The sequence below is a fragment of the Streptomyces sp. NPDC101776 genome (assembly GCF_044766845.1).
Taxonomy (GTDB): domain Bacteria; phylum Actinomycetota; class Actinomycetes; order Streptomycetales; family Streptomycetaceae; genus Streptomyces.
This window is the reverse complement of sequence record NZ_JBIWMV010000016.1, coordinates 65,592-278,494: the sequence shown is the minus strand read 5'-3', so window position 1 is coordinate 278,494 and position 212,903 is coordinate 65,592. Positions and strand designations below refer to the sequence as shown.

Below are 212,903 nucleotides of genomic sequence, written 5' to 3'. Positions count from 1 at the left end.
ACCCTCGACAAGTCCCATCGTTGCAGGTCAGGAGCACTCTTCGCTTATTTGATCAAGGCATGGACGAGCACGCTCATGAAAGCGCGAGGTTAGCGCGAGGGCCTGGGCTGTCGACCCTCGCGGGGGGGGGCTTTAGAAGAACGACCGCGCAGGTTAACGGGCAGCCAGTCACGCTGCCTGTACTGCGGCCTGCCGGCCGACCGCTTGGCGACGCTGGACTACGACTGGGTGCTGCTTGAACCAGACATGGAGCCGCTCGCCCACATCGTGCCGGCGGAGCATCGGTGGATCGTGCTGTCTGATGGGCTGGTGACGGTCTACGGCGTGTGCCCGCCGGACCCGTTTCAACGGTGCCGTATAGAGCACCGGCTTGCCTGCTCGGCGCAACCGCTGCCCGACCTCTGGCCATGGTTGACAAGCCTGCGGGTCGAGAACGGGCGTCAGGTGGAGCGCCAGAAAGATCCGGAGTCACCACAGCCCCCGGAGACGTGGCGGGATACCGGATGAGGATGATTCGATCCGGCAACGCCTACGCCCCTCCGTGATTCCCGCGGGTGACCTTGGCGTACGTCCCAAGATCCTGGCACCAACAGACCGCAGAGCCCGTCGCGGGGCCGCTCGGCGTTGCATACACCTGCACTTACGCGAAGACCCATGCTCTCAGTTTGCGCGCTGACGACGGGGTCTTTGGGCACCTAATGCAAGGGGTCCTGGCCTGCGGGAAGCTCGGATTTGTCAGGTCATTTTGGGCTACGGATCCGTTGCGGAGCGTCAACCGAGCCAGGGAATCTGCTTGTTGCTCTCGCCGTTGAGCCCTGTTCTTTCATCCGATTGGCTCGTTGCCTGTGGGGCGTACGTGGTGATGCATTTAGAGGGCTTGTCAGTTTCGGCGGAGGGAAGACCATGGGCGGTGTCGGCCCGGCACAATTGGCTGCGGTACTTGTTCTGATTAGCGTCGGAGTTGTTCTCGCGGCCTATGGGTGGCGCATGGCCAGGGGGCCGGAAGGCACGACCGCACGGGTGGAGGTTCTTTCCGGTATCGGAGGCGGCTTGATCACCGGATTCGCTGTGGGGCTGAGTGTGCTTTTTCTGGAACACGGGTTCGTTGCTGCACAGGAGCGGGCGGTCTGGCGCGCCAATAGAGCTTCCGTGACGCTGAACTACTGGGTGCGGACTTTGATGACGCCGACTTGCGTGGAGTAGATTTCACGGGCGCAAACCTTGAGACCGCCACTTTCCGAAGGGCCGACCTCTCCGATGCCTTGCTGCTCAGCGCCAATCTCGGCCGTGCGGACATGAGGGGTATCAAGGCCATGAATCGCACTTAAGCGAACGTGAAAACATGCTGGCCGCATGACCTGTTCAAGGAGCGGACTGATCTCGAAGATCAAGTAAGAGCGATGGGCTGGTACAACGAAAATGGCAAAATCATGAGAGACAAGGGTTCCAAGGGCCCATGTCGAAATTGGGCAGCCGACTGACCTGCATGCCAATATGCATTTCAGCGCCTGCGGCTAAACTCGCCAACACGTGGAAGTATCACCGGCCGGTCTGGGGGCACCCCGAGAACCCATCTGCGACTTTCTGGGCTTGAAATGGGTTGTCTTTGGCGAGGCGGAGACGCAGCACCGAGTGCTGAACGCGGCCCGCTTCAGGAGGTGCGGCGGGGTCCGCAGGGGATTCGGCGGGGTGTCGCCGCGTGTATCGCCGCGTGTATCGCAGATAGTGCGCGACCAGTGAGAGGCAACGAGAAAGAGCGGGAGTCAGTGAGACTGACTCCCGCTCTCTCAAGTCGGCATCCGCACAGGTCAGAGCATGATTCTTGCTGCTTGACTGGCGAGTGCCCCCGGCAGGATTCGAACCTGCGCACACGGCTCCGGAGGCCGTTGCTCTATCCCCTGAGCTACGGGGGCGTGTCGGTCGCGGTGTTTGCGGCGACGGGTAGAACCCTACCAGCTACCTACGGGTGTTCATGAACAGGTTTCCCGGTGGTCAGGGAGGGGTGTTGGGCCGCTCGCAGGGGGTGGAAGTGGGGAAAACCCGGACGCGGTGGCCGGTCCGGACCTACTCTCGAGTTGTGCCAGGCGCGTCGGGTCGGGTGCTTGTTGTGGACGACAACAAGGTCATCCGGCAGTTGATCAGGGTCAATCTCGAGCTGGAGGGTCTCGAGGTCGTGACCGCGGCTGATGGTGCCGAGTGTCTGGACGTCATTCATCAGGTGCGGCCCGATGTCGTGACCCTCGATGTCGTCATGCCTCGGCTGGACGGACTGCGGACTGCCGCTCGGCTGCGCAGCGACCCCCGTACCCGTGACCTCCCCCTCGCCATCGTCAGCGCCTGCACCCAGTACGAGGTCGACAGCGGGCTGGACGTCGGCGTCGACGCGTTTCTCGCCAAGCCCTTCGAACCTGCCGAACTCATCACTCTCGTACGGCAGTTGATCGAGCGCGGGCGGCGTGACCCACGTGGCCCGGCGGACGGCCTCTCCATCGGCGATGCCCTCGGTGCCAGCGCCAGCGCCAGTACTCGTGCCGGCACCGGTGAGGGTGAGCGTGCCGGGCAGGCTGGGCGTAGCGGCGGCTGAGGCATCCCTCCTCCCTCCGTATCGCGATGCCCTCGTATCACCTACGCGGGTCCCTCCGCTTCTATTTCTATGCAGGCAATACCGGCATCCCTGATTCAGGCTCCCCTCCATGAACGGGTCTCCTCCCGTACGCAGTCCCCGCGTCCCACATCCCGGACCCCCGCCCAAACCGGCTGGCCTACCCACCCCCCTCCTCCCCTACGCTTGTCCCGTGACCCCCGTCGAGCTCTCCCGTACCGTGCTGCGCGCGGTGCGCCGTGCTGTCGAGGACGGGGAGCTGAGCGTGGTCGTACCGGAGAAGGTCTCGGTGACCGTGCCGGGGGCCGGCGGGTGGGGGGACTACGCCACCAACATCGCCCTCCAGCTCGCCCGGCCCGCCGGGGAGACCCCCCGCCGTGTCGCCGAACTGCTGCGGCCGCATCTCGTCGGCGCCCACGGTGTCAGTGGCGTCGAGATCACCGGGCCCGGTTTCCTCAACATCAGTCTCGGGAGTACGGCGTCCATCGCTCTCGTCGAGGAGATCCTGCGGCGCGGCCCGCGGTACGGGTTCGCCGGTGAGACCGGTGAGACCGGTGAGACCGGTGAGACCAGTGAGACCAGTGAGGACGGCCCCAGTCACCACGGCCCCCCCGGCGGTCAACTCGCCCCCACCGGCCCCGCCACCCACCCCATCCAACTGCGCGCCGCCCCCCACGACCCCCGCGCCCTCGTCGTCATGGACGTCGTCGCCCGCCTCCTGCGCTCACAAGGCACCCCCGTCCGCACCAGCACCAGCACCAGCACCACCACCAGCACCACCACGAGTCACCCCGAGCCCGACTGGCCGACCCTCCTCGGTATCGAGGTCGATGCAGAGGCCGATGCAGAGGCCGGTGTTGAGGCCAAGGTAGAGACCGACGCGTTCCGCCCCCCGGCGACCCCCACCCCACCCGGCGCCATCGACATACGCCCCGCCCCCGCGTCCCACCCCGCCGACCTCCTCCCCCTCGGCCGCGACGCCGCCCGCTGGGCGCTCCTGTACCCCGCCGCCCACGACCGGCCGCGCCTCACCGCCGACCACCTCGTGCAGCGGGAGAGCAACCCTCTCTTCCGGGTCCGTTACGCCTACGCCCGCACCCGGGCCGTCAGTCGCAACGCCGCCGACCTCGGCTTCGCCGCCCGACCCGGCGACGTAGCCGACGTAGCGGACGTAGGAGACGCAGAAGAGGCCACCACCCCCTTTGCCTCCCTCGACCTCCTCCTCGCCGATCACCCCCGCGTCCTTGCCCGCGCAGCGGACCACCGGGCCCCCGACCTGCTCGCCCGTCACCTGGTCGCCGTAGCCGATGCGGCCTTTCCCCTGCTCGCCACGACGCTTCCGCTCGGTGACGAGAAACCCTCGGCCGCCCACCGTGCCCGGCTGGCGCTTGCCGAAGCCGTCGGGGCGGTGCTTGCCGGTGGCCTCTCCCTGCTCGGCATCGACGCACCCGAACATCTCTGAGCGCCAGGATCGGGCCAAGATCCAGAACGACACCACTCGATCCCCGCGCCAGGAAGAGACAGAAGAGAACACGACATGAGCCGTTCCGCACACCCCGCCGGTCCCCGTCACGCCGATGTGCTGCCCGAAGGGCACTACTCGGGGCCCGCCGCCGACCTCAACGCACTCGACCCCAAGGTGTGGGCCCAGACCGTCACCCGTGACGCCGACGCGGACGGGGTCGTCACCGTCGGCGGTATCGACGTGAAGACCCTCGCCGAGCTGCACGGGACGCCCGCCTACGTCCTCGACGAGGCGGACTTCCGGGAGCGGGCCCGGGCCTGGCGTACCGCGTTCGGGCCGGATGCCGACGTCTTCTACGCAGGCAAGGCGTTCCTCTCCCGTGCCGTCGTGCGGTGGTTGCACGAGGGGGGACTGAACCTTGATGTGTGCTCCGGGGGAGAGCTCGCCACCGCGCTCTCCGCCGGCATGCCCGCCGACCGCATCGCCTTTCACGGCAACAACAAGTCCGTCAGTGAAATCACCCGGGCCATCGAGGCGGGCGTCGGGCGGATCGTTCTCGACTCCTTCCAGGAGATCGTGCGCGTCGCCCACATCGCGCAGTCCCTCGGTAAGCGGCAGCCCGTGCAGATTCGGATCACGGTCGGAGTCGAGGCGCACACTCACGAATTCATCGCCACCGCCCACGAAGACCAGAAGTTCGGGATTCCGCTCGCGGGTGGGCAGGCCGCCGAAGCCGTACGGCGTGCTCTTCAGCTCGATGGGCTGGAACTGATCGGGATTCACTCCCACATCGGGTCGCAGATCTTCGACATGTCCGGGTTCGAGGTCGCGGCCCACAGGGTTGTCGGGCTGCTGAAGGACATTCGTGACGAGCACGGGGTCCAGCTGCCCGAGATCGACCTCGGGGGCGGGCTCGGGATCGCGTACACCAGCGACGACGATCCCCGTGAGCCGCACGAGATCGCCAAGGCGCTCACCGAGATCGTCACCCGCGAGTGCGACTCCGCCCGGCTGCGGACCCCTCGTATCTCCGTCGAGCCGGGGCGCGCCATCGTCGGGCCGACCGCCTTCACGCTCTACGAGGTCGGCACCATCAAGCCCCTCGACGGGCTGCGGACCTATGTGTCGGTCGACGGTGGCATGTCCGACAACATCCGGACGGCTCTCTACGACGCCGAGTACAGCGTCGCTCTCGTGTCCCGCCGCTCCGATGCCGAGCCCATGCTCGCGCGCGTTGTCGGCAAGCACTGCGAGAGCGGGGACATCGTGGTCAAGGACGCGTTCCTGCCGGCGGATCTGGCACCGGGTGACCTCATCGCCGTACCGGCTACGGGTGCTTACTGCCGTTCCATGGCCAGCAATTACAACCATGTGCTCCGGCCGCCGGTCGTCGCCGTGAAGGATGGGGAGTCGCGGGTCATCGTCCGCCGGGAGACGGAGGAGGACCTGCTGCGGCTCGACGTCGGTTGAGCCGGAAGCAAGAGAAAGAAGGGCGGAAGATCTCCCGTCTTCCACCCCGTGAAAATGAAATCGATGTCTCACGATCCGGACTATGGATAGAAAGTCCCGTCCGGTGAGTGAGACTGATGCAATCGATGACGGTATGAGGAAACGAGGTCGGATGATGCGTACGCGTCCGCTGAAGGTGGCGCTGCTGGGCTGTGGAGTGGTCGGCTCAGAGGTGGCGCGCATCATGACGACGCACGCCGACGACCTCGCCGCCCGCATCGGTGCCCCGGTCGAGCTCGCGGGGGTCGCCGTGCGGCGGCCCTCCAAGGTGCGTGAAGGCATCGATCCCGCCCTCGTCACCACCGATGCCACCGCCCTCGTCAAGCGTGGGGACATCGACGTCGTCGTCGAGGTCATCGGGGGGATCGAGCCCGCCCGTTCCCTCATCACCGCCGCCTTCGAGCACGGCGCTTCCGTCGTCTCCGCCAACAAGGCGCTGCTGGCCCAGGACGGCGCCGCTCTGCACGCCGCCGCCGAGCAGCACGGCAAGGACCTGTACTACGAGGCCGCCGTCGCCGGTGCGATTCCGCTGATCCGGCCGCTGCGCGAGTCCCTCGCCGGGGACAAGGTCAACCGTGTGCTCGGGATCGTCAACGGGACGACCAACTTCATCCTCGACAAGATGGACAGCACGGGGGCCGGGTATCAGGAGGCTCTCGACGAGGCCACCGCGCTCGGGTACGCCGAGGCCGACCCCACCGCCGACGTCGAGGGTTTCGACGCCGCCGCCAAGGCCGCGATCCTCGCCGGAATCGCCTTCCACACGCGCGTGCGTCTCGACGACGTCTACCGCGAGGGCATGACCGAGGTCACCGCCTCCGACTTCGCCTCCGCGAAGAACATGGGCTGCACCATCAAGCTGCTCGCCATCTGCGAGCGGGCCGAGGACGGCGGGTCCGTCACCGCGCGTGTGCATCCCGCGATGATCCCGCTGAGCCACCCGCTGGCCTCCGTGCGCGGCGCCTACAACGCCGTGTTCGTCGAGTCCGACGCCTCCGGGCAGCTCATGTTCTACGGCCCCGGAGCGGGCGGCGCCCCCACCGCCTCCGCCGTGCTCGGCGACCTCGTCGCCGTGTGCCGCAACCGGCTCAACTCGACCACCGGGCCAGGGGAGTCGGCGTACGCCGGACTGCCGGTGTCGGGCATGGGCGAGGTCGTCACGCGATACCACATCAGCCTCGACGTCGCCGACAAACCAGGTGTTCTCGCACAGGTCGCCACCGTGTTCGCCGAGCACGGTGTCTCGATCGATACGGTTCGGCAGCAGGGGAAGGACGGCGAGGCCTCTCTCGTCGTCGTCACGCACCGCGCGTCCGACGCCGCCCTGGGCGGGACTGTCGAGGCGTTGCGCAAGCTCGACACCGTGCGGGGTGTCGCCAGCATCATGCGGGTTGAAGGAGAGTAACCAGCAATGACCCACCAGTGGCGCGGAATCATCGAGGAGTACCGGGACCGGCTCCCGGTGTCCGACAGCACGCCGGTCGTCTCCCTCCGTGAGGGCGGCACGCCCCTCGTGGCCGCGCAGGTGCTCTCCGAGCGCACCGGCTGCGAGGTCCACCTCAAGGTGGAGGGCGCCAACCCCACCGGGTCCTTCAAGGACCGCGGTATGACCATGGCCATCACACGGGCCAAGGAGGAGGGCGCGCAGGCCGTCATCTGCGCCTCCACCGGCAACACGTCGGCCTCCGCCGCCGCCTACGCCGTACGCGCCGGGATGGTCTGTGCCGTCCTCGTGCCGCGCGGCAAGATCGCGCTCGGCAAGATGGGCCAGGCCCTCGTGCACGGCGCGAAGATCCTCCAGGTCGACGGGAACTTCGACGACTGCCTCACCCTCGCCCGCGAGCTGAGCGACAACTACCCTGTGGCGCTGGTGAATTCGGTCAACCCGGTGCGTATCGAGGGCCAGAAGACGGCCGCCTTCGAGATCGTCGACATGCTCGGCGACGCGCCCGACATCCACGTCCTGCCGGTGGGCAACGCGGGCAACATCACCGCGTACTGGAAGGGCTACAAGGAGTACGCCGGCGACGGCATCGCCGCGCAGACTCCGCGCATGTGGGGGTTCCAGGCGTCCGGGTCCGCGCCCATCGTGCGCGGCGAGATCGTCAAGGACCCCTCGACGATCGCCACCGCGATCCGCATCGGCAACCCGGCGTCCTGGCAGTTCGCGCTGGACGCGCGGGACGAGTCCGGCGGGTTCATCGACGAGGTGACGGACCGTGAAATCCTGCGCGCCTACCGGCTGTTGGCCGCTCAGGAGGGCGTTTTCGTCGAGCCCGCGTCCGCCGCTTCCGTCGCCGGTCTGCTGAAGGCGGCCGAGCAGGGCAAGGTCGACCCGGGCCAGACCATCGTCTGCACGGTGACCGGAAACGGTCTGAAGGACCCCGACTGGGCCGTCGCCGGTGCTCCGCAGCCGGTCACCATCCCCGTCGACGCGCCGACGGCCGCCGAGCGACTCGGACTCGCGTAGAGCGGTACTGAGAACGGCCGCCGGGGGAGATCCCCATCGGGGGTGCACAGGGGGCTTACGACACGCATCGTGCGCCTCCTGTGCGCCCTATGTCGCCACAGAACCTTCCTTCGATAGGCTGTACCGAACCCGCCCGCCGCATATGCCTGCGCGCATGGCTCGGCACCGCGCCGTCTCCACGGCCCGAGGGTCTCCACGTACCTATCGGATGTCATCGAACTTCATCGAATGTCTTCGACAATCACGCAGCTCAAGGAGAGTCATCGAGCGATGGCCGGTCCAGCCTTCCGCGCCGCCGCCGTCCGGGTGCGCGTCCCCGCCACCAGCGCCAACCTCGGCCCGGGCTTCGACGCCTTCGGCCTCTCGCTGGGGCTCTACGACGACGTCGTCGTCCGTGTCGCCGACTCCGGGCTGCTCATCGACATCGCCGGCGAGGGCAGCGAGACCCTCCCGCGCGACGAGAACCACCTCCTCGTACGAGCCCTGCGCACCGCCTTCGACCTGCTCGGCGGACAGCCGCGCGGTCTAGAGATCGTGTGCGCCAACCGCATTCCGCACGGCCGCGGCCTGGGTTCGTCCTCCGCCGCCATCTGCGCCGGCATCGTCGCCGCGCGCGCCGTGACCATAGGCGGGGACTCCCGGCTCGACGACACGGCCCTGCTGGAGCTCGCCACCGAGATCGAGGGCCACCCCGACAACGTGGCGGCCTGTCTGCTGGGCGGCTTCACGCTCTCCTGGATGGACGGCGGAGCCGCGCGGGCGATCAGGATGGACGCCGCCGATTCCATCGTTCCGGTGGTTTTCGTGCCCGGGAAGCCCGTGCTCACCGAGACAGCGCGCGGACTGCTCCCGCGCAACGTCCCGCACGTCGACGCAGCCGCCAACGCGGGCCGCGCCGCACTGCTCGTCGAGGCCCTCACCCGGCGCCCCGAGCTGCTGCTGCCGGCCACCGAGGACCGCCTGCACCAGGAGTACCGCGCGCCGGCCATGCCGGAGAGTGCCGCACTCGTGGACCGCTTGAGGGCGGACGGAGTTCCGGCCGTCATCTCCGGTGCCGGGCCCACCGTGTTGGCACTTGTCGACGCCGACAACGCCGACAAGGTGTCCCACCTCGCCGGCGAGGGCTGGGCCGCCAACCGGCTCGATCTCGACGCACAGGGCGCGTGCGTACTTCCGCTCGCGACCTCCACCGTCAATTGACTACGTACCGTCGCCGGATTTCGAGAGGGGGAATGTTTGTTGGATCCGGTAGTGTTAATCTCAAGTCTGCACCCGACCCCACCATGGCGAGGTGCTTGTTGTCCCCGTCAGGGACAGACATTCTTCCGGGAGCCTCCCAAACCACACTGCGTTCCGTCCAGGCGCTGAGTGGTTCGCCGGGCACGCTTCGGAAGCCGGGAAAGCTCCGGAATTGGTGCGACCAAGCAACGTGACACAGCCACTCGGTGTCACTGCTTTGGGAAGCGCCGTCACCAGAAATCTCTTCCGCCGCCTAGGCGGACCACCGCCCCGGCACGGTTCACACAGCAAGAACCGAAGCCGGAGAGCACAACCGGTCGCCGTGCCAGACAGGCCGACGTCCGCTCCAGGGAAGGACCCTTCGTGAGCGACACCACCGATCTGATGGGCGCGCGTGTCGAGGAGACCGCTGCCGCGCCCGCCACGGACGCCTCCGCGCCTGCCACCGGTGCCGGCTCCCGGCGGCGCCGCGGTACCGGCCTCGACGGCATGGTGCTGGCCGAGCTGCAGCAGGTCGCGTCCGGCCTCGGCATCAGGGGCACCGCGCGGATGCGCAAGAGCCAGCTGATCGAGGTCATCAAGGACGCGCAGACGGGCGGGGGTGCTCCGGCCAAGGCCGAGACCGCCACCGAGACCAAGCCGAAGCGCCGCGCCACCTCCAAGACCCGTACGGGCGACGAGGCGGCCAGCCCGGCCGAGCAGAAGGCCGAGAAGGTCGCCGCCGAGAAGGCCGTGGCCCAGCAGCAGATCGAGATTCCCGGCCAGCCCGCTGGGGGCCCCTCCCGCGCGAGCGAAGCCGAGCGTGGGGGAGAGGACGCGCCCGTCGAGCGCCGTCGTCGCCGTGCCACCGCCGAGGCCGGCAGCCCCGAGACGGTCGTCGCCGAGGTGAAGAGCGAGCCGAAGGCCGAGACGCCCGCCGCCGCGCAGGGCGAGGTCAGGTCCGACGCCGGTGACGACGGTCGTCAGGGCCGCCGCGACCGCCGTGACCGCGGTGACCGCAGTGGCCGTCAGGACCGCGACCGCGGCGACCGCCGCAAGACCGAAGAGCAGCAGGGCGGCGGCCGCCAGGACCGCCAGCAGCAGGACCGCCAGCAGCAGGACCGCCAGCAGCAGGACCGCCAGCAGGGCGGCGGCCAGCAGCAGAGCGGTGGCCGCCAGGACCGGCAGCAGCGCGACAACGGCCCGCAGGACGACGACGAGTTCGGCGACGGACGCCGTGGCCGCCGCGGCCGGTACCGCGACCGTCGGGGCCGTCGCGGCCGTGACGAGTTCGGCACCACCGCGGGCGAGCCGCAGGTCGCCGACGACGATGTCCTGATCCCCGTCGCGGGCATCCTCGACATCCTCGACAACTACGCCTTCATCCGTACGTCGGGCTACCTGCCGGGCCCGAACGACGTGTACGTCTCGCTCGCCCAGGTCCGCAAGAACGGCCTGCGCAAGGGCGACCACGTCACGGGCGCGGTCCGCCAGCCCAAGGACGGCGAGCGCCGCGAGAAGTTCAACGCGCTGGTGCGCCTCGACTCGGCGAACGGCATGGCGGCCGAATCCGGCCGCGGCCGCCCCGAGTTCAACAAGCTGACGCCGCTGTACCCGCAGGACCGGCTCCGTCTGGAGACCGACCCGGGTGTGCTGACGACCCGCATCATCGACCTCGTCGCGCCCATCGGCAAGGGCCAGCGCGGTCTGATCGTGGCCCCGCCGAAGACCGGCAAGACCATGATCATGCAGGCGATCGCCAACGCGATCACGCACAACAACCCCGAGTGCCACCTGATGGTCGTCCTGGTCGACGAGCGTCCGGAAGAGGTCACCGACATGCAGCGGTCGGTGAAGGGCGAGGTCATCTCCTCGACCTTCGACCGCCCCGCCGAGGACCACACCACGGTCGCCGAGCTCGCCATCGAGCGCGCCAAGCGGCTGGTGGAGCTGGGCCACGACGTCGTCGTCCTGCTCGACTCCATCACGCGTCTGGGCCGTGCCTACAACCTCGCGGCGCCCGCCTCCGGCCGCATCCTCTCCGGTGGTGTCGACTCCACGGCGCTGTACCCGCCCAAGCGCTTCTTCGGTGCCGCGCGCAACATCGAGGACGGCGGTTCGCTGACCATCCTCGCCACCGCGCTCGTCGACACCGGCTCGCGCATGGACGAGGTCATCTTCGAGGAGTTCAAGGGCACCGGCAACGCCGAGCTCAAGCTCGACCGGAAGCTCGCCGACAAGCGCATCTTCCCCGCGGTGGACGTCGACGCGTCCGGTACCCGTAAGGAAGAGATCCTGCTCGGCAGCGACGAGCTGGCCGTCACCTGGAAGCTGCGCCGGGTGCTGCACGCGCTCGACCAGCAGCAGGCGATCGAGCTGCTCCTCGACAAAATGAAGCAGACGAAGTCGAACGCCGAGTTCCTGCTCCAGATCCAGAAGACCACGCCGGGCAACGGCGACTAAGGTCAGGCAAGTCAGCGTTATCAAAGGGCCGCCCCCTGTTAAGGGGGCGGCCCTCTGCGTTGTCAGTGGCTCGCTGTACGATCGCGCCCTTCGGACTTCTTTTCGAGAATCGTCCGAACTTCTGATCCCGAGGGGGGACTTGAATGGGTACGCCCATGCCTGGGGCCGGTCGGCACAGACGCCGGATACGTTTTGGCCTGCCCGTCGCCGCGGCCGGTATCGCCGCCGCCGTGGCCGCGGCACTGATGACGACGTCCGCCGGCGCGGCCACCGCGCTGCCGACGCCGACCGCGAAGCCCGTCATCGCCCAGCCGTCGCTCGCCACGCTGAAGAAGCGCATCGTGGGCGCCGAGGCCGGTGACGACATCGCCGGTGAGACGACGACCAAGAAGTCGTCCAAGAGCGCGAGCACCACCGGCACGGCCGTCAGCCCGAAGATCATCGGGGGGACGACGACCACCATCAACACCGCGCCGTACATGGCGCAGCTCTGGTACTACGACGACAAGGGCACCACCAGCGAGGCCGACGACATCGGCTTCTTCTGCGGTGGCTCGGTCATCTCGCCCTCGAAGATCCTGACGGCCTCGCACTGCGTCAAGGGCTACAACTGGGCCAAGAACGGCGTCGTCGTCACCAGCGCCACCGTGCTGCCGACCAGCGACGCCGACGGCAACGCCGACCTGCACGGCGGTCAGGCCACCGCGGTGCTGCGCCAGTGGAACCACCCGTCGTACAACGCGTCGACGATCGACAACGACATCGCGGTCCTCACCCTGGCGGCTCCCGTCAAGGCGACCCCGATCCGTCTGACGACGAACACCGACACGACGTCGTACACGGGCACGGCCGCCAAGACCGCCACGGTCTACGGCTGGGGCCGCACCAGTTCCTCCTCGGAGGACATCTCCGAGACGCTGAAGAAGGCCTCGCTGCCGATCCAGTCGGACGCCACCTGCGCCGGCGCCTACGGCACCCTGTACATCAAGGGTCACAACGTCTGCGCGGGCGAAGCCGCCACCGGCAGCGACACCACCACGACGGCCATCTGCAACGGTGACTCCGGCGGCCCGCTGGTCGTCGCCGGCCGGATCGTCGGTGTCGTCTCCTGGAGCGCCGACGACGGTGACGCCACCACGGTCAACGACTGCGTCGTCGAGGGCACCTACGGTGTCTTCACCAAGGTCAGCACCTATGTCGGCGCCGTCTACGCACAGGTCGACGACGGCAACCTGAGCTACACCGACAACAAGGCCGACGTCTACGCCCGCAAGTCCTCCAACAAGGTGGGCTACGAGCTGGACTCCAAGGGCACCTCGCTGGCCACCCGCGTCTCCCTGGGCGACTGGGGCGGCGTCAACCTGGTCCGCTCCGCCGACCTGAACCGGGACGGCTACCAGGACTGGATCTACCGGACCACCTCCGGCGCGGTCTACTGGGACCACTTCGTGCTCAACAGCGCGCGGGACGACGGCAGTTGGGCCAGCACGAAGATCTTCGCCAACTGGAAGACCCGCACCCGGATCCTCGCCCCCGGCGATGTCACCGGCGACTACCTGCCGGACCTGGTCTCGGTCGACAGCGCCGGCGTGCTGTGGATCTACCCGGGCAAGGGCAACGGCACCTTCGCCTCGCCCTCGCGGGTCGGCGGCGGCTGGAGCCAGTACAACGTGCTCGTCGGCAAGGGCGACTTCAACGGTGACGGCAAGGCCGACCTGCTCGCGCGCAACAAGAGCACCGGCGTCGTCTACCTGTACAAGGGCGCCGGCAAGTCCGGCACGGGTGCCTTCGCGGCCCGCGTGAAGGTGCGCACCTGGCCCAGCTACACCGCCTTCGACTCCGTCGGCGACTTCACCGGCGACGGCAAGGCGGACCTCCTGATCCGCAACGCCGCCGGCGCGTTCTACGTGTACCCGGGCACCGGGAAGGCGACGAGCGAGATCTTCGGCACACCGAAGTCGCTTGGTACCGGTTTCCAGCAGTACGACATCTTCGGGTGATATCGCAGGTGAGCGGGGTTTGACCCGCTGATCCGACTACACAGGGTGCCCATCGCCGTACGCGATGGGCACTCTGCGTTGTGCAACCCTTTCCCGAGTTTCCCTGTCTGACCTGGTGGAGTGACCATGGAGCGAGGATCGAACGCCATCGGTCGCTTCGACCAGGCCCGAGCCCTGAAAGCAGGGGGTACCCGACCGGAACGAGATGCGAGGAGCCCATGTCCGCCGAGAGCACGCCGGAGCCCGAGATACCGGGCAAGGACGGCAGCGACGGCCCGCGCCACCGCGCCGGAGGCCGTAAGAAGGACCGCAGTCCGCGTCGTAAGGCCCTGCTGATCACGGCCTGGGTGGCGGCGGGTGTCGTCGTGCTGGGCGGCACCGGCGCCGGGTACGTGTACTTCAAGCTCAACGGCAACATCAAGACCGTCGACATCAACCAGGCCCTCGGTACCGACCGGCCGGTCAAGGTCGACAACGGCTCCGAGAACATCCTGGTCCTGGGCTCCGACAGCCGCTCAGGCAGCAACAAGAAGCTTGGTGGGGGCACCGACGACGGCAGCGCCCGCTCCGACACCGCGATGATCGTGCACGTCTACAAGGGCCACAAGAAGGCCAGCGTGGTGTCCATCCCGCGCGACACCCTCGTGGACCGCCCCCAGTGCATCGACGCCAAGGGCGTCACCCACGACGCGGCGTCCGGCGTGATGTTCAACGAGGCGTACTCCACCGGCGGGGCCGCCTGCACGGTGAAGACCGTCGAGTCCGTCACCGGCCTGCGCATGGACCACTACCTGGAAGTCGACTTCGCCGGCTTCGAGAAGCTCATCGACGAACTCGGCGGCGTCCCGGTCACCACGACCAAGGCCATCAAGGACCCGCAGAGCCACCTCGACCTCAAGGCCGGCACCCACACGCTCAACGGTCAGCAGGCCCTGGGCCTGGTCCGCACCCGGCACGGCGTCGGCGACGGCTCCGACCTCGGCCGCATCCAGCTCCAGCAGGCCTTCATCAAGGCCCTGGTCAACCAGGTCAAGCACATCGGCGTCCTCACCAGCCCGACCCGGCTCTTCGACCTCGCCAACACCGCGACCAAGGCCGTCACCACCGACTCCGACCTCGGCTCCGTGAACTCCCTCACATCCTTCGCCAACGGCCTCAAGACCATCAGCTCCAAGAACATGACCATGGTCACGATGCCGGTCGAGTACGACCCGGCCAACCCGAACCGCGTGATCATCGAGAAGTCCAAGGCCAAGCTGGTCTGGAACGCCTTGAAAAACGACCAGCCCATCCCGGCGGCAGCCACCAAGGGCACGGCAACAGGCGAAGCCAAGGGCGTCGTAACAACGTCCTAAGGCGCACTCCCCAGGGGTGCGGGGAACCGCGCGCCCAGCCCCCACCGGGCCGCAGGGAATACACAACGCGCACCCCCCGTTTTGGGAGATGGCTCCAGTGCTGGCAGACTGGACAGTCGGCCCCGGTTCACGCGACCGCACCCGCGGCAGCGACCCGGAGCCCTCCCGAAACTAGGAGACACCCTTGAAGCGCGAGATCCACCCCGAGTACGTCGAGACCCAGGTCAGCTGCACCTGTGGCGCGTCGTTCACCACCCGCTCGACGATCACCAGCGGAGCGATCCGCGCTGACGTCTGCTCCGAGTGCCACCCGTTCTACACGGGCAAGCAGAAGATCCTCGACACCGGTGGCCGCGTGGCCCGCTTCGAGGCCCGCTTCGGCAAGGCTGCGGCCGGCGCCACGAAGTAGCGAGCTCCCATTTCGCCGGTCCACGGCCGCGCCCCGCTACGGGCGCGTGCCGGGACCGGCGTTTTTGGTCGCCCGCCTTCCCTTTCTCCACCGCATTTCAGGAGCCCAAGATGTTCGAGGCTGTCGAGGACCTCATCGGCGAGCACGCCGACCTTGAGAAGAAGCTCGCCGACCCGTCGGTCCACGCCGACCAGGCCAACGCGCGCAAGCTGAACAAGCGCTACGCCGAGCTCACCCCGATCGTCGCCACGTACCGCTCCTGGAAGCAGACCGGCGACGACATCGACACCGCGCGTGAACTCGGCGCCGACGACCCGGAGTTCGCGGCCGAGGTCAAGGAGCTGGAGAAGCACCGGGACGAGATCACGGAGAAGCTGCGGCTGCTGCTGGTGCCGCGTGACCCCAACGACGACAAGGACGTGATCCTGGAGGTCAAGGCGGGCGCGGGCGGCGACGAGTCCGCCCTGTTCGCCGGTGACCTGCTGCGCATGTACCTGCGGTACGCGGAGCGCGTCGGCTGGAAGACCGAGATCATCGACGCCACCGAGTCCGAGCTGGGCGGCTACAAGGACGTCCAGGTCGCCGTGAAGACCAAGGGCGGCAACGGCGCGACCGAGCCCGGCCAGGGCGTGTGGGCCCGGCTGAAGTACGAGGGCGGGGTGCACCGCGTGCAGCGCGTGCCCGCGACCGAGTCCGCAGGCCGTATCCACACCTCGGCGGCCGGTGTCCTCGTCACCCCCGAGGCGGAGGAGGTCGACGTCGAGATCAACCCGAACGACCTCCGCATCGACGTCTACCGCTCGTCCGGTCCCGGCGGCCAGTCCGTCAACACGACCGACTCCGCGGTGCGCATCACGCACATTCCCACCGGAGTCGTCGCCTCCTGCCAGAACGAGAAGAGCCAGCTGCAGAACAAGGAGCAGGCGATGCGTATCCTGCGCTCCAGGCTGCTCGCCGCGGCACAGGAGGAGGCGGAGAAGAATGCCGCCGACGCCCGCCGCAGCCAGGTCCGCACGGTCGACCGCTCCGAGAAGATCCGTACGTACAACTTCCCGGAGAACCGCATCTCCGACCACCGCGTCGGATTCAAGGCGTACAACCTCGACCAGGTCCTCGACGGCGACCTCGACGCGATGATCCAGGCTTGCGTCGACGCGGACTCGGCCGCCAAGCTCGCGGCGGCGTAACACCACGGCACGCACGGCACGTTCGGCACGGACGAGTACGACACGGAGGACTTGCGTGAACCTGCTGCTAGCAGAGGTGGCCCAGGCCACCCAGCGGCTGGCCGACGCCGGCGTGCCCTCGCCGCGCAACGACGCGGAGGAGCTCGCCGCGTACGTGCACGGTGTGAAGCGGGGCGAGCTGCACTCCGTGAAGGACGTGGACTTCGACGCCCGCTACTGGGAGACCATCGCCCGGCGCGAGCAGCGTGAACCGCTCCAGCACATCACCGGCCGCGCCTTCTTCCGGTACCTCGAACTCCAGGTGGGGCCAGGGGTGTTCGTGCCCCGCCCCGAGACCGAGTCGGTGGTCGGCTGGGCCATAGACGCGGTCCGCGCGATGGACGTCGTGGAGCCGCTGATCGTGGACCTCTGCACCGGATCCGGCGCCATCGCGCTCGCCCTCGCGCAGGAGGTCCCGCGCTCCCGGGTACACGCCGTGGAGCTGTCCGAGGACGCCCTCCAGTGGACCCGCAAGAACATGGAGGGGTCGCGGGTCGATCTGCGACAGGGGAACGCCCTGGACGCCTTCCCCGACCTCGACGGCCATGTCGACCTGGTCATCTCCAACCCGCCGTACATCCCGCTCACGGAGTGGGAGTACGTCGCTCCCGAGGCCCGGGACTACGACCCCGAACTCGCCCTGTTCTCGGGGGAGGACGGCCTCGACCTGATCCGCGGCATCGAGCGCACCGCACACCGTCTCCTGCGCCCCGGCGGTGTCGTCGTCATCGAGCACGCCGACACCCAGGGCGGCCAGGTGCCGTGGATCTTCACCGAGGAGCGTGGCTGGGCCGACGCGGCCGACCACCCCGATCTCAACAACCGCCCGCGCTTCGCGACCGCCCGCCGGGCGACGCCGTGACCTGCGCCCCGACTTTCGACCCGCAGCAGTACGTGTACGAGGAGGCTCGCTAGAGATGGCACGGCGATACGACACCAATGACGCGACCGACCGCACGACGGGTCTGCGCGAGGCCGCGTCCGCCGTCCGCCGGGGCGAACTCGTGGTCCTGCCGACCGACACGGTCTACGGCATCGGGGCCGACGCGTTCTCCTCGGAGGCCGTCGCCGATCTGCTGGACGCCAAGGGCCGGGGCCGCAACATGCCCACCCCCGTCCTCATCGGCTCCCCGAACACGCTGCACGGCCTCGTCACGGACTTCTCCGAGCTGGCCTGGGAACTCGTCGACGCGTTCTGGCCGGGCGCCCTCACGCTGGTCGCCAAGCACCAGCCGTCCCTCCAGTGGGACCTGGGGGACACCCGGGGCACGGTCGCCGTCCGGATGCCGCTGCACCCGGTCGCCATCGAGCTGCTGACGGAGGTCGGCCCGATGGCGGTCTCCTCCGCGAACCTCACCGGCCACCCCGCGCCGGAGGACTGTGACGCGGCCCAGGAGATGCTCGGCGACTCCGTCTCCGTGTACCTCGACGGCGGTCCGACGCCCGGCAACGTGCCGTCGTCGATCGTCGACGTCACCCGCGAGGTGCCCCTGCTGCTGCGTGCGGGCGCGATCTCGGCGGAGGAGCTGCGCAAGGTCGTACCCGACCTCGAGGTGGCGAATTGACAGCCCCTGACGCGGGGCGTGGCATAGGCAACGGGGAAGTGACGGGGAACCTGTTCGAACGAGGCCTCCCCATGGACAGCTTCCGCATCCTCCACGTCAGCACCGGCAACGTGTGCCGCTCGCCGATCACCGAGCGGCTGACCCGTCATGCCCTGGCGGACCGGCTCGGCGACCCGCTGTGGGGCGGGCTGATCGTGGAGAGCGCCGGCACATGGGGCCATGAGGGCGCGCCCATGGAGACCAACGCGGCGACGGTCCTCACCGACTTCGGCGCGGACCCCTCCGGGTTCACCGGCCGCGAGCTGCTGGACGACCACGTGATCCGCGCCGACCTGGTCCTGACGGCCACCCGGGACCACCGTCAGCAGGTCATCTCCATGGGCCACTCGGCGGGCCTGCGCACCTTCACCCTGAAGGAGTTCACCCGCCTGGTGAAGGCGATAGACCCGGCCACCCTGCCGCCCCTGGAGGAGGGCATGGTGGCCCGCGCCCGCGCCCTGGTCCGCGCGGCGGCGGCCCTCCGAGGCTGGCTCCTGGCCCCCACAGCGGAAGCGGACGAGGTCTTCGACCCGTACGGCGCCCCGCTCCCGTTCTTCCGCTCCATCGGGGACGAGATAAACCAGGCGATCGATCCGGTCGTCACGGCGTTGACGGGTGTGCCCGCGCGGACTTGATCCGGCGGGCATGGCGCCGCGTGGTGTTTCCGGGCGGACCCGACTCGACGGTCACCGCCCTCACCGGCGTACCCCCGAGGACGTGACAACGGCCGCGCGCCCCACCCGTCCCGGGCCTACATTGGACGTACGTCACCGTCGACGCCCCGGAGTCCACCATGTCGGTCATCCCTGTCCTTGAGGCCGATGTCCTGCGTCGGCAGGATCCCGAGCTGGCCGAGATCCTGCTCGGGGAGCTGGTCCGGCAGTCGACGACGTTGCAGCTCGTCGCCGCCGAGAACTTCACCTCGGCCGCCGTGCTGGCCGCGCTCGGCTCCCCGCTCGCCAACAAGTACGCCGAGGGATATCCCGGCGCCCGCCACCACGGCGGCTGCGAGATCGTCGACGTGGCCGAGCGTGTCGCCGTAGAACGGGCGAAGGCGTTGTTCGGGGCCGAGCACGCCAACGTGCAGGCGCATTCCGGGTCTTCGGCCGTGCTGGCCGCGTACGCCGCGCTGCTGCGGCCCGGGGACACCGTGCTGGCGCTGGGGCTGCGGTACGGCGGGCATCTCACGCACGGGTCGCCCGCGAACTTCTCGGGCCGGTGGTTCGACTTCGTCGGGTACGGGGTGGATGCCGAGACCGGGCTGATCGACTACGACCAGGTGCGCGCCCTCGCCCGTACGCGTCGGCCCAAGGCGATCGTGTGCGGCTCCATCGCCTATCCCCGGCACATCGACTACGCCCTCTTCCGCGAGGTCGCCGACGAGGTGGGCGCCTATCTCATCGCCGACGCCGCTCATCCCATCGGGCTCGTCGCCGGGGGAGCGGCGCCGAACCCGGTGCCGTACGCCGATGTCGTCTGCGCCACCACGCACAAGGTGCTGCGCGGGCCGCGCGGCGGGATGCTGCTGTGCGGCGCGGAACTGGCCGAGCGGGTGGACCGGGCCGTTTTCCCGTTCACGCAGGGCGGCGCGCAGATGCACACCATCGCCGCGAAGGCCGTCGCGTTCGGCGAGGCGGCGACGCCCGCCTTCACGGCGTACGCCCATCAGGTGGTCGCCAACGCCCGGGTGCTCGCGGCGGGCCTGGCGGCCGAGGGATTCGTGGTGACGACCGGTGGGACCGATACCCATCTCATCACCGCGGACCCGCTTCCCCTCGGCATCGACGGGCGCGTCGCCCGGGGTCAACTCGCCGCCGCCGGAATGGTGTTGGACTGCTGCGCGCTGCCGCACGGCGACAGTCGCGGGCTGCGGCTGGGGACGGCCGCCGTGACCACGCAGGGGATGGGGGAGAGCGAGATGGCGGGGATCGCCGCGCTCCTCGCGGGTGTACTGCGCGGGCGGGTCGAGACCAAGGCGGCGCGTGACGAAGTGCGGGATCTTGTGGGTGGATTCCCGCCGTATCCGGGCTGAACGGGGGTACCCGGACCGGAGTGCACAGCCACACGTGCAACCATCGTCGCTACCCGGAAGTCCCCAACCATATGCGTCCCTCGCTAGGGTGTGGGGCTGTGATGGCCAGCGAGACCTGTGGGGAAGCCTGTGCGTGAATACCTGCTGACGCTCTGCGTGACGGCCGCGGTGACGTATCTGCTGACCGGGCCGGTGCGGAAGTTCGCGATCGTGGCCGGAGCGATGCCCGAGATCAGGGCCCGTGACGTGCACCGGGAACCCACTCCGCGGCTCGGCGGTATCGCCATGTTCTTCGGTCTGTGCGCCGGCCTGCTGGTCGCCGACCATCTGACCAACCTCAGCGAGGTCTTCGAGAACTCGAACGAGCCGCGCGCCCTGCTCTCCGGCGCCGCCCTGATCTGGCTGATCGGTGTCCTGGACGACAAGTTCGAGATCGACGCCCTGATCAAGCTGGGCGGCCAGATGATCGCCGCCGGCGTGATGGTCATGCAGGGTCTGACGATCCTGTGGCTGCCCATCCCGTTCGTCGGCAACGTGGCGCTGACCCAGTGGCAGGGCACCCTGCTCACGGTCGCCCTGGTCGTCATCACCATCAACGCGGTCAACTTCGTCGACGGCCTCGACGGCCTCGCCTCCGGCATGGTGTGCATCGCGGCCACCGCGTTCTTCCTGTACGCCTACCGGATCTGGTACTCGTACGGCATCGAGGCCGCCGCCCCGGCCACGCTCTTCTCGGCGATCCTGATGGGCATGTGCCTGGGCTTCCTGCCGCACAACATGCACCCCGCGCGGATCTTCATGGGCGACTCCGGCTCGATGCTGATCGGCCTGGTGCTGGCCGCGGGCGCGATCTCCATCACGGGGCAGGTCGACCCGGACGCGCTGCAGCTGTTCGTCGGCTCGGAGAAGGCGGCGGTGCACCAGACGGTGCCGGTCTACATCCCGCTGCTGCTGCCGCTGACGATCATCGCGGTGCCGGCCGCGGACCTGGTGCTGGCGATCGTCCGCCGCACCTGGCGGGGCCAGTCGCCCTTCGCCGCGGACCGCGGCCATCTGCACCACCGGCTGCTGGAGATCGGCCACTCGCACAGCCGGGCGGTGCTGATCATGTACTTCTGGTCGGCGCTGATCGCGTTCGGCGCGCTCGCCTACTCCGTGAACTCGGCGTCCATGTGGATCGTCATGGGCATCGTGATCCTCAGCGCGATCGGTCTGCTCCTGCTCCTGCTGCCGCGCTTCACGCCGCGCGCCCCGCGGTGGGCCGAGCACCTGGTGCCGCCGCGATATCGCCGTCGCGGGGCGGCAGTTGACCCTGTGGTGGTGCTGGCGGAGGAGGCCCGCGATCCGCGCCCCCCGGTTGTCGCCGGAGTGTCAGGAGTCAACGGGGCGACCGCTGTCGGACCCCGTTCGCGGCTCCTGGACGGACGTAAAGCGGAGTCCTCGCGCTGACGCCAAGGTAAGAATCTGACTAAAGCGTTGCCATCTCGTGGGCAGACAAAGCGCCCCTATACCAGACAAGTTGGCCGCTATTTTGCACAGACGCGCACCATCACTCTCATGTGTGACAGCGAGCACACCTTCTAGGTAAAGACCGCATCAAATAGTTTGTGATACGGTTCACGAGAACCCGGGACAGAGCCGAAGGACCGCAGTGCGACGGTCCATTGGCGTGAGGTTCTCTCTCATCCCGGGACTACGCTCGTCCATGACGACACGCCCCCCTTAGCAAGCGGAGTTGCCGCCATGCCGTCCAATGACGCCCGGATTCTCCTTCAAGCCGCTGTGCCCACAGCTGCCGTCGGCGCGATTGCCGCCGTCGTCAGTGCCGTGGTCGCCGGCGGTAAAGGAGCTATTGGGGCAGCCGTTGCGACGCTGATCGTGATCCTCTTCATGGGAATCGGGCTCTACGTTCTGCAGCGCACTGCCAAATCGCTTCCGCACCTGTTCCAGGCGATGGGCCTCATGCTCTTCGCGGCGCAGATTCTTCTGTTGTTCATTTTCCTCGCCGCGTTCAAGCACACCACGCTGTTCAGTCCCAAGGCCTTCGCGTTCACGCTGCTCGCCGGAACCATCGTCTGGACCGCCGCGCAGACCCGTGCCCACATGAAGGCCAAGATCCTCTACGTCGAGCCCGAGAAGTCGGGGCACTCGTCGTGAGAGGTAGGGCCGGGATAAGAGCACGTAAGCGACCCTGCTATCGTCCGGTGCCAACTGCGGCATCGCGGGCGCGGGCATCTGAGCTGACGCCTGCTCAATCGCGAGGCTCGATGCCCCACTGCCGCCCCCACATCCGTAACACCAGTCCAGTGCCGAACCGCGGCCGTGCGCCGCGCCGACACAACGAGGTTGCCGTACCTATGCGCCACGCTGAAGGAGCCCGCGGTGAGTGCTGACCCGACGCAGGTGCTCGCCTTCGAGACCGACTGCCACATCTTCGACGGCTGTGGCTTCCCGGCTCCCGGCCTGCACTCGTTCCTGTTCAAGCCCCTTCTGGGGGACGGCGACAGCAACGTGTACTTCAACAAGCCGATGTTGCTGGCGCTGATCGGCTCGGTCATCGTCGTCGGTTTCTTCTGGGCCGCCTTCCGCAAGCCGAAGGTCGTCCCCGGCAAGCTGCAGATGGTCGCCGAGTCCGGCTACGACTTCATCCGCCGCGGTGTCGTCTACGAGACCATCGGAAAGAAGGAAGGCGAGAAGTACGTACCGCTGGTCGTCTCGCTCTTCTTCTTCATCTGGATGATGAACCTCTGGTCGATCGTCCCGGTCGCCCAGTTCCCGGTGACCTCGATCATCGCGTACCCCATCGTCCTCGCGGCGATCGTGTACATCGTCTGGGTCTCGCTGACGTTCAAGCGGCACGGATTCGTCGGCGCCTTCAAGAACTTCAGCGGTTACGACAAGTCGCTCGGCGCGGTTCTCCCGCTGGCGATGGGCATCGAGCTGCTCTCGAACCTGATCGTCCGGCCGTTCACGCACGCCGTGCGACTGTTCGCGAACATGTTCGCGGGCCACACCCTGCTGCTGCTCTTCACGATCGCCAGCTGGTACCTGCTCAACGGCATCGGCATCGCCTACGCGGGTGTCTCGTTCGTCATGGTCATCGTGATGACGGCCTTCGAACTCTTCATCCAGGCCCTGCAGGCATATGTCTTCGTGCTGCTGACCTGCACCTTCATCCAGGGCGCGCTCGCCGAGCACCACTGAGCACCGCCTTCCACAACCCCCCTTGGTGTCCGGTGGCCAACCTCCGCCGGTCCGTACAGATAAGGAAGAATCAGCATGGCTGCCACTGAGACCCTCGCTGCCGTCTCCGGTTCGCTCGGCTCCATCGGCTACGGCCTCGCCGCCATCGGTCCGGGCGTCGGCGTCGGCATCATCTTCGGCAACGGCACCCAGGCGCTGGCCCGTCAGCCCGAAGCTGCCGGTCTGATCCGTGCCAACCAGATCCTCGGCTTCGCCTTCTGTGAGGCGCTCGCCCTCATCGGCCTGGTCATGCCGTTCGTCTACGGCACCTGATCGACCGCGATCAGCGACAGCCCACTAGACGAAAGGCACTGACATGAGCCAGTTGCTCATTCTGGCGGCCGAGAAGGAAAACCCTCTCGTCCCGCCGATCCCCGAGCTCGTCATCGGCCTGATCGCCTTCGTCATCGTCTTCGGCTTCCTCGCCAAGAAGCTCCTCCCGAACATCAACAAGGTTCTGGACGAGCGCCGCGAGGCCATCGAGGGCGGTATCGAGAAGGCCGAGGCCGCCCAGACCGAGGCCCAGAGCGTGCTTGAGCAGTACAAGGCTCAGCTCGCCGAGGCCCGGCACGAGGCCGCGCGTCTGCGCCAGGAGGCGCAGGAGCAGGGCGCCACGCTCATCGCCGAGATGCGCGCGGAAGGCCAGCGGCAGCGCGAGGAGATCGTCGCCGCCGGTCACACGCAGATCGACGCCGACCGCAAGGCCGCTTCGCAGGCGCTGCGCCAGGACGTGGGCAAGCTCGCCACCGACCTGGCCGGCAAGCTCGTCGGCGAGTCCCTCGAGGACCACGCCCGGCAGAGCCGTGTGATCGACCGTTTCCTCGATGAACTTGAGGAGAAGGCCGAGGCGGCGCGATGAACGGAGCGAGCCGCGAGGCCCTGGCAGCCGCACGTGAGCGTCTCGACGCGCTGACGGACTCCACGTCCGTGAACGCGGCGCAGCTCGCCGACGAGCTGGCCGCCGTCACCGCGCTGCTCGGCCGTGAGGTGTCCCTGCGCCGGGTCCTCACCGACCCGGCGCAGGACGGCGAGGCCAAGGCCCAGCTTGCCCAGCGCCTGCTCGGCGGCCAGGTCGGCGGCTCCGCCCTCGACCTGCTGTCCGGCATGGTGCGCTCCCGCTGGTCGCAGTCCCGCGACCTGGTGGACGCGCTGGAGGAGCTGGCGGCCACCGCCGACCTCACCGCCGCCCAGCAGTCGGGCGAGCTCGACGACGTCGAGGACGAGCTGTTCCGGTTCGGCCGGATCGTCGCCTCGAACACCGGGCTGCGTGCCGCGCTGACCGACCGCGCCGCCGGCACCACGGCCAAGGGCGAGCTGCTCGGCAGCCTGCTCGGCGGCCGCGCCAAGCCGGCCACCGAGCGACTGGTGACCCGCCTGGTGACCGCGCCCCGGGGACGTAGCCTGGAAGCGGGACTCGAGTCCCTCTCCAAGCTCGCCGCCGAGCGCCGCAGCCGCCTGGTCGCGGTCGTCACCACGGCGGTCCCGCTGAGCGACCCGCAGAAGCAGCGCCTGGGCGCCGCCCTCGCGAAGCTCTACGGCCGCCACATGCACCTGAACATCGACGTGGACCCCGAGGTCCTCGGCGGGATCCGGGTGCAGGTCGGCGACGAGATCATCAACGGCTCCATCGCGGACCGCCTCGATGACGCCGCCCGCCGCATGGCGGGCTAGCAGTACCCATACAAAGACGTAGTAAGGCGGCCCGAGTTGGGCCGTGCAGAGGATTCACCTCGTTCATGGGGGGAGTCCCCCCATCCCCCCAAGTGAAACTTCGGGCCCAACAAGGAGAGCAGGGAACCCAGATGGCGGAGCTCACGATCCGGCCGGAGGAGATCCGGGACGCGCTGGAGAACTTCGTCCAGTCGTACAAGCCGGACGCGGCCTCGCGCGAGGAGGTCGGTACGGTCACCCTTGCCGGCGACGGCATCGCGAAGGTCGAGGGCCTGCCCTCGGCCATGGCCAACGAACTGCTGAAGTTCGAGGACGGCACCCTCGGTCTCGCGCTCAACCTCGAAGAGCGTGAGATCGGTACCGTCATCCTCGGCGAGTTCAGCGGCGTCGAGGAGGGCCAGCCGGTCACCCGCACCGGCGAGGTCCTGTCCGTCGCCGTCGGCGAGGGCTACCTCGGCCGTGTCGTCGACCCGCTCGGCAACCCGATCGACGGCCTCGGCGAGATCGAGACCACCGGCCGCCGCGCCCTGGAGCTGCAGGCTCCGGGCGTCATGGTCCGCAAGTCGGTGCACGAGCCGATGGAGACCGGCTACAAGGCCGTCGACGCGATGACCCCGATCGGCCGTGGCCAGCGTCAGCTGATCATCGGCGACCGCCAGACCGGCAAGACCGCGCTGGCCGTCGACACGATCATCAACCAGCGCGACAACTGGCGCTCGGGCGACGTGAACAAGCAGGTCCGCTGCATCTACGTCGCCATCGGTCAGAAGGGCTCCACCATCGCCTCCGTGCGTGGTGCGCTCGAAGAGGCCGGCGCGCTGGAGTACACGACCATCGTCGCCGCCCCGGCGTCCGACCCGGCCGGCTTCAAGTACCTTGCGCCGTACACCGGTTCGGCCATCGGCCAGCACTGGATGTACGAGGGCAAGCACGTCCTCATCATCTTCGACGACCTCTCCAAGCAGGCCGACGCCTACCGCGCCGTGTCCCTGCTGCTGCGCCGCCCGCCGGGGCGCGAGGCCTACCCGGGTGACGTCTTCTACCTGCACTCCCGTCTGCTGGAGCGCTGCGCGAAGCTCTCCGACGAGATGGGCAAGGGCTCGATGACCGGTCTGCCGATCGTCGAGACCAAGGCCAACGACGTCTCGGCGTTCATCCCGACCAACGTCATCTCCATCACCGACGGCCAGTGCTTCCTGGAGTCGGACCTCTTCAACGCCGGTCAGCGCCCCGCGCTGAACGTCGGTATCTCCGTCTCCCGAGTCGGTGGTTCCGCGCAGCACAAGGCGATGAAGCAGGTCTCCGGCCGACTGCGCCTCGACCTCGCCCAGTACCGCGAGCTGGAGGCGTTCGCCGCCTTCGGTTCCGACCTGGACGCCGCGTCGAAGGCCCAGCTGGAGCGCGGTCAGCGTCTGGTCGAGCTGCTCAAGCAGGCTCAGTACCAGCCGATGGCCACCGAGGACCAGGTCGTCTCCGTGTGGTCCGCGACCACCGGCAAGATGGACGACGTACCGGTCGAGGACATCCGCCGCTTCGAGAAGGAGCTCCTGGAGTACCTGCACCGCAAGGAGCAGGGCCTCATGACCTCCATCAAGGAGGGCGGCAAGATGTCGGACGACACCCTCACCGCTGCCGCGGACGCGATCGCCGAGTTCAAGAAGCAGTTCGAGACCTCGGACGGCAAGCTCCTCGGCGAGGACGCCCCGGCCGCGGCCAAGTGACGTAAGGAAGGGACCTGACTCATGGGAGCCCAGCTCCGGGTCTACAAGCGTCGCATCCGATCCGTCACCGCGACCAAGAAGATCACCAAGGCGATGGAGATGATCGCCGCCTCGCGCGTCGTCAAGGCGCACCGCAAGGTGCAGGCCTCGACGCCGTACGCGAAGGAACTGACGCGTGCGGTCACGGCGGTCGGTACGGGTTCGAACACCAGGCACCCGCTGACCACCGAGGCCGAGACGCCGACCCGTTCCGCGGTGCTGCTCCTCACGAGCGACCGCGGTCTGGCCGGTGCCTTCAACTCCAACGCCATCAAGGCGGCGGAGCAGTTGACCGCGCGTCTTGTGGCCGAGGGCAAGGAGGTCGACACGTACATCGTCGGCCGCCGCGGTGTCGCCCACTACAACTTCCGTGAGCGCAAGATCTCGGAGCAGTGGACCGGCTTCACCGACGAGCCCACGTACGCGGACGCGAAGAAGGTCGCGGGTCCGCTGATCGAGGCCATCGAGAAGGACACGGCGGAGGGCGGCGTGGACGAACTCCACATCGTCTACACCGAGTTCGTCTCGATGATGACGCAGACGCCGGTCGACAGCCGGCTGCTGCCCCTCAGCCTCGAAGAGGTCGCGGAGGACGTGCCCCAGGGCGAGATCCTTCCGCTGTACGACTTCGAGCCGTCGGCGGAGGACGTCCTGGACGCCCTTCTGCCGCGGTACGTCGAGAGCCGTATCTACAACGCGCTGCTCCAGTCGGCTGCCTCCAAGCACGCCGCCACCCGCCGCGCGATGAAGTCGGCGACCGACAACGCGGGAGACCTGATCACCACGCTCTCCCGTCTTGCCAACGCGGCCCGCCAGGCCGAAATCACCCAGGAAATCAGCGAGATCGTCGGTGGCTCCGCAGCCCTGGCCGACGCGACCGCGGGGAGTGACAAGTAAGTGACGACGAACACTGATATCGCAGTGGCGGCCGTTGCCACGGGCCGCGTCGCCCGGGTCATCGGCCCGGTCGTCGACGTGGAGTTCCCCGTCGACGCGATGCCGGAGATCTACAACGCTCTGCACGTCGAGGTGGCCGACCCGGCCCTGGACGGCGCGAAGAAGACGCTGACCCTGGAAGTCGCCCAGCACCTGGGCGACGGCGTGGTCCGCACCATCTCGATGCAGCCCACCGACGGTCTGGTCCGCCAGGCCACGGTCACCAACACGGGCACGGGCATCACCGTCCCGGTCGGCGACTTCACCAAGGGCAAGGTGTTCAACACCCTCGGTGAGGTGCTGAACTCCGACGAGAAGTACGAGGGCGAGCGCTGGTCCATCCACCGCAAGGCCCCCCGCTTCGACGAACTCGAGTCGAAGACTGAGATGTTCGAGACCGGCGTCAAGGTCATCGACCTGCTCACCCCGTACGTCAAGGGTGGCAAGATCGGCCTGTTCGGCGGTGCCGGCGTCGGCAAGACGGTGCTCATCCAGGAGATGATCTACCGCGTCGCCAACAACCACGACGGTGTCTCCGTGTTCGCCGGTGTCGGCGAGCGCACCCGTGAGGGCAACGACCTCATCGAGGAGATGGCCGACTCGGGCGTCATCGACAAGACCGCCCTTGTCTTCGGTCAGATGGACGAGCCCCCGGGCACCCGTCTGCGCGTGGCGCTGGCCGGTCTGACCATGGCGGAGTACTTCCGCGATGTGCAGAACCAGGACGTGCTGTTCTTCATCGACAACATCTTCCGCTTCACGCAGGCCGGTTCCGAGGTCTCGACCCTGCTCGGCCGGATGCCCTCCGCGGTGGGCTACCAGCCGAACCTGGCCGACGAGATGGGTCTCCTCCAGGAGCGCATCACCTCGACCCGCGGTCACTCGATCACCTCGATGCAGGCGATCTACGTCCCCGCGGACGACCTGACCGACCCGGCCCCGGCCACCACCTTCGCCCACCTCGACGCGACGACGGTTCTCTCCCGTCCGATCTCCGAGAAGGGCATCTACCCGGCCGTGGACCCGCTGGACTCCACGTCCCGCATCCTCGACCCGCGGTACATCGCGGCGGAGCACTACAACACCGCGATGCGCGTCAAGACGGTCCTGCAGAAGTACAAGGACCTTCAGGACATCATCGCGATCCTCGGTATCGACGAGCTGGGCGAGGAGGACAAGCTCACCGTCCACCGTGCCCGTCGCGTGGAGCGCTTCCTGTCCCAGAACACCCACGTCGCCAAGCAGTTCACCGGCGTCGACGGGTCGGACGTCCCGCTGGACGAGTCGATCGTGGCCTTCAACGCGATCATCGACGGCGAGTACGACCACTTCCCGGAGCAGGCGTTCTTCCTCTGCGGTGGTATCGAGGACCTGAAGGCCAACGCCAAGGAGCTGGGCGTCTCCTGACCCCTTGCTTCACCTGAGGGGGTGGGGCCGTGTCCCACCCCCTCTCCCACGCCCACTAGAATTGACCCCACACCCGGCACGACCGCCGGGTGATGACCCGAGGAGCCCACCTTGGCTGCTGAGCTGCATGTCGAGCTCGTCGCCGCGGACCGCCAGGTCTGGTCCGGCGAGGCCACCCTGGTCGTCGCGCGCACCACGTCCGGCGACATCGGCGTCATGCCCGGTCACCAGCCGCTGCTCGGTGTGCTGGAGTCGGGCCCGGTGACCATCCGTACGAGCGACGGAGGGACGGTCGTCGCCGCGGTGCACGGCGGTTTCATCTCGTTCGCGGACAACAAGCTGTCGCTGCTCGCCGAGATCGCCGAACTGTCGGACGAGATCGACGTCCAGCGCGTGGAGCGCGAGCTGGAGCGTGCGAAGGCGGAGGGCGACGAGTCCGCCGAGCGTCGCGCGGATGTCCGACTGCGTGCGGTGGAGACGCGCTGAACCCAGTTTCGACGCGATGACGTGACTCAGCCGCGGCTGGGACCGGAGGAATCCGGCCCCAGCCGCGGCTGAGGCGAATGTGGGTGTTTTTTCCGTTCCGTTACCTGTTTTACCTAGGAGACGAGGAGGTCGGTGTCGATGGTCCTCGCTCTGACTGTGTGCGGAATTGTGGTGGCCCTGGTAGTGCTGGGGCTGTTCGTCTTCGGCCTGCGCCGCAGACTCATCCAGCGCTCCGGTGGCACCTTCGACTGTTCGCTCCGCTGGGACGTCCCGGAGAAACCCGACACCAACGGCAAGGGCTGGAGCTACGGCGTCGCCCGCTACAACGGCGACCGCATCGAGTGGTACCGCGTCTTCTCCTACGCCTACCGCCCGCGCCGCACACTGGAACGCTCGGCGATCGAGGTGGCCGGCCGCCGCCTCCCCGAGGGTGAGGAGGAGTTGGCGCTGCTCTCCGACGCGGTCATCCTGACCTGCCTGCACCGGGGCACGCGGCTCGAACTCGCCATGAGCGAAGACGCGTTGACCGGGTTTCTCGCGTGGCTCGAAGCAGCCCCGCCCGGTCAACGCGTCAACGTCGCTTAGTTCCTACTTCTTCTTGTCTTGGTTCTGTTCGGCCAACTCGCCTACGCGAGGCCGTTGTTGATGGCGGTCACCAGCTCACCGTTGCTGGTGTCGCCGCTGAAGTCCCAGAAGAACGCGCCGCCCAGACCCTGGGTCTTGGCCCACGCCATCTTCGTGCCGATGGTCGCCGGGGTGTCGTACGACCACCAGTTGTTGCCGCAGTAGGCGTACGCCGTGCCGGCGATGGTGCCGGTGGCCGGGCAGGACGTCTTGAGGACCTTGTAGTCCTCGATGCCCTGCTCGTAGGTGCCCGCCGCCGGGCCGGTCGCCGAGCCGCCGGGTGCGGCCTGGGTCACGCCGGTCCAGCCTCTGCCGTAGAAGCCGATGCCGATGAGCAGCTTGCTCGCGGCGACGCCCTTCGACTTGAACTTGGCGATCGCGTCGGCCGTGGTGAAGCCCGGGGTCGGGATGCCGGTGTAGGTGGTGAGCGGGGAGTGCGGGGCGGTCGGGCCGGTCGCGTTGAAGGCGCCGAAGAAGTCGTACGTCATCACGTTGTACCAGTTGACGTACTGGGCCGCGCCCGCGTAGTCGGCGGCGTCGATCTTGCCGCCGGAGGTGCCGTCCGCCGTGGTGGCGGCGGTGACCAGGTAGCTGGAGCCGAACTTGGTGCGCAGGGCGGACATCAGGTTCTTGTACGCCGCCGCGCCGCTGGTGTCGCAGCTCAGGCCGCAGGCGTTCGGGTACTCCCAGTCGATGTCGATGCCGTCGAAGACGTCGGCCCAGCGCGGGTCCTCGACCAGGCTGTAGCAGGAGTTGGCGAACGCGGTCGGGTTGGCCGCGGCCTGCGCGAAGCCGCCGGACCAGGTCCAGCCGCCGAAGGACCACAGGATCTTGATGTTCGGGTACTTGGCCTTCAGCTCGCGCAGCTGGTTGAAGTTGCCGGCCAGCGGCTGGTCCCAGGTGTCGGCGACACCGCTGACCGACTGGTCGGCGGTGAACGTCTTCTGGTAGTCGGCGTAGGCGTCACCGATCGCGCACTGCCCGTTCGTCACGTTGCCGAACGCGTAGTTGATGTGCGTGATCTTCGCCGCCGAGCCCGAGGTCACCAGGTTCTTGACCTGGTAGTTGCGGGTGTAGGTGCCCCACTCGGTGAGGTACCCGAGCTTGACCTTGCTGCCGGTAGTCGGGGGAGTGGTGCTGCCGCCCGTGGTGTGCACGGCGACCGAGCCGCTGACCGGTCCGGTCTGGTCGGCGGTGTCGCGGGCCTGCACGGTGTACGAGTAGTCGGTGCCGGCGGTCAGGCCGGTGTTCGTGTACGACGTGGTCGTGACCGTGGCGACCTTGGTGCCGTCGCGCAGGACGTCGTAGTTCTTGACGCCCTTGTCGTCGGTGGCGGCCGACCAGGACAGGTTCACCGAGGTGTCGGTGATCGACGACGCGGTGGGGGTGCCGGGCGCGGAGGGGGCCGCGTCACCGGGGACGGTGGTGCCGCCGTCACAACTGCCGCCGTTCAGAGAGCAGTTGGAGGGCGAGCCGCTGCCGGCGCCGTTGAAGCCGAAGGAGACGGAGGCGCCCGCGGCGATGGTGCCGTTGTAGGACTTGTTCTTCGCGGTCCAGTGGCTGCCGGAGCTGGTGACGTCCGCGTCCCAGGCCGAGGTGACGGACGTGCCGGAGGGGAAGTCCCACTCGACCGTCCATGAACTGATCGCGCTGGTACCGGTGTTCTTGACGGTCCACTGACCGCCGAAGCCGGTGCCCCAGTCGCTGGTCTTGGCGAAGGTGGCGGTGGCGGTCGAGGCGGCCTCGGCGGGGGCCGCCAGACCGACGAGAGCGGCGAGCGGGAGCAGCAGGGTGGTGAACCCGGCAACTGCTCGTTGTCTGAAGCGCATTGAGCGCCTCCTCGGGGGTGTCGGGGATGACGTGGGGCGCGACTGAGCCTTCGCACCCACAGTGCCGCGAGAATAGAAAGGTCTGGACCACGGGTCAATAGGTCTGGACCACTTTGGTAAAGGTGTGCTAAACCCCCAACTCCGCTGCCCGCACGGCCGCTTGGGCCGGCCGGGGGAGGAGAAATACGCCCGAAGCGCCCTTGGCAGGATCAGCGGGGCGCCCCGACCATGCGGCCATGGACAGCACACTGCTGGCGGCGCTGATCGGTACGGCGGGTGGTGCGCTGGCCACCGCGGGCGGCGCCTGGCTGCGGAGCCGGGACCGGCTGCGGACGGCGGCGCGGCTCATCTACGCCGAGCTGACCCGGGACAGCACGGCGGTCGCGTACTTCCGGCAGACCGGGCACTGGCCGGCGCCCACCCTGTCCCGCGCGGCCTGGGACAGCCAGGGCGCGGTGCTGGCCCGGCGGCGCGACGTGCGCGCGTTCGAGACCGTGCACGGCGGGTACGAGGCGCTGGAACTGCTGCCCTTCCTGGCGGACGACACCCTCTCGCCCGCCGTCCGGGACCAGTGGCTGGCCGGGGAGGCCGAGCAGATCGCGGCCGCCGTCGAGGAGATCGGCGCGATGGCGAAGGTGTCCCAGGAGCAGATCACGGCGTGGACGCGGCGACTGCGCCGCCGGCAGCCGGACGACGCGCACCCGGCTCCTCCTCCGGTGACGTCCGGGGTGGTGCCGCTGGCGCTGCTGGAACGGCTCACGCGGGAGGAGGCCCTCGCGCTGGACTTCCGGGGCGGACCGGGGGTGACCCTGCGGGACGGCGGGCTGCGGGTGCGGCGCCGGGCGGACGGGGTGGTGGCCCATGTCGTCTTCGACGCGGCGGGCGGCGACGTCCTCGACCGGCTGCGCGCGGTGCGGTACACCGGCCTGCCGCCGACCGGCGATCCAGCGGTGGACGAGGCCTACGACGGGATGGTGCTGGCGTCCACGTTCCTGGCGGAGGTGTTCGGGCGGCACGGCATCGGCCGGGGCGGCGGACCGCTGGCCGCCGTCGTGCACTACGACGTGGCGTACAACAACGCGTTCTGGAACGGCGAGCTGCTGGTGTTCGGCGACGGCGACCAGGAGATCTTCGGCCGCTTCACCCAGTGCGTCGACGTGGTGGTGTACGAGTCACTGGCCGCGCTGCCCGAACTGACGTGGACCTTCTTCGGGCAGAGCGGCGCCCTGCACATCTCGGTGCGCGACGTCTTCGCCCAGCTCGCCCGGCAGTACCACCTGGACCAGACCGCCGACGAGGCCGACTGGCTGGCGGGCGCCGGACTGGTCGTCCCCGCGCTGGGCGGACAGGCCCTGCGCTCGCTCAGGGCCCCGGGCACGGCGTACGACAACGAGCCGCTCGGCAAGGACCCGCAGCCGGACCACATGCGCGACTACGTGGAGACCGGGACGGACAACGGGGGCGTCCATCTGAACAGCGGCATCCCCAGCCTCGCCTTCCACCGGGTCGCCGTGGCGCTCGGCGGCAGGGCCTGGGAGCGCGCGGGCCGAGTCTGGTGGGACGCGCTCACCGTGGGCGAGGGCATGGCGGCCCCGACCTTCGAGGACTGGGCCCGGCGCACCGCGCGGGCCGCCGCCGCCCGCTACGGCGAGAACGGCGAGGAGCACCGCGCCGTCCTCGCCGCCTGGGACTCCGTGGGCCTGCCCGTCGGCGGCTAGCGCTCGCCCCCCGGCACCCACAGCACGTCCCCGGCAGCCTTGTTGGCCGTGCGGGCCAGGATGAACAGCAGGTCCGACAGCCGGTTGAGGTAGGTCGCCGTCAGCGGGTTCATCACCTCGGCATGGACCTCCAGGGCCGACCAGGTCGAGCGCTCGGCCCGGCGTACGACCGTGCAGGCCTGGTGGAGCAAGGCCGCGCCCGGGGTACCGCCCGGGAGGATGAAGGAACGGAGCTTCTCCAGCCGGTCGTTGAAGTGGTCGCAGTCCGCTTCCAGCTTGTCGATGTAGAACTGCTCGACGCGCAGCGGCGGGAACTCCGGTTCGGCGACGACCGGGGTGCACAGGTCCGCGCCCACGTCGAACAGGTCGTTCTGGACGCGGGTGAGGACCTTGACGACGTCCTCGTCCAGGCCGCCGAGGGCGACGGCCGTGCCGATCGCCGCGTTCGCCTCGTTGGTGTCGGCGTACGCCGAGATGCGGACATCGGTCTTGGCGACCCGGCTCATGTCGCCGAGGGCGGTGGTGCCCTGGTCGCCGGTCCTGGTGTAGATGCGCGTCAGATTGACCATGTGGCCAGCGTAGTCAGGCCCGGCCGGTGCTCAACTAGGCCGTACGGGCGGTCGAATGACCCGTGCCGGTGTGATGTCCGTCAGATGAGACGTGACGCGCGTTACTAACCGGTCACACAGCGCCGCACCTTCGCTAGTGTCCGCCGAGAGGCATACGGATACACGCTGTAAGCGTTTCAAAGGGGAGTCGCACAGTGGCACGGAAGCTTGCCGTCATCGGCGCCGGACTCATGGGTTCCGGTATCGCCCAGGTCTCCGCGCAGGCGGGCTGGGACGTCGTCCTGCGCGATGTCACCGACGAAGCCCTGAAGCGTGGCACCGACGGCATCAAGGCCTCGTACGACAAGTTCGTGAGCAAGGGGAAGCTGGAGGCGCACGACGCCGACGCGGCCCTCGGGCGCATCACGGCGACCACCGACCTCGACGCCGTCGGCGACGCGGACATCGTCGTCGAGGCCGTCTTCGAGAAGCTGGAAGTCAAGCACGAGATCTTCCGGGCGCTCGACAAGATCGTCCGCGATGACGCCGTCCTCGCCTCCAACACCTCCGCCATCCCGATCACGAAGATCGCGGCCGTGACGGAGCGTCCGGAGCGCGTCGTCGGCACGCACTTCTTCTCGCCGGTCCCGATGATGCAGCTCTGCGAACTCGTCCGCGGCTACAAGACGAGCGACGAAACCCTCGCCACCGCGCGGGAGTTCGCCGAATCCGTCGGCAAGACCTGTGTCGTCGTCAACCGCGACGTGGCCGGCTTCGTGACGACCCGTCTCATCTCGGCGCTCGTCGTCGAGGCGGCGAAGCTGTACGAGTCGGGTGTCGCCAGCGCCGAGGACATCGACCTCGCCTGCAAGCTGGGCTTCGGCCACGCGATGGGCCCGCTGGCGACGGCGGACCTCACCGGCGTCGACATCCTGCTGCATGCCACGAGCAACATCTACACCGAGTCGCAGGACGAGAAGTTCGCCCCTCCGGAGCTGATGCGCCGAATGGTGGACGCCGGTGACATCGGACGCAAGAGCGGGCAGGGCTTCTACAAGCACTGAAACCGCACACGCCCCTGAGGCATCACACCCAGGGGTGAATTCGGTATCGGTTCGCTCACGGACGGCAACTTCCCGGCACTTCACGCAGTCAGACGTTGCATCACCGACTTCGGCGACATCACCGACATGACCGAGTACGTCACCGCACTCACGGGGAGCGCATATGTACATCAGGGGCGACCACGTCGAGCTGGTCGTCGGGGGCCGCCTCGACGTCCGCAGCGCGGCGGACGCCCGTACGGTCCTGCACTCGGCCGTCGACGACGGAGTCGGCGATCTGGTGCTGGACCTGTCCGAGCTCGACTCCTGGGACGCCACCGGCCTCGGTGTGATCATGGGAGCCCACCGACGGGCCGGCCGCTGCGGCCGCCGCCTGGTGCTGCGCCGCGTACCACCGCAGATGCAGCGCCTGCTCGTGGCCACCCGGCTGCACCGCATCCTCGCCATCGAGGGCGGCATCGGGGTGGAGTCGCTTCCCAGAGTGTGACACTTTCCCCGAAAGCGTCACACTTTTCCGAAGAGGCCCTGTCAGACGCCCGCGAAACGTGCCCCGCGCACAATCCTCACGAGACTGTGATGTCTCGGACGGCGCGGTACCCCGGCCTGTCGTAGATACTGTGCCAAGGTTTAGGGTTCGGTCGCCCGCTACCAGACAACCCTTCGAGCGGGCCCGGACCAGAAGCGACAGCGCGGTGTGCACAAGGCCGGGAGGGGCCTGGGTCCCATCGACCCGCACACGACGCTTTTGGGGGGCTTGGACCTATGGACCCGATCGACCGGGGACCCGAGGAGTACGGCCAGGACGGCGACGACACGTCGTCCCGTCAGCGCCCGCCACGGGAACCCCTCACACCCGACTTCGGCCAGCACACACCCGCACTCGCCCGCACCGTGCAGGTGGTCGCCGGTGAGTACCTGCTCACCGTCAATCCCGTCGACGGCAGCGAGATCGAGACCTGCCAGCCCGGTCAGCGGCCCGGCCGGCCCGCGAAGTTCAGTGCCGCCGAGCGCGCCGAGGCGGCCCGCGCGGCCAAACCGCCCGTCCCGCCCGGCCTGAACCGCCCCGAACTCCCGCTCCTGGAACGCCAGGAGGAGCGCGAGCGTCTCGTACGGCTGCTCGCCCGCGGCCGTTCCGTACGCCTCACCGGTCCCTCGGGCTCGGGCCGCACCAGCCTGCTCGACCTCGTCGCCGAGGACTGCCTGGACCTCGCCCCCGACGGCGTGATCCGCCTCACCGGCTTCCACCGCACCGCCACCGACCTCCTCCACGACCTCTTCCACGCCGTCTACGACGCCCCCCTGCACCGGCCCGACCGGGCCGAACTGCTCGCGCTCACGGGGGAGATCGGCGCGGTCGTCGTCCTCGACGACATCGAGTTCGGCGCCGCCGCCCTCGACGAACTCCTCGACGCGACACCCGAGTGCGCCTTCGTGATCGCCGCGACCCCGGAGATCCCGGCACCGTCCGCGGACTCCGCCATCGAGGAGGTCTTCCTCGGCGGCCTGGGCCGGCCCGGCGCCGTGGAGGTCCTGGAGCGCGCGGTGGGCCGCGTCCTCACCGAGGAGGAGGCGAACTGGGCGGGCGACCTCTACTTCGAGTCCGAGGGGCTGCCCCTGCGCTTCGTCCAGGCCGGCGCCCTGCTGCGCCAGCGCGACGAACTGCGCGTCGGCACCAGCGCCGTCGAGGAGTTCGGCGTCTTCCAGGACGCGCCCCCGGCCGACGAGCCCTTCGACACCCCGCCGCTGGACCTCGACGAGGGCGACGCCGTACCCCTGCCGTCCCTCGGTGAGGCCGCCGCGCCCGCGCCGCTGCTCGCCTCCCGGCTCAGCGCCTCGGCCCGGGCCACCCTGCGCTTCGCCGTCGCGCTCGGCGGCGAGGTGCCGCACCAGGCGCATCTGCCCGCGCTCGTCGGCGACACCCACGCGGACGCCGCCCTCGGCGAACTCGCGGGCTGCGGACTGGTCTCCCCGGTCGGCTCCCGCTACCGGCTCGCCACCGGCGTCCAGACCCAGATCGAGGCCGCCGGATACGGCGACGACATCGCGTCCGGTGCCCTCATCGCCGCCCTGCACTACTCCTGGTGGGCCGGGCACCCCTCGGTCACCCCCGAGCGCGTCTGCGCCGAGGCGGACGCCCTGCTCGCCGCGCTCGACGCCCTCCTGCCGGCGACGACCCCGCCCGGCGACGGCGAGGAGAGCACCACCGTCCACCTGGCCCGTACGGCTGCCCCCGCGTTCGCCGCCGGACTGCACTGGAGCGCCTGGGAGCGCGTGCTGCGCTCCGGCGCCGAGGCCGCCCGACTCGCCGACGACGTCGGTGAACAGGCCTATTTCCAGCACGAGTTGGGGGTCCTCGCGCTCTGCGAGGGCGAACTCGACCGGGCCCGGGCCGAGTTGGAGTCCTCCATCGGCCTGCGCGGTGCCGCCGCCGACAAGCGCGGTGCCGTCGCGGGGCGTCGGGCCCTCGCCCTGGTCGCCGACCGCTCCGGCTTCGCGCTCGCCCCCGACGTCACGGCCGGCGAGGAAGTGCCCGAAGCGCGCCACGAGGAGTCGGCCCCGCCGCCCGGCGGCACACCGGCGCCCTTCCCGCCGCTCCAGCCGCCCGGCGAGACCTACACCCTCGTCGCCCACCAGCCCTCGACCCCGAAGTCCCACAACAAGGCCCGGGGCGGCCTGCGCGGTTACGCCCGGCGCAACCTAGTCGCGGCCGGCGCGGGCGTCCTGCTCGCCGCCGTCCTCGGCACCGTCGTCACCCTCGGCGCCACGTCCAACAACAACGCCGACAACCCGTCCGACAAGGTCGGCGTCAACCCGTCCGCGAGCCAGGGCACGGGCGACGACAGCCTCGGCGCCGACCCGGCGAAGCGGGGCGACGACACCGGCACGGCCACCAGCCGCCCGACCGACCCGGGCCCGGACGGCACGATGGGCACGTCGGACGACCCGACACCGACGGGCAGCGGGACGCCTTCGGACAAGCCGAGCGGGACGAGTGGCGGGTCGAGCACACCGACACCGACCAGGTCCACATCGACGAGGCCTTCTTCGCCGAGCCCGTCCACGTCGAGGCCGACGACACCGACCACCCCGGCCTCGCCGACGACCTCCGCACCGACGGACACCACGTCACCGTCACCGTCGGACTCGTCCAGCGCCCCCGCCACCGACACCTCCGCGAGCGGCACGACCTCCAGCGCCCCCATGGACACGACCAGTTCGGCCGCGCCCGGGAGCAGCGGCGCTTCGGGTGCCGTCATCTGACCCTCCGTACGACATGAAAAGGGCCGGCTCCGATGATCGGAACCGGCCCTTTTCGTGCCGTAGCTGATCCTGGTCGGTCAGAACAGGCGCAGCTTGTCGTCCTCGATGCCGCGCAGGGCGTTGTAGTCCAGGACCGCGCAGCCGATCCCGCGGTCGGTGGCGAGGACGCGGGCCTGGGGCTTGATCTCCTGGGCGGCGAAGATGCCGCGGACCGGGGCGAGATGGGGATCGCGGTTCAACAGGTCGAGGTAGCGGGTGAGTTGCTCCACGCCGTCGATCTCGCCGCGCCGCTTGATCTCGATCGCGACGGTCTGGCCCTCGGCGTCCCGGCACAGGATGTCGACCGGGCCGATGGCCGTCATGTACTCGCGGCGGATCAGCGTGTAGCCCTCGCCGAGGGTGTCGATGCGGTCGGCGAGCAGCTCCTGGAGGTGCGCTTCCACGCCGTCCTTGATCAGGCCCGGGTCCACGCCGAGTTCGTGCGAGGAGTCGTGGAGGACCTCCTCCATCGTGATGATGAGCTTCTCGCCCGCCTTGTTGGTGACGGTCCAGACGTCCGCGGGATCGTCGGCGGTCCCCGAACCCTCCTTCAACGTGCAGGGCGGCGACATCCAGTTGAGGGGCTTGTAGGCCCGGTCGTCCGCATGGATCGAGACGCTGCCGTCCGCCTTCACCAGGATCAGACGGGGAGCGGAGGGAAGGTGGGCGGTGAGCCGACCCGCGTAGTCCACGGAACACCGGGCAATGACGAGACGCATGGTCGGCAACGCTACTCGACGGGCGGCAGTGAACGCGATTCGCCCTGGAAGACCCGTGACGCCCCTTGTTCATTAGTGGCCGATTGTGGGCCCATTGAGAGTTCCGTATGTACGCATTCTCCTGGTGCCGCCTCCTTCTGTTGCCTACCGTATGAACGGGAGGTCGCGAGACGTGTACGCAGCGTGTTCGTAATCGCGGACTCCCTTATCTGTCCGGCAACCCCTGCGCGTTGGGGGTGCGAGAGGAGAACCCATGTCGCTCGACGTCTCACCGGCCCTACTCGAAAAGGCCGAGCGAGGCGAGGTCGACGAAGCTGAATTCGTCGACTGCGTCCGGACCTCCCTGCCTTACGCATGGGAGATGATCAGCTCCCTGGTGGCTCAGCTGAAGGTCGACGGCGGTGCGTTCGCCGACAACCAGACGCCGCCGCCGGACGAGCAGGCACGCGGTCAGTTGCTGCGTGCGCTCGCGAGTGACGCGATACGCGGCGCGCTGCAGCGGCACTTCGGTGTACGCCTGGCCTTCCAGAACTGCCATCGGGTGGCAGTGTTCCCGCTGGACGGCTCGGTCGACGAGACGCTGACCCGCTTCACCTCGGTGCGCAGTCAACTGCTGAACCAGTCCCCGGAGTTCAGGGACTGCTGACGCGGCGATCGCGTACCACCGCTTGCCGCTCCGTACGCGGGAGGTGCATTTAGTACTGGGGCGGCAAGCTCCCCGCGGTTCGCTCAGCCGAGGTGGGGGAGCACCTCGGCGCCGAGCCGCCGTACGTTCTCCTCGGTCGCCGCGAGGTCTCCGGACCCCTCGACGAGCAGCGCGAAACGGGAGATGCCGGTCCGCTCGGAGGTCGCCGCGAGCCGGTCGGCGCACAGCCGCGGGGTGCCCACCGGGTGCAGCCCGCAAAGGAGTTCGGTGTACGCGAGCGGGTCGCGCATCCGGCGCTCGCGGTCGTCCACGGTGACATGCGCGTCGAGCCCCTGCTTGAGCCAGCCCGGCATCGCCTTCACGAGCGACTCCACGGCGTCCGCGCGCTTGTCCGCGATCTGGCAGACCCCGGCCGACACATGGGCCGCGCCCCGGATCTCCTCCGCCGACCGTCCGGCCGCCCGCGCCAACTGCCGCCACAGGGCGACCATCTCGGCCTTCTCCTCGTCCCCGACGTGCATGCCCAGCAGCATCGGCAGGCCCCGCTCGGCCGCCAGCCGCACGCTCGCGGGCGAGGTGCAGGCGACGACGACCTCGGGGCCCGGCGCGTCCGACAGCGCCTCCGACGGCCTTGGTACGACCGGGACTTCACGGAACGCGAAGCGGTCACCGGTACCCGCGACCGAGGGCTCGCGCAGCCAGCGCATCAACAGATCGAGGGATTCCGGGAACCCCTGTTCGTACGCGGCGAGACCCGCGCCGAAGACCTCCAGGTCGACCCACGGCCCGCCGCGGCCCACGCCCAGCGAGAAGCGTCCGCCGCTCGTCACGTGCAGCAGCGCGGCCTGCTCGCCGAGGGCGACCGGGTGGACCGTGGGCAGCACGCTGACCGCGGTGCCGACGCGGATGCGCCGGGTGCGGCCCAGTAGTAACGCGGCCAGGGTGATCGCGGACGGGCAGGTGCCGTAGGGCACGAAGTGGTGCTCGGCCAGCCAGGCCGTGTCGAGACCGGCTTCTTCCGCGACCTGCACCGAGCGGACCGCGCGGTGCAGGGCCTCCCCCTGGCCCTGCCCCGGGAACTGGGCCGCCAACACAAAACTTCCGACGCGCATGGTTCTTCCTGCTTCCTTGGCTCCGACACGGAGCTCCCCCACCGGGCATAACCGTCCGACACGTGCCGAGGACACGGCCTGGCGGAGAGATTTGCGGATTGTCTGCAGAATGCGCGGTCCCGAGGGGGACTTGTGTGGGTTGATGCCCTTCGCGTACCCCTGTCCGGGCCACGTAGGCTGGACACAGCCCTTGCCTCCTGTATAGCCCCGTGAGGTGTTCTGTGTCCCCGCGTCGCAACCGACCCAAGGAGTCCGGTTCCCCCGGCCAGAGCGCCGACGACGACCGCTCCGGCCGCTACGGCGGCTGGCAGTCCACGGAGCACTGGCAGGGCGAGGAGTGGAGCGTGCGCCATGTCGCCGGGGCGAGCGCCGAGGGCAAGACGTACCGCTGCCCGGGGTGTGACCAGCAGATTCCCTCCGGTGTCCCGCATGTGGTGGCCTGGCCGGAGCACGCGGGCGTGGACGACCGCCGGCACTGGCACAAGGCCTGCTGGAACGCGAAGGACCGCCGCACCACACGGGTGCAGCGGTCCAGGAACGCGCCGAAGTTCTAGGCCGAGGCCCTAGTAAGTGGTACGGGTCACACGTCCCGCTTCTCCAGCAGTGCGACGGCGCCCGCGAACGCGACGGCCGTCACCCCCACGATGATCCACAGCGGATCCCAGCCCGAAGGGCCGGACTCGCTGAGGGAGTTGGAGTAGAAGACGCTCAGCTGGTTCGGGATCGAGTACTCGAACAGGGCCTGGCGCACGCCCTCCAGGGACTGCGAGAACATGAACAGCGCGATGACCAGCGGGGCGAGCACGGCACCGATCATGACGGTGATCGCGCCCGCGGAGTGCCGGATGATCGAGCCGATGATCAGCGAGAGCAGTCCGAGCAGCGCGACGTAGAGCGAGACGCCGACGGTCCCCTTGAACCACTCGCCCGCGGACGGGTCCTTCGCGCCGTTGTTCTCCAGCAGCGAGGCGTCCACGAAGGCGATGAACGACACGGCCACCAGCGTGACCACGAAGGCGACGCCGAAGAACACGATCGACTTCGCCGCGAGGACGCGGGCCCGGCTGGGGCACGCGGTCATCGTCGTGCGGATCATGCCGGTGCCGTACTCGGAGGCCGTGGTCAGCACGCCGAGCGTGATGATGCACATGAGGCCGAGCAGCAGTCCGAAGAAGCCGAGGGAGAGCGGGTTCTCGCCGTTCATCTCGGACGAGGAGTTGCTGACCACGACGGCGGCGAGCAGTCCGATGCCGATGACGAGGACCACGAACACGCCGAGCGTCCAGATCGTCGAACGCACCGACTTGATCTTCGTCCACTCGGAGGCGAGCGCGTGTCCGAGATGCGTGCGCACCACCGGGATCGGGGAGGTGTACCCACCGTACGAAGGACCGTTCGCCGCCTGCCAGTTGGGCACGGCTGCCTGCGGCATCGGGGGCTGGGGCGTACTCATCGGGCGTCCTCGGGCTTGGTGAGGTCGGGGGTGGGGGTAGGGGCTTGGGTGGGGGAGGGCTGCGCGTCCACCGGGGCGGCCGGGGCCTGAACCGCCGGCGCGCCCTGGGGCGGCTGTGCCGGTGTCTGCGGGGGCATGGGCGCCGGAGGCCCGTACGAGCCCGGTACGCCCCCGCCGGGGGCCGCAGGGGCGCCGTACGGGTTCGGGGTGCCGTAAGGATTCGCCGGGGGCTGCCCCATCGCGAACGGCCGGCCGCCCTGCTGCGGTGACGGCGGCGCGTACCAGCCCGGCTGGCCCTGGCCCGGTACCGGCATCGGCGGCTGTGCGCCCGGCGGCAGTTGCTGCATCAGGCCGGCCTTCGGGTCGATCGTCGAGCGGTAGTCGACGGCGCCCTGCGTCATCCGCATGTACGCCTCCTCCAGCGAGGCCTGGTGCGGGGACAGCTCCCACAGTCGTACGTCCGTGTCGTGCGCGATGTCGCTGATGCGCGGGAGCGGCAGTCCCGTCACGCGCAGCCCGCCGTCCTGCTCGGGCAGCACGTGGCCGCCGGCCTCGGTCAGCGCGGAGGTCAGCTTCTCGCGGAGCTGGGGCTCGGTGTCGGGGGTGCGTACGCGGGCGAAGTCGGCGGAGTTCGCGGAGATGAAGTCCCGCACGCTCATGTCCGAGAGGAGCTGTCCGCGCCCGATCACGATGAGGTGGTCCGCCGTCAGTGCCATCTCGCTCATCAGGTGCGAGGAGACGAAGACGGTACGGCCCTCCGCCGCGAGCGCCTTCATCAGGTTCCGCACCCAGAGGATGCCTTCGGGGTCGAGGCCGTTGACCGGCTCGTCGAAGAGCAGCACCTGGGGGTCGCCGAGGAGCGCGGCGGCGATGCCGAGTCTCTGTCCCATGCCCAGCGAGAACCCCTTGGAGCGCTTTCTCGCCACGTCCTGGAGGCCGACGACCCCGAGCACCTCGTCCACGCGCCGGGCCGGGATGCCCGAGAGCTGCGCCAGGCTGAGCAGATGGCTGCGGGCGCTGCGGCCGCCGTGCACCGCCTTGGCGTCGAGCAGGGCGCCGACCTGACGGGGGGCGTTGGGCAGCTTGCGGTAGGGGAAGCCGCCGATCGTCACCTGTCCTGACGTGGGGTTGTCCAGGCCGAGGATCATGCGCATCGTCGTCGACTTGCCCGAGCCGTTGGGCCCGAGAAAGCCGGTGACGGCACCGGGCCGCACCTGGAAGGAAAGGTTGTACACGGCGGTCTTGTCGCCGTAGCGCTTGGTCAGGCCGACAGCCTCGATCATGCTCCGCACCCATCGAAAGGATCAGGACAGCAGGGCACACGCCCCCGTAAGGGTTAGGAGGATATCGGGGCGCTGACGGTTCCGCTCAAGAGCGAGTAAAGCCGTGGCCTTGGGTTGGGGTGGTCGGGGTGGTTGGGGTGGTGGGGTCGGAGGCGCGGGCGCGCTTGTTGCCGTGGGCGTGGTGGTGGGCGTGGTGGTGGGCCAATCCTCGCGCCGGGGGCGGCACCCGGCGTTTTCGTCCCGGCATCGGACCGGTGGGGGCGTCGGGGTCGTGTCGGTACGGCGAGCCCGCCGCTGGTCGCGCTCCTCCGCCCGCTGCCACAGTCGAACGGGCGGGGACCAGCTATGCGACGGGCTCGCCGTACCGCCACGACCCGCTCGCGTACGTCGGCGGGTGCGGGTGCGTGGGGTGCTCGGGTGAGGGCGGTGCGGTGCGAGGCGCCTCGACGGCGGTGTCCTCACACGCCGTCTCCCGCGCAATCGAACGACTCCGCGCACGACGCCTCCCGCAGCGCCGTCGGCGCGACGGTCGCCGATGTCGGCGTCCCCGCTGCCGCACGGCTGAAGGCATCGGGCCTCGCTCGCGTGTCCCGCCCGCAGTTCGTGCGGGCGGCTCCTTCGCGTAGGCCGCGCCGCCCGCCGATGCCTGCGTCCTCACCGTCGTGCGGCTGAAGGCATCGGGCCTCGCTCGCGTGTCCCGCCCGCAGTTCGTGCGGGCGGCTCCTTCGCGTCTCGGCGCCGCCCGCTGACGCCGGCGTCTCCGCTGTCGTGCGGTCGAAGGCATTGGTCCTCGTTCGCGGGCCTCGCTCGGGCGCCGTTGATGTCCTGCGGTTCGTGCGGGCGGCCCCTTCGCGTCGCCGACGGCGGTCGCTGATGTCGGCGTCCGCCGTCGTGCGGCCGAAGGGCGGCCTCGCTCGCGGCGCGTTGCCCGGCGCCGCTGGTATCCCGTGATTGGGTGCGGGCGGCCCCGTCGCGTAGCCAGTCTGCGCCGCTCGCCGATGCCGGTGTCTCCGCTGTCGTGTGGCTGAAGGCACCGGACTCCGCTCGCGGGCCTCGCTCGGGCGTCGCTGATGTCCTGCGGTTCGTGCGGCGGGCGGCCTCTTTGCGTCGTTGGTGTCCCAGCTGCCGTGCGGCCGAAGGTATCGGGCTTCGCGCGCCCTGCCCGGCGCCGCTGGTATCCCGCGATTCGTGCCGGTGACCCCGTCGTGTAGCCAGCCCGCGTCGCCCGCAGATGCCGCCGTGCCCGTCGCCGCGCCGTCGAAGGCATCGCGCCCCGCTGAACGCATTGCGCCCCGCCCGGTCCCCGTTATCCAGCCCCGCCCACGCCCCCCCGAACCGATCAACCGGCGGAGCCCTACGCGTCGCGCCGCTTCAGCAGTACGTATGCGCCGAGCAGGGCAGCTGCCACCCACAGGGCCATGATTCCGAAGCCGCCCCATGGGCCGTACGGTGCTGAGTCGTCTACCGGGGTGACCACCTGCATGATCTTGCTGCCGGCCTGGTCGGGGAGGTACTGGCCGATTTTCTTCGTGGCGGAGACGTTGCCGAGGATGTTGGAGATCAGGAAGAAGAAGGGCATCAGGATGCCGAGGGACAGCATCGGTGAGCGGAGCATCGAGGCGATGCCCATGGAGAACATCGCGATCAGGGTCATGTAGAGGCCGCCGCCGATCACCGCGCGCAGGACGCCCGGGTCGCCGATCTCCGCCCTGTGGGAGCCGAGCATCGCCTGGCCGAGGAAGAACGTGACGAAGCTGGTCACCAGGCCGACGGCGAGACAGAGCCCGGTGGCCACCGCGATCTTGCCGAAAAGGAAGGTGCCGCGCTGCGGGACCGCCGCCAGCGAGGTGCGGATCATGCCGGTGCTGTACTCGTTCGACACGACGAGCACCCCGAACACGATCATCGCGAGCTGCCCGAGACTCATCCCGGCGAAGCTGATGAACGTCGGGTCGAAGGAGAGTTTGTCCTTCTCGCTCATGTCGTTGAACTGGTTCTTCGACAGCGCCGAGATCAGCATGCCCAGCCCGATCGTCACCACCAGGGCGAGGGACAGGGTCCATACCGTCGATGCCACGGAGCGGATCTTCGTCCACTCGGAACGGATGACCTGGGTCGCCGCCATGTCAGTCCTTCTTCCAGCCGTCGCCCCAGCCCTGCTGCCCCGCGCCAGGTGCCGCGGGGAGCGCGGGGGGTGTGTCGGAATGCGCGTGGTACTCCACCGACTCCGCGGTCAACTGCATGAACGCCTCCTCCAGGGAGGCCTGTTGGGGACTCAGCTCGTGCAGCACGAGCTGGTGCGACGCGGCGAGCTCACCGATCTGCTCGGACTTGCCCCCGTCGACCTCAAGCACCCCGCTGCCGGACTCGACCACCGTGATCCCGGCCTGGTGCAGCACGTCGAGCAGCCGCTCCCGCTGCGGGGTGCGGATCCGGACGTACGACCGCGAGTTCTGCTGGATGAAGTCCGCCATGGACGTGTCCGCGAGGAGCCGGCCCTGGCCGATGACGACGAGGTGATCGGCCGTCAGCGCCATCTCGCTCATCAGGTGCGAGGAGACGAATACCGTACGGCCTTGCGCGGCAAGGGACTTCATCAGGTTGCGGATCCAGTGGATGCCCTCGGGGTCGAGCCCGTTGACCGGTTCGTCGAACATGAGGATGCGTGGGTCGCCCAGCAGCGCGCCCGCGATGCCGAGCCGCTGGCCCATGCCCAGCGAGAATCCCTTGGCCTTCTTCTTCGCCACGGCCGTCAGCCCGACGGTGTCCAGGACCTCGTGCACGCGGGCCTTCGAGATGCCGTTGCTCTGTGCCAGGCACAGCAGGTGGTTGAAGGCGCTGCGGCCACCGTGCATGGCCTTGGCGTCGAGGAGGGCGCCGATGTACGTCAGCGGGTCCGTGAGCTGGTCGTAGTGCTGGCCGTCGATGCGTACGTCACCGGAGGTCGGCCGGTCGAGCCCGAGCATCATGCGCATGGTCGTCGACTTGCCGGCGCCGTTCGGGCCGAGGAAGCCCGTGACGATGCCGGGTCTCACGGCGAAGGTGAGGTTGTTCACCGCCACCTTGTCGCCGTACCGCTTGGTCAGCCCCTCGAGCTCGATCATGCGGCCACGTTAGGACCGCTGTTGGGCTGATGCCACCCGGACGGGCAAACAGAGTCCGACGGCGCAGGCAACAACGGTGAACGCCGTCGCCCAGCCGAACGCGTGCGGGAAAGCGGTGCTGCCGTGGCCGTGCGCGAGGACCGTCGCCAGGACGGCGGTGCCGACGCCGCCGCCGAGCTGCTGCACGATCCGGATGCTGGTGCTCGCGTGCGGGATGCGGGCCCGGTCGAGCCCCTGGTAGGCGCCCACCATGACCGCCATGTTGGCCGCGCTCACCCCGAGTCCGCGCACGACCAGGGCGACGGCGAGCAGCGCGCCGCCGGGATCCGGGAAGAGGAAGGGGAGGGTGCCGAGAGCGCAGAGGAGCATGCCCGACACCACGACCGGGCGCGGTCCGAGCCGGTCGGTGAGCGGTCCGGTGACCCGGGCCAGCAGGCTGCCCAGGCCCTGCGGCGCCAGCAGCAGCCCGGCCGCGATCACGCCCTCGCCGCGCGCCTGTTGGTAGTAGAGGGGGAGCAGGAACATCCCGCCGAACAGGGCGAGGCCGTTCAGGAACGTCAGGATCGAGGAGACGGCGAACGCGCGGTCCTGGAACAGGCGGAGGTCTACGAGGGGTTCGCGGGCGCGCAGTGCGTGGCGGGCGAACAGGGCGATCAGTACGGCGCCCACGGGGATCGCGCTCGCGCGGGCTACGCCGGTCTCGGACAGGCCGTAGACCAGGGTGGCGAGGCCGGGGGAGAGGAGCAGGAGGCCGGTCAGGTCCAGGTGGTGGCCGGGGCGGGGGGTGTCCTTCGGGACGCCGCGCCAGGCCAGGGCGAGGGCGAGGAGGCAGACGGGCAGGTTGACGTAGAAGATCCAGCGCCAGCTGAGGTGACCGACGATCAGGCCGCCGACGACCGGGCCGAGGATCGGTACGACCATGGCGGGCAGGGTGATCGCCGCCATCAGGCGGCCGAGGTTGCGGCCGCCGGCGGCCCGCATCACCAGGGTCTGGAGCACGGGCAGGAGCAGGCCGCCGCCGATGCCCTGGAGGACCCGGAAGGCGATCAGCGAGCCGATGTTCCAGGCGAGCCCGCAGAGGAGGGATCCGGCGAGGAAGAGGGTCAGTGCGCTCAGCCAGACGTGGCGGGAGTCGTAGCGCTCGACCGCCCAGCCGGAGACCGGGACGACCGTCGCGAGGGCGAGGAGGTAGGCCGTACTGACCCATTGCAGGCTCGCCGTCGACGCGCCGAGGTCGTGGCCCAGTGTGTGCAGGGATATGGAGACGATCGTGCTGTCGAGGAGTGGGGCGAGGGCGCCGAGGACGAGGATGCCGGAGAGTTTGCGGACGGCGGGGTCGAGGCGTTCCTTGGGCATGCGGATCTCTCCCGGAGATTAAGAGACGGTGCGTCTCCAAAGAGGACGATAGGCTGCCCGGGATTGGAGACGCAAGGTCTCTTAACGGAGGTGTGCGGATGACCGAGGAGGGCACACGGCGGCGGGGTGCCGCCCTGGAGGCCGACATCCTGGACGCCGCCTGGGCCGAGCTGACGGCGGTCGGGTACACCAGGCTCACGATGGAGGGCGTCGCCGCCCGGGCCCGTACCGGAAAGCAGGTCCTCTACCGTCGCTGGCGCAACCGCGCGGACCTCGTCATCGCCGCCATGCGCCACCACGGCGGGTCCATCGCGGACCGGGCCCCGGACACCGGCTCACTGCGTGCGGACGTCCTCGCCGTGCTCCGGCTGATGTCCGAGCGGCAGCGCGAACTCGGCCCGGAGGTCGTCCACGGCCTGATGGCCGAGGCGGGCGACCGGAAGCCGGAAGCAGTCGAGATCATGCACGGCGTCATGACGACGGTGCTGGAGCGGGCCGCCGAGCGTGGCGAGGTGCCCACCGCCGACCTCCCCGAACGGATCGTCACTTTGCCCACCGACCTCCTGCGCCACGAGATCGTGCTGAGCGACCGGCCGGTCACGGACGCGACGCTGGAGGAGATCGTCGACGACGTGTTCCTGCCGTTGGTGACCGGCAACGGCTGAGGCCCGCACCCCCGAAGGGAATGCGGGCCTCGGCCCTACGACAATCGCTTGCTTACCGGGACTGCTGAGCCGGAACCCCACGGGAGATGGGCTCGTCCTCGACCGGCGAGCTTGCGGCGGCCACCGCGGCACCGGTGAGCGTGGCGAGCATCTCGCGCACGTTCGTCAGCTGGGCGTTGATGCTGTCCCGACGGTTCGTCAGGGCGGCCAGCTCGCGCTCGGACTCCGAACGGATGCGGTCGGCCTTGGCGTTCGCGTCGGCCACGATGTCCTCGGCCTGGCGCTGAGCCGTCTCCACCGTCTGACGGGCGCGGCGCTCGGCGTCCGTGCGCAGCTTCTCGGCCTCCAGGCGGAGCTGCTCCGCGCGGTGCTCGATCTCCGCGAGGCGCTTCTCGGCCTTCTGCTGACGCGACGCCAGATCGCGCTCGGACTGCTCGCGGCGCTTGGCGAGGTTCGTCTCGAAGTCGGCGGCGGCCTGCGCGGCCTTGGCACGGGTCTCCTCGAAGAGGGCATCGGCCTCCTCGCGCTTCTGCTGGGCGTCCTTCTGAGCTTCACCACGCAGCTGGGCGGAGTCGCTCTTGGCCTTCTCGACGATCCGGACGCCCTCGTCCTCCGCCTTGGACTTGCGCTCCGCAGCGAACGATTCTGCGTCGTTGCGGACCTGCTGAGCAGCGGACTCCGCGAGTTCGCGGTGCTGCTCGGCCGCGCGCCGGGCCTCCTCGCGCAGGTCCTTGGCCTCTTCCTCGGCGAGGCGGAGGATCTTCTCGACCCGCGCGCCGAGACCGGCGTACGACGGCTCGGCGTCGCTTACCTGGGCCGCGGCGTTCTGCGTTTCGAGGTGGAGCTCCTCGATGCGCTTTTCAAGAGCAGTGATACGAGCCAGAGCGCTGTCACGGTCGGAGACGAGCTTCGAGATGCGTTCGTCCACCTGAGCGCGGTCGTACCCACGCCGCACAAGCTCGAAGCCGTAGGGGGAAGTGTCGCTCATGGGGTTCCTGTCGAATGAGACCGGTGAGGTGATAGGTGGAATCCTAGGGGCCGAAGCGGTGTGTCATCGAGCGGATGCGTGTTTGATCTGGAGAATGACACCCCTTTTGAGTGGCTAACCGTCCGACCGCTTGCCAAAGACCGGGTCAAAGGCCCCAGAACGCCCGAACCTCACAGGAGGTTCCTAGCTTTGACTAACCTTCAACCGACTTGCCACCCGAACGAGTTGCGCCCGCGGTGGCTGTTGCCTTGACCCCGCCGTCCTTGGCCGCTGTCGGGGCCTCGAAAGACTCCAACGCTTCCAGGACGTCCTGGACACGGGAGATCTCGGCGTTGATGTCCTCGCGGCGGCGGACCAGCACGTCGAGTTCGCGCTTGCCCTCCTCGACCGTGCGGCGGGCCTCGCGGATCGCCTCGACCTTCAGCTCCTCGGCCTCGCGGATCAGCGTGGCCTTCTTCTGCTCGGCCTCCTTGAGGAGACCCTCGGCCTTCTTCACCGCGGCGATACGGACCTTGCCCGCCTCGGAGTTGGCCTCCGAGACCAGCTCCTTGGCCTTCATCTGCGCCTTGCCGAGCTGCTCCTCCGCCGCCTTGATGAGCGCGTCGCAGCGGTCGCCGGCCGACTTCATCGTCTCGGCGGACTCACGGCGGGCCCGCTCGTGCAGGTTCTCGATCTCCGTCGTGATGCGGTCGCGCAGCTCCTCGGACCGCTCCCTTATCGCGGTGGCGTCCCGGCGCGCGCCGACCAGCAGCTCGTCCGCGTCCGTACGGGCCCGCTCCACCCGGGAGTTGCCCTCGACCGTGCCCTCGGACACCAGCCGGTCGGCCTCGGTGCGGGCCGCGCCGACCATCGAGTCGGCCTGTGCCTCGGCGTCCGCCGTCGTCTTCTGGGCCTGCTGCTGCGCCTCGTTGAGGAGTTTGTCGGCTTCCGCCGCGGTCTCCGTGATGAGGGTGTCGACCTGCTCGGCGACGTCCGTCCGGCGTTTGTTGGCCTCCTTGCGGGCCTCGTCCAGCGTCCGCTCGGACTCCTCGCGTGCCGCCGTGGTGACCCGCTCCGCCTCCGCCTCGGCGTCCGCCTTGAGCCGCGTGGACTCGACGCGGGTCCGCTCGGCGTGCAGCTGCGCGGCACCGACCGTCTCGGCGGCCTCGGCCCGCAGCCGCTCCGCGTCCCCGGTCGCGTCCGAGATCAGCTTCCCGGCCTTGGCCACGGCCTCCGAGCGCACCCGCTCGGCCTCGTTGATCGTCTCCGTCTGGAGCCGCTCCGCCTCCGCCGTCACCTCGGTGATCAGGGTGTCGGACTGCGTCGCCGCGTCCGAACGGATCCGGTTGGCGTCCTCACGGGCGTCCGCCCGGGCCCGCGCCGCGTCCTGGTCGGCCTGCGCGATCGCGTCCGACGCCTGGGTGCGCGCCTGCTGAACGTGCTCGGCGGCCTCCGACCGCAGCCGCTCGGCCTCGGCGATGGCGTCCGAAACGGTGTGCTCCGCAAGGGCCTTGGCGGCGTCCGTCTCCTCGTTCGCCCGGCGCCGGACCCGGTTGGCGTCCTCGGTGGCCCGCTCCCGCTCGCTGTACGCGTCGGCGCGGACCCGGTCCGCCTCCTCCTGCGCCTCGCGCCGGGTGCGGTCCGCCACGTGCTCGGCGGCCGACCTGATCCCCTGGATGTCCTCCTGGGCCTGCTCGTGCAGCCCGGCGACGGACTCCCGCACCTGCTGCGCGTGCTGCTCGGCGCCCGACACCATCTCGGTGGCGCGCCGGTCGGCCTCCTCGACCAGCCGCAGCGCCTCGGACTGCGCCTCCTCCACGCGGTTGCGCGCCGAGGCCAGCAGCTCCTCGCTCTGCTCGCGGGCCCGCTCGCGCTCCTGCCCGGCCTCCTCACGGGCCGACCCGAGCAGCTCCTCGGCCTCACGACGACGTCGTACGGCCTCCTCCTGGGCGGCGGCCAGCGTCTCCGACGCCTCGATCGCGAGGCGCTCGGCGGCGGCCTGCGCCTCCGCGCGGACCCGGTCGGCGGTGTCCTGCGCCTCGGTCTTGAGCCGCTCGGCCTCGGCCGCGGCCTCCGATCGAAGTCGTACGGCGATGGCCTCGCCCTCGGCGCGGGAGGCGGACGCGTCGCCGGCCGCCTCGTTGCGCAGCCGGTCGGCCTCCGTCTCGGCCTGCGCCTGGAGCGAGCGGATGCGGTCGGCGGCCTCGCCGCGCAGGCGTTCCGTCTCCTCGGCGGCCTCGCGGCGGATCCGCTCGGCCTCCTCACGGGCGTCGGTGAGTGCCTGCTCGGCAGCGGCGAGCCGCTCCTCGGTCTCCGTGTGCAGCCGCGTCAGGCCCTCGGCGGCCTCCTCGCGGCGTGCCTCTATGGCCCGCTCGGTCTCGTCCCGCAGGTCGAGCGCCGCCTGTTCGGCGTTGGCCTTGATGCCCTCGGACTGCTCGATGACCTCGGAGCGGTGCCGCTCGGCCTCCTTGCGGGTCCGGTCGAGGGTCTCCTCGGCCTGCCGGCGCAGCGTGGTGGCGCGCTCGATGGCCTCCGTGCGGACCTTCTCGCTGTCCGTGGTGGCGGTCTGGCGCAGCTCGTCGGCGTCCGCCCGGGCCTTGGACAGCAGTTCCTCGGCGGTCCTGGCCGCCTCCTCGATCTGCTGGACGGCCTCGCGGCGGGCCTCGGCGCGGATGCGCTCGCCCTCGCCGACCGCGTCGGCGCGCAACTGCTCGGCCTCGCCGCGCAGCCGGCGCGCCTCCTCCTGGAGCTCGACCGTCTTGGCGCGGTAGTCCTTGGTGTCGTCCTTCGCCGCGCCCTTGAGGCCCTCGGCGATGTCGTGCGCCTGGGCGCGCAGCCGGTCGGCCTCGGCCTCCGCCTCGGAGCGGATCCGCTCGGCCTCCTCGGCGGCGGCCTTCGTGGTGTTCTTGGCCTCCTCGGACGCCTTGTCGAGAACGTCCTCGGCGGTACGGGCGGCCTTGGCGAGCTGGGAGGCGGTCTCCTCGGCGGTGAGGCTGCGCGCGTTCTCCTCGGCCTCCGCGACGATCTTGTCGGCCTTGGCCTGGGCGTCGGCGACGATCTGATCGGCGTCCGACTTGGTGGTCTCGGCCTCCTTGGTGGCCTCCGTGACCAGCCGGGCGACCTGCTCCTTCGCCGTCCGCGTGCGCTGCTCGTTGGCCGACTCGGCGCTCGCGAGCGCCTTGGCCGCGGCGTCCTTGGCCTCGGAGAGGACCTTCTCCGCCTCCAGGCGTGCCTCACGCAGTGAGGTTTCGGCCTCGGCCATGCGCGTCTCGGCGGTCCGGCTCATCTCGGTGGCCTGGCGGCGGGCGGAGTCCGACTCGTTGACCGTGGAGCTGCGGAGCTGCTCGGCGTGGTCGGTGGCCTCCTGGGCCTGCGAGGAGGCCGCGTTCAGCAGCCGCTCGGCGTCCGTACGGGCGCGGCGCAGGAGTTGCTCGGCCTCCGCGCGGGCGGCCTCGGCGTCCATCTCCAGCCGCTGCCTGGCCTCGGCGGCGACCCGCTCGGCCTCGGCACGGGCGGCGGCGAGCGCCTGGTCGGCCTCGGTCCGGGACTCCTCCACCAGACGGCGGGCCTGCGACTCTGAGCGGGCGCGCAGCTGCTCGGCCCACGCCACGTTCTCGTTGACGTGCGACTCGACGGTCTGCCGGCGCTCGCCCAGCTCCTGGTCGAGCTGCTGGCGCCGGGTCACCGCCTCCTGGTGCAGCTCCGCCTGGAGGCGCGCGGCCTGCTCGGCGTGCTCCTGGAGGATGCGCTGGGTCTGCGCGCGGGCCTGGCTCAGCTCCCGCTCGGCGTCCTGCCGCAACTGGTCGGCCTGGACCTGGGCATTACGAAGCATCTGCTCGGCCTGATAGCCGATGTCACCGCCGTCGTAAGCCGGTCGGGACATGAGGGTGCGGCGCGCCTCGTGCAGCTTGGCGCGCAGCACCTCGACCTGGTAGCCGAGGTCCTCGGCATGCTGGATCGCCTTTTCCCGCTCGGTCTTCAGCCGCTCCATCTCGGCCTCGAACCGAGAGAGGTGGTCGACGTCAGCCGCCGGCTCTCGCTCCTGGCGTTCGTAGCCCCGCACTGCGCGGTCCCATCCGTCCCCTGGTCGCGGTTTACTCCAACGAGCTCCGTCCATCCGCCGGACGGGGCTCCCGGGGAATGGTGTCAGATCAACGGCCGAGCACGGGCTGCTGCCCCGACGCTCGCCCCCCGAAACCGGACCCCGGCATGCGGTCGTCCTGGTTGCGAGCGACGACCGACCCCAACCCTACCGGCCCATATGTACGAGGGTCAGTGCTCAGGTGACTCAACAGCCGCCGAAGTGACCAGTTCTGTCAGTACGCCATGGCAATCCTTTGGGTGCAGGAACGTGATCCGTGACCCCATGGAGCCGCGTCGGGGCTCCTCGTACAGAACGCGTACGCCCTTCCCCCTGATGTCCTCGGAGTCCGTGTCGACATCCGCCGTACCGAAGGCGATGTGGTGGACCCCCTCCCCGTTCTTGGCCAGCCACTTGCCCACCGCGGAGTCCTCGCGGGTCGGCTCCAGGAGCTGGAGGTAGGAGGCGCCGCCGTCGTCCGTGTTGTTGATCTTCAACATGGCCTCGCGTACGCCCTGCTCCTCGTTGACCTCGGAGTGGAACACCTCGAAGCCGTACGTGGCCCGGTAGAACTCGACGGTCGTGTCGAGGTCGAAGCAGGCGATCCCGATGTGGTCGATTCGCGTCAGCATGTATGTAGTGCAGCGCCAGCGGGATGGTTACGCAACGTGCGCGCGATCACACCGACGGCCCGATGACGCGGTGGTCTACCGCTCAGTACATTTCGAGTAAACCCTCGTTCACTCCTCAGCTGAAACACGCTGGAAGGGGATCGCACCTCATGTCTGGAACGAACAGCACGACCTCGGTGATCGTCGCGGGCGCCCGGACGCCCATGGGACGCCTGCTGGGCTCCCTGAAGACCTTCTCCGGAGCCGACCTCGGCGGCTTCGCGATCAAGGCCGCCCTCGACCGTGCGGGTATCGGTGGCGACCAGGTGCAGTACGTGATCATGGGCCAGGTGCTCCAGGCCGGGGCAGGGCAGATCCCGGCACGCCAGGCCGCCGTCAAGGCGGGCATCCCCATGAGCGTCCCCGCGCTCACCATCAACAAGGTCTGTCTCTCGGGCCTCGACGCCATCGCGCTCGCCGACCAGCTCATCCGTGCAGGTGAGTTCGACGTGATCGTCGCGGGCGGCCAGGAGTCCATGACCAACGCCCCCCACCTGCTCCCCAAGTCCCGTGAGGGCTACAAGTACGGCGCGATCGAGATGCTCGACGCGATGGCCCACGACGGCCTGACCGACGCCTTCGAGAACATCGCCATGGGCGAGTCCACGGAGAAGCACAACACTCGGCTCGGCATCCTGCGTCCCGAGCAGGACGAGGTCGCCGCGCTGTCCCACCAGCGGGCCGCGGCAGCGCAGCAGAAGGGTGTCTTCGAAGCGGAGATCACGCCCGTCGAGATCCCGCAGCGCAAGGGCGACCCGGTCCTCTTCAGCAAGGACGAGGGCATCCGCGCGGAGACCACGGCCGAGTCGCTCGGCAAGCTGCGTCCCGCGTTCACCAAGGACGGCACGATCACCGCCGGCACCTCCTCGCAGATCTCGGACGGTGCCGCGGCCGTGGTCGTGATGAGCAAGACCAAGGCGCAGGAGCTGGGCCTCCAGTGGATCGCCGAGATCGGCGCCCACGGCAATGTGGCGGGACCCGACAACTCCCTCCAGTCGCAGCCGTCGAACGCGATCCTGCACGCCCTGAAGAAGGAGGGCCTGGAGGTCGAGAGCCTCGACCTCATCGAGATCAACGAGGCCTTCGCCGCCGTCGCGGTCCAGTCAATGAAGGACCTCGGGGTGTCCACGGAAAAGGTGAACGTCAACGGCGGGGCCATCGCCCTGGGCCACCCCATCGGCATGTCGGGCGCCCGTCTCGTCCTGCACCTCGCCCTGGAGCTCAAGCGGCGTGGCGGCGGGGTCGGCGCGGCGGCGCTGTGCGGCGGCGGCGGTCAGGGTGACGCGCTGATCGTGCGGGTACCCAAGGCCTGAGCAGCAGTACTTTCGCGTACGTCGGCAAGGGAACGGAGCTGTGATGGAGGACGTCGCCTCGCTGGTGGCCCTGGCCAGGGAAGGCCGGCCGCGGGCCGTGGCCCGGCTGATCTCCCTGGTGGAGGGGGCGTCCCCCCAGCTCAGGGAGGTCATGGCGGCCCTCGCACCGCTGACCGGCGGGGCCTACGTCGTGGGCCTCACGGGATCACCGGGCGTGGGCAAGTCGACCTCGACCTCCGCCCTCGTCACCGCGTACCGCAAGCAGGGCAGACGGGTCGGCGTCCTGGCCGTCGACCCGTCCTCGCCGTTCTCGGGCGGCGCCCTGCTCGGCGACCGCGTCCGCATGTCCGACCACTCCTCCGACCCCGGCGTCTACATCCGCTCGATGGCCACCCGCGGCCACCTCGGCGGCCTCGCCTGGTCCGCGCCGCAGGCCATCCGCGTCCTCGACGCGGCGGGCTGCGACGTGATCCTGGTGGAGACGGTCGGCGTCGGCCAGTCGGAGGTGGAGATCGCCTCGCAGGCGGACACCTCCGTCGTCCTGCTGGCCCCCGGCATGGGCGACGGCATCCAGGCGGCGAAGGCCGGAATCCTGGAGATCGGCGATGTCTACGTCGTCAACAAGGCCGACCGCGACGGCGCCGACGCGACCGCCCGCGAGCTGAACCACATGCTCGGCCTCGGCGAGTCCCGCGCCCCCGGCGACTGGCGCCCCCCGATCGTCAAGACGGTCGCCTCCCGCGCGGAGGGGATCGACGAGGTGGTGGAAGCCTTGGAGAAGCACCGGGCGTGGATGGAGGAGCACGGGGTCCTGGCGGAACGCCGCACGGCCCGCGCCGCCCGCGAGGTCGAGACGATCGCGGTGACGGCCCTGCGCGCCCGCATCGGGGACCTGCACGGGGACCGCCGGGTCGGCGCGCTCGCGGAGCGAGTGGTGGCAGGGGAGTTGGACGTGTACCGCGCGGCGGACGAACTGATCGCGGGCATCACGGAGGGCTAAGTCGATGGTCAACGTCCTTGCGCCGCTGCTACGTTGACCGACATGTTGTTCCTCCTCATGGCATAGGGCACGCCGCACACACCGGCGTCCCCTTCCCATGCCTCCAGTTGAGGAACCTCTCCCATGCCCGCGCCCGCTCCCACGCCGACTCCGGCGTGCCCTTCGTACGCCGCCGTGCTCCAAGTCCCGTACGCGCGCCGCACGTTCACCGCCGCCCTCGCCGGCCGGCTCTCCTACGGCACGGTCTCCCCGGCCGTCCTCCTCGCGGTCGTCCGCTGCACCGGCTCGTACGCCGCGGCCGGCACGGTCATGGCCGTCTTCGGCGCCGCGGCCGTCCTTCTGATGCCCCTGCGCGCGGCCCTGGTCGACCGCCACGGCCCACGCCGCGCCCTGCTCCCCATGGCGCTGCTCTACGGCGGCCTCCTGTGCGTCCTCGCGGCGGTGACCTGGCGCCCCGGGACACCGGAGGTGGTGCTCGGCGCAGTGGCTGCGCTGACCGGCATGTGCGCGCCCCCACTTGGACCCACCATGCGCTCCGTGTGGGCCGAACTCGTCGGCGACCGGGGCCTGTTGCAGCGCGCGTACAGCCTCGACGGCGTCGCGGAGGAACTCCTGTACGTAGTCGGCCCGTTGGCGGTCGGCGCGCTGCTGACCGTCGCCCCGCCGGCCGCCGGTGTCCTGCTCAGCGCGGCGCTGATCGTCGCCGGAACCTTCGCCTTCGTCACGTCACCCGCACTGGCCGGGGTACGCGTTCCGGCAGGCGCCGGCCCCGGGTTGAGGCTTTCCAGGGTCCGCGGGCTGCTCGCCCCGGTCGTCGTGGCCGCCGGGATGGGGCTCGCGCTGAGTGCCGTCTACCTGCTGGTGATGGCTTCCGCCGAGCAGTGGGGGTACGGCGACGGTGTCGTGCCCTGGGTGCTGGCCGCGTTGTCGGCGGGCAGTGCGGTCGGTGGTCTGCTGAACGGTGCGGTGAACTGGCGTGTGGCCGCGCGGGTTCGGCTGGCGTTGTCGGCGCTGGGGCTCGGGCCGGCGTTGGTCGCGGCCGGGTTTGCGCCCGGGCTGTGGTCACTCACCGTGGCGGTGGGGTGTGCGGGGTTCTTCGTCGCACCGGCGTTGACGACCGCGTATCTGCTGGCCGACGAGGTGGCTGCGCCGGAGGTGCGGACGCAGGCGGGGGCGTGGGTCAACATGGCGGTGAATGCGGGGAGTTCGGGTGGGTCTGTGGTGACCGGGCTGGTTCTTGGGCGGGTGCCGGTGGGGGTTTGTTTTGTGATCGCGGGGGTGGTGGCGGGGGGTGCGGGGGTTGTGTCCTGTCTGCCGGTGCGTCGTGGCTGGTCGCGCAGTTCCCCGCGCCCCTGAAAGACGGGCGATGTCGTGCTTCGGGGTGCAGCGGCACCGCTCTCACTCAGGCCGGCATTACTCAGCCCGTCCGGCGTTTGAGGACGAGGCCCCTTCAGGGCCGAACGGGGGTCTGGGGGCGGAGCCCCCAGACGTCCCGCTCCCGCTCAGCCTAGGGACGACCCCTTTGGCCTCGCAGATGTTCCGCGATCGGCTTCAGTGTTTTGTCGAGTTCTGACAGGCCCTCGGGTGTCACGAGGTCGATGAAGTGCCGCCGGACGGACGCCACATGATGGGGCGCGACCTTCTTCATCGTCTCCAGGCCGTGCTCGGTCAGCACCGCGTACAGCCCCCGGCGGTCCGACTCGCAGTTCTCACGCCGGACCAGATCCGCGTTCTCCATACGCGTGATCTGATGCGAGAGGCGGCTCTTGGACTGGAGCGTGGCGGCCGCGAGGTCGCTCATCCGCAGCCGTACGTCCTCCGCCTCGGAGAGATTCACCAGGATCTCGTAATCGTTCATCGTCAGGCCGAACGGCTGCAGATCCTTCTCGAGTTGGTACGTCAGCAGCCTGTTGACCTCCAGGTGGGTGCGCCAGGCGCACTGCTCCTCATCGGTCAGCCAGCGCGTGGCCGTCTCGGTCTCCATGAATGAAGTCTACCTAAAATGTTGAAAGGCGAACTAGTGAGGGTGGCGTGACGGCGCGCACACGTTCGACGTCACACTCCGCAGACTACCGCTCACAGCCCGAAGCGACGCTGGAGGTCCCCCAGCTGTCCGGGAAGGCGCGGTGCGCCCGCTTGCTGTGCGGGGCCTGTGGGGGCTCCGCCCCCACCCGGTACCCCTGGCTCGTGCGGCACAACCCCGGTGGCCTGCTCGGCCATGAGGGTCTCCGACGACTGGAGCAGCACCGTGCCCGCCCCGACGAACTCGAACTGGTGCTCCTCCCCGGAGGCCCCGCCGATGCCCGTCATCGCACGTAGACCGCCGATCAGGCCGGTCATGTAGGAGTGGTCGTAGTGATGGCAGGGGGAGGGACAGTCGGCCCAGCCGACGAGGGCCTGTGGGTCCACTCTGATCGGGGGTTCCATGAACACCACCGGGCCGTTCGACGCGGCCACGAACTTGCCCGTGCCGATCAGTGTCAGAAAACCGGGAACGATCGACTGCTTGAGCGCGAGAGTTGGCTGAAAAGCGAGCAGGTTGCCTGAGCGAATGGTCAGGTTGCCGTCTTCGAGGTCGTACGAATTGACGTCGAAGGCCCGGTCGGCGAGCAGCATCTTGCCCGAACCCTCCGCCACGACCCAGTCGCTCGCGTGCAGAGGCGAATGGAAGGACGTACGGACAAGTCGGTCGAGTCGCCCGTGCCCGACGCCGTTGAACTCCATCGAGCCGTAGTAGGCGATCATCTTGCCCTTCTGCAGGAACCACTGGCTCCCCTTGAGCTCCACGCAGAAGGTGTACTTGTTGACGTTGTCGTCGACCGGCAGGGTCATCGGGTCGTAGACCGTGGGGCCGGACCCCGCGTACTGGCTCACAGCTTCTCCTCCGACGCCTGGACGTACACCGCGCCGCTGCCGCTCAGCTCCAGTTGGAACGCCTCGCCGGAGCCCCGGCCCACCATGTCGCGCCAACCGAGCGCCGTGGACAGCTTGTTGCGTACGTCGCCGTGGTGGGCGACGTAGGCCTGCGGGTCGACATGGACGGGTCTGCCGGGGGTGATCGGCACCTCGAAGACCCCGCCGTGGGCCATCACGGCGACCGCGCCCCGCCCCTGGAGGGTCGTCGTGAACAGGCCCTGGCCGGTGACCTGGCCGCGGACCATGCCCATGACGCCGCCCTGCGAGCCCATGAACATCGTGCCCTGCTGGAGGGTGCCCTCGAAGGCGAGGAGGCGGTCGGCCTCCACGTAGAGGGTGTCGCCGGTGAGCTCAATGATCTGGATGTGGTGGCCGCCGTGACCGAACATCACGGTGCCGCTGCCCTCGACGGTCATCAGCGGGGTCGCCTCGTTCGCCACCCGCCGCCCGATCATCGACATCACACCCCCCTGGCCGCCCTGGATGTTCGGGGTGAAGGAGACGTCGCCCTTGTAGGCGAGCATCGCGCCGCGCTGGCTGTAGAGCCGCTGGCCCGGCATCACCGTGGCCTGGATCATCTTCGAGTTGATCTCGGTGAAGGCCATGTCACACGTCCCCCGCGATCGTGTTCCGCTCGCTGGGCTGGACGTAGACGAGCCCGTCCCCCTCGAAGCGGATCTGGAAGGCCTCGCCGCCGCCCTCCCCGAAGAGCGTGCGGAAGGTCACACCGGACTGGAAGGACTGGTTCAGATTCCCCTGGTGCGCGATGTACGCGCCGGGGTCGACGGTCAGCGGGTACTGCCGGCTGACCCGCAGCACCACCGCCGGGCCGTCCGACGTGATCGCCGCCTGGCCGTGGCCCTCGACGGTCGTCGTGAACAGTCCGTTGCCCTGAGAGGCGCCCCGCAGTCCGGTGAAGGTCGTGCCCGTGCGCAGCCCCGCGTCGGTCGCGAGCAGGTTGCTCGACTCGACGTAGAGCTTGTCGCCCTGGAGGCTCACGAGGTTGATCTCGGACGCCCGGTCCGCGAACCAGCAGGTCCCCTGCCCCCTCACCTCCATCACCGTCATCTGCTCGCCGGTGAGCCGCCGGGTCACCATCCCCCGGATGCCCTCACCGCCGCCGCTCATCTTCTTGAAGGCCATCTGCCCGTCGTACGCGACCATCGAGCCGTTCTTCGCCTTCACGGCGTCCCCGGTCATGCCGACGGCGAGCACCTTGCTGCCCTGGAGTCGAAACATCGCCACGGTGCGAAGGTAACCGCACGGGCGCGGTCGAGGACAGGGCCTGTGGGTGGAGAACGACCCTGACCTGCCCCCTAAGGGCAGACCTACAGCGTGTCGCGGGGTGCCTTCGTGGTCAGCCGGATGACCGCAGTCCCCGCGCTCAGGTCGACCGTGGACCACGGCGGGTCCCCGTCCTCCTCGTCGTCCCGCATCACCAGCGCGCTCTGCCGTTCCTTCAGCTCGGTCTGCTTCCCCGGCGACAGGCTCGCGTGCAACTGCTCGAAGCCGGTCGCGGATATCTGGCCCTGCCGCCCGGAGTTCCGCCAAGGGAGCATTCCGGCGCGGCCGGCTTTGAGGAGCAGTTGGTCGAGGAAGGCGAGCGCGGTCAGCAGGACCACGAGACCGGGCAGCGTCATGAAGAAAACGAACTGCACGGGGACTCCAGGGATGTCGGCGACGGGCCTTCGGACTCGGCCGCGCTCTCGACCGCGGTCTCGGCCTCAGTCTCGACCCCCAGTCTCGGCGTGCTCAGCCGTTTGCCACAATGGGTGAACGTTTGTGCTCGCGTTCACAAACTGTGGACGTCTCCCTCACCGAAGGTGACCTGTGGACATCAAGACCGCCACCGCCATCCGCCGCCTCCGCCTGGTGTCGGCCCCCGAGGCCGTGTCCTTCCTCCTCCTGCTCGTCTGCTCGGTGCTGAAGCGGACCACGGACTTCAACGCGGTACCCGTGATGGGCATGGTCCACGGCGTCCTCTTCGTCCTCTATGTCCTCTTCTGGGCCGACGCCTGGAACCGCACGAAGTGGGGCGCGAAGACGGCGGCCTTCTACTTCGTCCTCTCCGTGCTGCCCACCGGCGGCTTCTTCGCCGAGCGCAAGCTCAAGCGCGAGTCCGAGAACGCGGTCATCGCCTCCCGCGCCCGTAACGAAGGGATCGTGAACGCATGATCGTCGCCTTCTCCGTGACACCGCTCGGTGTCGGCGAGGACGTGGGGGAGTACGTCGCCGACGCCGTCCGCATCGTCCGCGAATCGGGCCTGCCCAACCGCACCGACGCGATGTTCACCAGCATCGAGGGCGAGTGGGACGAGGTCATGGACGTCGTCAAGCGCGCCGTCGCCGCCGTCGAGGCCCGCGCCCCGCGCGTCTCCGTCGTCCTCAAGGCGGACATCCGCCCCGGCGTGACGGACGGCCTCACGTCCAAGGTGGAGACGGTCGAGCGGCATCTGGCGGAGTAGCGCGGGGGTCGCCGACGGTAGCCGTAGCCGTAGCCGTAGCCGTAGCCGTAGCCGTAGCCGTAGCCGTAGCCGTAGCCGGAGCCGGAGCCGTAGCCGGAGTCGGAGCTGGAGCCGGAGTGGTCGGGGGAGTCGGGGTTGAAGACCCTGCCCTGCGGCGCCGACCGTGCCGGCGCACCATGTCGAGCGTCATTGCCGACGACGGGTCGGCCGGGGGCGGCCGGGGTCGGCCGCGGGCGGGCTCGCCTTGTGCGCGGCGAGTTTTACGAAGTGCCACTCCGGCGACCGCGGCCCCTCTCGCTCGCCGGCACGAGACAGTGCCCCCGGTATCCCTGTCGGACGGACCCGGGGCGGCGCCTGGTGAGGTCGGCCATGAACGCGTCGATCACCTTTTCGCTGTGCCCCATCGGCGAGCAAGGTCGGCACGAACGGTGCCGGCGCGGCCGCGATCACCGCGTCGTCGCCGCGCGCCACGACCGACTCCACGAAGCGTGCCGTCGCCGATAGCGGAGTCTCCGGCCCGACCGCTTCCGTCGCCTCGAACTCCTCGGTCACCTAGGCGAATTGAGGCCGGGTCGGGATCTCCTTCTCACAGAAGTGATCCACCCGCACCCCCGCACCGGCGAGCGATCGGGCTGGCCCGGCGCACAGCGTCGACTTCCCCACGCCGGGAGCCGCTCCCCACACCGGCACCAGCACCGTCACCGCCAACTCCCCTCCACCACACCGCGGTTGCTCACCGCACCCCTTCCACCGCCGCACTCAACCGCGCCACCACCGCCAGGTCCGGCACCCGCCCCAGCGCGGCGACGACCTGGCCGCTCGCGAACTCCCGTTGTTCCGGCGTCACCGTCGGGTCGATCGCGCATTCCGCCTGGACGTACACGTAGTTGAGGTCGGTCGCGAAGAGCATCGAGAAGGACCGCGGACCCTGTACGACGGCACGCCCCCCGGCGTTCCGGTAGGCCCGGGCCACCCGCACCCCGGCCTCGACGCGCCCCTCGTTCCCGCACGACCACACGAACAGGGCGCGGGCCAACTCCCGTTCCGCCGAAGCGGATCCGGCGTTGTCCCAGTCGAGGAGGACGGGACCGGCCGGCCCGACGAGGACGTTCTGGGGTTGCAGGTCGAGGTGGGACGTCACCAGGCCGCCGGGGTCGGACGGGGTCACCCAGTGCGCCAACTCCCGTGCGGGGGTGGCGATGAACCGGCCCAGCGCGTCCGCCCACGGCAGCCCGGCCCGCCGTACCTTCCCGTGCAGCTCCTCCCACTCGGCGTCCTGCGGGCACCGCTCGTACCAGTCGCCCGGCGGCTCGCTCTCGCCCTCTCCCGCCCGGTGCAGCAGCGCCATGGTCCGCCCGAACCAGTCCAGGACGTCCGGGTCGGACGCGTCCGCGCGGGTGCCGTCGATCCAGTCGTACAGCTTGATGGGGGAGCCGCTGTCCAGGTGGGACACGTGCGAGCCCTCGCGCGGGGACATGAGCCGCGGTGACGCGATGCCCAGGTCCTCGGCGGCCTGCCGTAACGCGGCCTCCCGGCGGACCTGTTCCTCGTCACAGCCGAAGAGGAGTTCCTTGACCGCCCAGGAGGAACCGGTGCCGGACAGCTTCCAGATCTGCCCCAGCGCGCCCCGGGTGACCGGTGTCATCGTCCAGGGGCCTGCGCCGAGTCGGTAGGTATCGGCGATGGTGTCGGCCGCGTCGTGCATGGAGATGCCCTTCCGAAGTGATGGCGAGGTCTGAACTCGATCTTCGGCCGCCGCGCACCGCCCCATCGCCCTTTCCCGCAAACGGGCCGCAACCGAGCCGCAAACACACCGCAAGCGGGTCGCTGTCGGGGAAGGTTCCTCCACGGCTCCGCCCGGTCCCGGCACACGGCAACGCCGCTGCCGTGCGTGCCTGCCGTGCTGCGGTGCCGTGCGTGCCCGCCGCGCTGCTGCCCACCTCGCGAGCGGCCCCGAGAGCGGCCTCGGTTCGCGGCGACCGGAGACCGCCATCGACACCGCTCGCTCCGATGCCCGTCCCCCCGCTCCCCCGACGCCCCGCTCCCTCGACGCCCCGCTCCCTCGACGCTCCGCCCGCCCGACTCCGCCGCCCCGCCCCCCCCCCGACCCCAACGCCTCGCCCCCGCCAACATCAGCCACTCGCTCGCCGACCCCCGGAAGCTCCCCCCGCTCCGCCGCCGGAGGCAACCCCCACCCACCTGGACGCACCCAGTTCGACACGCCATCAATTCTCCACTTGTGTGTGGTTATCGGCCCGGTCGATCTTCGGAACCCAAGGGTTGCGGCGGTCCCCGGGCGTCGATCACTCCTCAATCATTGGAGGGCGCTGTGCGGCCGGAGGGCTACGACTACGACACCTACAGCCGACTGGCCGGGCCGCTCACCGAGCCGTCCGGTGGGTCGTACCAGGTGCAGTACACCTCGCTCCTCTCGCGCGAGCCCCACCGAATACGCGCTGTCCTCCTGATGTGCCTCGCCCCGGTGCTCACCGCCGCCCTCCTCGTCTATCTCGTCTGGCCCACCCACTGGGTCGAGCGCGAGGGCGGTCAGGAGTGGATGGTCGGGCTGGACGTCGCGATGCTGATAGCCATCGGCCTCATCGAGCTGTTCATGGTCGTCAACGTCGCCTCCGTCGCCCACGCCACGCTGGTCGCCCGCGACCCGATCCCCGTCGTCCCCGAGGCCGGCACCCGCGTCGCCTTCCTCACGACGTACGTCCCGGGCAAGGAACCGCTGTCCATGGTCCGCGCGACGCTCGAAGGCGCGGTCAGGGTGACCCATACCGGACCCGTCGACGTGTGGCTCCTCGACGAAGGCGACGACGAGCAGGCCAAGGCGCTGTGCGCCGAGTTGGGCGTACGGCACTTCACGCGGCACGGCGTCCCGGAGTGGAACCGTCCCAAGGGCGTCCACAAGGCCCGTACGAAGCACGGGAATTACAACGCCTGGATCGCGATGCACGGCGGCGACTACGAGTTCTTCGCCTCCGTCGACACCGACCACGTCCCACTCCCCAACTTCCTTGAGCGGATGATGGGTTACTTCCGCGACCCGGACATCGCCTTCGTCGTGGGACCGCAGGTGTACGGCAACTACCACAACCCCGTCACCAAGGCCGCCGAGTCGCAGCAGTTCCTCTTCCACGCGCTGATCCAGCGCGCGGGCAACCGCTACCGCGCCCCCATGTTCGTCGGCACCAACAACGTCGTACGGATCGCCGCCGTCAAACAGATCGGCGGGCTGTACGACTCCATCACGGAGGACATGGCCACCGGCTTCGAACTCCACCGGCACCGCAACCCGGTGACCCGGACGCACTGGCGGTCCGTCTACACCCCGGACGTGCTCGCCGTGGGGGAGGGGCCGGCCTCCTGGACCGACTTCTTCACGCAGCAGATGCGGTGGTCGCGCGGCACGTACGAGACGCTCATCAAGCAGTACTGGAAGGCACCGTTCACGATGCCTCCCGGGCGGCTGTTCTCGTACACGATGATGCTCGTCTACTACCCGATGACGGCCGTCAACTGGCTGCTGGGCATCATGAGTTGCTTCCTGTTCCTGTGGTTCGGGGCCTCCGGCACGCAGGTCGCCGCGTCGGTCTGGCTGATGCTCTACAGCGATGCCGCCGCGCTTCAGATCGGGCTGTACCTCTGGAACCGGCGGCACAACGTCTCCCCGCACGAACCCGAGGGCTCGGGCGGTCTCGCGGGCATGGCGATGTCCGCGCTCTCCGCGCCGATCTACCTCAAGTCCTTCGGTGAGGCGCTGATCCGTCGGCCGAGCCGGTTCGTCGTCACCCCCAAGGGCGGCGACGCCAGCCCGGACCGGGTGATGACCTTCCGCATCCATCTCTTCTGGGCGATCCTCCTGGCGACCTCGCTGGCCGCCTCGGTGATCCTCGACCACACCCACGCGGCCATGCGCACCTGGGCGGTCCTCGCGATGGTCATCTCCCTTGCGCCGATTGGTGTTTGGGTCGGCTCGCTGGTCAAGGAGCGCCGGGAGCGGCACGCGCTGCTCGGCGGCGCGCGCACCGTCGACACCGCCGAGCCCGCGCTCGCCACCACCGGGGCCGGTCCGTCCGTCTCCAGCACCACGACAGGGGGCAACTAGACCATGGCGTACCAGCCGTCCCAGAAAACCAGGAAGACCGTCCTCGGCATCGGCGGCATCGCCGTCCTGGCCGGTCTCAACGCCCCGGCCGCCCTCGACTTCGCCGGTGAGCAGTACCACGAGTACAAGATCACCCGGCCCGGCTACATGGCCAAGTACGGCTCCTGGGACCAGATCGACATCCCGAAGGAGTACCGCACCAACGCCATCCACGCCTCGCTGCTGCACACCGGCAAGGTGCTGCTCGTCGCGGGCTCCGGCAACGAGCAGAAGAAGTTCAACGCCGGTTCCTTCGACACCGTCCTGTGGGACCCGAAGGCCAACACCTTCAAGAAGATCCCCACCCCGGTCGACTTCTTCTGCGGCGGACACAGCCAACTCCCCAGCGGCAACCTGCTGGTGGCCGGCGGCACCGCCCGCTACGAACTCCTCGACGGCGAGGTCAAGCGCGCGGGCGGCGGTATGCGCGTGAAGAACGAGAACCCCAACAAGCCGATGTTCCTCAAGAAGGGCACCGTCTTCCGCTCACCGGCCGGCGTCGACTACGTCACCAGGTTCGACGTCACCGTCCCCAAGGCCAAGCGCGACTTCAAGGTGACGTACAACGCCCGCGGTGTGATGCAGCCCTGGCAGACCAAGGTCACCGCGAGCGAGGTCCGGGTCTTCGTCGAGGCCACCGAGGCGGGCCCGATGTCGGTCACCGAGAAGCAGGCGCAGTACGACGTCGTCGGCCTCAAGGGCATCGACGCGAACAACACGTACGGCCTCTCCGAGAAGATCACCCTGGAGAAGCAGGACTACCAAGGCATCCGCGCCGCCTACGAGTTCGACCCGAAGGCCGAGCGGTACATCGCCGTCGACCCGATGGAGAAGGCCCGTTGGTACCCGACCCTCGTCGGCCTCGACGACGGCCGCGTCCTCGCCGTCTCCGGGCTCGACGACGTCGGCGTCATCGACCAGGGCGACAACGAGATCTACGACCCGAAGACCAAGAAGTGGACCCCGGGCCCCAAGCGCTACTTCCCCACCTACCCGGCCCTGTTCCTCACCAAGGGCGGCAAGCTCTTCTACCCGGCCTCCAACGCGGGCTACGGTCCCGCCAACAAGGGCCGCGAGGCCGGACTTTGGGACCTCAAGACCAACAAGTTCACCAAGGTCGCCGGGCTGCGCGACCCCGAGGAGACCGAGACCTCCTCCTCCCTCCTGCTGCCGCCCGCCCAGGACCAGAAGGTGATGATCCTCGGCGGCGGAGGCGTCGGCGAGTCCAAGAAGTCGACCCCGCGCACGGCGGTCGTCGACCTCAAGCAGGACAGCCCCGTCTTCAAGGACGGCCCCGATCTCCCGCAGGGCACGCGGTACTTGAACAGCGTGATCATGCCGGACGACTCGGTCTTCACCACCAACGGCTCCTCCGACTACCGCGGCCGCAGCGCCAGCAACATCTTCAAGGCGCAGTTCTACGACCCGAAGGGCAACGCCTTCCGTGAGGCCGCCGCCCCGATGGTCGGCCGCAACTACCACTCCGAGGCACTGCTGTTGCCCGACGGCCGGGTCGTCACCTTCGGCTCCGACCCGCTCTTCGACGACCAGGCCAACACCAAACTGGGCCACTTCGAGCAGCGCATGGAGATCTTCACCCCGCCCGCGCTGCACAAGAACGGCGGCGACAGGCCCGTACTCCAGGACGGTCCGGAGACCCTGGACCGCCACCACCGGGCGACCTTCCGCACCGACCACCCCGACCGGGTCGTCAAGGCCCGTCTGATGCGCCCGAGTTCGGTCACGCACACGACGGACGTCGAGCAGCGTTCCATCGAGCTCGGCCTCGTCAAGGACGGCAAGTCGGTGACGGTGGACGTACCGAACGACCGGGCGCTGGTACCGCCCGGCTGGTACATGCTGTTCGTGACGGACGCGCAGGGCACGCCGTCGGAGGCCAAGTGGATCCAGGTGCAGTGAAGTTGACCCGGCTGAACTGAACTGCCTTGCTACGCCTTGGAGTTGCGCGCCAGCTCCAAGGCGTACTCCGGCCACCACTGCCCGGCGTCCGGCCCGCCCTCACACGTACCGTCCGAGGCGCCGGGCCGCTTGACCCACAGATAGGCGTCCAGGGCGGTCTCGCCGGTGTCGGTGGTCGGGCGGGTGCCCAGGCCGCGGCCCGGCGGGTTGCACCAGGCGCCGGCCAGCGGCCCGTTGCCGCTGCGGCTGCTGTCGACGACGAAGTGCTTGCCGCCGAGGTCCTTCGACAACTGGACGCCGTACTTCTTCGTCACCGCGTCCGTCTGGAAGTTGGACACGTTGAGGGAGAAGCCGTCGGCCTCCTCGACACCGGCCCGCTTGAGCGGCTCCACGAGCTTCCAAGGGTCCTGGATCCAGGCCGGGTTGCCCGCGTCGAGATACACCTTCGTACCGGACTGCTGCTTCAGCCGGACGACCGCCTCGCTCAGCAACTGCTCCCGCTCGCCCTGGTATTCGCCCGGTGTGCACCCGTCCACCATGTGCGCGACGGCGTCCGGTTCGAGCACGACCAGCGCCTTCGAACTCCCCAGCGCCTCGGCGAACTTGCCGATCCAGGCACGGTAGGCGTCCGCGTCCGCCGCCCCGCCGGCCGAGTGCTGACCGCAGTCCCGGTGCGGAATGTCGTACGCCACGAAGAGCGCCGTACGACCCTCCTGCCGTGCCGCCGCGGTCGCCGCCCTGATCACCGGGCCGGGGTCGAGCTCCCCGGCCGGCCACAGCGCGGTCGGCTCCTCGGCGATCCGCTTGAGCAGTGCGGCGTCCTGCGTGCGCCCCTCCCGCTCCCACATCTGGATCTGCTCGGCCGCCGGACTCGCCGGGTCGACCCAGAAGGACGTGGCGTGTGCGGGGTCCTTGGACCGGGCACCGGCGACGGAGGCCTCGTCGATATCGGACGCGGCCGAACAGCCCACCGCCAGTCCGAACACCGAGAGCACCGCGAACGTTCGGATCAGCCGGGACATGCCGCTCCTTTGCGCGAGGGGACATTAAGTGATGATTCGTCAGCAATTGTGGACGATCCGTCACGGTGGCGGGCCCTGGCGCGCCGGTCGGCCGGTGCGGGAGGTGGGTGCGGATTGCCGGTGGTGTTCGTTGGCGCGTGGTGTGGGGTGTTGCTGCGCGGTGTCGGGCTCCGGTGCGTCGGTCGGCTGCCGAGCGAGGTCGGGGCGGGTTCCCGGTGGTGTTCGTTTGTGCACCAGGTCGGGTGCGGGTGCGGGTGCGGGTGCGGGTGCGTCGGTCGGCCGGCGGCTGAGGGCGGCGCGGATCTCCGGTGGTGCGCGGTGGCGCGCGGTGTTGTGCGCTGGTGCACCGTGTGTGTCGGGCCCTGGCCTGCCGGGTGGCCGCCGTGTGAGGCCGGGGCGGGGTTCTGACGGTGCTTGTCCACGCACCGGGGCGGGTGTGGGTGTGTCGGTCGGCCGGCGCCTGAGATGGGCGTGGATGCCCGGTGGTGTGCGGTGCCGGGTGGTGCAGCGTGTCGGGCTCTGGCGTGCCGGTCGGTGGCCGGGTGGGGCTGGGCGGATGCCGGGTGGTGCAGCGTGTCGGGCTCTGGTGTGCCGGTCGGTGGCCGGGTGGGGCTGGGCGGATGCCCGGTGGTGCAGCGTGTCGGGCTCTGGCGTGCCGGTCGGTGGCCGGGTGGGGCTGGACGGATTCCCGATGGTGCACGGTCGTGGGTGCCGGCGCACCGTGTCGGGCTCCGGCGGGCGGTCAGTCGCCGCCCGATGCCAGTGCGCTGCCCAGCGGGGTTCGTTCGTAGAGCACCTGATGGCCGTAGCGTCGCGCCGTGAGGAGGCCCGCGTCGCGCAGGACCGTCAGGTGTGCGGACACCGACGAGGGTGCGAGGCGGAGGCGGTGGGCGAGGGCGGTGGTGGAGGCGGGTTCGTCGAGTGCGGCCAGTACGGTGGCCCGGCCGCGCCCCAGCAGTCGTAGCAGCGCGTCCGGTGTGTGGTCGGCGGGCTCGGTCCACAGGGCGCCGATGCCGCGGGCCGGGTAGGCGAGGGTCGGCTGCCAGGGGTGCTCGAAGGTGCTCACCACGTTCGGCCAGATGAAGACGCTGGGCAGCAGCACCAGGCCCTGGCCGTCGAGCCGGCGCTCGTGCTCGCCGCGGAAGTCCACAATCAGCGTCCCGGCGTCCCAGGCGCAGTGCCGGCTGATCTCCGGGAGCAGCACACCGAGCCCGACCTCGGCGAGCCGGCGCGAGTGGTAGGCGATGTCCGCCTCCAGCAGGGCGCGCAGCCGTGGCCAGTCCGGCGCGACCAGGGTGTGCCAGACGGTCTCCATCGCGTCCGCCAACTCCTCGATCATGCGGGCGGGTTCACGCAGCCAGGCCCGGCCGCGCGCCGACTCCAACGCGCCCGGGGTGGAGGCCAGCGAGCGGGCCGTGTCCTCCCGGGCCCGCGCCGGATCGGCGGCGCGAACCGCTGCGATCTCCTCCTCGAAGGTGGCCGCCGGACCGATCGGCGGCGGGCACAGCCAGCCGGGGCAGTGGCCGGTGTGCGGCATCAGCAGCCACAGCGGCGCGAGATCGAGCCCGGCCGCCGCCGCACCGGTCCGCCGCAGCCAGGGCGCGTGATACCCCTGCCGCTCCGGCCGCTTGAGCGTGCGCACCACATCCTGCGTCTCCCACAACGGTGACACCGCGAACCGGCACCTGAGGAAGTCGTCCTCCCCGAAATACAGCCGCGACGGCATGCCGACACCCCTAAAGGAACCAGGCCGGAAGATTCGGCCGTACCCGAAACTCTAGGACGCCCCGGTGCCGGTGAGCACGCTGCTCTCCATGCTTCAAGCCCCGCCCGCGCCGCCCACCGGCTACCGCCGCGTCCTCGCCGTCCCCGAGTTCCGCTTCGTCTTCGCCGCCCACGCGCTCTCCCTCCTCGGCGTGGTCGTCACCGAGATCGCGCTCTCCGTCCTCGTCTACGACCTCACCGGCTCGCCCCTGCTGAGCGCGCTCGCGTTCGCGGTGGGCTTCCTGCCGTATCTGATCGGAGGGACGCTGCTCGCCGGAGTCGCCGACCGCTACCCGGCCCGACGCGTGCTGGTGGTCTGCGACCTGGTGTGCGCGGCCTGCGTCGCCGCGATGGTGACGCCCGGCACCGGCATCGCCGTCCTGCTGCTGCTCCGCTGCGCGCTCGCCGTCGTCTCACCGGTGTTCGCGGGCACCCGGATGGCGACGCTCGCCGACATCCTCGGCGACGGCGACCTGTTCGTCCTCGGCCGCTCGCTGCTGCGGATCGTGTCGCAGAGCGCGCTGCTCGTCGGATTCGGACTCGGCGGCCTGCTGCTCACCGCGGTCTCCCCGCGCCACGCCCTGCTGATCACCGTCGGCACCTTCCTCGCCTCCGCCGCTCTGCTGCGCCTCGGCACCCGGCGCCGCCCCGCGCGGGCGAGCGGCGGCGGTGCCCTGCTGGCCGACTCCCTCAAGGGCGCCCGGCAGGTCCTCGCCGACCGCCGGGTCCGGGCGCTGCTCCTGCTCTTCTGGCTCCCGGCGATGTTCTCCGTCGCCCCGGAGGCACTCGCCGCGCCCTACGCGGCCGGACTCGGCGCCAGTTCGACCGGGCTCGGGCTGCTGATGTGCGCCCTGCCCGTCGGCACGATCGCCGGTGAGCTGTACGCCGGCTCCCGGCTGCGCCCCGCCACCCGGGAGCGGATCACCCTCCCGCTGGTCTGCTGCACCCTGCTGCCCTACCTCGGCTACGCCTGCCGCCCGGGCCTCGCCGTCTCCCTGGTGCTGCTGATGGTCGCGGGCGCCGGGTCCGCGTACACGCTGGGCCTCGACCAGTGGTTCGTACGGGACGTGCCCGAGGAACTGCGCGGCCGGGCCATGACCCTGCTCACCGCCGGGCTGATGACGATCCAGGGCGTGGGCATGGCCCTGGCCGGTGTCGCCGCCGAGTTCGCCGGGGTGCGCGGGGCGGTGGTGGGCGCCGGGGCGCTCGGCACGGTGTGCTGCGCGCTGCTCGCCGTAGAAGCGGGCAGGACCGCCGAGGGGGAGCCCCACGGACCGAAAGACGAGACGGGGCTGACCACGATGTGACCGGCCGGTAAGGTCTGGTGCCGTGCCGAAGCCCCTCAGTCTCCCTTTCGACCCCATCGCCCGCGCCGACGAACACTGGAAGCAACGCTGGGGAAGCGTGCCCTCGATGGCCGCCATCACCTCGATCATGCGGGCACAGCAGATCCTGCTCGCCGAGGTCGACGCGGTCGTCAAGCCGTACGGACTGACCTTCGCGCGCTACGAGGCACTGGTGCTGCTCACCTTCTCCAAGGCGGGTGAGCTGCCGATGTCCAAGATCGGCGAGCGGCTCATGGTGCACCCCACGTCCGTGACGAACACCGTGGACCGCCTGGCCAGGTCCGGCCTCGTCGCCAAATGCCCCAACCCCAACGACGGCCGCGGCACCCTCGCCTCCATCACCGACAAGGGCCGCGAGGTCTGCGACGCGGCGACCCGCGACCTGATGGAGATGGACTTCGGGCTCGGCGCCTACGACGCGGAGGAGTGTGGCGAGATCTTCGCGATGCTGCGTCCGCTGAGGGTCGCGGCGGCGGACTTCGACGAGGAGTGACTCGGGCGAGGTACGAGGACTCACCCGAGTAGGAGACGACGACTGACCCGGGGAAAGATCGCCCGGAACCGGTCGTTACGCTCGTCCTCATGAAAAAGAGCGTGCTGACCCGCTACCGCGTCATGGCGTACGTCACGGGTGTCCTGCTGGTCCTGCTGTGCTTCAGCATGATCGCCAAGTACCTCCTCAAGATCGACGGCGCCGGGAGCTTCACCGAGGTCGTCGCCATCGCGCACGGCTGGCTGTACGTCGTGTACCTGCTCTTCGCGTTCGACCTGGGCTCCAAGGCGAAGTGGCCGGTCGGCAAGCAGCTCTGGGTGCTGCTCGCGGGGACCATTCCGACGGCCGCCTTCTTCGTGGAGCGCAAGATCAGCCACGAGCTGGAGTCGAAGATCATCGAGCCGACGCCGGTCGCCGCCAAGGTGTAGACACCACCGCCGTACGAGTTCCGTGCGGCGGTTGCCCATCGACATTTACTAGGACGTCCTAGTAAATTCGAAGCATGGACGCTGACGCCATCGCAGAGGGCCGCCGACGCTGGCAGGCCCGGTTCGACGCCGCACGTACGCGTGAGGCCGACTTCACCACGCTCTCCGGGGACCCGGTCGAGCCGGTGTACGGGCCACGCCCCGGGGACAGGTACGACGGCTTCGAGCGGATCGGGTGGCCCGGCGAGTATCCGTACACACGCGGGCTGTACGCGACGGGTTACCGGGGGCGGACGTGGACGATCCGGCAGTTCGCCGGGTTCGGGAACGCCGAGCAGACCAATGAGCGGTACAAGAAGATCCTGGCCAACGGCGGCGGCGGCCTCTCCGTCGCCTTCGACATGCCGACCCTGATGGGCCGCGACTCCGACGACCCGCGCGCGCTCGGCGAGGTCGGGCACTGCGGGGTCGCCATCGACTCCGCCGCCGACATGGAGGTCCTGTTCAAGGACATCCCGCTGGGCGACGTCACGACCTCGATGACGATCAGCGGGCCCGCCGTCCCCGTCTTCTGCATGTACCTGGTCGCCGCAGAGCGGCAGGGCATCGACCCCGCCGTCCTCAACGGCACGCTCCAGACCGACATCTTCAAGGAGTACATCGCCCAGAAGGAGTGGCTCTTCGAGCCCGAGCCGCATCTGCGCCTCATCGGCGACCTCATGGAGTACTGCGCGACCGGCATCCCCGCCTACAAGCCGCTGTCCGTCTCCGGTTACCACATCCGTGAAGCCGGCTCCACGGCCGCGCAGGAGCTGGCGTACACCCTCGCGGACGGTTTCGGATACGTCGAACTCGGCCTCTCCCGCGGCCTCGACGTGGACGTGTTCGCGCCCGGCCTGTCCTTCTTCTTCGACGCGCACGTCGACTTCTTCGAGGAGATCGCCAAGTTCCGTGCCGCGCGCCGCATTTGGGCCCGCTGGATGCGGGACGTCTACGGCGCGCGGTCCGAGAAGGCGCAGTGGCTGCGCTTCCACACTCAGACCGCCGGTGTCTCGCTGACCGCGCAGCAGCCGTACAACAACGTCGTCCGTACGGCGGTCGAGGCCCTCGCGGCGGTGCTCGGCGGGACCAACTCGCTGCACACCAACGCCCTGGACGAGACCCTCGCACTGCCCAGCGAGCAGGCCGCGGAGATCGCGCTGCGCACGCAGCAGGTGCTGATGGAGGAGACCGGGGTCGCCAACGTGGCGGATCCACTGGGTGGTTCGTGGTACGTCGAGCAGCTCACCGACCGGATCGAGGCGGACGCCGAGAAGATCTTCGAGCAGATCAGGGAGCGCGGGATGCGGGCCCACCCGGACGGGCGGCACCCGATCGGGCCGATCACCTCCGGCATCCTGCGCGGCATCGAGGACGGCTGGTTCACCGGCGAGATCGCCGAGGCCGCGTTCCAGTACCAGCGGTCCGTGGAGAAGGGCGACAAGCGGGTCGTGGGTGTGAACGTGCTCCACGGGTCGGTCACCGGGGATCTGGAGATCCTGCGGGTCAGCCACGAGGTGGAGCGGGAGCAGATCCGGGAGTTGGGGGCGCGGAAGGGCGTACGGGACGAGGCGGCCGTAGGAGCGGCCTTGAACGCGATGCTCGCGGCCGCGCGGGACGGGTCGAACATGATCGGGCCGATGCTGGACGCGGCGCGGGCGGAGGCGACGCTCGGGGAGATCTGCGGGGTGCTGCGGGACGAGTGGGGGGTGTACACGGAGCCCGCGGGGTTTTGAGGGCGGGCGGGTTTCCTTCCCGAGGTAAAGGAGCGGTCAAATTCCACCACGCTTTGCCCGCTTCCGTCGGATCTTTGGCTCTTGGTGGAGAATCTTTGACCTTCTCATGAAGATCACATCATGAGAACGTTCACAGGTAAGCGGCAGCGCCAGTTCATGGGGGGCGGGTGCTGGCCAATGCCGCGTGAGGGCGTTGCCGTAGGGGTGCCGGCCTCCGCTCCTGTCATGCCCATGGTGGATGCTGTCGAACGTCGAAGAGATGGTTGGGCAGATCCGCATGCCACCGTTCAGAGACGTCGGCAGACGCCGACGACGTATCCGCGACGCCGTGACAAGAGGGGTCAGCGGGACAGCTCTCGTCACAGCAGCGGCCGTACTGATGGGCCTGGTGCAGGCCTCACCGGTCGCGGCCGCAACCGCCGAGGACGACACCGGGTACTACCGCAACAGCGTCGGTGAGACCCAGCGGCTCAACCGCTGTCTCACGGGCGTGGCCCTGCACTACGGCGGAGCGGCCATGAAGGCCAAGGCCATCGAGGGTCTGACCGGCACCGACGACGAACTCCGGGCCATCGTCGGGGACGCCGGCTCGATCGGCTTCTACGCGCTGGGACAGGCCAGGGACGCCGACAGGGACGCGGGGCTCGACTACCGCGATGCCTCCGTCACCCTCACCGCGGCACTCGACGCGGCCAACAAGCCCTACGTCACCTCCGCCTACGCCAGCGACGACATGGAGTGGCACGCGCCGGAATTCGACGCGGACGTACGCCAGTTCACCCTGTTCACGCAGGCGGAGATGGCGAACCGGCTCGGCTGGGACGGCCACTCCAACGCCGGTGCCGACGCCGTGGCGCGGGCCAAGGAGATCGCCGCCGCGGCCAAGGGCCAGGACTCCTGGAGCGATGCCGCCGCCGACGACATGCTCACCGCCGCGGAGCTGAACAACACCGGCTACGCGCGCGGCACCACCGCCAGCGACGTCGCGTCCTACCTGCGGCACGGCGGCTACCTCACCGCGGCGCCCGCCGAGGGTTCCGCCGAGTACCGCATCGAGGTCGAGGCCCTGAAGCAGGCATGGGCCGCCTGCGACAGCCAGAACCCGATCGACGCCCGGCGCGTGCTCAACGGCCCGGTGATGACCGCGATGGTCGAGTGGGAGACGGAGTACGCCGCTCAGGCCACCCCGCGCGCCACGATCATCCAGGCGGAGTCGGACGCGGCCGTCGCCACCCGCGAAGCCACCGACGACATGATCCAGGCCATCGGGCAGACCTGGCTGGTCGAGCAGATCCTGACCTGGCGCAAGTACTGGCAGGACAAGCTCGCCAACGACCCCGACGCGCTCAGCCAGCCCGACCAGGCGCTCTACGACCAGGCCACCGCCGACCTGGCCCGCGCCCGGAACAACGTCGCCACCCTGGTCACCTCGGCTGAGCAGCACGCGGCCACCGCCGCCGACGCCGCCACGAAGGCCGCCACCGCCCAGCAGACCGCCTGGGCCATCGCCGACACGAACAACGTGCCGCGCGGCCGGGGCCTGATGTACGCCCAGCAGTCGGTGCAGGTCGCCCGCGCCTCCGGCGCCGCGGCCGAGGCCGCCGCCAAGGCGACCCGGACCACGCTGGAGGCCGCCAACGCCACCGTCGCCGACAGCGACACCCTGCTGGCCAAGGCGCAGGCCCAGTCGCACGCCGTGAACACCGAGTTCCGCCGGATCGCCGCGCAGGAGGCCGCCACCCAGGCGAAGGCCGCCGCCGACACCGCGGACGCCCAGGCGAAGGCCGCCGCCGACAGCGCCACCGACGCGAAGGCCGCCCAGGCGACCGCCGAGGCCAGGAGCGACCAGGCCCACGACGCCGCCGCCACCGCGCAGACCCAGCGGGCCGCCGCCGAACTGGAGCACGCCACCGCGGTCGCCTCCAGGGTCGGCGCCGCCGCCGAGCGGGCCAAGGCACAGGCCGCCGAGGCCGAGGCCGGCACCCAGAAGACCGCCGCGGACACGGCCAAGACGGCCGCAGCGACGGCCGCCGCCACCGCCAAGGAGAAGCGCACCACCGCCGACAAGAAGGCCGCGGCCGCCGCCACCGCGCGCGAGGCCGCCGTAGCCGCCAAGGAGAAGAAGCAGGCCACAGCGGCCCGCGCCGCCGCTCTGCAGGCGGCCGCCGAGGCCGCCGCGGGCAGTGCCGCGGCTGGTGAGACCCGGGACGCCGCCGACAAGGCCCGCACCGCCGCGGACCAGGCGGCCACCGCCGCCACCGCCGCGCAGACCGCCGCCGAGGAGGCGACGGCCGCCGCGGTCACCGCCCGGTCCGCCGCCACCAAGGCGGAGGGCGCGGCCGAACGCGCCCAGGCCGACGCCGACCACGCGTGGTCGGCCTACCTGAAGGCGACCGGCGCCGCCGCGTCCGCGCATGTCGCGGCAGCCGAGGCACTGGACGCCTCCCAGGACGCCGCCCTCCGCGCGGACAACGCGGCCACCGCCTCGGAGAACGCCACCGACCTGGCCAAGAAGGCCGGTGAGGAGGCCGCGGCCGCCGCGCCCGAGGCCGACGCCGCCGTCCAGGCCGCCGCCACCGCGGCCGGCCGCGCCTACGCCGCCGGACAGGCGGCACTCGCCGCCCGGGACAGCGCCAACGCCGCCGTCACCGCCGGCGACAACGCCGTGACCGTGGGAACGCCGTACCGGGAGACGGACAGCTCGGCCGCGTTCGCCGTGCTCGTCGGCCAGTCCGCCAAGACCCTGGCGGAGCAGCAGGCCGCCGCGGCCGAGGCCAAGGCCGCCGAAGCGGCGGAAGCCGCCGAAGCCGCCCAGCAGGCGGCCGACCAGGCACTGGGCGACGCCAAGCTCGCCGCGGAGGCAGCGGCCCAGGCCGCCGCCGACACCGTTCGGGCCGCCGGGGCCGTCACCCGAGCCCAGGCGTCCGCCACCGAGGCGGCCGCGGCGCGGAAGGCGGCGCAGAAAGCCGCCGACACCGCCTCCGGGTACGCCCAGCAGGCCGGCGACGACGCGGCCAGTGCCCGCCTCACCGCCGACGCCACCTCGACCGAGGCCACCCAGGCGGACCGTGAGGCCACCGAGGCCGAGCGCGACGCCGCCAAGGCCGGGGAGTCCGCCGACCGGGCGGCCAACGCGGCCGGCGACGCCGAGAACACCGCCACCCAGGCCGAGCAGGACGCCAAGGACGCCGAGGCGAAGGCCGCCGACGCCGACGCCGGCAGCAGCGCTGCAGAGGACGCCGCCGCCCAGGCCGAACAGGAACAGCGCGAACAGGACGAGGCCGACAGCGCGGAAGCCCTGAAGACCGGCAACACGCCGATCGCGGGCGGCGCGGGCAACTGGCCGGCCCTCGGCGCCGACGAGAAGCAGATCCTCCTCGACCAGTGCGGTCAGACCTGCGTCGACGAGTACACGGCCGGTCGCGCCGCGGTCGACGTCGACCTCGTCGCGTGGACCGCCGCGCACGGCGGCCAGATCCTGCTGGACCAGCTCGGCGCCACCAAGGTCAAGCAGTGCCTGGCCCTGGACGGCACCGAGAGCTGCCTGTGGTCGCTCGTGGACATCCCGTCCGCCGCCGTGATCGTCGGCCGGATCCCCGCCCTGGCGGAGGCCATCGAGACGGTGAGCACCGGCGTCCGCCAGGTGTTCATCGACGCCTACGCCGCCCAGCGCCGGCTGACCGAGCTGGCCCAGCTCATCAGTGAGACCCGAAGTACGCCCCGCCTGGAGCAGTGCGTCGCGGGCGTGGCCACACACGTCGGCGGCGCCGCGATGAAGGCCAAGGCCATCGAGGGCCTGACCGGCACCGCCGACCAACTGCACACCGTGGTCGGAGACATCGGCTGGATCGGCCTCGAACCCCTGGGCCAGGCCCGGGACGCGGACCGTACCGCGGGCTTCGACTACCGAGACGCGGTCGCCGCGCGCAAGAGTGCGCTGGAGGACGCCAACCGCCCGTACGCGCTCAGCTCGTTCAGCGACGAGATCTCCCTGCACGCGCCCGAGTTCGACGCGGACGTCCTCCAGTTCACCCTGTTCACGCAGGCGGAGATGGCGAACCGGCTCGGCTGGGACGGCCACAGCAACGCCAGTGCCGAGTCCATCGCCCAGGCCAGGAAGATCGCCCAGGAGAACATGGGCAAGGACTCCTGGAACGACTACGCGGCGAGCACCATGCTCAGCGCCGCCCAGGTCAACAACACGCGCTACTCCGGCGGCACCACCGCCACCGACATCGCCTCCTACCTGAGCCACGGCGGCTACCTCACCGAGGCCCCCGCCGCCGACTCGCCCGAGTTCCGCGTCGAGGTGGAGAACCTCAAGCAGGCCTGGTCGTCCTGCGACAACCAGGACCCGGTCGACCCGCACAACGCCCTCGCGGCCGTCGTCTCCACCGCGACCGCCGAGTGGAACGCGGAGTACGCCGCCCAGTCCGCGCCGCGCGCCGCGATCCTCCAGGCGGAGGCCGACGCGTCGGCCGCCACCCGCGCCGCGACCGACGCCATGGTCGAGGCCGTCGGCCAGGCCTGGCTCGCCGAGCAGATCCTGCTCTGGCAGAAGTACTGGCACGACACCCTGGAGAACGACCCGAACAGCATCCTCAAGCCCAAGAAGGCGCTGTTCGACCAGGCCAACACCGACCTCGCGCGTGCCCGCGGCAAGGTTCAGGCGCTCGTCACGTCCGCGAAGCAGCAGGCTACGGCCGCCGCGGCCGCCGCCACCCGCGCGGTGACCGCGCAGCAGCAGGCGTACGACATCGCCGACGCGGCCGAGGTGCCGCGCGGCCGGGGTCTGATGTACGCCCAGCAGTCGGTGCAGGTGGCCCGAGCCTCCGGGGCCGCCGCGACCGCGGCCGCCAAGGCGACGGAGACGGCCCTGAACGCGGCCAACGCCACGGTCTCCACCTCGCAGGCGCTGCTGGCGCTGGCGCAGACCGAGGCGCACGCGATCAACACCGAGTTCCGCCGCATCGCCGCCCAGGAGGCCGCCGCCCAGGCGAAGGCCGCCGCGGACAGCGCCGAGGCGTACGCCGCCTCCGCCGCCAAGAACGCGGCCATCGCCAAGAAGGCCAAGGAGGACGCGGCCCGCGAGGAGGAGGAGGCCCGCCAGGCCGCCGCCGACGCGCAGCGGACCCGCGCGGTCGCCGACCTGGAGCGCGCCAACGCGGCGGCCTACCGGGCCACCGCCGAGCGCGAACGGGACATCGCCGCCGGCCACGAGGCCGACGCCGTCGCCCAAGGCCGGATCGCGAGCGATGCCCGCGCCTCGGCCGAGGCGTCCGGCACGATCGCCTCCGACAAGCGGGCGGTGGCCGAACAGGCCGAGAGGGGCGCCGTCGCCGCCCGCGACGACGCCCTGGAGGCGGAGCAGCGGCGCGACTCGCTGCTCGCGAAGGCCGCAGCCCTGGAGGCGAAGGCCGACGCCGACGAGGGGACGGACGCGGCCGAGGCATCCCGCGCCGCCGCCACCGACGCCCGCTCGGCCGCGGACACCGCCACCACGGCGGCCACCAACGCCCGCGCGTCGGCGGACGCGGCCACGGCCGCCGCCGTCAACGCGCGCGAGGCCGCGACCCAGGCACAGGGCGCCGCGTCCCGGGCCCGGGCAGCGGCCGACGCCACCTGGGCGTCGTACCTGGTTGCCGCCGGTTCCGCCGCCAACGCGCACGTGAAGGCGGCCGAAGCCATCGACGCCTCGGAGGAGGCCGCGGCCGACGCGAAGGGCGCCAAGGAGGAGTCCGACAAGGCGAATACGGCGGCCAAGACCGCCAAGACCGAGGCCGCGGGCGCCCGTTCCGAGGCGCAGCAGACCGCGAACTGGGCGGCGGTGACCGCCGGCAAGGCCCAGGCGGCCGTGGCGTCCGCGCTCGCGGCCCGCGACTCCGCCGCCGCCGTGACCCGGCCGGCGCAGGAGGCGATTGCCCTCGGTACGCCTTACCAACAGGAGGACAGCTCCGCCGCGTTCGCGGTCCTGACGGGGCAGTCGTCCCTGACGGTGGCCGAGCAGCAGGCGGCCGCCGCGGCTGCCACGGCTGGTCTCGCCGAGGAGTTCTCGGCCGAGGCGAAGGCCCTGGCGGCACAGGCCGCGGCCGACATGAAGCTGGCCCTGGAGGCGTCGGCCGCTGCCGCCGCCGACGCGCTGCGCGCCGCCAAGGCGTACCAGCGGGCGCAGGACTCGGCCAACCAGGCCGCGGCCGACGCCAAGGCCGCGCAGGGCTCGGCCGAACGCGCCGACGGCTACGCGATGTCGGCCGGTGAGGACGCGCTGGCGGCGAACTGGGCGGCGAACGAAGCCGAGACGGACGCCGCCGCCGCCGACAACGCGGCGACGGAGGCGGAGCACGACGCCGCCCACGCCCGCGAGGTCGCCACCCAGGCGGAGGCCGACGCGGCCGCCGCCCGTACCACCGCCGACGAGGCGGAGATCGACGCGTCCGCCGCAGAGAAGGCCGCCGAGGGGGCGCGCGACGCCGCCCAGGAGGCCCAGGACGCGGCGGACCGCACCGAGAAGGCGGAGAAGGCCCAGCAGATCAGCGATGGCACCGTCCCCGACGGCGCCGACGGTTCGATCGGCGGCGTGTTCTACATCGTCGACCACATCGAAAAGGTCGGCGACCCGCAGGTCATCAGCAAGACGGACGGCTGCGACGGCTGGATCGACCAACTCTTCTACAACGGCGACTGCACCATGACCACCAAGATCCGGTACGTGGCGGTCCTCGATCTGTACCTGTGCACCGCGGCGGACCTGGACCCGCAGAAGTACACCTGCCCGTCCGCGGAAACCACCTACATCGGCCAGACACGGACCGACGAACTGTCCCAGACGGTCACGCACACCATCACGATCGCGGAGTACCAGGAGGGCGTCGACCCGATCGACATCCTCTTCGGCAGCTGGATCAAGTGCGCCAAACTCATCCCGGGTGGGGAGAGCGGAAGCTGGGGCGGTTGCGCCTGGGCCGCGCTGGATGTGGCGTCACTCTTCGCCGGCAAGATCATCCGTCCCATCGCGGACGCGCTGCGCGCCGTGGACGCCGCCTTCGTCACCGGTATCGGAGTCCGGGAGGCCTTCGCGGCGCTCAAGGCGCTCGACGGCATCGACACGGCGGCCGTGGCGGCGATCGAGCGGGAGGTGGCCATCTGGGAGGACCTGAAGACCGGCTGCCTGACCAACAGTTTCCCCGCCACCACCGAAGTGGTCCTGGCCGACGGCCGCCGCAAGGCCATCGGCGACGTACGGACCGGTGATCTGCTGCTGGCCTCCGACCCCGCGACCGGGGAGACCCGGGGCGAGGCCGTCACCCGTACCTTCCAGCACGGCGCCGCCGAGCTGGTCGACGTGACACTGGCCGAGGGCGGCCGTCTCACCAGCACCCCCGGGCACAAGGTCTTCGTATCCGGTCAGGGCTGGATCCTGGCCTCCGACCTGCGCCCCGGGGACACCCTGTCCACCCCGGGCGGCACGCGCACCGTGCTGGCCGTGAACGACCGGCAGGAGGCGGCTCCCCGGACCGTGTACGACGTGACCGTGTCCGGTCTGCACACCTTTTACGCGGTGGCAGGGGACAGCCCGGTCCTGGTCCACAACTGCAACGACCTCGTGTACGACGGGCAGAAGTTCCCCGGTCTGGCCCACACTCTTGACGAGCACACGGCCGGGGCAGCCGCGGACGGGCTGGTCGATGCCGCCAAGGCCGGGCGGTTGGCCGAGTCGAAGGGAGTGAACAGCGTGTTCGTCGACCAGGAGACCGCTCAGGCGGTCGTCGACTACGCGCTGGCCAAGAACGCCACCCGGATCAAGAACTGGCTCTCGAAGACCCGTGATCCGTGGTTCGAGTTCGACGGCACCTTCAGCGGGAAGAGCTCGCTCGGAACGGAGTACCGTGCCGGTGGAGGCACGGCGGCCACGGGCAACAGCTTCTACATGAAGCTCGTGCGCGTCGACAAGAACGTCAGCGGAAAGCACCCCATGGGTTTCTACGTCATGACGTGCTACCCGAAGGGAGTGCTCTGATGCCGCGCTTCACGCCGTTCGACTTCGGGGTCACGCGGGTGATGTCCCTCTTCCATCAGGACTGGAAGCATGAGGGGGACACCCCCGCCGACGCCGTCGCCAACGACCTCGCACGGTCGGAGGACGAACACGTCCTGGCCGTACGCCGTGACGCACGGGCTCTCGACAGCCTCTCGTCCCCGGCGCTGGAGGTGCTCTGGGAAGTCGGCTGCCAGTACATGCCGGCCTTCGAGCCTCTGGGGGGCGGAACGGCGTGGACCCGCACGGTCGCCGGCCTGTGTGACGCCCGGCTGTCGGCGAACGCCACCGTGCAGGTGCTCACGGGGGCGGACGCCGAGGACGGCACCGCCTGCCTCGACGCGGTCGTCGCCGAGATCGGGGAAGCACGGTTCCTCACGGCCGGGGTGCGGTCGGCGCTCACCGACTGCGCGCGCCACTGCACCCCGGACCTGGCGTTCCGGATCCTGCTGAGAGCCATGAGGTGCGCCCCCGAAGTCTCGCTGTCCGCAGCGCAGTACACGAGGCTGGAGGCGATCGGTACGGCGATGCGGTACGGCGAGTTCCTCGTCGACAGCGTCAGGTACCAGGTCCAGGAACCCTGACGGCACGCAACACCTGACGGCCCACGGGGGCGGGCGGAGAACGGATCTCCGGTCGCCCCCGTGGCATGTCCGAAGCGGCTGGAGACCGCCGACGCCGGTGGGCCGCGCGGACGGTCACCTCCATGGCCTCGGCCCCGGTGATGCGGACCACGTCGACAGGCCCCAACTCCTGACCCGCCAGGCGCACTTCACCCCATACCGGGCGTTAACCCGATCGGCATCCTCTTCGGTGGCCGGCGGTCGGCTGGTTCGTCGCGGACGTGATCTTCTGGACGGCGAAGGCCGCTGTGACGGCGATGGACGCCGCCAACAAAACGGGCGTCGGGTTCATGGACGCCTTCCATGCGCTCCGCAGCATCGGTCTGACCGAGGCCGCCGTCGAGGTCGTCGAGAAGTGCCGGACGATCCTCAAGGGCCTGGTGAAGGACGGTGATCACATCGCCCTCGGTATCAACGGCGGCAACGACAGGCCCAGCTCGAACAACACGGAACGCTGGTGTCCGACGAGTGAGAAGGAAAGAGTGGTCATGACGGATTTCGTCCGAGAGGGCCGGCTCTTCAGGGTGACGGCGTTCAACCCGTCGCATCGCCAGCTCTTCCTGGGCAGTGAGGCCCTGCGCGAGGACCGGACCACGACGAGGGTCGAGGTCTATATCGGGCATGTGGAACTGATGTTCCTTAAGCCCATCTACGGGAACGGGCTCCACATCAGGCAGGCGACCGCCGCCGAGTTCGCCGTGCTCAGCGAACGGCACGGCATTCCGGCGGGGGACGCCGAATACACCTGGATGCTGGAGCCGGACGGCGGCAGTTTCGTCGTCGGCGCCAACCCGTCCTGGCGGGAGGCGGAGAGGGCGTTGATGGGCGACCGGGAGTCGTTGTACTCGGGTGAGCCCTGGCCGGAGGGCTTCCCGATGGAATCGGGTCACGTCATCTGAGTGAAAAGAAGAAGGGGCTTCCCCGGTGCTCTGTGCACCGGGGAAGCCCCTTCTTTATCGGCGAATTTGATCGGTGATGCCGGTTATTCCAGTTGCTCTAGCTGAGCCTTGATCGTCGTCTCCGGTATTGCGCTGTTCTTGGGCGTCAGCATGTTCACCCCGTAGAAGGCCGCGATCACTCCGTCCTTGCGGACCACCGTGTATGTCATCGTCACGGACTGCTTGGCGACCACGTTCGCAATGCGGTAGCCGACCGCGTCGTCACCGAGGGCCGGGTCCTTGAGCTGTTGCACCGATTTGTAGGTGAGACCGAGGGTCTTGAAGCCGTCGGGGCACTTCTTGAGGGACGTGCGCAGGTTGGACATGACCAGCTCGGCGTTCTTCTCCGAGTGGGAGGCGAGCCACATGGAGCCGATGGTGGCGTCCGTCGCCTCGGAGGGTTCCAGCGAGCGGTGTTCCACGCTCACCGCCTCGATGTCGGTGTATCCGCCGGCCAGGCTCGCCAGTGGCTGGCATTCCGCTTTGTCGGCCTTCATGTCCCGGCCCGCTTCGGAGTCCGCCTTGGCGACCTGCTTGAACTCGAATCCCTTGCTCGTCCCGGAGAGCGTGGCCTTTTTCAGGTCCGTCGGGTTCATCGCACCGACTCGCTTCGCCTCGGCGTCCGCCTTCGCCTCCGCGCTCGACGTCACTTTCGCGCTGGGGGCGGCCTTTTTGTCGTCTTCGCCGGAATCGCCGCTGCACGCCGATATCACCAGCAGAGCCGGAAGCACGGTGACAACCGGAAGGACCCTTCGCAATCTCATACTCAATCCTGACGTTTCTCACGACTTAGCACAGGCGAAAGGAGCTTACCTTTGTAAAAGAGCCGCAAAGGGGTTTCCATGATTACGGTTTGGCGTCGTCCGCCGCGCCCGCCAGGCCCAGCAGTAGAACGCGCGTCAGGCCGTGCACCCATTCCTCGTCGGCCGGTTTGCCGCTCACCAGGGCGCGGTGCACCACCGACCCCGCGACGACGTCGAAGATGAGGTCCGCCGTGCGCGCGGCCTTCTCCGGATCCGTCTCCGGGGGCAGTTCGCCGCGTGCCTGAGCCCTTGTCCTGCCCTCCACGACCAGACACTTCTGGCGGTCGACGATCGACTCGCGGATGCGCTCGCGCAGGGCGTCGTCGTGGATGGACTCGGCGACCACCGCCATCAGACCGCTCTTCGCCTCGGGGCGGGCCAGGATCGCCGCGAACTGGAGGACGACGCCCTCGATGTCGGCGGCCAGGGTGCCGCGGTCGGGGAGGTGGAGTTCGTCGAAGAGTTCGGCGACCGCGTCGACCACGAGTTCGTTCTTGCCGGCCCAGCGACGGTAGAGGGTCGTTTTTGCAACCCCCGCGCGCGTGGCGACGTCTCCCAACGTGAGCCTGGACCAACCCAGTTCGACCAGCGCCTCCCGGGTGGCCGCGAGGATCGCGGTGTCCGCGGTGGTGCTGCGCGGGCGCCCCGCGGCGCGTGGGACGGGAGTGCTGCTCTGCATCCCTCGACCATAACCGGCGGTTCCCGTGGTGCAGTGAGGGAGATCACGGGGTACCTGTAGCAGGGAGGCACCCACTGCTATTACGCTACGACCCGTAGCGAAACCACGGGCGCGGGGTGGGGACCCGGCGCCGAACAGCCCGACCAGGCTCATATCGGGCTCGCAACAGACCGGCTTTCACAACGCTTTTCATTCACACGCGCGGACGGGGGAGGATAGACGCATGCAGCCACGGAACATGTCCATGAGCGGAGTCGTCGACCTCGCCGCGGTGAAGGCGGCCCAGGAGGCCAAGGTCAAGGCGGAGCAGGCGCGCGCCGAGACCGCCAGGCAGGGCGGCGGCGGAGCCGTCTCGCCGGCCGACCTGGTGATCGACGTAGATGAGGCGGGGTTCGAGAGCGAGGTCCTGCAGCGGTCCACCGAGGTCCCGGTCGTCATCGACTTCTGGGCCGAGTGGTGCGAGCCGTGCAAGCAGCTGAGCCCGCTCCTGGAGCGGCTCGCGCTCGATTACAACGGACGCTTCGTCCTTGCCAAGATCGACGTCGACGCCAATCAGATGCTGATGCAGCAGTTCGGGGTGCAGGGCATCCCGGCCGTCTTCGCGGTGGTCGCCGGCCAGGCGTTGCCGCTCTTCCAGGGGGCCGCCGCCGAGCCGCAGATCCGGCAGACCCTCGACCAGTTGATCCAGGTCGCCGAGCAGCGCTTCGGTCTCACCGGGCTGGACGTCGATCCCGACGCCGCGCCGGGGGAGCGGCCCGAGGCCGTCGCCGAGATGTCGGCGGGACCGTACGACGGACTGCTCGAAGCCGCCGTACAGGCCCTGGACGCGGGGGACTTCGGCGGGGCCGTGCAGGCGTACAAGAACGTGCTGAGCGACGACCCGGGCAACAGCGAGGCCAAACTGGGGCTCGCCCAGGCCGAGTTGCTGCAGCGCGTGTCCGCCCTCGACCCGCAGCAGGTGCGCACCGAGGCGGCCGAGAAGCCCGGTGACGTGCCCGCGCAGATCGCCGCCGCCGACCTCGACCTGGTGGGCGGCCATGTGGAGGACGCGTTCAGCCGGTTGATCGACACCGTGCGGCGCACGGTGGGTGACGACCGGGATGCCGTACGGCTGCGGCTGCTGGAGCTGTTCGAGGTCGTCGGGGGCGATGACCCCAGGGTGACGGCGGCCCGGCGGGCACTGGCTCGGGCGCTGTTCTGAGCGGGGCGCGGGGCCGGTTCTGACCAGTCGGTAAACCTTGTGACGTGTGATGCCGGAGTGAAAATTTTGCCGACGGAGTGTCACTGCGGCCGCGCTTTACCAAATCTTGGTAATCGCGGCCGCTGTTACTTGGAGTAAGTCGGGGGCGTTTTTCTGTCGGTTTCCGTCCGTGAATCGCCTGTTTTGTCATGGCCCAGGGTGGCACCCAGCGTCGTCGACCGATACCGGCGGGTCGTTGTTCGGTTATCCGGCCGTTACTACCCAGTAACGAAGCCCCTTGTGCGGGCGGCGAGAATGCACCACGATCGGCGACGCTCGGTCCATTTCCGCACCCCGACAGCCGGTCGGGTCAACGGAGTTTCCTGGGTCCCCACCGAGTAGAGCCGGAAACAATGGAGTCGGCTCTTGGGCAGGGGGGTCTTCGCCGTGCGGCGGAGCCTGTCCAGCAAGGTTGTGCGTGATGTGCGTCAGGCGCGACCAGTGGTTGTCGCTCGGGGGTGATCGCCGGTGATCGGTGCGCGGTTCGCGCCTCCGAGGACGGGCGCTCCCCTTCCCGAGGACGTAGCACTTCTCCCATCCCTGCCCGGCTGAGCCGCCATCTGGGGGCAGTCAGGGCCAGGAGATGTACGTCCGAGAAGGAGGAAATATGGAGTCCCAGGTGCGTGGCGGGACGAGATGGAAGCGCTTCGCTGTGGTCATGGTGCCCAGCGTCGCCGCTACGGCGTGTATAGGTGTCGCCCTCGCGCAGGGTGCTCTCGCCGCGTCATTCAGCGTTTCGGGTCAGTCGTTCAAGGTGACGGCGGACTCGCTCGAGGGCAAGGGCTTCGCCCAGTACGGCGCGCTCGACTCGGGCTACACCCTGACCGGCGGGAACGCGCTGCACCCCGTCGCGGTCTCGTCGTTCAAGAGCGCCGAGATCACCAACATGTGCCAGTCGGTGGTCACCCCGAACATCCCGCTGCTCGGGTCCGTCAGCCTCGTGCTGCGGGCGGGCGGCGGCGGTACGCCGGTCGAGGCCGACAACCTGTACATCGACGTCGAGGACCTCAGCGCCGACGCTGTGTTCCACAACATCGACATCGGTGTGGCAGCAGGGAACACGGGCACGGACAAGGGCGGCCAGGGCCCGGGCATGAAGGGCGGCAAGGAGGCGGCGAACCCGTACGGGTTCGCGCAGCAGGCCGAGTCGGTCGAGCTGACCAAGGTGCAGCAGACGGCGTGGGCCACCACCGCCGGAACCTTCAAGCTCAGCGGGCTGAAGATGTCGGTCTCGGCCGGCACCCACGAGTGCTACTAGGCACTTGACGGCGGGCGGGGGAGCCGGTGGCACCCCCGCCCGCCGTGAACTTCCAGCCGCACCTTCACACAAGGTGCAACTCTCCACCACAGCAACGCCGTACCAGGGAGCTGTTTTCCATGAGCGCCGAGACTCCTGCCGCACCCGGCCAGTTCGCCCGCCGGAGGCTGCAGTTTCGTGCCTGGCGTGGCACGAGGCCGTTCTGGGCCGGTCTGTTCGTCATGCTCGGCGGACTCCCGATCGCCTACTTCCCGTACGCACATCTCCAGATCGGGCATCTGACGCTGGCGATGGCGACCACCGCGGGCGCCGGGTCCCTGATCATCGGCGTACTGCTCGTGGTCCTGGGCTTCAGCCTCTGGTACCAGAAGCACGTGCGCACCTTCGCGGGTGTCGCGGCGATCCTGCTGGCGCTGGTGTCCATCCCCGTGTCCAACCTCGGCGGCTTCCTGATCGGCTTCCTGCTCGCCCTGGTCGGCGGAGCACTGGCCGTGTCGTGGGCGCCGGGCCCACCGCCGGAGCCGCAGTCGCTCCAGGACCTGGCACAGGGAGAGGGCGGCGCCCCGCAGGCCGCACCGTACGAGTCCACCCCGGAGGCCACGCCGTACGGGACCGCTCCGTACGAGGACGCCCCCGAAGCCGCGCCGTACGTACCCGCCGACGAGGCGGGCGAGCCGAACGATCTGTCAGGAACGAGCCCGGTCAACAACGGGGCGAACGGGAGGCACAGTGCCGGCTGACGAGGTGACCCACGGGACTGATGTGGAGGAGTCCCGTGTGAGAACCGGGCCGCGCCACGCGGCGCCCAAGAAGCCGCTGCTCACCAGGCTCCACATGCCCGCAGGCAAGGCGATAGCCACGGTGGCGATGCCGACCGCCGTGATCATGGGGTTCGGTTTCACGTCCTCCCTCGCGCTCGCCGACAACGGTGCGACGACCTCGCCGTCGTCCAAGAGCCTGACCGCCGACGAGTACAAGGACTGCGTCGCGGCGCTGGCCTCCTCCACGGCGAGCCCCTCGGCCTCGCCGTCCACGAGTGCGAGCGAGTCAGCCGACACCTCCACGGACGAAGCGACACCGTCGGCGTCCGCCTCCAAGGACACCGACTCGGACACGACCTCTTCGTCGGATTCAGGTTCCGACGACAAGGCCACGCCCACCGCCACACCGTCCGCCTCCGCGAGCAAGTCGACGGACACGAGCGGTTCGTCGAGCAGTACGGCCACGGCGACGCCCTCCGCGACGGAGAGCAGCAGCGGCAACCTGCTGGACACCATCGGCGACGCCATCACCGACATCCTCACCGGAGGATCGTCGGACTCCGACTCGACGGCGAGCGCCACCCCGACGCCGACCGCGTCCGCCTCGGCGAGCGCCACGAAGGGCACGTCGGGGGACGACTCCTCCAGCGGGTCCGACAGCGTCAAGGACACGACGAAGAAGGCCACCGACACGGTCGACGACACCGTGAAGGACGCGACCGACGCGGCGACGAAGGCGGCCGAGGACACGGCCTCCCCCACCGCCACCGCTTCGGACACGGCCACCGCGAGCCCGTCCGCGAGCGCGAGCACCGACACCTCGGACTGCCCGGTCGCCACGGACGACCTGAGCGGCGTCGACAACAAGATCCTGCTGCCCGACGACCCCTGGTACCTGAACGCGAGTTCGCTGCTGCTCAAGGGCGCGGACTATCAGGGCATCGTCGAGGTGAAGACCGCCAGCGGCAAGGTCAAGAAGGTCCTGAAGTACGTCATCTCCGGCGGCACCGACATCGGCGACCTGCACCAGACGGTCAACGACAAGCAGTCCGGCAAGACGTACCACGTGCAGGCGGCCTCCGGGTCCACGTCGACGATCCGCGACGGCGACACGGTGATGTACACGGAGTCCATCTCGGGCAACCTGTTCGGACTGATCCCGATCACGTTCACCCCGGACAACCCGCCGCCGCTGAACATCCCGCTGATCTACTTCACCAACGTGAAGGTGGTCCAGGCCGGCCAGTTCGGCGGCACGCTGACGGTCCCCGGACTGCGCAGCTACCAGAACTGAGCCCGTCCACAAGCCCGTTCGTTCGGGAGCCGCGCAAGAACTGAGGGCGCCCCCTGGCCACAGGGGGCGCCCTCAGCGCCGTACAAAGGGGCAAAACCCTTCAGCGGTACGTCAGTTGCCCTCGCCGCCGCCGAGGTGGTGGACGCGGAGCATGTTCGTCGTGCCGGCCACACCGGGGGGCGAGCCGGCGGTGATGATGACGGTCTCGCCCGGGTTGAAGCGGTTGATCTTGGCGATCTCGCCGTCGACCATGTCGACCATCTCGTCCGTGCTGTTGACGAACGGCACCACGTGCGACTCCACGCCCCAGCTCAGCGTGAGCTGGTTGCGGGTGCTCTCGTCGGTGGTGAAGGCGACGATCGGCTGCGAGGCGCGGTAGCGGGACAGCCGGCGCGCGGTGTCACCGGACTGCGTGAACGCCACCAGGGCCCGGCCGCCGAGGAAGTCGGCGATCTCGCACGCGGCACGCGCGATCGAACCACCCTGCGTCCGCGGCTTCTTGCCCGGCACGAGCGGCTGGAGGCCCTTGGAGAACAGCTCCTCCTCGGCCGCCTGGACGATCTTCGACATCGTCTGCACGGTCTCGATCGGATAGGCGCCCACCGAGGACTCGGCGGACAGCATGACCGCGTCCGCGCCGTCCAGGATCGCGTTGGCCACGTCGGAGGCCTCGGCGCGCGTGGGGCGGGAGTTGGTGATCATCGACTCCATCATCTGGGTCGCCACGATCACCGGCTTGGCGTTGCGCCGGCACAGGTCGATCAGGCGCTTCTGCACCATCGGGACCTTCTCCAGCGGATACTCCACGGCGAGGTCGCCGCGGGCCACCATCACCGCGTCGAAGGCCGCGACCACGGCCTCCATGTTGGCGACCGCCTGCGGCTTCTCCACCTTGGCGATGACGGGGACCCGGCGGCCCTCCTCGTCCATCACCTTGTGGACGTCGTACACGTCGCTCGCGTCGCGCACGAAGGACAGGGCGACCATGTCGCAGCCCATCCGCAGCGCGAAGCGCAGGTCCTCGACGTCCTTCTCGGACAGGGCGGGGACGTTCACCGCCGTGCCGGGCAGGTTGATGCCCTTGTGGTCGGAGATGACACCGCCCTCGATGACGATCGTCTTCACCCGCGGGCCCTCGACGCTCAGGACCTTCAGCTCGACGTTGCCGTCGTTGATGAGGACCTGGTCGCCGCGGGAGACGTCACCGGGCAGGCCCTTGTACGTCGTACCGCAGATGGACTTGTCGCCCGGGACGTCCTCGGTGGTGATGGTGAACTCGTCACCACGCACCAGCTCGACGGGACCCTCCGCGAAGGTCTCCAGGCGGATCTTCGGGCCCTGCAGGTCGGCGAGGACGCCGATGGCACGGCCGGTCTCCTTGGCCGCGGCACGGACGCGGTCGTACCGCCCCTGGTGCTCGGCGTGGGTGCCATGGCTGAAATTGAAGCGGGCCACATTCATGCCGGCCTCGATCAGCGACACCAACTGCTCGTGGGAGTCGACCGCGGGGCCGAGAGTACAAACGATTTTCGAACGGCGCATGGGACGATCCTATCGGTTTGTTTCGCTACGGAATATTCCGTCTGGCGGAAGATACAAATGGGCGGGCGGACGCTCAGGCGTGTTACCGCCGTGTAATTGCCCAGCCGGCCACGCGGCCGAGCCGCATATTGTTACTGCCCGACCAGCGCATAGGTCTGCGTGGCGATCTCCAATTCCTCGTCCGTCGGCACCACCGCGACCGCGACCCGCCCGGACGCGGGCGAGATCAGCCGCGGTTCATCACTCCGTACGGCGTTCAGCGCGCCGTCGACCTCAAGCCCCAGCAACTCCAGGCCCGCCACGGCAGCTTCCCGCACCGCACTCGCGTTCTCCCCGACTCCCGCGGTGAAGGCGACCGCGTCCACCCGGCCGAGTACCGCGCAGTAGGCCCCGATGTACTTCTTCAATCGGTGAATGTAGATGTCGAAGGCCAGTTCCGCCTGTTCGTCACCCTCGTCGATCCGGCGCCGGATCTCGCGCATGTCGTTGTCCCCGCACAACCCGATCAGACCGCTCTTCTTGTTGAGAAGAGTGTCGATCTCATCGGTGGACATTTCGCCAACACGCATCAAATGGAAGATGACGGCCGGATCCAGGTCTCCCGACCGGGTCCCCATCACCAGCCCCTCCAACGGCGTCAGCCCCATGGAGGTCTCCACACACCGGCCCTTTTCCACTGCCGACGCGGACGCCCCGTTCCCGAGATGCAGCACGATGACGTTCACGTCCTCGGGCGCCTTCCCCAGCAGCCTCGCCGTCGCCCGCGACACATACGCGTGCGAGGTCCCGTGGAACCCGTACCGCCGGATCCGGTACGCGTCGGCGGTCGCCACGTCGATCGCGTACCGCGCGGCCGACTCCGGCATCGTCGTGTGGAACGCGGTGTCGAACACGGCCACCTGCGGCAGATCCGGCCGCAACGCCATCGCGGTCCGGATCCCGACGAGGTTCGCCGGATTGTGCAGCGGAGCGACGGGGATCAGCCGCTCGATCTCCGCGAGCACCGCGTCGTCGATGACGGTCGGCGCGGTGAAGGCCTGCCCACCGTGCACGACCCGATGCCCGATGGCCGCCAGTTCGGGAGAGTCCAACCCGAGCCCGTCCGCGGCGAGTTGCTCCGCTACGGCCTTCAGGGCGGCCTCGTGATCGGCGATGGGGGCGATCAACTCCCGTGCGGCGCCGGTCGTGACGCAGGTGTGCTTGAGCCGGGAGGTCTCCTCGCCGATGCGCTCGACGAGCCCCAGGGCCAGCCGCTCGCCGTCGCGCATGTCGAGGAGCTGGTACTTCACCGACGAGGAGCCGGAGTTGAGGACGAGGACACGGGTCGGACTCACTGGGCGCTTGCCTTCTCGGTCGGGTTCTGGGCCGGGGTCTTGGGGTTCTGGGCCTGGATCGCCGTGATGGCGACGGTGTTGACGATGTCCGAGACGAGGGCTCCCCGGGACAGGTCGTTGACCGGCTTGCGCAGCCCCTGGAGCACCGGCCCGACGGCGATCGCGCCGGCCGAACGCTGCACGGCCTTGTAGGTGTTGTTGCCGGTGTTCAGGTCGGGGAAGATCAACACGCTTGCCCGGCCCGCGACTTCGGACTCCGGCATCTTGGTGGCGGCGACACTCGGCTCGACGGCGGCGTCGTACTGGATCGGCCCCTCGATCCGCAGATCGGCCCGCCGCAGCCGTACCAACTCCGTTGCCTCGCGCACCTTGTCGACGTCGGCGCCCGAGCCGGACGTACCGGTCGAGTACGACAGCATCGCGATCCGCGCGGCGACCCCGAACTGCTCGGCGGTGGCGGCCGATTGGACGGCGATGTCGGCCAACTGCTCGGCGTTCGGGTCGGGGTTGACCGCGCAGTCGCCGTACACCAGCACCTTGTCGGCGAGGCACATGAAGAAGACGGACGAGACGATGTCGGCGTCCGGCTTGGTCTTGATGATCTCGAAGGCGGGCCGGATGGTCGCGGCCGTGGAATGCACGGCGCCCGAGACCATGCCGTCGGCGAGCCCCTCCTGCACCATCAGGGTCCCGAAGTAGTTCACGTCGGCGACGACGTCGTAGGCCAGCTCGACGGTCACGCCCTTGTGGGCGCGGAGCCGGGCGTACTTCTCGGCGAAGCGGTCGCGCAGTTCGGAGGTCCCCGGGTCGATCAGCTGGGCGGCGCTGAGGTCGATGCCGAGGTCGGCGGCCCGTTTGCGGATCTGGTCCTCGGGACCGAGCAGGGTCAACTCGCAGACGCCGCGCCGCAGCAGCACCTCGGCGGCGTGCAGGACGCGGGGCTCGGTGCCCTCGGGGAGGACGATCCGGCGCTTGTCGGAGCGGGCCCGCTCCAGGAGCGTGTGCTCGAACATCATCGGGGTGAGGCGGTCGCTGCTCGGCGCGGAGACCCGCCTGAGCAGGTCGCTGGTGTCGACGTACCGCTCGAAGAGGCCGAGCGCGGTCTCCGCCTTGCGCGGGGTGGCCGCGTTCAACTTCCCCTCCAGGGAGAAGAGTTCGGCGGCGGTGGGGAAGGAGGTGCCGGGCACCGAGACCACCGGGGTGCCCGGCGCGAGGCGGGCGGCGAGGGTGAGGATCGTGTCGCTCGGCACCTCGTTCAGGGTGAGGAGCACGCCGGCTATCGGCGGGGTGCCGGCGCTGTGCGCGGCGAGCGCGCCGATGACGAGGTCGGCGCGGTCGCCCGGGGTGACGACGAGCGCGCCCGGGGTCAGCGCGTCGAGGAAGTTGGGCAGCATGGCCCCGCCGAAGACGAAGTCCAGCGCGTCCCGCGCGAGCCCCGATTCGTCCCCGAGGAGCACCCGGCCGCCGAGCGCGTGGGTGATCTGGGCGACGGTGGGGGCGGCGAGCGCGGGCTCGTCCGGTACGACGTAGCAGGGCACCGGCAGCCGGCCGGCCAGCCGGTCGGCGATCGCGGCCCGGTCCTCGCGGGCGACCCGGTTGGTGACCATGGCGAGGACGTCGCAGCCGAGCCCGTCGTACGCCCGATACGCGTTGCGCGTCTCGGCGAGCACGGACTCGGCGGTCTGCTTGCGTCCGCCGACGACGGGGATGACGGACGCGCCGAACTCGTTCGCGAGGCGGGCGTTGAGGGCCAGCTCGTCCGGGAACTGCGTGTCGGCGAAGTCGGTCCCGAGGACGAGGACGACGTCGTAGTCATGGGCGACGAGATGGAACCGGTCGACGAGCGTCGACACCAGTTCATCGGTCCCCTGCTCGGCCTGGAGGGCGGAGGCGTCGTGGTAGTCCATGCCGTAGACGGTCGCGGGGTCCTGGGACAGCCGGTAGCGCGCACGCAGCAGTTCGAACAGTCGATCGGGGCCGTCGTGGACGAGGGGACGGAACACCCCCACCCGGTCGACCTGTCGGGTCAGGAGTTCCATGACTCCCAGCTCGACGACCTGACGGCCGTCGCCGCGGTCGATCCCGGTCACGTACACGCTGCGGGTCACGCGTGTCCTCCCCTTCCGGCGGATTCCGACAGCTGCTGGCTGCCCGTTTCGGCGGTCATAGAAATCGCCCACAGGGGTGAGCGGAGCGCTCTTGACAATACCTCCGGGGGTGGTTAAGGCGCCCGTCAGTCCGGCGGGAGCGGTGTCGCCCTGGGGGACGTGAAACAATCGGATCCGGCTCACCGGTCTCAACAGCGAGCAGGAGACACAGCACGATGCGCATCGGAGTTCTCACCGCAGGCGGCGACTGCCCCGGCCTGAACGCCGTGATCCGATCGGTCGTGCACCGAGCGGTCGACAATTACGGCGACGAGGTCATCGGCTTCGAGGACGGCTACGCCGGACTGCTCGAAGGTCACTACCGCACCCTCGACCTCGACGCGGTCAGCGGCATCCTCGCCCGCGGCGGCACGATCCTCGGCTCCTCACGCCTGGAGCGCGACCGCCTCCGCGAGGCCTGCGAGAACGCGCTGGACATCGCGCGCGACTTCGGGATCGACGCGCTGATCCCGATCGGCGGCGAGGGCACGCTGACGGCGGCGCGCATGCTGTCGGACGCGGGGCTCCCGGTGGTCGGGGTCCCCAAGACGATCGACAACGACATCTCGTCGACGGACCGCACCTTCGGCTTCGACACGGCGGTGGGCGTCGCAACGGAGGCGATGGACCGCCTGAAGACGACCGCGGAGTCCCACCAACGAGTGATGGTCGTCGAGGTCATGGGCCGGCACGCGGGCTGGATCGCGCTGGAGTCCGGGATGGCGGCGGGCGCGCACGGCATCTGTCTGCCGGAGCGCCCCTTCGACCCGGCCGACCTGGTCAAGATGGTCGAGGAACGCTTCGCCCGCGGCAAGCGGTTCGCCGTCGTGTGCGTGGCCGAGGGCGCGCACCCCGCCGAGGGCTCCATGGACTACAACAAGGGCGAGATCGACCAGTTCGGCCACGAGCGCTTCCAGGGCATCGGCACGGCACTGGCCTACGAACTCGAACGCCGCCTCGGCAAGGAGGCCAAGCCGGTCATCCTCGGCCACATCCAGCGCGGTGGCGTACCGACCGCGTACGACCGGGTGTTGGCGACCCGGTTCGGCTGGCACGCGGTGGAGGCCGCGCACCAGGGGCAGTTCGGGCGGATGACGGCGCTGCGCGGCACGGATGTGGTGATGGTGCCGTTGGCGGAGGCGGTCACCGAGCTGAAGACGGTCCCGAAGGACCGGATGGACGAGGCGGAGTCGGTTTTCTAGCGGAGCCGGTTTTCTGGAGGGGTGTTCGGGGAGTTCAGTAGGTGCTCTTCTCGACCATGGCCCAGAAACGGCTGATGATCTGGTCGAGGAAGTCACGGCCGGCCTCGTTCGCCTCGACGGCGGAGTTGCCGCCGCCCCAGTTCAGCGTGGCGGCCATCTGCGCCTGGTAGTCCTCGTGCAACTCCTGGAGGGAGTCCTCCAGGAGCCGCCGGTCCAGGGGAACCATCTTGCCGATCGGGCGGACGTGCCCCTGCCAGCGGGTGGTCATCGCGCCGCGCAGCAACTCCGCGAGGCGGGTGTCGCGTCCGGTGACGCTGATGAAGTCGGGCAGCGAGAGGTCGAGCAGATCGGCGAGCGCGGAGGACTGGCGCTCGGTGCCGCGCCACTCGTCGTGCTCCTCCATCCGTAGATACGCCAGCAGTTCGAGCCCGACGGCACGCGCGACGTCCTCCGGCGCGAGGCCACGGGCGAGGCGGTGCTCACGCAGCGTGCGTGGCTTGCCGATGAGTTCCGCCGGCGAGCACCACAACACCCCGGCGAGCGCGGTGAGTTCGGGACCGGAGGGCGCGGTGAGCCCCCGTTCCCAGGCGATGACCAGGTCGGGCGTGACATAGGGCAGCCCGTACGAGGCACGCATCCCGTACGCGACGTGTTCGGGCCCCATGTTGAGCGCGGTACGGAGCCTGTGGGCGGCGGGCGCGTCGAACGGCGGGGTGGGTGGCGTGGGCGGCGTGGACGGGCTGGATTGAGCTGGTGGTCGGCGCACGGGCCACAAGCTAAGGGGGCCTGAGTGCGGTGACTACGGTCTGTTCGGCCAGGATTACGGATTGTAGGAACGTACGGATTCGGTCGGGCGCGGGAGATCGATGGGGGTTGGGGTGGGGGTGGATGGTGACGCTGAGTGACGGTCGGGGGTGGCGGATGGCGGGGCAGGGGCGCTGAATATGCCGATCTACCTTGCCATTCGCCGGTGCGGTGATCTCCGGGGGCTGTTCGATCGGCGTCGGGTGTGTGGGCGGGGGTCGAAGGGGAGTGCGTTTGTGGTGGGGGCGGTGATCGGGTGTGGGGGGATGTGGGGGGTGGCGGAAAGTCGATGGTGGGGGTTGGGCGGGGTAGCCGTATCCCTTTCGTGTGCACCGAGCGGTGTGCCGGTTTTCGGCAGAACACCGAGGGCATGTCGGACGCGTGAGTACGGCGGAGCACACCATCCCGGCGCTGCGGAGTGAGATTCCGTGGCGGATCAATCCCCACCACACACCCGAGCTGGACGCCGACGCGAACCGTTGGGCGTTCGGGTTGTTCAGCGACGACCCGCGTGTTCCGGTGCCGCTGCGTGCCGACAACTACACGACGTGGGCGGCACTTTGCTACCCGGACGCGCGGCCGGAGGCACTGACCGCCTGGTGCCGTTTCAACGCGCTGTACACGGTCATCGAGAACAAGCAGGAAGCCCTGTTCGGGACGGGCGACGCGGGCAGCGCCGAGGAGGTCTGGAGGGGTGTGGCACGGCACCTGTTGCGCCTGTCGCACGCGCGGGACCTGGCTGAGACTCCCGTCGACGGATGGAGCGACGGCCCGCCCCGCCCCTACCTCCTGACGGCCCGCTCGATCGCGCTCACCATGCCGGTCGGCATGGGCCGGTACTTTCTGCGGCGGGTGGCGCAGATGGCGATGGCGCAGTGCCAGGAAGCGGACGCGATCGCGTCCCCCCACATGCAGTGGGGGGAGTACCTGGAGTACCGGCACGTGAACTTCGGTGTCCCGTTGTTCATCGCGGCCATTCCGTCGATGCTGGCCCGGGACCTGTCGGCGGCCGAGTGGGAGTCACCCGAGCGTGCGGCGCTGGACCGGCTGATCTCCCATCACTGCTGCCTCACCAACGACCTGTACTCGTTCCGGAAGGAGCACGACGACCGGGACGGCAAACGGGCCCCGGTGCAGGCGGTGACCGTGCTCAGCACGCTGCACGGCCTGTCGGTCCAGGGCGCCATGGACCGACTCGCCGAGGTGATCGAGGGCACGGAACGCGACTACGTCGGCCTGCGTGACACCGTCGCGGTGTCCTCGGAAATGCGCGAGTACTGCACCCGACTCGAACACATCCTCGCGGGCAACCTGCGCTATCACCAGGTGTCGCCGCGCTTCCACGGGGCGGGTTTCGAGGGCGTGTTCACGGGCGGGGAGATCTCGGTCGCGGGAGTGCCGAGGAGCTGACCCGGCCGCCGCAGTCCCGCCAAGTCGCCTGACCAGAGCCCGTGTTGGACCGGGGGGCGGAAGTACCGTGTGGGTACGCGAGGTTCGGGGGCGGCACGGGGGACGGCGCGATGGCCGACAGGTACGGCGGGGATCATCTCGACTTCCGCGGAGGGGAGTTCAAGGGTCCCTTCATCGCGAAGGGCAGCATCCACCAGCACGCCCCGGCGCCCACCGCACTGGACGCCCTGCCCGCCAGGGCGGCCGGATTCACCGGCCGGCGCGGCGAACTGAGGCAGTTGCTCGACGCGTTCGACCCGTCCGTGGCCGAAGCGGCGGCGGCCGTACTGGTCGCGGCCGTGTCCGGGCTCGGTGGCATCGGCAAGACCGCGCTCGCGGTGGAGGCGGCGCACGCGGCCTGCGCGAAAGGCTGGTTTCCGGGCGGTGTGCTCTTCGTCAACCTTCATGGCTACGACGACGATCCCGGCACGGCCGATCAGGCACTGGAAGCTCTCCTGAGGGCGCTGTGCCTCAACTGGGGGCGCGGCTCCTGTCGTTGGGGGAGTTGAGTCCGGAGGAGGCGTACGACCTTCTGGACCGGGCGTTGCGGATCGCCGCCCCGGGTGATGAGCGGGTGGCGAACGAGAGTGAGGCGGCTGCCGAACTCGCCTTGCTCTGTGGGCATTTGCCTTTGGCCCTTCAGATCGCCGCGGCCTTGCTCGTCCTCGACAGGGACAAGCCTGTGGCCGAACTCGCCGAGTCCGGTGATCGGCTCCTGCACCTCGACGACGGCGAGCGCAGTGTGCGGGCCGCCTTTGACTTGTCGTATGGGCGTCTGCCGGCGGAACAGGCCCGGCTGCTACGGCTGTTGGCTCTGGCTCCGGGGCCCGAGGTGACGGATGAGGTCCTCGCCGTGCTGGACGGGGCGGATGCCCCGCCGGTGCGTGTGCTTGATGCCTTGTCCCGTGCCCACCTTGTTGAGCGAGGGAGCGGGCGTGGGCGGTGGCGGTTGCATGACTTGGTGCGGGCGTTCGGGGTGGGCGTGGTTGAGGGGGACGCGGGGTTGTTGGCGGAGGGGGATACGGCGCGGGGGCGGGTGCTGGAGCTCTATCTGCGGTGGGCGAGGGCGGCGGATGGCTGGTTGCGGTGGCTGCCGGGGAAGCCGGCACCGGAGCGGTTCGGGGACCGGGCGGGGGCGTTGGCGTGGCTGGACTCGGAGCGGGCGGGGCTGGTCGCGGCGGTGCAGTGGGCGCGGGAGGAGCGGTACGCGGACACGGCGGTGCGGTTGTCCCAGTATCTGGCGGAGTATCTGGACTGGCGACGCCTTTTCGATGACTGGGTCACGGTGTGCGGTGTCGCGCGGGAGGCGGCCCACCGTGCCGGTAACCGGGCACGGGAGGCCATCGCGTGGAACAGCCTCGGCATCGCCCTACGTCAGACGGGCCGGACGGAGGACGCCATCGACGCTCACATCCGCGCCCGTGACCTATACCAGTTTGTCGGGGACGGTTACCGCGAGGCTTTCGCATGGGGCAGCCTCGGCCGCGCCTTGCGGCAGACGGGCCGGACGGAGGAGGCCATCGAGGCCTACACCCGGGCCCGCGACCTGTTCCAGGCCGCAGGGGATCGCCCCCGCGAGGCCATGGCGTGGGACAACCTTGGCACCGTCCTGCGGGAGACGGACCGGGCGGAGGAGTCCATCGACGCCCACACTCGCGCACGCGATCTGCACGAGACCGCCGGGGACCGCCATGGCGAGGCAATGGCGTGGAACAACCTCGGCAGTGCCCTGTGGGAGGCGGGCCGGGTGGAGGAGTCGTTTGAGGCGTGCGCAAAGGCATTGGAGCGCTTCCGGAAGTTCGAGGACTGGTACCGGGCGGGCCAGACCCTCTCCAACCTGGCTCTCGCCTACCAGCGCGCCACCCGCCCCACAGAGGCCCGCACCCACTACCTCCAGTCCGCCGACGCCTTCACCCGCGCCAACGCCCCCGCCGAAGCCGCCCAAGCCCGCACCCGAGCCGAAGAGGTCACCCCTTAACCGCCCCACCCAAAGCAAACCCCCCACCCAGCCGCCAAGCCACCAGCACATACAACAAGATCACCGGCGTCGAGTACACGACGGAGAACGCGGCCAACTGCCCGTACGCCACCATCCCCCGATTCCCGAAGAACTCATTGATGCTCACGCTCGCCGGCATCTGGTCCGGCGACAGCAGCAGCATGAACGGGACGAAGAAGTTACCCCACATCATCACGAACGAGAAGACGGTCACCACCGCGACCCCCGGCCCCATCAGCGGAAGAACAATCCTCAGCAGCGACTGAAACGAGGACGCCCCGTCGGTCCACGCCGCCTCCTCCAGTTCCTTCGGTACGCCGTCCATGAAGTTCTTCATCAGCCAGATGGCGAAGGGCAGTTGGGACGCGGCGAAGAAGAAGATCGTGCCCTGCATGGTGTCGATGAGATTCACCTGCACGAACAACGCGTACACCGGCACCATGATCGCCGTGATCGGAAGGCTCGTCGCGAAGAGGATCGTCAGGAGGAAGGGGCGGTTCAGGCGGGACCGGAAGCGGGACAGCGGGTACGCCGCCAGCGCCGAGCACACCACCGTCAGCAGCGTTCCGAAGCCGCACAGGATCAGGCTGTTGAGGAGGGGGGCGAAGGTGATGTCCGAGTTCAGGATCGCGTGGAAGTTGTCCAGGGTCAGGCCGTCTGGGGCCTTCACCTTGAGGTCCGCGTGGGCGTCGAGGGACGACAGGACCACCCAGAGCAGCGGCAGCGCGAACGTCGCCGCGACCACCAGCAGCCCCGCGTCCGCCGCCAGGCGCCGTCTCGTCCGGCGGGAGGAGGAGGTGCGGGAGGAGGAGGTGAGTGCCATGGGGTCAGACCTCCGTTCGCAGCAGGCGCATGTAGATCACCGAGAAGAGCGAGCCGACCAGGAGCAGGAGCAGGGCGACCGCCGTGGCGTAGCCGATCATGCTGTTCTGGAAGGCCTGTTCGTACATGTAGAGGGGGAGGGTCTGGCTCTTGTCGCCCGGGCCACCTCTCGTCATCACCCAGATCAGACCGAAGACGGACAGGGTCTGGAGGGTGTTGAGCATCAGGTTCGTGCCGATCGAACGGCGGATCATCGGCAGCGTGATGTGCCACATCCGGCGCCAGCCGCCCGCGCCGTCGACCTCCGCCGCCTCGGTGATCTCCTTGGGGATCTCGTCCAGGGCGGCCGAGTAGACCAGCATCGAGAAGGCCGTGCCCCGCCACACGTTCGCGAACGACACCGCGAGGATCGGGAGCGTGAACAGCCAGTTCTGGGACGGGAGATGGAGCCGGTCCAGGATGGCGTTCAGGGTGCCTTCGCGGCGGAAGAAGGCGTAGAGGAGGAAGCCCGCCACGACCTCCGGGAGCACCCAGGCCGTGATCACGATCGCGCCCGTGAGCGTGCGGACCGGTTTCGACGCGCGCTGCATGAGGGTGGCGAGCGCCAGGCCAAGGGTGTTCTGGCCGACCAGCGACGACAACACCGTGAACACCAGCGTCAGCCATACCGCGTTGAGGAACTCCGTGTCCTTGAAGGCCGTACGGAAATTCTCGAAGCCTACGAAGGACGAGTGGGCCTGGCCGGTGAGTTGGAGGTCCGTGAAGGCGATGTAGGCGCAGTAGCCGATCGGGACGGCCAGGAAGAGGAGCAGGAGGACCAGGGCGGGGGAGAGGGGGAGGAGCTGGGTGAGGACGCGGCGGAGGGTGCGGTGGTCGTCGCGGGGGTGTTGTCGCTGGTGCGCGGGCTGTTGGGGGGCCGGGCCCGGGGCGGACTTCGTCGCGTCCGGGCCCGCCGCCTGCCGGGGTGCGGTGGTCACTTCTGGATGACCTGGTTGTCCGTGGCCGACTTGAGTTCGTCGTCGTACGAACTCGCAGCCTTGTCCACCGACATGTCGCCCGTCGTCACGCCCTCCATCGCCTCCTGGATCGCGGTGGAGACCTTCGGGTACGCCGGGTAGGCGGGCCGGTAGTGCGTGCTCGCGACCAGGTCCGTGAAGAACTTGATGCCGGGCTGGGCGGTGGCGTAGGCGGGGTCGGCGGCGACGTCCTTCCGCACGGAGATACCGGAGTTGGCGATGTACCACTTCTCCGCGTTCGCCTTCGTCTGCATCGTCTTGATGAAGTCGAAGGCGAGGTCCGGGTTGCCTGCCTTGGACGGGATCGCCCAGGTCCAGCCGCCGGACATGCTCACCTTGCCGGGCGCCTGGCCCTGCTGGGTCGGCATGTAGGCGAGCCCCAACTCCTGTGACCACTGCGGCCATTCGTGCCCGCTGCCCTTCAACCAGGCCTGGGGCAGCCACGATCCGTCGAGCGCGATGCCGAGTTTGCCCTTGGGGAGGAGTTCACCGGCCACGTAGGTCTGGATGTTGGGGTCGAGGGCGTCGGACACGTCCGGGCCGAGCTTCTCCTTGTACACCGTGTGGACGAAGGAGAGCGCGTCCTTGAAACCCTGGCCGCCGGCGATCCACTTCTTCGACGACGTGTCGTAGAGCGGGTCCGTGGTGCCGTCGTTCGTCCCGTAGAGCAGCATCTCGAAGCCCTGCATGGTGGCGGCTTCGCCGGCGGGCTTGCCGGTGTAGACGTTGAGGGGGGTGACGTTCGGGACCCTCTGCTTGATGGTGCGGGCCGCGGCGAGGACGTCGTCCCACGTCTTCGGCTGCCAATTCGCGGGCAGGCCCGCCTTCTTGAAGATCCCCTTGTCGAACCACAGGCCTCGGGTGTCCGTCCCGTCCGGCACGCCGTACGTCTTCCCGTCCTCGGCCTTCGCGGCGGACTGCGCGGTGTCGACGAACTGGTTCCAGTCCGGCCACTTGGCGAGGTAGGAGTCGAGGGGCTTCAAGTACCCGGACGTGATGTCGCTGTTGATGAGGAACGTGTCCTCGTAGACCAGGTCCGGGGCGGTCTTGGGGGAGCGGAGCATCTGCTGGAGCTTGGTGTAGTACTCCGAGTCCGGGGCCTTGATGGGGACGAGCTCGACCTTCTTGCCGGGGTACTGCTTCTCGAACTGCTTCTTGATGTCGGCGAGGTAGGTGTCCATCACCTTGATGGAGTTGTCCGTCGACTGCTTGAAGGAGATCTTGACGGTGTCGGGGCTGCTGCCGGAGCCGGTGCCGCAGGCGGTGAGGGTGGCTGCGGCGAGGGTGAGGGCAACTAGGGGTGTGAGTAGGGCAGTTCGGTGGGGGAGGGCGGCGGTGGGGCGCACGGGCATGACCTCCTACGGGCTCACTACGTTGTGGCCTGGGCGGATGGCTGCCCGGTGAAGGTAAGTGGAGTGGTCTAGTCAGGTCAATGAGTTTGCGGCGGATTGGGCATCTGCGGCTTCTTCGGGGGCGTTGGCTCGGGTGAAGGCGGCAACGGACTGGAGGTGGGCAGTTCGGGCTTCGGCGGTGCGGTGGGCGGCCATGTGGGCGCGGGCCAGGTTGTTGAGGGTCAGCCCCTCGCCGTACCAGTCCTCGAACTCCCGGCGGATCTCCAGGGACTTGCCGAACGCCTCGATCGCCTCGCCCGTCCGGCCGATTTCCTGCAGGCGGATGCCGAGGTTGTTCCATACCTTGGCCTCGCTGTTGCGGTCTCCCAAGGCTTGGTTCAGGTTGAGGGCGCGGGTGTGGGCGTCGATGGCCTCTTCCGCCCGGCCCGCTTCTTGTAGGGCGTTACCGAGGTTGTTCCACACTGTGGCCTCGCCACCGCGCTCCCCGGCAGCCTGCGCCAGGTTGAGGGCGCGAGTGAGGGCGTCGATGCCCTTACCCGTCCGGCCTGCGTCCAACAGGGCGACACCGAGGTTGTTCCATGCCGCGGCCTCGCTGTTGCGGTCTCCCAAGGCTTGGTTCAGGTCGACGGCGCGGGTGTGGGCGTCGATGGCCTCTTCTGTCCGGCCTGCTTCCCGCAGCGCGATGCCGAGGTTGTCCCACGCGAGGGCCTCGCCATCGCGGGTTCCGGCGCTCTGGGCGGCCTCTCGGGCGACCCCCATGACCGCAATCAAGTCATCGAAATACCTTCGCCAGTGCAGGTACACCGTCAGGCGCTCGGACAGCAGCACGGCCATATCCGCGAACCGCTGCTCCCGCGCCCACGCTACCGCCGCCACTAGCCCCGCCCGCTCCCCATCCAGCCACGAAAGCGCCTGGGCCCGGTCTGTGAACCGCTCCGGTTCCCGTCGTCCCCGCACCCACCGCAACCGGTCATCGGCCGCCTCCGCCCACCGGTGGTAAAACTCCAGCACCCGCTCCCGCGCGGCCTCCCCCTCCTCCCGGAACTCTGCCTGCCCCGCCACCACACCCGCCCCGAACGCCCGCACCAGGTCATGCACCCGCCACCGCATGGCGGGAGCCGTCCCGTCGACGCAGCGAACCGGCGTGACGAGATGGGTGGCCGCCAGTTCCTCCAACTGGCGGAGCGCGGGCTCCAGTTCGAGGTCGACCAAGGCCGCGATCGCCTCTGCGCCGGTCTCCGCGCCTGGAGCAAGGCAGAGCAGCCGAAGCAACCGGGCCTGGTCAGGCGGCAGTCGGCGATACGACGTCTCCAGCACAGGGCGCAGCACGAGTGACCGGCCGTACATGTCCGTCCCGGGGCTGCCCTTGTCGAGTGCAACCGTCGGATCCCCGGCCTCCTTGATCTCGGTCACCAGCGAAGCGATGTCGCGGTGTCTACGCATGCGCAGCATCCCCGCCGCGATCTGGAGAGCCAGCGGCAAGTGGCCGCAAACATCGACCAGTTCGCGTAGCGCATCCGGCTCTTGCCCCGGCCGCTCGTCACGTTCGTCGGTGTCGTGCAGGGCGCGGGTCACCAGGGCGACGGACTCCTCCGGGACAAGGGCCTCAAGGTCGATGAGCCGCACGGGAAGGGCGTTGGGACGGTCCCGGGAGGTGATGACCACCTGGTGGTGGTCCGTACCCGGCAGCAGCGGCATGTACTGCGACGGGTCCGACGCGTTGTCGAGGATCAGCAGCATCCGTTCCAGCCGCTCGGCGAGAAGCGCTCGGTACGCGTCGTACTGTCGTTCCGCCGTAGGAGGCAGATCCTGTCCCCGCACGCCCAGCGCATCGAGCAGCGCCAGTACCGCCTGATCGGCCGTGACCGGGTCGTCGTCGTAACCGCGCAGATCCACGAAGAGCGTTCCGCCGGGGAACCAGCCCCGCGCGCGGGCTTGGTGCGCCGCTTCCACGGCCAGCGCGGTCTTGCCGATGCCGCCCATGCCGGTGACGGCGAAGATGAGCAACGGGAGGGTGTTCGTGTCGTCCGTGCCGGGGGTCAAGTGCGGGAGCAGACGGTCCAGTTCAGCTAAGCGCCCGATGAAACCGAGCGGTCGTGGCGGCAGGGTCGCGCTCGCCTTGGGGACAGGCCCGTGAGTGGTGCCTCTACCCTCGCCCGTCCACCCTCTTGCCGACGACGGGCCCGTGAAAGGTCCCTCCTCGGAAGTCGATGTGGTCCCCGCCGTACGTCGCTCCGACCTCCCCCCGACCGCCCCGATGGGGCTCCTCCTCGGCGCCGCCGGAACCCTCGCGCGGCCGGTGCTTGCGCAGCAGCGCCACCGTCACCAACGCGGCCTGCTCGGCAGCCCGTTGCTGTGAACCCGAGGCGTCGGCCTGGTGCTTGGCGGCGTCCGCGCGGTCGCTGATGCCCCGGACGACCAGGGCGTTCAACTGCCCGTTCAGATGGGCCGCTTGGAGTGCCCCGAAGCCCTCCATCTCAATCGCCCCGGCGTCGTTGTAGTTGCTGTGGATGAACCGGGCGATCTCGGACTTGGCGTCGGCCAGGACCACATCGCCCGTAGCGATCGGCATGAAGTGCGCCCGTACGTCGGCCATGTCCCGTACCGCGGAACGCGCCGCCTGTTCGAGCGCGTGCGAACCCGGCAGGGCCTTCGGCCGGACCCGGAATCCCCCGGGTTCCCGCTTCCCGCCGTAGATCTCGTACACCTGCGTCCCCACGACGACATCACCGATCCCGATGTCGTCCTTCAGGCTCCCGGCGACACCCACGAACAACACGGCTTCCGGATGCAGCCAGTTGATGAGTTGGGAGGTGAGCGCGGCGGCCCGGTCGGCGCCTACGCCCAGTTCGCTGAGGGCAACATGCCAAGGGGTGCCGGGGAGTTGACCCCGTTCGACTCGGGTTCCGTCGCGGTGGACGAGTTCCTCTCGCTTCTCGACGTACGCGCGGACGGCGGCGTATTCGAGAGGGAGTGCGGTCAGGACGAGGACTGTGGGCTGCGGCTCCGGCACACTCATAAGGTACTGCGGGGGAAGGGAATCGAGTGCCGGAACAGGACGTAACGGTCGGGCAGTTGCTGCTCGCCGAGTACCAGAGCATCAAGGACGAGCAGAAGGCGCGGATCGGGTTCCGGGACAACCTGCTCTACGTCACGTTGGGCGTCGTGGCCGCTGTCATCGCCGCCGCCGCGCAGGCCAAGCAGGCGTCGATGCTGCTGGCGTTGCCGCCGGTGTGTGTCGTGCTCGGGTGGACGTACCTCGTGAACGATCAGAAGATCTCGGCGATCGGGGCGTACGTCCGCGATCAACTCGGGCCGCGACTCGCGGTGTTGGCCCAACCGGGCGGTGGGTTCGAGGCGTTCGGGTGGGAGACGGCACACCGGGGGGACCGGCGGCGCAGGTCGCGGAAGGCGGTTCAGGTCGTGGTGGACCTGACGGCGTTCTGCGCGGTGCCGTTGGCCGCGTTGGTGGTGTTCTGGGTGGACGCGGGGAGTGGGCTGCTCGTCGGGATCTCGGGGGTGGAGGCGGTCGCCGTGGCGGGGCTGGCCTGGCAGGTCGTCTGGTACGCGAAGGCCGCGTGAACTCCCTTCCCAGCCTCTACCGTTGACCCTCCGGGGGCGGGCGGCGCGAGCCTGGTACGGAACGGTGGGACGAGTGCATGAAAGCTGCGCTGTTGGAGGCTCTGTCGGCGGGGGCCGGTGGGGACGCGGGGCGTCGTGCGGTGGCGGAGCTTGCGCGGCAACTGGGGCTCGACGGCGGGGCGTCCGGGCGGGAGATCGCCGAGGCGGCAAATGATCCTGCCTGGCGTGATGCCGTACGGGAGTGGGGGGAGGCGCTGGCCGAGCTGCTCTCCGCCGATCCGGATGGTGTCGCCGGTGCGGTTGCGCGGGCCATGGGGAGTGGGGGTGCGGCTTCCTGGTACGACGGGGACCATGCGGACTTCCGGGGTGGGGTGTTTCTGCGGGAGGTCGTCGGCGTACAGGTGGTGATTCAGCGGGGTGGGGGCGCTGTGCCGGAGGCGTTGGCCGGGTTGCCGCCGAGGCCCGCGGGGTTCACCGGGCGGGGGAGCGAGACGGCGGCGTTGCTGCGGGCGCTGGATCCGGCGGGGGAGTTGAAGGAAACGCCGGCCGTTCTCGTCGCCGCCGTGTCCGGTCTCGGCGGCATCGGCAAGACCGCGCTGGCTGTCGAGACCGCGTATCTGGCGTGTGCGCGAGGGTGGTTTCCGGGTGGGGTGCTGTTCATCGACCTGCACGGGTACGACCAGGAGCCGGTCACCGCCGACCGGGCGCTCCAGGCGCCGCTGCGGGCCCTCGGTGTTCAGCCCGAGCACATTCCCGCCGCGGCGGACGAACGGGTGGCCCTCTACCGCTCGACGCTCGCAGGGCGTGCGCAGGAGCGAGGTGCGGTGCTCGTCCTTGCCGACAACGCTTCCTCGCCGGATCAGGTGCGGCCGTTGTTGCCGGGGGATGGACCGCATCGCGTGCTGGTCACGTCCCGGGACCGGCTGCCTCAACTGGGCGCGCGGCTCGTCCCGTTGGATCAGCTCACGCCGGAGGAGGCGTACGAACTCCTCGGCCGTGCCCTGCGGATCGCCGACCCGGACGACTCCCGCATCGTCGACGAGCCCGACACGGCCGAGCAACTGGCCCTCTTCTGCGGGCACTTGCCGCTGGCCCTCCAGATCGCGGCCGCATTGCTCGCGGAGGACCCAGGCAAGCCGTTGACCGAACTCGTCGCGGAAATGGGGGAGTTACGCGACCGGCTCGACCATCTCGACGACGGTGAGCGGAGTGTCCGCGCCGCCTTCGACCTCTCCTACCGCCGACTGCTGCCGGACCAGGCGCGGTTGTTGCGGCTGCTCGCCCTTGCGCCGGGGGCGGAAGTGAGTGACGAGGTCATTGCCGCACTGGTCAGGGCCGAGGCGCCTCCGGTGCGGGAGTTGAGGGCGTTGGCGCGTGCGCATCTCGTCGAGCGGGGGAGCGGTCACGGGTGGTGGCGGTTGCATGACCTGGTGCGGGCATTCGGGGTGGGTGTGGTGGCGGGGGACGCCGAGTTGCGGGAGGAGGGTGACGCGGGGCGGGAGCGCGTATTGGGGTGCTACGAACGATGGGTGAACGCGGCCAATGCCCGGCTGAGTTGGCGGTCGGGGACGGCGGATCCGGAGCCGTTCACCGACCAGGCACAGGCGCTGGCGTGGTTCGACGGGGAACGGGCCGGTCTGGTGGCGGCCGTGGGATGGGCACGCGAGGAGCGGTTCGCCGACACGGCCGTTCGGCTGGGCGGGCGGCTGTCGGTGTATCTGGACCGGCGGCGGTACTTCGATGACCTGGTCGCCGTGGCGAAGGTGCAGCAGGAGGCCGCCCACCGGGCCGGGGACCTGCGGCAGGAGGCCGGCGCGTGGAACGATCTCGGTGTCGCCCAGCGGGAGTTGGGCCGCGCGCGGAAGGCGGTCGAGGCCCACGTCCTTGCCCGTGACCTGTTCCGGGCCATCGGGCACACCGCGGGCGAGGCCATGGCATGGAGTGGTCTCGGCTCCGCTCTGCAGGCGGAAGGCTCGGCGGAGGAGGCGATCGACGCGCACACCCGCGGCCGTGACCTGTTCCGAGCCGCCGGGAATCGGCATCTCGAAGCCATCGCGTGGAGCAACCTCGGCGGTGCTCTGGTGATCGTGGGCCGGCGGCAGGAAGCGATCCACGCACTCACCCATGCCCGAGACATGCACCAGGCCGTCGGAAACCGCTACAGCGAGGGCAGGGCCTGGCTCAACCTCGGCGGCGCCTTGCACCACGACTGCCCGGCGGACGCGATCGAGGCGTCCCGTACGGCCAGTGAGATCCTCCGGGAGTTCGAGGACTGGTACGCGGAGGCGAAGGCTCTGGAGAACCTGGCTCTCGCCCATACGGCAGCCCAGCACCCCGCCGAGGCCCGCATCGCCTATCTCCAGGCCGCCGACGCCTACACCCGCGTCAACGCGCTGACCGAAGCCTCCCGTTCCCGCGCCCGAGCCGCAGCCCTGGCCGACCCCCCACTCACCCCTTAACCCACCGATACTGCAACTCAGGCCGCCCCACAGTCCCATACTGCGGACTCCGCGCAGCCCGCCCCGCCTCCACCAAATGCTCCAGATACCGCCGAGCGGTAATCCGAGAAATCCCCACCGCCACCGCCACCCCCGCAGCCGTAAGCCCCTCGCCGCAATCCCGTAGAGCGACAGTCACCCGCTCCAACGTCGGCGCACTCAACCCCTTGGGCAGCGCCGCAGGCGAAGGCGCCCGGAGCGCGGCCAACGCCCGGTCGACCTCGTCCTGACCGCTCGCCTCCCCCGCCGCCGCATGGAACTCGGCATACCGCACCAGCCGATCCCGCAGCGTGGCGAAAGTGAACGGCTTCAGCACGTACTGCACGACCCCCAGCGACACCCCCTCCCGCACGACGGCCAGATCCCGCGCCGAGGTCACCGCGATGACGTCGGCGTGATACCCGGCCGCCCGCAACGACCGCGCGAGCTGCAGCCCATGCGCGTCCGGCAGATGCAGATCCAGCAGCAACAGGTCGACCTGGGTACGTTCCAGCGCCCGCCGTGCCTCCGCACCGGTGTGCGCCTTGCCCACCGCCACGAACCCCGGTACCCGGCCCACGTACATCACGTGCGCGTCGGCGGCGACGGGATCGTCCTCGACGATGAGGACACGGATCGGCTCGGCCGTAGTCATGAGTTGCCACCTTCGGAAACAGAACCCTGAGACGAGGCCGGAGCACGACCCGCACCCGAATCCGCCCCGTCCCCCCACAAAGGCAACCGCACCTCGAACACCGCCCCGCCCCCCTCCGCCTCGGCCACCGTCAACGTCCCCTCATGCCGGTTCACCGCCTGCCGTACCAGCGCCAGGCCCAGCCCCCGCCCCCCCGGCCCCGCCGGCTTCGTCGAGAAGCCGCGCTGGAAGACCGCCTCCGCGTGGGCCGGATCCACTCCCGAGCCCGTGTCCGCGACCCGGAGGACCAGCGCGGAGCGGGAGCCGGCCGCGTTCGCCTCCGTGCGGGCCGTCACCGTGACCCGGGCCCGCAGGCTTCCCTGGGCCGCGTCCACCGCGTTGTCGATCAGGTTGCCGAGGATGGTCACCAGGTCCCGCGCGGGGAGCGAGTCCGGCAGCAGGCCGTCGTCCAGACCGCTGTCCTCCGATACGACCAACTCGACGCCCCGCTCGTTCGATTGGGCCGTCTTGCCCAGCAACAGGGCAGCCAGCACAGGCTCGTTCACCGCCGAGACGACCTGGTCGGTCAGGGTCTGGGCCAGCTCCAGTTCGGCCGTCGCGAAGTCCACCGCCTCCTCGGCCCGGCCCAGTTCGATCAGCGAGACGACCGTGTGCAGCCGGTTCGCCGCCTCGTGCGCCTGTGAGCGCAGCGCCTGTGTGAAGCCGCGCTCCGAGTCCAACTCGCCCATCAGGGACTGGAGTTCGGTGACATCGCGGAGGGTGACCACCGTTCCGCGGCGGTCGCCGCCCGACACCGGGGACGTGTTCACCACCAGCACCCGTGCCGCCGTCAGATACACCTCGTCCACCCGTTCCTCCGACGACAGCAGCGCCCCCGTCAGCGGCGCGGGCAGGCCCAGGTCCGCCACCGAGCGGCCCACCGGGTCCCCGGTCACGCCGAGCAGTTCGCGACCGCCGTCGTTCATCAGCGCCACCCGGTACTGGCCGTCGAGCATCAGCAGCCCTTCCCGCACCGCGTGCAGCGCGGCCTGGTGGTAGTCGTGCATATGGCTCAGCTCGGTCGCGTTCATGCCGTGGGTGTGACGGCGGAGACGGGCGTTCACGACGTACGTCCCTACGGCACCCAGTGCCAGCGCGCCGGCCGCGACCCCGATCAGCGCCGTCACCTGGTCCTGCACCCGCTGAGTGATCGCCTCGACCCGGATGCCGGCGCTGACCAGGCCGATGACCCGGGTGTGACCGGCGTCGTAGACGGGAGTGACCGCGCGGACGGACGCGCCGAGCGTACCGGTGTAGGTCTCGGTGAAGGTGCGGCCCTGCTGGGCGGGCCCGATGTGGCCGAGGAACTTCTTCCCGATCTGGTTCCTGTCGGGGTGGGTCCAGCGGATGCCCTGCGGATTCATGATCGTGACGAAGTCGACCCCGGTGTCCCGCTGGACGCGCACGGAGTACGTCTCCAGCCGCGCGGTGGGGTCGGACGTACCGATCGCCGCCACCACCGACGGCGAGTCCGCGACCGACCGCGCCACCGCGATCGCCTGCCGGCCGGCCGCGTCCTCGGCCTGGCTGCGGTCGCTGACGTAGGTGAACAGCGCGTACCCGGCGACGACGACCGCTATCAGCACCGCCTGCATGCCGAAGAGCTGGCCGGCGAGACTGCGGGGACGGGGGACGCGGGGAATGCGCATGGAATTAGTGTGCCTCGCCTCTCTGCGCTGCTCACCCCTCTGATCCTCGTCATTGCGCTCGATGGGATAAGCGCGAACTAATTGACCTCTCCCGACTCCGCGGAGGGGGAATCCCCGACTCTGCGCCGCTGTCCGGCGCTCCTTCGAAGACTTCCTGCTTCACCGCCGACCGCCCGCCCGGAGACTCTCCGTTGGGGTCTTACACCGGCTCCACAGGCCGACACCGCCAGCCCGGCGGCCAGGACGTTCTTCGCCGCGTTTTCATCCCGGTCGTGGTGCGCCCCGCATGCGGCGCAGGTCCATTCCCGGATGCTCAGCGGCAGTCTCGCGACTAGATGGCCGCAGGCCGAGCAGGTTTTGCTCGATGGGTACCAGCGGTCCACGGCGATCAGTTCGCGGCCGTACCACTGGGCCTTGTACTCCAACATGAAACGCAGTTCGGCCCATGAGGCATCGGAGATCGCACGGGCGAGCGGGCGGTTCTTCAGCATGTTCCGGACGGCGAGATCCTCGATCACGATCGTTTGGTTCTCACGAACGAGACGCGTGGACAGCTTGTGCAGGAAGTCCCGGCGCCGGTCGGCGATCCGGGCGTGGATACGTGCGACCCGGGTGCGGGCCTTGTCCTGATTCCTGGAGCCCTTCTCCTTGCGAGACAGGTCTCGTTGCGCGCGGGCCAGTTTCGCCCGGTCCTTCCTCTCGAACTTCGGATTGACGACCTTTTCGCCGGTCGACAGAGTCACTAGTGACGTGATGCCCGCGTCGATACCCACTGCCGCCCGGCTAGTCGGGAGCGCTTTCACCGAAACGTCTTCGCAGAGCATCGAGACGAACCAGCGTCCCGCGCTGTCCCGTGACACCGTCACTGTCGACGGCGCTTGCCCTTCGGGCAGAGGCCTGGACCATGCGATGTCCAGCGGCTCCCGCATCTTCGCCAGGGTCAGTCGACCGTCGCGGTGGACGAAAGCCGAGCGGGTGTACTCCGCACTGTTGCGGGACTTCTTGCGGGACTTGAAACGCGGATAGGCGGAGCGTCTCTCGAAGAAGTTCGTGAATGCTCCCTGCAGGTGTCGCAGTGCCTGCTGCAGGGGAACCGATGAGACTTCGGCCAGGTAGGCGTACTCCTCGGTCTTCTTCCATGCGGTCAGTAGCGCCGATGTCTGGACGTAGTTGATCCGACGCCGTTCGGTGAACCAGGCGGTGGTGCGGGCCTGCAGAGCCAGGTTGTAGACCGTGCGGACACAGCCGAATGTGCGCAGGAGTTGGGCCGCCTGCGCGTCGCTCGGGTAGAAGCGGTACTTGAACGCCCGCTTCACGTGCTCGGTCATTCTCAAAAACTAGCAAGCCAATGTGTGAGACGTGTACTCAATGAACGTAAGGGTGACCGCCCTCACAAGCCGGGAGATAGTCACCGCAACCCCGGAAGCAGCCGCCTCCCGGACCGACCCGCACATCGATCAGTGCGGATCGCCGTAGGACCCGTAGGACCCGTAGAACCCGCAAGAACCCTGAAACCCCTGAATCCCCGGACGTGAGCCGCACTCGCAGCCCGGGTTCCACCGGTCGTGAGCCGCACGCCGGATGATGCCGACGACGTCGTCAAGGAGGGCAGCCGTGGCCAGCACCCCCGCACCCGCACCTGCCGCACCCGCAGCACCGCCCGTGAAGCGGGACCGCACCCACTACCTCTACATCGCGGTGATCGTCGCGGTCGCCCTCGGCATCGCCGTCGGGTTCATCGCGCCGGACTTCGCCAAGGAACTGAAGCCGATCGGTACGGGCTTCGTCGCGCTGATCAAGATGATGATCTCGCCGATCATCTTCTGCACGATCGTGCTCGGCGTCGGCTCCGTACGGAAGGCGGCGCAGGTCGGCAAGGTCGGCGGGCTCGCGCTCGCCTACTTCATCGGGATGTCGTTCGTGGCGCTGGCCATCGGCCTGGTCGTCGGCAACATCATCCACCCGGGCAGCGGCATGCACCTGACCGAGGCCGTCAAGGGCGTCGGACACACGCAGGCCCAGGCCGCCGCCGAGGGCCCGGTCGACTTCCTGCTCGGGATCATCCCGACCACCTTCGTGTCGGCGTTCACCGAGGGTCAGGTCCTCCAGACGCTGCTGATCGCGCTCCTCACGGGCTTCGCGCTCCAGGCCATGGGCCGGACCGGCGAGCCGGTGCTGCGCGGCGTCGAGTACATCCAGAAGCTGGTCTTCCGCGTCCTCGGCATGATCATGTGGGCCGCGCCCATCGGTGCCTTCGGCGCCATGGCCGCCGTCATCGGCGAGACCGGCATGGACGCGCTCAAGGCGCTGGGCACGATCATGGCCGGCTTCTACGTCACCTGCTTCCTGTTCATCGTGGTCGTGCTCGGCACGCTGACCAAGCTGGTCGCCAAGGTCAACCTGTTCCAGCTGCTGAAGTACCTCGGCCGTGAGTTCCTGCTGATCGTCTCCACCTCCTCGTCCGAGTCCGCACTGCCGCGGCTCATCGCGAAGATGGAGCACCTCGGTGTCAGCCGCCCGGTCGTCGGCATCACCGTGCCGACCGGCTACTCCTTCAACCTCGACGGCACGATGATCTACCTGACCATGGCCTCGCTGTTCATCGCCGACGCCATGGACCAGCCGATGAGCATCGGTCAGCAGATCGGCCTGCTGCTCTTCATGATGGTCGCCTCCAAGGGCGCGGCCGGTGTCTCCGGCTCCGGCATCGCCGTACTCGCCAGTGGTCTGCAGTCGCACAAGCCGGCCCTGGTCGACGGCGTCGGCCTGATCATCGGCATCGACCGCTTCATGAGCGAGGCCCGCGCGGTCACCAACTTCGCCGGCAACGCCGTCGCCACGCTGCTCATCGGCACCTGGACCGGCGAGGTCGACAAGGAGCGGGTGACCCGGGTCCTCGCCGGTGAACTGCCCTTCGACGAGAAGACGTTGCTCGACGAGCCGGACGGCGACGAGCACCTTGACGCCGTACCCGAGCAGGGCGGCGAGAAGGAACTCGCCAAGGCCTGAGCCTCGTTGGTGCTCGCCCCCAGACCGGGGCGCCCGGACCCGCCTGAACACGGCCCGGACGCCCCGACCACGCCGGGCGGCTGGGTGTCCCCCCGTCGCTCAGCCGCCCGGTCCACCTCCCCGCTGTTCCGGGGGATGCACTACCGTGCCGTGCCGTGCCGGAATCCTCCGGCGCGGCACGGCACGTTCACGTTCGGTGGGAGTCACGGGGGCCATGGGCATGAAGATCGACTGGGACCGGCGGCACTGCGCACGGCACGGACATGTGACGTACGCCCCCGACGAGACGGCGCTGCGGGACCGGCTGCGCGCCGAGACCAAGCTCGGCGAGGCCTGGCGCTGTCTGCGCTGCGGCGACTTCGTCCTCGGCGAACCGCACACGTCCGGGCCCGCCGACCACGCCCCGCTGGTGCCGCGCGGGAAGGTGCTGCGCGATCTGTTCATCCTGCGCTTCCTGGCCATCGAGCGGGCCGTGCGCGGGGTGTTCATCGTGCTGGTCGCCGCCGCGGTGTGGAAGTTCAGCAACAGCCAGGACTCGGTGCGCAAGCTCTTTGACGACTACCTGAACGTCTTCCGCCCCGTCTTCAAGCACTTCCACTACGACCTCGACCACTCGCCGATCGTCGGCAGCATCCAGAAGACCTTCGGCTACAAGCACTCCACGCTCGTCCTGGTCGCCGTCCTGCTGCTCGCGTACGCGCTGATCGAACTCGTCGAGGCCGGCGGGCTCTGGTACGCCAAGCGCTGGGCGGAGTATCTGACGGTGGTCGCCACCGCCGCGTTCCTGCCGCTGGAGATCTACGAACTCACCGAACACATCAGCTGGTTGAAGATCGCCACCCTCGTCCTCAATATCCTCGCCGTCCTCTATATCGCCCTGGCCAAGCGGCTGTTCGGCCTGCGCGGCGGCCGGAAGGCCTTCGACGAGGAACGGGAGAGCGCCTCCCTGCTGGAGGTGGAGACCTCCGCGGGGGTCATGGTCTGACACCCTGGTCCGACACATCGGAACAAGGGAGGCGGACATGGGCGAATCGGATGGATCGGATGGATCGGACGGACTGGAGATCGTCAGTGCGGCGGAGTACGAGCGCAGGTACGGCGCCCGGCGGGACCCCTCGCCGCTGTCGATCCAGGAGATCGGCGACCTCTTCCATCAGTTCCTCGCCGCCGTCGCCCGCCCCAAGCCCAAGGACCACGACCCCGCCCGCAACCTCACCGAACGCCTTCGCACGCACCTCGGCACGGCGCCCGCGGACCGGCCCGTCGTCAAGGCCGCGTATCCGCCGTACGACCTCCCGAACGTGCATCTCGCGCTGGAGAACTGGTTCGCCGGGGAAGGGCGTTCGTACGAACTGATCGGGATGCGCGGCGCGCAGAACCGCGGTGATCTCACCCTCGGCGACATCCTCGAAGCCGCCGACCGCCACGACCGGTTCACGATCGGCGCGGTCGACTACGCCCATCTGCCGATCTCGGCGGACGCCGAACTCCCCTGTGTCTCCTGCGGGTTCTACCTCGGCTCGGAGGGCGAGGACCGGTTCGCGGTACTGCTGCGCGGACCGGCCGACGAGTACGGGCGCGACAAGGTGGAGATCGAAGTCCTCGCGCGGGACAAGGAGTTCGCGGACCGGCTGCTCGCCCAGCTCGACGTGCTCGTGCGCGAGCACAACATCTTCCGCGGCCAGGTGCTCTCCTTCGAGGGCTCCGAGTTCGGCCACGGCCTCGGCCCGTTCCGCTTCCACCGCCGCCCCGCCCTGACCCGCGAGGACATCGTCCTCCCCGAGGGCCTCCTGGAGCGCGTCGAACGCCAGGTCGTCGGCGTGGCCCGCCGCCGCGAGCAACTCCGCGCCGCCGGCCAGCACCTGCGCCGCGGCCTCCTCCTCTACGGCCCGCCCGGCACCGGCAAGACCCACACGATCCGCTATCTCCTCTCCCACCTCCCGCAGTTCACGGTCGTCGTCCTGTCCGGCACGGGCATCGACGCGATCGGCCCCGCCTGCGCCCTGGCCCGGATGCTCCAGCCCGCGCTCGTCGTGCTGGAGGACTGCGACCTGATCGCCGAGGCCCGCGACCACGGCAGCGGCGAACAGCCCCTCCTCTTCCAGATCCTCAACGAGATGGACGGCCTCGGCGACGACGCCGACGTGGCCTTCCTCCTCACCACCAACCGCGCCGACCTCCTCGAACCCGCCCTGGTCCAACGCCCCGGCCGCGTCGACCTCGCCGTCGAGATCCCCCTCCCGGACGCCCCGGGACGCGCCCGCCTCCTCACTCTCTACGGCACGGCCCTGGACCTCGACGAGGAGATCGCCGCGGAGGTGGTGACCCGTACGGAGGGCACGACGGCGTCCTTCACGAAGGAGCTGGTACGCCGGTCCGTGCTGATCGCGGCCGAACGGGAGTCGGCGGTCACGGAACCGGCCGACCTCCGCGCGGCCCTCGACGAACTCCTCGCCGACCAGGACCGGTTGACGCGTCGGCTGCTCGGGGCGCGGGGCGCCGGGGACGACGACCCGGAGTGACCCTCGCGCCCCGAGCAGCCGTTGCCTTCACGCCGACGTCAAGGACTACCGTCGTACGCATGCGAATCGGCGAGCTGGCCGCGCGGGCCGGGACCACCACGCGGGCGTTGCGGTACTACGAGTCGCGGGGGTTGCTGCCCGCGCGGCGCGGGGGGAACGGGTACCGGACGTACGACGAGGGTGATCTGAAGCTGCTCCGGCAGATCAGGACCTTGCAGGACTTCGGGTTCGACCTGGAGGAGACGCGGCCCTTCGTGGAGTGTCTGCGGGCCGGGCACCCGGAGGGCGACTCGTGCCCGGCGTCGCTCGCGGTCTACCGGCGCAAGCTGGCCGAACTGGACACCCTGATCGGGGAGTTGCAGGCGGTGCGGGCGGAGATCGGGGTGCGGCTTGCGACCGTCGAGGAGCCGGAACCGTTGTGCGAACTGGGAGGGCGGGAACTGTGACCGAGGCGACGGACGTGACAGGCGTGCTGGACGTGACGGACGGGAATTTCGCGGCCGAGGTGATCCGGGCCGAGTTGCCGGTGCTGGTGGAATTCACCGCCGACTGGTGTCCGCCGTGCCGGCAGATGGGACCGGTACTGCGTGCCCTCGCCGCCGAGGAGGCGGACCGGCTGAAAGTGGTGCAGTTGAACGTCGATCAGAATCCGGAGACCACGAACGCCTACAGGGTGCTCTCGATGCCCACGTTCATGGTCTTCCGGGGCGGTGAGCCGGTGAAGGCCATGGTGGGGGCCCGGCCCAAGCGTCGGCTGCTGGAGGAGCTCTCCGACGTGCTGTGAGTCCGCCCGATACGCAAAGAAATCCCCCGAGCAATTGCGCTCGGGGGATTTCTTTGCGTATATTCAATGGTTCGCGACTTCACGGGAATTGAGTCGCAAAGAAGCTCAGTGAGCACAGTATATATGTCCGGGAGTGGAATTGTCAAACAGCGATGAAATTCACGGTGAGCAGGAATTCATCGACGGTCTGTACGCACGCGTGGACGCGCTGCGCGGCGCCACCGAGGACTCCGTCACGGATGCGCTCGGGCAGGGCAACACGCCCATGCAGGCCCGGCTGGAGCGGGACATCCTGGTCGCCGAGCGCTCGGGGCTGCTCGCCGCGCTGAACGCCGTGGACGGCTCGCTCTGCTTCGGCCGCATCGACCTGACCTCCGGGGTCCGCCACCACATCGGCCGGATCGGCATCCGCGACGGCGACGTCGACCTCACCCCGATCCTGATCGACTGGCGCGCGGACGTCGCCCGCCCCTTCTACCTCGCCACCGGCCACACCCCGATGGGCCTGCGCCGCCGCCGGCACCTCACCACCGACGGCCGCCGCGTCACCGCCCTGCACGACGAGATCCTCGACCTCGGCGACGCCACCCGCACCGGCCACGAGGACCCGACCGGCGACGCCGTGCTGCTCGCCGCGCTCAACTCCGCGCGCACCGGCCGGATGAGCGACATCGTGCAGACCATCCAGGCCGAACAGGACGAGATCATCCGCGCTCCCCATCGCGGGGTGCTCGTCGTCGAGGGCGGCCCCGGCACCGGCAAGACCGCCGTCGCGCTGCACCGGGCCGCGTATCTCCTCTACGAGCACCGGGAGTTGCTCGCCAAGCGCGCCGTCCTGATCGTCGGCCCGAACCCCGCGTTCCTCGGCTACATCGGCGAGGTGCTGCCCTCCCTCGGCGAGACCGGCGTACTGCTGGCGACGGTTGGTGAACTCTTTCCCGGCGTGAAGGCCACGGCCACCGACACGCGCGCGGCGGCGGCCGTGAAGGGGCGCGCCGACATGGCCGACGTCCTCGCCGCCGTCGTACGCGACTGGCAGTCCCTGCCCGACCCGGTCATCGCGATCGAGCACGACCGCGAGATCCTCATGCTCGACGACGGCCTCGTCCGGATGGCCCGCGACCGCACCCGCGAGGCCCGGCTCCCGCACAACGCGGCCCGCGAGCACTTCGAGGGCCACATCCTCAACACCCTCACCGAGATGGTCGCCGAACGCATCGGCACGGACCCGTTCGACGGCGGCAACCTGCTCGACCCGAGCGACATCACCCAGATCCGCGACGAACTCGCCGAGAACCCCGAAGTCTGGTCCGCCATCGACCAGTTGTGGCCGCGCCTGACCCCGCAGTACCTCGTCGCGGACTTCCTCGCCGACCCCGTGGGCTACGTCTCCGACGACGACGCGGACGCCATCCGCCGCCCGGTGACCCGGGCGTGGACCGTGGCGGACGTACCGCTGCTCGACGAGGCGGCGGAACTCCTCGGGAGGGACGACCGGGTGCGGCGGGCGCGGGTTCAGCGTGAGCGGGAGGAGCAAGTGTCGTTCGCGCAGGGCGTGTTGGACGTGTCCTTCGCCTCCCGGACCTTCGAGTTCGAGGACAAGGAGGAGGGCGACCCCGAGGGCTCCGAGGTGCTGTCCGCGCACGACATCATCGACGCGGAGCGCTTCGCGGAGCGGCATGAGGAGGAGGACCACCGAAGTGCCGCCGAGCGCGCGGCGGCGGACCGGACCTGGGCGTTCGGGCACATCATCGTCGACGAGGCGCAGGAACTCTCGCCGATGGCCTGGCGTTTGCTGATGCGGCGCAGTCCGACGCGGTCGATGACGTTGGTCGGCGACCCGGCCCAGACTTCGGAAGCGGCGGGCGTCGGCTCGTGGTCGGAGATCCTCGCCCCGTATGTCGAGGACCGCTTCGACCACCGCCGGCTCGGCGTCAACTACCGCACGCCCGCCGAGATCATGGACCTCGCGGCGGCGGTCGTCCGCGCGGAGAACCCGTCCTTCGAACCGCCGAGTTCGGTTCGGTCCACCGGTGTACGGCCCTGGGTGCGGGCCACGGATGACCTGCCGGGGGCTGTCGCCAAGGCCGTGGGTGAACTCACGCCTGCGGAGGGGCGGTTGGCGGTGATCGCGCCGCGGGATCTGCATCGGCGGCTGGCGGCGCGGCTGGACGGGGTGACGGCGGGGGCGGAGCCGGATCTGACGCGGAGTGTCGTGCTGCTTGATCCTCGGCAGGCGAAGGGGTTGGAGTTCGACTCCGTGTTGGTGGTCGAGCCGGGGCGGTACGGGACGAGTGATCTGTACGTGGCGTTGACTCGGGCGACTCAGCGGCTGGGGGTGTTGCATATGGGGGCGCTGCCGCTGAGCTTGGTGGCGGCGGTGTCTGGGTGACCGTCCCTGGGGCTGCGCCCCCAGACCCCCGCTTCGGCCCTGAAGGGGCCTCGTCCTCAAACGCCGGACGGGCTGGATGGTGTCGGCCTGTGTTGGGAGGGCGCCGGACCGGCTGGATATTGCCGGCCCGCGCTTACGACGCCAGGTTGCTATGCCGGTCGCAGCCAGACCGTTGCCAGCGGGGGCAAGGTCACTCGGATGCTTGCCGGGCGGCCGTGCCACGGTTGGGGCTCGGGCTTGATGGGGTCGGGGTTGGTGATGTCGCCGCCGCCGTAGAGGGCCGTGTCGGTGTTGAGGGTTTCGTGCCAGGCGGGGATGTCGTCCGGGATGCCGAGGCGGTAGTCGGGGCGGACGACGGGGGAGAAGTTGCTGACGGCGAGGAGGGGGGAGCCGTCGGCGTCGTAGCGGAGGAAGGCGAAGACGTTGTCGTCGGCCGCGTCGCCCGTCACCCACTGGAAGCCGGCCGGGTCGGTGTCGAGCTGCCAGAGGGCGGGGGTGTGGCGGTAGACGGTGTTGAGGTCGCGGACGAGGTCGCGTACGCCGCGGTGGTCCGCCTCCGCGCCGTACGCCGGGTCGAGGAGCCACCAGTCGGGGCCGTGGGTCTCGGACCACTCGGCGCCCTGGGCGAACTCCTGTCCCATGAAGAGGAGTTGCTTGCCGGGGTGGGCCCACATGAAGGCGAGGTAGGCGCGGAGGTTGGCGCGCTGCTGCCACCAGTCGCCGGGCATCTTCGACACCAACGACCGCTTCCCGTGGACGACTTCGTCGTGGGAGATGGGGAGCACGTAGTTCTCGCTGTACGCGTACACCATGGAGAACGTCATCTCGCCGTGGTGGTGCTTGCGGTGGACGGGCTCGTGCGACATGTAGTCGAGCGAGTCGTGCATCCAGCCCATGTTCCACTTCAACCCGAAGCCCAGGCCGCCGAATCCGCCGGGGCCGATGTGGTGGGTGGCGCGGGTGACGCCGTCCCAGGCGGTGGACTCCTCGGCGATGGTCACGACACCGGGCACCCTGCGGTACACCGTCGCGTTCATCTCCTGGAGGAAGGCGACCGCGTCGAGGTTCTCCCGGCCGCCGTGCTCGTTCGGGGTCCACTGGCCCGGCTCGCGTGAGTAGTCGAGGTAGAGCATCGAGGCGACCGCGTCCACGCGCAGGCCGTCGATGTGGAACTCCTCGCACCAGTAGACGGCGTTCGCCACCAGGAAGTTGCGGACCTCGCGGCGGCCGAAGTCGAATTCCAGGGTGCCCCAGTCGGGGTGCGCGGCACGGAGCGGGTCCTCGTGCTCGTACAGGGGGCGGCCGTCGAACTCGGCCAACGCCCAGTCGTCGCGCGGGAAGTGGGCCGGTACCCAGTCCATGAGGACGCCGATGCCGGCCTGGTGCAGGGCGTCGACGAGGAACTTGAAGTCGTCGGGGGTGCCGAGGCGCGAGGTCGGGGCGTAGAAGCCGGTGACCTGGTAGCCCCAGGAACCGCCGAAGGGGTGCTCGGCGACCGGCATCAGTTCGACGTGGGTGAAGCCCAAGTCCTTGATGTAGGCGGGGAGTTGCTCGGCGAGCTGGCGGTACGTCAATCCCGGGCGCCAGGAGGCGAGATGGAGTTCGTAGACGGAGAAGGGGGCTTTGTGGGCGGGGAGTTCGGTGCGCCCCGCGAGCCACTCCTCGTCGTGCCACTCGTAGTGCGAGGCGTGGACGATCGAGGAGGTGGCGGGCGGGACCTCGGTGTGGCGGGCCATGGGGTCGGCGCGCATCGTCTTCGAACCGTCGGGGCGGGTGATCTCGAACTTGTACAGCTCGCCCTCGCCGATACCCGGCATGAACAGTTCCCAGACACCGGTGGAGCCGAGTGAGCGCAGCGGGGCGCCCGTCCCGTCCCAGAAGTTGAAGGTACCGGCGAGGCGTACGCCCTGGGCGTTGGGCGCCCACACGGTGAAACGGGTGCCGGCGACCCCCTGATGCGTCATCGGCCGCGCCCCGAGCGCCTGCCACAACTCCTCGTGCCGGCCCTCACCGAGCAGATGCAGGTCCAGATCCCCGAGCGCGGGCAGGAACCGGTACGCGTCCTCGACCTCCTGCACGGCACCGTCGTAGGCCACGGCGAGCCGATACTCCGGCACACCGTGAAGGGGGACCAACCCGGAGAAGAAACCGTCCCCGTCATCATGCAACTCGGCCCTCAACTGCCCCGCCACGACGCCCACTCCCACCGCGAACGGCCGAAACACCCTGAAGGCGACCCCACCTGGGACCGGGTGGGCACCGAGTACGGAGTGGGGGGCGTGGTGTGTTCCGTGGAGGAGACGGTCGCGGTCCGTGGCGTCGAGGGCGGGGGAGACGGCGACGGTCGGGGGGGCGGCGTCAGTGGGGGGGATGAGTGGGGTTGGTTCGGTGGGCGGCGTGAGCCCCGGCTCCGGGGTGGGGCCTGGCTCCGGGGTGGGGCCTGGCTCCGGGGTAGATGTGATGTCGGGGGTGGTAGCCGTCTGCTCCGATGCGGAGGGTGCCTGCTCCGACGCGGAGACCTCCGCCTCCGATACGGAGACCTCCGCCTCCGATACGGAGACCTCCGCCTCGGATACGGAGACCGTCTGTTCCGGCGCCGTGGTCCCCCCGTCCTGTGCTGGAGAATCCACCTCCGTGTCGGCGGTCACCGTCCTTCGTGTGGGCTTCTCGGACGGCACGCTCGTCTTTCTGGCCAGGCCCTTCTTCGCCGAGCTCTTCTTCCCGGCACCCTTCTTCGCTGCGGCCTTCTTGCTCACGGCTTTGTTCGCCTCTGTCCTCTTCGGCACGGCCTTCTTCGCGCTGTCTGTCTTCGCCACGACGTTTTCCGCCGAGCCCGTCTCCGCCGGGATCCTCGCCGTCACGTTCGTCCTCTTCGCCGTACCCGTCTTCGTGGCGCCCGTCTTCGTCATGGCCTTCTCCGTCGCAGCTTCTGTCGCCGAGGTCTCTTTCGCCGAACCGGTCTTCGCCACGGCGTTCTTGTTCGGTGCCGCCTTCTTCGCCGGTTTTTTCCTCGGCTTTGGATCCGGACCGTTGGACGGGGACGGGGGACGCGGGGTCACGGGTGGAGCCTCCAGGGCGGGGTGGGTCAGGGGGTGGAGTCGGGGTTGGCCAGGCGGCGTACCGCGGAGAGGGGGACCGGGAGCCAGTCGGGGCGGTGGCGGGCCTCGTAGAGGACTTCGTAGATCGCCTTGTCCGTCTCGTACGCGCGGAGCAGGACCGGGTCCGTACGCGGATCCACGCCGGTGATCTCCGCGTACCCGGAGCAGTACGCGGCCCGGCACCGGTCCGCCCAGCCCGGCGTCGGCGGAGTCGTCGAGTGGGCCGCGTAGTCGAAGGAACGCAGCATCCCCGCGATGTCCCGCACCGCAGGTTGCGGCATCCGGCGTTCCGCCAGCGGCCTGGACGGCTCGCCCTCGAAGTCGATCAGGGACCATTCCCCGGACGGCGAGTGCAGGCACTGGCCGAGGTGGAGGTCTCCGTGGATGCGCTGGGCCGTCCATGTCTCGCCCTCGGCCGCCAGGTCCGCCAGCGCCGAGAACGCCGAGCGCAGACCGGAGGCGTAGGGGCGGAGTGCCGGGACCGCCTGCGCCGCCGCGTTCAGGCGCTCGGTCATGCCCGTGACCAGGACTTCCAACTGGACGTGGCCCAAGGTCGTGGTCGGCAGCGCCCGGGCCAGGGAGACGTGTACCTCCGCTGTCGCCCGCCCCAGCGCCCGCGCCTCCGCGCCGAAGTCCTCCCCCTTGGCCAACTCGCTCAGCGCCAGCTCCCAGCCGTCCGCCGCGCCCTGCACGAACGGCTGGAGCACCCCGAGGACGTACCGCTCGTCGGCGAACTCCGCCCGTAGCCACGCCGTCGGCGCCGGCACCCGGGGGCAGCCCTCCAGCGCGAGGGCCAGCGGGAGTTCCAGGTCGGGGTTGGTGCCGGGCACGATCCGGCGCAGCAGTTTCAGGATGAACGCGTCGCCGTAGACGACCGACGAGTTGGACTGTTCGGCGGTCATCAGGCGTGGTGTGAGACCTGGGCCGGGGTCCGGGCCGTCCGGGGCCCGCTCGAAGCGCAGCCCGCCGATGCGGGCCCGGGTGCGCAACGCCTCCAGGAGCACCTCGGCGGGCCGGGGGTCGTACAGGGCCTCGTACACCGTGTGACCGGCGAGCGGGCCCTCCTCCACATGTCCGATCAGCGCGGGCGCGAGCCGGGGTGGCAGCGCCTCGCGCACGCCTATGAGGAGTTGGTAGCAGTCGCCCTGGGTCTGCGGCTGGTGGGCGCGGACCAGGAGGTGGTAGAGGCCCAGCGTGCCGTCCAGCGGGAGGAGTTCGGTCGCCGCCACCAGCGAGAAGCCGGTGACGGGACGCCCCTTGCCCGCGAACCACCGTTGCCTCGGCAACCACTCCCGCAGAAGGGGGTCCAGCGACGCGAGGAGGCCGGGACCGGGACCAGGACTGGTCCGGCCGGAAAGTGTGACAGTTTCCGCCATAGTGTCACGTTCCTTTCCCCGGGGGTGGTCGGGGTGTCACTGTTGCGTGCCCCGGAAGGGGCGAGGGAAACCGAAGCCGCCCCGCCCCCGCCCCGGGGACCGGACCTCTAGGCGGCTTCCTTGCGGAGCCGGAACCAGTAGAAGCCGTGCCCCGCCAGCGTCAGCAAGTACGGCAGCTCTCCTACGGCCGGAAAGCGCACCCCGCCGAACAGTTCGACCGGATGCCTCCCATTGAACGCCCGCAGGTCCAGTTCCGTCGGCTGCGCGAACCGGGAGAAGTTGTTCACGCACAGGACGAGGTCGTCCTCGTACTCGCGCAGGAACGCGATCACCGCTGGATTCGACGACGGCAGTTCCCGGTACGAGCCGAGGCCGAACGCCAGGTTCTGCTTACGGATCTCGATCATGCGGCGGGTCCAGTGGAGCAGCGAGGAGGGCGACGACATCGACGCCTCGACGTTGGTGACCTGGTAGCCGTAGACGGGGTCCATGATGGTCGGCAGTGACAGTCGGCCGGGGTCACAGGACGAAAAACCTGCGTTGCGATCCGGTGTCCACTGCATCGGCGTGCGGACGGCGTCGCGGTCGCCGAGCCAGATGTTGTCGCCCATGCCGATCTCGTCGCCGTAGTAGAGGATCGGCGAACCGGGGAGCGACAGGAGCAGGGCGGTGAACAGTTCGATCTGGTTGCGGTCGTTGTCGAGCAGGGGGGCCAGGCGCCGCCTGATGCCGATGTTGGCGCGCATGCGGGGGTCCTTGGCGTACTCGGCCCACATGTAGTCGCGTTCCTCGTCGGTGACCATCTCCAGGGTCAGCTCGTCGTGGTTGCGCAGGAAGATGCCCCACTGGCAGCCGGACGGGATCGCGGGGGTCTTCGCGAGGATCTCCGAGACCGGATACCTCGACTCCCGGCGGACTGCCATGAAGATGCGGGGCATGACCGGGAAGTGGAAGGCCATGTGGGCTTCGTCGCCGCCGCTCTGGAAGTCGCCGAAGTAGTCGACGACGTCCTCGGGCCACTGGTTCGCCTCCGCCAGTACCACCGTGTCCGGATACTGGGCGTCGATCTCCTTCCGCACCCGCTTCAGGAACTCGTGGGTTGCCGGAAGGTTTTCGCAGTTGGTGCCCTCGGCCGCGAAGAGATAGGGCACGGCGTCCAGCCGGAAGCCGTCGATGCCCAGGTCGAGCCAGAACTTCAGCGCCGAGATGATCTCCTCCTGCACGGCCGGGTTCTCGTAGTTGAGGTCCGGCTGGTGGGAGAAGAAGCGGTGCCAGAAGTACTGCTGGCGGACCGGGTCGAAGGTCCAGTTGGAGGCTTCGGTGTCGACGAAGATGATGCGGGCGTCGGGGTACTGCTTGTCGTCGTCGGCCCACATGTAGTAGTCGCCGTAGGGGCCGTCGGGGTCTCTGCGGGACTCCTGGAACCACGGGTGCTGGTCGCTGGTGTGGTTCATGACGAAGTCGATGATGACCCGCATGCCTCGCTGGTGGGCCGAGTCCACGAAGTCCACGAAGTCCGCGAGGTCGCCGAATTCGGGGAGTACGGCGGTGTAGTCGGAGACGTCGTAACCCCCGTCCCGGAGTGGGGACTTGAAGAACGGCGGGAGCCAGAGGCAGTCGACGCCGAGCCACTGGAGGTAGTCGAGTTTGGCGGTGATGCCCTTGAGGTCACCGATGCCGTCGCCGTTGCTGTCCTGGAAGGAGCGGACCAGGACCTCGTAGAAGACGGCGCGTTTGAACCACTCGGGGTCCCGGTCCTTGGCGGGAGTGTCCTCGAAGGTGTCCGGGACGGGCTCGTTGACGATCATATTGTGGGTGACCCTCCGATCTGCGGGGACGGTCGCAGGACGGTGAGGATGTGTGCGGGCCGGTTGCCCGGTTCCAGGCGCACATAGTTGGCCCTGCCCCAGTGATAGGTCTCACCGGTGAGCTCGTCGCGCACCGGCACCGACTCGTGCCATTCCAGGCCGAGTTGCGGCATGTCCAACGAGACCGTGGCCTCCTGGGTGTGGTGCGGGTCGAGGTTCGCGACCACCAGAACCGTGTTCGAACCGCTCCGCTTCGAGTACGCGATCACCGCCTCCTGATCCGTGTGATGGAAGTGGAGATCACGCAACTGCCGCAACGCGGGGCTGCGCCGCCGGACGTCGTTGAGCCTGCCGAGCAATGGCGCGATGCTACGTCCTTCCCGCTCGGCCGACACCCAGTCGCGGGGCCGGAGTTGGTACTTCTCGGAGTCCAGATACTCCTCGCTGCCGGGCCGCAACGGTGTGTTCTCGCACAACTCATACCCGCTGTACACCCCCCAGGTGGGAGAGAGGGTGGCGGCGAGTACCGCGCGCAGTTCGAAGGCCGGCCGGCCGCCTTCCTGGAGGAACTCGTGGAGGATGTCGGGGGTGTTCACGAAGAAGTTCGGCCGCATGTAGGCGGCGGCTTCGCCCGCCAACTCGCTGAGGTAGTCGGTGAGTTCGGCCTTCGTGTTGCGCCAGGTGAAGTAGGTGTACGACTGCTGGAAGCCGACCTGCGCGAGGGTGGCCATCATCGCGGGGCGGGTGAAGGCCTCGGCCAGGAAGATCACGTCCGGGTCCGTGGCGTTGATGTCCGCGATCACCCGCTCCCAGAACACGACCGGTTTGGTGTGCGGGTTGTCCACGCGGAAGATCCGCACGCCGTGGTCCATCCAGTGCCGCAGCACGCGCAACGTCTCGGCGATCAGCCCGTCCAGATCCCGGTCGAAGGCGATCGGGTAGATGTCCTGGTACTTCTTCGGCGGGTTCTCCGCGTAGGCGATCGTGCCGTCGGGGCGGTGGTGGAACCACTCCGGGTGCTTGTCCACCCAGGGGTGGTCGGGGGAGCACTGGAGCGCGAAGTCCAGCGCGATCTCCATGCCCAGCTCGGCGGCCCGCGCGACGAACGCGTCGAAATCCTCCAGCGTCCCGAGCCGGGGGTGGATCGCGTCGTGCCCGCCCTCCGGCGAGCCGATCGCCCACGGGACGCCCACATCCTCCGGCCCGGCGGACAGCGAGTTGTTCGGGCCCTTGCGGAAGGTGGTCCCGATCGGGTGGATCGGCGGCAGGTAGACGACGTCGAAGCCCATCGCGGCGATGCCCGCGAGCCGTTTCGCCGCCGTACGGAACGTGCCGTGGGGCTCGGCCGCCGTGCCCTCGGAGCGGGGGAAGAACTCGTACCAGGCGCCGTAGAGCGCCCGCTCCCGCTCCACCAGCAGCCCGCGGGGTTCGGAGACCGTGACCAGTTCGCGCAGGGGATACCGGGCCAGGATCTCGTCCACCTCCGGCGTCAGCGCGGCGGACAGCCGGGACGCGGGCGGGCGGGTCTCGTCGCGCAGCGCGGTGACGGCGGCGCGGAGGACGGGCCGCAGGCCCTTGCCCTTCGGTACGCCGGCGATGGCGCGCTCGTGCAGCCGCGCGCCCTCCTCCAGGACCAGGTCCGTGTCCATCCCGGCCGGGATCTTGATCCGGGCGTGGTGGCGCCAGGTGGCGACCGGGTCGCTCCAGGCCTCCACGGTGTACGTCCACCGGCCGGGTGCGCCGGGTGTGACGGTGGCGCCCCAGCGGTCGGTGCCGGGGGCGAGCTCCCGCATCGGGGTCCATGGACCGGGGCGGCCGTCCGGGTCGTAGAGGACGGCGTTGGCGGCGACCGCGTCGTGGCCCTCGCGGAAGACGGTGGCCGACACCTCGAAGGCCTCACCGGTCACCGCCTTGGCGGGCCGGTGGCCGTGCTGGACGACCGGCCTGACATCGAGGACGGGGATGCGTCCGATGCCGGGGGACGTGCCGCCCGCGGAGGGTGGCTCCGGGGCGGGCGGTGCCGTGCCGGCGGGGCGCACGCGGGGCGTGTCCGGGCCGGATGTCGGGGGTGGTGACGAGTGGTGCGTGGCGGGCATGACCGCTCCTGTCCGCGTCAACATGGGTATGGGCGGATGGATGTGGGGAGGTGGGTCCTGCGAGAGATCCCGTGGTGCGTCTGGGGGGCGTACCGGTGGAGCCTTCCCACCCTATTCGGGTTAGCAATCCGGCAGGTTGCCAACTACTTACGCGCAGGTCTCCACAGAAGATCCGGCCCCGTCCAGGGCGAACGGGGCCGGAGCCGTCACTCCCGCGCTACGACCGCGGTACTTGCAGGAGTTTGTCCGGCGAACCGAGCCCCGCGCCGGACACCTTCCCGGAAACCGCCCCCGCGACGAGTGCCGCCGAGACCTGTGCCGGGGTGGCACGCGGGTGCCCGGCGAGATAGACCGCCGCCGCGCCGGCCGCGTGCGGCGACGCCATCGACGTACCGGAGAAGGTCGCCCTCCCCGTGTCGCTCGCGTACGACGCGGAGGTGATCGAGACGCCCGGGGCGAACAGGTCGACGGCCGGACCGACGTTCGAGAACGGCGCCCTGGCGTCGTTCCGGTCGGTGGCGCCGACGGTGATCGCCTGCTTCACGTCCGCGGGGGAGTACAGGCCGGCCTGCAGCCCGTCGTTGCCCGCCGCGACCGTGTAGGTGACACCGGACGCGATCGAATTGCGTACGGCCGCGTCGAGCTGGTCGTTGTGGAAGCCGCCGAGGCTGAGATTGGCGACCGCGGGCCTGTGCGCGTGCCGGGTGACCCAGTCGATCCCCGCGAGGACCCGCGAGGTCGTCCCCACTCCCGCGTTGTCGAGGACCCGTACGGCGACCACCTTGGCTTTCTTGGCGACGCCGTACGTGGTGCCGGCGATCGTGCCGGCCACATGGGTGCCGTGGCCGTTGCCGTCCTGCGCGGTGGCGTCGTTGTCGACGAAGTCCCAGCCGTAGCTCGCCCGGCCGCCGAAGTCCTTGTGGGTGACCCGGATGCCGGTGTCGATCACGTACACCGTCACGCCGCCGCCCCCGGCGCCCGGCGAGGTGTAGCTCCTGTTCAGCGGCAGGCCCGGCTGGTCGAGCCGGTCCAGCCCCCAGGACGGCGGGTTGCGCTGAGCGCGGTCCACGGTGATCCGGGTGTCCTGCGCGACCGAGGCGACCCGCGCGTCCGCCGCGAGGAGCCTCGCCTGTCTCTCGTTCGCCTCGATGGCGTAGCCGTTGAGGGCCGTGCCGTAGGTGTGGCTTATTTTCGCCCCGTACGTCCGGGCCAGGTCCTTTCCGGCGGCCGACGGAGCTCTTGTTCCCCCCTTGAGCGTCACCAGGTAGCTGCCACTGACGGAACCGGGTTCACCGGCGCCGATGATCGTCCCCTCCGGTGCGGCGTGCGCGGGCAGAGCGATGGCCGACATCACCACGGCAGTGATCACCGCGGTCAGACCCCCCGCCCGACGCAGACGCCGCGTGCGCGTCCGTGCCATGTCGAGTTCCCCTCCTTCAACTCTCCACGGGGCAGCCTCTCGTGCGGTGCGAAGCACCACAAGGGCGCACGAGGGAACTGATTTAGTACAGCGCGGTACTAACCAGCCCGTCACGGGGTGCCTTTCGACGCGGGCCGGCAATTTCAGCCCGTCCGGCGTTTGAGGACGAGGCCCCTTCAGGGCCGAAGCGGGGGTCTGGGGACGCAGTCCCCAGCGACGCCCACACCAACACCGGTACCGTCATCAGCACACGACGACGCACACTGCCGTGTGTCATCCAGCGAAGCGCCGAGGTGGAGCTGTGAAGGCGATCCGTCGATTCACCGTCCGTCCCGTTCTCCCCGAACCCCTCCGCCCGCTCAGCGACCTCGCGCGCAATCTGCGCTGGTCCTGGCACGCGGACACCCGTGATCTCTTCCAGTCCGTCGATCCCGAGCGCTGGGCCGCCTCGGAACACGATCCCGTACGACTCCTCGGCAGCGTGTCGGCCGAGCGGCTCGCCGAGCTGGCCGGGGACAGCCGTTTCCTGCGCCGGCTCACCGAGGTCGCCGGGGACCTCGCCGACTATGTGGGCGGTGACCGCTGGTACCAGACCCACCCCGGTGAACTGCCCGCCGCCGTCGCCTACTTCTCACCCGAGTTCGGCGTCACGGCGGCCCTGCCCCAGTACTCCGGCGGCCTCGGCATCCTCGCCGGCGACCATCTCAAATCGGCCAGCGATCTCGGCGTACCGCTGATCGGTGTCGGACTCCTCTACCGGCACGGCTACTTCCGGCAGTCGCTGTCCCGGGACGGCTGGCAGCAGGAGACCTATCCGGTCCTCGACCCCAACGAACTCCCGGTGGCGCTGGTGCGGGAGGACGACGGCACCCCGGCCCAGGTCTCCCTGGCCCTGCCCGGCGGCCGCTCGCTGCGCGCCCGGATCTGGCTCGCGCAGGTAGGCCGGGTACCGCTGCTGATGCTCGACTCGGACGTCGAGGAGAACGACATCGCCGCGCGCGGCGTGACCGACGTCCTCTACGGCGGCGGCAGCGAACACCGGCTGCTCCAGGAGATGTTGCTCGGCATAGGGGGTGTGCGGGCGGTACGGACGTACTGTCGCCTCACCGGTCACCCCGAGCCCGAGGTGTTCCACACCAACGAGGGACACGCGGGCTTCCTCGGGCTGGAGCGGATCGCCGAACTCTGCGACGCGGGGCTGGACTTCGACGCGGGCCTGGAGGCGGTGCGGGCCGGCACGGTCTTCACCACCCACACGCCCGTCCCGGCCGGAATCGACCGTTTCGACCGGGAGTTGGTCGCCACGCACTTCGGTGCCGGGGCCGAACTCCCGCGCCTGGACGTCCAGCACATCCTGAACCTGGGCATGGAGACCTACCCGGGCGGCGAGCCCAACCTGTTCAACATGGCCGTGATGGGCCTGCGGCTGGGTCAACGGGCCAATGGTGTCTCGCTGTTGCACGGTCAGGTGAGCCGCGAGATGTTCTCCGGTCTCTGGCCGGGCTTCGACGCCGAGGAGGTGCCGATCACCTCCGTGACCAACGGGGTGCACGCGCCGACCTGGGTCGCCCCCGAGGTGTTCCGGCTCGGGGCGCGGCAGATCGGCGCCCAGCGCACCGAGGACGCGCTGACGGTGGGCGGTTCGGACCGCTGGGACGCGGTCGCGGAGATCCCGGACCAGGACATCTGGGAGCTGCGCCGCGATCTGCGCGAGCAACTGGTCGTGGAGGTACGGGAGCGGCTGCGCGCCTCCTGGCGTCAACGCGGCGCCGGATCGGCCGAGTTGGGCTGGATCGACGGCGTCCTCGACCCCGACGTCCTCACCATCGGCTTCGCGCGCCGCGTCCCGTCGTACAAACGACTGACGCTGATGCTGCGCGACCGCGACCGGCTGATGGATCTCCTTCTGCACCCGGAGCACCCGATCCAGATCGTGGTGGCGGGCAAGGCGCACCCGGCGGACGACGGCGGTAAGCGCCTCGTCCAGGAGCTGGTGAAGTTCGCGGACGACCCGCGCGTCCGCCATCGCATCGTCTTCCTTCCCGACTACGGCATGGCGATGGCGCAGAAGCTCTACCCCGGCTGCGACATCTGGCTCAACAACCCGCTCCGCCCGCTGGAGGCGTGCGGCACCAGCGGGATGAAGGCCGCGCTCAACGGCTGCCTCAACCTCTCGGTGCTGGACGGTTGGTGGGACGAGTGGTTCCAGCCCGACTTCGGCTGGGCCATCCCCACGGCGGACGGCACCGGCACGGATCCCGACCACCGCGACGACGTGGAGGCAGCCGCGCTCTACGACCTCCTGGAGCAGCGCGTCACCCCGCGTTTCTACGAGCGCGGCCAGGACGGTCTGCCCGACCGCTGGATCGAAATGGTGCGGCAGACCCTGACGTTGCTGGGTCCGAAGGTGCTGGCCGGGCGGATGGTCCGCGAGTACGTGGAGCGGCTGTACGCCCCGGCCGCGCTCGCCCATCGCGCCATGACGCCCGACTCGGCGCGTGAACTGGCCGCCTGGAAGGGGCGGGTGCGGGCGGCCTGGCACGGGGTGACTGTCGACCACGTGGAGACGTCTGCGGCTACGGCCACGGCGGAACTCGGTACGACGCTGAATCTGCGGGTGCGGGTGGGGCTGGGCGGTCTGGCCCCGGACGATGTCGAAGTACAGGCGGTCTCCGGCCGCGTGGACCCGGAGGATCGGATCGGGGACGGGGTGGCTGTGCCGCTCAAGCCGGTTGGTGGGCCGGATTCTGAGGGGCACTGGTTGTTCGAGGGACCGCTTTCCCTGGACCGTACCGGGCCTTATGGGTACACCGTCCGTATCCTCCCTGCGCATCGACTGCTTGCGTCCAGCGCGGAGTTGGGGCTGGTGGCGGTGCCCTCTGAGGACGGGGTGGAGGGGGCCGGGGTTCTGATGCGGTAGTGCTTCGGCTGCGGGGCCGGTGGGGGCTGGTCGCGCCCACGCGGCGGAGCCGCAAATGTCACAGCCCCGCGCCCCTAAGGGGCGCGGGGGCCGCTCACACCTCTGAATACGGCGCGCACATCCGCTTCAGCGTGCTGCCCATGCGCCGTGCGTACGCGTGTTGGAGGCCGCGGGTCGCGGGGCCGCCCAGGCGGGCGTACCACTTCGCGCCGCGGCTGAAGGCGGAGACCGTCAGCCAGACCGTGCCGTCGCCCGTGCGGTCGACCACGAAGGCTTCCTCGCCGCGTTCGGGGTGGCCGGGGAGCGTGCCGTAGGCCCAGCCGGATCGGCGGTGTTCCTCGGCCGTCCAGACTATGCGGCAGGGGGCTTTTATCAGGCCGGCGAGGGTGACCGTCACGTCCACTCCGGGGGCGGCCTTGTCGGCGCTCGCCTCGATGCCGACGCCTGTCTCGCGGTGCAACTCCCAGGTCAGGACCGCTTCGGACGCCCGGCGGAAGACCTTCTCGCCCTCGCCGATCCGGGTGCGCACATAGAGGGGGTGGAATCCCGGGGGGCAGAAGCCGCGTTCGCGGGTCGCGCCGACGTCGTCGTACGTGAAGGACATGGGACCCAAGAGTAGGGCGGTACCCGGAGATGCCTTCGCTCCGGGTACCGCCCTTACTGCTTACCTGTCAACTCGGCTGTCGTCAGGTGACGTTGACGGCCGACCAGGTCGCCGCCACCGCGGCGTACTCGGCGGAGCTGGAGCCGTAGAGCGCGGCTGCGGCGCTCAGGGTTCCGGTGCGGGCCGCCTTGTAGTTGGTGGTCGACGTGAAGTAGGTCGTCAGCGCCTTGTACCAGATCTGCAGCGCCTTGGCGCGGCCGATGCCGGCGAGCGTGGCGCCGTTGGACGTCGGGGAGTTGTAGGCCACCCCGTTGATGGTCTTCGAACCGCTGCCCTCCGAGAGGAGGTAGAAGAAGTGGTTCGCGACGCCCGACGAGTAGTGCACGTCGAGGTTGCCGACCGAGGAGGACCAGTAGTTGGCGGAGCCGCCGTCCTTGCTGGGCTGGTCCATGTAGCGCAGCGGGGTGCCGTCGCCGTTGATGTTGATCTTCTCGCCGATGAGGTAGTCGCCGACGTCGGACGAGTTGTTGGCGTAGAACTCGACGCCGGTGCCGAAGATGTCGGAGGTCGCCTCGTTCAGGCCACCGGACTCACCGGAGTAGTTGAGGCCCGCGGTGTTGGCGGTGACGCCGTGGCTCATCTCGTGGCCGGCCACGTCCAGCGAGGTCAGCGGGTGGGTGTTGCTCGACCCGTCGCCGTACGTCATGCAGAAGCAGCTGTCGTCCCAGAACGCGTTCACGTACGAACTGCCGTAGTGGACACGGGAGTAGGCGCCGACACCGTTGTTCTTGATGCCGCTGCGGCCGAACGTGTCCTTGTAGAAGTCCCACGTCTCCTGGGCGCCGTAGGCGGCGTCCGCGGCGGCGGTCACGTCGGTGGTGGAGCTGGAGGCGGCGCCGGTGCCCCAGGTGTTGGTGGTGTTGGTGAACAGGGTGCCGGTGCCGGACGTCCCGTGCTTCAGGTTGTACGTCTTGTGGCTGCCGCGCGAGGCGTCGGTCAGCGAGTACGTCGTGCCCGACAGTGAGGTGGTGAGGCTGACGGTGCCCGAGTAGAGGGTCTTGCCGGTACCGGTGGCGTTCTCGATGCCCTGGTACTCGAAGAGCTTCTTGCCGGTGGCCGCGTCGGTGATGACGTGCAGCTGGTTCGGGGTGCCGTCGTCCTGGAAGCCGCCGACGATCGTCTCGTAGGCGAGGACGGGGGTGCCGGTGCCGGCCCAGATGACCTTGCGGGCACCGTCGGCGGCGGTCTTGTCCGAACCGGCGGCCTTGGCGACGGTCAGCGCCTGCTTCTCCGCCTTGGCGACGGTGATCTTCGGCGTGACGGTGGCGACCTTGATGGTCGCCGAGTGCGCCTTGGTGACACCCTCGGTCTTGCCGGCCGGCGAGGAGTGGACGACCAGGTCGCCACCGAGGACCGGGAGGCCCGCGTAGGTGCGCTCGTAGCGGGTGTGCACCGTGCCGTCGACGTCCTTGACGACGTCCTTGACGACCAGCTTCTCCTTGGTGCCGAGGCCTATCTGCGTGGCTGTCTCGGCCGCGTCGGCCTGCTTCTCCTGGACCAGCGCCGTGCGCGCGGCGCTGGAGAGCAGTTGCGGGGCGGCGGCGAGGGGGGCCGCCTTGCCGGCCGCGGGCTGGGCGGCGGCGCCGGTGGTGACACCGGTGGCGAGCAGGGCCCCGGCGGCGACCGCGGTGGCGATGGCCAGGGTGGTGCGCTTGTGACGCGCGTAGAGGGGGGTCACGCAAGCTCCTCTGTGGGGGAGTCCGGCAGCGTGGGGTTACTGACCGGAACGGTTGTGAAGTGGCTGTGCTGAAGCGGCGTGAGGGAAGAGTGGCATCAGGGGCGCGTACATGTCAGGACCCCCAAGTGATGTTGGCTGAAAATCGACTGTCCGGTGAACGTTGCGGCAATGTAAACGTCCACAACAGGGCGCCGCCCCGGAGTTGAAACCCCGAGGCGGCGCCCAGTTCGTGCGGCCTGAAGTGGACGGCTGGTTTTTACGGGAACGTCAACTTCCAGCTGTTGATGTATCCGGTGTCCTGTGCTGCCACGTCCTGGACCTTCAACTTCCAGACGCCGTTGGCCACTTCGGAGGACGCGTTGACCGTGTAGGTCGCCTGCACGTTGTCCGCCGAGTCGGACGAGCTGGAGTTCTTCAGGCGGTACGTCGACCCGTCCGGAGCCACCAGGTCGATCACCAGGTCACCGCGCCAGGTGTGCACGATGTCGACCGTGACCGAGAGGTTCGTCGGGGCGTTGCCCGTCCGCCCGGAGACGGTGACGGACGAGGTAACCGCCGCCCCGTTGTCCGGAATCGACACGTCGGCCGTGTTCTCGAACGACGTGCCGCCACCGCCGCCGCCACCGGAGCGCGCACCGACCGCGACGGCCGCCCACGCGTCCTGCACCGCCTTGTACTCGGCGCCCGTCGTGCCGTACAGCTCACCGGCCGCGGCGAGCGTCCCGGTGCGGGCCGCCGCGTAGTTGGTGGTGGAGGTGAACTTCGTGGTGAGCGCGCGGTACCAGATCTGCAGCGCCTTGTCCCGGCCGATGCCGGTGACCGGAAGTCCGTCCGAGGTGGGCGAGTTGTAGCTGACGCCGTTGATGACCTTGGCGCCGCTGCCCTCGCTCAGCAGATAGAAGAAGTGGTTGGCGATGCCCGAGGAGTAGTGCACGTCGAGGTTGCCGACGCCCGAGTACCAACTGTCCGCGCTGCCGCCGTCCTTGCTCGGCTTGTCCATGTAGCGCAGCGGCGTGCCGTCGCCGTTGATGTCGATCTTCTCGCCGATGAGGTAGTCGCCCACGTCGGTGGAGTTGTTGGCGTAGAACTCGACACCCGTGCCGAAGATGTCGGAGGTCGCCTCGTTCAGCCCGCCCGACTCGCCCGAGTAGTTGAGCCCGGCGGTGTTGGAGGTGACGCCGTGACTCATCTCGTGGCCGGCCACGTCGATGGCCGTCAGCGGGTCCGCGTTGCCGGAGCCGTCGCCGTACGTCATGCAGAAGCAGCCGTCGTCCCAGAACGCGTTGACGTACGAATTCCCGTAGTGGACACGGGAGTAGGCGCCGACGCCGTTGTTCTTGATGCCGCTGCGGCCGAACGTGTTCTTGTAGAAGTCCCAGGTCTCCGCCGCGCCGTAGTGCGCGTCCGCGCCGGCCGTCGCCGCGTTCGACGTGGTGCCGTTGCCCCAGGTGTTGCTGGTCTGCGAGAACAGCGTGCCGGTGCCCGAGGTGCCGTGGTTCAGGTTGTACGTCTTGTGGCCGCCGCGGTCGCCGTCGGTGAGGTTGTACGACGTGCCCGACTGGGTCGTGGTCAGCGAGACCGCGCCGCTGTACTGGGTGTTGCCGGTACCGGTGGCGTTCTCGATGCCCTGGTACTCGTAGAGCTTCTTGCCGGTGGCCGCGTCGGTGACGACGTGGAGTTCGTTCGGGGTGCCGTCGTCCTGGAGACCGCCGACGACCGTCTCGTAGGCGAGGACGGGCTTGCCGCTCGCCGCCCAGATCACCTTGCGGGCCGAATCCGCGGCCGACTTGGTGGAGCCGAGGGCCTTGGCGCGGGAGACGGCCTGCTTCTCGGCGGTCGCGGTGGCGACGCTCGGGGTGAGGTCGGCGACCGCGATGGTGGCGTTGGTCGCCCTCACGACGTGGGTGGTGGCACCCGACTTGGCGGTGTCGACGACCAGGTCGCCGCCGAGGACCGGGAGTCCGGCGTAGGTGCGCTCGTAGCGGGTGTGGACGGTGCCGTCGGCGTCCTTGACGACGTCACGGGCGACGAGCGTCTCCTTGGCGCCGAGGCCGATGTCCTTGGCGGTGGTGGTCCGCGCCGACGCGGCGTCGCGGAGCAGCTCGGCGCGCTGCGAGGGGGAGAGCGAGACCGCGGAGTGCGCCGGATTCCCCTTGGCGGCAAGGGGTTTGGCCGGAGCGGCGGAGGAGGTCGCGCCGGCCTGGACGGCAGCGGCGAGCAGAGCGGTGACGCCGGCTACGGCGACTATGTGGGAGGTGCGTCTGCGCGAGGAATTGCTTCTCAACACTGACTCCTTCAGGACGGTCGCGGATCACGCGACCAGGGGAGATCACAGGGATCACAGAGGTAAAGCTGTGGGGTTGCTGTGAAGCGCCAGTGGGAAGAGTGGCAGCAGCCCGCGCTTTCTGTCAGGAGCGCGTCAGGAAGTTGGCCGGAATTCGTTCGTTGTCCGGATGTTCATGTTCGTTATGCGGACCACGACTTGACGGGTGTGCCGAGGTCCGGATCCGTGCCGTCGGTCGTCAGGAGGCTCCCGTGCCCGGCCGCTCCCCGTGCCAGGAATGCCACAGCGCCGCGTACGCGCCCTCCGCCGCCACCAGCTCCTCGTGCGGGCCGAGTTCGGTCAGCCGGCCGTTCTCCATGACCGCGACCCGGTCCGCGTCGTGGGCGGTGTGGAGGCGGTGGGCGATGGCGATGACGGTGCGGCCCTCCAGTACGGCGGCCAGGGCGCGTTCGGTGTGGCGGGCGGTGGCCGGATCCAGCAGGGCCGTCGCCTCGTCCAGGATCAGGGTGTGCGGGTCGGCCAGCACCACGCGGGCCAGGGCGAGTTGCTGGGCCTGCGAGCCGTCCGTGGCCGAACCGCCCGCGCCCAGCCGGGTGTTCAGCCCGTCCGGCAGCTCCCGCACCCACTCCTCGGCACCCACCGCCGCCAGCGCCGCCCACAACTCCTCGTCCGTGGCGGCCGGTTCGGCGATCAGGAGGTTGTCGCGGACCGAGCCGAGGAAGACGTGGTGCTCCTGGGTGACCAGCACCACCTGGCGGCGCAGCGTCTCCGGTGCCAGCCCGGAGACCGGCACCCCGCCCACGGTCACCGTGCCCTCGGTCGGCGCGTCGACGCCCGCCAGCAGCCGGCTCAGCGTGGTCTTCCCGGCGCCCGACGGGCCGACCACCGCGAGCCGTTCACCGGGCCGTACGGTCAGGTCGACGCCGTGCAGCACCTCACCGCCGCGCTCGTAGGCGTACCGCACACCCGTCACGTCGATCCGGTCGTCCGCCGGAACCGGGGCGTCGCCGTCCCCCTCCGCGCGGGGCGCCCCGGCCAGCCCCTCCACGCGGGCGAACGAGGCGCCGCTGCTCTGGAGTTGCTCGACCCGCATCAGGATCTGGTCCAGGGGCTCGGCGAACTGCCGCAGATACAGCGCGGACGCCACCACCGCACCGAGGCCCACCGCTCCGCGCCCGTGCAGCCACCCGCCCACGAGCAGCACACCCGCCACCGGGACGGTGTACGAGATCTCGACCGCCGGGAAGAACACCGTCCGCAGGAACAGCGTGTGCAGCCGGCTGCGCAGCGCCGTGCGCAGGGTGTCCCGGCTCGCCCACACCCGGCGCTCCTGGAGCCGGAACGCCTCCACCGTGCGCGCCCCGGCCGCCGTCGCCGTGAGGACCTCCGCGACCTCCGAATTGGCCGCGCCCTCCGCGAGATAGCCGTCCCGGGCCCGCCGCAGATACCAGCGCAGCGCGAACCACACCGGCGTCAGCCCCAGCACCCCGAACAGCCCGAGCAGCGGGTCGAGCGCGAACACCGCGCCCATCACGAACAGCGCCTGCACCGAGTTGACCAGCAGATCCGGCCCGACATCACGCAGGGTCGTACCGACGATCGCGACGTCCGCCGTGCCGCGCGCGGTCAGATCGCCCGTCCCGGCCCGCTCCACCACCGACGCGGGCAGCGCCAGCGCCCGGTCGACGAAGTCCTCCCGCACCCGGGCCAGCGTCCGTTCACCGAACCGGTGCCCCACGTACCGCGCCCAGCGCGCCAGCAGCAACTGCGCCACCGAGCACCCCACGATGACGAGGGCCAGCCGGTCCACCATCCCCACTCCGGCACCGGCCCGCACCTCGTCCACGATCCGCCCGAGCAGCCACGGCCCGACCAGCCCGGCCCCGGCGGCCAGCGCGTTCACCACCAGCACGACGGCGAACGCCCGCCGGTCCGCCCGCACCAGGCGCAGCGCGGCCCGCCGTACGTCCGCCCGCCCCGCGACCGGCAGTTGGCCCTTCGCCAGTGAGGACTGCGTCACCGTACGACCTCTTCCTCTTCCGTGTCCCGGGCCACCAGCGCGCGGTAGCCGGGCTCGTCCGCCAGCAGCCGGCGATGGCCGCCGCTGGCCGCGACCTTGCCGTCGACCAGGTAGTGCACGGTGTCCGCGTGGTCGAGGACCAGCGGGGACGTCGTGGTCACCACCGTCGTACGGCCCGTGCGCTCCGTGTGCAGCCGTAGCGCGACCGCCGCCTCCGTGTGCGCGTCGAGCGCCGAGGTCGGCTCCACCGCGAGCAGCACCTCCGGCTCGGCGAGCAACGCCCTTACCAGCCGCACCCGTTGACGCTGTCCCCCGGAGAGACTGCGGCCCTGCGCGGCCACCGCCGAGTCAAGGCCCTCCGGCAGCCCCTGCACGATGTCGTCGGCGGCGGACGCGCGCACGGCCCTCGCCACCGCTTCCGCCGACCGCTCCACGCGCCCGGACACCATCTCCGTGAGCGGTCCGGCGAACAGGTCGGCCTCGTTGTCGGCGACCAGGATCCGTGACCGGACCTGGTCCAGCGGGATCGCGTCCAGCCGCACCCCGCCCCAGGTCGCCAGGGACGGCGCGTACCGCCCGAGCCGGTCCACCACGGCCAGCGCGTCGCCGGGCCGCGCCCCGACCAGCGCGGTCAGCCGCCCCGGCAGCACCCGCACCCCCGAGTCCGGATCGTGCAGCGCGGCCGGTTCGGCGGGAGGGGCCAACTCCCCGGTGTCCAGAGCCGGTTCGAGCCGCAGCAGGGCTACGACCCGACGCGCGGCCACCACGCCACGGCTCAACTCGTAGACCATCTGCACGAAGAACGACACCGGGCCGATCAGCACCGCGACATAGCCGTACACGGCGACCAACTCGCCGATGGAGAGCTGCCCTTGGGCCGCCAGCCGGGCCGCGAGCCAGGTCACGACCGCGAGGAACAGGGTCGGCAGCCCCATCCCGACCGCCTGCACCCAGCTCGCCACCGCGCCCACCCGGTAGCCCTGGGCGCGCAGCCGCTGCGAGTCACGGCGGAACGCGTCCGCGAACAGCCCCTTGCCGCCAAGCCCGTTGAGGACCCGCAGGCCGCCCGCGAGGTCGCCGATGCGCGCGGTCAGCACGCCCTGCCGCTCCCGGTACTCCGTCTCCACGCTCTGCAACCGCAGCGTCAACGGCCCCGCGAGCAAGGCGATCACCGGCACACCCAGCAGGACGACGGCGGCGAGCGGCGCCGAGATCGACAGCAGCACGCCCGCGACCACGCCGTAGACGACGAGGGCGCCGAAGCCGGGGCCGACGACGGTGAGGCACTGGGCGATGGTCCATACGTCGCCGACGCCGGTGGTGATCACCTCGCCGGCCCGTGCCCGGCGCGCGAGCACGGCGCCCAGCCGGACGGTCTGCCCGACGATCAGCTTGACCGTGCGGAAGTTGGCGTCGATGCGGACCCGGGTCATCGTGCGGTGCCGCATGATGCTCAGCCATGAGTTGACCGCGCCGACCACGAACAGCGCTCCGGTCCACCAGGCCAGCGCGCCCATGTCCCCCGGCACCAGCCCGTCGTCGACCGCGCGGGACATCAGATACGGCGCCGCCGCCATCAGCACCATCCACACGCTCGACAGCAGCGCCCCGGACACCGCCCGCCCCGGCTGCCGCAGCACCAGCCACCACAGGAACCGCCAGCCGCCCCGACAGTCGGGTGTCCCGGGATCCTCGTACGCGTCGATCATGGGCCTCCTTGCCCAGGCCGCCGAGCGCGGGCAGCCGTGAGCGGTCCGGGGGTGGTTGGAGACCTCGAAGATTACCGAGCGTGAGCGCGGTTGCCCATCGAATAAACTCCCTCGCGGGCCGGGCTACTTGCTCTCCACCTTCCCCAGCGGTGCCGGGTCCTCCGCCAACGCCGCGACCGCCGTCTTCCACCCGGTGTCCTCCGGGTGCAGCGCGCTGCGCAGGAACGCCGTGGTGAGGTGCTGGAGGAGGGCGACGCGCGCGGGGCTCTCGTCCGTCGTCTCGGCGACCTCGTACCCGGGGATGCCGCCGAGCGAGTGCTCCGCGCCGAACAGCGTGAGCAGGCTCTTGTCGCCCGGGCTGTAGGTGTACGGGTCGGTGAACCAGTCCGGTCCCCGCGTGGACAACCGCGACTGGTCGTGGTCACCGGCGACGATGAGGGCCGGCGCGGTCATGGTCGCGAACGACGGCCTCATGAAAGGGAGTTGCTCGGCGGCGAACGGGGTCAGGTCGTCGCCCAGCCCGGTCAGGGCGAGCAGGACGCCCGCCGAGACCCGCGCGTCGGACAGATCCTCGCCCGGCACACCGCCCGCGTCGAGGACCCGCGCGCCCAGCAGCGTGCTCGCCGTCTGCGCTCCCCAGGAGTGACCGGCCACCGCGATACGGCCGCGGTCGATCCGCCCGCCGAGCCCCGGCACGGACGCCTCCAGGACGTCGAGCCCGTCCAGCACCCGCTGGAGATCCTCGATCCGCAAGCGCCAGATCCGGGGGAAACGGGGATCCTCGTGCGGGATGCCGAGCGTCCTGGAGTCGAGGTGCGTGGGCTGCACGACGACGAAACCCTGCGTGGCCCAGTGGTCCGCGAGCGGGGCGTAGCCGTCCAGCGACCAGCCGAAACCGTGCGAGAAGACGACGACGGGCAACGCGCCGCCGGTCACGGGCGCGGACACCCTGACCCGGAGATCCGCGCCGCGACCTGGGGCGGAGAGGACGACCGGCTTCACGGAGATGATCGGAGTCATGGGGGTGCTTCCGTTCTGTGGCGTGCACGCTTGCGGCATGCAAGCGGAACCTTGTTCCGGAAAAGATACGGAACAAGGTTCCGCTTCGCAAGCGCGAAGGCCTGGAAGCGCGAAGGCCTGGAAGCGTGGAGGTACGGAAGCGTGCAGGTGCGGAGGGGTGACCGATCGGGTGCCGCCGGTGGGGGCGCTTACGCCAGACTGTCCCTCCAGGCCCGATGGAGATCCGCGAAGCGTCCCGTCCCCGCGACCAGTTCGGCCGGGGTGCCGTCCTCGATGATCCGGCCGTGTTCCATGACCAGGACCCGGTCCGCGATCTCGACCGTGGACAGACGGTGGGCGATCACGACCGCCGTGCGGCCACGCAGGACCGTCGACATGGCACGCTGTACGGCCTGTTCGCCCGGGATGTCGAGGGAACTGGTCGCCTCGTCGAGGATGAGGACGGCCGGGTCGGCGAGCAACGCCCGCGCGAACGCGACGAGTTGGCGCTGACCCGCCGAGATACGGCCACCCCGCTTGCGTACGTCCGTGTCGTAGCCGTCGGGCAGCGCGCTGATGAAGTCGTGCGCGCCGATCGCCTTAGCGGCCCGCTCGATCTCCTCGCGCGGCGCGTCCGGACGGCCGATCGCGATGTTCTCGGCGACCGTGCCGGAGAACAGGAACGCCTCCTGCGTCACCATCACCACCCCGCGCCGCAGTTCGGGCACGGACAGTTCGCGCAGATCGACCCCGTCGAGCAGCACCCGCCCGTCCGACGGGTCGTAGAAGCGGGCCAGCAGCTTGGCCAGGGTGGACTTGCCTGCGCCGGTGGAGCCGACCACGGCGACCGTCTGGCCGGCGGGGAGGGCGAGGTCGAAGACGGGCAGCACCTCGCCCCCGGTGCGATACGCGAAGCGGACCCCGTCGAAGACGACCTCGCGGCCGGGCTGCTCCGACTCAAGTGCCGGAAGCTGTACGGGAGTCGAGGACTCCGGCACCGACGGCCTCTGCGCCAGCAGCCCCGCGATCTTCTCCAGGGACGCGGCGGCAGACTGGTACGAGTTGAGGAACATGCCGAGCCGGTCGATCGGGTCGTAGAGCCGCCGTAGGTACAGAACCGCCGCCGCCAGCACGCCCAGTTCCAGGGATCCGTCCGCGACTCGGGTCGCGCCCCACAGCACGATCACCGCGACCGCCGTGTTGGCGACCAGACGGGAGCCGGTGACATAGCGGGCCATCTCCAACAGGGCGTCGCCGTTGGACCGTTCGTGCCGCCGGTTGAGGACGCGGAAGTCGGCGTCGTTCACCGCCTCGCGGCGGAACGCGCGGACCGGGCGGATGCCGTTCATCGTCTCCACGAACTTCACGATCACCCGTGCGATCGCCGTGGACCGCACCGCGTACACCCGCACCGCGCGCCGCTGATAGACCCGCACGAGCAGATACAACGGCACGAAGGACGCCACCGCGACCGCGCCGAGCCCCAGGTCCAGCCAGAGCAGCATCGCCGAGATGTACACGAACGACAGGATGACCGTGATCAGCTCCTGGAGTCCCTCGCTGAGCAGTTCGCGCAGGGCCTCGATGTCCGTGGTGGAACGGGAGATCAGCCGCCCGGACGTGTACCGCTCGTGGAAGTCGATGCTCAGCGCCTGCGCGTGCCGGAAGATACGGCCGCGCAGATCGAGCAGCACGTCCTGGTTGACGCGCGCGGAGGCGCCGATGAACGCGTACTGCAACCCGCCGGAGACGAGCGCGCACAGCAGATAGCCCACCCCTACGGCGATCAGCGGACCGCGGTCGTGGTCCCGGAACGCCGGCACGGCACGGTCGATGGCGTACGCCACCAGCAGCGGGCCCGTCTGCACGGCCGCCTGCTGGAGCAGCAGGAGCAGCGTCGTGACGGCGACCCGGGCCTTCATCGGGGCGAGCAGCGAACGCAGGAGCGTGGCGGTCGCGCCCGGGGGAGTGGGCAGTTCGTCGTGATCGAAGGGGTCGTCCGCGACGGGCGGGCGCGGCGGTTCGGGGTCGTCGTCGGTGGTGGGCGCCGATGTGGTGGGGGCGGTCATCGCTCGTCCTCCGGCCGGTCGTGCGGTTCGGATCCCGACATGAGATGCGCGTACTCCGCGTTCGTCCGCAGCAGTTCTTGATGGGTGCCGACCGCCGTGATGCGGCCGTCGGACAGCAGGGCCACGCGGTCGGCGAGGAGGACCGTGGACGGGCGGTGGGCCACGATCAACGCCGTCGTGTCGGCCAGGACTTGGCGTAGGGCGGCTTCAACGGCCGCCTCTGTGTGGACGTCCAGGGCGGAGAGCGGGTCGTCCAGGACCAGGAAGCGGGGGTTGCCCACCACCGCCCTTGCCAGGGCGAGGCGTTGGCGCTGGCCGCCGGAGAGGCTGAGGCCCTGTTCGCCTACCTGGGTGTCCGTGCCCCGGGGGAGGGCGTGCGCGAAGTTGGCCTGTGCGACGGCCAGGGCTCGTTCCAACTCCGGTTGTCCCGCGCCCTCTTCTGACCCCATGAGTACGTTCTCCCCGACGCTGGCCGAGAACAACGTGGGTTCCTCGAAGGCCACGGCCACCATGGTGCGCAGCGTTTGGCGGGACATGGCGGTGATGTCCTCGCCGTCCAATGTGATGCGGCCCGATGTGACCTCGTGGAGGCGGGGGACGAGGGCCGTGAGTGTGGTTTTGCCGGTGCCTGTCGCGCCTACCAGAGCCATGGATTCGCCGGGTCTGATGTGCAGGTCGATGTTGTCGAGGGTGGGTGGGGAATCAGGCGAGGCGTCCGGGTAGCGGAAGGAGACTGAGGAGAAACGGATGCCGTCGTGGTCGGGTGACGGCCGGTGGGGGCTGGTCGCGCAGTTCCCCGCGCCCCTTCGGGGCGCGGCCCTCAAGGGCGCTTCCTCCTCCCGTGGCTCATCCATTACCTCGAAGTAGCGCTCGGTCGCCGTTGCCGCCTCCTGGCTCATGGCGAGGAGGAAGCCGATCGACTCCACCGGCCACCGGAGTGCCAGTGCCGTGGAGAGGAATGCCACCAGCGTGCCCGCCGACAGGTCGCCGTCCGCGACCTGAATCGTCCCCAGGACCAGCGTCGCGCCGAGGGCCAGTTCGGGCAGGGTGACGATGACGCCCCAGATCATGGCCAGCAGGCGGGCCTTGCGGAGTTCGGTGCCGCGCAGGGTGCGGGAGAGGTCGCGGAAGGCGCGGGCCTGGCTGCGGTGGCGGCCGAAGCCCTTGATGATGCGGATGCCGAGGACGCTCTCCTCGACCACGGTCGTCAGATCGCCGACCTGGTCCTGCGCGAGGCGGGCCACATGCGCGTACCGACGCTCGAAGACCACGCACATGACGATCACCGGCACGGCGGGACCCAGGATCACCAGTCCCAGCGTCCAGTCCTGGAGCAGCATGATGATCACGCCCACCAGGATCGTCACGGCGTTGACCAGGAGGAACGTCAGTGGGAAGGCGAGGAACATGCGCAGCAGCATCAGGTCGGTGGTGCCCCGGGAGAGGAGCTGGCCCGAGGGCCACCGGTCGTGGAAGGCCACCGGCAGCCGCTGGAGATGCCGGTACAGATCCGCCCGCATCTCCGCCTCGACCCGTGACAACGGCCGCGCGACCAGCCACCGCCGCAGTCCGAACAGGCCCGCCTCCGCGATGCCGAGCAGCAGCAGATACAGCGCCCCGAGCCACACGCCCGCCGTGTCCCGGTCGGCGACCGGCCCGTCCACCATCCACTTCAGGACGAGCGGGAAGACCAGCCCCGTACAGGACGCGACGACGGCGACCCCGGCCGCGGTGAACAGCCGTACCCGCACGGGGCGGACGTACGGCCACAGCCGCAGCAATGAGCGCACGGCGGAGCGATCGGTGTGGTCCTCGGTGGTTGCATGTGTCGTCGACATCATGGGCGAGCCTACGGACCACCACTGACAGTGCCCACCGAGTTTTGGCCGACCAGGGGGTCGTAGCAGGGCATCAACCGATCGGTTGATGCCCGGTCGAGCGCGATGGCCGATGTGCCCGACCCCGCGTTCCCGGGACCCTCGGACCATGTCAGCCACACCTGTCATCGAAGTCACCGCACTGCGCAAGTCCTACGGCGGCCGGGCCGTCGTCGACGGGGTCTCGTTCGCCGTCGAGGAGGGCGAGATCTTCGGGATCCTCGGCCCGAACGGCGCCGGCAAGACCACCACCGTCGAGTGCGTCGAGGGCCTGCGCGTCCCGGACGCGGGCCGGGTCCGGGTCACCGGCCTCGACCCCGTCGCCGACCACGAAGAGGTCGCCCGTGTCCTCGGCGCCCAGCTCCAGGAGAGCGAGCTCCAGGCCAAGCTCACCGTCCGTGAGGCACTGGAGCTGTACGCCGCCTTCTATCCGCATCCCGCCGACTGGCGGCCGCTGGCCGAACGCCTCGGCCTGACCGCGAAGTTGACCACCCGCTTCGCGAAGCTGTCCGGCGGCCAGAAGCAGCGGCTGTTCATCGCGCTCGCGCTCATCGGCAACCCCCGGGTCGTCGTCCTGGACGAGCTGACCACCGGGCTCGACCCGCGCGCCCGCCGCGACACCTGGCAGCTGATCGAGGACGTGCGGGCGAGCGGGGTCACCGTGCTGCTCGTCACCCACTTCATGGAGGAGGCGCAGCGGCTGTGCGACCGGATCGCCGTGATCGACAAGGGCAGGGTCGCCGCCCTGGACACTCCGGACGGGCTGATCCGCCGCTCGGCCGGCTCCACCGTCATCAGCTTCACGCCCTCCGCGCCCCTGGACGACGGTGACCTGAACGCGCTGCCCGCGCTCACGTCCGTGGCGCACAAGGACGGCCGGATCACCCTCTCCGGCTCCGACGAGACCGTCAACGCCGTCATCACCCTGCTCGCCCGGGGCCACATCACCGCCCACCAACTCCGCGTGTCCGACGCCACGTTGGACGACGCGTTCCTGGACCTGACGGAGGTCAGCGCATGAACACCGCAGTGTTGCGCACCGAGTTGCGCCTCTTCCGCCGCGAACCGGGCGCCCTCTTCTGGATCCTGCTCTTCCCCACCCTGCTCCTGGTGATCCTGGGTTCCATCCCGGGCTTCCGCCACCACGAGGCCGACCTCGGCGGCCTGCGCACGGTCGACGTGTACGTCCCGGTCACCGTCCTGCTGGGCATGATCGTCGGCGGGCTCCAGTCGATGCCGCAGAACCTCACCGGCTACCGCGAACGCGGCATCCTCCGCCGGATGTCCGCCACCCCGGTCCGCCCGTCCGTCCTCCTCACCGCGCAGATGGTGGTCTTCGGCACGGCGGCCCTGGCCTCCGCCCTGTGCGCCCTGATCGTCGGCCGCCTCGCCTTCGACGTACGCCTCCCCCAGCAGCCCTACGGCTATCTCCTCGCCCTGCTCCTCGCGATCCTGGCCGCGCTCGCGCTGGGCGCGGTGGTCTCCGCGCTGTCCCGGACCACGAAGATCGCGGGCGCGATCGGATCGGCGGTGTTCTTCCCGATGATGTTCTGCGCGGGTGTGTGGATCCCGGTCAACTCGATGCCGGACGTCCTCGCCCGGATCGTCGGCTACACCCCGTTCGGCGCCGCCGCCGAGGCCCTGAACCGGGCGGCCGCCGGGAACTGGCCGGGCTGGGCCCATCTGGGGGTGCTCGCGATGTGGACCCTGCTGCTGACGGGCGCCGCCTCGCGCTGGTTCCGCTGGGAGTAGGGGAGGCGGCCGTGCAGACTGGGGAGATGACCACCAGGGACCGGCAGATCGACCGCCGCTGGGAGCAGCTGCACACGTGGGGGCCGTACGGGCTGCTCGGTATCAGCGTCGTCCTCGCGCTCGCCTCCTCCGGTCTGTTCGACTACACCACCGCCGAGTGGTGGACCGGCTGGGCCCTGGCCGGTGCCGCGCTCGTCCTCCAGCTGTGGTGGCACGCCATCCGTGCCCGCAGCCCCGACCGTCGCCGGACCCCGTCGCGGGCGGGGACGGCGTACTACGTCGTCCGTTGGGCCCTCGCCTTCGCCCTCACCTGGATCGACCCGTTCTTCGCGTTCTACGCCGCCTCCGGCTTCATGGACGCCGACGAACTGATCCCGGGCACGGCGGGGCAGCGGATCGGACTGTTCGCGAGCGCGGTCACCGTGGCCGGGGCGCAGGCCGGCGGGATGCCGTTCGGGAGCGGGCTGCAATGGGTCCTCTTCGTGGCGCTGGTGGCGGTCAACTCCGCTCTGCAGATGGCGATCGCGCATCTCACCCAGCAGGAGTCACAGCGCTCCCGCGAGCGCACGGAGACCATCACCGAACTCGAACGCACCAACACCGCCCTGCAACAGGCCCTCGACGAGAACGCCGCCCTGCACGCCCAACTCCTCGTCCAGGCACGGGAGGCCGGGGTCGCCGACGAACGGCGGCGGCTCGCCGCCGAGATCCACGACACGATCGCCCAGGGCCTGACCGGCATCATTGCCCAGCTCCAAGTCGTGGCGAACGCACCCGACCTGACGACGGCACGCACCCATCTCGACCGCGCCTCCACCCTCGCCCGGCACAGCCTCGGCGAGGCCCGCCGGTCCGTGCAGAACCTCGCGCCCATCGCCCTGGAGAACGACGGACTGCCCGAGGCGCTGAAGAACACGGTCGCCGAGTGGGGCGAACGCACCGGCGTCCGCGCCGAGTTCACCGTCACCGGCATCACCGAACAGCTCCACGACGAGGTCTCCGCGACCCTGCTGCGCATCGTCCAGGAAGCCCTGTCGAACGCGGCCCGGCACGCCCGCGCCACCCGCGTCGGCGTCACCCTCTCCTTCGTCGGCGAGGAGGTCCTCCTCGACATCCGCGACGACGGCCGGGGCTTCGACCCGCTCGCCCTGCCCGACCGCACCCGCACCGGCGGCTTCGGCCTCGACGGCATGCGGGCCCGCGCCGAGCGCATCGCGGGCACGCTCGCGGTCGAGTCCGAGCCGGGACACGGCACGGCCCTGTCGGCTCGCGTACCGTTGGTCCGCCATGAGTGACGAGTTGCTGATCTCCGTTCTGATCGTCGACGACCATCCCGTCGTACGGGACGGTCTGCGCGGCATGTTCGAGTCCGCGCCCGGATTCCGCGTCCTGGGCGAGGCGGCCAACGGCGTCGAGGCCGTGCAGCGGGCCGCCGCCCTCGACCCGGACGTGATCCTGATGGACCTGCGGATGCCGGGCGGCGGGGGAGTCGACGCCATCCGCGAACTGACCCGCCGCGCCGCCCGCGCGAAGGTGCTCGTCCTGACGACGTACGACACCGACTCCGACACGCTCCCCGCGATCGAGGCGGGCGCGACCGGCTATCTCCTGAAGGACGCCCCGCGCGACGAACTCTTCACCGCCGTCCGCGCGGCGGCACAGGGCCGCACGGTCCTCTCGCCCGCCGTCGCCTCCCGGCTGGTCTCCGCGGTCCGCCGTCCCCAGGCCACCCCCGGCAACGAGGCGCTCTCCGCCCGCGAACGCGAAGTGCTCGCCCTGGTCGCCAAGGGCACCTCCAACCGCGAGATCGCCCGCGAACTCTTCATCAGCGAGGCGACCGTGAAGACTCATCTCACCCACCTGTACGGCAAGTTGGGCGTCAAGGACCGCGCGGCGGCCGTCGCGGTGGCGTACGACCGGGGGATCCTCGGCTAGTCCGGATAGGGGAGCAGGCCGGAGGCGATCTTCTCCCAGGCCGCCTTCAGTTCGGCGAGCAACTCCGGCCTGTCGGGGGCGAGATCGGCCTGCTCGCGCAGATCGGCGCCGAGGTCGTAGAGGTGGTCGTCGCCGTCCTCGTCCTGGTAGTACTTCCAGTCGCCGCGCCGCAGCGCCCGGTTGGCCCGCACCCGCCAGAACAGGTCCCGCCCGGGCGGCTGTTCACCCTTCAGCAGATAGCCCGCGAGGCTCGTGCCGTCCAGCGGGTACGCCGGGTCGGGTCGGGCACCGGCCAGCTCCAGGAAGGTCGCGGTCCAGTCGGGGGAGAGGTTCGGCTCGTGGCTCACCTGGTCGCCGTCGATCCGGTGCGGCCAGCGCACGATCGTCGGCACCCGGATGCCGCCCTCCTGGAGCACGAACTTCTCGCCGCTCAACGGCCAGAGGTACGACCAGCGTTCACCGCCGTTGTCGCTGGCGAAGTACACCAGCGTGTGCTCCTCCTGCCCGGACCGGCGCAGCGCGGCGAGCACCTCACCGACGGCCGCGTCGAGGCTCTGCACCATCTCCGTGTACTTCGCGACCGAACCGCCGTCGTAGTGGTTGAGCGCGTTGCTGATCTCCGCCTGGCTCGTGGCCGCGCGGATCTTCGCGGCGATCTCGGCACCGGTCTCGTCGTCGCCCTCGGCGAGCCAAGGCCAGTGCGGGGTGGTGAAGTTGAGGTTCAGCAGCCACGGCCTGTCGTGGGCGCGGCCGACGTACTCCACCGCCCGCTCCGTCAGCACCTGCGTGTAGTAGCGCAGGTCCTTGTAGGTCGCGTCGCCCTCGTACAGGTCGTAGTCGCCGAGCTGGCCGAGCTTGGAGAAGTACTCCAGCACACCCCCGTGGTTGCCGAAGAACTCGTCCCAACCCGACTTCGTGGGGCTGTAGTCGGGCAGCCAGCCGCAGTGCCACTTGCCGATCAGGGCGGTGGAGTAGCCCGCCTTCCTCAACAGTGAGGCGAGGGTCGGGTGGCTCGGGTCGAGTCCCTGCGTCCTGCTGGCGATCGGTTCGGCCAGCCCGCCCGGCGTACGGCCCGGAAAGCGCCCGGTGTACAGGCTGAACCGGGTCGGCGAGCAGGTCGCGGAACCGGAGTAGGCGTCCGTGAAGCGCACCCCCTGGCGGGCCAGCCGGTCCAGGTTCGGCGTCTTGATGTGCGGGGCGCCGTAGGAGGAGAGGTCGGCCCAGCCGAGGTCGTCGCCGAGGATGACCAGGAGGTTGGGGCGCTTGCCGGAGGCGGCGGCGGGGCGGGCCGCGAAGGGGCGTTCCGCGGGAGCGGCCTCGGCGGTGGCGGCCGTACCGGCGACGGCGGTGACGGCACCGCCGCCGACCAGGCCGCCGAAGGCGCGGCGGGATATCTCAGGCATACGAGGTCCTTGTGGGGAAGACGACGGAAGGCGGCGGAAGCCGTGGGGGGCGTGCCCTCCATGTGATCAGCCGACCCGCCCCGAGCCCAGCCGTCCGCCCGGGAGTTCACGCACCTGAAACGTCGCCCCGGCCCCCCGCGCCCCTCAGCCGACCTTGAGCAACAGCACCGCCCGCGCCGGCACCGTGATCGCGGCCCCCGCCCGGTGCACCACCCCCGGCGCCTCCCCCTGTTCCTCCCGTGACGTGTCGACGACCACCTCGTACCGCTCCGCCCACGGCGGCCCCGGCAGCACGAAGCTCACCGGCCGGTGGCCCGCGTGCAGGACGGCGAGGAAGCTGTCGTCGACGATCGGTGCCCCGCGTTCGTCCCGGCCGGGGATGTCCCGGCCGGAGAGGTACATGCCCAGGGTGGCGGCGGGCGCGTACCAGTCCCGTTCCGTCATCTCCGTGCCGCGCGCGGTGAACCAGGCCAAGTCCCTTATGCCGTCCGTCGAATGGGCCCGCCCGGAGAAGAACGCCCGGCGGCGCAGCACCGGGTGGCGGTGGCGCAGGTCGATCAGCCGGGCGGTGAGGTCGGTCAGCGCCCGCCAGCCCGGGTCCTCCGCCAGCTCCCAGTCCACCCAACTGATCTCGTTGTCCTGGCAGTAGGCGTTGTTGCTGCCCCGCTGCGTCCGCCCCAGCTCGTCGCCCGCGACCAGCATCGGCACGCCCGTGGAGAGCAGGAGCGTGGTGAGGAGATTTCTCAACTGCCGTCGCCGCAGCGCATTCACGCGCTCGTCGTCCGTCTCGCCCTCGACCCCGCAGTTCCAGGAGCGGTTGTCGTCCGTGCCGTCCCGATTGCCCTCGCCGTTGGCCTCGTTGTGCTTGCGCTCGTACGACACGAGGTCGCGGAGGGTGTAACCGTCGTGCGCCGTGATGAAGTTGACCGAGGCGTAGGGGCGCCGGCCGCCCCACGCGTACAGGTCGCTGGAGCCCGACAGCCGGTACCCGAGGTCCCGTACGTCCGGCAGCGCGCCCCGCCAGAAGTCCCGGACGGCGTTGCGATAGCGGTCGTTCCACTCCGTCCACAGGGGTGGGAAGGCGCCGACCTGGTAGCCGCCCGAGCCGACGTCCCAGGGCTCGGCGATCAGCTTCACCCGTCGTAGCACCGGGTCCTGGGCGATCACGGCGAGGAAGGGGGACAGCATGTCGACGTCGTGCATCGAGCGGGCCAGCGCCGCCGCGAGGTCGAAGCGGAAACCGTCGACGCCCATCTCCGTGACCCAGTAACGGAGGGAGTCGGTGATCAGGCGCAGGACGTGCGGCTGTACGACGTGCAGGGTGTTGCCGCAGCCGGTGTAGTCCGTGTAGCGGCGGGCGTCGCTCTGGAGGCGGTAGTAGCCGCGGTTGTCGATGCCCTTGAGGGAGAGCATCGGCCCCAACTCGCCCGCTTCGGCGGTGTGGTTGTAGACCACGTCGAGGATGACCTCGATCCCGGCCTCGTGCAGCGCGCGCACCATCCGCTTGAACTCGCCGACCTGCTGGCCCGCCGTACCGGTCGCCGCGTAGCCCGCGTGCGGGGCGAAATAGCCGATGGAGTTGTAACCCCAGTAGTTCTTCAGGCCCTTGCGCAGCAGATGGTCCTCGTGCGCGAACTGGTGGACGGGGAGGAGTTCCACGGCCGTCACGCCCAGCTCGACCAGGTGCTCGATGGCGGCCGGGTGCGCCAACCCGGCGTAGGTGCCCCGGAGTTCCTCGGGTATCCCGGGGTGCAGTCTGGTGAAGCCGCCGACGTGGAGTTCGTAGATGACCGAGTCCGCCCACGGGGTCTTCGGGCGTCGGTCGTCCATCCACTCGTCGTCGGTGGTGTCGTCGTGGACCACCACACCCTTGGGGACGTGGGGTGCCGAGTCCCGGTCGTCGCGCACGGTGTCCGCGACCTGCTGCTGCGGCCAGTCCCGGACGTGCGCGTACACCTCGGGCGGCAGCCCGAACTCGCCGTCCACCGCCCGCGCGTACGGGTCGAGGAGCAGCTTCGCCGGGTTCCAGCGGGCGCCGGTCCACGGGTCCCAGCGGCCGTGCACCCGGAAGCCGTAGCGCTGCCCGGGCAGCACACCCGGCAGGAAGCCGTGCCAGATCTCGTGCGTCAGCTCGGTGAGCGGGACCTTGGTCTCCACACCCGCAGGGTCGAACAGGCACAGCTCGACCGCCTCCGCACCTCCCGCCCACAGCGCGAAGTTGGTGCCCGCCACCCCGTCCGGGCCGACCCGGAACCGGGCCCCCAACGGCATCGGCGTCCCCGGCCACACGGGCACCGGCGGCCCGGTGTGCGGGGCGCCGTTCAGCACCGGTGCGGCACGCGGTGCCGGTACGGGTGCGTCGACGACGGACCGCTCCACCGGCACGCCGTCGTCGTCGACGTACCCCTCCTGCACGGCCTCCTGCTCGGCTGCGCTCGACACCGTCCGGCCTCCCGCGGCTCATGGAACGACGAGGTGAAGACCGCGCGACGTCCCGGTCGCGGGCCCCTGTCCTGTCATCCTCCCCACTGTTCTGCCCAGAGCGTGGGTCGCACTCACGTTTCCCCGGAGCGTGCCCGCTCGTTGGACACCCCGTGAGGTATGCACAAGGGCGCGCACGGCGCGCGGGGGTCGCACTGGCCGCCGTACTGACATGGGCAGGACTGCTGGCCGGAGCCACCGGCTGTACTTCGGACGGCTCGGGCGGGGGCGGTATCGGCGACATCTTCGGCAAGGCACCGGCGCCCGAGGATGTGATCCGGATCTCGCCCGAGGACGCCAGCAAGGGCGTCAGACCGGACCGGCGGCTCGTGGTCCGGGTGGCCGGCGGGCGCCTGGAGTCCGTGCAGGTCGTCAAGGCACAGGACGCCCAGGACACCCCCGTCCCCGGCCGCATCTCCGACGACGGACTGCGCTGGGAACCCGAGGACGGGAAGCTCGCGCTGGCCGCCGAGTACACCGTCGACGCGGTCGCCCTCGACGGCGACGGCCGGCGCTCCGCCCGGCACACCACCTTCACGACCTACGTCCCGGACGAACGGTTCATCAGCTACGTCACCCCGGAGAACCGTGCCACCGTCGGCACCGGGATGATCGTCTCCCTCGGCTTCAACCGGGACATCGAGAACCGGGCCGCGGTCGAGCGCGCGATCCACATCACCGCGAAGCCGGCTGTCGAGGTCCGCCCGCACTGGTTCGGCAGGACCCGCCTCGACTTCCGCCCCGAGACCTACTGGAAACCCGGTACGCAGGTCACCGTCTCCCTCCGCCTGCGGGACGTGGAAGGGGCGAAGGGCGTCTACGGCCTCCAGTACAAGACGTTCTCCTTCACTGTCGGCCGCAGCCAGGTCTCCCTCGTCGACGCCGTCCGGCACACCATGGAGGTGCGGCGCGACGGCACCCTGCTGGCCACCGTGCCGATCACGGCAGGCGGCCCCAGGACCACGACGTACAACGGGAAAATGGTGGTCATGGAGATGCTGGAAGTGACCCGGATGAACAGCCGGACGGTCGGCTTCGGCGGTGAGTACGACATCCCCGACGTCCCGCACGCCATGCGGCTCACCGACTCCGGCACCTTCCTGCACGGCAACTACTGGGCGCCGACCGCCCCCGGACACGTCAACGTCAGCCACGGGTGCGTGGGACTGCGGGACGTGAAGGGCGGTGGCTCGGACACCCCGGCCGGGTGGTTCTTCGACCGCAGCATCGTCGGGGACGTGGTCGAGGTCGTGCACAGCAACGACAAACAGGTCGCTCCGGACAATGGCCTCGGCGGGTGGAACATGGGTTGGAAGCAGTGGAAGGCGGGCAGTGCCCTGAAGTGACCGCACGGGGGGCGGGGAGCCTGTGTCAGGCGGCAGTTGAAGTTGCGACCGAATGGTGACATTCGCCTGACATGAAGCTCAAAACCTGACGGTTAATATGCGCGGACGTGCACGTCAGATGCGCGAAGGGGTGCGGGCCTGACCGGGCCCGGCGAGGGGAGAAAGTCTTGAACGTGCGACCGATATCGGGGGCGTCGGGGGACGCCCGCGGCCGGAGAAACAAGGGGCTGCTGGCGCTGATCCTCGGCGTGCTGCTGCTCGCCGTCACCGCGTGCGGAGGCGGCGGCGGTTCGAACTCCGGGTCGGGTTCGGGCGACAGCAAGGCCAAGGGCTCGGACACGGCCGAGACCAAGCAGTCGCAGGCGGTCGTCACCATCGCCCCGAAGAACGGCTCGAAGTCCGTCGACACCAGCGGCGCCCTCAAGATCAGCGCCGCGAAGGGCAAGTTGACCGAGGTCACCGTCAAGGACACCGACGGCACCAAGATCTCCGGCGCGATCACCGGTGGCGGCGCGAGCTGGACGCCCGCGACCCATCTCGCCGCCTCCACCAAGTACACCGTGCACGCGGTCGCCAAGGACTCCGACGGGCGGGTCGCCGCCGAGGACTCCAGCTTCACCACGCTGACCCCGAAGAACACGTTCGTCGGCTACTTCACCCCCGAGGACGGCTCCACGGTCGGCGTCGGCATGCCGTTCTCCATCCGCTTCACCCGGGGCATCACGCACCCCGAGGACGTGAAGAAGGCGATCACCATCACGACCTCGCCGGCCGTCGACGTCGCGGGTCACTGGTTCGGCAACGACCGTCTCGACTTCCGCCCGGAGAACTACTGGAAGTCCGGCACCAAGGTCACGGTCAAGCTCAACCTCGACGGCGTCGAAGGCCGTTCGGGCGTCTACGGCAAGCAGACCAAGACGGTCGACTTCACCATCGGCCGCAACCAGGTCTCCATCGTCGACGCCAAGAAGCACACGATGAAGGTCACCCAGGACGGCAAGACCGTCAGGACCATCCCGGTCACCACCGGCAAGCCCGGCTACGACACCTGGAACGGCCAGATGGTCATGAGTGAGAAGCTCACCGTGACCCGGATGAACGGCGAAACGGTCGGCTACGGCGGCGAGTACGACATCAAGGACGTGCCGCACGCCACCCGCCTGACCGACTCCGGCACCTTCGTCCACGGCAACTACTGGGGCGGCGGCGCCTTCGGCAACTACAACGCCAGCCACGGCTGCATCGGCCTCCAGGACGTCAAGGGCGGTTACAGCAAGACCGTCCCGGCCGCGTGGTTCTTCAACCACTCGATCCTCGGTGACGTCGTGGTCGTCAAGAACTCCAACGACGCGACCGTGGCACCCGACAACGGGCTCAACGGCTGGAACATGTCGTGGGCGAAGTGGACGGCGTAGGTCTTCAATTGACAGCTTGTAGTTGATGTACGGGCCCGGTGCCGTGACCTACGGCACCGGGCCCGTGGTCGTTGGCGCACGTGCTGTGCCCATCCGGGGGACGACCCCCAGACCCCCGATAATGCGTGCATGACTGTGAATCTCGAAGTCGCCGAGGGCGTCGGCACCATCCGCCTCGACCGCCCGCCGATGAACGCGCTGGACGTCGCCACCCAGGACCGCCTCAAGGAACTCGCCGAGGAGGCCACGCGCCGCGAGGACGTGCGGGCCGTGGTGGTCTACGGCGGGGAGAAGGTGTTCGCGGCGGGCGCGGACATCAAGGAGATGCAGCGCATGGACCACGCGGCGATGGTGGTGCGGTCGCGTGCGTTGCAGGAGTCGTTCACGGCGGTGGCGCGTATCCCGAAGCCGGTCGTGGCGGCCATTACCGGCTATGCGCTGGGCGGGGGTTGCGAGTTGGCGTTGTGCGCGGACTTCCGGATCGCCGCCGACAACGCGAAGCTCGGGCAGCCGGAGATCCTCCTCGGGCTGATCCCGGGTGCGGGCGGCACGCAGCGGCTGGCGCGGCTGGTCGGTCCGTCGAAGGCGAAGGACCTGATCTTCACGGGTCGTATGGTCAAGGCGGACGAGGCGCTTCGACTGGGCCTGGTGGACCGGCTGGTGCCGGCCGCGGACGTGTACACGGAGGCGCACGCGTGGGCGGCGAAGCTCGCGCAGGGACCGGCGATCGCGCTGCGTGCGGCGAAGGAAGCGATCGACACCGGTCTGGAGACGGACATCGAGACCGGGTTGGCGGTCGAACGAACGTGGTTCGCGGGGCTGTTCGCGACCGAGGACCGTGAGCGCGGGATGCGCAGCTTCGTCGAAGAGGGCCCCGGCAAGGCGAAGTTCCAGTGAACCGGACCGTCAAGTTCTGGTGAACCGGACCGTCAAATACCGCTCATCCACTTGCAATTGACGCGATGTCTCATACAGGTCTCTCGGCGGGTCGGTTTATGGGAACCTTAACGTGACCTTAAGCCTGCCTTGTCGAGGGAGCCTGTCGATTGCCTCCAACAGAGCCTTCACCGCAGGTCGGAGGGGCTGTCGCCAGCCCTGAAATGACTCTGGCACATGCCGATCGAATGTCGCGGAACGGGGGCTTCCGGGGGGCGTATTCCCCCGGAACCGCCCCGGAGCCCGTCTGCGGCGGCCATGATGGACGCATGGCGGGGCTGGAAGGTATCGGACAGCCGCGGGGACAAGGCCGTGCGACCGCGGCGCGCTGGTCGCCTGCGGTCGAGGACGAGCGGGCACTCAAAGCGATCGAGTTGTTCGGCAATCCCACGGAGGCGGAGGTTCCGCTCCCGTCCCGCCCCGAGTCCGCCGCGACGGCCCGCAGGCTCACCCAGATCGTCGTGCTCCGCCACTGGGGGCTCAGTCCGAAGCTGACCGAGGACGCCGTCTTACTCGTCTCGGAGCTCGTCGGAAACGCCGTACGGCACACGGGTGCCCGGGTGTTCGGGCTGCGGATGAAGCGGCGCCGGGGCTGGATCCGGGTCGAGGTGCGGGATCCCTCGCGTGGGTTGCCGTGTCTGATGCCGGTCCAGGAGATGGATCTGAGCGGGCGGGGTCTGTTCCTCGTCGACAAACTCTCCGACCGCTGGGGCGTCGATCTGCTGCCGCGCGGCAAGACGACGTGGTTCGAGATGCGCGTCGCCGATCGCTGAACTCCGGCTGTGGGTACGGCAGTTCGGGCCTCGGAGCCCACCGCACGGACGGCCGTTCGAGGCGCGACCCGGGCAGGTCCCCCATTCGGGTCAATGCCCCGCTTTCTTACTCAACACCCCTTAAATGGGCCGGGTGACCACGACCGACCGCCGTACGGCGTTGCGTGCGGGTGCCGGGCTCGTCGCCGGGGGCGCTCTCGCCGCCGGATGTGCCACGACCGGCTCCAGCGCACCCCCCGCCGCCCCCGCCAGCGGACCGGCGCCCGCCGCCAAGGCGACGCCGCTGCCCGCCCCCGCCCCCCGCGCCTTCCCGCAGCAGCCCGCGCAGATCACCCACGGACCCCGCGACCGCCCCCGGATCGCGCTCACCTTCCACGGCCAGGGCGACCCGAAAGTCGCCACCGCCCTGCTCGCCGAGGCGGAGAAACACGGCGCCCGCGTCACCGTCCTCGCCGTCGGGACCTGGCTCGACACCCATCCCGCCATGGCCCGCCGCATCCTCGACGGCGGCCACGACCTCGGCAACCACACCCAGCGCCACATCGCCGTCAACACCCTGTCCGAGGCCGACGCGCTGGCCGAGATCACCGGCTGCGCCGACCGCCTCAAGCGGCTCACCGGCTCGATCGGCACCTGGTTCAGGCCCTCGCGCGCCCCGGCCGCGTCCCCGCTCGTCCAGCGCCTGGCCCACCGCGTGGGCTACCCGCACGTGCTCTCCTACGACGTCGACTCCCTCGACTTCACCGAGCCCGGCGCCCCCGCCATCACCCGCAAGGTGCTCGCCGAGGTCCGGGGCGGCTCGGTCGTGAGCATGCACTTCGGGTACGCCGGCACGGTCGCCGCGCTCCCCGCCGTACTGCAAGAACTCGACCGTCGCGGACTGCGCGCGGTGACGATCACGGAGCTGCTGAGCTGATGCGACACACCCCCCTCACCCGTGCCCTGGTCACCGGCGCCGCCCTCGCCGCGCTGGCCGCCCTCGCCGGCTGCGGATCACAGGACCACGCCGACGAGGCCCTCGGTACCAAGGCCGCCCTCCAGCCGCAACAGCAGGAGAAGAAGCCGCCGGTCGCGCGGGCGCTGCCCGGTATGCCGCCGGTGCTGAACCCGGCCGACCTGTACGCCGCCGACCGGCCGAACCAACTCTCGCCCGTGGTGCGGGACTTCCCCTCCCGGGTCTACGTCCCCAACACCAACTCCAACTCGGTCTCCGTGATCGACCCGAGGACGTACAAGGTCGTCGAGACCATCCCGGTCGGCGCCCAGCCCCAGCACGTCGTCCCCTCCTGGGACTTGAAGACGCTGTGGGTCAACAACGACCGGGGCAACACCCTCACCCCGATCGACCCCCGAACGGGCAAGGCGGGCAAGCCCGTTGACGTGCACGACCCGTACAACCTCTACTTCACGCCCAACGGCAGGTACGCGATCGTGATGGCGTCCCTGGACCGGCAGTTGGTGTTCCGGGACGCGCACACGATGAAGACCGTGAAGGCGGTCCCGGTCGGTTGCTACGGCGTCAACCACGCCGACTTCTCCCCGGACGGGCGGTACTTCATCGTCTCCTGCGAGTTCAGCGGTGAACTGCTCAAGGTCGACACCGAGAAGATGAAGGTCATCGGGCAGCAGAAGCTGCCGTTCCACGGCTCGATGCCGCAGGACGTCAAGATCTCGCCCGACGGGAAGCGGTTCTACATCGCGGACATGATGGCGAACGGCATGTGGGTCCTGAACGGCGACACCTTCGCCAAGCCGGACTTCCTGCCCACCGGCAAGGGCTGCCACGGCCTCTACATCAGCCGGGACTCGCGCGAGATGTACATCTCCAACCGAGGCGAAGGCACCATCTCCATCTTCGACTTCACCAAGAACAAGCTGACCAAGAAGTGGCGCCTGCCGAACGGCGGCAGCCCCGACATGGGCGGCGTCTCGGCCGACGGCAAGGTCCTGTGGCTCTCCGGCCGCTACAACTCCGAGGTCTACGCCATCGACACCCGCACCGGCCACCAGCTCGCCCGCATCAAGGTCGGCGGCGGCCCGCACGGCCTCGCGGTCTATCCCCAGCCGGGCCGCTACTCACTGGGCCACACGGGCATCTTCCGCTGAGGCCGCCCGAAAACCGACTGAAATCCGGTCAGTTGGACACGCCCGCATATGGGTGATGATCCGCGACTCGTCGCCGCGGAACCGGGATCGTGCACCGCATGATCACGATTCACCTGCGGCGACGAGCCGTTGCCGCCGCCCTGTCCCTCGCGGCCGTCTTCGCCACCACGGCCGCGACCGTCCCCGCCCACCCGACCCACACCCCGGCCCGGGCCGCCGCGCCGGCCTGTCCCGTGGTCGCCGACCCGGCGATGGCCGCCGTCGACCAGCGCGTGGACATCAGCCGCATCACCCCCGACCCGGTCTGGCGCACCACCTGCGGCACCCTCTACCGCAGCGACAGCCGGGGCCCGGCGATCGTCTTCGACCAGGGCTTCGCCCCCAAGGACGTCGTCGACGGGCAGTACGACGTCGAGAAGTACGTCCTGGTCAACCAGCCCTCGCCGTACGTCTCGACGACCTACGACCACGACCTGTACAAGACCTGGTACAAGTCGGGCTACAACTACTACGTCGACGCCCCGGGCGGTGTGGACGTCAACAAGACCATCGGCGACACCCACAAGTGGGCCGACCAGGTCGAGGTCGCCTTCCCCGGCGGTATCCAGCGGCAGTACGTCATCGGCGTCTGCCCGGTCGACAAGAAGACCAAGGTCGAGATCATGAGCGACTGCGAGAGCAACCCGAACTACAAGCCCTGGCACTGACCCCTAGGGCACGCTGAGCAGCACCGCCTCCGCACCCACCGGACGGTAGCCCGCCGCCAGGAACGCCCGCATCGAGCGGGCGTTCCCCGGCGCGACCTGCGCCCACAGCGGCTCGGTGGTGAGATGCCGGGCGGCGGCCACCAGCGCGCGGCCCAGCCCCCGGTGCCGTACGTCCTCGTCGATCTCGACGGAGACCTCCAGTCGGCCGCCGACCCCGCGCCCCAGCACGATCACTCCGCCCTCCGCCGTCCACGCGCGCACGTCGTCGCGCCGGCCGCGCGCGTACACGATCCGCGGATGGTCGCCGTCCGTGATCTCCCGTAGGGGGACCGGCGGTTCGCCCGGCAGCGGGGAGCCGACCAGCATCGCGTCGATGGTCTCCGCCCTGCGGCCCGTCCGCTCCAGCAGGGCCATCAGGAACCACGGGTTCATCGGCGCCGCGAGCGCGTCGCACGGCACGGCCGCCAGGGTGTCCTGGACCCACTGCGGATCCTCGTCGACGAAGACGACCGCGTGCGCGGTGAAGGCGAGGACTCCCGCGTCCCGTTCGTTCATCTGCGGCACGACGGTCGTACGGCCGTCCGGCGGCGGGAGGTCGTCCCGGGCCACCGCGTCGAGAATGTCCCGAAGAGTCTCCATCGCCAAGCTCCTTGCGCCGCTTGAGTCTCCACCCACTGGAAGGCCCACACTCGTAGACATGATCGACGACGGCACCGGACTCCTCACCATCGGGGAGCTGGCCAGAGCCACCGGACTGACCGTGCGCACCATCCGCTACTGGTCGGACGAGGGCGTGCTCACCCCGGTGACCCGCTCCGCCGGCGGCTATCGGCTCTACGACGCCGAGTGCGCCGCCCGGCTCGAACTGATCCGCACCCTGCGCGAGTTGGGCCTCGGCCTGGACGACGTACGCAAGGTGCTGGCCGGTGAGACGACCGTCGCGGAGGTCGCCGCCGCCCATGTGGTGGCACTGGACGCGCAGATCCGATCGCTGAGAGTGACCAGGGCGGTGCTGTCGACCGTCGCGAGACGCGGTTCGACCGCGGAGGAGATGACGCTCATGAACAAGTTGGCACGGCTGTCGGCGGCCGAACGCAGGCGGATCATGGAGGAGTTCGTGGACGAGCTGTTCCACGGGCTCGACACCGTGGATCCGTGCATCAAGGAGCGAATGCGGTCCATCGCGGTGGACCTGCCGGACGACCCGACGCCCGAACAGGTCGATGCCTGGGTGGAGTTGGCGGAGATGGTGCAGGACCCGGAGTTCCGGGCACAGATGCGCAGGGCGGTCGAGTTCAATGCGTCGGACCAGGAGCGCGCCGCCGTCCGCGGGCGGTCCACCTGGTTCCCGATGCGGCTGGTGCAGCTGGGCGCGGAGGCCAGGGCCCAGGGCATCGCCCCCGAGTCGCCGGAGGCGGAGGCGATCGTGCGGGAGGTGCTGGGGGACGGCGGCGATTCGGCCGTCGTACTCGAACGCATGGAGGCGGCGTCCAACAACAGGCTTGCCCGGTACCGGGAGTTGCTGTCCACGGTGAAGGGCTCGGGACCCGCGGGGGCGCACCGGGAGGAGTTCGCGTGGGTGGTCGCCGCACTGCGGGCTCGCGCGGCCGGTTAACCTGGCCTGCGTCAACAGGTAGTAATGCGTTACGAAGGGGCGGATCCGGTGGCGGACATCGAGGAAGCACGCAAGCATTTCCAGCGGATCGACACGGACGGTGACGGTGTCATCACCGCGGCCGAGTTCAAGACCGCCCTGGCCCAGGGAGGCGACTGGAACGTGACCGAGGCGGTCGCCGAGGCCATCATCAAGAGCCGGGACCTCAACGGGGACAAGGTCCTGTCGTTCGACGAGTTCTGGGCCCACCTGAACAAGTGACCCGAGAGGGTCCGCAGTGCTCTGGTCGGAAGGGGCGCCCGTCCTTCGGTGGACGGGCGCCCCTCTCGTCATCCCCGGTGCCTGATCCGCACGCTCCAGCGGCCGTCGTGCCGGTCCAGGACCAGCGGCAGGTCGAAGCACTTGCCGACCTGGTCGCCGGTGAGGACCTCGGCCGCCGGGCCCTGCGCGAGGGTGCGGCCGTCGCGCAGGAGCAGGGCGTGGGTGGTGCCGGCGGGCAGTTCCTCCAGGTGGTGGGTGACCAGGACGGTGGCCAGGTGCGGATGCTCCCGGCGCAGCGAGTCCAACGCGTCGAGCAGCCGCTCGCGGCCCGGCAGATCGAGGCCCGTGGCCGGTTCGTCCAGCAGTAGGAGCCGGGGCTCGGGCTCCCCCAGTTCTCGGCTTCGCTCGAACCGGGAGGTACCCCCACGCGCCCGGGCGATCAGGGTCCGGCCGCGCTGCCCCTGCGAGAGCGTGGGCCAGCGGGCGTCACGGAGTTCCGCGAGCCCCATCGTGTCGATGAGCCGCTCGGCCCGCGCCTCCTGCTCCGGTGTCGGCCGCCAACGGGGGAGCGGCGCGACGGAGTTGGTCAGCCCGGTGAGGACGACCTCGCGGACGCGCCGGGGTTCGGTGAGCGGATGACGGGGATCGACGTGCCCCACGTAGGACCGCAACTCCCGTACGTCGACCCGGCCCAGACGTCGGCCGAGCACCTCCACCGTCCCGCCGGTCGGATGGACCTGCGCCCCGAGCAGGCTCAACAGGGTTGACTTTCCCGCCCCGTTTGCACCGAGGAGCGCCCAGTGCTCGCCGGTCCGGACGGTGAGGGAGCCTTCCGCGAGGATGGGCCGCCCGTCCCGTACGACCCGCACGTCCTCGGCACGCAGCACCTCGCTCATCGGCTCACCCGGTTCGCCCAGTTCACGGCGGAGAGGACGGCCCGTACCGAGGCCGCCGAACCCTCGGCCGCACCCCAGATCGTGACGCCGTCCACCCGGCACTCGGCGTAGGCGGCCGTCGTCCCGTCCTCGGTGAGCTCCAGGACGTCGACCGTGTGCCCGGCCGGCGCGAGCGCGTCGACCGGGGCGGCCGTGTCCGCCGGGTACGCGCCCGGTTCCAGCGGGCCTTCCACCACATATGTCTCCCGGAACAGCTCGTACAGCTCCTTCGGTGTGGTCTCCCGACCGCTCGCGTCCGTCGCCTCTTGGACGACCCGGGAGAAGTCGGGCCGCATGCGCGGCGGCAGGTCGAGGCCGTGGTGGACGCGCAGCAGATACGCCATTCCGCCCTTGCCCGACTGCGAGTTGACGCGGATCACCGCCTCGTAGGAACGGCCCACGTCCGCCGGGTCGATCGGCAGGTACGGGACGGACCAGGGAGCCTCCCGCTCCGGGACCCCCAACTCCCTTGCCCTGTCCGTGTGATGGACCAGGCCCTTGCTGATCGCGTCCTGGTGGGTGCCGGAGAACGCCGTGTACACCAGGTCGCCGGCGTACGGGTGTCGGGGATGCACCGGCAGCCGGTTGCAGTGCTCGACGGTCTCCCGGACCGCGTCGATGTTCCCGAAGTCGACCATGGGGTCCACTCCTTGGGCGTACAGATTGAGCGCGAGGGTCACCAGGTCGACGTTCCCGGTGCGTTCGCCGTTGCCGAAGAGACAGCCCTCGACGCGCTGGGCGCCGGCCAGGACGGCGAGTTCGGCGCAGGCCACGCCCGTGCCGCGGTCGTTGTGCGGATGGACGGAGAGGATCACCGACTCCCGCCGGGACAGGTTCCGGTGCAGATACTCGATCTGGTCGGCGTAGACGTTCGGCGTCGCGATCTCTACCGTCGCCGGGAGGTTGTGCGTGACCGGCCGGTCCGGGCTCGCGTCCCACAACTCCGTGAGCCCGTCGCACAGTTCGAGGACGAAGTCGGGTTCCGTGAGGTTGAAGGTCTCCGGCGAGAACTGGAAACGGACACCGGGCGCCTCCTGGGCCCGGCGCGCCATGTGTTCGGCCGCCGCGCGGACGGTCGCCCACACCTCGCCCCGGTCGCGGCCGAGCACCACCTCCCGCCAGACCGGGGAGGTCGCGATGTACAGGTGCACCACCGCGCGGGGCAGTCCCTCGATCGCGTCGAAGGTGCGGTCGATCAACTCCCGTCTGGCCGGGGTGAACACGACCGGCGTGACGTCATCGGGCACGGCCCCGTCGGTCACCAGGTGCCGTACGAAGTCGAAGTCGGTGCGGCTCGCGGAGGGGTAGCCGACCTCGATCTCCTTGAAACCGGTCGCCACCAGCAGGTCGAACAGGCGGCGCTTGCGGGGCGTGTCCATCGGTTCGGCGAGGGCCTGATTGCCGTCGCGCAGGTCGACGGGGACCCAGAGGGGAGCGCGCTCGAAGCGGGCGGAGGGCCAACTCCGGTCCCCGGCAGGGACGTTCACGCGCTCCTGGAAGGGGCGATAGCGGTGGTGCGGCATCGGGCTCGGACGCTGGGGGTTCCAGCGGAAGGAGGGGGCGATGGTCATCGTCTGCTGACTGCTCTCGGCTCGGTCGGACGGTGACCGGCAGCACGGCGACCCGCGGCGGGGTGCCGGTCGCGTCAGGCCCCGCCGCGGCAGCCGAGAAGAACGAGACCGCGAAGCGTCATGCCGGTACGCTATCCACACCTCAGGTCCTCAGACAAGTGAGAATCTCCTGATACTTAGGTTGGTGAAGCACCGTGCCGCTGGGTCCCGTCCGTCCCAGTCCCCTCGTCGAACAGGCCGCCGACCGGCTGCGCGCGCAGATCGCCGCCGGTGAGTGGCCGGTCGGCACCAAGCTCCCCGGCGAGACCACGCTGGCCACGGAGCTGGGCGTGGGCCGCTCGACGGTCCGCGAGGCGTTGCGGGCGCTCGCCGGGGCCGGTCTGGTCCGGCCGCGGCAGGGTGCCGGCGTGTTCGTCGTCGCCACCGAACCCGCCGAGGACTGGCCGACCCGGCTGCGGCGGGCCGCGGTGACCGACGTCTACGAGGTGCGGATGGGCGTCGAGGTCCAGGCGGCCCGGCTGGCGGCGAGCCGTCGTACACCCGGGGACGTGACGGCGATGGAGCACGCGCTGGAGGCCCGCAGGGCTGCTTCCGGGGTCGACGACGTCGCCTTCGTCGACGCCGACATCGCGTTCCACGCGACCGTGGTCGCCGCCGCGCACAACCCCGTACTCGCCGATCTCTTCGCCCAGTTCAGACCGGTGCTGCGGGAGGGGCTGGTGGAGTTGCTCGCCCTGACCGGACTGCGCGAGCACGATCCGAACACCGGGGACGGGGCGCACGAGGCGTTGGTGCGGGCGGTCGCGGAGGGGGACGCGGGGGTGGCGGCGGAGGTGCTCCGGGCGGAGCTGGAGGACCCGTTCGGGGAGTAGGCGGGGAGCAGGTACGGGGGAGGTCGGCCGTCGGACGCCGTCACTCGTACGGCGGGGAGTCGGAATAGCCGACGGCCGCCCGGGGTTGAGGCCCTCCAGGAGCATGCGTGTGCATTGATTCGTGCGCACCGATTCTGGATCGGCGAAGGGTCTGTCATGAAGATCGGCATCATCGGCGCGGGCAACATCGGCGGCAACCTCACCCGGCGGCTCACCGCCCTCGGGCACGAGGTCTCCGTCGCCAACTCGCGCGGCCCGCAGACACTCACCGCGCTGGCCGAGGAGACGGGCGCGACCCCCGTACCGGTCGAGGAGGCGGCGAACGGGGCCGAGGTCGTCGTGGTCACCATTCCGCTGAAGGCGGTCCCGAACCTGCCCAAGGGCTTCCTGGACGGTGCCGCGGAGAACCTCGCGGTCATCGACACCGGGAACTACTACCCCGGGCGCGACGGCCGGATCGCGGCGATCCTCGACGAGGGCCTCACCGAGAGCCGCTGGACCGCGCAGCAGATCGGCCACACCGTGATCAAGGCCTTCAACGGCACCTACGCCCAGGACATCCTGGACCGCCACCGCCCGGCCGGCGCCCCCGACCGCCTCGCCCTCCCCGTGGCCGGCGACGACGAGGCGGCGAAGCGCGTGGTCAGGGCCCTGATCAACGACCTCGGCTTCGACACCGTCGACTCGGGCCCCCTCGACGAGTCCTGGCGCCAGCAGCCGGGGACGCCGGTGTACGGACTCCGGGAGGGCGTGGACGGGATCACGAAGGGACTGGCGGAGGCGTCGCCCGAGCGGACCGGGGACTTCGCGGGCTGAGGACGACCCTGGTGCCGGGTCGCGGTCGCCCGTGAGTCAGGCGTCCGCGGCCCAGGTGCGCAGTGCCGCCTTGCTCGCGAAGTCGGCCACATCCTTGTCGTGCGGGTCGGACGTGTACTGGTGGAACACCCAGTCCGCCTTGATGCGGGGCTTGCCGGCTGTCGTGTAGTCGGCGATCCACAGGCCGTCGCCCGCGTAGGACGTCTTGTCGAGGGTCAGCCAGAAACTGCGGTTGCAGTAGAGGATGACGCGGTTGTTCGGCCGCAGTGCCTTCACCTTGCGGATGAAGGTGTCCTTCTCCGCGTTCGACGCGTGGGTGCCGTCGCCCGTCGTCTCCCAGTCCACGGCCAGCAAGTCCCCTGCTTTCTCGGGGGCCTTGCTGACGAAGTACTCCGCCTGTGCGGTGATGTTGCCGGGCCAGAGGAAGTGGTAGAAGCCGACGACCAGGCCCGCGTCACGGCCTGTCTTCGTCTGCGCGGTGAGTCTCGGGTTGACGTACGAGCGGCCCTCCGTCGTCTTGATGAAGACGAAGGAGGAGCCGTCCGTGTCATACGCCGTGGACTGGTACGCGCTTACGTCGATTCCATGAAGCATGGGGGACTTGTGCCCCGTCCCCCGGATCCGGAACCTCAGCTTCTGGTGGCCACCGAGCCGAGGACCGAGGCCGACTTCGACGACCAGTCGGAAGTGATCACGCTTGCGTGATCGGCGGCCAACAGTGCCAATTTCGCGGCTACTTCCGCGTCCGTGGGGGCCGTCGAGGAGATCGCCGGGGCCACCGCGTACGCGTCCGTCATGATCAGGATGTAGTGGTTCGTGGAGTAGAACGACGTGTCGTAGCCGTTGTTGACGTACGTCGCCGCGTCTCCGTCGAAGAACACGAACCAGGGTCGGACGGACGTGTCCGAGGCCCAACGGGTCGATCGCGGATCGCCGTTCGCCGCGCCGAGTACGGCGGGGAAGGCCTGCGCCTGCGCGATCGTGCCGGCCGCGTACAGGTCGCGCAGATGGTCGCCGTACTCCTGGTCGGTCCAGTAGTGGTCGAAGGGGTTGGCCTGCTCGACCGTGCCGGGGATCAGTTCGAAGATGAACTTGCCCTTGAGGTCGTCGCGTGAGGGCCACGCGTTCGCCTGGGCCGCCGCGTCGAGCGTGGAGTACGAGGAGCCGAGCAGGTCGGACGGCTTGTAGACGCTGTTGCCGAGCTTCTGCGAGACCAGGGTGTCGAACGCGGTCGGGCCCAGGCCGATGGTCTGGTTGAAGCCCACCTTCATCTCCACCTTGACGATGATGGGCGCGTGGTCCGGGTGCAGGGTGTTCCAGGCGGCCATGTTGTCCAGGCAGCTGCCGAGGTCCTGGTTGCGGTCCTTGCTGTACAGGTCGGCGGGGGTGCTCGCGTACTCGCAGTTGTTGTCGTTGGAGAACAGGTCGCTGTGGCTGACCCGCCACCGCTTGCTCAAGCTGTCGACGTAGACGTCCAGTTCGAGCAGCGAGGCCCCGGAGTCCAACGCCTGTGCCCAGTACGTGTACTTGTCCTTCTCGTACGCGTTGTGCGTGCCGATCGTCGTCGTCTCGGAGAACTTCGGCGCCGCCGCATGCGCGTTGCCGGCGGCCCCCGTCAGCAGCAGGGCCGTCCCGGTGAGCAGTGCCGCCAGCCGTCTTATCGCCTTCATGAGTCTCAAGTCCCCTTCGCCGTCGCCTGGTTGGAGCCTTGGTGGCGGGAGCAGCGTAGGGCGAAGCGGTTACTCCCCGGTAGCCCCTGGAGGAACATCGGCTTCCGCTCGCTCCGGGTCCGGTGCGGCCGTGATCCGGTCGGCCAATTCGCCCACTGTGGTGAGGAGTTCGGCGGGCGGCAGATCGAGGTCCAGGGCGTGGGCCGTGACGGTGATGCCCACGCGCCGGATGACGTGCTCCGTCGGGCCGTCCCGGGTCGTCGCGGCATAGACGAGATGGCCGTCCGGGAGGCCCAACGCCGTGCAGTAGCCGAGCAGTTGGTAGAGGTGCTCGGTGGGTGGCGCGGGCGCGTGCCGGAAGGCGTACTTGGCGTCCACGACGGAGACGGTACGGCCGGCCCGGTACAGGACGAGATCCGGGCGCAGCCGGACGTGCCCGGCCTGGTCGAGGCGGTGGTGCTGTTCCTGGGCGGCGCAGCGGACCCCGCGGCGGGCCAGGGCGTCGGTGAGCGCCAGGGTGAGGAACCGTTCGAAGACGGCCGGCATGTCGAGCACGAACCCGTCCGCGGTGGTGGGGAGTCGACGGCCCTCCGGGTTGAGTGACCGGTCGGACAGGAGCAGTTCCGCGAGCCGAAGTGCCGGTGCGTAGCGGGAGTTGAGGCGGTTCGGGGTCCAGCGGGGGAGCGGGGTGCCGGGCGGGAGCAGGTGGACGCCGGTGAGGTGGTGGGCGAGATGGCGCAGGGCGAGGCCGGTGTGCGGAGGGAGTTGGGGCAGGCGGGCGGCGCGGTGCAGGGCCGCGAGCAGGACGCGGTTCTCGGCGATGTCCGGGGTGTGGTCGTCGTAGCGGACGGCGACGGGGAGCGGGAGGCCGACGCGGCGCAGTTGGTCCGCCGTGCGGATACGGCCCCGGATCAGGGGGAGTTCCTCCTCGACCGTGCGGTAGCCGTGCAACACACCGGCGTCCAGGGTGCGGCGGGTGACGCGGGCGAGGAGATCGGCGAGAGCGGGCAGCAGGTCGTCGGCCTCGGCGGCGTCGACCGTCTCGCGGAGCCAGGGGTCGGTGGGCGCGTAGGAGAGCAGGAACAGCAGGTTGCGGACCGGGAGTTTGGGGCGCAGGTGGAGCTGGACGGCGCCCCCGGAGGGGGTGCGCAGGCGGACCAGGCCCGCCTTCTGGTTTCCGGTCAGCCGCCATCGCCCGCCCGTCGCGGGACTCAACCGCACCAGCCCGGGCACACCGAGTAGCGCGGCGAGCTGGTCGCCGGTCAGCTCGCGCACGATGCCGGGGCCGGTCTCGTCGACGGTGAGGTGGAGTGGGTCCGTGCGCAACGCCCCTCCGGCGAGGCGGCTTTCTGTGCGGCGGAGCCGGTCCGTGCTCAACGCTCCTCCACCCAGGCGGCGTTCAGTGCCGTGAGCCCGTACTCCTCCTCGACGTCGATACCGGTGCCGTAGAGCTGGTCCTCCAGGAGGGGGAGGATCTGGGTGCGCCAGATGAGGTCGAGGCCCTCCGGTCGGGCCGCGGAGGGTTTCATCAGGTACGACGGTCCGATGGCGCGGTCGGCGTCGCCGAGGCGGGAGTTGAGCGCGTCCAGCAGCCGCGCCGCCGTGTCGGGCAGTCCGCGAGCGCGCAGCCAGCGCTCCAACAGGCCGCGCACCGGCGGCAGTTCGGGGGACAGCCGGCGGAACGCGAAGCGACGCCGCATCGCCGCGTCCACGAGCGCGATCGAACGGTCGGCGGTGTTCATCGTGCCGATGACGAAGAGATTGCCCGGCAGATGGAACGGGTCGTGCGGGCTGTACTGCGTGGTCACCGGCTCCTCGCGGTACTCCAGCAGGAAGTACAGCTCGCCGAACACCTTCGCCAGATTGGCCCGGTTGATCTCGTCGATGATCAGGATGTACGGGTTCGACGGGTCCGTGCGAGCCCGCTCGGCCAGCAGTTTCAGCGGGCCCGGCACCACGTCGAACACCACCGAGCCGTTCTCGCCCCGCACCGGGCGGAAGCCCTCGAAGAAGTCCTCGTAGGTGTACGAGGGGTGGAACTGGACCAGTTCCACCCGGTCGGGTCCGGCCAGATGGCGGGCCAGCGCGCGGGCGAGATACGTCTTCCCCGTGCCGGGCGGCCCGTGGAAGACCAACTGCCGCTGCTCCTGGAGCTGTTCGGCGGTCTCCCGCAGCCAGTCCTGCGGCATCAGCAACTGCGCCGCCAACTCCTCGGTCACGGAGGGCAGTTCGAGCGGCTTGGTGACGTCGGCCTCGATGAGCGGCTCGGCCACCACGTCCTCAAGTCCGGCCCGCTCGGCGAGTTCGGCGGCGACGCTGCTGATGTCGTAGACCGCCGGTGGCCGGGTCAACTGGGCCTGCACCGCCTCGGGGAGCTGCGCACGCCGCAACGGCCGGTCGGCGGTGGCCCAACGCACCGGACGGCGACGGGCGTTGTCGGGGCCGTCGGAGAGGTCGTACGACGGCGGGCCCTGGAGGGTGCCGACGTGGACGTCGTGCGGGGTGACGGTGACGATCACGTCGCCGGGCTTCATCACCGAGAGGAACGCGTGCAGTTGGTAGGTGGCCTGGCCGCGGAGCTGGGCGCTGGCGTCGGGCATCGCCTCCGCGACCGCGCGCTGGACCTGCGGCTTGCCGGAGTCGGCGGGGATCTCCGGAACGTCCCGCCAGGCCAGGGAGCAGTAGCCCTGGTCGAGCCAGGACGGGACGAAGTTGGTGCCGTCGACGTTGTATCCGCGGACCAGCCAGCCGCGCTGCGCGTGCTCGGCCGCGCGCCGTCGCCAACTGCCCTGCCAGGGCTCGGCGTAGAAGTCGACCGGCGCCCCCGACCGAGCCTCCAGGGTCTGGTGGAGGGTGAGCAGATCGCGGTCCTGGTCGCCGATCGGCTCGGGCAGGTCGGCGGCGAAGGCCTTCAGGATCTCCTGCTTGTGATAGACGCTCGCGATGGGCTGGAAGACGTCCGGGAAGAGCAGATACAGCAGGATGTGGATCTGCGCGCGTCCCTTCTTGTGCCCCTCCGACTCCTGCACCGCGAAGCACTCGGCGCGGAACCGCCACGGGTCGCCGAGGATCGACTCCCGTTCCGGCAGAGGCAGTCCGGCGAGCCGTTCCACCAGCAGGACCAGGATCTGGAACTGTGCCCAGCGGTAGTTCAGGAAACCCTGGCCGCCGTTGATGAACCCGCCCAGACCGCTCTCCAGGTCCGCCGGTACCGCCACCGGACGCTCGGTCCAGGACAGCACCTCGCCCAGGATCTCCCGCTTCTTGGGCAGCCCTATCTGCTCGGGCACCAGCGGTGCCATGTTCACGAACAGCAGCTCGGCCGCCAGCGTGATCGTCTCGTCCGGCGCACCGTCGAGCTGGCGGCGCAGCTTGACCAGGAACGTGTCCGACGACTCGTCCGGGTGGTCCACGAAACGCACGCGTAGATCGGCGGCGGTCGGCTCGGTCCACGCGTCCCACGCGGGCACGAACGCGGACTTCCCGCTCAGCAGCCCGTCCCGGAACACCCGCTGCACCGCCGCCACGACCTCGGCGCCTTCGGGCCGTTCTGCCACGACATCCACCCCCTGGTACTGGAACTGCCCACAGTAGAAGGCGTCCTGGTGGCACGGTCGACGGAAATATCACTCCCACCTCACGAACATTGTGTTCTGTTGAGTGAGAACAATATTCTCCGACCATGACGACAACACATCGTCCCGGTATGGCGTTCGCTCTGCGATTCGACTTCCGCAACCCCGAGTCCGCCGGTACGGCCATGGCGGACCGGTACGCCGCCGCCCTCGACATGGCCGAGTGGGCCGACGGGCTCGGCTGTACGCGGATCACCGTCTCCGAGCACCATGGTTCGCCGGACGGCTATCTGCCCAGCCCGGTCCAGATGCTCGCGGCGATGGCCGCCCGCACGAAGCAGTGCGCTTCCTCGTCGCCGCGTTGATCGCGCCGTTCCACGATCCGCTGCGCCTCGCCGAGGAGTTGGCGGTCCTCGACAACATCAGTCGGGGGCGCGTCGATCTGATCGTCGCGGGCGGCTATGTGCGCGAGGAGTTCGCGATGTTCGACGTGCCGATGAACGAGCGGGCCCAGCGGGTCACCGAGGTGGTGACCACCCTCAAGTCGGCTTTCACCGGGGAGGAGTTCGGCTACCGGGGACGCACGGTGCGTGTCACGCCCGCGCCGTACCGGCCGGGCGGCCCCGCCGTCCTGCTCGGCGGCAGCAGCGAGCCGGCGGCGCGGCGCGCGGCACGGATCGCCGACGGGTTCGTCCCCTCCGTGCCCGAGGTGTGGGAGCACTATCGGGACGAGGTCGGCAAGTTGGGGCGCCCCGACCCCGGACCCAGCCCGATCGGGCCGAACCGGGTGGTGGCCCTCGCCGAGAACCCCGACGAGGGGTGGGAGCGGATGGCGCCCTTCTTCCTGCACGAGACCAACGCCTACGGCCTCTGGCAGGCCCAGGACGACGTGGCCGCGCCCTTTCGCACGGCCGAGGGGCTGGCGGAGCTGCGGCGCGGCGACCAGTACCGGGTCCTTACTCCTGAGGAGTTCGTGACCGAACTCAAGTCCGCGCCAAGGCCGTTCACCCAGTTCCATCCGTTGTGCGGGGGCATGCCGATGGGTCTGGCGTGGTCGAGTCTGCGGCTGTTCGAGCGGGAGGTGCTGCCCGCGTTCGGCTAGCGGCGGACCGTACGGCGCGTCTGGGAACTTCCTGGGAATCGACCGGGCCGCAGGCCGCCCCACGCCCCTGACCCGCGCCCGTTCCGCGCCGCCTCCCAGAACCTCTCCGGGACCCGGCAATCGCGTACGCCACCTTGTGCGTGCGGACGACGTCCCCGAAACACTCCGGAGGATTCCCGCGATGCCTGCCGCTACGACCACCACCAGGTCCCGTCCCGTTTCCGTTCCCCTCCCCGACGGTCCGGGAGCGAGTGCCCTCGAAGGAGCGGCGGTTCGTCAACGGCCCCTCGCCGCAGGCGAGTCGGGTTCCCGGGCGGCCGGTGCCGGGGCTCACCGCGGCCCGGATCGCCCACGACTTCGGGCGTTTCTACCGCGCCGACACCTCCCGCACCCGGGTCACGGGCGGTGCGGGCCTCGGTCTCGCCATCGTCGACTCCCTGGTCACCGCGCACGCGGGCCGGGTCCGGGTCCGTTCGACGCCCGGACGCGGGGCCACCTTCAGCGCCCGGCTCCCGCTTAATTCCGAACTGCGGGCGCCCGTGGGCGTGTTGGGGTGACGTCCGCGTGCTCGGTGAGGACCTCGGTGAGCTGGCGGGCGCTCTGACGGGCGACCCGGGGTTCGGTGGCCGCGTAACTCGTGTACGCGTTCAGGCCGGTGGTCAGGGCCCAGCCCATGCCGCGCGTCCAGGTGGCGTCGTCGAGAGCGAGCGCGGCGCGGAAGAGTGGGCGGGTCGTGGCCGACAACAGGGTGTAGGCGATGACCAGATCGCAGGCCGGATCGCCCATGCCCAGGCCGCCGAAGTCGATGACGGCGGAGAGCCGGCCGTCCACGGTGAGCAGATTGCCCGTGTGGAAGTCCCCGTGGCACCAGACCGGTTCGCGGTCCCGGGCGGGGGCGGCGAGCGCGTTGTCCCAGACCTCGGTCAGCGCGGCGGTGTCGAAGACTCCGTCCACGGCGTCGATCGCCTCGCGGGTCGCGCGGTCGCGGGTGGCCAGCGGGGCGCGGGTCAGTTCGGGGTGGGGTCCGGGGCGCAGGGCGTCGGCGGCAGGGGCTGCCTGCAACGACCGTAGGAAATCGGCTAGTTGACGGGTGGTCAGGGCTGGATCGGCGAGGCCGTCCGCCGCGGGCGTCGTGCCGGCCAGCCAGCGGGTGACGGACCAGTGGTGCGCGTAGCCGCAGCCGGGGGTGCCGAGGGCCAGCGGTTCCGGTACGGCGAGGGGCAGTCGGGGTGCGAGGAGGGGGAGCCAGGTGTGTTCCTTGGCGGCCTCGCCGTCCGCCCAGTCGCTGCGGGGCAGCCGTACGGACATCGTGTCGCCGAGCCGGTGGATGACGTGGTCCGAACCGGCGGGTTCGAGGCGGTTCAGGGGGAGGTGGGACCAGTGCGGGAACTGGGCGGTGAGGAGTCGGCGGACGAGGGTGGAGTCGATGGTCATCTTTCCCTTTCGCTGCGCTTGCCGGGTCGGGGCCGACCTGGGGTGACGGCTCCGATGGCGGGTATCCGGAGCACGAGCACCGTACAGAAGGAGCAGGCGATGATTCACTCGGCGGATGTCCGGGAGTGGCGTGAGTGCGACGTAGTGGACCCGGAGTCGCACAAGATCGGTGTCCTTGAGGCCGTGTACGTGGACACCGCCACCGACGAACCGGCCATGGCCACGGTCCGCATCGGACTGCCCACGCGGCACCGGCTCGTCTTCGTCCCCCTGGACGACGCCGTCGTCGGCCCGGACTATGTCAAGGTCGGCTACCCCAAGGCGCTGGTGAAGGAGGCCCCTTCGATCGGCACCGACGACGTCCTGCCCGCCGACCAGGAGGAAGGCGTCTTCAAGCACTACGGCCTGCCCTACCGCCCCGGCGCCGGCGGTGAGCGCCAACTGGCGCGCCGCTGACGGCTCCGGACGCCGAGAGGTTTCAACTCGGCGTTCGGGGCCATCCGTTGAACATGTCCAGACGTTACGGCGGAAGCCCCGCGGGGACGGTCATCTCCGTCATCGCGGATCTCGCGGCACTGATCCTGATCCTGTGGATCGCCCTCTATCTGTTCAACGCGAACAGCGCGAACAGCTCGGTCGACTGGGTCCACGACGCGGCCAACTGGCTGTCGGGCTGGTCGCACAACCTGTTCACCATCCACTCGGCGGACTGGCGCACCGTGGTCAACTACGGCCTGCCCGCCCTCGTCTATCTCTTCATCGGCCACGCGGTGGCCACCGGCGTCAACCGGGGCTAGCGCAGGGCGAGTTAAGACCCTCAGGCCGCCGGTCCGTGCGGGTAGACGGCCGAACGGTGCTGGAAGGAGAGGATCTTCGGGTTCTGGACGACACCGTCCCGGATCTCGATGGCCTTCCGCACCGTGACGTCGTCGTCCCACGCGGCCGGGCCGCTCATGACCGTGCGCAGATACGGCAGCAGCGCCTCGCTGATCTCCCAGGTGGCCGAGTTCCACAGGTGGGACGGACTGTGGTCCACCGCGTAGTAGTGGCAGCCCGGTCCGACCGTGGACATGGGGTCCTCGAAGCCGCTCGGCCGGGCCCAGGAGAAGCCCATGCCCTCGTCGCAGGACACGTCGATGAAGAAGGTGCCCGGCTGGAAGTGGGCGAGTTCCTCCTCGTTGACGAACATGAGGGGCGCGTCGGTGTCCTGGAGGACGCAGTTCACGACGATGTCGAACCCGGCCAGATACTGCGCGAGCGGCACGGGCCCCTGCCGGGTGGCCGCCTGGAGCCGTGACGGATCGTCCTCCTGCTCCTCGAAGTGACCCATCACGACCGACGGCATCGGCGAGGCCACGGCCGCGGCGGCGCGCTGGGTGAGCACCGTGACGTCGGAGACGCCCATGGCGCCGAGGCCGGTGACCGCGCCGCGTGCCGTGGCGCCGAAACTTATGACCACCGCGCGCAGCCGGCGGCCGTAGCTCCCGGTCAGTCCGCCGAGCTGGAGGGCGTGCAGCACCGAGCAGTAGCCGGCCAGCTCGTTGTTCTTGTGGAACACATGGACGCTGAAGGCGCCGGTGGAGGTCCAGTGGTTCATGGCCTCCCAGGCGACCAGGGTCAGCCGTCGGTCGATGCCGAGCTGGGTCGTCTTCTCGTCCTGCACACAGTGCGGCCAGCCCCACAGCACCTGGCCCTCGCGCAGCTCGGCGAGGTCGGCGTGTAGGGGCTTGGGCAGCAGCATGATGTCGCACTCGGCGACCAGCCGCTCACGCGAACGGAGGCCGCCGACGAGGGGCCGCAGGGCCTCGTCGGCGATCCCGAACCGTTCGCCGTAGCCCTGTTCGAGGAAGATCCGCGCCCGGATGTCGGGGTCGATCCGGTCGAGGTGGCGGGGGTGCAGCGGCAGACGGAACTCGTTCTCCTTGCGGGAGGAGTGCAGTACTCCGAGACTCATCAGGCTCATGTGGGGCGGCTCATTTCCGGCCGGACACGAGGTGCTCCGGCGTTGCCGTTCCCCGAGGGCGACGCCGAAACGGCTGACGGCGTGCGAGGTGCGCTCGGTAATGCCACGTTACTCCAGTGCGGAAACGGCCGGATTCCGTCGTCGGAGTGTCATCCGCAGGGTGCTGGGGCGGACCGTCGCGCGGGCCACCGGGCGGACGGGCCGGTCGGTGGTGAGGCCGAGGTGCCAGGCGCGGGTGAGGGTGGCGATCGCGGTGGTGATCTCGGCCGACGCGAAGCGGTCGCCGATGCATTTGTGCTTGCCCGCACCGAACGGCAGGAACGTTTCCTCGGGAAGCTGGGACGCGGCACGCCGGTGGCTGTCCTCCAGCCAGCGGTCCGGGTCGAAGACGAGCGGGTCGGGGAAGTGGGCCGGGTCGCGGTGCAGCGAGTGCCGGCAGTACGCCGGCTCGGTGCCGGCCGGGATCTCCCAGGCCCCCAGACGGGTGGCGGTGAGCGTACGGCGGGTGACCAGCCAGCCCGTGTGGTGGAGGCGTAGGGTCTCGCGGATCACCCTTGCCAGGTAAGGGAGTTGGGAGAGATCGTCGAAGGTGACGGGGCGGTCGCCGAGGACGGTGTCCAGCTCTTCCTGGACGCGGGCGTCGACGGCGGGATCGCGGGCGAGTTCGTACAGCACCCAGGACAGGACCGACGCGGTGGTCTCCGTGCCGGCCACGGCCAGGGTGAGGATCTCGGAGCAGATCTGGTGCGCGGTCAGCGGCCGGCCGGTCTCCTCGTCGGTGGCCCGCAGCAGCAGGGACAGCATGTCGCCGGTGTCCCGGTCGGCGGCCCGCAGTTCCGCCACGGCCGTGTCGATGGTCGCGCGGACGGCGTCCCGGGCCGCGGTGAAGCGGCGGTTGGCGGGCAGCGGAAGCCTTTCCACCCAGTCGGGCAGCATGATGCGGGCGCCGACGCCGTTCATCACCACCGACAGGTCCTCGCGGAGCCGGCGGAAGGCCTCGTCGTCGATGCTGCCGGAGAACACCGTCGCGGCCAGCATGTCCAGGGAGAGCCGGACCATCGCCTCCCGTACGTCGATGACCTCGCCGGGTCGCCAGCCGCTGACGGCGGCGGTGACCCGGTCGCGCATGATGTCGACGTACCGGGTGATCTCCGCGTGCCGGAAGGCGGGTTGGAGCTGGCGCCGCTTGCGCACATGCTCGCTGCCCGCCGCGGTGACGACGCTGTCACCGAGCAACTGGCCCATTTTCTCGAAGAACCGGCCCTTGTCGAGGGTGGGGGCGAGATCGACCAGCATGGCCCGGATCAGCGGCGGGTCGTTGACGACGACGGTGGACTGGCCGGGCTGGAGTCGGATCTCGACGAGCGGGCCGTAGCCGCGCAGTGCGGCGACGAAGCCGAGGTTGTCGCGGAGGAGGGGGATCGCGTGGCCCAGGAGCGGGAGCGAACCCGGGGCCCTGGGTATGGGGGGAGGCGCGACGGTCACGGTGAATCCCTTCACAGTGCTGGGACGACGCCATGATCACTGCCCGCCTCCGGCTCGCCTCATACGGCGGTGGTCCTGCCTTATACGGTCGCGGGGTGTGCCTCCGCGAACACTCCCGCCGAGCCCACCCCGCGCAGCGCCGTCCGCTCCACCCGGCGTGCCTGGTCGAGCCCGCCGCCGTCGACGTAGGTGAAGGGCGTCGCCGCGCAGAGCCCCAGAAAGGTCCGTTTCGCCTCCAGGTCGTCGGAGATGACATGGATGTCGGGGACGGACGGGTCGGGAGTGCCGTCGAACCCCTCCCACCACACGTTCTTGAAGGCGCCCACCAGCCGCGCCCCGGGGAACGCGACGGCGAGGTCCGCCGCGTTGCCGGTGGCCCAGGGGCCCACGAAGTCGACATGGCCGCCGGTGAACGGGTTGGTGATGTCCACCAGGATCTTCCCGCCCAACCGGCCGCGCCAGGGCCGGAGTTGCTGCACCGCTCCCTGTACGCCCAGCACGGCGGGGATCACGATCGTGGACTCCGCCACGACCTGTTCGTAGGGCCCGCCCGTACGTACCTCGTGCCCGGCACGGGCGAACATCGTCGCGAGTGCGACGGCGATGCCGCCCGTGCCCAGCACGCCGATCGTCGGCGTCGGCGTGGTCAACTCCCGGTTCACGGCGTCCGCTTCAGGACCAGGCTGACGTTGTGGCCGCCGAAGCCGAAGGAGTTGGCCAGCGCCGCGTCCCAACTGCCCTCGCGGTTCTCGCCGTTGACCACGTCCAGGTGGATCTGCGGGTCGAGCGCGTCGAGGTTGCGGGTGGCCGGGACCACCCCGTGACGCAGCGAGAGCAGGGCCGACATGGCGCCGAACGCCCCACTCGCGCCCAGCATGTGGCCCGTCATCGACTTGGTCGCGGTCACCACCGGGTGCGTGCCCAGCGCCTTCGCCACCGCGTCGGCCTCCGCGAGGTCGCCGCCCGGGGTCGAGGTGGCGTGGGCGTGCACATGGCCGATGTCGGCCGGCGCCAACTCCGCGTCCCGCAGGGCCCCTTGGATCGCGAGGACCTGCCCCTCGATGTCGGACGCCGAGATGTGCCGGGCGCTGGAGGTGACGGCCGCGCCGGCCACCGCGCCGTAGACCCGCGCGCCCCGGGCGCGGGCGAACTCGGCGCGTTCCAGGACCAGTACGGCCGCGCCCTCGGCGATCACGAACCCGTCGCGGCCCGCGTCGAAGGGGCGGGACACGGCGGCCGGGTCGCCCTCCCGTCGCGAGAGTGCCTTCATCTGCCCGAACGCGGCGACCATCAGCGGATGCAGACTCGCCTCGGTGCCCCCCGCCACCACGACATCGGCGCGGCCGAGGCGGATCAGGTCCAGTGCCAGGGCGATCGACTCCGCCCCCGAGGCACAGGCGCTGGCGGGGGAGCGGGCGCCCGCCCGGGCGCCGAGGTCGATGCTGACCCAGGCCGCCGGGCCGTTCGGCATCAGCATCGGGACGGCGTACGAGGACAACTTCCGCATGCCCGACCGCTCGTAGACCTCGTTCTGGCCGAGCGTGCTCAGCACGCCGCCGATGCCGGTGCCGACGACCACGGCCAGCCGCTCGGGTTCGACCGGTGGCCGGCCCGCGTCCTCGAAGGCCTCCCGGGCGGCTGTTACGGCCAGTTGCTCACCCCGGTCCAGTCTGCGGGCCTGCACCCGGCCGAGGATCTCGACCGGGTCGTCGGGCACCGTGCCCGCGATGCTGACCGGTAACTCCTCGGGCCAGGAACCGTGTTCGTCGTGCAGGGTGCGCACGCCGGAGCGTCCGTCGAGCAGGCCCTGCCATGACGCGGGCGCCGTTCCGCCGAGCGGGGTCATGGCACCCAGGCCGGTCACGAGGACGTCCGTGTCTCTGAGGTGGGTCATCGCCGTGCCCTCCTTCCTGTTTCTGTCCGTCCGCTATTTGTCCGGGCGCTCATGCGAAGACGATCGTGTGGTTGCCGTGCCGGATCACGCGGTCCTCGCCGTGCCACTGCACGGCCCGGGTGAGGACCGCCCGTTCCACGTCGGCGCCGCGTCGTTGCAGCTCGGCGGCGGTGTCCGCGTGGCTGACCCGGACCACGTCCTGCTCGATGATCGGGCCCTCGTCGAGGTTCTCGGTGACGTAGTGGGCCGTCGCGCCGACGAGTTTCACCCCGCGTTCCTTCGCCTTGGCGTAGGGACCCGCGCCGATGAAGGCCGGCAGGAAGGAGTGGTGGATGTTGATGATCGGCACGTCGAGCCGCTTGATGAAGTCCCCGGAGAGGATCTGCATGTAGCGGGCCAGCACGACGAAGTCGACGTTGCCGCGCAGCAGCCTCAACTGCTCGTCCTCCGCCGCCGACTTGTCGGGTCCCGAGGACGGCACGTGGAAGAAGGGGATGCCGAACGACCGCACTTCCTCGGCCGTGTCCGGGTGGTTGGAGATCACCATGGCGACGGTGACGGGGAGTTGGCCGCGCCGGTGCCGCCACAGCAGGTCCAGCAGACAGTGGTCGGACTTCGAGGCGAAGACCGCGACCCGCTGGGGCACCGACAGGTCCCGCAGCGTGAACTCCAACTCGAAGTCCCCGGCCAGCCGTTGCCGCAGTCCGTCCTCGACCGCCGGGAGTGCCGCCCCGAGGTGGTCGTGGCCGAACACCGTGCGCTGGAAGAAGGCGCCGCCCCGCGGATTGTCGGAGTACTGGTCCAGGGACACGATGTTCGCGCCGTGCTCACCGAGCACCGCGCCGACGGCCGCGACGATGCCGGGCCGGTCCTTGCCCCGGACGGTCAGGGAGGCGTGGCGGTGCCCGGTGCGGGTGGTCGCGGCCCGAACCGGCTGCTGTGCCTCCAGAGTTGACGACACGTCACTTGCCCTTCTCGGCGCGGAAGGTCAGTGCCACGTTGTGACCGCCGAAACCGGCCGAGTTCTTCACGGCGACGATCTGCTCGGGGCCGAGCTTGCGCGGGTTGCCGTGCACCACGTCGACGGAGAGTCCCTCGTCGAGGCGGGTGAAGTTGCGGGTCGGCGGTACCAGGCCGTGGTGGAGCGCGAGGACGGTGGTGATCGACTCGATCGCGCCGGCCGCGCCGAGGCTGTGCCCGGTCATCGACTTGTTCGCGGTGACGGCCGGGCCCTGGTCGGTGTCGCCGAACACCGCCATCACGGCGCGGGCTTCGGCCGCGTCGCCGGGCGCGGTCGCGGTGCCGTTGGCGTTGAAGTGGGCGACCTCCGTGGGGCTCACGCCCGCGTCGGCGAGGGAGGCGCGGACGGCGGCGGCGGTGCCGGTGCCGTTCGGCTCGGGCTGGACCATGTGGTAGGCGTCCGAGGTGATGCCGACTCCCGCCAATTCGGCGTAGATCCGGGCGCCGCGCTCGCGTGCGTGCCGCTCCGACTCCAGGACGAGGATGCCGGCGCCCTCGCCGAGGACCATCCCGTCGCGCTCCGTGTCGTAGGGACGGCAGGCGGACGCGGGGTCGTCGAAGCGCTGCGACAGCGCCCGCATGGCCGCGAACGAGGAGAGGACCATGGGGTGCAGGGGCGCTTCGGCGCCGCCCGCCACCACGATGTCCGCGTCCCCGCGCCGGATCAACTCGGCTGCGGTGACCAGGGCTTGAGTGCCGGAGGAGCAGGCGTTGACGGTGGCGTGCACGCCGAGGCGCGCGTTCACCAGCAGCGCCACGGCCGCCGCCGAGCCGTTGCCCATGGACATCGGGACGGTCATGGGCGGCACGCGCCGCCAGCCCCGCGTCTTCAGGGTCTCCCAGCCGTCGATGATCGAGGTCATGTCGCCCAGGGCGGCGGACACGGCCACCGCCACCCGGCTCGGGGTCACGGAGCCCTCGTCGAGACCCGCGTCGGCCCACGCCTCCGCCGCCGCCACCACCGCGAACTGGGCGGAGCGGCTGAGGCGTCGGCGCCGCTGGTGGTCAAGTCCCGTGCCGGGGTCCACCTTTGCCCGGCCGCCGAGGAACGACGGCAGGTCCTCGGCCCAGCTCTCGTCCGTCAGCAGCGTGAGGCCGCTCTCGCCGCGCAGCATCGCGTCCCAGGTGGTGGCGACGCTCCCGCCGAGCGGGGTGGTCTCGCCGAGGCCGGTCACGACGACCTTCGTGTTCTCTTCGCCACGGATCCTCATCGGTTGCGCGCTCCCTGTCCGAGCTGTGCGGCGAGCTTTCCGGAGTCCTTCTTGACCGAGTTCACGAGCACCTTGCGCAGCAGGGACTTCGGCATGATCCCGAAGTAGTCGCCCGGCTCCACCTCGAACGTCCAGTCCACGGTGGTGGTGCCGTCCTCGCGCTCGGTGTACTCGTAGGTGCCGACGTAGTGGAACGGCCCCTTGAGGGTGTGGAACTTCGAGCGCCGGCCGGGCTCGAACTCGCTGATCTCCACGGTGAATTCCATCCGCTTGCCGATCAGCTGGAACGTGATCTCGTACTGCCCGCCCGGCCGCGCCTCGCCGTTCAGCAGCGTCACGTCCACGCAGGCCGCCTGCCACACCGGGTCCTGGACGGGGTCGGAGATCAGGGCGAACGCCTCGTCGGGCGGCACGGGGAGGTGGAACGCGTACTCGGCCTTGACCTGTTCAGCCTTGGTCATCGTGGGTCGGTCCTTCCATGTGGGGGGCGATCGCGCGGGCCGCCAGCTCCGCGTGCGGCGGGTACATCACCGAGTTGTGGTCCCCGGAGACGTCGATGACCTGCAACTCGCCCTTGATCAGGGCCTCCCAGCCGAGCTTCGGGCCGTAGTCGGCCTCTTCGTCGGCCGCGCGCAGCAGCACCAGGTCGAGTTCGGCCGGTTCGGGGAGGTAGGTCTGCAGGGCGATGCCGTTGGCGAGGTAGGCCTCGAAGTAGCGCAGGATCGTCGCGCGGTCCGCGTCCTCGGCCAACACACCGATGGCGGCGGCCTGTTGGAGGATGTGGTCGAACGCGGCGTCGCCACCGAGGGTCCGCAGCTCGTCCGCCGGGATGTCCAGGGTCTTTCCGGCGGGTACGGCGAGGTCGCGGGCGAACCAGGACAGGATCGTGGAGTCGTCCGCGGACTCCGGGATGTTCTCCTCGATCGGCGCCCGGCTGTCGATGCCGATGACGAACTCGATCTCCTCGCCCTCGGCGCGCAGTTGATTCGCCACCTCGTAGGAGATGACCCCGCCGAAGCACCAACCACCCAGCGCGTACGGGCCGTTGGGCTGCACTTCCCGGAGGAGTTCGATGTAGCGGGTGGCCATGGCCTCCACGCTGATCTCGGCCTCGCCCTCGTTCTGGATGCCGGGCGCCTCGATCGCCAGCACCGGCCTGCCCGGCGGGAGATGACGGGTCAGCTCGACGTAGCAGAAGACGGTGCCGCCGAAGGGGTGGAACAGGAACACCGGGCGCCGCTCGGGCTCGCCCTCGCGCAGCACGACCAGCGGGCCGCGCGCGGTCTCCTGGCCGCCGGACCGGACGATCGCGGCGAGTTCGGCGACGGTGCCCTGCCTGCCGAGCATCACGGAGATCGGGATCTCCACGTCCCACTCGGCACGGATCGCCGAACTGAGCCGGACGGCGAGCAGCGAGTGGCCGCCCACGTCGAAGAAGTGGTCGTGGACGCCTACTTGGGACAGACCGAGGATCTCCGTCCACATCCGGGCGAGGGTGATCTCGGTGGCGTCGCGCGGCTTCTCGAACCCGGCGTCCGAGGCGACCACGGGCTCCGGCAGCCGGTTGCGGTCGATCTTCTTGTTCGCCGTCAGCGGCAGCTCGTCCAGCACCATCACGATGCCGGGCACCATGTACGGCGGCAGGGACACCCCCGCCGCCGACCTGACGTCGGACGTCTTCAACTCGGCGCCGTTCTCCGCGAGTAGATAGGCGACAAGCCGATCGTCACGGACCACGACGACAGCCGTCGAGACGCCGTCGACCGCTTCCAGGACCGTCTCGACCTCGGAGAGCTCGATGCGGTAGCCGCGCAGCTTGACCTGGTTGTCCAGCCGCCCGTGGTGCAGCAGCCGCCCCGCGCTGCTCCAGCGCGCCCGGTCGCCCGTGCGGTACAGCCGCCGGCGCGGCGCGGCGGGCAGCCCGGTCACGAACCGCTCCCGCGTCAACTCCGGCCGGTCCCAGTACCCGACGGCCAGACCGTCACCGCCGATCCACAGCTCGCCGGGGAAGCTGGGCTCCACGGCACGGCCCTGCGGATCGAGGACGTAGAGCTGCGTGTTGTCGAGGGGAGCGCCGATGTCGATGCCCGACGCGGGCTCCACCACACCGGCCGTGGACCAGATGGTCGTCTCGGTCGGCCCGTACACGTTGCGCAGGCTCGCCACCCGTGAGGACAGGAACTCGGCGAGATCCAGGGGGAGTTCCTCGCCACCGCACAGGACGTTCAGGCGCGGTGCGCCCGTCCAGCCGGCGTCGCGCAGCATCCGCCAGGAGGTGGGCGTCGCCTGCATCCAGGTGGCACCGGACTCCTCGATCCGCACCGCGAGCGCGGCACCGTCGGCGGCCGTACCGCTGTCGCACACGACGACCCGGCCCCCGGCCAGCAGCGGCAGATAGAGCTCAAGTCCCGCGATGTCGAAGGAGATCGTGGTGACCGCGAGCAGACTGTCCGCCGCGCCGAACCCGGTGGTCTCCCGCATCGAGACCAGCAGGTTCGTCAGCGCGTGATGGGGGATCGACACACCCTTGGGGCGGCCGGTGGAGCCCGAGGTGTAGAGGATGTACGCCAGGTCGGCGGGGCCCGTGGCCGGGGCGGGGCCGAGGGCGACACCGGTCGGCAGGTCGTCCAGGTCCAGCACCGGCAGACCGGGCAACCGGCTTGAGTGCAGGCCGGTTTGACTGATCAGCAGCCGGGCCTGGGAGTCCTCGGCCATGTAGGTCAGCCGCTCGGCGGGCAGATGGGGGTCGAGCGGGACGTACGCCGCCCCGGACTCCAGCACCCCCAGCAGCGCGGCCACGAGCGGCGCACCGCGGTCCACCATCACCGCGACCCGGTCGCCCGGGGCGATCCCGGCCGTCCGCAGCGCCGCCGCGATCTCCTCGACCGACGTGAGGAGACGGCCGTAGCTCCACTCCTCGTCGCCCGCGACCAGCGCGATCGCGTCGGGCGTCCGGCGCACCTGCTCACGGAAGAGCCCGGGCAACCGGGCGGCGGGCAGGGCGCGTTCGGGCCCCGAACCCCACGCGGTGAGCCGCGCCCGCTGCCCTTCGTCACCGCGCGGCAGGTCGCGCAGCGGCTCGTCCGGGCGGGCGGTCAGGGTCTCCACCGTGGTGACGAAGGCGGCGGCCAACTCCCGTGCCGTGCCCGCCCCGAAGATGTCGGTGTTGTAGCGCAGCACCCCCGCGAAGGCACCGTCGCGCTCCGCGCCCATCTCGACCCACAGATCGGTCTGGCCCTCCTGCTGCGGCAGCGGATACGGCCGCAGCGTCGCGCCCGCGATCGCCAACTCGGCGCCGGGGCCCGGCTCCAGGAGGAAGAACGCGTCCATGTCGTTCAGGAACGGCAGCCGGTCCCAGGCGAAACCGGCCTGGTACAGCGGCGTCCGGCTCGGATCGCGCGGCGGCGCCAACTCCCGTACCAGCCAGGGGAAGGGCAGCTCCTGCGCCCGCATCGCCTCCGACACCCGCTCCCGCGAGGCCGCCAGCGACTGTCGGTACGTCAACTCCTCGTCCACCTCGCCGCGTACGACCACGGTGTTCACGAAGTTGCCGAGCGCGTCCCGGAACTGCCGGTGCAGCCGTCCCGAGGTGGGGGTGCCGACCACGATCTCCGACTGACCGCTCAACCGGCTCAGCAGCACGAAGTACGCGGACAGCAGCACCGTGTACGGGGTCGACGAGGTCTCCCGGGCCAGCCGCCGTACCGCCTCGGTCGCGGCGACGGACAGCGCGAACGGCGCCGAACCACCGTCGTAGGACGGCATGGGCGGACGCGTCCGGTCGCCGTACAGATCCAGCGCGGGCGGTATGTCCGCCAGCCGCTTCGCCTCGGCGTCGAGCAGTGCCCGCGCGTTCTCACCGGCCAGGAAGGACTGCTGGCGGTCGGCGTACGCGGCGAAGATGCCGCCGTCGAGCGTGAACCGGTTCGGCGTGCCCTCCAGCCGGCTGCGCACCTCGGAGAGCAGCAGCGCCAGCGACCAGAAGTCGGCCGCGATGTGATGCATCACCACGGCGAACACCCAGGTGCGCTCACCGGTGCGGTACAAGTGCACGCGCCACAGAGGCGGTTGGGAGAGGTCGAAGGGCGTACGGGTGTCGGTGCGGACGAGGTCCCGCAGCGTCTCCGGGTCCGTTCCGCGTGCGTCGGTGAGCCGGATGTCGAGCGGTACGGCGTCCTGCGTGAACTGCTCAGGTCCCTCCGGACCGGCCCGGAAGCCGATCCGGAGGGCGTCGTGCTCGCGGGTCAGGTCGGCGAGTATCTCCCGTACCCGGACGCCGAGTCGGGTGTCGGCGGTGACCTCCGCGCCGAACACGATGTGGTAGGCGGAGCACCCCGGGTCTGTCTCGTGGATGAACCAGAGGCCGGCCTGCTGGGCGTTCACGGAGTTGGTCGTCGTCATCGCTGACCGTCCGCTGCGGCGGTGGTGGCGGCGATGGGCTCGGCGTTCAGCAGCTTCCACAGCGCCTCGGCCAGGGTGTCCACCGTGGGGTGGTCCCAGAGCAGGTCCACCGGCGGGTCGGTGAGACCGCAGACGTCCTCGATCTCCATGCCCACGGAGAGTGCGGCCATGGAGTCCAGGCCGTAGTCGGTGAAGGGCCGGTCGGTCGCCAACTCCTCGGGTGCGACGCCCGCTTCGGCGGCGACCGCCGCGACGAGGACCTTCTTCACGTCGTCGAACGTCAGGGTGCTGGCGCTGGTGCTGGTGGTGGTGTTCATCGCAGATCGATACCTTCCGGCCGGTATGTGGTGATGGTCAGGGATGATGGTCATGCGGCGGTCGTGGACGCTTCGTCGTCCCGGCCCGCCTCGCGGGCTCCGGGCTCGGCCATCCGCACCGGGCGGACCGAGAAGAACTCGCGGTCGGCGCGCTGCTCGTTCATACGGGTGAACAGCCGCTGGGCGGTGGCCTGTTCGAGGTCGCCGGCCTCGTACTGGTGGACCTGGCGGCGGGTCAGCGCCGCCAGCAGCCACTCGCCGTCGGCGAAGAACCCGTCGAGGTGGTCCCGGTTGAACAGCCATACGCCGAGGGCCGCCACCTTGGCGTGCAGGGAGCTGAGTTCCTCCGCCACCCGGATCAGCCGGGGGTCGGTGGACTTGGTCGAGGTGCCGGTCCTGGTGGGGGAGGGCCGGCCGGCCGTCGAGCGCCGGATCTCGTTCACCCGGGCGAGCAGTGTCGCCAACTCCCCCTGGACTGCGGCGGCTTGGCCGCGCAGTGCGGTCAGCCGGTCCTCGTCGAGGCCGTCGGACGGCGCCAGTCCGGCGAGGCGGTCGATCAGCGCGGGGAGGCTGGCGAAGGTGGCGTCCCGGCCGCGCCCGAACACGCTCACCCGGTGCGGTTCGAAGTCGGGCAGCTCGGCCCGCAGGTCGTACAGCGGACGCCAGTCCGTGTCCGCATCGTGCCCATGTGCCTTGGCCAGCGCGGGGAGTTGGAGCGCGAGACTGTCCAGGCAGACCGGCTCGCTGCCGTCGAAGACCGAGACGACGGCACCGTCACGGAGCATCTTCTGGAACGTGCCCACGTGTTCGGCGGCCCGCAGGAAGTAGCGGGCGCCCAGCGTGCGGGCCAGCACCTTGCTGTTGGTGTCGACCAGCCGGGCCACCTGCACCTTCGCGAGGTTCCCCCAGATGCTGAACTGCTCGGTGTACAGGTGCAGTCCGCGCATCGCCACGAGGCTCTCGCACTCCGCGACCAGCAGGCTCAGGTAGGCGTTCGCGAGAGACTCGGTGACGTACGGGATCTCGTTCGCGGGACCGTCGTAGAGGATCCGGTCGGACAGGAAGTCCGCCACGGTCCGCAGCATGGTGTCGCCGGTGCCCAGGGAGAGGCCGGTGCAGAAGGTGCGGGTGATCAGCAGGCCGCGCAGGGCGAGTTCGAGGCCCTCGCCCTCGGCGCCGAGCCGGGAGGTGGCCTCGATGCGAACGTTGTCGAAGGCGACCCCGCTGATGTCGCAGCCACGCAGACCGTAGGTCGGGACGCGGGGGACGCCGGTCACCTCGCCGGAGACGACCTGCGAGCGGTCCACCAGGAACATGGACTGCTGCCGCTTGGCCGGGGTCCGCTCGTCGCCCGTGATGCCGAGCAGGACGACATGGGTGGAGGTACGGCCCCGGTTGATGGGCCACTTCTCGCCGGACAGGACGTACTGGTCGCCGTCAGGGGCGGCCGTGAACCGGTTGGCGGCCAGGTCGGCGCCGTGCCCCGGCTCGGAGTAGGCCAGACATGGGACGACCCCGCCGCGCAGCACCGTGGCCGCGTACTTCTCCTGCTGCTCGGCGTCGCCGCCGATCCAGGCGAGCATCATCCACACCTGGGTGCTCTCGCTCACCGCGACGTTCATGTCCCGGCGGGCGATCACCCGGGTCAGCATCAGGATGTCCTCGGCGGCCCGGAGATCGCCGCCGAGCCGCTCGGGCACGAAATACCGGTTGAACCCGAAGGCGCGGACCTGGTCGATGCCGGCCGACGGGAGCTCGTCGCGCTCGTCGAGCGCCAGCGCCCCGGCGAACGACAAGGCGTTGGATTCCACTTCCGGGTCACCGAGCCAGCCCTCCAGAGCCTCCGCGAGGGCGGCACTCGACGCTTTATTTGAGCTTTCCATGAGCTTTCCATTCCATGTCTGAGAGGGCAGTGGCGTGATGGCACAGCCCTGCCCGATAAACGGACCTGAAAGTGGACGTGCGTATGTGACTGATGGGCACACCTGAATGCACGTCGCGATGGAGAATGCAGGCGAAAAGAGCGCACGGCGTGGCTGTACAAAGAGCGCAGCACTGTGCGTAAAAGTCAGCTAGATGGTGTCTGACCTGCGCCGATTGGCGCTATTTTCCTCGTCGTCAGCGTTGTCCGATATGACAGCTGATGGAATGTTGAACCATTTTGAAACCCCCGTTGCGCGAAGCGCGGTTTCGTCCCCGTGTTCTTCCCCGTATGCGGCCCGGTCGCAGAATGCAATGTTCTGGCCAGGCGCTTCGAGAGCGTAGCAGGCGCGCTACTTGGTGCCACGTGACTCAGGTCACGCGGCGTTTCTGTTTCTCTGCTCGAACGTTCGGTTCTGTGATCGATCACCGAGTGGCTGACCTCGATGGTCGCTGGAGAACGGCTCGTTCCATTTCGCGGGATGCGGACGACTCCATTCCGTCGAATTTTGCGTCGGCTTAACATCCGGGGGCCTGTCGTGAGTGGCGGACCGATGAATTCCGTATGGCCCGGGTGTCTCCGCGGGGCGACGGGAGCGCCGGGGCGGTCGCTCGCGGCCGGGTCGATTCCCCTGGTGGTCGGGGGTTCGGTCGCGGAGGAACGTTGTATCTTCGATGGTGGAGATTGCAACGATCGAAGGAGCCGGCTCATGGTGCGCAGCAGTGGCAGCGGCAGTGCCGCCGTGGAGCAGAACGGGGCGTCGCCCCGGAAGGACTTCCTGATCGCCGAGCGTCCCGGCTATCTGCTCCACAAGGCGGGGCTGGTGCTGGTGGAGGACGTGGAGAAGGCGCTGGGTGCGGTCGGCATGCGCATCCGCTACTTCTTCGTGCTGGCCGCGCTGGCCGGTGGGCCCGAGCTCTCCCAGCAGGACCTGAGCCGGCTGCTCAACCTCGATCCGACCACGGTCGTGACGGTGATCGACGAGATGGAGAGCAACGCGCATGTCGAGCGCCGCCGCAACCCCGCCGACCGCCGGCGCTACAACCTGATCCTCACCGAGACCGGCCGCGAGGCGCTCGCGACGGCGGACCGGGTGGCCACGGAGGTCGAATCGGCCTTCTTCGGCGCCCTCTCGAAGGAGGAGCAGGCCGTGCTGCGCAAGATGCTCGGCGTGCTGATGGCCGGCCGCTGGCCCGCGTCGGTCTGCTCGGACTGACCCGGACTGACCCGGACTGACCCGGACTGACCTCGGACCCGTCTCGGACCGGTGTGGCGCGGCGTGGACTTGACGCGGCGCGTCCGCCAACTGACGTAGTACACACAAGAGTTGACGCAGAACACCCATGAGTTGACGTAGCCCGCCCTCGCATTCGTCCCAGCCCGTGGTGCCGACCGGCACCGCGGGCTTTGTCGTTGCCCGGGACGGTCACTCCGTGTGACGAGTTCGCCGTGACCGACCGTGGTGGCATTGACTCACGGCTTTCCAATCATCTAGATTTCCATCATCTAGAGATCCCAAGGTCCAGAGTTCCTGTTGATTGGAAGGTCCCCGCATGTCCGCAGAACGCGCACCCTCTCCCACTAGGTGGTGGACACTCGGGATCGTCGCGTTGGGCTCGTTCATGCTGATGCTCGACCTGAGCGTGGTCTCCATCGCGCTGCCGCAGATCCACAAGTCGCTGGGCAGCAGCTTCGCCGACCTGCAGTGGGTCTTCGACGCCTACGCCCTCACGCTGGCGATCTTCCTGGTCGCGGCGGGCTCGCTCGCCGACCGGATCGGCCGCAAGAAGCTCTTCCAGGTCGGCTTCGCCATCTTCACCGCCGCGTCCCTGGCCTGTGGACTGGCCGACGGAGCAGGGGAGTTGAGCTGGTTCCGGGCCATCCAGGGGGTCGGCGCCGCCATCATGTTCGCGGTCGGACCCGCGATGCTCAGCCATGAGTTCCACGGCAAGGAACGGGCCACCGCGTTCACCGCGTTCGGCGCCGCCGTCGGCCTCGCCGTCGCCACCGGACCGCTCATCGGCGGCTCGCTGATCAACTCGCTGTCCTGGCGCTGGATCTTCTACATCAACGTGCCGGTCGGCGTCATCGCCATCCTCATCGGCGCGCTGCGCGTCCGCGAGTCCCTCAACAAGCGCGCCCACCCCACCGATTGGGCCGGCCTCGCCACCTTCAGCCTCGCGCTCGGCGCCCTGGTCTACGCCACCATCCGTGGCCCGGTGGAGGGTTGGACCAGCGGCAACACCCTCGGCCTCTACGCGGCGAGCGTCGTCTTCCTGGTCGTCTTCGTCGCCATCGAGCGCCGGCTCGGTGAACGCGCCCTGATCGACCCGGCGTTCTTCCGCAGCCCCACCTTCGTCGGCATCTCCCTCGTCGCCATGATCGGCAACGCGGGCGCCCTGCCCTCGGTGTTCTTCGAGACCAGCTATCTGGAGAACATGCTGCACGTGGACGCATGGGGGACAGGTCTACGGTTCCTGCCGCTGACCGGCGCGATGTTCGTGGCCGGCGCACTCGGCGGCGGCCTCATCGGCAAGGTCCCCTTCCGGTTCCTGCTGGGCGGTTCGACCCTGGTCATGGCCATCGGCATCCTGTGCCTGAACCTGACCGAGGCCGACTCCTCCTGGACCGTGCTCGTCCCCGCGCTGGTCATCTCCGGCCTCGGCATGGGCGCCTTCAACCCGGCCCGCGCCGCGCTGGCCATCGGGGTCGCCGAACCGGCCAAGTCCGGTGTCGCGTCCGGCATCAACGAGACCTTCCAGCAGGTCGGCATCGCGGTCGGCATCGCCGGCATCGGCGCGTACTTCCAGCACACCGTGTCCCAGGACTTCACCTCCTCGGCCGTCGGCAAGCAGCTCGGTGACGGCGCGGCGGAGAACGCCGCTCACGGAATCAGCGCCGGTGGCCTCGACGCCGTCGCCCAGGCCGCGGGCCCGCTGCGCGAGAAGGTACTGGCCGCCGGACAGGACGCGTTCATGAACGCCTTCCACGGAGCGATGACGCTCAGCGCGATCCTCGGCTTCGTCGCCGCGATCATCGGCTTCACGATGCTGCGCACGAAGGACCTGCACGCCAGCGCCCTGTCGACGATCCCGCCGGACATCGACGAGGACGGCGAGGTACGCCCCGACGACGCGTCGGACCTCGCGGTCGGCGCGCCGGCCTGACGACACCGCGCGGCTGAGAGGCCCGCCACGTTCACCGTCCCGGTGGCCAATCCCCCGCGCCACCGGGACGGTTCTGGGGTGTCCGGGGCTGGTGGGCCGGGGTTGTGGGGCGAGCGGTCCGGCAATCCCTCGCGCTGGAAGCCGTAGGTCTGCGGGAGGCGATGGCGGAACTCCCGTACGGGATCGAGACGTTGCCGGCCCGCGAGCCGTGGGGCGGCGCCGAACTGTCCGGCGGGCTGCGCGACGCCGTCCATGAGGAACCCGGCCGCTGCCCTGTCGGAGCACGGAACTAGAGTTCTCGATCCTCGAGTTCATGCTCGAAGCCGGTCGATTCCCTGGGGGACCATCGTGAGACGCAGCACCCTGCTGGTGGCAGCCACCGCAACCGCCCTGTCCGCCACCCTCTTCACGGGCGGCCTGTCCCCGGCCCGGGCGGACAACGCCTCCGGTGGTCCCGTCCTGTCCGACGCGGACGGCTGGTACGAGCCGGGGCTGGTCTTCGTGACCGCACACTCCACCAGCCCCCTCACCCACATCACGGCGCACTTCTATCCGGTGGACGCACCGGCGGGGGAGCCGGAGGCCGGATCGACCGAGGACTTCACCCAGTACACCGGAGAGGACGCGAGCTCAGGCACCTGGCGGGCGCCGGTCCACCTGGCCGATCTCGGCGACTACCGGGTGACCGTCGACATCGAGGACGCCTCCGGAGCCACCGTCACCGGTGCGGTCTCCCCACACGCACTGCGGTATCAGACCCTCATCACGATCCCCGGCCTGACCGCCACCCCCGCCGTGCCGGACTACCTCCACCAGCAGGTCTCCGTCAGCGGCACCGCCCTCGCCACGGACCCCCGCCACCCGGACACCTCCACGCCCGCCGCCGGCGTACCCGTCGACATCGAGACCGGGCGGGGTCGGGTGACCGCGACCACCACGGCCGACGGTCGTTTCACCGCCGCCTTCGTCCCCACCAGGACGTCCGTCGACCTGACCGCCACACCCGGGGCCTCCGTCAACTACCCGGGCGCGATCGACCTGTCGAGCCCCCAGCAGCATCTGCGCACCACGCAGGCACCGGTCCGTTTCACCGCGAGCACGCACGCCCTGAACCTGAGGCAGGGCGCCACCGGCACCGTCACCGGCCGCGCCGAGATCCAGACCGCCTCGGGCTGGCAGCCGCTGCCGCACACCAGCGTCGGGCTCTTCGGCACCACACCCACCGGTTCGGACTTCGTCGCCGGTCTGACGACCACCGACAGCCAGGGCGCATACACGCTGCGCGTGTCCTCCGACAACGCCGCTCCGACCGCCCAACTCATGCTCGGCACCACGGACTTGCCCTTCCAGCAGTTCGCGACCGAACCCTTCAGCCTCCACGTCGCGTACACCACCCACATCGACGCGACCGCGGAGCTCACCGACACCTCGTCCCTCAAGGTCTCCGGCTACGTCTACTACGAGGACGCACACGCGCACTGGCCGGCCAAGCCCACGGTCACCCTTCAGTACTCCAAGGACGGCAAGAGCGGCTGGAAGAACGCCACCACCATCCCCATCAAGCTCCGTTACAACAAGCCCCTGTTCGAGGAGGACTTCGCCCGCACCCTCACCACGAAGACCACCGACGCCTTCTGGCGCGCCCGCTTCGACGGCAACCCGGACCTGGAGACCAACACCACCAAGCCCGTGCACCTGGTCCGCTACGCCACCCGTATCACCGGCTTCCACGCCACCCCCGACAAGGTCCGCAAGAACCAGCCGTTCAGTTTCGCCGGCACGCTCCAGTACAAGAACGGCACCGCCTGGAAACCGCTCGCCGGCGGTGCCCCCACCCTCTACTTCAAGCCTCGCGGCTCCACCAAGTACCACTACGTCACCGAACTGGGCTCCGACAGGCACGGCCACCTCATCGGCATGGAGACCGCCGGACAGGACGGCACCTGGGCCCTCGCCCTCAGCCGCCAGACCGGAGACCGGTACCTGAAGAGCGCCCAGGTCACCGACTACGTCGACGTCCGGTGAACCGACCTCGGCGGTGGGCGTTGGTAGCGTCGGCACGTCGTGCCCTCCGGTACGACGACGTATGACATACGACTACGACGTATGAGCCTCGACCGGAGAGAGACGCGATGTCCCCCACGATTCGCAGGGCCGTGATTCCCGCCGCCGGGCTCGGCTCCCGGCTGCTGCCCCTGACGAAGGCGACGCCGAAGGAGATGCTGCCGGTCGGTGACAAGCCGGTCATCGAGCACACCGTCCGCGAACTGGTGGACTCCGGCATCACCGACATCACCATCGTCGTCTCGGGCGGCAAGTCCCTGATCCAGGAGCACTTCCGCCCCAACCCCGCCCTCGTCGAACAGCTCCGCGAGGACGGCAAGACGGCCTACGCGGACGCCGTGGAGGAGGTCGCGGAGCTGGCCCGACAGGGTCACATCACGTACCTCGACCAGTATGGTCCCTACGGCAACGGCACCCCCGTACTGAACGCGGCCCGGTCCTTCGGCGACGAACCGGTGCTCGTGCTGTGGCCGGACGACGTCTTCGTCGCCGAGGTCCCGCGTGCCCAGCAGCTGATCCGCGCCTACGAGCAGACCGGCTGCCCGGTGCTGGCCCTCATGCCGATGGACCCCGTCGACTCCCAGCGCTACGGCGTGCCCGTGGTCAAGGAGGACCTCGGGGACGGTCAGCTGCGCATCACCGGTCTGGTCGAGAAGCCCGAGCCCGCCGCCGCGCCGTCGGCGTACGCGGCCATCGGCGGCTATGTCGTCACGCCCGGAATCATCGACGAACTGCGCGAGCAGACCCGCCGCTGGTACGAACTCAGGACCGGCGAGGTCTATCTGACCGACGCCATCAACGCCTACGCCGCCTCCCGCGCGGTGTACGGACAGGTCATCCAGGGCCGCTGGTACGACACCGGCAATCCGGCCGACTACCTGGTCGCCCAGATGGCGTTCGCGCTCGCCCACCCGCAGTACGGGCCCATCGTGCGCGGCCTCGTCGCCGAACTCGACGTCGACCCTGCGGCCGTCGCCCGCGAGGCGAAGACCGGTACCTGACCGGCCGTACGACCTTCAGCGTCTTGACCTGCGCCGCCGGGCCGCGCACGCCCGCCGTAGCATGGGCAGGGGCTTGCGCGAACCGGGTCGGAACGAAGGCGGCACGCATGGGTATCGGGGACGGCACGGGCTCCCTCGGCGAGGCGACGGATGTGTTTCTGGCGGTGCGTCCCCAGCTCTTCGGTATCGCCTACCGTGTGCTCGGCAGTGTCACGGAGGCCGAGGACGTGGTCCAGGAGGCGTGGCTGCGGTGGCAGCGCGCCGATCGTGGTGTGGTCCGGGAGCCGAAGGCGTTCCTCGCCACTGTCACCGCCCGCCTCGCGCTCAATGTCGCGCAGTCCGCGAGGGTGCGCCGCGAGTCGTACATCGGGCCGTGGCTGCCGGAGCCGGTCGACACGCGCGCGGATCCGCAGTTGGGTGCCGAGCGGGCGGAGGCGCTCGACACGGCGGTGCTTCTCCTGCTGGAGCGGCTCAACCCGGTGGAACGGGCCGCGTATGTGCTGCGGGAGGCTTTCGACTATCCGTACCGGCAGATCGCGGACATGCTGGAGACGAGCGAGACCAACACGCGCCAGTTGGTGAGCCGTGCGCGCCGGCACCTCGCGTCGGAGCGTCGCAAGCCTGTCGACGCGGTCGAGCACCGACGGCTGATGGAGGTGTTCCTCGCGGCGGCGCAGACCGGTGATCTGGCCGTGCTCGAAGGCATTCTCGCGGAGGACGTGGTCAGTTACACCGACGGGAACGGGCTGCGTGGGGCGTCCAGGATCCCGGTCGTCGGGCTGGTGCACGTCTCCCGCTACCTGGCCGCTTTCGCGCCGCGTTTCTGGCCGGGCAAGGAGATCCGCTGGGTCGAGGCCAACGGCGGGCCGGCCGCCCTCGTCACGGCCGGGGGGACGCCGGTGCTGGTGCTCACCCTCGACATCTCGGAGCGTGGTGTCGAGCGGGCCATGTGGGTCATGAACCCGGAGAAGCTGGCACCCTACGTGGCCTCTCTGGACGGCGGCGCCACGTCCTGAGCTGTCACAGATCGCGGGGCCGCCCGGTCGTAGGGGGTGAAGACCCCAGTGATCGGAGTGGACCGTGGCTGTCACCGAACAACGTCTTGCCACCATGGTGCTGGTGATCGGCACCGGAGGGGCCGGCCTGCGGGCGGCCGTCGAACTGGCCGAGGCCGGTGTCGACGTCCTCGCCGTCGGCAAGCGTCCCAAGGACGACGCCCATACGGCGCTGGCGGCCGGCGGCATCAACGCGGCGCTCGCCACCATGGACCCCGAGGACAGCTGGCAGCAGCACGCCGCCGACACCCTCAAGGAGAGCTACCTCCTCGCCGATCCCCGCACCGTGGAGATCGTCACCCAGGGCGCCGCCCGGGGCATCGAGGACCTGGAGCGCTACGGCATGGCTTTCGCCCGGGAGGAGGACGGCCGGATCTCGCAGCGTTTCTTCGGCGCGCACACCTTCCGCAGGACCGCGTTCGCCGGTGACTACACCGGCCTGGAGATCCAGCGCACCCTCATCCGCCGTGCCGAACAACTGGACATCCCGGTGCTGGAGGGCGTGTACATCACCCGGCTGCTGGTGCACGAGGGCGCCGTGTTCGGCGCGTACGGCTTCGACCTCAGGAGCGGACGGCGCTACGTCATCCACGCCGACGCGGTCGTCCTGGCAGCCGGCGGTCACACCCGCATCTGGCGGCGCACCTCCTCGCGGCGCGACGAGAACACCGGGGACTCCTTCCGGCTGGCCGTGGAGGCCGGGGCCAGGCTGCGCGACGCCGAGCTGGTGCAGTTCCACCCCTCCGGCATCATCGAACCGGAGAGCGCAGCCGGCACCCTGGTCAGCGAGGCCGCCCGCGGCGAGGGCGGCATCCTGCGCAACGCGCTCGGGGAACGCTTCATGTCCCGCTACGACCCCGAGCGCATGGAACTGTCCACCCGCGACCGGGTGGCCCTGGCCGCGTACACGGAGATCAAGGAAGGGCGCGGCACGGCAGGCGGCGGGGTCTGGCTCGACGTCTCCCACCTGCCCCGGCAGACGATCATGACGCGGCTGCCCCGCGTCTACCAGACCCTGATGGACCTCCAGATGCTGGACATCACCCGCGAGCCGATCGAGATCGCGCCCACCGCGCACTACTCGATGGGCGGTGTGTGGGTGCGCCCCGAGGACCACAGCACCGACGTACGCGGCCTGTACGCGATCGGCGAGGCGTCGAGCGGACTGCACGGCGCCAACCGGCTCGGCGGCAACAGCCTCATCGAACTGCTGGTCTTCGGCCGCCTCACCGGCCGGGCCGCCGCCGCGTACTCGCAGTCCCTCACGGCGCAGCCGCGCTCGGCGTCCGCCGTCGCGGAGGCCCGCGCTGAGCTCGACGGACTCCTCGCCGCCGACGGGCCCGAGAACGTACGCGCCCTGCAACGCGCCATCCGCGACACCATGACCGAGCACGCCGGCGTCGTACGCGACGAGGACGGCCTGCTCGCCGGACTCGCGGAACTCGCGGTGATCGAGAAGCGCATGGAGGCCGTCGGCATCCACCCGGACATCGCGGGCTACCAGGATCTGGCGCACGCCTTCGACCTCAAGTCGGCCGCGTTCGCGGCCCGGGCCACCCTGGAATCGGCGCTGGAGCGGCGCGAGACGCGGGGCTGCCACAACCGCAGCGACTACCCCGGCCAGGACCCCGCGCTGCGGGTGAACCTCGTCTGGTCCCCGACCGCGGGCGTCACCCGCGAGGACATCCCGGCCGTCCCCGACGAGATATCCGCCCTGATGACGGACGTCTCGACCGCGGGGAAGCTCGTCGAATAGACGTCCCACAGAAGTCCGACGGGAGGTGTCACAGACAGAGCGCGTGCCCGGTCTTCAGTAGGTACAGGCATCAGGAACACCCGAAAGGAAGTCCGTCATGAAGGTCGTAGTGATCGGTGGAACCGGGCTCATCGGCTCGAAGGTGGTCGCCGGGCTCGGCGAGCTCGGGCACGAGGCGGTCGCGGCGGCGCCCAGCACCGGCGTGAACACGCTGACGGGCGAGGGACTGGCCGAGGTCCTGAAGGGCGCGTCGGTGGTCGTCGACGTGTCGAACTCGCCCTCGTTCGAGGACCAGGCGGTCATGGACTTCTTCCGCGCCTCGACGGGCAACCTGCTGAAGGCGGAGACCGAGGAGGGCGTCGCGCACCACGTGGCCCTGTCCGTGGTCGGCACCGAACGCCTCCTGGGGAGCGGGTACTTCCGCGCCAAGCAGGCCCAGGAAGACCTGATCAAGGCGTCCGGCAACCCCTACTCCATCGTCCACGCCACCCAGTTCTTCGAGTTCGCGAAGGGACTCGCCGACGGGGTCACCCAGGGCGACACCGTGCACCTGCCCGACGCGAGGATCCAGCCCATCGTCTCCGACGACGTGGCCGCGGCCGTCGTCCGCGCCGCGCTCGGCGACCCGGTGGGCGGCGTGGCGGAGGTCGCCGGTCCCGAGGCGTTCCGGCTGGAGGAGTTCATCCGGATGGGACTCAGCGCCCAGGACGACCCCCGCAAGATCGTCACCGACCCCCAAGCGACGTACTGGGGCGCCGAGCTGCAGGACGACACGCTCCTGCCGGGACCGGACGCGCAGATCGCCGGGACGCGGTTCGCCGACTGGCTCGCCCAGCAGAAGTAGGGATCAGTAGAGAGTGACCGTTCCGGGTGGCCCTTTCCTTCGAAAGGGCCACCCGGAGCTGTTTCGGCAGCACGATCGCGGTGCTAGCAGTCGACGAACGTGACCGTCTCCGTGAGAGGAGCCCTGCCCGTACGGGAGTTGTCGACCGTGACGTCCTCGTACCCGATCGACATGCCGCAGAACAGCGTGAGTTCGTCCGGGGGCGACAGGAACTCCGCGACGCTCCCGCGGAACTTCGCCCAGGCCATCTGCGGGCAACTGTGCAGTCCTTCGGCGCGTAATAACAGCATGACGGTCTGCAGGAACATGCCGGTGTCGGACCACTGGGCGGGGCCCAGATCGCGGTCGATGTAGCAGAACAGGGCGGTCGGCGCACCGAAGCAGTCCCAGTTCGCGGAGGCGGCCCGCTGGCGCGCCTCGATGTCCTCGCGCGGGATGCCGAGCGCGCCGTAGCGCTGCTCGCCGAAGGCGGAACGGCGTTCGCGGTAGGGGGACTTGAGCGTCGGCGGGTACTGCTCGTACTCCGGTTCGTCCCAGGGGTCACCCGTGGCCAGGCGCTCGCCGGCGCGCTTCTTGATCTCGGCCAGCGGCTCGCCGCTCACCACGTAGGCGCGCCACGGCTGGATGTTCGACCCGGACGGCGCCCGGGCCGCGGCGGACAGCACGCGCTCCAGCACGTCCCTCGGGACCTCCCTTTCGGTGAACCCGCGTACCGCCCGCCGGCTCGTGACCGCCTCGTAGACGTCCAAGACCGTCCATCTCCTCATCTGCTCGACATGCGCTCAACTGCCCGTCTCTGCAACGGACTTGGTCACCGGTGCACTTCTTCGGCCGGTATTTCCCTGCCCTCGAACTCCCGCGCCGTGGGTTTGGTGATCTGCGCGTTCTCGCCGTAGAGGCGCTCGCTGAGCCGGGCGCGCAGATTCCGGGTGCCGGGGTCGATCGGGCGGTACTGCTCGTGCTGGGTGAGAAGGTGCAACTGTTCCTGGTCGAGCGGCTCGTGGACCTCGACGAACTCTCCGTCGGGCAGGCGTTTGACGATCCCGGTCTCGCGTCCGTGGAGTACTTTCTCGCGGTCGCCGCGCTGAAGTCCGAGCGCCCATCGCTTCGTCAGGGAGTACGCCGCGACCGGCACGACGAACAGACCGATGCGGACGGCCCATGTCACCGACTCGACCGAGACATGGAGTCGGACGGCGATGATGTCGTTCCCGGCGCCGATCAGGGCCACGGCGTAGAAACTGAGCCAGGAGACGCCAAGTGCCGTGCGTACGGGCCGATTTCGGGGTCGGTCCAGCAGGTTCTGCTCGCGCGCGTCCCGGGTCACCCAGGCCTCGATGAACGGGTAGACGCCCAGGGCGAGGAAGAAACCGACGCCCGCGGTCAGCGGAATCAGATTGTCGAGCGTGAGGGTGTGACCCCAGAGGCTGATCTCCCAGCCGGGCATCACCCGCAGCAGTCCGTCGGCCACGCCCATGTACCAGTCGGGTTGCGAGCCGGCCGAGACCTGGTCGGCGCGGTAAGGCCCGTACTGCCAGACGGGGTTGATCTGCGCGACCGCGGCGATGACCAGGACGGCGCCGGTCACCAGCAGGAAATACCCGGCGGACTTGACGGCCCGTACCTTGGCCGACACCCCCACGATGTTGCTGTTGGTGCGTCCTCGGCCCGGGTACTGGGTGTGCCCGTGGTGGAGCACCAGGGCCAGATGCGCGATCAGGAGTCCCACCATGAGGGCGGGGATGATCAGCACATGGATGGTGTTGAAGCGCGCCACCAGATCGTGGCCCGGGAACTCGCCCCCGAAGAGGAACATCGACACGTACGTCCCGACGACGGGGATGGACAGGATCGTTCCGTTGACGACGGCGAGGCCGGTGCCGGAGAGCAGATCGTCCGGGAGGTCGTATCCGGTGAGGCCCGCGAACATGGCGAGGACCAACAGCAGGAATCCGAAGAGCCAGTTGACCTCGCGCGGCTTGCGGAAGGCGCCCGTGAAGAACACCCGCATCATGTGCGCGAGCAGGGAGGCCACGAAGATCAACGCCGACCAGTGGTGGGCCTGCCGGATCAGCAGACCGCCGCGGACGTCGAAGGAGATGCGCAGGGTCGAGGCGTACGCCTCCGACATCATCTGGCCGCGCAGCGGTGCGTAACTGCCGTCGTACCGCACCTCGTTCATCGACGGGTGGAAGTAGAAGGTCAGATAGACACCCGTGACGAGGAGAATGACGAAGCTGTAGAGGCAGATCTCCCCGAGCAGGAACGACCAGTGGTCCGGAAAGACCCGTCGCGTCTTTGCGCGGATCAGGCGGCGGACACCCAGACGTCCGTCGGCCCAGTCGGCCACTCTTTCGCCCTTTGTCCGTACGGCCTTTCGGTCCCCTTCGAGATCCTGCATGGTCACCTCGTTCGGCGGTCAAGGAAGAGCGCGGTGCTGCCCTGCCTTTAAGACCGGGCGGCCGCCGCAGGTGTGACACGCGGTCGCCGCGACCCGTGTCACAAGGTCCGGGGGTCCCCGGTCTCACGGGGTATGGCCGAGGGCGCCGTTCCCCGGTCCTGGCCGGCGAGGACGGTGGGCGGGATCTGCCTGGGCCTGCCGGGGTACGGACAGCCGTCGGACGTGGGGGAGGGCGCCGACCCCCGCACGGAGCCCGACCTTGCCGTACTCGCCGAACGGGCAAGGCGGTGGCTGGAGTTGGAGCGCACCCGCGCGACCACACCGCGGCAGCACGACGGTGTGGTCCGTGCCGTGTGCCGGGCCTGCGTCACCGAGGACGGCGAATTGCTCGCGTCGTTGGTGTGCCCGGACGTCACGGCGGTCTTCGACGGCGGCGGCAGGATACGCGCCCTGACCGGACCGGTCCACGGCGCCCGGCCGGTCGCCGACAGCCTGCTGAGGCTCCTGCCCCGACGCCCGCACACGACCCTGACCACCCACTCCGTCAACGGCCGCACCGGCCTGGTCGCCCGCTACGGCCATCAGGTCGCCGCCGTCATCAGGATCGACGTGGCGAACGACCGGGTCGCACAGTTCTGGGTCGTGCTCAACCCCGACGAACTCCGCTCCTGGAACCGGCCCCGCACCCACGGCGGTGGCGGCCGGTGAGGGTCCACACCCGGCGGTCAGCGTGACGAGCCCAGGATCACCGCCACGCAGGCGCTCATCGCCAGGGTGATGAGGGCCATGGAGACGAGGGTGCCCCGCAGCCAGTGCCGGATCCGGACCCGGTGCTGCGCCTCCAGCGCGGCGACCTGCTCGGCGACGCGCTCGGCGATGTGGTCGGTCACCATGCGGGCGACGCGTCGCTGCTCGTCGACGTACCACGTGCCGATGTCCCGCTTCTGCGCGGCGGTGAGCCCCTCCACACGCGTGGCGAGGCCGGCCACGCGGCGGCGCGTCGCTCCCAGGTGGGCCTCCTCGTACAGGAAGCCCTCGATGTCGGGCAGCCCGCGAGCGGCCTCCTCGCGTGCGGTCATGGCGTACCCCCGACGGGAACGGGGACCCCGCGTCGTCATGCCGTGCTCCCCTCCTTCGTCCGGTCGGTGCCCGGGCCCTGCGCGCGCCCGTTCGTGACGAAGGCGTCGCGCGGGTGCTGCACGGAGGCGAGGGAGACGAGGTCCCGGCCGGTCAGGGCGGCCGTGAGCCAGACCGCCAGCACGCGGATCTTCCGCTCCCAACTGGGCACCGCCAGCACGTGATAGCCCCGGTGCATCAGCCAGGCCGGGAAGCCCTTGATGACGATGCCCTTGTACTGGAAGATGCCCCGCCCGAGCCCCAGCGTCGCCACCACGCCCAGGGTGCTGTGGCGGTAGTTCCGCACGCGCCGCCCGCGCAGGTCGGCCACGAGGTTCTTCGCCAGGAGCCTGCCCTGTCGTACGGCGTGCTGGGCGTTCGGCACCGTGCGGGCGCCCGGCACCGGCGAGGCCAGGTCGGGGATGGTCGCGTCGTCCCCGGCCGCCCACACGTCCTGCACCGGTGCGCTGTCCGTGCCCACGCGCAGGTCGGGACGGACCAGGAGCAGGCCGCGCTCGTCGACCGGCAGGTCCGTGTGGTTGTGCACGACCGGGTTCGGGGCGTTGCCTGCGGCCCACACGATCAGGGTCGAGTCGTACTCCTGGCCGTCGGAGAGGACGACATGACCGTCCTCGGCGGACAGCAACTGCGTGTTGAGGTGGACTTGCGCGCCACGGCGTTCCAGGTGGCGCACCACCCACGCACCCGGCTTGTCGCTCACCTCGGGCAGGATGCGACCGCGGGCCTCGACCAGGTGGAAGGAGAGGTCGTCGGCGGTCAGTTCGGGATACGACCTGAGCATCGCGGTCGCCAGCGACAGCAGTTCGCCGAAGCCCTCGACGCCGGAGAACCCGCCCCCGACGAACGTCACGGTGAGCAGCTTGCGCCGCTCGGGGCCGGGCGGCAGCGACGTGGCCTGGTCGAACGCGGTCATCAGCCGGTCCCGGATCGCCACGGCCTCCTCCACGTGCTTGAGGCCGATGGCCCGCTCCGCGAGTCCGGGGACGGGGAAGGTGCGGGTCACGGCACCGGCGGTGACCACGAGGATGTCGTAGCGCAGCTCGTAGGCGTCTCCGCGCACCGGGCGGACGGTCACCGTACGGTCCGCGTTCCGGATCTCGGTCACGGTTCCCGCGATCAGCCGGGTGCGGCCCAGATGGCGCCGCAGCGAGACGACGGCGTGCCGTGCCTCCACCGAACCGGCCGCCACCTCGGGCAGGAACGGCTGATAGGTCATGTACGGGCGCGGGTCGACGACCGTGACCTCCGCCTCGTCCGGACGCAGCTTCTTCTGCAGGCCCCACGCGGTGTAGAAGCCCGCGTAGCCGCCGCCGACGATCAGGATCTGTCGCATGATTCCCTCTGCTTCGTTGTCCGTCACCAGGTAGACCGCGCGGGGCGAGCCGATGTGACACGCGCTTCGCGGTATCGGCGGACGCCGTCGCGAGGGTTTTCCGCGGTCCGGTCACAGCGGGTAGACGGGCCCCACCGTGGATGCGGGCGTCGTCGCCCCCGCCAGCACGTAGTAGGTGTGGAAGCCGGGTCCGGGCGCCGGTGGCGGCCATCGACAGGCGCAGACCGTGGTAGTCGTCCTCGTCGCGTGGACCGGCCGGTGCGGCGGGCCAGGTCGCGCAGGTCGTGGTGGACGCGGCCGACGGTGCTGTCGCGTATGGGGTTGGCCGTCAGGCAAGCACCGCCCCAACGGCGGGGCGGATGACGGAGAGAGCATCCAACTCGCTTGCGGCATGCTGGAGTTCACGGCGCCACGGCGTCGCCCCGGCGCATCGCGTCGATGGCGCCGCGGACGGCGTGTACCGCCGCGAGGATGTCGTCGATGAGCTCATGCAGGGCCAGGGCGGACCCACCGCACACGACGGCACGCGGGGCCCGCGTGCACACGGCGAGCAGATCCGGATGCTTTTTTTTGGGGGGCTCTGCCGGCGCCGAAAGACAACAACGCGCTGCTCAGGCCCCCCACCCCCTCAGCACTCGATGATGTTCACCGCAAGCCCGCCCCGAGCCGTCTCCTTGTACTTCACGGACATGTCGGCGACTGTTGATCACGCGTTTGACCTGCGCATTTGTCATGAGCGGGTTCGTCTTGAGCCATGTCGGGGACTTTTCGGGGACTTCTTGCCGAGGGCTCCCTGCGAAGTGTCCGACGATACGTGACGTACCTGCGGGCGTCGGGTCGTTGGTGTTCGTGCAGGCCTCCGATCGCTTCCGTGAGCCCCCGTGCTCGTAATGCGTAGGTCTCGGGTTCGGATCCCGAAGGCGGCTCCAAGGCGAATCCAGGGTCAGGCCTACGGCTGGGGAATTTCCCCTTCGGGTGGCCATGGAATTCTCGCTAAGTGGGGCATGCGTGCCCTGCGATGGCGACAGGCGATCAGTTTGCTGCGCGACCTTGGAGCACGGGCTTCCGCCCGGCCGTGTGCGGGGGAAACGGCCCGTACAGGAAACGGCCCGAAGGACGCATGGGGTGTGCGTGGACGCTATGTAGCGCGCGACAACTGTGCTGGACCGAGGAGACGGTTCTACAGCTCAGTCCCGCTGAAGCATCCCCGACAGCGTCAGACAGTGAAGAGTTTCCGGCTCGCGGCAACCTTTGCGGTGCCTGTGACCACAAGGAGTCGGATCCGGCCAGTCCCGGTGGCCGCGATCCGCTTTTCCTCCGTGAACGGTATGCAAGGAGAGCACCTCCCCATGAAGAACCCCACGCACGGCGAGCGCCGCGGGCGTCACCGCCGTCGCTGGACTGCCACCGCTGTGCTGCTCGGCGCGCCCCTCGCCGTCGTGCCGTACCTCCTGTTCGTACAGGAGGACTCACAGGCCGCGACGGTCGACGGCAGTGCCTACTACGAGCTGGTTTCCGTGCGCAGCGGCAAGGTGCTGGACGTCAACGGCTTCTCCACCGCCGACGGCACCCGGATGCAGCAGTGGACCGACCAGCACACCGCCAACCAGCAGTGGGAGCTGAAGTCCGCTGGGGACGGCTACTACGAGCTGGTGAACCGCAACAGCGGCAAGGTGCTGGGGATAACGGGCGATTCGACCGTCAAGGGAGCTGCCGCCGAGCAGCAGACCGACAGCTCCTCCACCGCCCAGGAATGGAAGATCGAGGAGGTGAGCGGTTCCGACGCCGTCACCGTCACCTCACGCAGGAGCGGCCAGGTCCTGGACGTCTCCGGAGGCTCCTCGGCCAACGGGGCGGCAGTCATCCAGTTTCCCGGCCTGGGAAGCACCAACCAGCAGTGGAAGCTGGTGAAGATGGCCGACCCCCTGGCGGGCGGAGCCGGCAGCGCGGACGCCAAGCCTGCGTCCGGACCGTATGCGTGGAAGAACGCCCAGGTGGTGGGCGGCGGTTACGTCACCGGACTGGTGTTCAACCAGAAGGAGAAGGGCCTGCTGTACGCGCGCACCGACATGGGCGGCGCCTACCGCTGGGACACCGGGGCGGAGCAGTGGATCCCGCTGACCGACTGGCTCGGTGAGAAGGACTGGAACCTGCTGGGCATCGACTCGCTGGCCACCGACTCCGTCGACCCCAGCCGGCTCTACCTCGCGACGGGCACCTACACCAACGAGTGGGCGGGCAACGGCGCGATCCTGCGCTCGACCGACCGGGGCCGTACCTTCCAGCGCACCGATCTGCCGTTCAAGGTGGGTGGCAACGAACCCGGCCGGGGGGCGGGCGAGCGGCTCGTGATCGACCCCGCGGACCACGGCACCCTGCTGCTGGGCACTCGCAAGAACGGCCTGTGGCGCAGCACCGACTACGGGGTGACGTGGCGTCAGGTCTCGTCGTTCCCCGTCAAGGACGGGGCGGGCAGCGGCGCGGGCATCTCCTTCGTGACGTACGGCCAGGCCGGCAGCAACACGGTGTACGTCGGCGTCAACGACAAGTCCACGCCTTTGTACCGTTCGACCGACGGCGGCAGCAGCTGGCAGGCCGTTTCCGGGCAGCCCACCGGCCAGATGCCGCAGCACGGTGTGGTCTCCGGTGACGGGTCGCTGTACCTGTCCTACAGCAACAGCATCGGCCCCATGGACGCGACGGCGGGCTCGGTGTGGAAGTACACCGCGACCAACGGCGCGTGGAAGAACATCTCTCCCTCGCAGGGCAGTTACGGGTTCTCCGGTTTGGCCGTCGACCCGCAGGAGCCCTCCACGGTGATGGTCACCACCCTCGACCGCTGGTGGCCCGAGGACGAGATCTACCGCACCACCGACGGCGGTACGACCTGGAAGGCGCTGGCCGACGCCTCGCAGCGCGATGCCTCCGGCGCTCCGTACGTCGGCACCCACACCGGGCACTGGATGACCGCGCTGGCCATCGACCCCTTCAACTCCGGGCACGTGCTGTACGGCACCGGCAACGGCATCTGGCGCAGCAAGGACGCGGGCGCCTCCGACAGCGGTGGCACCAGCCACTGGGCCGCCTCAGGGGCCCGCGGGCTGGAGGAGACCTCGCTGGCAGACGCGATCGCCCCGCCCGGCGGCGCCACCGTCATCACCTCCATGGGCGACCAGGGCGGCTTCCGCCACGACTCCCTGACCGAGGTGCCCGGCGGACGGATGAAGAACCCGCTGATGAGCAGCAGCACCGACATCGACTTCGCCCAGTCCAACCCCTCGGTGATGGTCCGTGTCGGCACCGGCGGCGCGCAGGACGGCGCCTACTCCACCGACGGCGGCAGCACCTGGAACGGCTTCACGGCCGAACCCGTCCCCAGCGCGAACAGCGGCCATGTCGCCCTCTCGGCGGACGGCTCCACCATCGTCTGGGCCGAATCAGGTCAGGCCCCTTACCGCTCGACCGACAAGGGAGCGCACTGGTCGAAGGTCAGCGGCCTGGGCACCGACGCCGTCGTCGTCGCCGACCGCTCCTCGGCCGGCACCTTCTACGCACTGACCAACGGCACACTCAACGCCAGCACCGACGGCGGCGCGACCTTCACCCCCCGCGCCACCAACCTCCCCTCCGGCCGGCTCACCGCCGTCCCCGGCTTCAACGGCGACCTGTGGATCGCCGCCGGTGACAGGGGGCTGCTGCACTCCACCGACGGCGGCCGCACCTTCACCACACTCAGCACGGTGAAGTCCGCCTCCGCCCTCGGCTTCGGCAAGGCCGCACCGGGCGCCGACTACCAGGCCCTGTACCTGATCGGCACCGTCAAGGACGTCACCGGAGTCTTCCGCTCCACCGACAAGGGCGCCACCTGGCTCCGCATCAACGACGACGCCCACCAGTGGGGCGCCATCGGAAGCGTCGGCGTCATCACCGGCGACCCCGACACCTTCGGGCGCGTCTACATCGGCACCAACGGACGCGGTCTGCAGTACGGCGACCCGTCCTGACCCCGATGCTCGGGCGGGGCCGCAGGCACAACAGCCTGCGGCCCCGAGTGTCCGCAGCGGCGTCGTAGTGCGTCGCCCCGGACCCACAGTGAAAGTCCACGAAAGAAGAAACCCCAGCCGCCGTGCGGCTGGGGTTTCTTCGAGGCGGTGAGCGTCGGTCCGCAGATGGAGCCGCCCACGCCGTGAACCGCTTGTCTCCGTGCTGGCAGAACGCACCCGATCACGAAACCGCACTGGAGTACTGGGGAGGAGCGTCGGCAGGGCCGGAGTCGCTGATTGTGTTCGTCGCCTGTATGACGGCCAGGAGTTGCCGGGCCGCCGGCCCATCGCGCGGGGAGTGCGGGGCCGGGCGGCGCCGGTCGGCGGTCAGGCTCCGGGGTGCAGTCCGAGCCAGCCGGGGCTCGGGTCGCCCTTCACCTCACCGAAGTACAGGGCGAAGGTCTGCTTCCAGCGCTCGATGGCCGCGCGGTCGGCCATGAAGCGGGGGAAGCCGTCGAGGTTGCCGTTGGGGTACTCCCAGACGGGCTTGAGCCCGGTCGGCGGGGTGACGTCGGTGCGGACCGACCAGCCGTTGGTGGCGGCCTTCTGCTGCTCGACGGAGAGCCGCCAGTTCAGGTACAGCTTGGCGGCGGTGGGGTTCTTGGCCTGCTTGAGGATCGCGGCCCGCTGTCCCCAGGACATGAACGGCGCCTGCTCGGGCAGCACCCACTTGACCGGCCCGGTGGACAGCGGCGCGCCGGAGCCGCCGATGCCGATGGCCTTCTGGCCGCTGGTGACGGCCGCGCTCGGGGTGAAGCTGCCGCGGGCGAACTGAAGGTCCTGGGTGGCCAGTCGGGCCAGCCAGTCCCAGCCGTACTTCTCCACGTAGAGGGTGTAGAGGTAGAGGACCGCGTCGTCGTCGTGCGGGTAGGAGGAGGCGATCTTCCCCTTCCAGCGGGCGTCGGCCAGGTCGAGCGGACCGCTGGGGATGTCGGAGCCGACCGCGGCGGGACCGTACATGTAGCTGAAGGCGCTGACCTGGACGGCGACCCACGCGCCGTGCGGGTCCTTGAAGGGGGCGTAGAGCTTGGAGAAACCGGCCGGTTTGTAGGCGAGCAGGCGGCCCTGCTCCTTCCAGCGCACGAAGTCCTGCACGGTCTGGAGCTGGACGACGTCGGGTATGAGGGTGTCGGTGGCGAACTGGTTGTCGACGCGGACGTCGTGGTACTTGCTGTAGTCGACGGCCACTGTCAGGTCGATGCCGGGGAACTGGCTCTTGAAGCCGTTGCGGATTCCGTCCGCCTGGCTGGAGACGTCGCCGCCGGCGTAGAGCACGAGCTTGCCGCCCTCCGCGAGGGCTGCCTGGTAGAGCTCGTCAAGAGTCCGCTTCTCCTCGGCGCCGCCCGTTGCCACGCGGCCCGCAGAGGCTTGGCCGGTGGCGGCCTGAGCGGGGGTGACGGAGGCAGCGGCGACACCGAGACCGAGAGCGGCGCCCGCTCCGGTGGCAAGCAGGCCGCGTCGGCTGGGAAGGCTGGTCATGGTGGGGGGAGCCTCTCTGTCCGTTCTGTTATGTACGGTTCTGTTCTGTTCGGTTGTCTGTGTGGTGCGGCTGGACCACGGCAGCGCAGCAGCACGGCGCCCGGGTACGGCACAGGTGCCGTGCTGCTGCTGTGGGGTCAGAACATGGTGTTGTCGTTGGCGCTCTTCTCGGGCACCTCCTGGATCACGTCCCAGTGCTCGACGATCTTCCCGTCGGCGACGCGCCAGAAGTCGGCGACGGCCATGCCCCGGTCGCCGGGCTTGAGGTGCAGGTTGCTGTGGGTGACCACCAAGTCCCCTTCGGCGACTGCCCTCTTGATGTCCAGGCGCAGGTCGGGGAACTGCCCGCGCAGCCAGTGAACGTAGCCGACGAAGGCACCCGGTCCGTCCTGCGCCTCGGGGTTGTGCTGGGTGTAGCTCTCGCCGAGGTGCGCGGTGGCGGCGGCCTCGGGCTGGTAGTCGTTGAACGCCTGCTCGTAGAACGCGATGACAAGCGCCTTGTTGTCGGCAGCGGACACTGGCTTCTCCTGACCTTCGAGTGCGGGGTTTTAGTTGGTCATGGCGTCACGGACGAGCGCGGTGTCGACGAACTGTTCGAAGCGGACGATGAGTCCGCCGCGTACGACGAAGTGATGCGCCACCCGGACATCGATCGGCCTCCCGGTCGCCTTGTTGGCCGCGGTGTAGCGGGCCAGGACGACGACGTTCTCGCCGTCGACGACGTAGGTGTCGTCGTGGGCGGTCCAGCCGTCCCACTCCTTGCCGAGCTGTTCCATGACGTTCGAGGTGACGCCCTCGGGGGTGCGGTAGGTCCCGGCCAGCGGGAAGCCGGCCATCTCCGTCCACTCCACGTCGGGGGCGAGGGTGGCGCGCAGGGCGTCCAGATCCCCGGCCGCGGAGGCCAGGTACTGGCGGCGTACGACGGCGGCGGGCGCGGTGGAGGTGGCGAACTCGCTCATCGTCAGCCCCACTTCATCTCGCCCTTGGCGACCTTCGCACCGATCTGGGCGGCGATCAGCATGCCGTTGTCGGGATAGCGCGCCACCAGCGCCTCGGTGAGTGCCGCGCCGTCGGCCGCCTTGCCCAGCTCCTCCTCGAAGGCGAGCAGGTAGTCGCGGGTGGCGGTGATAGCGGAGGCGTCGGCGGCGGTGCCGGGCAGGCGGTGGCCGGGGACGACCAACTGCGGGTCGAGGGCGGTCATTTCGTCGAGCAGGTCGATCCAGGCGGCGCGGTCGCCGGGGGTGGGGGTGTCGGCGACCCAGACGTGCTCCTGCTGGAAGAGCAGGACACCGCCGAGGAGGGCGCGGGAGGCGGCCTGCCACAGGTAGTGGCGGTCGGGCAGGGAGGCCGGGCCGCCCTTGAGCTCGAAGCGGTGGCCTTCCAGGGTGAGGTCGCCGGTCAGCGGCTCCAGGTCGACCAGCCGGGTGGGGAGGTTGGGGCCGAGGGCGGCCCAGGCCTTGAGCTTGCCCTCGTAGGAGTGCGCGATGTGCTCGATGACCAGCGGAGTCGCGACGAACTTCGCCTCGGGGAACGCGTCGGCGATGACCTCGGCGCCGAAGTAGAAGTCGGGGTCGGCGTGGCTGATGAAGACGGTGGTCAGCGTCTTGCCGGAGTCGAGGATCTCGGCAGCCAGCCGGTGGCCGTCGGCGCGGGTGAAGGCGGCGTCCACCAGCAACGCCTCGTTCTCACC

The 212,903-nt window shown here is 69.9% G+C and carries 171 protein-coding genes, 1 tRNA gene and 1 pseudogene (1 of these 173 only partly in view); 96 read left to right on the top strand and 77 right to left on the bottom strand.

The features are described from left to right. Window positions 1-102: 102 nt before the first annotated feature. Both ACIRRY_RS37515 and ACIRRY_RS37510 read left to right on the top strand, forming a co-directional pair. Complete coding sequence (locus tag ACIRRY_RS37515) at window positions 103-507, top strand: DUF6083 domain-containing protein (RefSeq protein ID WP_403982024.1); 405 nt, start codon at window positions 103-105, stop codon at window positions 505-507. 683 nt (window positions 508-1,190) lie between these two features. Then, the gene (locus ACIRRY_RS37510) at window positions 1,191-1,328 is read left to right on the top strand and encodes a pentapeptide repeat-containing protein (RefSeq protein ID WP_403981997.1); all 138 of its coding nucleotides are present in this window, start codon (window positions 1,191-1,193) and stop codon (window positions 1,326-1,328) included. 513 nt (window positions 1,329-1,841) lie between these two features. Here ACIRRY_RS37510 and ACIRRY_RS37505 read toward each other — a convergent pair. Then, a tRNA-Arg gene (locus ACIRRY_RS37505) sits at window positions 1,842-1,913 on the bottom strand. A gap of 185 nt (window positions 1,914-2,098) precedes the next feature. Between ACIRRY_RS37505 and ACIRRY_RS37500 the strand changes: the two genes are divergently transcribed. The 26 genes from ACIRRY_RS37500 (at window position 2,099) to ACIRRY_RS37375 (ending at window position 30,441) form a co-directional block, all read left to right on the top strand. Then, the gene (locus ACIRRY_RS37500; protein ID WP_403981994.1) at window positions 2,099-2,584 is read left to right on the top strand and encodes a response regulator; all 486 of its coding nucleotides are present in this window, start codon (window positions 2,099-2,101) and stop codon (window positions 2,582-2,584) included. A gap of 211 nt (window positions 2,585-2,795) precedes the next feature. Next, window positions 2,796-4,064 carry an ArgS-related anticodon-binding protein NrtL gene (nrtL, locus tag ACIRRY_RS37495; RefSeq protein ID WP_403981991.1) on the top strand — a complete coding sequence of 423 codons (1,269 nt, stop codon included), beginning with the start codon at window positions 2,796-2,798 and terminating at the stop codon, window positions 4,062-4,064. A 75-nt stretch (window positions 4,065-4,139) separates the two neighbouring features. After that, window positions 4,140-5,537 carry a diaminopimelate decarboxylase gene (gene lysA / locus ACIRRY_RS37490; RefSeq protein ID WP_403981988.1) on the top strand — a complete coding sequence of 466 codons (1,398 nt, stop codon included), beginning with the start codon at window positions 4,140-4,142 and terminating at the stop codon, window positions 5,535-5,537. Between the two features lie 151 nt (window positions 5,538-5,688). After that, on the top strand, window positions 5,689-6,981 hold the full coding sequence (locus ACIRRY_RS37485) for a homoserine dehydrogenase (protein ID WP_403981985.1): 1,293 nt from the start codon (window positions 5,689-5,691) through the stop codon (window positions 6,979-6,981). A gap of 6 nt (window positions 6,982-6,987) precedes the next feature. Further along, a complete protein-coding gene (thrC, locus tag ACIRRY_RS37480; protein WP_403981983.1) occupies window positions 6,988-8,046 on the top strand; it encodes a threonine synthase in 1,059 nt (352 codons plus the stop codon). Between the two features lie 270 nt (window positions 8,047-8,316). After that, the gene (thrB, locus tag ACIRRY_RS37475) at window positions 8,317-9,246 is read left to right on the top strand and encodes a homoserine kinase (RefSeq protein ID WP_403981981.1); all 930 of its coding nucleotides are present in this window, start codon (window positions 8,317-8,319) and stop codon (window positions 9,244-9,246) included. Window positions 9,247-9,648: 402 nt separating this feature from the next. Beyond that, a complete protein-coding gene (gene rho, locus ACIRRY_RS37470) occupies window positions 9,649-11,727 on the top strand; it encodes a transcription termination factor Rho (protein WP_403981978.1) in 2,079 nt (692 codons plus the stop codon). A 155-nt stretch (window positions 11,728-11,882) separates the two neighbouring features. Beyond that, window positions 11,883-13,727: a trypsin-like serine protease gene (locus tag ACIRRY_RS37465; RefSeq protein ID WP_403981976.1), complete on the top strand. Its 1,845-nt coding sequence runs from the start codon at window positions 11,883-11,885 to the stop codon at window positions 13,725-13,727. 218 nt (window positions 13,728-13,945) lie between these two features. Continuing rightward, complete coding sequence (locus tag ACIRRY_RS37460) at window positions 13,946-15,082, top strand: LCP family protein (RefSeq protein WP_403981973.1); 1,137 nt, start codon at window positions 13,946-13,948, stop codon at window positions 15,080-15,082. A 184-nt stretch (window positions 15,083-15,266) separates the two neighbouring features. Continuing rightward, window positions 15,267-15,491 (top strand): 50S ribosomal protein L31, encoded by a 225-nt coding sequence (gene rpmE / locus ACIRRY_RS37455; RefSeq protein ID WP_403981971.1) that lies wholly within the window; start codon window positions 15,267-15,269, stop codon window positions 15,489-15,491. Window positions 15,492-15,601: 110 nt separating this feature from the next. Further along, window positions 15,602-16,678: a peptide chain release factor 1 gene (gene prfA, locus ACIRRY_RS37450; RefSeq protein ID WP_403981969.1), complete on the top strand. Its 1,077-nt coding sequence runs from the start codon at window positions 15,602-15,604 to the stop codon at window positions 16,676-16,678. Between the two features lie 55 nt (window positions 16,679-16,733). Then, window positions 16,734-17,579, top strand: coding sequence for a peptide chain release factor N(5)-glutamine methyltransferase (gene prmC, locus ACIRRY_RS37445; RefSeq protein ID WP_043683121.1), 846 nt, complete (start codon window positions 16,734-16,736; stop codon window positions 17,577-17,579). Between the two features lie 55 nt (window positions 17,580-17,634). Continuing rightward, entirely contained in the window at window positions 17,635-18,282 is a 648-nt protein-coding gene (locus ACIRRY_RS37440; protein ID WP_033285396.1) for an L-threonylcarbamoyladenylate synthase, read from the top strand. Further along, complete coding sequence (locus ACIRRY_RS37435) at window positions 18,279-18,956, top strand: protein-tyrosine-phosphatase (protein WP_403981965.1); 678 nt, start codon at window positions 18,279-18,281, stop codon at window positions 18,954-18,956. The genes ACIRRY_RS37440 and ACIRRY_RS37435 overlap by 4 nt, the downstream gene beginning before the upstream one ends. Window positions 18,957-19,114: 158 nt before the next feature. Then, window positions 19,115-20,353: a serine hydroxymethyltransferase gene (glyA, locus tag ACIRRY_RS37430; RefSeq protein WP_403981962.1), complete on the top strand. Its 1,239-nt coding sequence runs from the start codon at window positions 19,115-19,117 to the stop codon at window positions 20,351-20,353. A gap of 129 nt (window positions 20,354-20,482) precedes the next feature. After that, a complete protein-coding gene (locus tag ACIRRY_RS37425) occupies window positions 20,483-21,802 on the top strand; it encodes an MraY family glycosyltransferase (RefSeq protein ID WP_403981959.1) in 1,320 nt (439 codons plus the stop codon). Between the two features lie 294 nt (window positions 21,803-22,096). After that, window positions 22,097-22,510 (top strand): hypothetical protein, encoded by a 414-nt coding sequence (locus ACIRRY_RS37420; RefSeq protein WP_403981956.1) that lies wholly within the window; start codon window positions 22,097-22,099, stop codon window positions 22,508-22,510. Window positions 22,511-22,720: 210 nt separating this feature from the next. Continuing rightward, a complete protein-coding gene (gene atpB / locus ACIRRY_RS37415; protein WP_078651739.1) occupies window positions 22,721-23,557 on the top strand; it encodes a F0F1 ATP synthase subunit A in 837 nt (278 codons plus the stop codon). A gap of 75 nt (window positions 23,558-23,632) precedes the next feature. After that, a complete protein-coding gene (locus tag ACIRRY_RS37410) occupies window positions 23,633-23,869 on the top strand; it encodes an ATP synthase subunit C (protein WP_043683105.1) in 237 nt (78 codons plus the stop codon). A gap of 43 nt (window positions 23,870-23,912) precedes the next feature. Beyond that, window positions 23,913-24,455: a F0F1 ATP synthase subunit B gene (locus ACIRRY_RS37405; protein WP_200679770.1), complete on the top strand. Its 543-nt coding sequence runs from the start codon at window positions 23,913-23,915 to the stop codon at window positions 24,453-24,455. Further along, window positions 24,452-25,267 (top strand): F0F1 ATP synthase subunit delta, encoded by an 816-nt coding sequence (locus ACIRRY_RS37400; protein WP_403981953.1) that lies wholly within the window; start codon window positions 24,452-24,454, stop codon window positions 25,265-25,267. Before ACIRRY_RS37405 ends, ACIRRY_RS37400 begins: the two co-directional genes overlap by 4 nt. A gap of 131 nt (window positions 25,268-25,398) precedes the next feature. Further along, the gene (atpA, locus tag ACIRRY_RS37395; protein WP_403981950.1) at window positions 25,399-26,988 is read left to right on the top strand and encodes a F0F1 ATP synthase subunit alpha; all 1,590 of its coding nucleotides are present in this window, start codon (window positions 25,399-25,401) and stop codon (window positions 26,986-26,988) included. Window positions 26,989-27,009: 21 nt separating this feature from the next. After that, window positions 27,010-27,924, top strand: a complete 915-nt coding sequence (locus tag ACIRRY_RS37390; RefSeq protein WP_403981948.1) for a F0F1 ATP synthase subunit gamma — start codon at window positions 27,010-27,012, stop codon at window positions 27,922-27,924. Beyond that, window positions 27,925-29,370 carry a F0F1 ATP synthase subunit beta gene (gene atpD, locus ACIRRY_RS37385; RefSeq protein ID WP_403981945.1) on the top strand — a complete coding sequence of 482 codons (1,446 nt, stop codon included), beginning with the start codon at window positions 27,925-27,927 and terminating at the stop codon, window positions 29,368-29,370. Between the two features lie 111 nt (window positions 29,371-29,481). Continuing rightward, a complete protein-coding gene (locus ACIRRY_RS37380; protein WP_266772606.1) occupies window positions 29,482-29,856 on the top strand; it encodes a F0F1 ATP synthase subunit epsilon in 375 nt (124 codons plus the stop codon). Between the two features lie 138 nt (window positions 29,857-29,994). Further along, window positions 29,995-30,441: a DUF2550 domain-containing protein gene (locus tag ACIRRY_RS37375; RefSeq protein ID WP_403981942.1), complete on the top strand. Its 447-nt coding sequence runs from the start codon at window positions 29,995-29,997 to the stop codon at window positions 30,439-30,441. A 41-nt stretch (window positions 30,442-30,482) separates the two neighbouring features. Here the strand turns inward: ACIRRY_RS37375 and ACIRRY_RS37370 are convergent, their stop codons facing one another. Then, a complete protein-coding gene (locus ACIRRY_RS37370) occupies window positions 30,483-32,309 on the bottom strand; it encodes a glycosyl hydrolase family 18 protein (protein WP_403981940.1) in 1,827 nt (608 codons plus the stop codon). Between the two features lie 236 nt (window positions 32,310-32,545). Here ACIRRY_RS37370 and ACIRRY_RS37365 point away from each other — a divergent pair, with 236 nt between their 5' ends. Next, window positions 32,546-34,027 (top strand): M4 family metallopeptidase, encoded by a 1,482-nt coding sequence (locus ACIRRY_RS37365; RefSeq protein ID WP_403981937.1) that lies wholly within the window; start codon window positions 32,546-32,548, stop codon window positions 34,025-34,027. Here ACIRRY_RS37365 and ACIRRY_RS37360 read toward each other — a convergent pair. Continuing rightward, the gene (locus tag ACIRRY_RS37360; protein ID WP_403981934.1) at window positions 34,024-34,596 is read right to left on the bottom strand and encodes a cob(I)yrinic acid a,c-diamide adenosyltransferase; all 573 of its coding nucleotides are present in this window, start codon (window positions 34,594-34,596) and stop codon (window positions 34,024-34,026) included. The genes ACIRRY_RS37365 and ACIRRY_RS37360 overlap by 4 nt on opposite strands. A 194-nt stretch (window positions 34,597-34,790) precedes the next feature. Here ACIRRY_RS37360 and ACIRRY_RS37355 point away from each other — a divergent pair, with 194 nt between their 5' ends. From ACIRRY_RS37355 to ACIRRY_RS37345, 3 genes are all read left to right on the top strand, one after another. Beyond that, window positions 34,791-35,639 carry a 3-hydroxyacyl-CoA dehydrogenase family protein gene (locus tag ACIRRY_RS37355; protein WP_403981932.1) on the top strand — a complete coding sequence of 283 codons (849 nt, stop codon included), beginning with the start codon at window positions 34,791-34,793 and terminating at the stop codon, window positions 35,637-35,639. A 163-nt stretch (window positions 35,640-35,802) separates the two neighbouring features. Further along, window positions 35,803-36,126, top strand: a complete 324-nt coding sequence (locus ACIRRY_RS37350; RefSeq protein ID WP_019060737.1) for an STAS domain-containing protein — start codon at window positions 35,803-35,805, stop codon at window positions 36,124-36,126. A gap of 275 nt (window positions 36,127-36,401) precedes the next feature. Further along, window positions 36,402-38,900, top strand: coding sequence for an ATP-binding protein (locus ACIRRY_RS37345; protein WP_403981929.1), 2,499 nt, complete (start codon window positions 36,402-36,404; stop codon window positions 38,898-38,900). 77 nt (window positions 38,901-38,977) lie between these two features. On the opposite strand, the gene nucS is transcribed toward ACIRRY_RS37345, so the two are convergent. Next, entirely contained in the window at window positions 38,978-39,658 is a 681-nt protein-coding gene (nucS, locus tag ACIRRY_RS37340; RefSeq protein WP_403981926.1) for an endonuclease NucS, read from the bottom strand. A 253-nt stretch (window positions 39,659-39,911) separates the two neighbouring features. Here nucS and ACIRRY_RS37335 point away from each other — a divergent pair, with 253 nt between their 5' ends. Then, the gene (locus ACIRRY_RS37335; RefSeq protein ID WP_200679793.1) at window positions 39,912-40,304 is read left to right on the top strand and encodes an SCO5389 family protein; all 393 of its coding nucleotides are present in this window, start codon (window positions 39,912-39,914) and stop codon (window positions 40,302-40,304) included. An 83-nt stretch (window positions 40,305-40,387) separates the two neighbouring features. Here ACIRRY_RS37335 and ACIRRY_RS37330 read toward each other — a convergent pair whose 3' ends face one another. Then, complete coding sequence (locus ACIRRY_RS37330) at window positions 40,388-41,416, bottom strand: LLM class flavin-dependent oxidoreductase (protein WP_403981924.1); 1,029 nt, start codon at window positions 41,414-41,416, stop codon at window positions 40,388-40,390. A gap of 221 nt (window positions 41,417-41,637) precedes the next feature. Between ACIRRY_RS37330 and ACIRRY_RS37325 the strand changes: the two genes are divergently transcribed. Then, window positions 41,638-41,970, top strand: coding sequence for an ATP/GTP-binding protein (locus ACIRRY_RS37325; RefSeq protein ID WP_403981921.1), 333 nt, complete (start codon window positions 41,638-41,640; stop codon window positions 41,968-41,970). Window positions 41,971-41,996: 26 nt separating this feature from the next. On the opposite strand, the gene ACIRRY_RS37320 is transcribed toward ACIRRY_RS37325, so the two are convergent. The 5 genes from ACIRRY_RS37320 to ACIRRY_RS37300 form a co-directional block, all read right to left on the bottom strand. Then, window positions 41,997-42,869 carry an ABC transporter permease gene (locus tag ACIRRY_RS37320; protein WP_403981919.1) on the bottom strand — a complete coding sequence of 291 codons (873 nt, stop codon included), beginning with the start codon at window positions 42,867-42,869 and terminating at the stop codon, window positions 41,997-41,999. Further along, entirely contained in the window at window positions 42,866-44,152 is a 1,287-nt protein-coding gene (locus ACIRRY_RS37315; RefSeq protein ID WP_403981916.1) for an ATP-binding cassette domain-containing protein, read from the bottom strand. Before ACIRRY_RS37315 ends, ACIRRY_RS37320 begins: the two co-directional genes overlap by 4 nt. Before the next feature lie 1,354 nt (window positions 44,153-45,506). Continuing rightward, a complete protein-coding gene (locus tag ACIRRY_RS37310; protein WP_403981913.1) occupies window positions 45,507-46,277 on the bottom strand; it encodes an ABC transporter permease in 771 nt (256 codons plus the stop codon). 1 nt (window position 46,278) lies between these two features. Next, entirely contained in the window at window positions 46,279-47,256 is a 978-nt protein-coding gene (locus ACIRRY_RS37305) for an ABC transporter ATP-binding protein (protein WP_403981911.1), read from the bottom strand. A gap of 9 nt (window positions 47,257-47,265) precedes the next feature. Continuing rightward, complete coding sequence (locus ACIRRY_RS37300; protein WP_403981908.1) at window positions 47,266-48,612, bottom strand: MDR family MFS transporter; 1,347 nt, start codon at window positions 48,610-48,612, stop codon at window positions 47,266-47,268. A 98-nt stretch (window positions 48,613-48,710) separates the two neighbouring features. Here ACIRRY_RS37300 and ACIRRY_RS37295 point away from each other — a divergent pair, with 98 nt between their 5' ends. Continuing rightward, on the top strand, window positions 48,711-49,277 hold the full coding sequence (locus ACIRRY_RS37295; RefSeq protein ID WP_403981906.1) for a TetR/AcrR family transcriptional regulator: 567 nt from the start codon (window positions 48,711-48,713) through the stop codon (window positions 49,275-49,277). A gap of 52 nt (window positions 49,278-49,329) precedes the next feature. Here ACIRRY_RS37295 and ACIRRY_RS37290 read toward each other — a convergent pair whose 3' ends face one another. The 3 genes from ACIRRY_RS37290 to mce all read right to left on the bottom strand — a co-directional run bounded on the left by ACIRRY_RS37290 (window position 49,330) and on the right by mce (window position 54,957). Next, window positions 49,330-50,265 carry a cellulose-binding protein gene (locus tag ACIRRY_RS37290; RefSeq protein WP_033285426.1) on the bottom strand — a complete coding sequence of 312 codons (936 nt, stop codon included), beginning with the start codon at window positions 50,263-50,265 and terminating at the stop codon, window positions 49,330-49,332. A 193-nt stretch (window positions 50,266-50,458) separates the two neighbouring features. Then, complete coding sequence (gene scy / locus ACIRRY_RS37285; RefSeq protein ID WP_403981904.1) at window positions 50,459-54,307, bottom strand: polarized growth protein Scy; 3,849 nt, start codon at window positions 54,305-54,307, stop codon at window positions 50,459-50,461. Between the two features lie 209 nt (window positions 54,308-54,516). Then, a complete protein-coding gene (gene mce / locus ACIRRY_RS37280) occupies window positions 54,517-54,957 on the bottom strand; it encodes a methylmalonyl-CoA epimerase (protein ID WP_019060751.1) in 441 nt (146 codons plus the stop codon). A 149-nt stretch (window positions 54,958-55,106) separates the two neighbouring features. On the opposite strand from mce, the gene ACIRRY_RS37275 reads away from it, so the two are divergent. The 3 genes from ACIRRY_RS37275 (at window position 55,107) to ACIRRY_RS37265 (ending at window position 58,665) form a co-directional block, all read left to right on the top strand. Further along, complete coding sequence (locus ACIRRY_RS37275; protein WP_403981901.1) at window positions 55,107-56,309, top strand: acetyl-CoA C-acetyltransferase; 1,203 nt, start codon at window positions 55,107-55,109, stop codon at window positions 56,307-56,309. A gap of 43 nt (window positions 56,310-56,352) precedes the next feature. Next, entirely contained in the window at window positions 56,353-57,309 is a 957-nt protein-coding gene (gene meaB, locus ACIRRY_RS37270) for a methylmalonyl Co-A mutase-associated GTPase MeaB (protein WP_403981899.1), read from the top strand. Between the two features lie 123 nt (window positions 57,310-57,432). Then, complete coding sequence (locus ACIRRY_RS37265) at window positions 57,433-58,665, top strand: MFS transporter (RefSeq protein ID WP_403981897.1); 1,233 nt, start codon at window positions 57,433-57,435, stop codon at window positions 58,663-58,665. A 151-nt stretch (window positions 58,666-58,816) separates the two neighbouring features. On the opposite strand, the gene ACIRRY_RS37260 is transcribed toward ACIRRY_RS37265, so the two are convergent. From ACIRRY_RS37260 to ACIRRY_RS37240, 5 genes are all read right to left on the bottom strand, one after another. Next, complete coding sequence (locus ACIRRY_RS37260; RefSeq protein ID WP_329257547.1) at window positions 58,817-59,293, bottom strand: MarR family transcriptional regulator; 477 nt, start codon at window positions 59,291-59,293, stop codon at window positions 58,817-58,819. 92 nt (window positions 59,294-59,385) lie between these two features. Further along, window positions 59,386-60,183: an AIM24 family protein gene (locus ACIRRY_RS37255; protein ID WP_403981895.1), complete on the bottom strand. Its 798-nt coding sequence runs from the start codon at window positions 60,181-60,183 to the stop codon at window positions 59,386-59,388. Beyond that, window positions 60,180-60,830: an AIM24 family protein gene (locus ACIRRY_RS37250; protein ID WP_403981892.1), complete on the bottom strand. Its 651-nt coding sequence runs from the start codon at window positions 60,828-60,830 to the stop codon at window positions 60,180-60,182. Before ACIRRY_RS37250 ends, ACIRRY_RS37255 begins: the two co-directional genes overlap by 4 nt. A gap of 1 nt (window position 60,831) precedes the next feature. Then, a complete protein-coding gene (locus ACIRRY_RS37245) occupies window positions 60,832-61,464 on the bottom strand; it encodes an AIM24 family protein (protein ID WP_403982021.1) in 633 nt (210 codons plus the stop codon). 89 nt (window positions 61,465-61,553) lie between these two features. After that, complete coding sequence (locus tag ACIRRY_RS37240; RefSeq protein ID WP_403981890.1) at window positions 61,554-61,883, bottom strand: DUF6191 domain-containing protein; 330 nt, start codon at window positions 61,881-61,883, stop codon at window positions 61,554-61,556. Between the two features lie 172 nt (window positions 61,884-62,055). Between ACIRRY_RS37240 and ACIRRY_RS37235 the strand changes: the two genes are divergently transcribed. Both ACIRRY_RS37235 and ACIRRY_RS37230 read left to right on the top strand, forming a co-directional pair. Next, entirely contained in the window at window positions 62,056-62,400 is a 345-nt protein-coding gene (locus ACIRRY_RS37235; protein ID WP_403981887.1) for a DUF3817 domain-containing protein, read from the top strand. Then, window positions 62,397-62,690 carry an MTH1187 family thiamine-binding protein gene (locus tag ACIRRY_RS37230; RefSeq protein ID WP_403981885.1) on the top strand — a complete coding sequence of 98 codons (294 nt, stop codon included), beginning with the start codon at window positions 62,397-62,399 and terminating at the stop codon, window positions 62,688-62,690. Before ACIRRY_RS37235 ends, ACIRRY_RS37230 begins: the two co-directional genes overlap by 4 nt. 733 nt (window positions 62,691-63,423) lie before the next feature. Here ACIRRY_RS37230 and ACIRRY_RS37225 read toward each other — a convergent pair. Further along, window positions 63,424-64,395 (bottom strand): phosphotransferase enzyme family protein, encoded by a 972-nt coding sequence (locus ACIRRY_RS37225; protein WP_403981883.1) that lies wholly within the window; start codon window positions 64,393-64,395, stop codon window positions 63,424-63,426. Window positions 64,396-65,019: 624 nt separating this feature from the next. Between ACIRRY_RS37225 and ACIRRY_RS37220 the strand changes: the two genes are divergently transcribed. Together ACIRRY_RS37220 and ACIRRY_RS37215 are read left to right on the top strand one after the other, a co-directional pair. Next, window positions 65,020-66,804: a glycosyltransferase family 2 protein gene (locus ACIRRY_RS37220; RefSeq protein ID WP_403981880.1), complete on the top strand. Its 1,785-nt coding sequence runs from the start codon at window positions 65,020-65,022 to the stop codon at window positions 66,802-66,804. Between the two features lie 3 nt (window positions 66,805-66,807). Then, the gene (locus tag ACIRRY_RS37215; RefSeq protein WP_403981877.1) at window positions 66,808-68,763 is read left to right on the top strand and encodes a galactose oxidase-like domain-containing protein; all 1,956 of its coding nucleotides are present in this window, start codon (window positions 66,808-66,810) and stop codon (window positions 68,761-68,763) included. A gap of 29 nt (window positions 68,764-68,792) precedes the next feature. On the opposite strand, the gene ACIRRY_RS37210 is transcribed toward ACIRRY_RS37215, so the two are convergent. After that, on the bottom strand, window positions 68,793-69,785 hold the full coding sequence (locus ACIRRY_RS37210) for a glycoside hydrolase family 6 protein (protein WP_403981875.1): 993 nt from the start codon (window positions 69,783-69,785) through the stop codon (window positions 68,793-68,795). A 742-nt stretch (window positions 69,786-70,527) separates the two neighbouring features. After that, entirely contained in the window at window positions 70,528-71,511 is a 984-nt protein-coding gene (locus tag ACIRRY_RS37205; protein ID WP_403981872.1) for a DUF5937 family protein, read from the bottom strand. Between the two features lie 88 nt (window positions 71,512-71,599). Between ACIRRY_RS37205 and ACIRRY_RS37200 the strand changes: the two genes are divergently transcribed. The 7 genes from ACIRRY_RS37200 (at window position 71,600) to ACIRRY_RS37170 (ending at window position 85,148) form a co-directional block, all read left to right on the top strand. Further along, a complete protein-coding gene (locus tag ACIRRY_RS37200) occupies window positions 71,600-72,856 on the top strand; it encodes an MFS transporter (RefSeq protein WP_403981870.1) in 1,257 nt (418 codons plus the stop codon). A 22-nt stretch (window positions 72,857-72,878) separates the two neighbouring features. Further along, window positions 72,879-73,388, top strand: a complete 510-nt coding sequence (locus ACIRRY_RS37195; RefSeq protein ID WP_403981867.1) for a MarR family winged helix-turn-helix transcriptional regulator — start codon at window positions 72,879-72,881, stop codon at window positions 73,386-73,388. An 89-nt stretch (window positions 73,389-73,477) separates the two neighbouring features. Then, window positions 73,478-73,816, top strand: a complete 339-nt coding sequence (locus ACIRRY_RS37190) for a DUF3817 domain-containing protein (protein ID WP_403981865.1) — start codon at window positions 73,478-73,480, stop codon at window positions 73,814-73,816. Window positions 73,817-73,890: 74 nt separating this feature from the next. Continuing rightward, the gene (locus tag ACIRRY_RS37185) at window positions 73,891-75,591 is read left to right on the top strand and encodes a methylmalonyl-CoA mutase (RefSeq protein ID WP_403981862.1); all 1,701 of its coding nucleotides are present in this window, start codon (window positions 73,891-73,893) and stop codon (window positions 75,589-75,591) included. Window positions 75,592-75,919: 328 nt separating this feature from the next. Continuing rightward, complete coding sequence (locus ACIRRY_RS37180; RefSeq protein ID WP_403981860.1) at window positions 75,920-83,608, top strand: polymorphic toxin-type HINT domain-containing protein; 7,689 nt, start codon at window positions 75,920-75,922, stop codon at window positions 83,606-83,608. Next, entirely contained in the window at window positions 83,608-84,210 is a 603-nt protein-coding gene (locus ACIRRY_RS37175) for a hypothetical protein (protein ID WP_403981858.1), read from the top strand. Before ACIRRY_RS37180 ends, ACIRRY_RS37175 begins: the two co-directional genes overlap by 1 nt. Before the next feature lie 527 nt (window positions 84,211-84,737). Continuing rightward, a complete protein-coding gene (locus tag ACIRRY_RS37170) occupies window positions 84,738-85,148 on the top strand; it encodes a hypothetical protein (RefSeq protein WP_403982019.1) in 411 nt (136 codons plus the stop codon). Between the two features lie 83 nt (window positions 85,149-85,231). Here ACIRRY_RS37170 and ACIRRY_RS37165 read toward each other — a convergent pair whose 3' ends face one another. Next, window positions 85,232-85,918 carry a hypothetical protein gene (locus ACIRRY_RS37165; RefSeq protein ID WP_403981856.1) on the bottom strand — a complete coding sequence of 229 codons (687 nt, stop codon included), beginning with the start codon at window positions 85,916-85,918 and terminating at the stop codon, window positions 85,232-85,234. A 115-nt stretch (window positions 85,919-86,033) separates the two neighbouring features. Then, a complete protein-coding gene (locus tag ACIRRY_RS37160) occupies window positions 86,034-86,669 on the bottom strand; it encodes a TetR/AcrR family transcriptional regulator (protein WP_403981853.1) in 636 nt (211 codons plus the stop codon). 223 nt (window positions 86,670-86,892) lie between these two features. Between ACIRRY_RS37160 and ACIRRY_RS37155 the strand changes: the two genes are divergently transcribed. The 4 genes from ACIRRY_RS37155 (at window position 86,893) to ACIRRY_RS37140 (ending at window position 91,222) form a co-directional block, all read left to right on the top strand. Beyond that, window positions 86,893-87,870 carry a tetratricopeptide repeat protein gene (locus tag ACIRRY_RS37155; RefSeq protein WP_403981850.1) on the top strand — a complete coding sequence of 326 codons (978 nt, stop codon included), beginning with the start codon at window positions 86,893-86,895 and terminating at the stop codon, window positions 87,868-87,870. A gap of 646 nt (window positions 87,871-88,516) precedes the next feature. Next, a complete protein-coding gene (locus ACIRRY_RS37150) occupies window positions 88,517-89,167 on the top strand; it encodes a DUF6230 family protein (RefSeq protein ID WP_403981848.1) in 651 nt (216 codons plus the stop codon). Between the two features lie 119 nt (window positions 89,168-89,286). After that, complete coding sequence (locus ACIRRY_RS37145; protein WP_403981845.1) at window positions 89,287-89,907, top strand: DUF6114 domain-containing protein; 621 nt, start codon at window positions 89,287-89,289, stop codon at window positions 89,905-89,907. After that, window positions 89,897-91,222, top strand: coding sequence for a hypothetical protein (locus ACIRRY_RS37140; RefSeq protein ID WP_403981842.1), 1,326 nt, complete (start codon window positions 89,897-89,899; stop codon window positions 91,220-91,222). The genes ACIRRY_RS37145 and ACIRRY_RS37140 overlap by 11 nt, the downstream gene beginning before the upstream one ends. 111 nt (window positions 91,223-91,333) lie before the next feature. Here ACIRRY_RS37140 and pyk read toward each other — a convergent pair whose 3' ends face one another. The 3 genes from pyk to pta all read right to left on the bottom strand — a co-directional run bounded on the left by pyk (window position 91,334) and on the right by pta (window position 96,206). Next, the gene (gene pyk / locus ACIRRY_RS37135; RefSeq protein WP_403981839.1) at window positions 91,334-92,764 is read right to left on the bottom strand and encodes a pyruvate kinase; all 1,431 of its coding nucleotides are present in this window, start codon (window positions 92,762-92,764) and stop codon (window positions 91,334-91,336) included. A 131-nt stretch (window positions 92,765-92,895) separates the two neighbouring features. Beyond that, window positions 92,896-94,098, bottom strand: coding sequence for an acetate kinase (locus tag ACIRRY_RS37130; RefSeq protein WP_403981836.1), 1,203 nt, complete (start codon window positions 94,096-94,098; stop codon window positions 92,896-92,898). Then, window positions 94,095-96,206 carry a phosphate acetyltransferase gene (pta, locus tag ACIRRY_RS37125; RefSeq protein WP_403981833.1) on the bottom strand — a complete coding sequence of 704 codons (2,112 nt, stop codon included), beginning with the start codon at window positions 96,204-96,206 and terminating at the stop codon, window positions 94,095-94,097. The genes ACIRRY_RS37130 and pta overlap by 4 nt, the downstream gene beginning before the upstream one ends. 215 nt (window positions 96,207-96,421) lie before the next feature. Between pta and ACIRRY_RS37120 the strand changes: the two genes are divergently transcribed. Further along, window positions 96,422-97,447, top strand: coding sequence for an ATP-dependent 6-phosphofructokinase (locus tag ACIRRY_RS37120; protein ID WP_403981831.1), 1,026 nt, complete (start codon window positions 96,422-96,424; stop codon window positions 97,445-97,447). Between the two features lie 34 nt (window positions 97,448-97,481). On the opposite strand, the gene ACIRRY_RS37115 is transcribed toward ACIRRY_RS37120, so the two are convergent. Next, window positions 97,482-98,111 carry an XRE family transcriptional regulator gene (locus tag ACIRRY_RS37115; RefSeq protein ID WP_403981828.1) on the bottom strand — a complete coding sequence of 210 codons (630 nt, stop codon included), beginning with the start codon at window positions 98,109-98,111 and terminating at the stop codon, window positions 97,482-97,484. Between the two features lie 521 nt (window positions 98,112-98,632). Here ACIRRY_RS37115 and ACIRRY_RS37110 point away from each other — a divergent pair. The 3 genes from ACIRRY_RS37110 (at window position 98,633) to ACIRRY_RS37100 (ending at window position 101,678) form a co-directional block, all read left to right on the top strand. After that, entirely contained in the window at window positions 98,633-99,661 is a 1,029-nt protein-coding gene (locus ACIRRY_RS37110) for a hypothetical protein (RefSeq protein WP_403981825.1), read from the top strand. Between the two features lie 110 nt (window positions 99,662-99,771). Next, window positions 99,772-100,209 (top strand): hypothetical protein, encoded by a 438-nt coding sequence (locus ACIRRY_RS37105; RefSeq protein WP_403981823.1) that lies wholly within the window; start codon window positions 99,772-99,774, stop codon window positions 100,207-100,209. After that, window positions 100,167-101,678, top strand: coding sequence for a tetratricopeptide repeat protein (locus ACIRRY_RS37100; RefSeq protein WP_403981820.1), 1,512 nt, complete (start codon window positions 100,167-100,169; stop codon window positions 101,676-101,678). Before ACIRRY_RS37105 ends, ACIRRY_RS37100 begins: the two co-directional genes overlap by 43 nt. Here the strand turns inward: ACIRRY_RS37100 and ACIRRY_RS37095 are convergent. From ACIRRY_RS37095 to ACIRRY_RS37075, 5 genes are all read right to left on the bottom strand, one after another. Beyond that, a complete protein-coding gene (locus tag ACIRRY_RS37095) occupies window positions 101,668-102,522 on the bottom strand; it encodes a carbohydrate ABC transporter permease (protein WP_403981818.1) in 855 nt (284 codons plus the stop codon). The two genes, ACIRRY_RS37100 and ACIRRY_RS37095, sit on opposite strands and share 11 nt — an antisense overlap. Window positions 102,523-102,526: 4 nt before the next feature. Beyond that, window positions 102,527-103,498, bottom strand: coding sequence for a carbohydrate ABC transporter permease (locus tag ACIRRY_RS37090; protein WP_403981815.1), 972 nt, complete (start codon window positions 103,496-103,498; stop codon window positions 102,527-102,529). After that, on the bottom strand, window positions 103,495-104,889 hold the full coding sequence (locus ACIRRY_RS37085; protein ID WP_403981812.1) for an extracellular solute-binding protein: 1,395 nt from the start codon (window positions 104,887-104,889) through the stop codon (window positions 103,495-103,497). Before ACIRRY_RS37085 ends, ACIRRY_RS37090 begins: the two co-directional genes overlap by 4 nt. A gap of 72 nt (window positions 104,890-104,961) precedes the next feature. Continuing rightward, complete coding sequence (locus ACIRRY_RS37080; protein ID WP_403982016.1) at window positions 104,962-106,872, bottom strand: tetratricopeptide repeat protein; 1,911 nt, start codon at window positions 106,870-106,872, stop codon at window positions 104,962-104,964. Between the two features lie 163 nt (window positions 106,873-107,035). Next, window positions 107,036-107,908: a nucleosidase gene (locus ACIRRY_RS37075; protein ID WP_403981810.1), complete on the bottom strand. Its 873-nt coding sequence runs from the start codon at window positions 107,906-107,908 to the stop codon at window positions 107,036-107,038. Window positions 107,909-107,934: 26 nt separating this feature from the next. On the opposite strand from ACIRRY_RS37075, the gene ACIRRY_RS37070 reads away from it, so the two are divergent. Beyond that, the gene (locus tag ACIRRY_RS37070; RefSeq protein ID WP_403981807.1) at window positions 107,935-108,471 is read left to right on the top strand and encodes a hypothetical protein; all 537 of its coding nucleotides are present in this window, start codon (window positions 107,935-107,937) and stop codon (window positions 108,469-108,471) included. A 77-nt stretch (window positions 108,472-108,548) separates the two neighbouring features. Then, complete coding sequence (locus ACIRRY_RS37065) at window positions 108,549-110,930, top strand: tetratricopeptide repeat protein (RefSeq protein WP_403981805.1); 2,382 nt, start codon at window positions 108,549-108,551, stop codon at window positions 110,928-110,930. Here the strand turns inward: ACIRRY_RS37065 and ACIRRY_RS37060 are convergent. The 3 genes and pseudogenes from ACIRRY_RS37060 to ACIRRY_RS37050 all read right to left on the bottom strand — a co-directional run bounded on the left by ACIRRY_RS37060 (window position 110,920) and on the right by ACIRRY_RS37050 (window position 114,619). Next, window positions 110,920-111,603: a response regulator gene (locus ACIRRY_RS37060; RefSeq protein ID WP_200690468.1), complete on the bottom strand. Its 684-nt coding sequence runs from the start codon at window positions 111,601-111,603 to the stop codon at window positions 110,920-110,922. The two genes, ACIRRY_RS37065 and ACIRRY_RS37060, sit on opposite strands and share 11 nt — an antisense overlap. Next, window positions 111,600-113,291: an ATP-binding protein gene (locus ACIRRY_RS37055; RefSeq protein ID WP_403981801.1), complete on the bottom strand. Its 1,692-nt coding sequence runs from the start codon at window positions 113,289-113,291 to the stop codon at window positions 111,600-111,602. The genes ACIRRY_RS37060 and ACIRRY_RS37055 overlap by 4 nt, the downstream gene beginning before the upstream one ends. Window positions 113,292-113,340: 49 nt before the next feature. Further along, window positions 113,341-114,619, bottom strand: a pseudogene (locus tag ACIRRY_RS37050) (RNA-guided endonuclease InsQ/TnpB family protein). Between the two features lie 253 nt (window positions 114,620-114,872). On the opposite strand from ACIRRY_RS37050, the gene ACIRRY_RS37045 reads away from it, so the two are divergent. The 6 genes from ACIRRY_RS37045 (at window position 114,873) to ACIRRY_RS37020 (ending at window position 121,998) form a co-directional block, all read left to right on the top strand. Further along, window positions 114,873-116,300 carry a cation:dicarboxylate symporter family transporter gene (locus ACIRRY_RS37045; RefSeq protein ID WP_403981798.1) on the top strand — a complete coding sequence of 476 codons (1,428 nt, stop codon included), beginning with the start codon at window positions 114,873-114,875 and terminating at the stop codon, window positions 116,298-116,300. 220 nt (window positions 116,301-116,520) lie between these two features. Then, a complete protein-coding gene (locus tag ACIRRY_RS37040) occupies window positions 116,521-117,285 on the top strand; it encodes a DUF2127 domain-containing protein (RefSeq protein WP_403982014.1) in 765 nt (254 codons plus the stop codon). 37 nt (window positions 117,286-117,322) lie between these two features. Continuing rightward, complete coding sequence (locus ACIRRY_RS37035; protein WP_403981796.1) at window positions 117,323-118,822, top strand: AAA family ATPase; 1,500 nt, start codon at window positions 117,323-117,325, stop codon at window positions 118,820-118,822. A gap of 59 nt (window positions 118,823-118,881) precedes the next feature. Next, entirely contained in the window at window positions 118,882-119,268 is a 387-nt protein-coding gene (locus ACIRRY_RS37030) for a MerR family transcriptional regulator (RefSeq protein WP_403981794.1), read from the top strand. Window positions 119,269-119,291: 23 nt separating this feature from the next. Continuing rightward, complete coding sequence (locus ACIRRY_RS37025) at window positions 119,292-119,606, top strand: thioredoxin family protein (RefSeq protein WP_403982013.1); 315 nt, start codon at window positions 119,292-119,294, stop codon at window positions 119,604-119,606. Window positions 119,607-119,745: 139 nt separating this feature from the next. Next, window positions 119,746-121,998 carry a HelD family protein gene (locus ACIRRY_RS37020; protein ID WP_403981791.1) on the top strand — a complete coding sequence of 751 codons (2,253 nt, stop codon included), beginning with the start codon at window positions 119,746-119,748 and terminating at the stop codon, window positions 121,996-121,998. 149 nt (window positions 121,999-122,147) lie between these two features. On the opposite strand, the gene glgB is transcribed toward ACIRRY_RS37020, so the two are convergent. From glgB to ACIRRY_RS36995, 5 genes are all read right to left on the bottom strand, one after another. Then, window positions 122,148-124,907, bottom strand: coding sequence for a 1,4-alpha-glucan branching enzyme (glgB, locus tag ACIRRY_RS37015; protein WP_403981789.1), 2,760 nt, complete (start codon window positions 124,905-124,907; stop codon window positions 122,148-122,150). 176 nt (window positions 124,908-125,083) lie between these two features. After that, window positions 125,084-126,472, bottom strand: coding sequence for a maltokinase (locus ACIRRY_RS37010; protein WP_403981787.1), 1,389 nt, complete (start codon window positions 126,470-126,472; stop codon window positions 125,084-125,086). A gap of 107 nt (window positions 126,473-126,579) precedes the next feature. Further along, window positions 126,580-128,280, bottom strand: coding sequence for a maltose alpha-D-glucosyltransferase (gene treS, locus ACIRRY_RS37005; RefSeq protein WP_403981785.1), 1,701 nt, complete (start codon window positions 128,278-128,280; stop codon window positions 126,580-126,582). After that, on the bottom strand, window positions 128,277-130,376 hold the full coding sequence (locus ACIRRY_RS37000; protein ID WP_403981782.1) for an alpha-1,4-glucan--maltose-1-phosphate maltosyltransferase: 2,100 nt from the start codon (window positions 130,374-130,376) through the stop codon (window positions 128,277-128,279). Before ACIRRY_RS37000 ends, treS begins: the two co-directional genes overlap by 4 nt. Before the next feature lie 217 nt (window positions 130,377-130,593). Further along, on the bottom strand, window positions 130,594-131,796 hold the full coding sequence (locus tag ACIRRY_RS36995; RefSeq protein WP_403981780.1) for a S8 family peptidase: 1,203 nt from the start codon (window positions 131,794-131,796) through the stop codon (window positions 130,594-130,596). Window positions 131,797-132,097: 301 nt separating this feature from the next. Between ACIRRY_RS36995 and ACIRRY_RS36990 the strand changes: the two genes are divergently transcribed. Continuing rightward, window positions 132,098-134,716 carry a glycosyltransferase family 1 protein gene (locus ACIRRY_RS36990; RefSeq protein ID WP_403981778.1) on the top strand — a complete coding sequence of 873 codons (2,619 nt, stop codon included), beginning with the start codon at window positions 132,098-132,100 and terminating at the stop codon, window positions 134,714-134,716. Between the two features lie 94 nt (window positions 134,717-134,810). Here ACIRRY_RS36990 and ACIRRY_RS36985 read toward each other — a convergent pair whose 3' ends face one another. The 8 genes from ACIRRY_RS36985 to ACIRRY_RS36950 all read right to left on the bottom strand — a co-directional run bounded on the left by ACIRRY_RS36985 (window position 134,811) and on the right by ACIRRY_RS36950 (window position 147,977). Further along, on the bottom strand, window positions 134,811-135,320 hold the full coding sequence (locus ACIRRY_RS36985; protein WP_403981776.1) for a DUF1990 family protein: 510 nt from the start codon (window positions 135,318-135,320) through the stop codon (window positions 134,811-134,813). An 82-nt stretch (window positions 135,321-135,402) separates the two neighbouring features. Further along, complete coding sequence (locus ACIRRY_RS36980; protein WP_403981774.1) at window positions 135,403-137,058, bottom strand: M4 family metallopeptidase; 1,656 nt, start codon at window positions 137,056-137,058, stop codon at window positions 135,403-135,405. A 256-nt stretch (window positions 137,059-137,314) separates the two neighbouring features. Then, window positions 137,315-139,342, bottom strand: a complete 2,028-nt coding sequence (locus ACIRRY_RS36975; protein ID WP_403981771.1) for a M4 family metallopeptidase — start codon at window positions 139,340-139,342, stop codon at window positions 137,315-137,317. Window positions 139,343-139,580: 238 nt separating this feature from the next. Next, a complete protein-coding gene (locus tag ACIRRY_RS36970) occupies window positions 139,581-141,347 on the bottom strand; it encodes an ABC transporter ATP-binding protein (protein ID WP_403982010.1) in 1,767 nt (588 codons plus the stop codon). Between the two features lie 11 nt (window positions 141,348-141,358). Further along, window positions 141,359-143,071, bottom strand: a complete 1,713-nt coding sequence (locus tag ACIRRY_RS36965) for an ABC transporter transmembrane domain-containing protein (protein WP_403981769.1) — start codon at window positions 143,069-143,071, stop codon at window positions 141,359-141,361. Window positions 143,072-143,194: 123 nt separating this feature from the next. Next, the gene (locus ACIRRY_RS36960; RefSeq protein ID WP_403981766.1) at window positions 143,195-144,091 is read right to left on the bottom strand and encodes an alpha/beta hydrolase family protein; all 897 of its coding nucleotides are present in this window, start codon (window positions 144,089-144,091) and stop codon (window positions 143,195-143,197) included. Window positions 144,092-144,279: 188 nt separating this feature from the next. Next, complete coding sequence (locus ACIRRY_RS36955; RefSeq protein ID WP_403981764.1) at window positions 144,280-146,139, bottom strand: ABC transporter ATP-binding protein; 1,860 nt, start codon at window positions 146,137-146,139, stop codon at window positions 144,280-144,282. Continuing rightward, on the bottom strand, window positions 146,136-147,977 hold the full coding sequence (locus tag ACIRRY_RS36950; protein ID WP_403981762.1) for an ABC transporter ATP-binding protein: 1,842 nt from the start codon (window positions 147,975-147,977) through the stop codon (window positions 146,136-146,138). The genes ACIRRY_RS36955 and ACIRRY_RS36950 overlap by 4 nt, the downstream gene beginning before the upstream one ends. Before the next feature lie 148 nt (window positions 147,978-148,125). On the opposite strand from ACIRRY_RS36950, the gene ACIRRY_RS36945 reads away from it, so the two are divergent. Genes ACIRRY_RS36945 through ACIRRY_RS36930 form a run of 4 tightly spaced genes read left to right on the top strand, consistent with a single transcriptional unit; the run spans window position 148,126 to window position 151,703 of the window. Continuing rightward, complete coding sequence (locus ACIRRY_RS36945) at window positions 148,126-149,037, top strand: ABC transporter ATP-binding protein (RefSeq protein WP_403981759.1); 912 nt, start codon at window positions 148,126-148,128, stop codon at window positions 149,035-149,037. Then, window positions 149,034-149,768: an ABC transporter permease gene (locus tag ACIRRY_RS36940; protein WP_403981757.1), complete on the top strand. Its 735-nt coding sequence runs from the start codon at window positions 149,034-149,036 to the stop codon at window positions 149,766-149,768. Before ACIRRY_RS36945 ends, ACIRRY_RS36940 begins: the two co-directional genes overlap by 4 nt. A 26-nt stretch (window positions 149,769-149,794) precedes the next feature. Beyond that, on the top strand, window positions 149,795-151,063 hold the full coding sequence (locus ACIRRY_RS36935) for a sensor histidine kinase (protein WP_403981754.1): 1,269 nt from the start codon (window positions 149,795-149,797) through the stop codon (window positions 151,061-151,063). Further along, window positions 151,056-151,703, top strand: a complete 648-nt coding sequence (locus ACIRRY_RS36930; RefSeq protein ID WP_403981751.1) for a response regulator — start codon at window positions 151,056-151,058, stop codon at window positions 151,701-151,703. Before ACIRRY_RS36935 ends, ACIRRY_RS36930 begins: the two co-directional genes overlap by 8 nt. Here the strand turns inward: ACIRRY_RS36930 and ACIRRY_RS36925 are convergent. Next, window positions 151,700-153,106 carry a sulfatase gene (locus ACIRRY_RS36925; RefSeq protein ID WP_403981748.1) on the bottom strand — a complete coding sequence of 469 codons (1,407 nt, stop codon included), beginning with the start codon at window positions 153,104-153,106 and terminating at the stop codon, window positions 151,700-151,702. The genes ACIRRY_RS36930 and ACIRRY_RS36925 overlap by 4 nt on opposite strands. Window positions 153,107-153,250: 144 nt before the next feature. Further along, window positions 153,251-155,548 (bottom strand): glycogen debranching protein GlgX, encoded by a 2,298-nt coding sequence (glgX, locus tag ACIRRY_RS36920; RefSeq protein WP_403981746.1) that lies wholly within the window; start codon window positions 155,546-155,548, stop codon window positions 153,251-153,253. Between the two features lie 152 nt (window positions 155,549-155,700). Between glgX and ACIRRY_RS36915 the strand changes: the two genes are divergently transcribed. The 7 genes from ACIRRY_RS36915 to ACIRRY_RS36885 all read left to right on the top strand — a co-directional run bounded on the left by ACIRRY_RS36915 (window position 155,701) and on the right by ACIRRY_RS36885 (window position 162,870). Further along, window positions 155,701-156,933 (top strand): Ig-like domain-containing protein, encoded by a 1,233-nt coding sequence (locus ACIRRY_RS36915; protein ID WP_403981744.1) that lies wholly within the window; start codon window positions 155,701-155,703, stop codon window positions 156,931-156,933. Window positions 156,934-157,100: 167 nt separating this feature from the next. After that, window positions 157,101-158,348, top strand: coding sequence for an Ig-like domain-containing protein (locus ACIRRY_RS36910; protein ID WP_403981741.1), 1,248 nt, complete (start codon window positions 157,101-157,103; stop codon window positions 158,346-158,348). 129 nt (window positions 158,349-158,477) lie between these two features. Beyond that, a complete protein-coding gene (locus tag ACIRRY_RS36905) occupies window positions 158,478-159,245 on the top strand; it encodes an enoyl-CoA hydratase/isomerase family protein (protein WP_403981739.1) in 768 nt (255 codons plus the stop codon). Between the two features lie 308 nt (window positions 159,246-159,553). Continuing rightward, window positions 159,554-160,057 (top strand): ATP-binding protein, encoded by a 504-nt coding sequence (locus tag ACIRRY_RS36900; RefSeq protein WP_200691125.1) that lies wholly within the window; start codon window positions 159,554-159,556, stop codon window positions 160,055-160,057. Between the two features lie 124 nt (window positions 160,058-160,181). Beyond that, complete coding sequence (locus ACIRRY_RS36895) at window positions 160,182-160,973, top strand: polysaccharide deacetylase family protein (RefSeq protein ID WP_403981737.1); 792 nt, start codon at window positions 160,182-160,184, stop codon at window positions 160,971-160,973. Continuing rightward, window positions 160,973-162,163 (top strand): hypothetical protein, encoded by a 1,191-nt coding sequence (locus ACIRRY_RS36890; protein ID WP_403981734.1) that lies wholly within the window; start codon window positions 160,973-160,975, stop codon window positions 162,161-162,163. Before ACIRRY_RS36895 ends, ACIRRY_RS36890 begins: the two co-directional genes overlap by 1 nt. 98 nt (window positions 162,164-162,261) lie before the next feature. Further along, window positions 162,262-162,870 (top strand): ADP-ribosyltransferase, encoded by a 609-nt coding sequence (locus tag ACIRRY_RS36885; RefSeq protein ID WP_403981732.1) that lies wholly within the window; start codon window positions 162,262-162,264, stop codon window positions 162,868-162,870. Between the two features lie 3 nt (window positions 162,871-162,873). Here the strand turns inward: ACIRRY_RS36885 and ACIRRY_RS36880 are convergent, their stop codons facing one another. Beyond that, entirely contained in the window at window positions 162,874-163,509 is a 636-nt protein-coding gene (locus ACIRRY_RS36880; RefSeq protein ID WP_403981729.1) for a GNAT family N-acetyltransferase, read from the bottom strand. Window positions 163,510-163,567: 58 nt separating this feature from the next. Here ACIRRY_RS36880 and ACIRRY_RS36875 point away from each other — a divergent pair, with 58 nt between their 5' ends. Together ACIRRY_RS36875 and ACIRRY_RS36870 are read left to right on the top strand one after the other, a co-directional pair. Then, window positions 163,568-164,485: a MerR family transcriptional regulator gene (locus ACIRRY_RS36875; protein ID WP_403981727.1), complete on the top strand. Its 918-nt coding sequence runs from the start codon at window positions 163,568-163,570 to the stop codon at window positions 164,483-164,485. 48 nt (window positions 164,486-164,533) lie between these two features. Then, window positions 164,534-164,746: an EF-hand domain-containing protein gene (locus ACIRRY_RS36870; RefSeq protein ID WP_200689953.1), complete on the top strand. Its 213-nt coding sequence runs from the start codon at window positions 164,534-164,536 to the stop codon at window positions 164,744-164,746. A gap of 68 nt (window positions 164,747-164,814) precedes the next feature. On the opposite strand, the gene ACIRRY_RS36865 is transcribed toward ACIRRY_RS36870, so the two are convergent. After that, window positions 164,815-165,642, bottom strand: coding sequence for an ABC transporter ATP-binding protein (locus ACIRRY_RS36865; protein WP_403981724.1), 828 nt, complete (start codon window positions 165,640-165,642; stop codon window positions 164,815-164,817). After that, entirely contained in the window at window positions 165,639-167,252 is a 1,614-nt protein-coding gene (locus ACIRRY_RS36860; RefSeq protein ID WP_403981721.1) for a 2-isopropylmalate synthase, read from the bottom strand. The genes ACIRRY_RS36865 and ACIRRY_RS36860 overlap by 4 nt, the downstream gene beginning before the upstream one ends. Before the next feature lie 194 nt (window positions 167,253-167,446). Between ACIRRY_RS36860 and ACIRRY_RS36855 the strand changes: the two genes are divergently transcribed. Beyond that, a complete protein-coding gene (locus tag ACIRRY_RS36855; protein ID WP_403981719.1) occupies window positions 167,447-168,124 on the top strand; it encodes a FadR/GntR family transcriptional regulator in 678 nt (225 codons plus the stop codon). 138 nt (window positions 168,125-168,262) lie between these two features. Then, window positions 168,263-168,940 carry an NADPH-dependent F420 reductase gene (locus tag ACIRRY_RS36850; protein ID WP_403982008.1) on the top strand — a complete coding sequence of 226 codons (678 nt, stop codon included), beginning with the start codon at window positions 168,263-168,265 and terminating at the stop codon, window positions 168,938-168,940. A 36-nt stretch (window positions 168,941-168,976) separates the two neighbouring features. Here ACIRRY_RS36850 and ACIRRY_RS36845 read toward each other — a convergent pair whose 3' ends face one another. The 4 genes from ACIRRY_RS36845 to ACIRRY_RS36830 form a co-directional block, all read right to left on the bottom strand. Then, window positions 168,977-169,534: a glycoside hydrolase family 25 protein gene (locus ACIRRY_RS36845; protein ID WP_403981717.1), complete on the bottom strand. Its 558-nt coding sequence runs from the start codon at window positions 169,532-169,534 to the stop codon at window positions 168,977-168,979. A 35-nt stretch (window positions 169,535-169,569) separates the two neighbouring features. Next, complete coding sequence (locus tag ACIRRY_RS36840) at window positions 169,570-170,610, bottom strand: phosphatidylinositol-specific phospholipase C domain-containing protein (protein ID WP_403981714.1); 1,041 nt, start codon at window positions 170,608-170,610, stop codon at window positions 169,570-169,572. A 69-nt stretch (window positions 170,611-170,679) separates the two neighbouring features. Beyond that, the gene (locus tag ACIRRY_RS36835; protein WP_403981712.1) at window positions 170,680-171,987 is read right to left on the bottom strand and encodes an McrC family protein; all 1,308 of its coding nucleotides are present in this window, start codon (window positions 171,985-171,987) and stop codon (window positions 170,680-170,682) included. Continuing rightward, window positions 171,984-174,167 (bottom strand): AAA family ATPase, encoded by a 2,184-nt coding sequence (locus ACIRRY_RS36830; RefSeq protein ID WP_403981710.1) that lies wholly within the window; start codon window positions 174,165-174,167, stop codon window positions 171,984-171,986. The genes ACIRRY_RS36835 and ACIRRY_RS36830 overlap by 4 nt, the downstream gene beginning before the upstream one ends. A gap of 125 nt (window positions 174,168-174,292) precedes the next feature. Here ACIRRY_RS36830 and ACIRRY_RS36825 point away from each other — a divergent pair, with 125 nt between their 5' ends. From ACIRRY_RS36825 to ACIRRY_RS36815, 3 genes are all read left to right on the top strand, one after another. Next, on the top strand, window positions 174,293-174,550 hold the full coding sequence (locus ACIRRY_RS36825; protein ID WP_403981707.1) for an LLM class flavin-dependent oxidoreductase: 258 nt from the start codon (window positions 174,293-174,295) through the stop codon (window positions 174,548-174,550). Beyond that, window positions 174,526-175,287: an LLM class flavin-dependent oxidoreductase gene (locus ACIRRY_RS36820; RefSeq protein ID WP_403981705.1), complete on the top strand. Its 762-nt coding sequence runs from the start codon at window positions 174,526-174,528 to the stop codon at window positions 175,285-175,287. Before ACIRRY_RS36825 ends, ACIRRY_RS36820 begins: the two co-directional genes overlap by 25 nt. A 251-nt stretch (window positions 175,288-175,538) precedes the next feature. After that, window positions 175,539-175,844: an ATP-binding protein gene (locus ACIRRY_RS36815; protein ID WP_403981703.1), complete on the top strand. Its 306-nt coding sequence runs from the start codon at window positions 175,539-175,541 to the stop codon at window positions 175,842-175,844. On the opposite strand, the gene ACIRRY_RS36810 is transcribed toward ACIRRY_RS36815, so the two are convergent. After that, complete coding sequence (locus tag ACIRRY_RS36810) at window positions 175,804-176,721, bottom strand: aminoglycoside phosphotransferase family protein (protein ID WP_403981701.1); 918 nt, start codon at window positions 176,719-176,721, stop codon at window positions 175,804-175,806. The genes ACIRRY_RS36815 and ACIRRY_RS36810 overlap by 41 nt on opposite strands. A gap of 99 nt (window positions 176,722-176,820) precedes the next feature. On the opposite strand from ACIRRY_RS36810, the gene ACIRRY_RS36805 reads away from it, so the two are divergent. Further along, entirely contained in the window at window positions 176,821-177,177 is a 357-nt protein-coding gene (locus ACIRRY_RS36805) for a PRC-barrel domain-containing protein (RefSeq protein WP_403981699.1), read from the top strand. Window positions 177,178-177,230: 53 nt separating this feature from the next. Continuing rightward, on the top strand, window positions 177,231-177,518 hold the full coding sequence (locus ACIRRY_RS36800) for a hypothetical protein (RefSeq protein ID WP_403981696.1): 288 nt from the start codon (window positions 177,231-177,233) through the stop codon (window positions 177,516-177,518). Between the two features lie 20 nt (window positions 177,519-177,538). Here ACIRRY_RS36800 and ACIRRY_RS36795 read toward each other — a convergent pair whose 3' ends face one another. The 10 genes from ACIRRY_RS36795 to ACIRRY_RS36750 form a co-directional block, all read right to left on the bottom strand. After that, complete coding sequence (locus ACIRRY_RS36795) at window positions 177,539-178,684, bottom strand: N(5)-(carboxyethyl)ornithine synthase (RefSeq protein WP_403981694.1); 1,146 nt, start codon at window positions 178,682-178,684, stop codon at window positions 177,539-177,541. 108 nt (window positions 178,685-178,792) lie between these two features. Next, entirely contained in the window at window positions 178,793-180,169 is a 1,377-nt protein-coding gene (locus ACIRRY_RS36790; RefSeq protein ID WP_403981691.1) for a cytochrome P450, read from the bottom strand. Between the two features lie 80 nt (window positions 180,170-180,249). After that, window positions 180,250-180,831 (bottom strand): NADPH-dependent F420 reductase, encoded by a 582-nt coding sequence (locus tag ACIRRY_RS36785; RefSeq protein ID WP_403981689.1) that lies wholly within the window; start codon window positions 180,829-180,831, stop codon window positions 180,250-180,252. After that, window positions 180,828-182,063, bottom strand: a complete 1,236-nt coding sequence (locus ACIRRY_RS36780) for a beta-ketoacyl-[acyl-carrier-protein] synthase family protein (RefSeq protein ID WP_403981686.1) — start codon at window positions 182,061-182,063, stop codon at window positions 180,828-180,830. Before ACIRRY_RS36780 ends, ACIRRY_RS36785 begins: the two co-directional genes overlap by 4 nt. Window positions 182,064-182,112: 49 nt before the next feature. Next, window positions 182,113-183,024 carry a formyltetrahydrofolate deformylase gene (purU, locus tag ACIRRY_RS36775; RefSeq protein ID WP_403981683.1) on the bottom strand — a complete coding sequence of 304 codons (912 nt, stop codon included), beginning with the start codon at window positions 183,022-183,024 and terminating at the stop codon, window positions 182,113-182,115. A gap of 1 nt (window position 183,025) precedes the next feature. Next, window positions 183,026-184,294, bottom strand: a complete 1,269-nt coding sequence (locus ACIRRY_RS36770; RefSeq protein ID WP_403981680.1) for a beta-ketoacyl-[acyl-carrier-protein] synthase family protein — start codon at window positions 184,292-184,294, stop codon at window positions 183,026-183,028. Then, the gene (locus ACIRRY_RS36765) at window positions 184,291-184,755 is read right to left on the bottom strand and encodes an SRPBCC family protein (RefSeq protein WP_403981677.1); all 465 of its coding nucleotides are present in this window, start codon (window positions 184,753-184,755) and stop codon (window positions 184,291-184,293) included. Before ACIRRY_RS36765 ends, ACIRRY_RS36770 begins: the two co-directional genes overlap by 4 nt. Beyond that, window positions 184,742-188,695 carry an amino acid adenylation domain-containing protein gene (locus tag ACIRRY_RS36760; protein ID WP_403981674.1) on the bottom strand — a complete coding sequence of 1,318 codons (3,954 nt, stop codon included), beginning with the start codon at window positions 188,693-188,695 and terminating at the stop codon, window positions 184,742-184,744. Before ACIRRY_RS36760 ends, ACIRRY_RS36765 begins: the two co-directional genes overlap by 14 nt. Next, window positions 188,692-189,012 (bottom strand): acyl carrier protein, encoded by a 321-nt coding sequence (locus ACIRRY_RS36755; RefSeq protein ID WP_403981672.1) that lies wholly within the window; start codon window positions 189,010-189,012, stop codon window positions 188,692-188,694. The genes ACIRRY_RS36760 and ACIRRY_RS36755 overlap by 4 nt, the downstream gene beginning before the upstream one ends. A gap of 50 nt (window positions 189,013-189,062) precedes the next feature. Beyond that, window positions 189,063-190,895 (bottom strand): acyl-CoA dehydrogenase, encoded by a 1,833-nt coding sequence (locus tag ACIRRY_RS36750; protein ID WP_403981669.1) that lies wholly within the window; start codon window positions 190,893-190,895, stop codon window positions 189,063-189,065. Between the two features lie 747 nt (window positions 190,896-191,642). On the opposite strand from ACIRRY_RS36750, the gene ACIRRY_RS36745 reads away from it, so the two are divergent. The 8 genes from ACIRRY_RS36745 to ACIRRY_RS36710 all read left to right on the top strand — a co-directional run bounded on the left by ACIRRY_RS36745 (window position 191,643) and on the right by ACIRRY_RS36710 (window position 200,820). Beyond that, window positions 191,643-192,149 carry a MarR family winged helix-turn-helix transcriptional regulator gene (locus ACIRRY_RS36745; RefSeq protein ID WP_403981667.1) on the top strand — a complete coding sequence of 169 codons (507 nt, stop codon included), beginning with the start codon at window positions 191,643-191,645 and terminating at the stop codon, window positions 192,147-192,149. Window positions 192,150-192,486: 337 nt separating this feature from the next. Beyond that, window positions 192,487-194,100, top strand: a complete 1,614-nt coding sequence (locus ACIRRY_RS36740) for an MFS transporter (protein ID WP_403981664.1) — start codon at window positions 192,487-192,489, stop codon at window positions 194,098-194,100. A 104-nt stretch (window positions 194,101-194,204) separates the two neighbouring features. Next, a complete protein-coding gene (locus tag ACIRRY_RS36735; protein ID WP_403981661.1) occupies window positions 194,205-194,393 on the top strand; it encodes a hypothetical protein in 189 nt (62 codons plus the stop codon). A 55-nt stretch (window positions 194,394-194,448) separates the two neighbouring features. After that, window positions 194,449-196,125 carry a hypothetical protein gene (locus ACIRRY_RS36730; protein ID WP_403981659.1) on the top strand — a complete coding sequence of 559 codons (1,677 nt, stop codon included), beginning with the start codon at window positions 194,449-194,451 and terminating at the stop codon, window positions 196,123-196,125. 107 nt (window positions 196,126-196,232) lie between these two features. Further along, a complete protein-coding gene (locus tag ACIRRY_RS36725) occupies window positions 196,233-197,165 on the top strand; it encodes a UTP--glucose-1-phosphate uridylyltransferase (protein WP_403981656.1) in 933 nt (310 codons plus the stop codon). Between the two features lie 107 nt (window positions 197,166-197,272). After that, window positions 197,273-198,181 carry an RNA polymerase sigma-70 factor gene (locus ACIRRY_RS36720; RefSeq protein ID WP_403981654.1) on the top strand — a complete coding sequence of 303 codons (909 nt, stop codon included), beginning with the start codon at window positions 197,273-197,275 and terminating at the stop codon, window positions 198,179-198,181. A gap of 94 nt (window positions 198,182-198,275) precedes the next feature. After that, a complete protein-coding gene (locus ACIRRY_RS36715; RefSeq protein WP_403982005.1) occupies window positions 198,276-199,976 on the top strand; it encodes an L-aspartate oxidase in 1,701 nt (566 codons plus the stop codon). Window positions 199,977-200,073: 97 nt separating this feature from the next. Further along, entirely contained in the window at window positions 200,074-200,820 is a 747-nt protein-coding gene (locus tag ACIRRY_RS36710) for an SDR family oxidoreductase (protein WP_403981651.1), read from the top strand. Between the two features lie 83 nt (window positions 200,821-200,903). Here the strand turns inward: ACIRRY_RS36710 and ACIRRY_RS36705 are convergent, their stop codons facing one another. Together ACIRRY_RS36705 and ACIRRY_RS36700 are read right to left on the bottom strand one after the other, a co-directional pair. Further along, complete coding sequence (locus tag ACIRRY_RS36705; RefSeq protein ID WP_403981648.1) at window positions 200,904-201,569, bottom strand: nitroreductase; 666 nt, start codon at window positions 201,567-201,569, stop codon at window positions 200,904-200,906. 62 nt (window positions 201,570-201,631) lie between these two features. Continuing rightward, the gene (locus tag ACIRRY_RS36700) at window positions 201,632-203,221 is read right to left on the bottom strand and encodes a cytochrome bc complex cytochrome b subunit (RefSeq protein ID WP_403981646.1); all 1,590 of its coding nucleotides are present in this window, start codon (window positions 203,219-203,221) and stop codon (window positions 201,632-201,634) included. A 132-nt stretch (window positions 203,222-203,353) separates the two neighbouring features. Here ACIRRY_RS36700 and ACIRRY_RS36695 point away from each other — a divergent pair, with 132 nt between their 5' ends. Further along, complete coding sequence (locus ACIRRY_RS36695; protein ID WP_403981644.1) at window positions 203,354-203,929, top strand: hypothetical protein; 576 nt, start codon at window positions 203,354-203,356, stop codon at window positions 203,927-203,929. 17 nt (window positions 203,930-203,946) lie between these two features. Here ACIRRY_RS36695 and ACIRRY_RS36690 read toward each other — a convergent pair whose 3' ends face one another. The 3 genes from ACIRRY_RS36690 to ACIRRY_RS36680 form a co-directional block, all read right to left on the bottom strand. Continuing rightward, complete coding sequence (locus ACIRRY_RS36690) at window positions 203,947-204,300, bottom strand: hypothetical protein (protein ID WP_403981642.1); 354 nt, start codon at window positions 204,298-204,300, stop codon at window positions 203,947-203,949. Window positions 204,301-204,335: 35 nt separating this feature from the next. Next, window positions 204,336-205,691 carry an NAD(P)/FAD-dependent oxidoreductase gene (locus tag ACIRRY_RS36685; RefSeq protein ID WP_403981639.1) on the bottom strand — a complete coding sequence of 452 codons (1,356 nt, stop codon included), beginning with the start codon at window positions 205,689-205,691 and terminating at the stop codon, window positions 204,336-204,338. Between the two features lie 401 nt (window positions 205,692-206,092). Next, window positions 206,093-206,236 (bottom strand): hypothetical protein, encoded by a 144-nt coding sequence (locus ACIRRY_RS36680; protein ID WP_403981637.1) that lies wholly within the window; start codon window positions 206,234-206,236, stop codon window positions 206,093-206,095. An 804-nt stretch (window positions 206,237-207,040) separates the two neighbouring features. Here ACIRRY_RS36680 and ACIRRY_RS36675 point away from each other — a divergent pair. Beyond that, window positions 207,041-209,695 carry an RICIN domain-containing protein gene (locus tag ACIRRY_RS36675; protein WP_403981635.1) on the top strand — a complete coding sequence of 885 codons (2,655 nt, stop codon included), beginning with the start codon at window positions 207,041-207,043 and terminating at the stop codon, window positions 209,693-209,695. Window positions 209,696-210,061: 366 nt separating this feature from the next. Here the strand turns inward: ACIRRY_RS36675 and ACIRRY_RS36670 are convergent, their stop codons facing one another. The 4 genes from ACIRRY_RS36670 to ACIRRY_RS36655 form a co-directional block, all read right to left on the bottom strand. Continuing rightward, the gene (locus ACIRRY_RS36670) at window positions 210,062-211,213 is read right to left on the bottom strand and encodes an ABC transporter substrate-binding protein (RefSeq protein WP_403981633.1); all 1,152 of its coding nucleotides are present in this window, start codon (window positions 211,211-211,213) and stop codon (window positions 210,062-210,064) included. Between the two features lie 137 nt (window positions 211,214-211,350). Beyond that, window positions 211,351-211,731: a nuclear transport factor 2 family protein gene (locus ACIRRY_RS36665; protein WP_403981631.1), complete on the bottom strand. Its 381-nt coding sequence runs from the start codon at window positions 211,729-211,731 to the stop codon at window positions 211,351-211,353. 30 nt (window positions 211,732-211,761) lie between these two features. Further along, on the bottom strand, window positions 211,762-212,172 hold the full coding sequence (locus ACIRRY_RS36660; RefSeq protein ID WP_403981628.1) for a nuclear transport factor 2 family protein: 411 nt from the start codon (window positions 212,170-212,172) through the stop codon (window positions 211,762-211,764). A gap of 2 nt (window positions 212,173-212,174) precedes the next feature. Beyond that, on the bottom strand, window positions 212,175-212,903 hold the 3' portion of the coding sequence (locus ACIRRY_RS36655) for an MBL fold metallo-hydrolase (RefSeq protein ID WP_403981625.1). It continues 78 nt past the right edge of the window; 729 of the gene's 807 nt are visible here — the last part of the coding sequence; the start codon falls outside the window, past its right edge — the gene reads right to left on this strand; its stop codon occupies window positions 212,175-212,177.

What these genes read in the sequence shown, in the direction of transcription:
- ACIRRY_RS37320 (WP_403981919.1), bottom strand. Translation starts at nt 42,869, where the DNA reads ATGAGTACGCCCCAGCCCCCGATGCCGCAGGCAGCCGTGCCCAACTGG.
- nucS (WP_403981926.1), bottom strand. Translation starts at nt 39,658, where the DNA reads ATGCGTCTCGTCATTGCCCGGTGTTCCGTGGACTACGCGGGTCGGCTC.
- lysA (WP_403981988.1), top strand. Translation starts at nt 4,140, where the DNA reads ATGAGCCGTTCCGCACACCCCGCCGGTCCCCGTCACGCCGATGTGCTG.
- ACIRRY_RS36865 (WP_403981724.1), bottom strand. Translation starts at nt 165,642, where the DNA reads ATGAGCGAGGTGCTGCGTGCCGAGGACGTGCGGGTCGTACGGGACGGG.
- treS (WP_403981785.1), bottom strand. Translation starts at nt 128,280, where the DNA reads ATGATCGTCAACGAGCCCGTCCCGGACACCTTCGAGGACACTCCCGCC.
- mce (WP_019060751.1), bottom strand. Translation starts at nt 54,957, where the DNA reads ATGCTGACGCGAATCGACCACATCGGGATCGCCTGCTTCGACCTCGAC.
- ACIRRY_RS36770 (WP_403981680.1), bottom strand. Translation starts at nt 184,294, where the DNA reads ATGAGGATCCGTGGCGAAGAGAACACGAAGGTCGTCGTGACCGGCCTC.
- ACIRRY_RS36740 (WP_403981664.1), top strand. Translation starts at nt 192,487, where the DNA reads ATGTCCGCAGAACGCGCACCCTCTCCCACTAGGTGGTGGACACTCGGG.
- ACIRRY_RS36810 (WP_403981701.1), bottom strand. Translation starts at nt 176,721, where the DNA reads ATGACCATCGACTCCACCCTCGTCCGCCGACTCCTCACCGCCCAGTTC.
- ACIRRY_RS37030 (WP_403981794.1), top strand. Translation starts at nt 118,882, where the DNA reads ATGCGAATCGGCGAGCTGGCCGCGCGGGCCGGGACCACCACGCGGGCG.
- ACIRRY_RS36935 (WP_403981754.1), top strand. Translation starts at nt 149,795, where the DNA reads ATGACCACCAGGGACCGGCAGATCGACCGCCGCTGGGAGCAGCTGCAC.
- thrC (WP_403981983.1), top strand. Translation starts at nt 6,988, where the DNA reads ATGACCCACCAGTGGCGCGGAATCATCGAGGAGTACCGGGACCGGCTC.
- ACIRRY_RS37055 (WP_403981801.1), bottom strand. Translation starts at nt 113,291, where the DNA reads ATGCGCATTCCCCGCGTCCCCCGTCCCCGCAGTCTCGCCGGCCAGCTC.
- ACIRRY_RS37390 (WP_403981948.1), top strand. Translation starts at nt 27,010, where the DNA reads ATGGGAGCCCAGCTCCGGGTCTACAAGCGTCGCATCCGATCCGTCACC.
- ACIRRY_RS37335 (WP_200679793.1), top strand. Translation starts at nt 39,912, where the DNA reads ATGTCGCTCGACGTCTCACCGGCCCTACTCGAAAAGGCCGAGCGAGGC.
- ACIRRY_RS36940 (WP_403981757.1), top strand. Translation starts at nt 149,034, where the DNA reads ATGAACACCGCAGTGTTGCGCACCGAGTTGCGCCTCTTCCGCCGCGAA.
- ACIRRY_RS37265 (WP_403981897.1), top strand. Translation starts at nt 57,433, where the DNA reads ATGCCCGCGCCCGCTCCCACGCCGACTCCGGCGTGCCCTTCGTACGCC.
- ACIRRY_RS36840 (WP_403981714.1), bottom strand. Translation starts at nt 170,610, where the DNA reads ATGAAGGCGATAAGACGGCTGGCGGCACTGCTCACCGGGACGGCCCTG.
- ACIRRY_RS37440 (WP_033285396.1), top strand. Translation starts at nt 17,635, where the DNA reads ATGGCACGGCGATACGACACCAATGACGCGACCGACCGCACGACGGGT.
- ACIRRY_RS36720 (WP_403981654.1), top strand. Translation starts at nt 197,273, where the DNA reads ATGGGTATCGGGGACGGCACGGGCTCCCTCGGCGAGGCGACGGATGTG.
- ACIRRY_RS36860 (WP_403981721.1), bottom strand. Translation starts at nt 167,252, where the DNA reads ATGACCATCGCCCCCTCCTTCCGCTGGAACCCCCAGCGTCCGAGCCCG.
- thrB (WP_403981981.1), top strand. Translation starts at nt 8,317, where the DNA reads ATGGCCGGTCCAGCCTTCCGCGCCGCCGCCGTCCGGGTGCGCGTCCCC.
- ACIRRY_RS37375 (WP_403981942.1), top strand. Translation starts at nt 29,995, where the DNA reads ATGGTCCTCGCTCTGACTGTGTGCGGAATTGTGGTGGCCCTGGTAGTG.
- ACIRRY_RS37485 (WP_403981985.1), top strand. Translation starts at nt 5,689, where the DNA reads ATGATGCGTACGCGTCCGCTGAAGGTGGCGCTGCTGGGCTGTGGAGTG.
- ACIRRY_RS37305 (WP_403981911.1), bottom strand. Translation starts at nt 47,256, where the DNA reads ATGATCGAGCTCGAGGGGCTGACCAAGCGGTACGGCGACAAGGTGGCG.
- ACIRRY_RS36750 (WP_403981669.1), bottom strand. Translation starts at nt 190,895, where the DNA reads ATGGAAAGCTCAAATAAAGCGTCGAGTGCCGCCCTCGCGGAGGCTCTG.
- ACIRRY_RS36755 (WP_403981672.1), bottom strand. Translation starts at nt 189,012, where the DNA reads ATGAACACCACCACCAGCACCAGCGCCAGCACCCTGACGTTCGACGAC.
- ACIRRY_RS37370 (WP_403981940.1), bottom strand. Translation starts at nt 32,309, where the DNA reads ATGCGCTTCAGACAACGAGCAGTTGCCGGGTTCACCACCCTGCTGCTC.
- ACIRRY_RS37075 (WP_403981810.1), bottom strand. Translation starts at nt 107,908, where the DNA reads ATGAGTGTGCCGGAGCCGCAGCCCACAGTCCTCGTCCTGACCGCACTC.
- prfA (WP_403981969.1), top strand. Translation starts at nt 15,602, where the DNA reads ATGTTCGAGGCTGTCGAGGACCTCATCGGCGAGCACGCCGACCTTGAG.
- ACIRRY_RS37150 (WP_403981848.1), top strand. Translation starts at nt 88,517, where the DNA reads ATGGAGTCCCAGGTGCGTGGCGGGACGAGATGGAAGCGCTTCGCTGTG.
- ACIRRY_RS36890 (WP_403981734.1), top strand. Translation starts at nt 160,973, where the DNA reads ATGCGACACACCCCCCTCACCCGTGCCCTGGTCACCGGCGCCGCCCTC.
- atpA (WP_403981950.1), top strand. Translation starts at nt 25,399, where the DNA reads ATGGCGGAGCTCACGATCCGGCCGGAGGAGATCCGGGACGCGCTGGAG.
- ACIRRY_RS37185 (WP_403981862.1), top strand. Translation starts at nt 73,891, where the DNA reads ATGGACGCTGACGCCATCGCAGAGGGCCGCCGACGCTGGCAGGCCCGG.
- ACIRRY_RS37295 (WP_403981906.1), top strand. Translation starts at nt 48,711, where the DNA reads ATGACCGAGGAGGGCACACGGCGGCGGGGTGCCGCCCTGGAGGCCGAC.
- glgB (WP_403981789.1), bottom strand. Translation starts at nt 124,907, where the DNA reads ATGACGAAGACGGGCGCCACGAAGACGGGTACGGCGAAGAGGACGAAC.
- ACIRRY_RS37290 (WP_033285426.1), bottom strand. Translation starts at nt 50,265, where the DNA reads ATGAGCGACACTTCCCCCTACGGCTTCGAGCTTGTGCGGCGTGGGTAC.
- ACIRRY_RS36905 (WP_403981739.1), top strand. Translation starts at nt 158,478, where the DNA reads ATGACTGTGAATCTCGAAGTCGCCGAGGGCGTCGGCACCATCCGCCTC.
- ACIRRY_RS36925 (WP_403981748.1), bottom strand. Translation starts at nt 153,106, where the DNA reads ATGCCTGAGATATCCCGCCGCGCCTTCGGCGGCCTGGTCGGCGGCGGT.
- ACIRRY_RS37465 (WP_403981976.1), top strand. Translation starts at nt 11,883, where the DNA reads ATGCCTGGGGCCGGTCGGCACAGACGCCGGATACGTTTTGGCCTGCCC.
- ACIRRY_RS37260 (WP_329257547.1), bottom strand. Translation starts at nt 59,293, where the DNA reads ATGGAGACCGAGACGGCCACGCGCTGGCTGACCGATGAGGAGCAGTGC.
- ACIRRY_RS36885 (WP_403981732.1), top strand. Translation starts at nt 162,262, where the DNA reads ATGATCACGATTCACCTGCGGCGACGAGCCGTTGCCGCCGCCCTGTCC.
- ACIRRY_RS37360 (WP_403981934.1), bottom strand. Translation starts at nt 34,596, where the DNA reads ATGGTCAATCTGACGCGCATCTACACCAGGACCGGCGACCAGGGCACC.
- ACIRRY_RS37420 (WP_403981956.1), top strand. Translation starts at nt 22,097, where the DNA reads ATGCCGTCCAATGACGCCCGGATTCTCCTTCAAGCCGCTGTGCCCACA.
- ACIRRY_RS37095 (WP_403981818.1), bottom strand. Translation starts at nt 102,522, where the DNA reads ATGGCACTCACCTCCTCCTCCCGCACCTCCTCCTCCCGCCGGACGAGA.
- ACIRRY_RS36930 (WP_403981751.1), top strand. Translation starts at nt 151,056, where the DNA reads ATGAGTGACGAGTTGCTGATCTCCGTTCTGATCGTCGACGACCATCCC.
- ACIRRY_RS37250 (WP_403981892.1), bottom strand. Translation starts at nt 60,830, where the DNA reads ATGGCCTTCACCGAGATCAACTCGAAGATGATCCAGGCCACGGTGATG.
- glyA (WP_403981962.1), top strand. Translation starts at nt 19,115, where the DNA reads ATGTCGGTCATCCCTGTCCTTGAGGCCGATGTCCTGCGTCGGCAGGAT.
- ACIRRY_RS36715 (WP_403982005.1), top strand. Translation starts at nt 198,276, where the DNA reads ATGGTGCTGGTGATCGGCACCGGAGGGGCCGGCCTGCGGGCGGCCGTC.
- ACIRRY_RS37010 (WP_403981787.1), bottom strand. Translation starts at nt 126,472, where the DNA reads ATGGCGGAAACTGTCACACTTTCCGGCCGGACCAGTCCTGGTCCCGGT.
- ACIRRY_RS36745 (WP_403981667.1), top strand. Translation starts at nt 191,643, where the DNA reads ATGGTGCGCAGCAGTGGCAGCGGCAGTGCCGCCGTGGAGCAGAACGGG.
- ACIRRY_RS37175 (WP_403981858.1), top strand. Translation starts at nt 83,608, where the DNA reads ATGCCGCGCTTCACGCCGTTCGACTTCGGGGTCACGCGGGTGATGTCC.
- ACIRRY_RS37035 (WP_403981796.1), top strand. Translation starts at nt 117,323, where the DNA reads ATGGGCGAATCGGATGGATCGGATGGATCGGACGGACTGGAGATCGTC.
- ACIRRY_RS37230 (WP_403981885.1), top strand. Translation starts at nt 62,397, where the DNA reads ATGATCGTCGCCTTCTCCGTGACACCGCTCGGTGTCGGCGAGGACGTG.
- ACIRRY_RS37080 (WP_403982016.1), bottom strand. Translation starts at nt 106,872, where the DNA reads ATGGGCGGCATCGGCAAGACCGCGCTGGCCGTGGAAGCGGCGCACCAA.
- ACIRRY_RS36660 (WP_403981628.1), bottom strand. Translation starts at nt 212,172, where the DNA reads ATGAGCGAGTTCGCCACCTCCACCGCGCCCGCCGCCGTCGTACGCCGC.
- ACIRRY_RS36900 (WP_200691125.1), top strand. Translation starts at nt 159,554, where the DNA reads ATGGCGGGGCTGGAAGGTATCGGACAGCCGCGGGGACAAGGCCGTGCG.
- ACIRRY_RS37190 (WP_403981865.1), top strand. Translation starts at nt 73,478, where the DNA reads ATGAAAAAGAGCGTGCTGACCCGCTACCGCGTCATGGCGTACGTCACG.
- ACIRRY_RS37040 (WP_403982014.1), top strand. Translation starts at nt 116,521, where the DNA reads ATGAAGATCGACTGGGACCGGCGGCACTGCGCACGGCACGGACATGTG.
- ACIRRY_RS36895 (WP_403981737.1), top strand. Translation starts at nt 160,182, where the DNA reads ATGGGCCGGGTGACCACGACCGACCGCCGTACGGCGTTGCGTGCGGGT.
- ACIRRY_RS36710 (WP_403981651.1), top strand. Translation starts at nt 200,074, where the DNA reads ATGAAGGTCGTAGTGATCGGTGGAACCGGGCTCATCGGCTCGAAGGTG.
- ACIRRY_RS36765 (WP_403981677.1), bottom strand. Translation starts at nt 184,755, where the DNA reads ATGACCAAGGCTGAACAGGTCAAGGCCGAGTACGCGTTCCACCTCCCC.
- ACIRRY_RS36670 (WP_403981633.1), bottom strand. Translation starts at nt 211,213, where the DNA reads ATGACCAGCCTTCCCAGCCGACGCGGCCTGCTTGCCACCGGAGCGGGC.
- ACIRRY_RS36965 (WP_403981769.1), bottom strand. Translation starts at nt 143,071, where the DNA reads ATGATCGACGCGTACGAGGATCCCGGGACACCCGACTGTCGGGGCGGC.
- ACIRRY_RS37210 (WP_403981875.1), bottom strand. Translation starts at nt 69,785, where the DNA reads ATGTCCCGGCTGATCCGAACGTTCGCGGTGCTCTCGGTGTTCGGACTG.
- ACIRRY_RS37410 (WP_043683105.1), top strand. Translation starts at nt 23,633, where the DNA reads ATGGCTGCCACTGAGACCCTCGCTGCCGTCTCCGGTTCGCTCGGCTCC.
- ACIRRY_RS37000 (WP_403981782.1), bottom strand. Translation starts at nt 130,376, where the DNA reads ATGCCCGCCACGCACCACTCGTCACCACCCCCGACATCCGGCCCGGAC.
- ACIRRY_RS37350 (WP_019060737.1), top strand. Translation starts at nt 35,803, where the DNA reads ATGTACATCAGGGGCGACCACGTCGAGCTGGTCGTCGGGGGCCGCCTC.
- ACIRRY_RS37310 (WP_403981913.1), bottom strand. Translation starts at nt 46,277, where the DNA reads ATGGCGGCGACCCAGGTCATCCGTTCCGAGTGGACGAAGATCCGCTCC.
- ACIRRY_RS36950 (WP_403981762.1), bottom strand. Translation starts at nt 147,977, where the DNA reads ATGTCGACGACACATGCAACCACCGAGGACCACACCGATCGCTCCGCC.
- ACIRRY_RS37330 (WP_403981924.1), bottom strand. Translation starts at nt 41,416, where the DNA reads ATGCGCGTCGGAAGTTTTGTGTTGGCGGCCCAGTTCCCGGGGCAGGGC.
- meaB (WP_403981899.1), top strand. Translation starts at nt 56,353, where the DNA reads ATGGAGGACGTCGCCTCGCTGGTGGCCCTGGCCAGGGAAGGCCGGCCG.
- ACIRRY_RS36760 (WP_403981674.1), bottom strand. Translation starts at nt 188,695, where the DNA reads ATGACGACGACCAACTCCGTGAACGCCCAGCAGGCCGGCCTCTGGTTC.
- ACIRRY_RS37400 (WP_403981953.1), top strand. Translation starts at nt 24,452, where the DNA reads ATGAACGGAGCGAGCCGCGAGGCCCTGGCAGCCGCACGTGAGCGTCTC.
- ACIRRY_RS37205 (WP_403981872.1), bottom strand. Translation starts at nt 71,511, where the DNA reads ATGCCGTCGCGGCTGTATTTCGGGGAGGACGACTTCCTCAGGTGCCGG.
- ACIRRY_RS36955 (WP_403981764.1), bottom strand. Translation starts at nt 146,139, where the DNA reads ATGACCGCCCCCACCACATCGGCGCCCACCACCGACGACGACCCCGAA.
- ACIRRY_RS37085 (WP_403981812.1), bottom strand. Translation starts at nt 104,889, where the DNA reads ATGCCCGTGCGCCCCACCGCCGCCCTCCCCCACCGAACTGCCCTACTC.
- ACIRRY_RS36985 (WP_403981776.1), bottom strand. Translation starts at nt 135,320, where the DNA reads ATGTCCTTCACGTACGACGACGTCGGCGCGACCCGCGAACGCGGCTTC.
- ACIRRY_RS37045 (WP_403981798.1), top strand. Translation starts at nt 114,873, where the DNA reads ATGATGCCGACGACGTCGTCAAGGAGGGCAGCCGTGGCCAGCACCCCC.
- ACIRRY_RS37200 (WP_403981870.1), top strand. Translation starts at nt 71,600, where the DNA reads ATGCTTCAAGCCCCGCCCGCGCCGCCCACCGGCTACCGCCGCGTCCTC.
- pyk (WP_403981839.1), bottom strand. Translation starts at nt 92,764, where the DNA reads ATGCGCCGTTCGAAAATCGTTTGTACTCTCGGCCCCGCGGTCGACTCC.
- ACIRRY_RS37145 (WP_403981845.1), top strand. Translation starts at nt 89,287, where the DNA reads ATGAGCGCCGAGACTCCTGCCGCACCCGGCCAGTTCGCCCGCCGGAGG.
- ACIRRY_RS36685 (WP_403981639.1), bottom strand. Translation starts at nt 205,691, where the DNA reads ATGCGACAGATCCTGATCGTCGGCGGCGGCTACGCGGGCTTCTACACC.
- ACIRRY_RS36805 (WP_403981699.1), top strand. Translation starts at nt 176,821, where the DNA reads ATGATTCACTCGGCGGATGTCCGGGAGTGGCGTGAGTGCGACGTAGTG.
- ACIRRY_RS36825 (WP_403981707.1), top strand. Translation starts at nt 174,293, where the DNA reads ATGACGACAACACATCGTCCCGGTATGGCGTTCGCTCTGCGATTCGAC.
- ACIRRY_RS37170 (WP_403982019.1), top strand. Translation starts at nt 84,738, where the DNA reads ATGACGGATTTCGTCCGAGAGGGCCGGCTCTTCAGGGTGACGGCGTTC.
- ACIRRY_RS37155 (WP_403981850.1), top strand. Translation starts at nt 86,893, where the DNA reads ATGCAGCCACGGAACATGTCCATGAGCGGAGTCGTCGACCTCGCCGCG.
- ACIRRY_RS36880 (WP_403981729.1), bottom strand. Translation starts at nt 163,509, where the DNA reads ATGGAGACTCTTCGGGACATTCTCGACGCGGTGGCCCGGGACGACCTC.
- ACIRRY_RS37300 (WP_403981908.1), bottom strand. Translation starts at nt 48,612, where the DNA reads ATGCCCAAGGAACGCCTCGACCCCGCCGTCCGCAAACTCTCCGGCATC.
- ACIRRY_RS36995 (WP_403981780.1), bottom strand. Translation starts at nt 131,796, where the DNA reads ATGGCACGGACGCGCACGCGGCGTCTGCGTCGGGCGGGGGGTCTGACC.
- ACIRRY_RS36875 (WP_403981727.1), top strand. Translation starts at nt 163,568, where the DNA reads ATGATCGACGACGGCACCGGACTCCTCACCATCGGGGAGCTGGCCAGA.
- ACIRRY_RS36675 (WP_403981635.1), top strand. Translation starts at nt 207,041, where the DNA reads ATGAAGAACCCCACGCACGGCGAGCGCCGCGGGCGTCACCGCCGTCGC.
- ACIRRY_RS37105 (WP_403981823.1), top strand. Translation starts at nt 99,772, where the DNA reads ATGGCCGACAGGTACGGCGGGGATCATCTCGACTTCCGCGGAGGGGAG.
- ACIRRY_RS36725 (WP_403981656.1), top strand. Translation starts at nt 196,233, where the DNA reads ATGTCCCCCACGATTCGCAGGGCCGTGATTCCCGCCGCCGGGCTCGGC.
- ACIRRY_RS36960 (WP_403981766.1), bottom strand. Translation starts at nt 144,091, where the DNA reads ATGACTCCGATCATCTCCGTGAAGCCGGTCGTCCTCTCCGCCCCAGGT.
- ACIRRY_RS36690 (WP_403981642.1), bottom strand. Translation starts at nt 204,300, where the DNA reads ATGACCGCACGCGAGGAGGCCGCTCGCGGGCTGCCCGACATCGAGGGC.
- ACIRRY_RS37365 (WP_403981937.1), top strand. Translation starts at nt 32,546, where the DNA reads ATGGACAGCACACTGCTGGCGGCGCTGATCGGTACGGCGGGTGGTGCG.
- ACIRRY_RS36800 (WP_403981696.1), top strand. Translation starts at nt 177,231, where the DNA reads ATGTCCAGACGTTACGGCGGAAGCCCCGCGGGGACGGTCATCTCCGTC.
- ACIRRY_RS37405 (WP_200679770.1), top strand. Translation starts at nt 23,913, where the DNA reads ATGAGCCAGTTGCTCATTCTGGCGGCCGAGAAGGAAAACCCTCTCGTC.
- ACIRRY_RS37460 (WP_403981973.1), top strand. Translation starts at nt 13,946, where the DNA reads ATGTCCGCCGAGAGCACGCCGGAGCCCGAGATACCGGGCAAGGACGGC.
- ACIRRY_RS36845 (WP_403981717.1), bottom strand. Translation starts at nt 169,534, where the DNA reads ATGCTTCATGGAATCGACGTAAGCGCGTACCAGTCCACGGCGTATGAC.
- ACIRRY_RS36795 (WP_403981694.1), bottom strand. Translation starts at nt 178,684, where the DNA reads ATGAGCCTGATGAGTCTCGGAGTACTGCACTCCTCCCGCAAGGAGAAC.
- ACIRRY_RS37160 (WP_403981853.1), bottom strand. Translation starts at nt 86,669, where the DNA reads ATGCAGAGCAGCACTCCCGTCCCACGCGCCGCGGGGCGCCCGCGCAGC.
- ACIRRY_RS37315 (WP_403981916.1), bottom strand. Translation starts at nt 44,152, where the DNA reads ATGATCGAGGCTGTCGGCCTGACCAAGCGCTACGGCGACAAGACCGCC.
- ACIRRY_RS37120 (WP_403981831.1), top strand. Translation starts at nt 96,422, where the DNA reads ATGCGCATCGGAGTTCTCACCGCAGGCGGCGACTGCCCCGGCCTGAAC.
- ACIRRY_RS36695 (WP_403981644.1), top strand. Translation starts at nt 203,354, where the DNA reads ATGGCCGAGGGCGCCGTTCCCCGGTCCTGGCCGGCGAGGACGGTGGGC.
- ACIRRY_RS36780 (WP_403981686.1), bottom strand. Translation starts at nt 182,063, where the DNA reads ATGACCCACCTCAGAGACACGGACGTCCTCGTGACCGGCCTGGGTGCC.
- ACIRRY_RS37215 (WP_403981877.1), top strand. Translation starts at nt 66,808, where the DNA reads ATGGCGTACCAGCCGTCCCAGAAAACCAGGAAGACCGTCCTCGGCATC.
- ACIRRY_RS37115 (WP_403981828.1), bottom strand. Translation starts at nt 98,111, where the DNA reads ATGGGGCCCGAACACGTCGCGTACGGGATGCGTGCCTCGTACGGGCTG.
- ACIRRY_RS37245 (WP_403982021.1), bottom strand. Translation starts at nt 61,464, where the DNA reads ATGTTTCGACTCCAGGGCAGCAAGGTGCTCGCCGTCGGCATGACCGGG.
- ACIRRY_RS37345 (WP_403981929.1), top strand. Translation starts at nt 36,402, where the DNA reads ATGGACCCGATCGACCGGGGACCCGAGGAGTACGGCCAGGACGGCGAC.
- ACIRRY_RS37225 (WP_403981883.1), bottom strand. Translation starts at nt 64,395, where the DNA reads ATGCACGACGCGGCCGACACCATCGCCGATACCTACCGACTCGGCGCA.
- ACIRRY_RS37060 (WP_200690468.1), bottom strand. Translation starts at nt 111,603, where the DNA reads ATGACTACGGCCGAGCCGATCCGTGTCCTCATCGTCGAGGACGATCCC.
- ACIRRY_RS36700 (WP_403981646.1), bottom strand. Translation starts at nt 203,221, where the DNA reads ATGCAGGATCTCGAAGGGGACCGAAAGGCCGTACGGACAAAGGGCGAA.
- ACIRRY_RS37275 (WP_403981901.1), top strand. Translation starts at nt 55,107, where the DNA reads ATGTCTGGAACGAACAGCACGACCTCGGTGATCGTCGCGGGCGCCCGG.
- ACIRRY_RS37065 (WP_403981805.1), top strand. Translation starts at nt 108,549, where the DNA reads ATGAAAGCTGCGCTGTTGGAGGCTCTGTCGGCGGGGGCCGGTGGGGAC.
- ACIRRY_RS36945 (WP_403981759.1), top strand. Translation starts at nt 148,126, where the DNA reads ATGTCAGCCACACCTGTCATCGAAGTCACCGCACTGCGCAAGTCCTAC.